This is a genomic window from Thiobacillus denitrificans ATCC 25259 (assembly GCF_000012745.1).
Taxonomy (GTDB): domain Bacteria; phylum Pseudomonadota; class Gammaproteobacteria; order Burkholderiales; family Thiobacillaceae; genus Thiobacillus; species Thiobacillus denitrificans_B.
Window position 1 is genome coordinate 680,234 of record NC_007404.1, and the last position, 223,137, is coordinate 903,370.

The 223,137-nt window shown below is 67.6% G+C and carries 214 protein-coding genes, 6 tRNA genes and 3 pseudogenes (2 of these 223 only partly in view); 106 read left to right on the forward strand and 117 right to left on the reverse strand.

All coding sequences use genetic code 11. The features are described from left to right. From ccoP to TBD_RS03270, 8 genes and pseudogenes are all read right to left on the reverse strand, one after another. Positions 1–22, reverse strand: the 5' portion of a protein-coding gene (gene ccoP, locus TBD_RS03235) for a cytochrome-c oxidase, cbb3-type subunit III (protein ID WP_011311152.1). Its footprint begins 932 nt before the window's first position; 22 of the gene's 954 nt are visible here — the first part of the coding sequence; it begins with the start codon at positions 20–22; its stop codon lies off the left edge, out of view. Then, positions 19–183, reverse strand: a complete 165-nt coding sequence (locus TBD_RS03240; protein WP_011311153.1) for a cbb3-type cytochrome oxidase subunit 3 — start codon at positions 181–183, stop codon at positions 19–21. The genes ccoP and TBD_RS03240 overlap by 4 nt, the downstream gene beginning before the upstream one ends. An 8-nt stretch (positions 184–191) precedes the next feature. Beyond that, on the reverse strand, positions 192–797 hold the full coding sequence (gene ccoO / locus TBD_RS03245; RefSeq protein ID WP_011311154.1) for a cytochrome-c oxidase, cbb3-type subunit II: 606 nt from the start codon (positions 795–797) through the stop codon (positions 192–194). Between the two features lie 11 nt (positions 798–808). After that, the gene (gene ccoN / locus TBD_RS03250; RefSeq protein WP_011311155.1) at positions 809–2,230 is read right to left on the reverse strand and encodes a cytochrome-c oxidase, cbb3-type subunit I; all 1,422 of its coding nucleotides are present in this window, start codon (positions 2,228–2,230) and stop codon (positions 809–811) included. Between the two features lie 490 nt (positions 2,231–2,720). After that, positions 2,721–3,803 (reverse strand): alanine dehydrogenase, encoded by a 1,083-nt coding sequence (gene ald, locus TBD_RS03255; RefSeq protein WP_011311156.1) that lies wholly within the window; start codon positions 3,801–3,803, stop codon positions 2,721–2,723. A gap of 364 nt (positions 3,804–4,167) precedes the next feature. Next, positions 4,168–5,106 (reverse strand): annotated as a pseudogene (locus tag TBD_RS14450) (TIGR03790 family protein); the annotation flags it as partial. Beyond that, positions 5,082–6,095: a quinone-dependent dihydroorotate dehydrogenase gene (locus TBD_RS03265; protein WP_011311157.1), complete on the reverse strand. Its 1,014-nt coding sequence runs from the start codon at positions 6,093–6,095 to the stop codon at positions 5,082–5,084. The pseudogene TBD_RS14450 and the gene TBD_RS03265, both read right to left, overlap by 25 nt. Before the next feature lie 2 nt (positions 6,096–6,097). Continuing rightward, on the reverse strand, positions 6,098–7,408 hold the full coding sequence (locus tag TBD_RS03270; RefSeq protein ID WP_011311158.1) for a dicarboxylate/amino acid:cation symporter: 1,311 nt from the start codon (positions 7,406–7,408) through the stop codon (positions 6,098–6,100). 272 nt (positions 7,409–7,680) lie between these two features. On the opposite strand from TBD_RS03270, the gene TBD_RS03275 reads away from it, so the two are divergent. Continuing rightward, the gene (locus TBD_RS03275; RefSeq protein WP_041432304.1) at positions 7,681–8,838 is read left to right on the forward strand and encodes a D-alanyl-D-alanine carboxypeptidase family protein; all 1,158 of its coding nucleotides are present in this window, start codon (positions 7,681–7,683) and stop codon (positions 8,836–8,838) included. A gap of 25 nt (positions 8,839–8,863) precedes the next feature. Here TBD_RS03275 and TBD_RS03280 read toward each other — a convergent pair whose 3' ends face one another. The 8 genes from TBD_RS03280 to pdhA form a co-directional block, all read right to left on the reverse strand. Continuing rightward, a complete protein-coding gene (locus TBD_RS03280) occupies positions 8,864–9,070 on the reverse strand; it encodes an SHOCT domain-containing protein (RefSeq protein ID WP_011311160.1) in 207 nt (68 codons plus the stop codon). A 109-nt stretch (positions 9,071–9,179) separates the two neighbouring features. Next, positions 9,180–9,713 (reverse strand): hypothetical protein, encoded by a 534-nt coding sequence (locus TBD_RS03285; RefSeq protein ID WP_011311161.1) that lies wholly within the window; start codon positions 9,711–9,713, stop codon positions 9,180–9,182. A gap of 94 nt (positions 9,714–9,807) precedes the next feature. Beyond that, a complete protein-coding gene (locus tag TBD_RS03290) occupies positions 9,808–10,248 on the reverse strand; it encodes a DUF411 domain-containing protein (RefSeq protein ID WP_011311162.1) in 441 nt (146 codons plus the stop codon). Positions 10,249–10,342: 94 nt separating this feature from the next. Continuing rightward, positions 10,343–10,792, reverse strand: a complete 450-nt coding sequence (locus TBD_RS03295; protein ID WP_011311163.1) for an SRPBCC family protein — start codon at positions 10,790–10,792, stop codon at positions 10,343–10,345. A gap of 215 nt (positions 10,793–11,007) precedes the next feature. Next, complete coding sequence (locus tag TBD_RS03300; RefSeq protein WP_011311164.1) at positions 11,008–14,004, reverse strand: FAD-dependent oxidoreductase; 2,997 nt, start codon at positions 14,002–14,004, stop codon at positions 11,008–11,010. Between the two features lie 11 nt (positions 14,005–14,015). Further along, positions 14,016–14,402 (reverse strand): four helix bundle protein, encoded by a 387-nt coding sequence (locus tag TBD_RS03305; RefSeq protein ID WP_011311165.1) that lies wholly within the window; start codon positions 14,400–14,402, stop codon positions 14,016–14,018. Positions 14,403–14,441: 39 nt separating this feature from the next. Beyond that, positions 14,442–15,425 (reverse strand): alpha-ketoacid dehydrogenase subunit beta, encoded by a 984-nt coding sequence (locus tag TBD_RS03310; protein WP_011311166.1) that lies wholly within the window; start codon positions 15,423–15,425, stop codon positions 14,442–14,444. Positions 15,426–15,472: 47 nt separating this feature from the next. Beyond that, the gene (pdhA, locus tag TBD_RS03315) at positions 15,473–16,474 is read right to left on the reverse strand and encodes a pyruvate dehydrogenase (acetyl-transferring) E1 component subunit alpha (RefSeq protein WP_011311167.1); all 1,002 of its coding nucleotides are present in this window, start codon (positions 16,472–16,474) and stop codon (positions 15,473–15,475) included. Between the two features lie 111 nt (positions 16,475–16,585). Between pdhA and TBD_RS03320 the strand changes: the two genes are divergently transcribed. After that, positions 16,586–18,046, forward strand: coding sequence for a M17 family metallopeptidase (locus TBD_RS03320; protein WP_011311168.1), 1,461 nt, complete (start codon positions 16,586–16,588; stop codon positions 18,044–18,046). A 19-nt stretch (positions 18,047–18,065) separates the two neighbouring features. Here TBD_RS03320 and TBD_RS03325 read toward each other — a convergent pair whose 3' ends face one another. Next, the gene (locus TBD_RS03325) at positions 18,066–18,386 is read right to left on the reverse strand and encodes a carboxymuconolactone decarboxylase family protein (RefSeq protein ID WP_011311169.1); all 321 of its coding nucleotides are present in this window, start codon (positions 18,384–18,386) and stop codon (positions 18,066–18,068) included. A 56-nt stretch (positions 18,387–18,442) separates the two neighbouring features. On the opposite strand from TBD_RS03325, the gene TBD_RS03330 reads away from it, so the two are divergent. Continuing rightward, positions 18,443–19,078, forward strand: a complete 636-nt coding sequence (locus TBD_RS03330; protein WP_011311170.1) for an RluA family pseudouridine synthase — start codon at positions 18,443–18,445, stop codon at positions 19,076–19,078. 20 nt (positions 19,079–19,098) lie between these two features. Here TBD_RS03330 and sodC read toward each other — a convergent pair whose 3' ends face one another. Then, positions 19,099–19,623, reverse strand: coding sequence for a superoxide dismutase family protein (sodC, locus tag TBD_RS03335; RefSeq protein WP_011311171.1), 525 nt, complete (start codon positions 19,621–19,623; stop codon positions 19,099–19,101). 205 nt (positions 19,624–19,828) lie between these two features. Here sodC and TBD_RS03340 point away from each other — a divergent pair, with 205 nt between their 5' ends. Further along, positions 19,829–21,487 carry a methyl-accepting chemotaxis protein gene (locus TBD_RS03340; protein ID WP_041432308.1) on the forward strand — a complete coding sequence of 553 codons (1,659 nt, stop codon included), beginning with the start codon at positions 19,829–19,831 and terminating at the stop codon, positions 21,485–21,487. 49 nt (positions 21,488–21,536) lie between these two features. Here TBD_RS03340 and TBD_RS03345 read toward each other — a convergent pair whose 3' ends face one another. From TBD_RS03345 to tal, 5 genes are all read right to left on the reverse strand, one after another. Further along, positions 21,537–22,067 (reverse strand): hypothetical protein, encoded by a 531-nt coding sequence (locus tag TBD_RS03345; RefSeq protein WP_148202999.1) that lies wholly within the window; start codon positions 22,065–22,067, stop codon positions 21,537–21,539. 38 nt (positions 22,068–22,105) lie between these two features. Beyond that, positions 22,106–23,767: a thiamine pyrophosphate-binding protein gene (locus TBD_RS03350; RefSeq protein WP_011311174.1), complete on the reverse strand. Its 1,662-nt coding sequence runs from the start codon at positions 23,765–23,767 to the stop codon at positions 22,106–22,108. 169 nt (positions 23,768–23,936) lie between these two features. After that, a complete protein-coding gene (locus tag TBD_RS03355; protein ID WP_011311175.1) occupies positions 23,937–24,422 on the reverse strand; it encodes an MgtC/SapB family protein in 486 nt (161 codons plus the stop codon). 22 nt (positions 24,423–24,444) lie between these two features. Beyond that, positions 24,445–25,032: a CBS domain-containing protein gene (locus TBD_RS03360; protein WP_041432310.1), complete on the reverse strand. Its 588-nt coding sequence runs from the start codon at positions 25,030–25,032 to the stop codon at positions 24,445–24,447. A gap of 161 nt (positions 25,033–25,193) precedes the next feature. Continuing rightward, positions 25,194–26,273, reverse strand: a complete 1,080-nt coding sequence (gene tal / locus TBD_RS03365; protein WP_011311177.1) for a transaldolase — start codon at positions 26,271–26,273, stop codon at positions 25,194–25,196. Positions 26,274–26,420: 147 nt separating this feature from the next. Between tal and aroC the strand changes: the two genes are divergently transcribed. After that, complete coding sequence (aroC, locus tag TBD_RS03370; protein WP_011311178.1) at positions 26,421–27,521, forward strand: chorismate synthase; 1,101 nt, start codon at positions 26,421–26,423, stop codon at positions 27,519–27,521. A gap of 30 nt (positions 27,522–27,551) precedes the next feature. Here aroC and TBD_RS03375 read toward each other — a convergent pair whose 3' ends face one another. From TBD_RS03375 to TBD_RS03385, 3 genes are read right to left on the reverse strand one after another with little or no spacing between them, the layout of a single operon-like run. Continuing rightward, positions 27,552–28,703 (reverse strand): GNAT family N-acetyltransferase, encoded by a 1,152-nt coding sequence (locus TBD_RS03375; RefSeq protein ID WP_011311179.1) that lies wholly within the window; start codon positions 28,701–28,703, stop codon positions 27,552–27,554. A 15-nt stretch (positions 28,704–28,718) separates the two neighbouring features. Next, positions 28,719–29,429 (reverse strand): YggS family pyridoxal phosphate-dependent enzyme, encoded by a 711-nt coding sequence (locus TBD_RS03380; protein ID WP_011311180.1) that lies wholly within the window; start codon positions 29,427–29,429, stop codon positions 28,719–28,721. 12 nt (positions 29,430–29,441) lie between these two features. Continuing rightward, a complete protein-coding gene (locus TBD_RS03385) occupies positions 29,442–30,671 on the reverse strand; it encodes an aminotransferase class I/II-fold pyridoxal phosphate-dependent enzyme (RefSeq protein WP_049750205.1) in 1,230 nt (409 codons plus the stop codon). A 239-nt stretch (positions 30,672–30,910) separates the two neighbouring features. On the opposite strand from TBD_RS03385, the gene TBD_RS03390 reads away from it, so the two are divergent. Next, entirely contained in the window at positions 30,911–31,708 is a 798-nt protein-coding gene (locus TBD_RS03390) for a helix-turn-helix transcriptional regulator (protein WP_011311182.1), read from the forward strand. Positions 31,709–31,857: 149 nt separating this feature from the next. Continuing rightward, complete coding sequence (locus tag TBD_RS03395; protein WP_049750206.1) at positions 31,858–33,582, forward strand: adenylate/guanylate cyclase domain-containing protein; 1,725 nt, start codon at positions 31,858–31,860, stop codon at positions 33,580–33,582. Between the two features lie 113 nt (positions 33,583–33,695). Here TBD_RS03395 and TBD_RS14455 read toward each other — a convergent pair. From TBD_RS14455 to TBD_RS03405, 4 genes and pseudogenes are all read right to left on the reverse strand, one after another. Further along, positions 33,696–33,932, reverse strand: a pseudogene (locus tag TBD_RS14455) (HigA family addiction module antitoxin); the annotation flags it as partial. A gap of 12 nt (positions 33,933–33,944) precedes the next feature. After that, entirely contained in the window at positions 33,945–34,154 is a 210-nt protein-coding gene (locus TBD_RS15285) for a type II toxin-antitoxin system RelE/ParE family toxin (RefSeq protein WP_425314937.1), read from the reverse strand. After that, on the reverse strand, positions 34,069–34,350 hold the full coding sequence (locus TBD_RS15085; protein WP_041432311.1) for a hypothetical protein: 282 nt from the start codon (positions 34,348–34,350) through the stop codon (positions 34,069–34,071). Before TBD_RS15085 ends, TBD_RS15285 begins: the two co-directional genes overlap by 86 nt. A gap of 32 nt (positions 34,351–34,382) precedes the next feature. Then, positions 34,383–35,567, reverse strand: a complete 1,185-nt coding sequence (locus TBD_RS03405) for an MFS transporter (RefSeq protein ID WP_011311186.1) — start codon at positions 35,565–35,567, stop codon at positions 34,383–34,385. 49 nt (positions 35,568–35,616) lie between these two features. Here TBD_RS03405 and TBD_RS03410 point away from each other — a divergent pair, with 49 nt between their 5' ends. The 6 genes from TBD_RS03410 (at position 35,617) to TBD_RS03435 (ending at position 41,553) form a co-directional block, all read left to right on the forward strand. Further along, the gene (locus TBD_RS03410; protein WP_238376491.1) at positions 35,617–36,864 is read left to right on the forward strand and encodes a polysaccharide pyruvyl transferase family protein; all 1,248 of its coding nucleotides are present in this window, start codon (positions 35,617–35,619) and stop codon (positions 36,862–36,864) included. A gap of 31 nt (positions 36,865–36,895) precedes the next feature. Further along, the gene (locus tag TBD_RS03415; protein ID WP_011311188.1) at positions 36,896–39,328 is read left to right on the forward strand and encodes a Lon protease family protein; all 2,433 of its coding nucleotides are present in this window, start codon (positions 36,896–36,898) and stop codon (positions 39,326–39,328) included. A gap of 90 nt (positions 39,329–39,418) precedes the next feature. Beyond that, on the forward strand, positions 39,419–39,907 hold the full coding sequence (locus TBD_RS03420) for an aminoacyl-tRNA deacylase (protein WP_011311189.1): 489 nt from the start codon (positions 39,419–39,421) through the stop codon (positions 39,905–39,907). Positions 39,908–39,997: 90 nt separating this feature from the next. Continuing rightward, the gene (locus TBD_RS03425) at positions 39,998–40,540 is read left to right on the forward strand and encodes a retropepsin-like aspartic protease family protein (protein WP_011311190.1); all 543 of its coding nucleotides are present in this window, start codon (positions 39,998–40,000) and stop codon (positions 40,538–40,540) included. Positions 40,541–40,691: 151 nt separating this feature from the next. After that, a complete protein-coding gene (locus TBD_RS03430) occupies positions 40,692–40,898 on the forward strand; it encodes a cold-shock protein (protein ID WP_011311191.1) in 207 nt (68 codons plus the stop codon). Positions 40,899–41,010: 112 nt separating this feature from the next. Next, entirely contained in the window at positions 41,011–41,553 is a 543-nt protein-coding gene (locus TBD_RS03435; protein WP_041432313.1) for a YaeQ family protein, read from the forward strand. Positions 41,554–41,557: 4 nt separating this feature from the next. Here the strand turns inward: TBD_RS03435 and TBD_RS03440 are convergent, their stop codons facing one another. Both TBD_RS03440 and TBD_RS03445 read right to left on the reverse strand, forming a co-directional pair. Then, a complete protein-coding gene (locus TBD_RS03440; RefSeq protein WP_041432314.1) occupies positions 41,558–42,121 on the reverse strand; it encodes a hypothetical protein in 564 nt (187 codons plus the stop codon). A 46-nt stretch (positions 42,122–42,167) separates the two neighbouring features. After that, positions 42,168–43,052: a class I SAM-dependent methyltransferase gene (locus TBD_RS03445; RefSeq protein ID WP_011311194.1), complete on the reverse strand. Its 885-nt coding sequence runs from the start codon at positions 43,050–43,052 to the stop codon at positions 42,168–42,170. 117 nt (positions 43,053–43,169) lie between these two features. On the opposite strand from TBD_RS03445, the gene TBD_RS03450 reads away from it, so the two are divergent. Further along, positions 43,170–43,916, forward strand: a complete 747-nt coding sequence (locus tag TBD_RS03450) for a sulfurtransferase (protein ID WP_011311195.1) — start codon at positions 43,170–43,172, stop codon at positions 43,914–43,916. 15 nt (positions 43,917–43,931) lie between these two features. Here the strand turns inward: TBD_RS03450 and TBD_RS03455 are convergent, their stop codons facing one another. Further along, complete coding sequence (locus TBD_RS03455; protein ID WP_011311196.1) at positions 43,932–46,421, reverse strand: ABC transporter permease; 2,490 nt, start codon at positions 46,419–46,421, stop codon at positions 43,932–43,934. Next, positions 46,418–47,125: an ABC transporter ATP-binding protein gene (locus TBD_RS03460; protein ID WP_011311197.1), complete on the reverse strand. Its 708-nt coding sequence runs from the start codon at positions 47,123–47,125 to the stop codon at positions 46,418–46,420. Before TBD_RS03460 ends, TBD_RS03455 begins: the two co-directional genes overlap by 4 nt. Before the next feature lie 27 nt (positions 47,126–47,152). Here TBD_RS03460 and TBD_RS03465 point away from each other — a divergent pair, with 27 nt between their 5' ends. Beyond that, on the forward strand, positions 47,153–47,773 hold the full coding sequence (locus TBD_RS03465; RefSeq protein ID WP_011311198.1) for an arylesterase: 621 nt from the start codon (positions 47,153–47,155) through the stop codon (positions 47,771–47,773). Continuing rightward, positions 47,770–48,159, forward strand: coding sequence for a YchJ family protein (locus tag TBD_RS03470; protein ID WP_011311199.1), 390 nt, complete (start codon positions 47,770–47,772; stop codon positions 48,157–48,159). The genes TBD_RS03465 and TBD_RS03470 overlap by 4 nt, the downstream gene beginning before the upstream one ends. A gap of 27 nt (positions 48,160–48,186) precedes the next feature. On the opposite strand, the gene TBD_RS03475 is transcribed toward TBD_RS03470, so the two are convergent. The 4 genes from TBD_RS03475 to TBD_RS03490 form a co-directional block, all read right to left on the reverse strand. Next, positions 48,187–48,663, reverse strand: a complete 477-nt coding sequence (locus TBD_RS03475; RefSeq protein WP_041432316.1) for a HugZ family protein — start codon at positions 48,661–48,663, stop codon at positions 48,187–48,189. 118 nt (positions 48,664–48,781) lie between these two features. Further along, positions 48,782–48,857, reverse strand: a tRNA-His gene (locus tag TBD_RS03480). Positions 48,858–48,893: 36 nt separating this feature from the next. Continuing rightward, positions 48,894–48,970 (reverse strand) — tRNA-Arg (locus TBD_RS03485). Positions 48,971–49,001: 31 nt separating this feature from the next. Further along, positions 49,002–49,078 (reverse strand) — tRNA-Pro (locus TBD_RS03490). Positions 49,079–49,213: 135 nt separating this feature from the next. Here TBD_RS03490 and folD point away from each other — a divergent pair. Next, a complete protein-coding gene (gene folD / locus TBD_RS03495; RefSeq protein WP_011311201.1) occupies positions 49,214–50,068 on the forward strand; it encodes a bifunctional methylenetetrahydrofolate dehydrogenase/methenyltetrahydrofolate cyclohydrolase FolD in 855 nt (284 codons plus the stop codon). Positions 50,069–50,196: 128 nt separating this feature from the next. Here folD and TBD_RS03500 read toward each other — a convergent pair whose 3' ends face one another. Next, positions 50,197–50,958, reverse strand: coding sequence for an HAD family hydrolase (locus TBD_RS03500; protein WP_011311202.1), 762 nt, complete (start codon positions 50,956–50,958; stop codon positions 50,197–50,199). A gap of 83 nt (positions 50,959–51,041) precedes the next feature. Here TBD_RS03500 and dksA point away from each other — a divergent pair, with 83 nt between their 5' ends. Further along, complete coding sequence (gene dksA, locus TBD_RS03505; RefSeq protein ID WP_011311203.1) at positions 51,042–51,461, forward strand: RNA polymerase-binding protein DksA; 420 nt, start codon at positions 51,042–51,044, stop codon at positions 51,459–51,461. Between the two features lie 28 nt (positions 51,462–51,489). After that, positions 51,490–51,933, forward strand: a complete 444-nt coding sequence (locus TBD_RS03510; protein ID WP_011311204.1) for a hypothetical protein — start codon at positions 51,490–51,492, stop codon at positions 51,931–51,933. An 82-nt stretch (positions 51,934–52,015) separates the two neighbouring features. On the opposite strand, the gene pnp is transcribed toward TBD_RS03510, so the two are convergent. The 41 genes from pnp to TBD_RS03715 all read right to left on the reverse strand — a co-directional run bounded on the left by pnp (position 52,016) and on the right by TBD_RS03715 (position 93,272). Continuing rightward, a complete protein-coding gene (pnp, locus tag TBD_RS03515; protein ID WP_011311205.1) occupies positions 52,016–54,136 on the reverse strand; it encodes a polyribonucleotide nucleotidyltransferase in 2,121 nt (706 codons plus the stop codon). Positions 54,137–54,260: 124 nt separating this feature from the next. Beyond that, positions 54,261–54,530, reverse strand: coding sequence for a 30S ribosomal protein S15 (gene rpsO, locus TBD_RS03520; RefSeq protein WP_011311206.1), 270 nt, complete (start codon positions 54,528–54,530; stop codon positions 54,261–54,263). Positions 54,531–54,619: 89 nt separating this feature from the next. Next, on the reverse strand, positions 54,620–55,516 hold the full coding sequence (truB, locus tag TBD_RS03525; protein WP_011311207.1) for a tRNA pseudouridine(55) synthase TruB: 897 nt from the start codon (positions 55,514–55,516) through the stop codon (positions 54,620–54,622). Continuing rightward, positions 55,513–55,887 carry a 30S ribosome-binding factor RbfA gene (gene rbfA, locus TBD_RS03530; RefSeq protein WP_011311208.1) on the reverse strand — a complete coding sequence of 125 codons (375 nt, stop codon included), beginning with the start codon at positions 55,885–55,887 and terminating at the stop codon, positions 55,513–55,515. The genes truB and rbfA overlap by 4 nt, the downstream gene beginning before the upstream one ends. Positions 55,888–55,994: 107 nt before the next feature. Continuing rightward, complete coding sequence (gene infB / locus TBD_RS03535) at positions 55,995–58,763, reverse strand: translation initiation factor IF-2 (protein ID WP_011311209.1); 2,769 nt, start codon at positions 58,761–58,763, stop codon at positions 55,995–55,997. 9 nt (positions 58,764–58,772) lie between these two features. Next, on the reverse strand, positions 58,773–60,251 hold the full coding sequence (gene nusA / locus TBD_RS03540; protein ID WP_011311210.1) for a transcription termination factor NusA: 1,479 nt from the start codon (positions 60,249–60,251) through the stop codon (positions 58,773–58,775). Between the two features lie 18 nt (positions 60,252–60,269). Then, a complete protein-coding gene (gene rimP, locus TBD_RS03545) occupies positions 60,270–60,698 on the reverse strand; it encodes a ribosome maturation factor RimP (RefSeq protein ID WP_148203000.1) in 429 nt (142 codons plus the stop codon). 115 nt (positions 60,699–60,813) lie between these two features. After that, positions 60,814–60,900: transfer RNA gene (locus tag TBD_RS03550), tRNA-Leu, on the reverse strand. A 25-nt stretch (positions 60,901–60,925) separates the two neighbouring features. Beyond that, positions 60,926–60,999 (reverse strand) — tRNA-Cys (locus tag TBD_RS03555). Positions 61,000–61,068: 69 nt separating this feature from the next. After that, positions 61,069–61,144, reverse strand: a tRNA-Gly gene (locus tag TBD_RS03560). A 62-nt stretch (positions 61,145–61,206) separates the two neighbouring features. Beyond that, the gene (gene pgsA / locus TBD_RS03565) at positions 61,207–61,773 is read right to left on the reverse strand and encodes a CDP-diacylglycerol--glycerol-3-phosphate 3-phosphatidyltransferase (RefSeq protein ID WP_011311212.1); all 567 of its coding nucleotides are present in this window, start codon (positions 61,771–61,773) and stop codon (positions 61,207–61,209) included. Between the two features lie 4 nt (positions 61,774–61,777). Further along, positions 61,778–63,574: an excinuclease ABC subunit UvrC gene (gene uvrC, locus TBD_RS03570; RefSeq protein WP_011311213.1), complete on the reverse strand. Its 1,797-nt coding sequence runs from the start codon at positions 63,572–63,574 to the stop codon at positions 61,778–61,780. A 95-nt stretch (positions 63,575–63,669) separates the two neighbouring features. After that, on the reverse strand, positions 63,670–63,855 hold the full coding sequence (locus TBD_RS03575) for a tautomerase family protein (RefSeq protein ID WP_011311214.1): 186 nt from the start codon (positions 63,853–63,855) through the stop codon (positions 63,670–63,672). A gap of 2 nt (positions 63,856–63,857) precedes the next feature. Beyond that, on the reverse strand, positions 63,858–64,481 hold the full coding sequence (locus TBD_RS03580; RefSeq protein WP_011311215.1) for a uracil-DNA glycosylase: 624 nt from the start codon (positions 64,479–64,481) through the stop codon (positions 63,858–63,860). Between the two features lie 55 nt (positions 64,482–64,536). Further along, positions 64,537–65,016: a bacterioferritin gene (gene bfr / locus TBD_RS03585; RefSeq protein WP_011311216.1), complete on the reverse strand. Its 480-nt coding sequence runs from the start codon at positions 65,014–65,016 to the stop codon at positions 64,537–64,539. Positions 65,017–65,172: 156 nt separating this feature from the next. Continuing rightward, positions 65,173–65,385 carry a (2Fe-2S)-binding protein gene (locus tag TBD_RS03590; RefSeq protein WP_011311217.1) on the reverse strand — a complete coding sequence of 71 codons (213 nt, stop codon included), beginning with the start codon at positions 65,383–65,385 and terminating at the stop codon, positions 65,173–65,175. A 182-nt stretch (positions 65,386–65,567) separates the two neighbouring features. Then, complete coding sequence (locus TBD_RS03595) at positions 65,568–66,791, reverse strand: carbohydrate porin (protein WP_011311218.1); 1,224 nt, start codon at positions 66,789–66,791, stop codon at positions 65,568–65,570. Between the two features lie 71 nt (positions 66,792–66,862). Next, positions 66,863–67,336 carry a hypothetical protein gene (locus TBD_RS03600; RefSeq protein ID WP_011311219.1) on the reverse strand — a complete coding sequence of 158 codons (474 nt, stop codon included), beginning with the start codon at positions 67,334–67,336 and terminating at the stop codon, positions 66,863–66,865. After that, positions 67,333–68,196 (reverse strand): FAD:protein FMN transferase, encoded by an 864-nt coding sequence (locus tag TBD_RS03605; RefSeq protein ID WP_011311220.1) that lies wholly within the window; start codon positions 68,194–68,196, stop codon positions 67,333–67,335. The genes TBD_RS03600 and TBD_RS03605 overlap by 4 nt, the downstream gene beginning before the upstream one ends. Then, the gene (locus TBD_RS03610; RefSeq protein WP_011311221.1) at positions 68,193–68,738 is read right to left on the reverse strand and encodes an FMN-binding protein; all 546 of its coding nucleotides are present in this window, start codon (positions 68,736–68,738) and stop codon (positions 68,193–68,195) included. The genes TBD_RS03605 and TBD_RS03610 overlap by 4 nt, the downstream gene beginning before the upstream one ends. Positions 68,739–68,746: 8 nt before the next feature. Beyond that, entirely contained in the window at positions 68,747–69,694 is a 948-nt protein-coding gene (locus TBD_RS03615; protein ID WP_011311222.1) for a DUF6662 family protein, read from the reverse strand. A gap of 73 nt (positions 69,695–69,767) precedes the next feature. Further along, complete coding sequence (locus tag TBD_RS03620; protein ID WP_011311223.1) at positions 69,768–70,190, reverse strand: ExbD/TolR family protein; 423 nt, start codon at positions 70,188–70,190, stop codon at positions 69,768–69,770. Next, the gene (locus tag TBD_RS03625; protein ID WP_011311224.1) at positions 70,190–70,942 is read right to left on the reverse strand and encodes a MotA/TolQ/ExbB proton channel family protein; all 753 of its coding nucleotides are present in this window, start codon (positions 70,940–70,942) and stop codon (positions 70,190–70,192) included. Before TBD_RS03625 ends, TBD_RS03620 begins: the two co-directional genes overlap by 1 nt. A gap of 2 nt (positions 70,943–70,944) precedes the next feature. Further along, positions 70,945–71,676, reverse strand: coding sequence for an energy transducer TonB (locus TBD_RS03630; RefSeq protein ID WP_148203001.1), 732 nt, complete (start codon positions 71,674–71,676; stop codon positions 70,945–70,947). A 181-nt stretch (positions 71,677–71,857) separates the two neighbouring features. Beyond that, positions 71,858–72,946, reverse strand: a complete 1,089-nt coding sequence (locus TBD_RS03635; protein ID WP_011311226.1) for a PepSY-associated TM helix domain-containing protein — start codon at positions 72,944–72,946, stop codon at positions 71,858–71,860. 50 nt (positions 72,947–72,996) lie between these two features. Then, positions 72,997–75,093: a TonB-dependent siderophore receptor gene (locus tag TBD_RS03640; protein ID WP_011311227.1), complete on the reverse strand. Its 2,097-nt coding sequence runs from the start codon at positions 75,091–75,093 to the stop codon at positions 72,997–72,999. Between the two features lie 215 nt (positions 75,094–75,308). Beyond that, positions 75,309–76,070: an HpcH/HpaI aldolase family protein gene (locus TBD_RS03645; RefSeq protein WP_011311228.1), complete on the reverse strand. Its 762-nt coding sequence runs from the start codon at positions 76,068–76,070 to the stop codon at positions 75,309–75,311. A gap of 5 nt (positions 76,071–76,075) precedes the next feature. Next, positions 76,076–77,284, reverse strand: a complete 1,209-nt coding sequence (locus TBD_RS03650) for a type III PLP-dependent enzyme (protein ID WP_011311229.1) — start codon at positions 77,282–77,284, stop codon at positions 76,076–76,078. Further along, entirely contained in the window at positions 77,275–79,116 is a 1,842-nt protein-coding gene (locus TBD_RS03655) for an IucA/IucC family protein (protein WP_011311230.1), read from the reverse strand. Before TBD_RS03655 ends, TBD_RS03650 begins: the two co-directional genes overlap by 10 nt. 14 nt (positions 79,117–79,130) lie before the next feature. After that, the gene (locus TBD_RS03660; RefSeq protein ID WP_011311231.1) at positions 79,131–80,294 is read right to left on the reverse strand and encodes an MFS transporter; all 1,164 of its coding nucleotides are present in this window, start codon (positions 80,292–80,294) and stop codon (positions 79,131–79,133) included. Then, positions 80,291–82,213 carry an IucA/IucC family protein gene (locus TBD_RS03665; RefSeq protein WP_011311232.1) on the reverse strand — a complete coding sequence of 641 codons (1,923 nt, stop codon included), beginning with the start codon at positions 82,211–82,213 and terminating at the stop codon, positions 80,291–80,293. The genes TBD_RS03660 and TBD_RS03665 overlap by 4 nt, the downstream gene beginning before the upstream one ends. Next, positions 82,210–83,418 (reverse strand): ATP-grasp domain-containing protein, encoded by a 1,209-nt coding sequence (locus TBD_RS03670; protein ID WP_011311233.1) that lies wholly within the window; start codon positions 83,416–83,418, stop codon positions 82,210–82,212. The genes TBD_RS03665 and TBD_RS03670 overlap by 4 nt, the downstream gene beginning before the upstream one ends. Positions 83,419–83,429: 11 nt before the next feature. Beyond that, positions 83,430–85,457: a TonB-dependent receptor family protein gene (locus TBD_RS03675; protein ID WP_011311234.1), complete on the reverse strand. Its 2,028-nt coding sequence runs from the start codon at positions 85,455–85,457 to the stop codon at positions 83,430–83,432. Between the two features lie 143 nt (positions 85,458–85,600). Continuing rightward, a complete protein-coding gene (locus TBD_RS03680) occupies positions 85,601–87,574 on the reverse strand; it encodes an FTR1 family protein (RefSeq protein ID WP_011311235.1) in 1,974 nt (657 codons plus the stop codon). A gap of 69 nt (positions 87,575–87,643) precedes the next feature. Continuing rightward, positions 87,644–87,874 carry a hypothetical protein gene (locus TBD_RS03685; RefSeq protein ID WP_041432321.1) on the reverse strand — a complete coding sequence of 77 codons (231 nt, stop codon included), beginning with the start codon at positions 87,872–87,874 and terminating at the stop codon, positions 87,644–87,646. 121 nt (positions 87,875–87,995) lie between these two features. Next, positions 87,996–88,178: a hemin uptake protein HemP gene (gene hemP / locus TBD_RS03690; protein ID WP_011311237.1), complete on the reverse strand. Its 183-nt coding sequence runs from the start codon at positions 88,176–88,178 to the stop codon at positions 87,996–87,998. Between the two features lie 262 nt (positions 88,179–88,440). Beyond that, positions 88,441–89,382 carry a cation diffusion facilitator family transporter gene (locus tag TBD_RS03695; RefSeq protein WP_011311238.1) on the reverse strand — a complete coding sequence of 314 codons (942 nt, stop codon included), beginning with the start codon at positions 89,380–89,382 and terminating at the stop codon, positions 88,441–88,443. Then, positions 89,369–90,448, reverse strand: coding sequence for a beta-N-acetylhexosaminidase (gene nagZ / locus TBD_RS03700; protein ID WP_011311239.1), 1,080 nt, complete (start codon positions 90,446–90,448; stop codon positions 89,369–89,371). The genes TBD_RS03695 and nagZ overlap by 14 nt, the downstream gene beginning before the upstream one ends. Before the next feature lies 1 nt (position 90,449). Continuing rightward, positions 90,450–90,845: a holo-ACP synthase gene (acpS, locus tag TBD_RS03705; protein ID WP_011311240.1), complete on the reverse strand. Its 396-nt coding sequence runs from the start codon at positions 90,843–90,845 to the stop codon at positions 90,450–90,452. Continuing rightward, the gene (locus TBD_RS03710) at positions 90,842–91,723 is read right to left on the reverse strand and encodes a radical SAM protein (RefSeq protein WP_011311241.1); all 882 of its coding nucleotides are present in this window, start codon (positions 91,721–91,723) and stop codon (positions 90,842–90,844) included. Before TBD_RS03710 ends, acpS begins: the two co-directional genes overlap by 4 nt. A 415-nt stretch (positions 91,724–92,138) precedes the next feature. Beyond that, entirely contained in the window at positions 92,139–93,272 is a 1,134-nt protein-coding gene (locus TBD_RS03715) for a sigma-54 interaction domain-containing protein (protein WP_202943212.1), read from the reverse strand. A 358-nt stretch (positions 93,273–93,630) separates the two neighbouring features. On the opposite strand from TBD_RS03715, the gene TBD_RS14190 reads away from it, so the two are divergent. Further along, positions 93,631–94,563 carry a hypothetical protein gene (locus TBD_RS14190; protein ID WP_011311243.1) on the forward strand — a complete coding sequence of 311 codons (933 nt, stop codon included), beginning with the start codon at positions 93,631–93,633 and terminating at the stop codon, positions 94,561–94,563. Between the two features lie 21 nt (positions 94,564–94,584). Here the strand turns inward: TBD_RS14190 and rpoN are convergent, their stop codons facing one another. From rpoN to TBD_RS03740, 4 genes are all read right to left on the reverse strand, one after another. Continuing rightward, positions 94,585–96,015 (reverse strand): RNA polymerase factor sigma-54, encoded by a 1,431-nt coding sequence (rpoN, locus tag TBD_RS03725; RefSeq protein ID WP_011311244.1) that lies wholly within the window; start codon positions 96,013–96,015, stop codon positions 94,585–94,587. Positions 96,016–96,413: 398 nt separating this feature from the next. Continuing rightward, the gene (locus TBD_RS03730; protein WP_011311245.1) at positions 96,414–97,001 is read right to left on the reverse strand and encodes a hemerythrin domain-containing protein; all 588 of its coding nucleotides are present in this window, start codon (positions 96,999–97,001) and stop codon (positions 96,414–96,416) included. Between the two features lie 169 nt (positions 97,002–97,170). Beyond that, positions 97,171–97,899 (reverse strand): SDR family oxidoreductase, encoded by a 729-nt coding sequence (locus tag TBD_RS03735; protein WP_011311246.1) that lies wholly within the window; start codon positions 97,897–97,899, stop codon positions 97,171–97,173. Between the two features lie 35 nt (positions 97,900–97,934). Continuing rightward, complete coding sequence (locus TBD_RS03740; RefSeq protein WP_011311247.1) at positions 97,935–98,834, reverse strand: hypothetical protein; 900 nt, start codon at positions 98,832–98,834, stop codon at positions 97,935–97,937. 110 nt (positions 98,835–98,944) lie between these two features. Between TBD_RS03740 and TBD_RS03745 the strand changes: the two genes are divergently transcribed. Together TBD_RS03745 and TBD_RS03750 are read left to right on the forward strand one after the other, a co-directional pair. Then, a complete protein-coding gene (locus TBD_RS03745) occupies positions 98,945–99,586 on the forward strand; it encodes a DUF4254 domain-containing protein (RefSeq protein WP_041432323.1) in 642 nt (213 codons plus the stop codon). 37 nt (positions 99,587–99,623) lie between these two features. Further along, entirely contained in the window at positions 99,624–100,736 is a 1,113-nt protein-coding gene (locus TBD_RS03750; protein ID WP_011311249.1) for a glycosyltransferase family 9 protein, read from the forward strand. Here TBD_RS03750 and TBD_RS03755 read toward each other — a convergent pair. Beyond that, entirely contained in the window at positions 100,670–101,713 is a 1,044-nt protein-coding gene (locus TBD_RS03755) for a glycosyltransferase family 9 protein (protein ID WP_011311250.1), read from the reverse strand. The genes TBD_RS03750 and TBD_RS03755 overlap by 67 nt on opposite strands. Before the next feature lie 144 nt (positions 101,714–101,857). Here TBD_RS03755 and TBD_RS03760 point away from each other — a divergent pair, with 144 nt between their 5' ends. The 5 genes from TBD_RS03760 to TBD_RS03780 all read left to right on the forward strand — a co-directional run bounded on the left by TBD_RS03760 (position 101,858) and on the right by TBD_RS03780 (position 107,995). After that, entirely contained in the window at positions 101,858–103,732 is a 1,875-nt protein-coding gene (locus TBD_RS03760; protein WP_011311251.1) for an ABCB family ABC transporter ATP-binding protein/permease, read from the forward strand. 207 nt (positions 103,733–103,939) lie between these two features. Further along, positions 103,940–105,268 (forward strand): glycosyltransferase, encoded by a 1,329-nt coding sequence (locus TBD_RS03765; RefSeq protein WP_011311252.1) that lies wholly within the window; start codon positions 103,940–103,942, stop codon positions 105,266–105,268. Continuing rightward, positions 105,265–105,846, forward strand: a complete 582-nt coding sequence (locus tag TBD_RS03770; RefSeq protein ID WP_011311253.1) for a D-glycero-alpha-D-manno-heptose-1,7-bisphosphate 7-phosphatase — start codon at positions 105,265–105,267, stop codon at positions 105,844–105,846. The genes TBD_RS03765 and TBD_RS03770 overlap by 4 nt, the downstream gene beginning before the upstream one ends. Beyond that, entirely contained in the window at positions 105,843–107,024 is a 1,182-nt protein-coding gene (locus TBD_RS03775) for a glycosyltransferase family 9 protein (protein WP_011311254.1), read from the forward strand. The genes TBD_RS03770 and TBD_RS03775 overlap by 4 nt, the downstream gene beginning before the upstream one ends. Next, on the forward strand, positions 107,003–107,995 hold the full coding sequence (locus tag TBD_RS03780) for a glycosyltransferase family 4 protein (protein WP_011311255.1): 993 nt from the start codon (positions 107,003–107,005) through the stop codon (positions 107,993–107,995). Before TBD_RS03775 ends, TBD_RS03780 begins: the two co-directional genes overlap by 22 nt. Here TBD_RS03780 and TBD_RS03785 read toward each other — a convergent pair. After that, on the reverse strand, positions 107,979–108,548 hold the full coding sequence (locus TBD_RS03785; RefSeq protein WP_011311256.1) for a DUF4142 domain-containing protein: 570 nt from the start codon (positions 108,546–108,548) through the stop codon (positions 107,979–107,981). The genes TBD_RS03780 and TBD_RS03785 overlap by 17 nt on opposite strands. A 141-nt stretch (positions 108,549–108,689) precedes the next feature. Beyond that, on the reverse strand, positions 108,690–109,760 hold the full coding sequence (locus TBD_RS03790) for a DNA topoisomerase IB (protein WP_011311257.1): 1,071 nt from the start codon (positions 109,758–109,760) through the stop codon (positions 108,690–108,692). A 294-nt stretch (positions 109,761–110,054) separates the two neighbouring features. Here TBD_RS03790 and TBD_RS03795 point away from each other — a divergent pair, with 294 nt between their 5' ends. After that, positions 110,055–111,569: a hypothetical protein gene (locus TBD_RS03795; RefSeq protein WP_011311258.1), complete on the forward strand. Its 1,515-nt coding sequence runs from the start codon at positions 110,055–110,057 to the stop codon at positions 111,567–111,569. Between the two features lie 9 nt (positions 111,570–111,578). On the opposite strand, the gene TBD_RS03800 is transcribed toward TBD_RS03795, so the two are convergent. Next, positions 111,579–112,112 (reverse strand): NUDIX hydrolase, encoded by a 534-nt coding sequence (locus TBD_RS03800; RefSeq protein WP_011311259.1) that lies wholly within the window; start codon positions 112,110–112,112, stop codon positions 111,579–111,581. Positions 112,113–112,322: 210 nt separating this feature from the next. Here TBD_RS03800 and TBD_RS03805 point away from each other — a divergent pair, with 210 nt between their 5' ends. From TBD_RS03805 to TBD_RS14465, 20 genes are all read left to right on the forward strand, one after another. Next, positions 112,323–113,366: an AAA family ATPase gene (locus TBD_RS03805; RefSeq protein WP_011311260.1), complete on the forward strand. Its 1,044-nt coding sequence runs from the start codon at positions 112,323–112,325 to the stop codon at positions 113,364–113,366. Between the two features lie 6 nt (positions 113,367–113,372). Next, positions 113,373–114,629, forward strand: coding sequence for a vWA domain-containing protein (locus TBD_RS03810; RefSeq protein WP_011311261.1), 1,257 nt, complete (start codon positions 113,373–113,375; stop codon positions 114,627–114,629). Positions 114,630–114,631: 2 nt separating this feature from the next. After that, positions 114,632–115,525 (forward strand): Hsp33 family molecular chaperone HslO, encoded by an 894-nt coding sequence (locus TBD_RS03815; RefSeq protein WP_011311262.1) that lies wholly within the window; start codon positions 114,632–114,634, stop codon positions 115,523–115,525. A 2-nt stretch (positions 115,526–115,527) separates the two neighbouring features. Next, positions 115,528–115,809 carry a hypothetical protein gene (locus tag TBD_RS03820; RefSeq protein ID WP_011311263.1) on the forward strand — a complete coding sequence of 94 codons (282 nt, stop codon included), beginning with the start codon at positions 115,528–115,530 and terminating at the stop codon, positions 115,807–115,809. A gap of 150 nt (positions 115,810–115,959) precedes the next feature. Then, positions 115,960–117,693 carry a GspE/PulE family protein gene (locus TBD_RS03825; RefSeq protein WP_011311264.1) on the forward strand — a complete coding sequence of 578 codons (1,734 nt, stop codon included), beginning with the start codon at positions 115,960–115,962 and terminating at the stop codon, positions 117,691–117,693. Further along, on the forward strand, positions 117,693–118,916 hold the full coding sequence (locus TBD_RS03830) for a type II secretion system F family protein (RefSeq protein WP_011311265.1): 1,224 nt from the start codon (positions 117,693–117,695) through the stop codon (positions 118,914–118,916). Before TBD_RS03825 ends, TBD_RS03830 begins: the two co-directional genes overlap by 1 nt. Before the next feature lie 118 nt (positions 118,917–119,034). Next, positions 119,035–119,622, forward strand: coding sequence for a type II secretion system protein (locus TBD_RS15215; RefSeq protein WP_011311266.1), 588 nt, complete (start codon positions 119,035–119,037; stop codon positions 119,620–119,622). A gap of 12 nt (positions 119,623–119,634) precedes the next feature. Further along, positions 119,635–120,102: a pilus assembly FimT family protein gene (locus tag TBD_RS03840; protein ID WP_011311267.1), complete on the forward strand. Its 468-nt coding sequence runs from the start codon at positions 119,635–119,637 to the stop codon at positions 120,100–120,102. Further along, a complete protein-coding gene (locus tag TBD_RS03845) occupies positions 120,095–120,637 on the forward strand; it encodes a type IV pilus modification PilV family protein (RefSeq protein ID WP_011311268.1) in 543 nt (180 codons plus the stop codon). The genes TBD_RS03840 and TBD_RS03845 overlap by 8 nt, the downstream gene beginning before the upstream one ends. Continuing rightward, positions 120,621–121,406: a type II secretion system protein gene (locus TBD_RS03850; protein ID WP_011311269.1), complete on the forward strand. Its 786-nt coding sequence runs from the start codon at positions 120,621–120,623 to the stop codon at positions 121,404–121,406. The genes TBD_RS03845 and TBD_RS03850 overlap by 17 nt, the downstream gene beginning before the upstream one ends. Continuing rightward, on the forward strand, positions 121,403–121,840 hold the full coding sequence (locus TBD_RS03855) for a hypothetical protein (protein ID WP_011311270.1): 438 nt from the start codon (positions 121,403–121,405) through the stop codon (positions 121,838–121,840). Before TBD_RS03850 ends, TBD_RS03855 begins: the two co-directional genes overlap by 4 nt. Continuing rightward, complete coding sequence (locus TBD_RS03860; protein WP_011311271.1) at positions 121,837–124,560, forward strand: DUF11 domain-containing protein; 2,724 nt, start codon at positions 121,837–121,839, stop codon at positions 124,558–124,560. Before TBD_RS03855 ends, TBD_RS03860 begins: the two co-directional genes overlap by 4 nt. 58 nt (positions 124,561–124,618) lie before the next feature. Further along, positions 124,619–125,524 carry a hypothetical protein gene (locus TBD_RS03865; protein WP_011311272.1) on the forward strand — a complete coding sequence of 302 codons (906 nt, stop codon included), beginning with the start codon at positions 124,619–124,621 and terminating at the stop codon, positions 125,522–125,524. Further along, positions 125,521–126,168, forward strand: coding sequence for a PilN domain-containing protein (locus TBD_RS03870; protein WP_011311273.1), 648 nt, complete (start codon positions 125,521–125,523; stop codon positions 126,166–126,168). Before TBD_RS03865 ends, TBD_RS03870 begins: the two co-directional genes overlap by 4 nt. After that, complete coding sequence (gene gspM, locus TBD_RS14195; RefSeq protein WP_011311274.1) at positions 126,158–126,814, forward strand: type II secretion system protein GspM; 657 nt, start codon at positions 126,158–126,160, stop codon at positions 126,812–126,814. Before TBD_RS03870 ends, gspM begins: the two co-directional genes overlap by 11 nt. Continuing rightward, positions 126,799–127,125, forward strand: coding sequence for a hypothetical protein (locus tag TBD_RS14200; RefSeq protein WP_011311275.1), 327 nt, complete (start codon positions 126,799–126,801; stop codon positions 127,123–127,125). Before gspM ends, TBD_RS14200 begins: the two co-directional genes overlap by 16 nt. Positions 127,126–127,145: 20 nt before the next feature. Continuing rightward, the gene (gene mshL, locus TBD_RS03885; RefSeq protein ID WP_011311276.1) at positions 127,146–128,810 is read left to right on the forward strand and encodes a pilus (MSHA type) biogenesis protein MshL; all 1,665 of its coding nucleotides are present in this window, start codon (positions 127,146–127,148) and stop codon (positions 128,808–128,810) included. After that, the gene (locus TBD_RS03890; protein ID WP_011311277.1) at positions 128,807–129,778 is read left to right on the forward strand and encodes an ExeA family protein; all 972 of its coding nucleotides are present in this window, start codon (positions 128,807–128,809) and stop codon (positions 129,776–129,778) included. The genes mshL and TBD_RS03890 overlap by 4 nt, the downstream gene beginning before the upstream one ends. A 19-nt stretch (positions 129,779–129,797) precedes the next feature. Then, the gene (locus TBD_RS03895) at positions 129,798–130,907 is read left to right on the forward strand and encodes a tetratricopeptide repeat protein (RefSeq protein ID WP_011311278.1); all 1,110 of its coding nucleotides are present in this window, start codon (positions 129,798–129,800) and stop codon (positions 130,905–130,907) included. 210 nt (positions 130,908–131,117) lie between these two features. Further along, entirely contained in the window at positions 131,118–131,339 is a 222-nt protein-coding gene (locus TBD_RS14465) for a hypothetical protein (RefSeq protein WP_041432328.1), read from the forward strand. A 45-nt stretch (positions 131,340–131,384) separates the two neighbouring features. Here the strand turns inward: TBD_RS14465 and TBD_RS03905 are convergent, their stop codons facing one another. Genes TBD_RS03905 through TBD_RS03915 form a run of 3 tightly spaced genes read right to left on the reverse strand, consistent with a single transcriptional unit; the run spans position 131,385 to position 134,613 of the window. Then, a complete protein-coding gene (locus TBD_RS03905) occupies positions 131,385–132,554 on the reverse strand; it encodes an aminotransferase class I/II-fold pyridoxal phosphate-dependent enzyme (protein WP_011311280.1) in 1,170 nt (389 codons plus the stop codon). Beyond that, positions 132,551–133,324, reverse strand: coding sequence for a zinc-dependent peptidase (locus TBD_RS03910; protein WP_011311281.1), 774 nt, complete (start codon positions 133,322–133,324; stop codon positions 132,551–132,553). Before TBD_RS03910 ends, TBD_RS03905 begins: the two co-directional genes overlap by 4 nt. Continuing rightward, the gene (locus TBD_RS03915; RefSeq protein WP_011311282.1) at positions 133,321–134,613 is read right to left on the reverse strand and encodes a DNA recombination protein RmuC; all 1,293 of its coding nucleotides are present in this window, start codon (positions 134,611–134,613) and stop codon (positions 133,321–133,323) included. Before TBD_RS03915 ends, TBD_RS03910 begins: the two co-directional genes overlap by 4 nt. Positions 134,614–135,158: 545 nt before the next feature. Here TBD_RS03915 and TBD_RS14735 point away from each other — a divergent pair. Then, the gene (locus TBD_RS14735; protein ID WP_011311283.1) at positions 135,159–135,629 is read left to right on the forward strand and encodes a hypothetical protein; all 471 of its coding nucleotides are present in this window, start codon (positions 135,159–135,161) and stop codon (positions 135,627–135,629) included. A gap of 222 nt (positions 135,630–135,851) precedes the next feature. On the opposite strand, the gene typA is transcribed toward TBD_RS14735, so the two are convergent. From typA to ampD, 5 genes are all read right to left on the reverse strand, one after another. Beyond that, positions 135,852–137,684, reverse strand: a complete 1,833-nt coding sequence (typA, locus tag TBD_RS03920) for a translational GTPase TypA (RefSeq protein WP_011311284.1) — start codon at positions 137,682–137,684, stop codon at positions 135,852–135,854. Between the two features lie 115 nt (positions 137,685–137,799). Further along, on the reverse strand, positions 137,800–139,056 hold the full coding sequence (locus tag TBD_RS03925; protein WP_011311285.1) for a hypothetical protein: 1,257 nt from the start codon (positions 139,054–139,056) through the stop codon (positions 137,800–137,802). A gap of 1 nt (position 139,057) precedes the next feature. Then, a complete protein-coding gene (locus TBD_RS03930; RefSeq protein ID WP_011311286.1) occupies positions 139,058–139,438 on the reverse strand; it encodes a group II truncated hemoglobin in 381 nt (126 codons plus the stop codon). 11 nt (positions 139,439–139,449) lie between these two features. After that, a complete protein-coding gene (purT, locus tag TBD_RS03935; protein WP_011311287.1) occupies positions 139,450–140,646 on the reverse strand; it encodes a formate-dependent phosphoribosylglycinamide formyltransferase in 1,197 nt (398 codons plus the stop codon). Positions 140,647–140,732: 86 nt separating this feature from the next. Next, the gene (ampD, locus tag TBD_RS03940) at positions 140,733–141,284 is read right to left on the reverse strand and encodes a 1,6-anhydro-N-acetylmuramyl-L-alanine amidase AmpD (protein WP_011311288.1); all 552 of its coding nucleotides are present in this window, start codon (positions 141,282–141,284) and stop codon (positions 140,733–140,735) included. 88 nt (positions 141,285–141,372) lie between these two features. On the opposite strand from ampD, the gene TBD_RS03945 reads away from it, so the two are divergent. From TBD_RS03945 to TBD_RS03970, 6 genes are all read left to right on the forward strand, one after another. Continuing rightward, positions 141,373–141,930, forward strand: coding sequence for a hypoxanthine-guanine phosphoribosyltransferase (locus TBD_RS03945; RefSeq protein WP_011311289.1), 558 nt, complete (start codon positions 141,373–141,375; stop codon positions 141,928–141,930). A gap of 10 nt (positions 141,931–141,940) precedes the next feature. Further along, positions 141,941–142,702 carry an S-methyl-5'-thioinosine phosphorylase gene (locus TBD_RS03950; RefSeq protein WP_011311290.1) on the forward strand — a complete coding sequence of 254 codons (762 nt, stop codon included), beginning with the start codon at positions 141,941–141,943 and terminating at the stop codon, positions 142,700–142,702. A gap of 19 nt (positions 142,703–142,721) precedes the next feature. Continuing rightward, positions 142,722–143,444, forward strand: coding sequence for a 16S rRNA pseudouridine(516) synthase (locus TBD_RS03955; RefSeq protein ID WP_011311291.1), 723 nt, complete (start codon positions 142,722–142,724; stop codon positions 143,442–143,444). Continuing rightward, positions 143,423–143,956, forward strand: coding sequence for a peptide deformylase (gene def / locus TBD_RS03960; RefSeq protein WP_011311292.1), 534 nt, complete (start codon positions 143,423–143,425; stop codon positions 143,954–143,956). The genes TBD_RS03955 and def overlap by 22 nt, the downstream gene beginning before the upstream one ends. A gap of 124 nt (positions 143,957–144,080) precedes the next feature. Beyond that, positions 144,081–144,467, forward strand: a complete 387-nt coding sequence (locus TBD_RS03965) for a flagellar biosynthesis regulator FlaF (protein WP_011311293.1) — start codon at positions 144,081–144,083, stop codon at positions 144,465–144,467. Continuing rightward, positions 144,464–144,721, forward strand: coding sequence for a hypothetical protein (locus tag TBD_RS03970; RefSeq protein ID WP_011311294.1), 258 nt, complete (start codon positions 144,464–144,466; stop codon positions 144,719–144,721). The genes TBD_RS03965 and TBD_RS03970 overlap by 4 nt, the downstream gene beginning before the upstream one ends. Here TBD_RS03970 and TBD_RS03975 read toward each other — a convergent pair. Then, positions 144,713–147,265: a [protein-PII] uridylyltransferase gene (locus TBD_RS03975; protein WP_011311295.1), complete on the reverse strand. Its 2,553-nt coding sequence runs from the start codon at positions 147,263–147,265 to the stop codon at positions 144,713–144,715. The genes TBD_RS03970 and TBD_RS03975 overlap by 9 nt on opposite strands. After that, complete coding sequence (gene map, locus TBD_RS03980) at positions 147,262–148,071, reverse strand: type I methionyl aminopeptidase (RefSeq protein ID WP_011311296.1); 810 nt, start codon at positions 148,069–148,071, stop codon at positions 147,262–147,264. Before map ends, TBD_RS03975 begins: the two co-directional genes overlap by 4 nt. Before the next feature lie 271 nt (positions 148,072–148,342). Between map and rpsB the strand changes: the two genes are divergently transcribed. The 16 genes from rpsB to TBD_RS04060 all read left to right on the forward strand — a co-directional run bounded on the left by rpsB (position 148,343) and on the right by TBD_RS04060 (position 162,791). After that, entirely contained in the window at positions 148,343–149,089 is a 747-nt protein-coding gene (rpsB, locus tag TBD_RS03985; protein ID WP_011311297.1) for a 30S ribosomal protein S2, read from the forward strand. A gap of 116 nt (positions 149,090–149,205) precedes the next feature. After that, entirely contained in the window at positions 149,206–150,078 is an 873-nt protein-coding gene (gene tsf, locus TBD_RS03990; RefSeq protein ID WP_011311298.1) for a translation elongation factor Ts, read from the forward strand. Positions 150,079–150,082: 4 nt separating this feature from the next. Then, a complete protein-coding gene (gene pyrH, locus TBD_RS03995; protein ID WP_011311299.1) occupies positions 150,083–150,796 on the forward strand; it encodes a UMP kinase in 714 nt (237 codons plus the stop codon). A 9-nt stretch (positions 150,797–150,805) separates the two neighbouring features. Continuing rightward, a complete protein-coding gene (gene frr / locus TBD_RS04000; RefSeq protein ID WP_011311300.1) occupies positions 150,806–151,375 on the forward strand; it encodes a ribosome recycling factor in 570 nt (189 codons plus the stop codon). A gap of 19 nt (positions 151,376–151,394) precedes the next feature. Continuing rightward, positions 151,395–152,132 (forward strand): polyprenyl diphosphate synthase, encoded by a 738-nt coding sequence (uppS, locus tag TBD_RS04005; protein WP_011311301.1) that lies wholly within the window; start codon positions 151,395–151,397, stop codon positions 152,130–152,132. A 19-nt stretch (positions 152,133–152,151) separates the two neighbouring features. After that, entirely contained in the window at positions 152,152–152,958 is an 807-nt protein-coding gene (locus TBD_RS04010; protein ID WP_011311302.1) for a phosphatidate cytidylyltransferase, read from the forward strand. Next, complete coding sequence (gene ispC, locus TBD_RS04015) at positions 152,955–154,139, forward strand: 1-deoxy-D-xylulose-5-phosphate reductoisomerase (protein ID WP_011311303.1); 1,185 nt, start codon at positions 152,955–152,957, stop codon at positions 154,137–154,139. The genes TBD_RS04010 and ispC overlap by 4 nt, the downstream gene beginning before the upstream one ends. Further along, positions 154,136–155,488 carry an RIP metalloprotease RseP gene (gene rseP, locus TBD_RS04020; RefSeq protein WP_041432332.1) on the forward strand — a complete coding sequence of 451 codons (1,353 nt, stop codon included), beginning with the start codon at positions 154,136–154,138 and terminating at the stop codon, positions 155,486–155,488. Before ispC ends, rseP begins: the two co-directional genes overlap by 4 nt. An 8-nt stretch (positions 155,489–155,496) precedes the next feature. Then, positions 155,497–157,797: an outer membrane protein assembly factor BamA gene (gene bamA / locus TBD_RS04025; RefSeq protein ID WP_041432334.1), complete on the forward strand. Its 2,301-nt coding sequence runs from the start codon at positions 155,497–155,499 to the stop codon at positions 157,795–157,797. 24 nt (positions 157,798–157,821) lie between these two features. Further along, entirely contained in the window at positions 157,822–158,325 is a 504-nt protein-coding gene (locus TBD_RS04030; RefSeq protein WP_011311306.1) for an OmpH family outer membrane protein, read from the forward strand. Positions 158,326–158,334: 9 nt separating this feature from the next. After that, positions 158,335–159,366 (forward strand): UDP-3-O-(3-hydroxymyristoyl)glucosamine N-acyltransferase, encoded by a 1,032-nt coding sequence (gene lpxD / locus TBD_RS04035; RefSeq protein WP_011311307.1) that lies wholly within the window; start codon positions 158,335–158,337, stop codon positions 159,364–159,366. Then, a complete protein-coding gene (gene fabZ, locus TBD_RS04040; RefSeq protein WP_041432336.1) occupies positions 159,363–159,806 on the forward strand; it encodes a 3-hydroxyacyl-ACP dehydratase FabZ in 444 nt (147 codons plus the stop codon). The genes lpxD and fabZ overlap by 4 nt, the downstream gene beginning before the upstream one ends. A 1-nt stretch (position 159,807) precedes the next feature. After that, positions 159,808–160,584 carry an acyl-ACP--UDP-N-acetylglucosamine O-acyltransferase gene (lpxA, locus tag TBD_RS04045; RefSeq protein WP_011311309.1) on the forward strand — a complete coding sequence of 259 codons (777 nt, stop codon included), beginning with the start codon at positions 159,808–159,810 and terminating at the stop codon, positions 160,582–160,584. Beyond that, positions 160,581–161,714 carry a lipid-A-disaccharide synthase gene (gene lpxB / locus TBD_RS04050; RefSeq protein WP_425314938.1) on the forward strand — a complete coding sequence of 378 codons (1,134 nt, stop codon included), beginning with the start codon at positions 160,581–160,583 and terminating at the stop codon, positions 161,712–161,714. Before lpxA ends, lpxB begins: the two co-directional genes overlap by 4 nt. Beyond that, positions 161,711–162,325, forward strand: coding sequence for a ribonuclease HII (gene rnhB, locus TBD_RS04055; protein ID WP_011311311.1), 615 nt, complete (start codon positions 161,711–161,713; stop codon positions 162,323–162,325). The genes lpxB and rnhB overlap by 4 nt, the downstream gene beginning before the upstream one ends. Before the next feature lie 10 nt (positions 162,326–162,335). After that, positions 162,336–162,791 (forward strand): DUF4149 domain-containing protein, encoded by a 456-nt coding sequence (locus TBD_RS04060; RefSeq protein WP_011311312.1) that lies wholly within the window; start codon positions 162,336–162,338, stop codon positions 162,789–162,791. Between the two features lie 92 nt (positions 162,792–162,883). Here the strand turns inward: TBD_RS04060 and TBD_RS04065 are convergent, their stop codons facing one another. Continuing rightward, entirely contained in the window at positions 162,884–163,279 is a 396-nt protein-coding gene (locus TBD_RS04065; RefSeq protein WP_011311313.1) for a thioredoxin family protein, read from the reverse strand. On the opposite strand from TBD_RS04065, the gene TBD_RS04070 reads away from it, so the two are divergent. Continuing rightward, complete coding sequence (locus TBD_RS04070; RefSeq protein ID WP_011311314.1) at positions 163,278–164,279, forward strand: sodium:calcium antiporter; 1,002 nt, start codon at positions 163,278–163,280, stop codon at positions 164,277–164,279. The genes TBD_RS04065 and TBD_RS04070 overlap by 2 nt on opposite strands. A gap of 37 nt (positions 164,280–164,316) precedes the next feature. Here the strand turns inward: TBD_RS04070 and TBD_RS04075 are convergent, their stop codons facing one another. Continuing rightward, positions 164,317–165,219, reverse strand: coding sequence for a matrixin family metalloprotease (locus TBD_RS04075; protein ID WP_011311315.1), 903 nt, complete (start codon positions 165,217–165,219; stop codon positions 164,317–164,319). A gap of 96 nt (positions 165,220–165,315) precedes the next feature. Beyond that, positions 165,316–166,524, reverse strand: a complete 1,209-nt coding sequence (locus TBD_RS04080; protein WP_011311316.1) for a GNAT family N-acetyltransferase — start codon at positions 166,522–166,524, stop codon at positions 165,316–165,318. Positions 166,525–166,532: 8 nt separating this feature from the next. Here TBD_RS04080 and sucC point away from each other — a divergent pair, with 8 nt between their 5' ends. The 4 genes from sucC to TBD_RS04100 are packed head-to-tail and all read left to right on the forward strand — an operon-like array spanning position 166,533 to position 170,538. Then, positions 166,533–167,693, forward strand: coding sequence for an ADP-forming succinate--CoA ligase subunit beta (sucC, locus tag TBD_RS04085; protein WP_011311317.1), 1,161 nt, complete (start codon positions 166,533–166,535; stop codon positions 167,691–167,693). Continuing rightward, a complete protein-coding gene (gene sucD / locus TBD_RS04090; RefSeq protein ID WP_011311318.1) occupies positions 167,690–168,583 on the forward strand; it encodes a succinate--CoA ligase subunit alpha in 894 nt (297 codons plus the stop codon). Before sucC ends, sucD begins: the two co-directional genes overlap by 4 nt. 6 nt (positions 168,584–168,589) lie before the next feature. Beyond that, complete coding sequence (locus TBD_RS04095; RefSeq protein ID WP_011311319.1) at positions 168,590–170,203, forward strand: NAD+ synthase; 1,614 nt, start codon at positions 168,590–168,592, stop codon at positions 170,201–170,203. Further along, positions 170,200–170,538 (forward strand): P-II family nitrogen regulator, encoded by a 339-nt coding sequence (locus TBD_RS04100; RefSeq protein WP_011311320.1) that lies wholly within the window; start codon positions 170,200–170,202, stop codon positions 170,536–170,538. The genes TBD_RS04095 and TBD_RS04100 overlap by 4 nt, the downstream gene beginning before the upstream one ends. Before the next feature lie 45 nt (positions 170,539–170,583). Here the strand turns inward: TBD_RS04100 and TBD_RS04105 are convergent, their stop codons facing one another. Then, positions 170,584–171,429: an outer membrane protein assembly factor BamD gene (locus TBD_RS04105; protein ID WP_011311321.1), complete on the reverse strand. Its 846-nt coding sequence runs from the start codon at positions 171,427–171,429 to the stop codon at positions 170,584–170,586. 22 nt (positions 171,430–171,451) lie between these two features. Here TBD_RS04105 and rluD point away from each other — a divergent pair, with 22 nt between their 5' ends. Both rluD and pgeF read left to right on the forward strand, forming a co-directional pair. Beyond that, positions 171,452–172,405 (forward strand): 23S rRNA pseudouridine(1911/1915/1917) synthase RluD, encoded by a 954-nt coding sequence (gene rluD, locus TBD_RS04110; protein ID WP_238376493.1) that lies wholly within the window; start codon positions 171,452–171,454, stop codon positions 172,403–172,405. A 47-nt stretch (positions 172,406–172,452) separates the two neighbouring features. Further along, positions 172,453–173,124, forward strand: coding sequence for a peptidoglycan editing factor PgeF (gene pgeF, locus TBD_RS04115; protein WP_011311323.1), 672 nt, complete (start codon positions 172,453–172,455; stop codon positions 173,122–173,124). 136 nt (positions 173,125–173,260) lie between these two features. On the opposite strand, the gene TBD_RS04120 is transcribed toward pgeF, so the two are convergent. The 3 genes from TBD_RS04120 to nadC are packed head-to-tail and all read right to left on the reverse strand — an operon-like array spanning position 173,261 to position 175,489. Next, positions 173,261–174,181: a DNA ligase gene (locus TBD_RS04120; protein ID WP_011311324.1), complete on the reverse strand. Its 921-nt coding sequence runs from the start codon at positions 174,179–174,181 to the stop codon at positions 173,261–173,263. Then, entirely contained in the window at positions 174,166–174,651 is a 486-nt protein-coding gene (locus TBD_RS04125) for a GNAT family N-acetyltransferase (RefSeq protein ID WP_011311325.1), read from the reverse strand. The genes TBD_RS04120 and TBD_RS04125 overlap by 16 nt, the downstream gene beginning before the upstream one ends. After that, positions 174,644–175,489 (reverse strand): carboxylating nicotinate-nucleotide diphosphorylase, encoded by an 846-nt coding sequence (gene nadC, locus TBD_RS04130; protein ID WP_011311326.1) that lies wholly within the window; start codon positions 175,487–175,489, stop codon positions 174,644–174,646. Before nadC ends, TBD_RS04125 begins: the two co-directional genes overlap by 8 nt. Before the next feature lie 271 nt (positions 175,490–175,760). Here nadC and clpB point away from each other — a divergent pair, with 271 nt between their 5' ends. The 4 genes from clpB to TBD_RS04150 all read left to right on the forward strand — a co-directional run bounded on the left by clpB (position 175,761) and on the right by TBD_RS04150 (position 180,743). Then, the gene (clpB, locus tag TBD_RS04135; protein WP_011311327.1) at positions 175,761–178,340 is read left to right on the forward strand and encodes an ATP-dependent chaperone ClpB; all 2,580 of its coding nucleotides are present in this window, start codon (positions 175,761–175,763) and stop codon (positions 178,338–178,340) included. 235 nt (positions 178,341–178,575) lie between these two features. Continuing rightward, the gene (locus tag TBD_RS04140) at positions 178,576–179,355 is read left to right on the forward strand and encodes a TIR domain-containing protein (RefSeq protein WP_041432341.1); all 780 of its coding nucleotides are present in this window, start codon (positions 178,576–178,578) and stop codon (positions 179,353–179,355) included. 1 nt (position 179,356) lies between these two features. Then, positions 179,357–179,560 carry a YodC family protein gene (locus TBD_RS14470; RefSeq protein ID WP_041432342.1) on the forward strand — a complete coding sequence of 68 codons (204 nt, stop codon included), beginning with the start codon at positions 179,357–179,359 and terminating at the stop codon, positions 179,558–179,560. A 130-nt stretch (positions 179,561–179,690) separates the two neighbouring features. Beyond that, positions 179,691–180,743 (forward strand): hypothetical protein, encoded by a 1,053-nt coding sequence (locus TBD_RS04150; RefSeq protein WP_049750210.1) that lies wholly within the window; start codon positions 179,691–179,693, stop codon positions 180,741–180,743. Between the two features lie 82 nt (positions 180,744–180,825). Here TBD_RS04150 and TBD_RS04155 read toward each other — a convergent pair. Beyond that, positions 180,826–181,350 (reverse strand): annotated as a pseudogene (locus TBD_RS04155) (DUF1109 domain-containing protein). A gap of 596 nt (positions 181,351–181,946) precedes the next feature. On the opposite strand from TBD_RS04155, the gene TBD_RS04160 reads away from it, so the two are divergent. The 6 genes from TBD_RS04160 (at position 181,947) to TBD_RS04180 (ending at position 188,767) form a co-directional block, all read left to right on the forward strand. Further along, positions 181,947–183,476, forward strand: coding sequence for a hypothetical protein (locus TBD_RS04160; RefSeq protein ID WP_011311332.1), 1,530 nt, complete (start codon positions 181,947–181,949; stop codon positions 183,474–183,476). A 73-nt stretch (positions 183,477–183,549) separates the two neighbouring features. Continuing rightward, complete coding sequence (locus TBD_RS14935) at positions 183,550–183,693, forward strand: hypothetical protein (protein ID WP_011311333.1); 144 nt, start codon at positions 183,550–183,552, stop codon at positions 183,691–183,693. 10 nt (positions 183,694–183,703) lie between these two features. After that, positions 183,704–184,537 (forward strand): c-type cytochrome, encoded by an 834-nt coding sequence (locus tag TBD_RS04165; protein ID WP_011311334.1) that lies wholly within the window; start codon positions 183,704–183,706, stop codon positions 184,535–184,537. Between the two features lie 9 nt (positions 184,538–184,546). Then, a complete protein-coding gene (locus TBD_RS04170) occupies positions 184,547–185,917 on the forward strand; it encodes a cbb3-type cytochrome c oxidase subunit I (protein ID WP_011311335.1) in 1,371 nt (456 codons plus the stop codon). Between the two features lie 9 nt (positions 185,918–185,926). Next, the gene (locus TBD_RS04175; protein WP_011311336.1) at positions 185,927–186,739 is read left to right on the forward strand and encodes a CbbQ/NirQ/NorQ/GpvN family protein; all 813 of its coding nucleotides are present in this window, start codon (positions 185,927–185,929) and stop codon (positions 186,737–186,739) included. A 3-nt stretch (positions 186,740–186,742) separates the two neighbouring features. Beyond that, positions 186,743–188,767 carry a nitric oxide reductase activation protein NorD gene (locus TBD_RS04180; RefSeq protein WP_011311337.1) on the forward strand — a complete coding sequence of 675 codons (2,025 nt, stop codon included), beginning with the start codon at positions 186,743–186,745 and terminating at the stop codon, positions 188,765–188,767. Between the two features lie 13 nt (positions 188,768–188,780). Here the strand turns inward: TBD_RS04180 and TBD_RS04185 are convergent, their stop codons facing one another. The 5 genes from TBD_RS04185 to imuA all read right to left on the reverse strand — a co-directional run bounded on the left by TBD_RS04185 (position 188,781) and on the right by imuA (position 196,032). Further along, on the reverse strand, positions 188,781–189,089 hold the full coding sequence (locus tag TBD_RS04185) for a hypothetical protein (RefSeq protein WP_011311338.1): 309 nt from the start codon (positions 189,087–189,089) through the stop codon (positions 188,781–188,783). Between the two features lie 135 nt (positions 189,090–189,224). Beyond that, entirely contained in the window at positions 189,225–190,625 is a 1,401-nt protein-coding gene (locus TBD_RS04190) for a 3'-5' exonuclease family protein (protein ID WP_041432938.1), read from the reverse strand. 66 nt (positions 190,626–190,691) lie between these two features. Beyond that, entirely contained in the window at positions 190,692–193,763 is a 3,072-nt protein-coding gene (locus tag TBD_RS04195; RefSeq protein ID WP_011311340.1) for an error-prone DNA polymerase, read from the reverse strand. Between the two features lie 157 nt (positions 193,764–193,920). After that, the gene (locus TBD_RS04200) at positions 193,921–195,324 is read right to left on the reverse strand and encodes a Y-family DNA polymerase (protein WP_011311341.1); all 1,404 of its coding nucleotides are present in this window, start codon (positions 195,322–195,324) and stop codon (positions 193,921–193,923) included. 21 nt (positions 195,325–195,345) lie between these two features. Continuing rightward, complete coding sequence (gene imuA, locus TBD_RS04205; RefSeq protein WP_011311342.1) at positions 195,346–196,032, reverse strand: translesion DNA synthesis-associated protein ImuA; 687 nt, start codon at positions 196,030–196,032, stop codon at positions 195,346–195,348. Positions 196,033–196,378: 346 nt separating this feature from the next. Here imuA and TBD_RS04210 point away from each other — a divergent pair, with 346 nt between their 5' ends. The 10 genes from TBD_RS04210 to TBD_RS04255 all read left to right on the forward strand — a co-directional run bounded on the left by TBD_RS04210 (position 196,379) and on the right by TBD_RS04255 (position 210,269). Continuing rightward, the gene (locus tag TBD_RS04210) at positions 196,379–198,745 is read left to right on the forward strand and encodes a phosphoketolase family protein (RefSeq protein ID WP_041432345.1); all 2,367 of its coding nucleotides are present in this window, start codon (positions 196,379–196,381) and stop codon (positions 198,743–198,745) included. Further along, positions 198,733–199,824, forward strand: a complete 1,092-nt coding sequence (locus tag TBD_RS04215; protein ID WP_011311344.1) for an acetate/propionate family kinase — start codon at positions 198,733–198,735, stop codon at positions 199,822–199,824. Before TBD_RS04210 ends, TBD_RS04215 begins: the two co-directional genes overlap by 13 nt. Positions 199,825–199,903: 79 nt before the next feature. Beyond that, complete coding sequence (locus TBD_RS04220; RefSeq protein WP_011311345.1) at positions 199,904–201,661, forward strand: autotransporter assembly complex protein TamA; 1,758 nt, start codon at positions 199,904–199,906, stop codon at positions 201,659–201,661. Further along, the gene (locus tag TBD_RS04225; RefSeq protein WP_011311346.1) at positions 201,658–205,389 is read left to right on the forward strand and encodes a translocation/assembly module TamB domain-containing protein; all 3,732 of its coding nucleotides are present in this window, start codon (positions 201,658–201,660) and stop codon (positions 205,387–205,389) included. Before TBD_RS04220 ends, TBD_RS04225 begins: the two co-directional genes overlap by 4 nt. Positions 205,390–205,751: 362 nt before the next feature. Beyond that, positions 205,752–206,495, forward strand: a complete 744-nt coding sequence (surE, locus tag TBD_RS04230) for a 5'/3'-nucleotidase SurE (protein ID WP_011311347.1) — start codon at positions 205,752–205,754, stop codon at positions 206,493–206,495. Next, complete coding sequence (locus TBD_RS04235; RefSeq protein ID WP_011311348.1) at positions 206,480–207,160, forward strand: protein-L-isoaspartate(D-aspartate) O-methyltransferase; 681 nt, start codon at positions 206,480–206,482, stop codon at positions 207,158–207,160. The genes surE and TBD_RS04235 overlap by 16 nt, the downstream gene beginning before the upstream one ends. Before the next feature lie 17 nt (positions 207,161–207,177). Next, the gene (locus tag TBD_RS04240) at positions 207,178–208,086 is read left to right on the forward strand and encodes a peptidoglycan DD-metalloendopeptidase family protein (RefSeq protein ID WP_238376494.1); all 909 of its coding nucleotides are present in this window, start codon (positions 207,178–207,180) and stop codon (positions 208,084–208,086) included. Further along, positions 208,083–209,033 carry an RNA polymerase sigma factor RpoS gene (rpoS, locus tag TBD_RS04245; RefSeq protein ID WP_011311350.1) on the forward strand — a complete coding sequence of 317 codons (951 nt, stop codon included), beginning with the start codon at positions 208,083–208,085 and terminating at the stop codon, positions 209,031–209,033. The genes TBD_RS04240 and rpoS overlap by 4 nt, the downstream gene beginning before the upstream one ends. Before the next feature lie 40 nt (positions 209,034–209,073). Then, positions 209,074–209,733 carry a GMP/IMP nucleotidase gene (gene yrfG, locus TBD_RS04250; protein WP_011311351.1) on the forward strand — a complete coding sequence of 220 codons (660 nt, stop codon included), beginning with the start codon at positions 209,074–209,076 and terminating at the stop codon, positions 209,731–209,733. A gap of 62 nt (positions 209,734–209,795) precedes the next feature. Continuing rightward, a complete protein-coding gene (locus tag TBD_RS04255) occupies positions 209,796–210,269 on the forward strand; it encodes a c-type cytochrome (RefSeq protein WP_011311352.1) in 474 nt (157 codons plus the stop codon). 12 nt (positions 210,270–210,281) lie between these two features. Here the strand turns inward: TBD_RS04255 and TBD_RS04260 are convergent, their stop codons facing one another. Further along, entirely contained in the window at positions 210,282–210,662 is a 381-nt protein-coding gene (locus TBD_RS04260) for an Mth938-like domain-containing protein (RefSeq protein ID WP_011311353.1), read from the reverse strand. Positions 210,663–210,812: 150 nt separating this feature from the next. Between TBD_RS04260 and TBD_RS04265 the strand changes: the two genes are divergently transcribed. Genes TBD_RS04265 through msrA form a run of 6 tightly spaced genes read left to right on the forward strand, consistent with a single transcriptional unit; the run spans position 210,813 to position 216,716 of the window. Beyond that, positions 210,813–212,057, forward strand: coding sequence for a pyridoxal phosphate-dependent aminotransferase (locus tag TBD_RS04265; RefSeq protein WP_041432348.1), 1,245 nt, complete (start codon positions 210,813–210,815; stop codon positions 212,055–212,057). A gap of 25 nt (positions 212,058–212,082) precedes the next feature. Beyond that, the gene (locus tag TBD_RS04270; RefSeq protein WP_011311355.1) at positions 212,083–213,396 is read left to right on the forward strand and encodes a homoserine dehydrogenase; all 1,314 of its coding nucleotides are present in this window, start codon (positions 212,083–212,085) and stop codon (positions 213,394–213,396) included. Then, on the forward strand, positions 213,393–214,835 hold the full coding sequence (gene thrC / locus TBD_RS04275) for a threonine synthase (RefSeq protein ID WP_011311356.1): 1,443 nt from the start codon (positions 213,393–213,395) through the stop codon (positions 214,833–214,835). Before TBD_RS04270 ends, thrC begins: the two co-directional genes overlap by 4 nt. Then, on the forward strand, positions 214,798–215,484 hold the full coding sequence (locus TBD_RS04280) for a uracil-DNA glycosylase family protein (RefSeq protein WP_011311357.1): 687 nt from the start codon (positions 214,798–214,800) through the stop codon (positions 215,482–215,484). Before thrC ends, TBD_RS04280 begins: the two co-directional genes overlap by 38 nt. Before the next feature lie 33 nt (positions 215,485–215,517). Continuing rightward, positions 215,518–216,126 (forward strand): glutathione S-transferase N-terminal domain-containing protein, encoded by a 609-nt coding sequence (locus tag TBD_RS04285; RefSeq protein ID WP_011311358.1) that lies wholly within the window; start codon positions 215,518–215,520, stop codon positions 216,124–216,126. 56 nt (positions 216,127–216,182) lie between these two features. Then, entirely contained in the window at positions 216,183–216,716 is a 534-nt protein-coding gene (gene msrA / locus TBD_RS04290; RefSeq protein WP_011311359.1) for a peptide-methionine (S)-S-oxide reductase MsrA, read from the forward strand. A 1-nt stretch (position 216,717) separates the two neighbouring features. Here the strand turns inward: msrA and TBD_RS04295 are convergent, their stop codons facing one another. Continuing rightward, positions 216,718–217,557 carry an energy transducer TonB family protein gene (locus TBD_RS04295; RefSeq protein WP_081429994.1) on the reverse strand — a complete coding sequence of 280 codons (840 nt, stop codon included), beginning with the start codon at positions 217,555–217,557 and terminating at the stop codon, positions 216,718–216,720. Positions 217,558–218,098: 541 nt separating this feature from the next. Here TBD_RS04295 and TBD_RS04300 point away from each other — a divergent pair. Then, positions 218,099–218,683, forward strand: a complete 585-nt coding sequence (locus TBD_RS04300; RefSeq protein ID WP_049750213.1) for a CHRD domain-containing protein — start codon at positions 218,099–218,101, stop codon at positions 218,681–218,683. A gap of 196 nt (positions 218,684–218,879) precedes the next feature. On the opposite strand, the gene TBD_RS04305 is transcribed toward TBD_RS04300, so the two are convergent. The 4 genes from TBD_RS04305 to TBD_RS04320 are packed head-to-tail and all read right to left on the reverse strand — an operon-like array spanning position 218,880 to position 222,680. Then, positions 218,880–220,577, reverse strand: a complete 1,698-nt coding sequence (locus TBD_RS04305; protein ID WP_011311362.1) for a glutamine--tRNA ligase/YqeY domain fusion protein — start codon at positions 220,575–220,577, stop codon at positions 218,880–218,882. Between the two features lie 39 nt (positions 220,578–220,616). Continuing rightward, positions 220,617–221,693, reverse strand: a complete 1,077-nt coding sequence (mnmA, locus tag TBD_RS04310; protein WP_011311363.1) for a tRNA 2-thiouridine(34) synthase MnmA — start codon at positions 221,691–221,693, stop codon at positions 220,617–220,619. After that, the gene (locus tag TBD_RS04315) at positions 221,690–222,145 is read right to left on the reverse strand and encodes an NUDIX hydrolase (RefSeq protein WP_011311364.1); all 456 of its coding nucleotides are present in this window, start codon (positions 222,143–222,145) and stop codon (positions 221,690–221,692) included. Before TBD_RS04315 ends, mnmA begins: the two co-directional genes overlap by 4 nt. After that, positions 222,138–222,680 carry a pseudouridine synthase gene (locus TBD_RS04320; RefSeq protein ID WP_011311365.1) on the reverse strand — a complete coding sequence of 181 codons (543 nt, stop codon included), beginning with the start codon at positions 222,678–222,680 and terminating at the stop codon, positions 222,138–222,140. The genes TBD_RS04315 and TBD_RS04320 overlap by 8 nt, the downstream gene beginning before the upstream one ends. An 86-nt stretch (positions 222,681–222,766) precedes the next feature. Here TBD_RS04320 and icd point away from each other — a divergent pair, with 86 nt between their 5' ends. Next, positions 222,767–223,137: the beginning of an NADP-dependent isocitrate dehydrogenase gene (icd, locus tag TBD_RS04325; RefSeq protein ID WP_011311366.1), read on the forward strand. Its footprint extends 871 nt past the window's final position; 371 of the gene's 1,242 nt are visible here — the first part of the coding sequence; the start codon lies at positions 222,767–222,769; the stop codon falls past the right edge of the window.

Here is a 223,137-nt window from a genome sequence, read left to right on the forward strand (position 1 = left end):
AGCCGCTGGTGAAATCGCTCATTTCTTGTCTCCGTTTTTGGGGGCGTCGTCTTCCTCGAAGGGCAGGCGGCCGGCGTCGTCGAAACGCGGCTTGTTGCCCTTGCTGAAAGCCCACCAGACGATACCGATGAACACCACGATGAAGATCACCGTGACGATGCCGCTGATGAAGCCGCTGTCCATGGGTGTTCTCAGTTCTTCGGCGCGTGGGTGCCGAGCACCTGCAGGTAGGCGATCACGGCCTCGAGTTCGGTCTTGCCTTCGAGCGCGGCCGGCGCCTCGGCGATCTCCTTGTCCGTGTAGCCGTGGCCGACCAGATTGAGCCGGCGCATCTTGGTCTGGATCGCCGACGCGTCGAGCGGGCGGTCGAGCCAAGGGTAGGCCGGCATGTTCGACTCGGGTACGACGTCGCGCGGGTTCATCAGGTGGGCGACGTGCCAGGCGTCGGAATAGCGTCCGCCGACGCGCTGCAGATCCGGCCCCGTGCGCTTCGAACCCCAGAGGAAGGGACGGTCGTAGACGAACTCGCCGGCCACCGAATAATGGCCGTAGCGCTCGGTCTCGGCGCGGAACGGGCGCACCATCTGCGAGTGGCAGCCGACGCAGCCCTCGCGGATGTAGATGTCGCGCCCCGAGAGTTGAAGCGGGGTGTAGGGCTTGAGGCCCGCGACCGCCGTCGTCGTCGACGTCTGGAAGAACAGCGGAACGATCTGCACCAGGCCGCCGACGCTGACGATCAGGATGGTCAGCACGATCAGCAGACCGAGGTTCTTTTCAATGCTTTCATGCGAAATCATGGTCGGTCTCCTTAGGCGTGGACGGCTTGCGGGATCGGGGCGTCGTTGACGACGCGGCCGACGCGGACGGTCTGCCAGACGTTGTACGCCATCATCAGCATGCCCGAGAGGAACATCGCGCCGCCGAGCAGACGGATGCCGTAGAAGGGATACATCGTGTTGACGACCTGGGCGAAGCTGTACGCCAGCGTGCCGTCGGCGTTCGCCGCGCGCCACATCAGGCCCTGCGCGACACCGGCGATCCACATCGACGCGATGTAGAGCACGACGCCGATCGTCGACAGCCAGAAGTGCCACTCGATCAGCCGTATGCTCGCCATCGAATCACGGCCGAAGAGCCGCGGGATCAGGTAGTACATCGAGCCGATCGTGATCATCGCGACCCAGCCGAGCGCGCCCGAGTGCACGTGGCCGACGGTCCATTCGGTGTAGTGCGAGAGCGCGTTGACGGTCTTGATCGACATCATCGGCCCTTCGAAGGTCGACATGCCGTAGAACGACAGCGCAGTGACCATGAACTTGAGGATCGGGTCGGTGCGCAGTTTGTGCCATGCGCCCGACAGCGTCATGATCCCGTTCATCATGCCGCCCCACGACGGCGCGAGCAGCATCAGCGAAAACACCATGCCGAGCGACTGCGCCCAGTCGGGCAGCGCTGTGTATTGCAGATGGTGCGGGCCGGCCCACATGTAGATGAAGTTGAGCGACCAGAAGTGAACCACTGAAAGCCGATACGAGTAGATCGGCCGCCCGGCCTGCTTCGGAATGAAGTAGTACATCATGCCGAGGAAGGCGGTGGTCAAGAAGAAGCCGACCGCGTTGTGCCCGTACCACCACTGCACCATCGCGTCCTGTACGCCGGCGTAGGCCGAGTAGGACTTGGTCAAGGTCACCGGCAGCTCGGCGCTGTTGACGATGTGCAGCAGCGCGATCACGAGAATGTAGGCGCCGAAGAACCAGTTCGAGACGTAGATATGTTTCGTCTTGCGCTTGACGATGGTGCCGAAGAACACCAGCGCGTAGGACACCCAGACGGCGGCGATCAGGAGATCGATCGGCCACTCGAGCTCGGCGTATTCCTTCGAACTCGTGTAGCCCATCGGCAGCGAGATCGCCGCCAGCACGATCACCGCCATCCAGCCCCAGAACGTGAAGGCCGCGAGCTTCTCGGCCCAAAGTCGCACCTGGCAGGTGCGCTGGACGATGTAGTAGGACACGGCGAACATCGCCGAGCCGCCGAAGGCGAAGATCACCGCGTTCGTATGCAGCGGCCGCAGACGCCCGTAGGAAAGCCATTCGATGCCGAACGTCAGGTCGGGCCAGATCAGTTGCGAGGCGATGATCACCCCCACCAACATGCCGACGATCCCCCACACCACCGTCATGATGGCGAACTGGCGGACCACTTTGTAGTTGTAGGTTGCCGCTTCCATTCCACACGCCTCCCGTGATTGATAACTGTATTACTGGTTTAGTACATGCGAATCCAATAATGATTTACGCATATGTGGATAAATATATCTCGTTAGTCGGGTGTGTCAAGAAGTCCCCGTCGGCAGCGTTGTTTTTACGGCATAGGGGATTCGAAACGCGACCGGGATGCGACGCGGTTGCGCGAAACGTGGTAGTTGCGCCGTCAAAACTGTCGGCTGGCCTCACGCTGTTGCGGGTACGCCGATGCTGGCAAGCACGTTCGGATGCATTGGGTCGTCAGCCCGCGCCAACGTGTCGCGCGGACGCAAGCAGTGGGTGGACCCGAGTGCGGAGAGGAGGAAGCGTGCGGCGGAAACCGGAGGGCGTGGGGGCAGCGAGCCGGATCAAGGAAGCGTGGAACGAGGCGCCCCGTCGGACCGGCAAGTCCGGCCGACGCACTGCCGGGGCTTCCCCGGGCGGGGGAAAGAATTCGAAGCCTTGGCCGGCCGCTCAGTCGAAGTTGAGATCGAGTGCGAGCCCGGCGTGCATGATCTTGCCGGCGTGGACGTGCAGCCCGGCGTGCAGTCCGGGGTCGGCGGCGAGCGCTTCGAGGCCTTGCGCGGCGAGTGCCTCAACGTAGGGCAGCGTCGCGTGGGTCAGCGCTTCGGTTGCGGTGCGGGCGACGGCACCGGGCATGTTGGTGACGCAGTAATGGACGACGCCTTCGGCCGTGAAGAAAGGGTCGCTGTGGGTGGTCGGGCGCGAGGTTTCGGCGATGCCGCCCTGGTCGATCGCGACGTCGACGAGCACGCTGCCGGCGCCCATGCGGCGCAGCAGGTCGAGGCTGATCAGGCGGGGCGCGTGGCGCCCCGGGATCTGCGCCGCGCCGATCACGATGTCGGCCTGCTCGACGCATTCGGCGATCGCGTCGGGCGACGAAAAGCGCGTCTCGACGCGCGCGCCGAACAGGGTTTCGGCCTGCGCGAGCTTGTCGCGCAGGCGGTCGATGAGGGTGACGCGTGCACCGAGGCCGATCGCTGTGCGCACCGCTGCCATGCCGACGACGCCGGCGCCGATGACGAGGACGTGGGCCGGCGCGACGCCGGGCAGGCCGCTGATCAGCTTGCCGTTGCCGCCGTGCGAGCTGTGCAGCCCGAGCGCGCCCATCTGCGGGGCGAGCCGGCCCGCGATGTCGGACATCGGCTGCAACAGCGGCAGGCCGCCCGCGGGGCCGACGACGGTTTCGTAGGCGATCGCGCTGACGCCGCGCGTCATGAGTTCGCGCGCGAGCGAGGGCGCTGCCGCGAGGTGCAGATAGCAGAAAAGCAGCTGCCCCGCCCGGAGCCGCTGTGTCTCTTGCGGCTGCGGTTCCTTGACCTTGACGACGAGCTCGGCCGCCCACACGCCGGCTGCATCCGGCACGACGGTCGCACCCGCGGCGCGGTAGGCGTCGTCGCCGAAGCCGACCGCGGCGCCGGCGTGGCTCTCGACGCTCACCGCATGGCCGGCATCGACGAGCGAACGCGCGCCTTCGGGGGTGAGCGCGACGCGGTATTCGTGGTCCTTGATTTCCTTCGGGATGCCTATGTGCATGGGGTCCTCCTGGCTCTCGGTTTGCGGCTCGACTACGGGACGCGCGGCGCGGCCCGGCGCGTTCGACGCGGTAATACGCGGGTGCCATCCGGCTGAGCCGGATCTGGCGCGTACCCGGTGCGACCTGCAGGCGGGCGATGCTGCGGTAGGGCCCCATCATCGAGGGTGCCGCCTGCAGCGCGTAGACGCCGGGGGCGAACAGGCGCGCGGACAGCGTGACGCCCCCGTCGCGCGCGTCGACCTTGACGCCGGAGAACGGGCGCGCGAGCGGATCGCCGACGAAGAGGCCCTGCCCGGGCATCTGCACGCTCTTCCAATAGGCCTCGATCAGCGTTTCGCCCTGCAGGTAATGGCTCATGACGAGCGCCGGCACCGGAAACTTGCCGGGGAAGTTGCACGGCTCCTGCACCGCGCCGTAGCTGCCGGTGGCGCCGGCCTCGAGCCAGCGCAGCACGCTCATCTGTCCGCTACCGAAGAGCTCGCCGCCGGCCGAGGTGAGGTGGTCGGCGACCGCCCCCGGCAGGAAGGTGTTGCTGTCGAGCGCGGGGACGTGGGTCGTGCCGGTGAAGTAGAACATCACGTCGGGCTTGTCTTCGATACCGCGCGTCTCGACGATCTCGGTCGCGAAGACCGGGCGCAGGTGCGAGCGCAGCGCGGCGTAACCCGATGCGCGCACGTTGCGCATCTTGTCGGGCGTGCTGACAAGATAGGCCGTGCCGTCGGGGTTGCTGCCGTCGGCTGTGACGCCGCGGTCGATCAGGCGCTTGGCGTCCGCCACGCGTGCGCCGGCGAGGCTCATGGTCGGCCGTATGCGGTAGGTCTCGAAGGGGCGGTCGGCACTGCTGTTGAAGTAGGGGTTGCGTCGCGTCGGCTTGCAGCCGCTCGCGCAGTAGGCAGGGTCGAAGCCGAAGGCGAAGGCCGCGGTGACCGACATGCAGTCGACGCGGAAAGGTCGCGCCCAGGTCAGCGCGTAGGCCTGGACCTCTGCCGGCGTCGCCGCGTCGACCGCGCGCTTGAGTGCGGCGAAAGCTTCGCGCGAGAGCGTGTCGTGTCCCGGTGGGAAGCGAACGTGGATCAGGTTGGCCGCGGGAATACCGCGTTTCTGCCGATAGTATTCGGCGACCGCGACGCTGTCGGGATCGTCGTCGTTGACGATGACGCCGAGCTGCCCGGCGCTCAGCGCCGGCTGGTCGACATGCGTGATGATGGGCTGCGGCGGCATCGCGAGGGCCGCCGCGTGCAGCAGCAGCGCCGCGACGCCGGCGAGCAGGCGGACGATCACTGCGCGAGCCTTTCGACGCATTCGCGCACGAGCCCCGGACCGCGATAGATCAGTCCCGAATAGAGTTGCACGAGCGAGGCGCCGGCGGCGATCTTGGCGCGCGCGTCGTCGCCGGAGAGGATGCCGCCGACGCCGATGATCGGCAGCGCACCGCCGAGGTGTTGCGCGAGCGTGCGCACGACGCGGGTCGAGGCCTCGCGCACCGGCGCGCCGGAGAGGCCGCCGCTCTCGTTCGCGTTTGGCAGTCCGGCGACGGCGTCGCGTGCGATCGTCGTGTTGGTCGCGATCACGGCGTCGATGCCGTGGCGCATCAGCAGCGCGGCGATTGCGGCGATCTGCGCCTCGTCGAGGTCGGGCGCGATTTTCAGCGCGATCGGCACGTAGCGGCCATGCTGCTGCGCGAGCTCGGACTGGCGAAGCTTGATCGCCGAGAGCAGTGCATCGAGCGCCTCGTCCTGCTGAAGCTCACGCAGGTTCTGCGTGTTTGGCGACGAGATGTTGACGGTGACGTAGCGCGCGTGCGCGTAGACCTTGTCGAGGCAGGCGAGATAGTCGTCGGCCGCGCGCTCGTTCGGCGTGTCCTTGTTCTTGCCGATGTTGATGCCGAGCACGCCGGTGTAGCCACTCGCGACGACGTTGCGCACGAGGTTGTCGACGCCGAGGTTGTTGAAGCCCATGCGGTTGATGATGCCCTCGGCCGCGGGGAGCCGGAAGAGCCGCGGTTTCGGATTCCCGGGCTGCGGACGCGGGGTGACCGTGCCGATTTCGAGAAAGCCGAATCCGAGCGCCGCGAGGCCCTTCAGATGGGCGCCGTCCTTGTCCAGCCCCGCCGCGAGACCGACCGCATTGGGAAAGTCGATTCCCATGACCTGCACCGGTTTGCCGGTGGCTCGCGGCTGCAGACCGACAAGGCCGAGGCGCTGTGCCACGTCGAGGCCGGTGAGCGTCAGGCCGTGGGCGTCTTCGGCGTCGAGCGAAAAGAGGGCGGGGCGGATCAGCGAATAAAGCATGTTCAGGCGGGGGCGGAAGGAGAGGGACGGCGGGTCGCGGCGGTGACCGAACCCGCGGCCGGGTCGTCGAATATTGCACGGTCGAGCGTGCGCTCGCTCTGCGCGACGATGCAGCTCACCGCGCAGTCGCCCGTGACGTTGACGGTCGTGCGCATCATGTCGAGCAGGCGGTCGACGCCGAGGATGAGCGCGATGCCCTCGACCGGCAGCCCGACCTGGCCGAGCACCATCGCCAGCGTGACGAGGCCGACCGCGGGAATCGCCGCGGTGCCGACCGAGGCGAGCGTCGCCGTCAGCACGACCAGCAGGTAGTCGCCGAACGCGAGGTCTACGCCGTAGACGTTGGCGATGAAGACGGTCGCGACGCCCTGCATCATCGCCGTGCCGTCCATGTTGATCGTCGCGCCGAGCGGCACCGTGAACGCACCGATGCTGTTCGGCACGCCCATCTTGTATTCGACCGTGCGCAGCGTGACCGGGATCGTCGCGCCGGAACTCGCGGTCGAGAAGGCGAACGCCGCCGGGTCGCGCATCTTCTTCAGAAAGGTGATCGGGTTGAGCGAGGCGAGCAGGCGCAGCAGCAGCGGGTAGCTCACGAACAGCTGGATCGCGAGCGCGGCCGTCAGCGTGAGGAAATAGGACGCCAGCGGCAACAGAACGTCGAGCCCCTGCGTCGCGAACGTGCGCGTGATCAGCGCGAAGACGCCGTAGGGCGCGAGCCGCATGATCCACTCGACCATGTGCATGATCACGGCGTCGAGATCGTTGAAGAGCTTGAGCACATGCGTGCCGCGTGCGCCCGACATCGTCACCGCGACGCCGAACAGCAGCGCGAAGACGATGATCTGCAGCATGTTGCCTTCGGCCATCGCGGCGATCGGGTTGGTCGGCACGAGGCCGATCAGCATTTCGGTCAGCGGCGGCGCCGGCTTGCCGCTGAAGCTCGCATCGGTCCTGCCGGCGTTGAATCCGCCGCCCGGCGCGACTGCTGCGGCGAGCGCGAGCGCGATCGTTACCGCGAGCGCCGTGGTCACGAGGTAGAGCGTCAGCGCCTTGGCGCCGACGCGACCGAGCGTGCGCAGGTCGGACAGCGCCGTGACGCCGACGACCAGCGACACGAAGACGAGCGGAACGACCATCATCTTGAGCGCAGCGACGAAGAGCGCGCCGACGACGCCGAGTATGCCGTCGAGCAGATAGAGCTGCGCCCAGGCCGGCGGGCCGAACTGATTCAGCGTGCTGCCCAGCGCGATGCCCGCCAGCATGGCGATCACGATGCGTCGGGTGAGCGTGGAGGTCGGGTTCGGGATCATGGCGCGCCTAGAGTCGGGCCCTGGAATTGTATCAGCGGCGCGGCGGCCGCCTCGCAGGGCGCGCGGCAACCGCTGGCCCTCCTGGCCGAGGCTCACCCCCCGACGCCCCCCCGCCCGATACTGCGGTCGGACCGCTCGCGCCCCATGTGAAGGCGCGTCGATCCGCACGGCCCTTGCAGCTGCGGACAGCCGATGCGAGTTCGCGTCCGCGGCGTCCGCAAATGCGGGTAAGATTTCCCGCTTTAATTTCCAGCCCTGTCGCGACCGAGCCAATGTCCCTGACCTCACGCCTTGCCGCCGTTTTTCTGCTGTTCGTCCCCCTCGCCGCCGCCGCCGCCGCAGCGGTCGTTCCCCCGCCCCCTGAACTCGCGGCCAAATCCTGGGTGTTGATGGATGCCGCGAGCGGCAGCGTCCTCGTCGATCATCGTGGACGCGAGCGCCTGCCGCCGGCGAGCCTGACCAAGCTCATGACCTCGCACGTCGCCGCGCTCGAACTCCAGCGCGGCCGCATCAAGGAGAACGACCTCGTCACGATCAGCGAAAAAGCCTGGCGCATGGGCGGCTCGAAAATGTTCGTCCGCGTCGGCAACCAGGTCGCGGTGCACGATCTGCTGCGCGGCATCATCGTGCAGTCGGGCAACGACGCGAGCATCGCGCTCGCCGAGCATCTGGCGGGCGGCGAGGATACCTTCGCCGCGCTCATGAATCAGGAAGCGAAGCGGCTGGGCCTCGCCGACACGCATTTCGTCAACGCCACGGGCTGGCCGGCCGAAGGCCATTACTCGAGCGCGCTCGACATGGCCAAGCTTGCGCGCGCGATCATCATCGAGGACCCCGCGCACTACGGCCTCTACGCCGAAAAGGAATTCGTCTGGAACGGTATCAAGCAGCCGAACCGCAATCTGCTGCTGTGGCGTGACCCGTCGGTCGACGGCCTGAAGACCGGCCACACCGAGGAAGCCGGTTATTGCCTCGTCGCGTCGAGCCAGCGCGACGGCCAGCGCATGATCGCCGCCGTGTTCGGCACGGAAAGCGAAGCCGCGCGCGCGACCGAAACCGCGAAACTGCTCGCCTACGGCTTCAACTTCTTCGACAGCAAGACCTTCTTCAAGAAAGGTCAGGCGGTGCAGACCGTCGAGGTGTGGAAAGGCGCCGCGCGCACGCTCAAGGCCGGGGTCGCGGCGGACTTCGCGGCGGTGCTGCCCAAGCGCACGAGCGGCGAATTCAAGACGCGCACCGTGGTGACGAGCGACCCGCTGGTCGCGCCCGTCAAGGCGGGCGCGCCGCTCGGGCGCGTCGAACTTGTCGGCGGCGACGGCAAGGTCGTCAAGCAGGCGCCGCTCGTCGCGCTGGAAACGGTCGAGGAGGGTGGCTTCTTCCGCCGGATCTGGGACAGCATCCGGCTGTTCTTCAAGGGGCTGTTCGGCTGAACCGGGTCAGTCGCCGCGGCCAGCCTCAGCGGCGCAGGTCGGCGCGTTGCTTGAGAAACGTGTCGCGGTCGATTTCGCCGCGCGCATAGCGGGCTTCGAGGAGGTCGAGCGCCGTCTGCGCAGACGGGCCGCGGCGGAACAGGGCATAGACGATCCCCGCGATCAGGGCGATGGGGATCAGCCAGACCAGCGCCATGCCCCAGCCCATTCCGTAATGTTCAAATCCCCACATTGATTTTCTCCGGTCGACGTCGGACGCGCGCGGTATCACCTCACGCGCACCGGCGCTTCCTGTGAACGACGCCGGCGTGTCTGTCCACGCCGGCGTCCCGCCTGCGGCGTCAGTTGCCGGGCGAGGCCGGGGCCGCCTGTGGCATGGCTGCGCCGCGCTGCATCATCATCTGCATCATGTCCATGCGTTTTTCCATCATCTCCATGCGCTTGGCCATCATGTCGTCGCGGCCGGCCATGCCGCCGCCCATCATGCCCATGCCCATTCCACCGCCCATCATGCCCATGCCGCCCGTCTGTCCGCCCTGCATCATCGGACAGCCCATCATCCCGCCGCCTGCCATGCCTGGTCCGCCGCCGGCCATGGCCTGACCGGCCATCATGTTTTCCTGCATGGTCTGCATGTGCGCCTGCATGAGTTTCTGCCGTTCCTGCGGGTCGCGGGATTTGGCCATCTGCTCCAACTGGCTTTGCATGCGCTTGGTATTGGCCTGCATCTTCCGGATCGTCTGATCGGCGGAAGGCGCCGCCGTCGCGTTCGCTGGGGTGTTCGCCGCCGGATGATGTGCGTCGTCGGCGAGAACGGGCTGGGTAGCGGTGGCGGCAAGCATCAGGGTGGCAAGCAGTGCGGTAATGCGCTTCATGGTACGACTCCTCCGTGGGTGGAAAAACGAACCGAGCCTTGGGCGGAAAGCGCCGAGGCACGTGACTACAGCGCGGGTATCACCGGCGTTCCCTTCAGTAGCGGCTGAAGGTGCGGGCAGACCCGTTCGGGTTCACGAGCAAGACCGCGTAGGGATCCTTGCGCGCGCCTTGTTCCATGCCGGGCGAACCGATCGGCATGCCCGGCACGGCGAGGCCGCGGGCGTGCGGCTTTTCCCGAAGCAGGCGCCTGATGTCGCGCGCGGGGACGTGCCCTTCGATTGCATAGCCGGCGAGTTCCGCGGTGTGGCACGAAGCGAATTCGGGCGGGATTCCCAGCCGGCGCTTGTGCTGGTCCAGGTCGGCGGTGTCGTGCCCCCGCACGGTGAAACCGTTGGCTTCGAGGTGGTCGATCCATTTGGCGCAGCACCCGCAGGTCGGGCTCTTGTAGACGTCGATGACCGGAGCGGGCGGGGCAGCCCATGCCGTCTGGGCCGTCGCGGCAAGGAGCGTCAAACGGACGAGCAGGCTTTTCATGAGGGGAGACCTTGGGCAGGTGATGGGGGGCAGTATGTAAGTCCGAGGTCTACGGCAATCTGACCTTGACGTTACATTTTTGTCATTTTGGCCGTTACCCTTCCGCGATCTCGGGCTCGACGAGCCTTGTAAGCAGGGCCAGCGAGTCCTGCCAGCCCAGGTAGCAGGCTTCCGCCGGGATCGCGTCGGGAATGCCTTCCTGCACGATGTCGAGCTCGGTGCCGCAGGACACCGCGCGCAGTGAGGCGGTCGTCGTCATCGTTCCCGACAACTGGGGGTCGTCGAATCTGTCCGTGTAGCGGATTCGTTCGCCCGCGAGGAGTTCGAGATATTCGCCGCCGAAGGCGTGGCTGTGGCCGGTCGAAAAATTCGTGAAAGACATCCTGAACCGGCCGCCGACCCGCGCATCCAACTCATGAACCCGGCAGGTGTAGCCATCGGGCGGAAGCCACTTCGCCAGCGCGTCGGCGTCGAGGAAGGCGCGGTAGACCCGCCCCGGCGGCGCCCGCAATACGCGATGAAGACGTACGGTAGAGGTCGGCATTCGGCGGTCTCCTTGGCTTTCCGGTCGGCGGGGAACGCGATCCCGGGTATCGCCCTGCGCAGCGCGCCTGCGATATGTCTCGTCACTATAGCGGCTGGTGGGCGGGCTGCTGAAAAACGCGGCGACGCCGACGGGCAAAAACGAAAAGGGGCCGCGTATGTCGGGCCCCTTTCGCTTCAATGGACGCGAAATCGCACCTTTGCCGTGTGACGGCCTTATTTCTTCGCGGTGCGGCGGAGGCGATTCAGCAAACGCCGCGCGAGTTCGCCGAAGAGTTCGGTCTGCGTCGGGTGCGGGAAGATCGCCTTCGCGACCTGAGTCAGCGTCATCTCGCCTGCGACCATCATCACGCCGGTGCCGATCAGCGTGTCGGTGTGGTCGGCCAGATAATGCACGCCGATGATGCGGCCGGTCGTCTTGTCGGCGACGAGCTTGATCATGCCCTCGGTCTCGCCGGTGATCATCGCCTTGGCGTCGATACTCATCGGCATCTTCGCTTCGACCGCGTCGATGCCCTTGGCCTTGGCCTGTGCGACCGAGAGGCCCACGAAGCCGGCCTGCGGGCGCGAGAAGGTCACGCCGCAATCACGGTCCTGGTCGTACTCGCTGGCGTGGCCGAGCAGGTTCGATGCGGCGACGCGGCCCTGCGTCGCGGCGGTGTGTGCGAGCATGTAGCCGCCGATGACGTCGCCGACGGCGTAGATGTTCGGCGTGCTCGTGCAGCAGCGGGCGTCGACCTTGATCGCCGCGCCGTCGAGCGCGACGCCGACCTTGTCGAGGTTGAGCCGGCTGGTGTCGGGACGCTTGCCGGTCGCCATCAACACGACGTCGCAGTCGAAGGTCGATTCGGCGCCTTCCTTGTCGGCGTAGCGCAACGTCATCTTGCCGGGCTTGCCGCCGACTTCCCTGATGTCGGCGCTGGTCACGACCGTGATTTCCTTCTCCAGCGAGGCGATCAGGACCTTGCCGATCTCCTCCTCGATTTCGGCGAGGATGCGGTCGTGGCGCTCGAGCATCAGCACCTCGGTGCCGAAGTCACGGAAGATCTGCGCCATCTCGACGCCGATCACGCCGCCGCCGACGATGCCGAGCTTCTTCGGCGGGTTGGCGAGGTTCCAGATCGTGTCGGAGGTGACGACGCCGCCGGTCGCCAGGTTCTCGCGCGCGCCGGGGATCGGCGGAACGAAAGCCGGCGCGCCGGTCGCGATGACTGCGGCGCCGAAGCTGACCGTGTACGCCTCGCCTTCGGGCGGAGTGATTTTCAGCGTGTGGGCGTCGACGAATTCGCCGTAGCCTTCGCGCACGTCGATCTTCATGCCCTTGTCGGCCTTGAGCGCCATTTCGCCGCGGCTGGTCTGCACCCAGCGGCGGTGCTTCTCGACCTGCGCCCAGTTGAGCTTGGGGTTCGCCGTGCCGTCGACGCCCATCTCGGCGTCGTGCGCGCGGTTGCGGATGTTGTCCGCCGCGGCGCGCCACGCCTTCGACGGGATGCAGCCGCGCCACAGGCATTCGCCGCCGGGGAAGGGCTCGTTGTTGACCATCATCACCTTGACGCCGTGGTCGGCGAGGTCGCGCGCGCAGTCTTCGCCGCCGGGGCCGCCGCCGACGACGACGACCTGGACGTCCCAGTTGCCTTCGGGGATGGGTGAGACCGGTGCGCTCGTGGTGGCGGCAGCGCCGGCCGTTTCCGCGGCCGTGCCGCCGGAAAGCCAGGCGTCCGGCGCTTCGATCGTCTGCTTGAGCGTCGTGAGATAGAGCGCGACGTCCGCGCCGTTCAGCACGCGGTGGTCGCCCGTGATCGTGAACGGCGTGCCCTGCGGGCCGTTGGCCGCGATCGCGAGGATCGCCGAAATGCCCGGCGTCGGAATTGCGGTGAAGTGGGACACGCCGAGCATGCCCATATTGGAGATCGTGAAGGTCGGATTGGAATACTCGGGCGGGGCGAGCTTCCTGACCCGCGCGCGCTCGACGAGTCCGGTCCAGTCCCCCTGGAGGGCCTCGAGCGACTTTTTCTCGACGCCGTGCAGGATCGGCACGACGAGGCCGCCGTCGTTCGACATCACAGCGACGCCGAAGTCGTGATTCGCACGCTCGACGAGTTTGTCGACCGGCTGGTAGGCCCAGTTCATGCGCGGGAACTTCGCCATCGCGACCGAGCAGGCCTTCGCGATCGCCACCGTCACCGAGACCTTCTTCGCCTTGGTGGCGGCGGTCAGCGCGGCGGTGTCGATGTTCACCGTGACATTGAACGTCGGCAGCGTCAGCGAGGCGGTCATCGCGTGGCTGACAGCCTTTTCCATCGACGTCATCGGGCGACCCTGGCCCGGCACGTCGACCTGCGGCAGCGCGTGGGCGACTTCCTGCATCGACGGCCGCGCACGCGCGACGTCGGCGGCGACGAGGACCCCCGAGGGTCCCGAGCCGGCAAGACCCGTGAGGTTCACCCCGAGCTGGGCGGCGACCTTGCGTGCGTACGGGCTTGCCTGGCGGCCCTGCGGGCGCGGTACGGGCACCGCGTTACCGGCTGCGGCGACCTGTGAAGGCGCAGTCTTCGGAATCGGCAAATGCGCCGGCTTGTCAGCCGCGGGCGGGGCGACCTTGTGCGTGTCCTTGACCTTGTGGTCGGCGGAAATGGTCACGCCCGTGTCGTTCGCCTTGGCGGCGTCGTCGACGATGAAGGCCATCGGGTGGCCGACCTCGACGACGCTGCCGATGTCGGCGATCGGCCCCGACAGGAAGCCCTCCTGGAACACCTCGACGTCCATGATCGCCTTGTCGGTCTCGACCGTGGCGACGATGTCGCCGCGCTTGATGGCTTCGCCGGGCTGCTTTTCCCAGGTCACGACGACGCCTTCGGTCATCGTGTCGGAAAGCTGCGGCATGACGATCGGCGTGCCCGCATGGTGCGGGATCATTTCCGTCTGCGCCTGCTCCGCCACGACTTCGTCGGCCGCGATCGCGACGTCCCCGGCCGTGTCGGTGATGTAGCCGAGCGCCGCCCCGACCGCGATCGTCGCGCCGACGTCGGCGAGCGGGCCGGCCAGATAGCCGGCCTTGAACACCTCGACGTCCATGATCGCCTTGTCGGTCTCGACCGTCGCGACGATGTCGCCGCGCTCGACGCGGTCCCCCGGCTGCTTTTCCCAGGTGACGACGACGCCCTCGGTCATGGTGTCCGAGAGCTGCGGCATGGTGATGGCGTAGTGGTTCATAAGATTCAGGGTCAGGATTCAGGGTTCAGGGAGCTTGGCGCAAGCTTTGCGGTTAGCGCGCTACGCAGGCCGTGCAGCATCCTTCCGAGTTCATTGGTTTGTTCGAGCATTGTTCGCAAGTCGTCCGTTGGGACGGCACCGAGGCGGTGCACGAGTTCGATCTGCGTCTCCGCTTCGGCGAGTGATCCTTGCGCGATGCCGACGAAGCGCAGGTAATCGCGCGTGGTGCTGCGGGCGTGGCCTTCGGCAAGATTCGAAGGAATCGAGACCGCCGCGCGTCGCAACTGGCCGGTAAGTCCGTACGTCTCATGACTGGGAAAAGGGCCCGTGATTCGGTACACGCTTTCGGCGAGTTCCATTGCCGACTGCCAGACCTTGAGGTCACGGTAGTTTTGCATCCCTGACCCCTGAATCCCGACCCCTGACCCCTGCGCGCGTCAGGCGCGCCCGAACATCTTCAGGACCGCCTTCACGACGTCTTCGTGATCCGGGATCGCTGCTTTTTCCAGCGTGTGGTTGTACGGTTGCGGCACCAGCGCCGAGTGCACGCGCACCGGCGCGGCGTCGAGCTCGAAGAAGCACTCCTCGTTGATGATCGCGATCACTTCGGAGCCGACGCCGACCGGCGCTTCGTCTTCCTCGACGACGACGGCACGATGCGTCTTCGTGACCGAAGCCTTGATGCCGGCGCGATCGAGGGGGGCGAGCGAATAAAGGTCGACGACCTCGGCCGAGATGCCGTACTGCTTGTCGAGGATTTCGGCGGCTTTCAGGCACCAGTGCACAGAAATGTTATAGCCGAAGAGCGTGACGTCGGTGCCGGCGCGTGCGACTTCCGACCCTTCGAGCGGGTGGAAGTATTCGCCGTCCGGGACTTCGCCCTTCATGTTGTACATGAGTTCGTGTTCGTTGATGAACACCGGGTCGTCGCAGCGGATCGCCGACTTCAGCAGGCCGTAGGCCTGCTTCGGGTTCGACGGCGTGACGACACGCAGGCCGGCGATGCCCATGAACACCTTCTCCATGCGCGCGGAGTGCTGCGCGCCGAGTTGGTGGGCGGCGCCGCCCGCCGAACGGAACACGCACGGGGCCGTCAGCTGGCCGCCCGACATGTAACGCACCTTGGCGGCGGAGTTGAACATCTGGTCCATCGCGAGCCAGGCGAAGTTGACCGACATGATCTCGACGATGGGCCGCACGCCGAGGAAGGAAGCGCCGACCGCGAGACCCGTGAAGCCGCCCTCGGAAATCGGTGTGTCCATCACGCGCAACGGGCCGTATTTTTCGTACAGGCCCTTGGTCGCCTTGTAGGTGCCGCCGGCGACGCCGATGTCCTCGCCCAGGCAGATGACCAGGGGGTCGCGCGCCATTTCTTCGTCGTGGGCGCGCTGGATCGCCTCCCAGTACATGATGTTTGCCATGCTGTTTATTCCTTCTGATTCAGTGTCGCGTGAACGCGGCGCCGGCCTCAGGCGGCCTTGCCGGTGAGCCAGGGCAGCTGGCTCTCGCGATCGGCGAGTACGTATTTCTCGAGTTCGTCGACGCTCGGCTCGGGCGAGGCTTCGGCGAACTTGATGACCTCGTTCTCGATGTAGGCGTCGGTTTCCTTCTCGAGCGCCTCGAATTCGGCCATCGTCGTCGCGCCTTCCTTGATCAGGCGGTCGCGCAGGATGAAGATCGGGTCGCGCTGCTTCCACAGTTCTTCTTCCTCGCGCGTGCGATAGCCGCGTGAGTCGGACATCGAGTGGCCGCGATAGCGGTAGGTCATCAGTTCGAGGAAGAACGGGCCGTTGCCCGCGCGCACGTGATCGACGGCCTTGCGTGCGTGCTCGTAGACGACCTCGATGTCCTGGCCGTCGCATTCGTCGGCGGGAATGTTGTAGGCCGCGACGCGCTTGTGCTGGTGCACGACGGCGGTCGAGCGCTCGATCGAGGTGCCGATGCCGTAGAGGTTGTTCTCGCAGACGAACAGCACCGGCAGCTTCCACAGCGCGGCCATGTTCATGGTCTCGTGGAAGGTGCCCTGGTTGTTGGCCGCGTCACCGAGGAAGCAGATCGCGATCTCGTCGCCGCCCTTCAGCTGGATCGCCTTGGCGATGCCGGCGGCGAGCGGGAAGGGACCGCCGACCAGCGCGTAGCCGCCCATGAAACGCTTGCCCGCGTCGAAGATGTGCATCGAGCCGCCGCGGCCCTTGGATGAGCCGGTTTCCTTGCCGTACAGCTCGGCCATGACTTCCTTCGGATCGGCGCCGCACTTGATCGCGTGCACGTGATCGCGGTAGCCGGTGATCACGTAGTCGTGCCCGGGGCGCGCGGCTTCCATGACGCCGTTGCAGCACGCTTCCTGACCCGGGTAGAGGTGCAGGAAACCGCCGATCTTGCGTTCGATATAAGCCTGATAACAGCGCTCTTCAAAACGGCGGTGCAACACCATTTCGCGCAGCACACGTTTCTTGTCTTCAATCTTCATTCGGTTACCCTTGTCGGACGGGCTCGGAAAAAGCGCCGGGAAAATGCAAACGCGCAATTATCCGAGAAACCCCGTCGACCATCAAGAAAACGCCTCTCCCAAGGATTGCCTATGCTGCCCAAGCTTTCTCAAAACCGGCAGGAAATCAGCGCCACGACGCTCGAAGGCGCCAGCCATGTGTTGGTGCTGCTGCCGCTGACGAAGAATCTGCCCGATGTGGCCGGAAACGCCGCGCTCAAGGCGGTGATGAAGCGGCGGAATATCAAGGTCGACGCGCTCGCGAAGTCGCCGGTCGCCGTCCAGTTGCCCGGCGGCACGCTCGCGGTCTACGCGATGCTGAAGTCCGCCGCGAACACATTCGACACGCACGAGCAGCTGCGCAAGGCGCTCGCCCTGCTGCTCGGCGAGCATCCGAAGATCGTCACGCTCGCGGTCTTCGGCGACGCCGCGTTCCGGGGGCGGATCGCCGAAGCAGCGGTCTACACGACCTGGGTCAATGCCGTGCCGCTGCCCTCGCGCAAATCGAAGAGCGATCCGGCGCTCAAGGCGATCGAGCTCTTCGGCTACAAATCGGCCGATGGCTTCAGCCGCGCGCAGGCGCTCGCCGAAGGCAACACGCTCACCCGCAGCCTGACCGTGCAAGGCCCCGACGAACTCACGCCCGGGGTGTATCGCAAGCGCATCAAGGCGCTTGCCAAGGAATACGGGTGGACCGTCGAGGAATACGGTTTCGACAAACTGAAGGCCATGGGCGCCGGCGCGTTCTGCGCGGTCGCCCAGGGCTCGCCGGCGAAGGACGCGGCGATCGTGCGCGTGAGCTACAAGGGAACGGGCGCGAAGGGCAGGGGCAGGAAGATCGCCTTCGTCGGCAAGGGCATCTGCTTCGACACCGGCGGCCACAACCTCAAGCCGGCCAAGTACATGCAGGGCATGCACGAGGACATGAACGGTTCGGCGGTCGTGCTCGGCATTCTCGCCGCGGCGTCACGGATGAAGCTGCCGGTGGCACTGGAGGGCTGGGTCGCGCTCGCCGAGAACCACATCAGCCCGCAGGCCTACCGCCAGAACGAGGTCGTCACGGCGCTCAACGGCACCTCGATCGAAGTCGTCCACACCGACGCCGAAGGCCGCATGGTGCTCGCCGACACACTGACCCTCGCCGCGCGCGGCAAGCCCGAGCTCATCGCCGATTTCGCCACCCTGACCGGCTCGATGCACTACGCCCTCGGCAGCCGCATGTCGGGTGTGTTCGCGTCCTCCGACGCGCTCGCGCAGGCGGCCACCCGCGCGGCGGCCGCGAGCGGCGAACGCATCGTCGTCTTTCCGCATCCCGAGGATTACGACAGCGCGCTCGACTCGACCGTCGCCGACGTCAAGCAGTGCACGATGGAAGGCGAGGCCGATCACATCCTCGCCGCGCGTCTGCTCTCGCGCTTCGTCGGCGAGACACCGTGGTTGCACATGGACTTGTCGGCGCACAGCTGCAAGGGCGGGCTCGGTGCCGTCATGAGTGACGCCAACGGCTTCGGCGTCGCTTGGGCGCTCGCCTTGCTGGACGGCCTGAAGGGCTGAGCGCTTTTCCCGGTCGGCGCTACGGCGCGTGCGTCACGTCACCGGCCCAGCTCAACGCGGCCGACACGGTGGGAAAGCCGACGGTGCTGGTGAGGAGGACGATGGCGTGGTAGACCTCGTCGGCGCTCGCACCGCTTTCCATCGCTCGCCTGATATGGCTGTGCACCGCGCCCTCGGAGCGGATCGCGACGGCCGCGGCGAGCTGAATCAGGTTCGCCGTTTTTTCGTCGAGCGGCCCCTGTTGCCTGAGCGCCGTGCCGAGATCCTCGACTGCGTTGATGAAGGCCTGGTGGGTTTTTTTCTCGAACAGATAATGCTCGGGAAGCTTTTGCCGGGACATGGGGTTCCTCCGGATCTGGCGCCTGGAAACATTCACTTTAGGCAAGCCCGCGGGCGATGACGATCGATCCCCTTTACGCTGACGACTGTCTGCTCGTGTTCGACAAGCCGAGCGGCCTGCTCGCGGTGCCCGGGCGCGGCCCCGACAAGCAGGATTGCCTCGCGGCGCGCGCGCAGGCCTGTTACCCGGACGCCCTCGTCGTGCATCGCCTGGACATGGCGACCTCCGGCCTGATGGTCATGGCGCGCGGCACGTACGCCCAGCGTGCATTGAGCAGGGCGTTCGCCGCGCGCGAGGTCGAGAAGCGTTACGTCGCGGTCGTCGCCGGGCATCCCGCCGCGCCGCAAGGAGCCTGGGGCACGATAGACCTGCCGCTCGTCGTCGACTGGCCCAACCGACCGCTGCGCATCGTCGACGCGGTGCGCGGCAAACCGAGCGTGACGCGCTGGCGCGTGCTCGGGCCTGCCGGTGCGGACGGGACGCGTGTCGAACTCGAGCCCGTGACCGGGCGCTCGCACCAGTTGCGCGTGCATCTGCGCGAAATCGGCCACCCCATCCTCGGCGACGCGCTCTACGCACCGCCCGCAGTGCAGGCGCAGGCCTCGCGGCTGCTCCTGCATGCCCGCTCGCTCGGCCTCGCTCACCCGGCGACCGGGGAATGGATGCGGTTCGAGGCGCCGCAGCCCTTCTGACGCGCGCCGCGCATCGTCTTTCAGTCGATCACGCCGCAGGCGACACGCGCACCGCCGCCGCCGAGCGCGGCGGGATGGTCGGCGTGGTTGTCGCCGCCCGCGTGAACCATGAGCGAGCGGCCGCGTAGATCGCTCATCTTCAGCCGCGGTGCGAGCACAGGCTGGCTGGTGTCGCCGTTCGCGTCGACGAAAAGCGGCGGCAGGTCGCCGAGGTGACCGTCGCCCCAGGGCGTGCCGTGGCGGCCGGTCTTCGCGGGGTCGTAGTGACCACCGGCTGCGAGCGCCGCGACCTTCTTGCCGTCTTTTTCCTGCGCCTCGCAGCTCGGCTTCTCGTGAACGTGGAACCCGTGTACGCCGGGCGAGAGCCCTTTGAGCGCCGGCGTGAAGACCAGGCCATAACGCGATTCGCTGATCGTCACCGAACCGACCGACGTCCCCTTGCCCGCGGCGTCGACGCTGTCCATCGCGACGGTCTTGTCGGCGGCGCCCGCCGCGAACGGAACGAAACACAGCGCCAGCGCGCACATCTTCGACCTGATTGTCATGTCTTCTCCTTGTTGATGGGTTACAGGCTGCCGGTCGGCAACCGGGCCGCCGGCCTTCTCAAAGCGTAGGCGAAGCCGCCGGCGTGGCAAGCGCGCCGGGTCGATGTGCGCCCGGCCGGACTGTCACGCGTCACGAGGCTGTCACGCGGCGAGGCTACAGTGCGCCCGCTGGGGCGACTGCGCCTCGATGCATCGAGGGAGAACCATGACGCTCGTCAACATGAAAATCGGCACGCGGCTCGGCACCGGCTTCGGCGCGGTGCTGCTGCTCACGCTCGCGGTTGCGGGCCTCGGTCTCGCGTACCTGTCGCAGATCCAGCGGCACGTCGACGACGTAGCCGGCAGCCGCATGGGCAAGATCAAACTGGTCAATGGCATGCGGGACGCGATGCAGAGCGGCGCGGTCGCCGTGCGCAATCTCGTTCTGCTCACCGACGAGGGCGCGATGGCGGAGGAAGCGCAACGCTTCCTCGCGCACCGGGCGCGCTACGCCGACGCCGCGGCGAAACTCGCCACCGCGGTCAGGAGTCCGGCGGAAACGTCGGTGTACGACAAGATCGCGGCTGCCCGCGCGCGAACCGAGCCTGCGCTCGACAAGGTCCGCGAGTTCGCGATGGGCAACCCGCTCGAGGCCACGCGTGTGCTCGTCGAGGAGGTGCGCCCGCTGCAGCAGCAATGGCTCGCCGCGCTCGAGGAGATGGCGGCGCTGCAGGAGCGCGGGGCTGCCGTGGCCATGGTCGACGCGGCCGACGCCTACGCGAACGCGTTTTCGATCCTGCTCGTGCTGTCCCTTGGCGCTGTCGTCACCGGCGCTGGCGTCGCCTGGCGGATCACGCGCTCGGTCACCGAACCGGTGCGGAAAGCCGTCGCGCTCGCGCGCTCGGTGGCTGGCGGCGACCTGACCGCGCGCGGCGAAAGCCGTGCGGACGACGAATTCGGTCAGTTGCAGCGCGCGCTCACCGGCATGACCGCGAGTCTGGCGGGAATCGTCGCGGAAGTGCGCCACACGACCGACACCATCGCCGTCGCCTCGCGCGAAATCGCCTCCGGCAACGCCGACCTCTCGTCTCGCACCGAATCGCAGGCCTCGAGCCTCGAAGAGACCGCGAGCTCGATGGAAGAACTGACCAGCACCGTACGGCAGAACGCCGAGAACGCCCGCCAGGCCAACCAGCTCGTCGTCTCCACCGCCGACGTCGCCGTCAAGGGTGGCGAAGTCGTCGGCCAGGTCGTCGACACCATGGCCTCCATCAAGGACAGCTCGCGGAAGATCTCCGACATCATCGGCGTCATCGACGGCATCGCCTTCCAGACCAACATCCTTGCGCTCAACGCCGCCGTCGAAGCGGCGCGTGCCGGCGAGCAGGGCAGGGGCTTCGCCGTCGTCGCCAGCGAAGTCAGGAATCTTGCCCAGCGCAGCGCCGGTGCCGCCAAGGAAATCAAGTCCCTGATCGAAGACTCCGTCGGCAAGGTCGACGCCGGCAGCAAGCTCGTCGACGAAGCCGGCAAGACCATGGACGAGATCGTCAGCTCGGTCAAACGCGTCACCGACATCATGAGCGAGATCGCCGCCGCGAGCCAGGAGCAGAGCGCCGGGATCGAGCAGGTCAACCAGGCCGTCGGCCAGATGGACGAGATGACCCAGCAGAATGCCGCGCTCGTCGAAGAGGCAGCCGCTGCGGCCGAGAGCCTGCAGGAGCAGGCGGCGAAGCTCGCCGACGCGGTCAGCGTGTTCAAGCTCGATGGCGGCGATGGCGAGCGGCTCGGCGTGGCGGCCCCGGTCGCTCGGGCTTCGGTCCGACGCGCCACATCCCTACAGGTGGCCAAGGCCCGCGCGCCCAGGCTCGCGCTCGTCGCCCGCTGAAGGCGCGACCGCTGTAAATCTCCGGGCCGCTGCACGCGGCGGCGAGGTCTCAGCGCGGCTTCAGCGTCGCCGCCCGTGGAACGACGAGCCTGACGTAGTCGAGCGCTTCGTAGTTGCGGATCTGCGCCGGACCTTCGGGCGCGACGTCGACGTAGGCCGGAAAATCCTCCGCGCCGAGACCGCGCGTCCCAGCGTAGGTCTCGCAGACGTGTACCGGAATCCCGTCGTCGCGGCTCAGGCTTTCGGCGAGTTGATGGATCGCCGGGTTCGTTCCGCGCGCGCCATCCTTCAGCGCGAACATTTCCTGACCGTGCGTGACTAGCGCCATCGGCAGCGCCGGAAAGCGCGCCTTCAGGCGCCTCGCCGCCTGCTTCACCCAGGGGAGCGCGTATTCCAGGGCGCGCGGATCGCGGTCGACGACTTCGAACACGACGCCTGCCGGTGCGTTCGGCTGGGCCAGCAGCCCTTCGAGCGTCGCGGCAGGCGTCGCGTGACTGAGCAGGAGGAGGGCGACGCCGGCAGCGAGCATGCGGGCGAGCGAACGCAGTTGCGGCGCGGATCGGAGGGCTCGGGGAGTCATGGGGAAGCTCGGCATCGGGTGACGGTCTCGGGTTGCCGCTACCGGCCTGCCAGGTAGCGCGGGAAGGCGTTCTTGTCGAGCAGGATTTCGATGAGGTTGATCCCGCCGATGAGGTCGGCGTCGGCGAAGACGGCGTCGAGTTCGGCTTCGTTGGCGACGCGATAGTGCGCGACGCCGAAGGAGCGGGCGAGCAGGGCGAAGTCGGGATTGGTGAAATCGCAGTCGATGTAGCGCTCACCGTAGAGCTGGAACTGGTTCTTGCGGATCAGCGAGAGCGTGCCGTTGTTGATCACGACGACGTTGAGCGGGATGCCGTAGTTCACCGCCGTCATCATTTCCATGCAGCACATCTGAAAGCCGCCGTCGCCGAGGATCGCGAAGGCCGGGCTGTCCTTGGCGTGGCAGCGCGCCCCGATTGCGGCAGGCAGCGCGTGACCGAGCGACGAGATGCCGGTGTTGGGGAAATAGCGGTTGCGGTCCGACACGTCGAAGTAGCTCTGGGCGAAGACGATGTTGTCGTCGAACACGAGCGCTTCGCGTGGAAACCGCTTCGCGAGCAGGTGGAAGAAGTGGCGGATCAGCTGAAACCCTTCGTTCTCGGGCGCGGCCTCCTGCGTCGGTCGCTTGAGTCCGGCCCGATGACGCGCGAGACGTTCGGTCTTCTTCGGCGCGGCGCCGCTCGTTGCGAGTGCGGCGAGCAGGTCTTCGACGACGGCACGGATATCGCCGCACACCGCGACATCGGGCTGGAAGACGCGTCCGAGCTGCGCGGGGTCGCGGTCGACCTGGGCGATCTTCTTGCGGGCCAGGAGTTCCGCGTCCCACAGATAGCTCGTGCGTTCGTTGAAGCTCGCGCCCAGAAAGACGAGCAGGTCGGCGTGCTCGGCGAGGTAGCGGTAGGCGTCGCCGTTGGACGTCACGCCGAGGCAGCCGAGCGACAGGTCGGAACCTTCGGTGACGACGCCCTTGGCCTTGAGACTGCTCGTCACCGGGATGCGGAATTTTTCCGACAGCGTGCCGACGAGTTCGCGCGCGCCGGCGGCGATGCAGCCGTATCCCGCGACGATGACGGGCGCCCGGGCGTCGGCGATGAGCGCGGCGAGTTCGCTCACCGCGGCGGTGTGGCGCGTGACTTCGGCGCGCGGGAAGTGAACCTGCTCGAGCGCGCCGGCGTCGACCGATTCCTTCTGCACGTTGTAGGGGATCGACAACAGCACCGGTCCGGGCTCGCGGCCGAGCAGGGCCTGGGTCGCCTGGTTGAGCGCCTGGCCGAGATAGTCGGTGCGCTCGATGCGCTTGTGGTAGCGCGTGATGCTCGCGAAGAGCGCGCCCTGATCGATCGCGCCGCCTTCTCCCGAGCTTTCCTGCAGGCCGCCGCGGCCGAAGATGTAGGTCGACGTCTCGCCGGTGATCGCGAGCACGGGCAGCCGCTCGGCGTAGGCGTTGGCGATGCCGGTGATGAGATTGGTCGCGCCGGGTCCGGAGGTCGCGATGCAGGCCGAGGGGCGGCGCGCGACCCGCGCCTCGCCGCCGGCCATGAAGGCCGCACCCTGCTCGTGCTTGACGAGCACGGTGCGCAGCGAGGCGTCGCGCAGGCGGTCGTAGATCGGCAGGATGTGCGCACCGGGCATGCCGAAGACGTGACCGATGCCGAGGCGTTCGAGGTAACGGACGATCAGTTCGCTGACGGAAATGTTCATGAGTCTTGTCGTGCGCTGTCGCAGCGCGCGTCTGCTGGGACGGCCTCCGGATTGGAGCACAAGCGGCGGCTTAGGAAAACCTCGGCGTGGCGCAAGACCGCGCGCGGGGAAAGGTCTTGTTCACCCCGCCGACAGCCGAGGGCGAGCAGGCGGCATCGGTAGCGGGGCTTCAGCGATCGCGCCCGTCGTCGCCGGGAAGCTTGAGCCGCCGCTCGAGCCGGCGGAGAACGGCGAGGACGAACCAGATCAGGATCACGCTGAGGACCGCCAGGCCCAGCAGGCCGAGGCCGACGGCGACGCCGACCGCGGCCGTCGCCCAGATGCCGGCGGCGGTCGTCAGGCCGTAGATCTCGCGCTCCTGGCCGACCTTGAGGATTGCGCCCGCGCCGATGAAGCCGATGCCGGCGGCAAGCCCCTGGATCACCCGCGATTCGCCCTCCGGGCCCATGCCCGATTCGACCGCCGCGATGACGAACAAGGCCGTGCCCATCGCGACGAGGATGTGCGTGCGCAAGCCCGCCGGCTTGCCGTGTTGCTCGCGTTGCAGGCCGATCACCGCACCGAGCAGCATTGCCACGCTCAGCCGCGCAAGCAGGCGGACGATCTGCGACGCGTCGGGAAATCCCGCAGCGAGCTCGTCGAGAAGGATTTCCATGCGACGCGCCGCCGCGACCGGCTCAGACGTGGGCGAGCTGCTGCTCGATTTCGAGGAAGGTGTCGGCGACTTCGGTCGTCTCGACGGTCACGCCGAGCTGCTTGCACAGCTGCGACAGCGAGAGCAGGCCGCGCACCATCTGCCGGCCCTCGGTGTGCTCGATCACGAGCGCGTGCTGGCGCCCGCGGGCCTTGAGCGTCTCGAGCACATGGCCGACGCGTGCGTGGGCGATGTCGTCGAAGTCGACCGCCTCGAGCCGGTCGACCGGGGTCATGATGTCGGCGACGAGCACTTCGTCCCGGCGGATGCCGCGGCTTTGCACGATCTTCAGCGGCTTCTCGCCCTGGATGTCGGTGCTCGTGATGAGCCCGGCGACGCGGTCGAGCGTGTCCATCACGAAGAGCAGGCGCACCTTGCGGCGGATCATCCGCTCTTCGGCCTGGGTAATCGTGTCGCCGGGCGTCGCGATGAAGGCGGTCAGGCGGCGGAAATCGGTCATCACGTCGAGGGCCGGATTTTCGAGCCCGACACGCTCGGGAAGGATGCAGGCCGGGCGCAGCAGGCCGGCGTTCTGGTCGAGGCTGCGGGCGGGCAGTCGGGTATAGGTCATGAATCGTCTCCTCGTTCGGTTTTCTTGGGTTCCGACACCCGCGGCGTGCAGGGTCGAGACCATCGTGTTCCTCGTCCCGGGACCTGTCCATTCAAGTTTTTTTTTCGCAACATAAATAGTTCTTGTTGGATATCAGGTCATGCCGGGCCTAAAGCGAATCGCTAGCCGATCTGGGCGAGCAGCGCCTGGTAAGAGGTTTCGAACTGCTTCACCCCCGCGTCCTGCAGGCGCGCCGCGACCGCATCGAGGTCGACGCCGAGGCGCGCGAACTCGGCGAGTTGGGCGCTCGCCTCGTCGACCGCCTGCTCGAGCTGGGGAACGGGCTGGCCGTGGTCGCGTAGCGCGGCGAGCGTCTTGTCGGGCAGCGTGTTGATCGTTTCCCGGCCGATCAGCGGCTCGACGTAAAGCAGGTCGTGGTAATCCGGGTTCTTGACCCCGGTGCTGGCCCATAGCAGGAATTGCGGGCGCGCGCCCCTCGCGGCGAGGGCGGTGAACGCGGGGCCGCGGAAGGTTTCGAGGTAGGCCTGGTAGGCGAGCTTCGCCATCGCCACCGCGGCCTTGCCGCGCAGCGACAGCGATTCCTGCGTGCCGATCCCCGCAAGTTCGGCGTCGACCGCAGTGTCGACACGCGACAGGAACAGGCTTGCGACAGCCTTGGCGCGGCGCAGGTCGGCGCCTGATGCAGCGCGCTTGCCGAGGCCGCGGACGTAGGCATCGAACACGGCCTGCGCCTGAGCTATAGAAAACAGCAGCGTCACGTTGACGTTGATGCCGAGCTGGGTCAGCGTCTCGAAGGCGTCGACGCCTTCGGGCGTGCCGGGTACCTTGACCAGCAGGTTGGGACGGTCCACGAGCGACCACAGGCGACGCGCCTCGTCGACCGTGCCTGATGTGTCGTACGCCAGGCGCGGCGCGACTTCGAGGCTCACGTAGCCGTCATTGCCGGCGCTGCGCTCGAACAGCGGCAACAGCAGGTCGCACGCGTCGCGGATGTCAGGGATGACGAGCGCCTCGTAGCGCCGTTCGACGTCCGCCTCCTCGCGCCTCAGGCGTGCAAGGTCATCGGCGTAGTGGGGACTGGTGGCCAGCGCGTTCTGGAAGATCGAGGGATTCGACGTCACCCCCGACACGCCGTCCTCGGCGATCATTTTCGCGAGCGCGCCGTCGCGCAGCAGGTCGCGTGACAGGTTGTCGAGCCACAGGCTCTGACCGAGTCTGGAAACGTCTTTCGTGATGTTCATGACGGATTCTCGGGTGCATGGGCATACTCAGAATAGAACACGCAGTCGGGCCAAGGTTCCGCCTACCGCCTCGCGCGGCGGCCCGGCCACGGCCTGCGCCTGTGCTAGACTCCGCCGCATTCCCAAGGTTTTTTCGCGGCTCATTCCATGTCTGGCAGCACCCTCGGCAAACTGTTCTGCGTGACCGTATTCGGCGAGTCGCACGGCCCCGCGATCGGCTGCGTCGTCGACGGCTGCCCGCCCGGCATGACGCTGGGCGAATCCGACATCCAGCACGATCTCGACCGGCGCAAGCCCGGCACCTCCCGCCACGTCACGCAACGTCGCGAATCCGACACGGCCGAGATTCTTTCCGGCGTCTACGAAGGCAGGACCACCGGCACGCCGATCGCGCTGCTGATCCGCAACGAGGACCAGCGCAGCAAGGACTACGGAAACATTGCCGCGACCTTCCGGCCGGGGCACGCCGACTATACCTATACGCAGAAATACGGCTTTCGCGACCCGCGGGGAGGCGGCCGTTCGTCTGCGCGGCTGACTGCGCCGATCGTCGGCGCCGGCGCCATCGCGAAGAAGTGGCTGAAGGAAAAATACGGCATCGTGATCCGCGGCTACATGAGCGCGCTCGGCCCGCTCGACATTCCCTTCGAATCCTGGGATGAAGTCGACAACAACGCCTTCTTCTCGCCCAACGCCGCGATCGTGCCCGAACTCGAGCAATACATGGACGCGCTGAGAAAATCCGGCGACTCGGTCGGTGCGCGCGTCAGCGTCGTCGCCGAGAACGTGCCGCCCGGCTGGGGCGAGCCGCTGTACGACAAGCTCGACGCCGACCTCGCCCACGCGCTGATGGGCCTGAACGCCGTCAAGGGCGTCGAGATCGGCGACGGCATGCAGGCCGCGCGACAGCTCGGCACCGAGCATCGCGACGAGATCACCCCCGCGGGATTTCTCTCCAACCATGCCGGCGGCGTGCTCGGCGGCATCTCGTCGGGGCAGGCGATCGTCGCCCACGTCGCGATCAAGCCGACCTCGTCGATGCGCCTGCCCGGGCGCTCGGTCGACCTCGATGGCCAGCCGATCGAGGTCGTCACCCACGGCCGGCACGACCCCTGCGTCGGCATCCGCGCGACGCCGATCGTCGAGGCGCTGACCGCGATCGTGCTGATGGACCATGCGCTGCGCCACCGCGCGCAGTGCGGCGATGTCGCGAGCGGCGTTCCGATCGTGCCCGCACGGCTGGACTGAGCCGACCCGGCGCGCGCCCGGCCGTGGGCGCTACGGTGATACCGCCGTCGGAAGCCTTCCCGTCTCGCGCCTGAACACGCTTTTGGCGAACTGCGGCGGAAGCGGCGTCATCCGGCGGAATAGCCAGGGCGACAGCTTCGGAAACAGCCGCGTGCGGTGTTTCATGTACATGTAGAGCGGCACCATTTCCGCCCCGAGATCGGTTTTCGCGACGTAGGTCGTGATGCCGAGCTTGACCCAGCGCAGGCCGGCCTCGATGGCGTGACGGACGATTTCGTACAGCATGAACGGGTAGACGTCTTCGGCTTCCTCGCCGTCCTTGCCGACGTACATCCAGCGCAACACATCATCCTCGACGAGCAGCAGGCAGTGGCCGATGAGCCTGTCCTGCTGATAGAACACGAGAACGCGCGAACCCGGCAGGTGCGTGTTGATGTTCCGGTAGAAGGCCGGGGTGAGAATTTCGCGCTTGTATTCGCTGGCATGGTCATAGATGTATCGCCACTGCGCGGCGAAGACGTCGGCCAGATGGCGAAAGTCGGTCAGAAGCTCGCTGCGGATCCCGCGGTCTGCGATGCGTGAGAGATTGAGCCTGACCTTGCGGCGGTAGCTGCTGCGCATGTCGGCCAGGTAGGTGTCGAAGCTGCGCCAGCGTACCTCGAGCACGGCGTCGGGCAGGTTGGGCAGGACGCTGTAGCCGTGCGCGGTCAGCGCGTCGAAGCGGCCCCGCTCCTCGTTACGGTAATCCCGGAACAGCAGGTAGTTCAGCCCCGCCGCTTCGGCGATCGTCTCGGCCGCCGCGACCAGCTGGGCGAGGACCTGTTCCGCGTCCGCGTCGTCGCGCAGCGTGATCTGACGCCCGAGCGCGACAGGCGTGCCGCATTCGAGCATGCGCAGGGTCAGAAACCGCGGGAAGACGCGGCGCACCGCGCCCACGAGGGCGCGCACGGCGCCCTGTGCAAACAGCGCCATGTCCATGCTGATCGAAAACATGCAGGTATGCGCCAGCACGCGGCCGGCGTCGTCGTACACCACCGGGTAGCGGAACAGGCAGTCGTTGATTGCGCTGCCTTCGACTGCCTTGAGGTAGGCATGGGAGCAGATCGTGGCGTCGCGACCGAGAATTTCGTCCCAGGCGCGAGGCTCGATCTCGTCTATCGACGAATACACGCGGACATGCATGACGTGAGGCTCCCGCTACCGGTGCGCGGCCAGCTCGGGATAGAAGCGCGGGCCGAAAATCGCCGTGCCGATGCGCACGATCGTCGCCCCTTCCGCGATCGCCGCCTCGAAGTCGCCGGACATGCCCATCGACAGCGTGTCGACGGGAAGTCCGTGCGCCTTGAGCGCCTCGAACAGACGGCGCACCCTGGCAAAGGCGGCGCGCTGACAGGCGCGATCGCGGGTCGGCGCGGGTATCGCCATCAAGCCCCGCAGTCTCAGCCGGGGCAAGGCCGAGACCTGCTTCGCAAGCGCGATCGCGGCGTCCGCGGGGACGCCCCCCTTGCTCGGCTCGCCACTCACATTGACTTCCAGGCAGACGTTCAAGGGCGGAGCGTCGGCAGGCCGCTGCTCGGACAGACGCTCCGCGATGCATAAGCGGTCGACGCAGTGCGCCCAGGAAAAGTTTTCGGCGACGCGACGCGTCTTGTTGCGCTGGATCGGCCCGATGAAATGCCACACCAGATCGAGATCGGCAAGCGCCCGCTGCTTGTCGAGTGCTTCCTGCAGATAGTTCTCGCCGAATTCGCGATGCCCGAGGCGTGCGATATTGCGCACGGCGTTGTGATCGTAGGTCTTGCTGACGGCGAGCAGTGTCACGGCGCGCGGATCACGCGCGCAGTCGAGTGCGGCCCGCGCCAGCCGGTCGTGCAGCGTCAGCAGCCGCGCGGCGATCGTTTCCGACATGACGGCCTCCCGTTACTGGATGATGCCGAGGTCGCGGCCGTGGCGCGAGACCGAATCGAGCACCCGGTCCATGTCCGAAAGGGTGTGCTCGGCACAGAGGCTGATGCGTACGCGCGGCTTGTTGCGGGGACACGCCGGATAGATCACCGGGCTCGCGAAGATGTCGTCGGCGTCCATGCGCGCGACCAGTTCGAACATCGTGATTTCATCGCCGAGCACGATCGGGATGATCGGCGTTTCGCTCACGCCGGTATCGAAGCCGAGCGATTTCAGCCCGCTCAGCAGGTGGTGGGTGCAGGCCCACAGGTTGACGCGCTTCTGCGGCTCGTCCTCGATGATGCGTACGGCCCGGATCAGCGAGGCCGTGACCGACGGGCTGATGCTGGTCGAATAGATGAAGGCGTGCGAGTTGTACTTGATGAAGTCCATCACCTCCTTCGTGGCGCCGACGAAGCCGCCGATGCAGCCGAAGGCCTTGGACAGCGTGCCGGTGATGATGTCGGGCTCGTCGATGCCGAAATGATCGGCGGTGCCGCGTCCGTGCGGCCCGGCGACGCCGGTCGCGTGCGCGTCGTCGACCATCACGCGCGCGCCGTAGCGCCGCGCGAGCGCCATGATCTCGGGCAGCCGCGCAAAATCGCCGTCCATGCTGTAGATGCCGTCGACTACGATGAGCTTGTTCGCCTTGTGTCCGACGTCGTTGAGGACGCGCTCGAGCGACGCCATGTCCTGGTGGCGAAAGCTGCGCACCTGCGCATGGGCGAGCGCGCACCCGTCGAGGATGCTGGCGTGCACGAGCTTGTCGACGATCGCGACGTCGTCTTTCGAGAGCAGCGCGCTCAGCACGCCGAGATTCGCCATGTAGCCGCTCTGGAAGGCGACGACCGTTTCGACCTGCTTGAACCATGACAGCTTGCGTTCGAGTTCCTCGTGCAGGTCGTTGGTCCCGTTGAGCAGCCGGCTGCCGCTGGTGCTGTTGCCCCAGTAGCGGATCGCCTCGACGCCGGCCTGCGAGAGGCGAGGGTCGCTCGCCAGTCCGAGATAGTTGTTGGACGACAGCATGAGCATCCGGCGCCCCGCGAAGACGACTTCACGTTCGCTCACGGCATCGATCTTGCGCATGGCCAGCGCGAGGTATTCCGGTTTCACGCGGTTCAGTGCGCTGTGTTTCCTCGCGACAAAGGCTTTCGCAAACAAATCGCCATTGAGCATCGCGTCTTCGACCGGGGCTAAATCGTTCATGGTGGTCTCCTGTACGTCCTTCGGATGTTCGTGTACGTGTCCCATGGGCCCATGCGACGATGCTGAAATGTAGGAGTCCACACGGCAGAAACAATCTGGACATGTGGCCATCAAAGGGGGAGACGCGACCCCACCCGGATGGCTAGATGGAAACGCAGCCGACCTAGACGAATGGGACATGGTGAGCGGGTAGCACAGGTGTTATATTTTTTTCAGGAGCTACGGTTTGACGGTCGCGCATGGATGATCACGGCTTTCTGGCAACGGCGGACGGGCAAGCCCCGAGGGTCGCCCGGATATTCGTCCTGGCGAACCCCGACTTTTATCTCGACGGGCTGCTCGCGGTGCTGGCGCGGTCCGCGCACATCCAGATCGTCGCATGCGTGAAGCCCGGGGCGGATTGCTGGAACGCCTTCGTCGCGGCCGAGGCCGACGTGCTGTTGATACACCGGCAGGCCGTCCTGGACGTGCCCGGCGGATTCTCCCGCCATGTGCAGCACGCGCCGAATCTCAAGGTCATCGTCTTCGGGCACGACATGCCGGACGAATTCCTGCTCAAGATCATCCGCTCGGGCGCAGCGGGTTACATCAACGAACGAATGAGCGGCGAGCATCTGCTCACCGCCGTGCAAAAGGTGCTCGAGGGGGAACTGTGGGTCGAGCGCCGTATCCTGCAGCGATTGATCCTGCGCGTCGTCGAGCTCGAGGACATCATCAATCAGGCGATCGAATCGATCCGCAACGTGCTGACCAAGCGCGAGTCGGAAATATTCCGCCACGTCCTCGGCGGCCTTTCGACCAAGGAGATCGCCGGCGAGATGCAGGTGTCGGAGCAAAGCGTCAAGCTGCACCTCGGGAATATTTTCAAGAAGTTCGACGTGAGCAACAAACAGCAATTGATCCTGCTCACGTTTCAACGGGTCTGCCCGGTGTCGAACGTGCTGCGCTTGTTCCAGATCGTGATGGACAAGCATCAGCTCGCGCAGGGCAAGCCCCCGCTGATCGAGGACCCGCTCTGGCGCGACGGAAACGGCTGAAGCGGCTGAAGCGGTCCTACGCGGGCAGACGCTGTCGGACGAGGGGCTGAGCGCTGGCCGGCGCCGACCGCCGTTTACGGCGTTCCCCGCGCTTGGACGAACCGGCCCGCTGCGCTAGGGTTGAGGGTATCGAGCAGCCAGGAGATCGCGTGCGCCTTCCCATCAGCCTGAAGATCTTCAGCATCACGACCGCACTCCTTGTGCTGATGGTCGCCGTCACCTGGCTCTCGGTGCTCAATTTCCGGCATCTCAACGGCCAGGTCCGCGCGCTTTCGGACTGGTACCTGCCGCTCGAGCAGCAGGTCGCGAGCGTCGAAATCCTGATCCGTCAGCAGATGGTGCACATGGAGCGGGTCATGGCCGGCATCGAAGCAGCGCGGCCCGACCCCGACTATCTGGCGCGGGAGTCGACCAGCTTCGATGCGCGCGGCGTCAACGCCGACCAGATCATCGATTCCTCGCTGCGCTTTCTCGCCGAGGCCGACGCCGAGAAGGCGATCGATCTCGACCGCGTGACGCTCGCCAAGCTGGCCGAGCAGTTGCCGGCGATCCAGACCGCGCGCCAGCAGTTCCACCGCACCTTCCGCCTGTTCCAGATCGAGGCCGAGGAAGGCACGCCGCGCTCGCAGAACCTCGTGCGCGACGCTCTGCTGCGCGAGAAGGACCGGGTCGACGTCGAGATCGGCAAGACCATCGAGCTCCTCGCCAAGCTCACGCAGGACACCGCTGCCGCGGCCAAGGCCGAGGAGGCGCGCGCGACCACGCTGAACTGGATCGTGACCGGCGTCGCCACCCTGCTGGGTCTCATCTTCGCGACCTTCGTCACGCGCTCGCTCGTCGACTCGGTCCGGCGCCTGGTAGGCGGCACCCAGGCCGTCGAAGCCGGCGACCTCGGCGTCGAGATCCGCGTGCGCACGCGCGACGAGATGGCGACGCTGGCAAGCTCGTTCAACCACATGGTCCTCGGCCTGCGCGAGAAGGAGCGCATCCGCGAAACCTTCGGCCAGTACGTCGACCCGCGCATCGTCAAGAGCCTGCTCGACAACCGCATCGCGGCGGACCGCGGGCAGCGCGAGGTCATGACCGTGTTCTTCTCCGACCTCGAAGGCTTCACGCGCATGTGCGAGGACCTCACGCCTGACGCGGCAGTCCGCTTCCTCAACCGCTACTTCGCGATGATGTCCGAGGTCATCCGCGGCCGTCAGGGCATCGTCGACAAGTACATCGGCGATTCCGTCATGGCGTTCTGGGGTCCGCCGTTCACCGACGCGAAAGGCCACGCGCAGCTCGGCTGCCTCGCCGCACTCGACCAGATGGCGAAGATGGACGCCTTCCGCGCCAGCCTGCCCGAGCTTTTCGGCGTCAAACACGGCCTGCCCGACGTCCAGGTGCGCATGGGCATCGCGAGCGGCGAGGTCACCGTCGGCAACATCGGCTCGGAAACCTCGCGCGGCTACACCGTCATCGGCGACACCGTGAACCTCGCCTCACGCCTCGAGCAGGCCAACAAGTTCTACGGCACGCGCATCCTCGTCAGCGAGGGCACGCGAAAGCTCGCCGGGGATGACTTCGCCGTCCGCGAAATCGACAGCCTGCGCGTCGCCGGCAAGCTGCAGCCCGTGCGTGTGTACGAATTGCTCGGCATGGCGAACGAATTGAGCGAAGCGAGCCGGCTGGCCGTCACGGCGTACGAAGCCGGGCTCGCTCGTTATCGTGCGGAAGACTGGACGGCGGCTGAAGCGGCGTTCAGGGAATGTCTGGCGAAGGCGCCGGGCGATCGGCCCAGTGCGGTGATGCTGGCGCGGGTCGAGGCGTTCAGGAAAGCACCGCCGGTGGCCGGGTGGAAGGGGGTCTGGGTGGCGGGGAGCAAGTGATCTTCTGATACTGAGGCCATCACGCTTCCTCCTGCGGATTCTTCATGCGGCCTGTTCCATCGCATGACATCGCGCTCGATCTGCGCGCCATGCTCGGCCAGGGCAATTTTCATGTCGTAGTCCGACTGCAGACCTAACCAGAATTCGATACTCGTGCCGAAGTAGCGCGCCAGCCGCAGAGCGGTGTCTGCAGACACGGCGCGGCGTTCGCGCGCGATGTCGTTGATGCGCGGTGCGGGGACGCGCAGGGCGTTGGCCAGCGCGTTGGCCGAGAGCCCCAGCGGAATCAGGAATTCCTCGCGGAGGATTTCGCCCGGGTGGATCGGGCGCATGCCGTTCATGATGGCCATTGTCGTCTCCTGTCAGTGGTAATCGACGATTTCCACGTCGTACGCGTTGCCGTTCTCGAACCGGAAGCAGATTCGCCATTGATCGTTGATGCGTATGCTCCAGCTTCCCTTCCTGTCGCCTTTGAACTTGGATCGACTATTGGGGCACGCCCTCGTCGCCGTGGCACGTACACCCCGGCTCGTTGCTCGTCGTGCTGTCGCAACACACAATCTTGCCGGCACGGCAGCCGCAGACGCCTTTGTGGGCCTTGCAGCAGTCGATCTGGGCGAGGCGGTCGCCCTTTGCACGGGCGAGGCAGGCTTCGGACGCGGCCGCTTGTGTAGCGAGCGCGGCAGGGGCGGGCGAGGTGTCGGCGAGGGCAGGCGCGCCGAGGCCGGCGGCGAATGCGAATGCGGCGAGCAGGGAAGTAATGCGCATGGGGGTCTCCTTGGGAGCGAATAGCCCGGTCACTATAGCGCCGCGGACGCCTTCGTATCCACACCCTTGAGCAGCATGCCGAGCAGGACGGCGGCGGCGACGAGGATGGCGGCCAATAGCGTGAATGCGCTCGGGTAGCCCGCGGCGCCGACCAGGAAGCCCGTGAGCACGGGGCCGATCGACTGGCCGACGTCCATGATGGTGCGCAGCACGCCCATCGACGAGCCGTAGCGGCCGTCGCGGGTCAGGTCCGCGACGAGCGCTGCGGTCGACGAGGTGACGGTGGCGAAGCCGAGGCCGAAGACGAGGCTCAGCACCGACAGCCCCGCGAAGCTCGGGAAATACGGCAGCAGCGCGACGCTTGCCGCGCCGATCATGAGGCCGGGCAGAATCACGCGGCGGCGTCCGAGCCGGTCGGACACTTTGCCCGCGATGGGCTTGGCGAAGACGATGCTGACGAGCTGCACGCCGAGGATCACGCCGATCTGCCATGCCGGGATGCCGAGCGACGACGCGAAGAGCGCGAGGAAGGCTTCGATCGCGCCGAACACGAGGTATTGCGCGGCTTCGACCAGGCTCACGAGCATGATGCCGCGATCGCGGAGGACCGTGGCGAGGCTGGTCCAGAACTTCGGCAATTCGATCTTCGTCGCGGCAGGAGGCGCATGGTCGCGCAGCGCGAGGCCGACGACGAGCGCGAGGACGCCGCTGATCGCGCAGGCGATGTAGACCGCGCCGAAGCTTCCGAGCGAGATCAGCGTGCCGCCGAGAAACGGCGCGACCGAGCGGCCGACGATCGTGACCGAGGAATACGTCGACAGCCGTTGTGCGCGGTCGGCCGTGTAGCGCTCGGCGATCGCGGCGCTCGCGACGGTGCCGAAGATTGCCGTGGCGAAGCCGTGGTAGAAGCGGACGGCCATGAGTTGCCAGGCCGTGCTGATGATCAGATAAAGAAAGGGCGCGGTGGCGAAAACGACCAGTGAGGCGAGCAGCACGCGGCGCTTGCCGAGCTGGTCCGAGAGCGCGCCTGCCGGGTAGCTGATCAGGATGCCGGGGATCGTCGAGGCCATGACGATCCAGCCGATTTCGGCAGGCGTCGCGTCGAGTGCCTGGGCGAACAGCGGCAGGACCGGTGTCTTCGACAGAGTCGAGCTGAAGATCGCGAGACCGCCGACCAGCGCGATGAGGACGAAGAAGGAGGGGCGTGCGGACTTCATGGGACGATGGGCGCGTGTTATTCCCGACTGTAGTGCGAAAACGCAGGGTATGCGAACAGACACGGAAATCGGCGGCGCGACGATGAGGGCGATGAAGACGGGCGCGCGTCCCGTTCTGTTCGGCGCGTTCGACCGCCACAATTTCGGCGATCTGTTGTTTCCCCATCTACTGGCGGCCCTGTTGCCGGATCAACGCTTCGTGTTTCGTGGGCTCGCCGCGCGCGACCTCCGCCGCTTCGGGGGTCATCGCGTCAGGCCACTGGCGTCGGGCTCGCCTCACCTCGTCCACGTCGGCGGTGAATTGCTGACCTGCAGCGCCTGGCAGGCGGCAGTGATGTTGCGCGACGCGGGCGAAACCGACGCGCTCGTTGCGCGCTACGACGCACACCCGGCCGACGCCGCGAAATGGGCGGCCGACCAGCTCGGTACGACGCGCACGATGCCTTACGTCGCGGGACGCGCCCTGCTTGCGCCAAAGGGAAAGCTGATTTTCAACGCCGTCGGCGGCGTCGAATGGCACGCGCTCACCCCCGGGCAGCGCGAAGAAGTGAAGAACGCGCTCGAGGCCGCGGACTGGCTGAGCGTGCGCGACCATGTGACGCAGGACGCGCTGCGGCGGGACGGGGTCGTCGCGACCCTCTGCCCCGACCCTGCCGTGATGCTGAGACAGTGCTTCGGCGCGAGGCTCGAGGCGCGTGCTCGCGGCGGCGCCGTGCGCGCCGTACGGGCGGCGTTTCCGCAGGGCTACCTCGCCTGCCAGTTCAGCGGCGACTTTGCCGACGAGGCGAGCCTCGACGCGCTCGCCGGGGGCCTTGGCGACGCAGCGGCGACAAGCGGGCTCGGCATCGTGCTGTTCCGTGCCGGCGCGGCGCCCTGGCACGATGACCTTGCCTTGTACGAGAAGGTGCGCGCGCGGCTGCCGCCGGGCCGTGGCCGGCTCTTCACCTCGCTGCATGTCTGGGACATCTGCGCGCTCATCGCAGCCAGCCGCGGAACCATTGCGAGCAGCTTGCACGCGCGCATCGCCGCGCTCGCCTTTGCCCTGCCGCGGGTCAGTCTGAGGAAGCCGCAAGCCGACTCGGGCCAGCCGGACAAGGTCGCCGCGTTCGCCGAAACCTGGGAGCCCGAGGGCTTGCCGCACGGCGTCGTCCCGGCCGAGATCGGCACCGCGACCGCGCGTGCGCTGGCAACGCCGGTCGGCGTCTTGCACGACAATACGGAGGCGGTTTGCGCCGCGTGCCGCGCGAGTGTCGCGCACTGGGCTGGCCTGCTGGGCGCGACGCGACTTGGGCAATAATCCCGGCATCGCAAAACGACCGGCGCTCCACATGACGATCGACACCCTGCCTCCCTCCGCGCTGCGCCTGACCATCGATCCCGCTTCGCTCGGGTTCGCCGACACCTCCGAACTGCAGGACGAGGCGCTTCCCTGGATCGGGCAAGCGCGCGCCGAGGCGGCCGCGACCTTCGGCCTGGGCATGGGCGCCCCCGACTACAACCTTTTCGTGCTCGGCGAGGTCGGCAGCGGCCGCTCGTCGCTGCTCAGGCAGGCGATGCACGCCGCGGCGGCGACGCGGCGCGTGCCGCCCGACCTCTGCTACCTCCACAACTTCGACGCGCCCGAGCGGCCGCTGGCCCTGCGTCTGCCTGCCGGCCAGGGACGGGCCCTGCGGCAACAACTGGCCGACGCGATCAGGACGCTGCAGAGCGACATTCCGCAGCGTCTCCAGGGGCCGGACTACAAGGCCGAGCGCGAGCGTATCGAGCAGGCCTGGAAGGACGAGGTCGCGCGCCACTATGCCGACCTCACGGCCTTCGCCGAGGCGCGCAGCTTTTCGCTCCATCGCGAGGGCGGCCGCATGGTGTTCACGCTGACCGGCAAGAAGGGGCAGGCGCTGACCGAGGACGAGGTGCTTGCGCTGCCGAAGGCGCGGCGCATCGCGGTCGAAGAGGCCGAGCAGGAACTGCGCGCGGAGATCAGTCGCTACATCGAGCAGACCCAGCCGCTGGAGCGGGCCATGAACGAGGCGCTCGCGCGCTCGCGCCGCCAGTTCGTGAAGCCGCTGGTTGCACGCGAACTGCAGGCGATCCGTAGCGAACTGAAAAAGCAGATAAAGGACGCGGCCAAGCTCAACGCCTGGCTCGACGCGCTCGAACAGGACCTGCTCGACAACCTCGAAGTGTTCGACGGCGACGAAGGCGATGACGGCGACGAGCAGGCGCCCGCGACGCCCGCTTCGGTGGTCGCGCGGTACCGCGTCAACCTCGTCGTCGACAACGGCGGTCTCGCGGGCGCGCCCGTCGTGGTCGAAGACAATCCCGTGCATCGCACGCTCTTCGGCAGCATCGAGTACCAGTCCGAGGCCGACGTGCTGATGACCGACTTCTCGCGCATCCGCGCCGGCAGCCTGTTGCAGGCGCACGGCGGCTTCCTGATGCTGCATCTGCGTGACGTGCTCGCCGACCCGTTAGTGTGGGAGCGTTTGCGCCGCTTCCTGCGCAGCGGGCGGCTGCAGATCGAGGAGCCGGGCGTGTCGCTCGCGCCGCTCGCCACGATGTCACTCGCGCCCGAGCCGGTCGACGTCGAGGTCAAGATCGTCCTGGTCGGTTCGCGCGAGCAGTACTACGCCCTGCAGGACGCGGCCCCGGAATTCATGCGGCACTTTCGGGCCAAGGTCGATTTCGCCGACAGTTTTCTCGCCCGCGACGAAACCCGCCGCGCGTCGGCGATTTTCGTCGCCCACGCCTGCCGCCAGCACGGGCTGCCGCATTTTTCTCCTGCCGCGGTTGCACGCCTGCTCGAGGAATCCCATCGCGAGGCGGACGACCAGGCGCGCGAGAGCGCGATCTTCGCCGCCACCGAGGCGCTCGTGCTCGAGAGCGCCGCGATTTGCCGGGCGCGCGGGCCGGGGCTCGTCCTCGCCGAAGACGTCGAAGTCGCCCTCGTCGCGCGCGCCGCACGCCACGACTATCCCGAGCAGCGCCTGCGCGAGTCGATCGCCGACGGCGACGTGCTGATCGCGCTGCGTGGCGCGGCGAGTGGCCAGATCAATGCGCTGACCCAGGTCGATCTCGGCGATGCCCGTTTCGGCCTGCCGGTGCGCGTGTCGGCGCGGACCTACGCCGGCGAGGACGGCGTGCTCAACATCGCGCGCGAGGTCGAGCTCTCGGGGCCGGTCCACGACAAGGGCGTGTTCATCCTGCAAAGCTATCTCGCCGCGCTGTTCGGCCACCTCGCGCCGCTCTCGCTCGACGCGTCGATCATTTTTGAACAGCAATATCAAGGGGTCGAAGGCGATTCCGCGTCGTGTGCCGAGTTCTATGCATTGGTCTCGGCGCTGTCGGGCGTCACGTTCAGCCAGGGTATCGCGGTCACCGGCGCGCTCAATCAGCACGGGGAGGTACTGCCGGTCGGCGGCATCAACGAAAAGATCGAGGGCTGGTTCCGGGTATGCGAGACCGCGGGCCTCGACGGCCGCCAGGGCGTGCTGATTCCGGCGCGCAACCGGCGCCATCTGATGCTCGCCCCGGCGGTCGTCGCCGCGGTCGCGGCCGGGCGGTTTCACGTGCATACGGCCGAGCACGTGCTCGACGGGCTTGCGCTGCTTTCCGGTCTCGCAGCCGGCGAAGCCGACGCGGCGGGACACTATCCGCACGACAGCGTCCTCGGGCGCGCCGAGGCGGCGCTGCGGGCCTTCCGTGAGGCGTGCGAGAAGGCGCGAGCGCATCGCCCGGAAGCACGGCGGAGCGGGCGGCGCTAGGGTCGGGCGCGCGTCGACAGCGGTGCTCAGGCTCGTCCCGCCGGTGGACTATAGTGAAAGTCGCCAATCCGTTTTGCGAAGGAGACGATCATGAAGGCGATACATCGGATGGAGCGCTTTCTCGATGAACACATGATCCCGTTCGACATCGTGGCACATCCCCATTCCCACACCAGCGTCGAGACCGCGCGCGCGGCCGAGGTGCCGGCGAACCGCGTCGTCAAGGGCGTGCTGCTCGACGGCTCCGGCTGTCAGATGGTCGCGATGGTGCCTGCCGACCAGGAGATCCGGCTCGGCAAGCTCGGGCTCGACAACGACATGGAATTCAGCCTCGCCGACGAGGCGAGCGTGAGCCGCTTGTTCAAGGAGTGCGAACCGGGCGTGGTGCCCGGATTGCCCAACGTCTGGGGCGTGGAAGTCGTGTGGGACGACGATCTCATGGAGCAGCCCGACCTGTATCTCGAAGGCGGCGACCACGAACGGCTTTTGCATGTCGAGACGCGCTACCTGCGCGAGTTGTTCGGCGACGCGGCGCACTGCCACTTCAGCCAGCCGCGCATGCAGCACGTCCAGGCCTGACGGACGCGGCGGAGGGCAGCGCACGCGGCAGCGCGGGCGCGATGGATCGACGTATGATGAACGCCGTAATCGCGCTTTCTCTCTCTCAACGTGAACCCGCCGCCCCCCTCCGACACGGCTTCGCCCAATCCGCACCGCCGGCTCGGTCGCGGCATGGCTTGGGCCGCGAGCCTTGCGACGCTCGCCGTGTTCTACGTCTATTTCGACGGTGCGCTGGCGCTTCGCAACGATCCCAACCGGGCGCTCGAAGTTGGCGCGAGCGGCGGATCCCTGAGCCTGAAGCGCGATCGGCAGGGGCACTACGTGTTCCCGGGAGCGATCAATGGGCAGCCAGTGGTGCTTCTGCTCGACACCGGCGCGACGCTCGTGACGGTTCCCGCGCATCTGGCAGACGAATTGGGCCTCGAGCCGGGTGCGACCCAGCGTTCGCAGACGGCGAACGGTGTCCTGCTCACCCGGGCGACGCGGCTCGACACGCTCGCTTTCGGACCGTTCCGGTTCCACGGCGTGGCCGCGAGCCTCAACCCGGGGATGTCCGGAGGGCAGGTGCTTCTGGGCATGAGCGCGCTCAAACATCTCGAATTCACCCAGCGCGGCGACACGCTGGTTCTGACGGCCGCCGAGGGCATTTGAAAAAACGCTTGGTGGCGTCGGACTTGTGTGATATCAATACGCCTATCTATTGGATTCAAGCTTTAAATTGCGGTACCTCTGGTAAGGCTTTTTCCTTGAAATTCGATTGATAGGGCATGTCGCCCAATTTTTTAGATAGATAGGAATGAAGATGGAAACGGGTACTGTCAAGTGGTTCAACGATGCAAAAGGTTTTGGTTTCATCACGCCCGACAACGGCGGTGAAGACCTCTTTGCGCATTTCTCCGCAATCAACGCCAACGGCTTCAAGTCCCTGCAGGAAAACCAGCGCGTCAGCTTCGAAGTGACGACTGGCCCCAAGGGCAAGCAGGCGTCGAACATCCAGGTCGTGTCGTAATCCTTCCGACCTGATGTGAAAAACCCCGGTTCGCCGGGGTTTTTTTATGGGTATTCCCGAAATTTACGGCCGTCGTGCGGTGTCCTACGCCGCGGTGTGCAGGAATTCGACCATGGCGCTCAAGGCCACCATCTACAAAGCCGACCTTCAGGTCGCCGACATGGACCGCCACGTCTACGGCGACCATGCGCTCACCCTTGCAAGACACCCCTCCGAGTCCGAGGAACGCATGATGGTGCGTGTCCTGGCCTATGCGCTCCACGCGCAGGACGGTATCGCGTTCACGAAGGGGCTGTTCGACGTCGACGAACCCGAGGTCTGGGTCAAGAACCTCGCCGGCGAGATCACGCTTTGGATAGACCTCGGTCAGCCTGACGAGGCGCGCATCCGCCGCGCGTGCAGCCGCGCCGCGCAGGTCGTCGTACTGTGCTACAGCAGCAGCTGCGAGGTCTGGTGGAAACAGATCGCCGGCAAGCTCGCGCGCTTCAGCAATCTGACTGTGCTGCAGCTCGCGGCCGATACCGCACAGGCGCTCGCCGGCCTCGCGACGCGCGGGATGCGCCTGCAATGCATGGTGCAGGACGGCGAAATCTGGCTCAACAGCGAGACCGAGAGCGTGGCGGTGAAGCTGACTGCGCTCATGTCGCCGCGCTGAGCCCTCATTTGGCGGACGGACAGTTCTCGACACACACCGTTTCGCTGACGCGCTGCCCGCCGCAGCCGAGGAAGCAGCTATCGTAGGCGGGCAGGCAGCCGCAATCGTCCTCGCACTGTTTCTTTTCCAGCTCGGCGCGTACGCTCTCGCGGGTCGGCATCACCGGCTCGGCGAACGGGGGCGGGAAGTAGGGGCCGGGCCAAGGATCCCACCAGTACGGCGGATAGTGGCGATAGGGATAGCTGTGCATCCAGTCGAAATGCAGCCGGATCTCGTAGCGGCGTAAGGCGGAAGCGTAACGCTTGAGCTCCAGCGCGTACTGCTCGAGCGCCTCGCCGTAACGCGCCTCCACCTGCGGCGCGACCGCCTTCGCACAGGCCTCGTAACGCGTCTTGCACGTCGTTTGGCACGCTGCCTGCGTCGCGTCGCAGCGCTCGACGCAGGCCCGGCCCGCTGCGTCCGGCGGCGGGATCAGCCGAAACGTCGTCTGGTACCGGGGGGTGGCGCACCCGCTCACGCCCGCGAGGAGGAGCAGGGCAGCCAGCAGGTTCGAAAAAGACACGCGCATCGCTCCATCCGTTCGCGGCTCGCTTTGCTCCCAGCATAGGCCGTTTTTATTCGGGCGGCGTCTTCAGGAAACGGGCTTCGAGTTCCTGCAGGTTGAGTTTCTGCAGGATCGCGCGCAGGCGTTCCGCCGCGTTTCTCGGCGCGGCGCCGGTGTGCGTCGCGACGATCAGTTCGTTCTTCAGCGAATGTTCCCAACCGACCAGCTCGGTGACCGTGACCTGGTAGCCGTGCGATTCGAGCTGCAGGCAGCGCAGCACGTTGGTGAGATGGCTGCCGAACTCGCGGGTGTGGAGGGGGTGGCGCCAGATCTCGGAGAGCGGCGTCTTGCCGAACGACGCGTTCTTGTTCTTGCGCAGGACCGCCGCGACCTCGGCCTGGCAACACGGCACGAGCACGATGTGGCGCGCCTTTTTCGCGAGCGCGAACTGGATCGCGTCGTCGGTCGCGGTATTGCAGGCGTGGAGCGCGGTGACGATGTCGACGGTCGGCGGCAGTTGCGCCGAGCCGATCGATTCGGCGACCGTCACGTCGAGGAAGGACATGCGCGGAAAGCCGAGGCGCGCGGCGAGCGCGCGCGATTTTTCGACGAGTTCGTCGCGCGTCTCGATGCCGAAAATGTGGGCGCCCTCGCGCTCCTTGAGGTAGAGGTCGTAGAGGATGAAGCCGAGGTAGGACTTGCCCGCGCCGTGGTCGGCGAGCGTGAGCCTACCCTGGCGGTCGAGCACCTCGTCGAGCAGCGGTTCGATGAAGTGGCACAGGTGATAGACCTGCTTGAGCTTGCGCCGGCTGTCCTGGTTGAGCCGGCCATCGCGCGTCAGGATGTGCAACTCCTTCAGGAGCTCGACCGACTGTCCGGGGCGTAACACCTCGGCCAGCGGGTCGGAGAAGACGGTTTTCTGGGCGCGGTCGGCGCGCGGGGCGGGGTGCTTCATGGCGGAAAGTCGATGGGCGAAGCGGCAGAGCGTAACAAAAAGCGGGCGTGCGCGAGGCGCCTTTTCCGGCGCGGGGCGCTTTCCGCGATAATGCCGCCCTCGCCGAAAGGGTCTCCGATGTCCATCGTCAACATCTCCTGCTACAAGTTCGTCACGCTCAACGACCGCGAGGCGCTCAAGGCAGACCTCGGCGCACGCTGCCTGCAACTCGGACTCAGGGGTACGATCCTGCTGGCGCCCGAGGGCATCAACGTTTTCCTCGCGGGTACGCGTGCGGCGATCGATGCGATCGTCGCCGGACTGCGCGCCGATCCGCGTTTCGCCGACCTCGAACCCAAGCTCAGCCTGTCGGCCGAAGCGCCGTTCACGCGCATGCGCGTGCGCCTGAAGAAGGAAATCATCACGATGAAGATGCCGGTCGTCCGCCCGGAAGAGGGCCGCGCGCCGGCCGTCGCGGCGGCGACGTTGAAGCGCTGGCTCGACCAGGGCTGCGACGACGAGGGCCGCCCGGTGGTCATGCTCGACACGCGCAACGATTATGAAGTGGCGGCGGGCAGCTTCGAAAACGCCGTCGACTACGGCATCGGCGTCTTCAGCGAATTCCCGCCCCAGCTCCAGCGCCGCCGCGACGACTACGCGGGGAAGACCGTGGTCTCGTTCTGCACCGGCGGCATCCGCTGCGAAAAGGCGGCGATCCACATGCAGGAAATCGGCGTCGAGCGCGTCTACCAGCTCGAAGGCGGGATCCTCAAGTACTTCGAAGAAGTCGGTGGTGCGCACTACCGCGGCGGGTGTTTCGTCTTCGACGCGCGCGAAGCGGTCGGCGCCGACCTGCAGCCGCTCGGCGGCCGCGTGCACTGCTGACGCGGGAACCGCCGCTCAGGCGAGTTCGCGTATCGACTGCATCGGCGGCAGGCGCGTGATGTGGCGCGTGGTCAGCCAGCCGCTCGCGCCGACGAGCAGCGCGCCGGCGGCCGGGAGCACGAGCCAGAGCCAGGGGTGCAGGCGCGGCGGCAGCTCGAACAGGCGGTCCCCGATCAGCGCCATCGCGGCCTCGGCGCAGGCGCTCGCGAGCAGGCCCGCGAGCACGCCGAGCACGATGAACTCGCTCCACAGCGCCTTCGCCAGATAGGCGCGCTCGGCGCCGAGCGTGCGCAAGAGCACCGCTTCCTGCTGCCGGGCATCGAGACTCGCGAGGAGCGTCGCGACGACGACCGCCATGCCGGCGGCGAGCAGAAACCCCAACAAGAGTTGGATCGCGCCGATGATCTGCGCGAAGACGGCCTCGATATTCGCGATGAGCTTGTCGAGCGCGAGCACCGTGACGCCGGGAAAGGATTTGACGAAGCCCGGCAGAGCCTGCTTCGCCGGGGGCGAGACGTAGACGCTCGCGATCGAACTCGCCGGGAAGGCGTCGAGCTGGCCAGGCGCGAAAATCACGAAGAAGTTGGGCTGCATCGAATCCCATTTCACGCTGCGGATGCTCGTGATGCGTGCCGCCAGCGTCTGGTCACCGATCTGGAAACCGAGCGCGTCGCCGAGCGCGAGTTGCAGGCGCTCGGCCATCCCCGACTCGACCGAGATCTCTGCGCCGCGCCGCTCGCCGTGCCAGCGCCCGTCGAGCACCTCGTTGTTCGCGGGCAGCGCCGCGGTCCAGGTCAGGTTGAGTTCGCGCCGCAGCGTGTTGCTGCTGCGCGCTTCGGGAGGCAGCGTCTCGGCGATGGGCGCGCCGTTTTTCGTGACCAGCCGGCCGCGTACCATCGGATAGATCGTCGACGCCCGCAGGTCATGCGCGGCGAGGTAGGACGCTACGGCGTCCTGCTCGTGCGGCGGGATGTTCACGAGGAAGTAATTCGGCGCCTGCGGCGGCAATTGCGCGCGCCAGCCGGCGACGAGGTCGCTGCGCACGAGCGCCAGCAGCGCGACCAGAAACAGCGCGAGCGTGAAGGCGCCGAGTTGCAGGCTGCTGTCGAAACGATGACGCAGGAGTTGCGCCAGGCCAAAGCGCAAGGGGCCCTGGGCGAGAAGCTGGACGCCGCGGCCGGCGAGCAGAGCGAGACGCGCCAGCAAGGCAAGCACGCCGGCCAGTGCGGCGAGCGCCGCAACGAAAACGCCGACGAGCCGGGCGTCGCCCGCGTAGCAGGCGATCAGCACGAGCAGCGCGCCCACGCTGGTCGTCGCGCTGATCCACGCCGACAGCGGCAGCGGCGGCAGGTCGCGCCGCAACACGCGCAGCGGCGGCACCCGGATCAGGCGCACGAGCGCGGGCAGGCTGGCGCCGGCCAGCGCGAGCAGCCCGCTCGCGATGGCCGCGCCGACCGGCGCCCAGCCGAGCGCCGGCAGGCGGGTGACGGCGTCCGGCAGCAGCATTCCGGCAAGCGCCTGCTGCATGAGCGCGCCGATTGCAACGCCGAGGAGGCTGCCCAGCAGTCCGAGCACGAGCAATTGCGTGACGTATAGCACGCGCAGCTGCCGGGTCGTCGCACCGAGGCAGCGCAGCAGCGCGGCCTGGTCGTAGTGGCGCAGCGCGTGGCGGCGCGCGGCGATCGCGATCGCCGCCACCGATAGCAGCAGGCTGATCAGCGCCGTGAGCTGGATGTAGCGATCGGCGTTCGCGAACGCGCCGCGCAGCGTCTCGACGCCTTCACGCGAACCGATCAGGCGCTGGGTGCTGTCGAGGCGCGGCTTGAGCGCGCGGGCGAAGGCCGCGAGCGCCGCGGGTTCGCCGGCGAACTGATAGACGTGGGTGACGCGGCTTCCCGGCTGCACGATGCGCGTTTGCGCGAGTTCGTCGGAGCGCAGGAACACGCGCGGCGCGAGTCCGAACACGCCGCCGAGCTGGCCCGGCTCTTCGACCACGACGCCGGCGATGCGAAATTCGGCTTCGCCGATGCGGACGCGATCGCCGACTTGCGCGTCGAGGAGCGGCAACAGCGCCTGATCGACGAACACGGCGCCCCGGGGCGGTAGCGCGGGGCGGGCGTTGCCTGGCGCGAAGGCGCGTTCGGCGATCCGCACGCTGCCGCGCAGCGGGTAGCGTGCGTCGACGGCGCGCACGGCGGCGAGCTGGAACGCGTCGCCGCGGCTGACCATGCTCGTGAAATCGAGCGCGGCCGAACGACGAAGCGCGTGGTCCGGCCACGCCTCGATGCGACGCGGGCTCGTGACGAGCAGGTCGGCGCCGAGAAAGCTCGCGCCCTGCTCGTTCATCGCGCGCTTCAGGCGGTCGCCGAGGAAGCCCGTCGTCGACACGCTGCCGACGCCGATGACCAGGGCGAGCAGCAACACGCGCCACTCGCCGCTGGCGGCGAAGCCTTTCTGCCTGCCCTCGCGGCGCAGCATCCACAGCCCGAGCCGAAGGAAATTCATGCCGCCTCCACTTCGCGCGCGCGGCCGGCGACGAGATGCAGACGGCGCTGGCAGCGGCTGGCGAGCGCGTCGTCGTGGGTGACGAGGATCAGGGTCGTGCGGGCCGAGGCGTTCAGTTCGAACAGCAGGTCGATGATGCGTGCGCCGGTTTCGGCGTCGAGATTGCCTGTCGGCTCGTCGGCGAACACGATCTCGGGGTCGGTCGCGAAGGCGCGTGCGATCGCGACGCGCTGCTGCTCGCCGCCCGAGAGCTGGCGCGGCGTGTGACCGGCGCGGCTGGCGAGGCCGACGCGGTCGAGCCACCGCCGCGCGCGCTCGGCCGCGTCGTCGCAAGCGGCCAGTTCCAGCGGCAGCAGCACGTTCTCGAAGGCGGTCAGCGCGGGCAGCAACTGAAAGGACTGGAAGACGAAGCCGACGCGGCCGGCGCGCAGGCGCGCGCGGGCATCCTCGTCGAGCGCGTTGATGCGCTGGCCGAGCAGCACGACGTCGCCCGACGAGGGGTGATCGAGCCCGGCGAGCAGGCCGAGCAGGGTCGATTTCCCCGAGCCCGAGGCACCGGTGATGGCCAGCGTCTCGCCGGCTTTGACGACGAAGTCGACTTCGCTGAGGATAGCGAGCGTACCGTCCGCGGTCGGCACGCGCTGGGACAGCGCGCGCGCGCTCACGATCGTGGCGGGGAACTGGGCGGGGTCGGCATGCGTCATCGAGGGGGTGTCGCGGAAGGAGGATGGATGGATTATCGCGTGTGGAGCTTGTTGTTGCTGTTGTTGCCCGGTTCGGCGGCGGCCGCCTCGTGCTCGCTGTTGATCCTCGGCGACAGCTTGAGTTCCGGCTACGGGCTCGCCGCGGGGCAGGGCTGGGTCGACCGGCTGCGGGCCCGCATGCGCGACGCGGCGCCCGACTGGCGCGTCGTCAACGCGAGCGTGAGCGGCGACACGACGCAGAACGGGTTGCAGCGGCTCGAACCGACGCTGCAGCGGCAGCGTCCCCAAGGGGTCGTGATCGAGCTCGGCGGCAACGACGCCTTGCGCGGCACGCCCCCCGCGCAGATCCGTCGCAATCTCGTCACGCTGGTGCGGCAGGCGAAGGCGAGCGGCGCCTGGGTGTTGCTGCTCGAGCCGCCGGTGTTGCCGAATTACGGCCGCGCCTACGCCGATGCGGTCGCCAGACTCGCGGCCGAGGTTGCGCGCAGTGAAAAGGTCACCCACGTGCCGTGCTTCGTCTGCGAGGTCGGCGTGAAGCCGGGGATGATGCAGCCCGACGGCATCCATCCGAACGAAAAAGGGCAGTCCGGCATGCTCGAGGCCGTCTGGCCCTACCTCCGTCCCAAGCTGGAGTGCCCCGGCAAATGAAGCGGCCCGTCGAGGGCTGCACGTGCGGGTCCGGCCGGCCCTACGAGGCCTGCTGCGGCCGCTATCATGCCGGCGAGCCGCCGGCCGATGCGGAGACCTTGATGCGCGCCCGCTACAGCGCCTACGTGCGCGGCCTCGAAGCCTATCTTCGCGCGAGCTGGCATGCCGCGACGCGGCCCCCGACCCTCGATCTCGACAGCACTCCGCGCCCGCAGTGGATCGGGCTCACAGTCGTCTCGCACGCCCCGCTCGACGCGACGCACGCGACCGTCGAATTCGTCGCGCGTTACAAGCTGAACGGCCGCGCGTTCAGGCTGCACGAGACGAGCCGCTTCGAACGCGTCAACGGCAACTGGCTCTACGTCGACGGCGAAATTCGGGAATGACGGCGCCCCTGCCCGGGGCGGAGACGCTCAGGCCGCGCTCAGCACCTCAGCGAGCTTCTGCGCTGAAATCGTCGTCGCCTGGGCGAATCCGCCGACGAAGCGGACCGACTCCGGCACGATCGCGAACAAGGAGAAGTCCGCAAAACCGAACAGATCCGCGCTCTCAGGAAAGCGCGTCAGGTAGGTCGCCTTCGCCTCGGTGTGGGCGTCGGTGCCATTCTCGTACTGGCTTGCCCGGCCTTGTATCGTGACTCGCGCCAACGCCTGGGGAAGCACGTCTGGCGCCGGCGGCGCGACGACGAGCAGGCTCACGGGTGGGCTTCGCAGCATGTCCTTCGTGTGCGCCGCGAGTTGGCTGACGTGAACGACGAAGCCGGTGCCGCCGGAAAGCGTCGCGAAGGGCACCATCGACACGTAAGGTCGGCCTTCGTGGAGCGTTCCGAGCGCGGCGACTTCTTGCGTGCGCAGGAGTTGGCGGAGCGTTTGGGCGGAGGCGGGATTCATGGGGGCATACTCGTGCGCGTTCGATCGGGAAGCCGATGCTAACGCGGACAAGGTTTCGGCGTCTGGACCGAACAAAGCCCGCATGGGCGGGCTTTGTTCGGGCTTCATTATGAAACGGTGGGGTGGATGATGGGACTCGAACCCACGACAACAGGAATCACAATCCTGGACTCTACCAACTGAGCTACATCCACCATTGTTGTCGTCGGCGTGGCCGACGACAAAAACTCTGGCCTGCCCGACAGGAATCGAACCTGTAACCCCCAGCTTAGAAGGCTGGTGCTCTATCCAGTTGAGCTACGGGCAGAGACTCTGTTCACTTTCGGGCACGACTGGGGTGGTCGGGGTGAGAGGATTCGAACCTCCGACATCCTGCTCCCAAAGCAGGCGCGCTACCGGGCTGCGCTACACCCCGAAATCCTGACGCGCAACATCCGGGCGCATTTCGGAGAGGCGAGACTATACCTTGGCCGATCAACCGGGTCAATTTTCGCTTGAGCAAAGTGGGCGGTTTCCGGGAAAATCCCCCTTTTGCTTCAGGGTCCTCTTGATGAGCGCACGCATTCTCGACGGCAAGGCGATGGCCGACACCATTCTCGCAGTGATCCACGACAAGGTGGCCGAGCGCGAGGTGCAGGGCAAACGCCGCCCGGGGCTTGCGGTGATCCTCGTCGGGGGCGATCCGGCGTCGGCGGTCTACGTGCGCAACAAGAAGCGCGCCTGCGAACGCGCCGGCGTCAACAGCGTGTCGCACGATCTGCCCGAGACGACGACCCAGCCGGAACTGCTCGCGCTGATTGACACGCTCAACAGCGATGCCGCGATCGACGGCATCCTCGTGCAGTTGCCGCTGCCCGTTCACATCGACGCCGAGACCGTGATCGAACGCATTCGGCCGGACAAGGACGTCGACGGCTTCCACCCCTACAACATCGGCCGCCTCGCGGTGAAGATGCCGACGCTGCGCCCGTCGACGCCGCGGGGCATCATGACCTTGCTGCGCGCGACCAACGAGGAGCTGCGCGGCAAGAACGCGGTCATGGTCGGCGCATCCAACATCGTCGGCCGACCGATGAGCCTCGAACTGCTTCTGGCCGGTTGCACGATCACGGTCTGCCACAGCGCGACGCGCGATCTGGAGAGCTTCGTTCGTTCGGCCGAAGTGCTGGTCGTCGGGGTCGGTCGCCCGCGCATGATCCCGGGCGACTGGGTGCGCGAGGGGGCGATCGTGATCGACGTCGGCATCAATCGCCTGGCCGACGGCAAGCTCGTCGGCGACGTCGATTTCGATACGGCGGTCGAACGCGCCGGGTGGATCACCCCGGTGCCGGGCGGGGTCGGGCCGATGACCGTCGCGACGCTGCTCGAAAACACGCTCGAAGCCGCGCTGATGCACAATCCCTAGGCGCTAGGCGCTAGGCGCTAGGCGCTAGGCGCTAGGCGCTAGGGGCTAGGGGCCAGGGGCTGGGGGTCAGGGGTGGCGCTAATTCGGCTTCGCTCCCTGAATTCTGATCCCTGCATCCTGACCCCTCATCACTGGCTGCGATGCAGCGTTTTGAGATAGGCGACGTCGACGCAGGGGCCGGGGAGGGCGGGGCCGGTCAGGCGGCGCGCCGGGGCCTCGGGCTCGCCGAGATCGGAGAGCACGGCGGCCGCGCCGCTGAAATCGTGGTCGAGCGTGTAGTCGTTGACCGTCACGAGGGTTTTGAGTCCGGCGCCGAGGCTCGCGCGCAGGCCGTTCTCCGAGTCCTCGAACGCGAGGCAGTCCGCGGCCGCAAGCCCCATCGCCTCCAACGCGTAGTGATAGATGTCGGGGGCGGGCTTCTTCGCGGGGACGACGTCGCCGGCGGCGATCACCTCGAACCACTCCTGGGTGCCCGGGCCGAGGCTGTGTTCGAGCAGAACGGTGACGTTTTCCGGCGTCGTCGTCGTCGCGATCGCAAGGCGCAGGCCTGCGGCGCGCGCCTCCTCGAGCAGGCGCCGGACGCCGGGGCGCATGGGAATACCACCACGAGCGGCGAGGTCGGCGTAGATACGTGTTTTGGCCTGATGCAGTTTCGCGACCATTTCGTCGAAATTGTCCGGCCGCCGATAGTCGGGGCGGAAGGCTTCGATGTAGTGTTTCATCCGCTCTTTTCCGCCGGTGACGGCGAGCAGTTTGCCGTACAGATCCACGTCCCACTGCCAGTCGAGTCCGGCGTCGGCGAAGGCTTGATTGAAGGCCGGCCGGTGGCCGTCCCGTTCGGTATCGGCAAGGGTGCCGTCCACGTCGAATAATAGGGCGCGTAATGTCATTTCGGGTTGCGGCAGGAATGCGATTCTGATATTAAGTCGGGGTTGGGCTTGCCCCGGAACTGTGAATTTTCGAAGAGAACGAGATGGCTGAAACTTTGATGCGCTTTGAGCCCTACAAGGCCAAAAAGGGCGAAGAATACATGAACGCGAAGCAGCTCGAGCATTTTCGCAAAATGCTCGACGCCTGGAAAGCCGAGCTCTCGCAGGACATCGACACGACACTGCATTCGATGCAGGACGAGCAGACCGTTTTTGCCGATCCCAACGATCGCGCGACGCAGGAATCGGACATGGCGCTCGAGCTGCGCAACCGCGATCGCGAGCGCAAGCTGATCAAGAAGATCAACGAAACCATCGGCAAGATCGACGCCGGGGACTACGGTTATTGCGAGTCGTGCGGCGTCGAAATCGGCCTCGACCGCCTGCAGGCGCGACCGACCGCGACGCTGTGCATCGACTGCAAGACGCTCGAGGAAATCCGCGAGCGCCAGGTCGCCAAATAACAGACACCTCATATCCCGGACGACGCCGATGGCCGATAACAGTGAATTCGACCGTTACTACAACGGCCTTTTGTACAGCGTGATGCGCTGGGAGCAGTTGACGGCGTTCTGGGAGAAAGTCGACACTTCGGCCGGATGGTATCTCTACGCGGTCGGACAGGAAGTGCCGCAGGCGCCTTCGGACGGCGACACGGTGCAGCGCTTCATGCGTGAACTGGACGGGCTTTTGCGGCGCGAGCACCACGAGGACTATTGCGCGATCGTCTACGCCGACGATCTCGAGGCGCCGAACTTCGTGAAGATCTACGACCCCAACCACCTCGGCAGTTCGTGCGGTTCAAGTGCCACCAAGTCGTCGGTGCTGCCGGGCTGGCTCATGAGCAGGACGCCACCGCGCGAACTCAAGGTCGGCGGCGTCGTCACCGGGCAACGCAAGCGCTGGTGGCAGAGTTTTCTCGGCGAAGTGGTCTGACGCCAGCCGAATCCAAAAAAAACGCGCCCTGAGGCGCGTTTTTTTTTGTTCGCGGCGTGCGCTTGCGGCGCACGCAGTCCACTCAGCTCGCGTGTTCTTCGCCGCCGCTCGTCGGCGCGGGGGCTTCGAGCAAGGCCTTCATCGACAGGCGCAGGCGGCCTTTCTCGTCGGCCTCGAGAATCTTCACGCGCACGACCTGGCCTTCCTTGAGGTAGTCGCCGATCGTATTGACGCGCTCGTGGGCGATCTGCGAGATGTGCAGCAGGCCGTCGCGTCCCGGCAGCACGTTGACGATCGCGCCGAAGTCGAGCAGCTTGATGACCGGGCCCTCGTAGACCTTGCCGACTTCGACCTCGGCGGTGATTTCCTCGATGCGCTTCTTCGCGAGTTCGCCGGCCTCCATGCTGGTACAGGCGATCTTTACGCTGCCGTCTTCCTGGATGTCGATCTGGGTGCCGGTTTCCTCGGTCAGCGCGCGGATCACGGCGCCGCCCTTGCCGATCACGTCGCGGATCTTCTCGGGATTGATCTTCATCGCGATGATGCGCGGCGCGTAGGCCGACATCTCATGGGTCTCGGAGACCGACGCCTTCATGATGCCGAGGATGTGCATGCGGCCTTCCTTCGCCTGGGTGAGCGCGGCCTGCATGATCTCCTTGGTGATGCCCGTGATCTTGATGTCCATCTGCAGCGCGGTCACGCCGTTTTCGGTGCCCGCGACCTTGAAGTCCATGTCGCCGAGGTGGTCTTCGTCGCCGAGAATGTCCGTCAGCACGGCGAAGCGGTTGCCTTCCTTGATCAGGCCCATGGCGATGCCGGCGACGTGCGCCTTGAGCGGCGCGCCGGCGTCCATCAGCGAGAGGCAGCCGCCGCACACCGAGGCCATCGACGACGAGCCGTTCGATTCGGTGATTTCGGAGACCACGCGCATGGTGTAGCCGAATTCTTCCTTGCTCGGCAGCACCGCCAGCAGCGCGCGCTTGGCGAGCCGGCCGTGGCCGATCTCGCGACGCTTGGGCGAGCCGACGCGGCCGGTTTCGCCGGTCGCATAGGGCGGCATGTTGTAGTGCAGCATGAAGCGGTCGGAGTAGCTGCCCTCGAGTGCGTCGATGGTCTGCTCGTCGCGGCCCGTGCCGAGCGTCGTCACGACCAGGGCCTGCGTTTCACCGCGCGTGAACAGCGCCGAGCCGTGGGCGCGCGGCAGCACGCCGGTACGGATCGTGATCGGGCGCACGGTGCGGGTGTCGCGGCCGTCGATGCGCGGCTGGCCCGAGAGGATGCGGTTGCGCACGACGCCGGCTTCGAGGCGGTGGAACGCGTCCTTGACGTGGTTGGCCGCCACCGTGTCCATGTCGGCCGTGATGAGTTCGGCGAAGGCCTTGCTGCGCACCTCGTCGACGGCGGCCATGCGTGCCCGCTTCTGCTTGATGTTGTAGGCCTGTTGCAGGCCGTCTTCGGCGAGCGCCTTGAGGCGGTCGACCATCGCCGTGTCTTCGGCCGGCGGCGCCCAGTCCCAGGCGTCGGCGCCGGCTTCGTCGGCCAGCTCGTTGATCGCGTTGATCGCGGCCTGCATCTGCGTGTGGCCGAAGACGACAGCGCCGAGCATGATGTCCTCGGGCAGTTCCATGGCCTCGGATTCAACCATCAGCACGGCGCTTTCGGTGCCGGCGACGACGAGGTCGAGCGCGGAATCCTTGAGTTCGGCGTTGGTCGGGTTGAGCACGTATTCGCCGTTGATGAAGCCGACGCGCGCCGCGCCGACCGGGCCGTCGAACGGCAGGCCGGAGAGCGAGAGCGCGGCCGAAGCGCCGATCAGCGCGGGGATGTCGGCGCTGACTTCGGGATTCGACGACATCACCGTCGCGATGATCTGCACTTCGTTGAAGAAGCCTTCGGGGAAGAGCGGGCGGATCGGGCGGTCGATCAGGCGGGAGATCAGCGTTTCACCTTCCGACGGCCGGCTTTCGCGCTTGAGAAATCCCCCGGGGATGCGGCCGGCGGCGTAGGTCTTTTCCTGGTAGTCGACGGTCAGCGGGAAGAAATCCTGGCCGGGCTTGACTTCGTTCTTGGCGACCACGGTCACGAGCACCATCGTGTCGTCCATGTTGACGACGACGGCGCCGGACGCCTGACGCGCGATTTCGCCGGTTTCCAGCGTGACTTGGTGGCGACCGTAGGTAAACGTTTTCTTGATAGCGCTCACACGAGTTCCTTTCAAAGCAAAAACGCCCCGCAGAAGCGGGGCGTGGGAAATTCAAGGGGCAACAGGCCCCGTCCACTGTGCCGGTGCAGCAGGACGCGCGTGGGTCACAGTGGCCGTTCCGGGTTTACTTGCGCAGACCGAGACGTTCGATCAGCGTCTTGTAGCTTTCGAGGTTGGTGCGCTTGAGGTAGTCGAGCAGCTTGCGGCGGCGGCTGACCATCTTCAGCAGACCGCGACGCGAGTGGTGGTCCTTGATGTTGGCCTTGAAGTGGCCGGTCAGGTCGTTGATGCGTGCGGTCAGCAGCGCGACCTGCACTTCGGGCGAGCCGGTGTCGGCGGCGGCACGCTGGTAATCCTGGACGATTTGCGCTTTCTGCGCGACGGTGACAGCCATGGTGTACTCCTTAGAAATCGCGTGGCCTGCGGCTGAGCGGGACACGTTCGTGGGAAACGGCGCATTTTACGCGCAAAGGATGGTCCGGCTCAAGCCTGCACGGTGGCGATCAGGCGTCGCGGGACCAGCTTTCCGGCTTCCGCTTCGGCGAGACCGACAAATACCCCGTGGCCGTCGTACACGCGCACGAGTCCACGGCGATCCGCAGCGTCGGGCACGCTCCGGCCCTGGCGCAAGGACGCGGCGGCGGTCTCGCCGAGGTGCACGCTCGGCAGATGCGCGACGAGGCAGTCCGCGGGTAGCAGCAGGGCCTGCCTGGCCCCCGCGTTGGTCGCCTCGAGTTCGGCGAGCGTGTGTGCCTGTTCGAGCAGGAATCCGCCCGACGCGGTGCGGGTGAGGGCCGTGAGGTGGGCGCCGCAGCCGAGCGCGTTGCCGAGGTCTTCGGCCAGCGTGCGGACGTAGGTGCCCGCGCTGCATTGCACGTCGACGACCGCGCGGGGCGGGGCGCATTTGAAGAGGTCGAGGGCGCGGATATGCACCCGGCGCGGCGCACGCGCGATCTCGACGCCGGCACGCGCGTACTCGTAGAGCGGACGCCCCTGATGCTTGAGTGCCGAATGCATCGGCGGGATCTGTTCGATTTCACCGACGAAAGCGGGAAGCGCCGCGCGGATGTCGGCGCAGGTCGCGCGAACTTCGCGGGTCGCGAGCACCTCGCCCTCGGGGTCGCCGGTGCGCGTCGTGACGCCGAGTTGCAGGATCGCGCGATAGCGCTTGTCGGCGTCGAGCAGATAGGCCGAGAACTTGGTCGCCTCGCCGAAGCAGAGCGGCAGGAGGCCGTCGGCGAAGGGGTCGAGCGTACCGGTGTGGCCGGCCTTCTTCGCGTTCAGCAGCCACTTGGCCTTCTGCAGCGCGGCGTTGGAGGTGATCCCGACCGGCTTGTTCAGCAGCAGCACGCCATCGACAGCTTGGCGGGCGGGCTTCACTCGTCCTTGGGGTGCTTGGCGTCTTCGGCGACCGCCGTTTCGATGAGCCGGCTCAGCGCCATGCCATGCTCGACCGAGCGGTCGTAGACGAAGGTCAGCTTGGGTACGACGCGCAACTGCATGCGATGCGAGAGCTGAGAGCGCAGAAAGCCGCTCGCGCGCTGCAGGCCCTGCAGGCAGGCGGCGTGCTCGGCTTCACCACCCATCGTCGTGAAGTAGACCTTGGCGAACTCCATGTCGCGGTTGACCTCGACCTCGGTGATCGTGAGCATCCCGACGCGCGGGTCCTTCACTTCCTGGCGGATGAGCTCGGGCAGTTCGCGCTGGATCTGGTCGGCGACGCGACGGGCGCGGGGGAAATCCTTGGGCATATCAGGGGTCAGGACTCAGGAGTCGGAGATCAGGGGGAAGTCGCGGATCAAAGGCGCGCGGTGAACCGCGCTCATCCCCTGGCCCCTGAATCCCGACCCCTGGTCCCTCACAAAGAACGCGCCACCTCGACCACCTCGAACACTTCGAGAATGTCGCCTTCCTGGATGTCGTTGAAGTTCTTGAGCGACAGGCCGCACTCGAAGTTGGCCTTGACTTCCTTGACGTCGTCCTTGAAGCGCTTGAGCGAATCGAGCTCGCCCTGGTGGATCACCACGTTGTTGCGGATCAGGCGCACGCCGGCGCCTCGCTTGACGACGCCATCGGTTACGTAGCAGCCGGCGATCGTGCCGACCTTGGAAATCACGAAGACCTGGCGGACCTCGACGGTGCCGATGACGCTTTCCTTCTTCTCCGGCGCGAGCATGCCCGACAGTGCCGCTTTCACCTCGTCCACGGCTTCGTAGATGATGTTGTAGTAGCGGATGTCGACGCCGCTGGACTCGGCCAGCTTGCGTGCGGAGGCGTCGGCGCGCACGTTGAAGCCGATCAGCACGGCCTTGGAGGCGAGCGCCAGGTTGACGTCGGATTCGGTGATCGCGCCGACGCCGCTGTGGATGATGTTGACCTTGACCTCGTCGGTCGAGATCTTGCCGAGCGCGTGCGCCAGACCCTCGTAGGAGCCCTGCATGTCGGCCTTGAGGATGATCGGCAGGTGCTGGACTTCGCCCTGGCCCATCTGGTCGAACATCGATTCGAGCTTGGCGGCCTGTTTCTTCGCCAGTTGCACGTCGCGGTACTTGCCCTGACGGAAGAGCGCGATTTCGCGCGCCTTGCGCTCGTCCGGCAACACCATCATGTCCTCGCCGGCCTGCGGCACGTCGGATAGGCCCTGGATCTCGACCGGAATCGAGGGACCGGCTTCGGTGACGGTCTTGCCGGCCTCGTCGAGCATCGCGCGGACGCGGCCGTAGACCTGGCCGGCGAGCACCATGTCGCCGCGGCGCAGGGTGCCGGACTGCACGAGCAGCGTGGCGACCGGGCCCTTGCCCTTGTCGAGGCGCGCTTCGATGACGATGCCCTTGGCGGGGCCATCTGCGGGGGCCTGGAGTTCCAGCACTTCGGCCTGTAGCAGGATGGCGTCGAGCAGCCCGTTGATGTTGGTATTGGCTTTGGCCGACACCTCGACGAACTGGGTGTCGCCGCCCCATTCCTCGGGGGTGACGCCCTGGGCGACGAGTTCCTGGCGGATACGCTCCGGGTTGGCGTCGGGTTTGTCGATCTTGTTCACCGCGACCACGAGGGGCACGCCGGCCGCCTTGGCGTGGTGGATGGCTTCGATCGTTTGCGGCATGACGCCGTCGTCCGCAGCGACCACCAGCACGACGATGTCGGTCGCCTTTGCGCCGCGCGCCCGCATTGCGGTGAACGCTTCGTGGCCCGGCGTATCGAGGAAGGTGATGACGCCTTTCTCGGTTTCGACGTGATAGGCGCCGATGTGTTGGGTGATGCCGCCGGCTTCGCCGCTGGCCACCCGTGTGCGGCGGATGGTATCGAGCAGCGAGGTCTTGCCGTGGTCGACGTGGCCCATCACGGTGACGACGGGCGGGCGGGCGACCATTTCGGCCTCACCCGGCTCGCCGGTCTCGATCAGGAAGGCTTCGGGCGTGTCGAGCGCGGCCGGCTTGCCGATGTGACCCATTTCCTCGACGACGATGATCGCGGTCTCCTGGTCGAGCACCTGGTTGATCGTGACCATGCTGCCGAGCTTCATCAGCGCCTTGATCACTTCGGCGGCCTTCACCGACATCTTGTGCGCGAGTTCGGCGACCGTGATCGTTTCCGGCACGAGCACCTCGCGCACGATCGGTTCGGTCGGCGCGACGAAGGTCGTCTCCTCCTGACCCGACTTGGACTTGCCTTTGCGGCCGCGCCAGCCGGCGTCCGGGGCTGCGCCGCCGCGGGTCTTGAGGCCGCCTCTACGACGTGCGGCGTCGTCCTTCCACGCACCGGCGGGCTTCTTGTCGGGGCCCTTGGCACCCTTGGCCGCAGCCGGCTTGTCGGGCTTGTGCAGCGTCTTTTCGGTCGGCGCGGCGGGCGCGGGCGCTGCAGCCTTCTGCGCCTCGGCGAGCTTGGCCGCTTCGCGCGCGGCCTCGGCCTGCTTGCGCAAGGCTTCGCGTTCAATCCGCGCCTTGGCGTCGGCCGCCTGGCGTTCGAGCAATGCCTGGTGACGGCGCGCTTCGTCTTCCCGCGCCTTGACCTCGGCTTCGTTCAGGATCGAGGCTTTCTTGATGCGGGTTGTCTTCTTGACGGGGGCGGCTTCGCCTTCGGGTTTCGCCGCCGGCGCCGGTTCGGGCGCGGCCTCGACGGGTGCCGGTGCGGTGACTTCGGCCGTCACGGCGGGTTCGGGCGCCGGCGCCTCGACGACAGCCGGTTCGGCGGCGGGCGTCTCGGCGACCGGGGCTTGAGCCTCGATCGGCGCGGGCTCTGCAGGGACTTCCTCGAGCGCTGGAGGCGGGGCGGCGGGCGCGGCGGCGGCAGGCTCCGCGGCCGCCAGCGCCTCGGCCGCCAAGGCTGCCGGGTCACGCTTCACGTAGGTGCGCGACTTGCGTACCTCGACCTGAATCGTGCGGGATTTTCCGGTGCTGTCGGTCTTGCGGATCTCGCCGGTCTGCTTGCGCGTGATCGTGATCTTGGTCTTGCCGGTTTCGCCGCCCCCGCCGCCATGCATCTTGCGCAGATAGTCGAGCAGATGCGCCTTGTCCGCCTCGGTGACGGGGTCGACGACATCATTCTTGCTGACGCCCGCCGCTTTCAGCTGTTCGAGCAACAGCTGGGGCGGCAGTTTCAGTTCCTGGGCGAATTGTTCAACGTTCATGCAATCCTCTTAGCCTTGGGCGAACCAGGGCGCGCGTGCGGCCATGATCAATTGTTTGGCGCGTTCCGCGTCCATCGCGGCCATTTCGGTCAGCTCGTCGACCGCCAGCTCCGCCAGATCCTCGGTCGTGTGGACCCCCTTGCTGGCAAGCAAGCGTGCGGTTTCGGCGTCCATGCCGTCGAGCGACAGCAGGTCGCCGGCCGAGGCCTCGACCTGCTCCTCGCCGACGATGGCCGCGGTCAGCAGGGCGTTGCGCGCCCGGTTGCGCAGTTCGTTGACGAGCGCTTCATCGAAGGCTTCGATCTCGAGCATTTCGTTGAGCGGCACGTAGGCGACTTCCTCGAGCGTGGAGAAGCCCTCGTCGACCAGAATCTGGGCGACTTCCTCGTCGACGTCGAGCTTCTCGATGAAGAGCTGCAGCGTCTTCTGGCTTTCGCTCGACTGTTTCTCTTCAGCCGCCTCGCGCGACATGATGTTGAGTTCCCAGCCGGTCAGTTCGGACGCCAGGCGCACGTTCTGGCCACCGCGGCCGATCGCCATCGCGAGTTGTTCCTCGTCGACGACGACGTCCATGCTGTGCGTATCTTCGTCGACGACGATCGAGCTGACTTCGGCCGGCGCGAGGGCATTGATCACGTACTGTGCCGGATCGGCCGACCAGTGGATGATGTCGACGCGCTCGCCGGCGAGTTCGTTGGTCACCGAGGTGACGCGCGACCCACGAAGGCCGATGCAGGTGCCGATCGGGTCGATGCGCGGATCGTGCGAGACGACGGCGATCTTGGCGCGCAGGCCGGGATCACGGGCCGCGGCCTTGATCTCGAGCAGGCCTTCCTCGATCTCGGGCACTTCGAGCTCGAACAGCTTCATGATGAATTCTGGGGCGGTGCGCGACAGCACGACCTGCGGGCCGCGGTTGCCGCGGTCGATGCGCAGCAGGTAGGCGCGCACGCGGTCGCCGACACGCAGGTTCTCGCGCGGGATCATCTGGTCGCGGTGCAGGAAGCCTTCGACGCGGCCGGATTCGATGATCGCGTTGCCACGGTCGATGCGCTTCACGACGCCATTGACGAGGTGTTCCTTGCGGGCGAGGAAGTCGCTGATGATCTGCTCGCGCTCGGCATCGCGGATCTTCTGCAGGATGACCTGCTTGGCGGCCTGGGCACCGATGCGGCCGAACTCGACGTTTTCGAGCGGCTCTTCGATGTAGTCGCCGATTTCGATGTCCGGGATCTTGTCCTGGGCGTCGACCAGCAGGATCTGGTAGCCCTCGGATTCGAGCTCGGCCTCGGTCACGACCAGCCAGCGACGGAAGGATTCGTAGTCACCGGTTTCGCGATCGATCGCGACGCGCACGTCGGACTCTTCCTTGAAGCGCTTCTTGGTGGCCGAGGCGAGCGCCTGCTCGAGGGCCTCGAACACCACCTCCTTGTCCACGTTCTTTTCGCGCGCCAGCGCGTCGGCCAGCATCAACATCTCACGGCTCATATTCTCTCCAGCTTCGCTTCAAACCATCGGCTTGAGGCGGGCAGCGTCCACATTTCTCAAATCGACCGACATTTCGCGGCCATCGACGACCAATTTCACCGCGTCGCTCTCCAGGCCCAGCAGCTGGCCGCTGAGCCGGCGGCGATTGTCCATCGGCACGCGCAGCTTGAGCGTCACCTGCTCGCCGGCGAAGCGCGCGTAATCCTGCGGCTTGACCAGCGGCCGATCGAGGCCCGGCGAAGACACTTCGAGCCTGTCGTAATCGATGTTCTCGACCGTGAACAGGTGGGTCAGGTGATTGCTCACCGCGACGCAGTCGTCGATCGTCACGCCGCCCGGCTTGTCGATGAAGATCCGCAACAGGCCACGGCCCGCGCGCTCGAGCATCACCAACTCGTAACCGAGTCCGGCGAGTACAGGCTCCAGTCGGGCGGGCAGATCAATCATTGAAAATCCGTCGTCTGCCGGCGGGCAGCACAAATAAAAAATGGGCCAAGCGCCCATTTGTTAAAGAATCAAGCGGCGGAATTATACCACCGAGACCGCGAGACAGGAAGGGAGATGGTGCCCGGAACCGGAATCGAACCGGTACGCCATCGCTGGCGAGGGATTTTAAGTCCCTTGTGTCTACCAATTTCACCATCCGGGCAAAGCGGACAGCAGTCCCGGGAATGTGGAGGCGCGTGCCGGAGTCGAACCGACCTACACGGATTTGCAATCCGGTGCATAACCGCTTTGCTAACGCGCCGTCGCGGCAAACCGCTCAAACGAAAAGGGGAAAACATCCGGGCAGAGCCTTCTGTTTTCCCCAGGATTCTGGAGCGGGAAACGAGGTTCGAACTCGCGACCTCAACCTTGGCAAGGTTGCGCTCTACCAGCTGAGCTATTCCCGCGTTGAAGGCTGCGCATTATGGTGATTCCGTCATTTTCTGTCAACAGCCGGCGCGGATTTTCCTCAAGTTTTTTGCAGCGCCCGCGCCGCCATCATTAGGTAGTAGGCCATCGAAATCAACGTGAGGACGGCGGCCAGCCAGATCAGCAGGGTCCCGATCCGGGCCGTGGGCAGGCCGGCCAGCGGCGCGAAGTAGAGCAGCAGGACGATGGCGACCATCTGCCCTGCGGTCTTCAGCTTGCCGACGAAGGAGACCGCGACGCTCGCCGACTTGCCCGCCTTGGCCATCCATTCGCGCAACGCCGAGATCGTGATCTCACGGCCGATGATGATGAGGCCGATCAGCGGCGCGACGCGGTCGAGATCGATCAGCACGATCAGCGCCGCGGCGACCATGAGCTTGTCGGCGACCGGATCGAGAAACGCGCCGAACGCGGAGGTCTGGCCGAGCGCGCGCGCAAGGTACCCGTCGAGCCAGTCGGTCAGCGCGGCGACGCCGAAAAAGAGCGCGGCGAGCAGGTTCGCCTGGGGCGGCGTGACCCAGCCGTCGGGAAGATAGAACACCCCCGCCATGAGCGGAATGAACAGGATGCGCAGCCAGGTCAGCAGGTTCGGGAGATTGAGCGGCATCGGGTCAATGGAGCGCGTTATAGATGATTTCCGCCAATTCTCGGCTGATACCGTTGACCGAGGCAAGGGCGTCCACGCCCGCGTTGCGCACGCCCTGCAGCCCGCCGAAGTGTTCGAGCAGCTGCTTGCGGCGCTTCGGCCCGATGCCGGCGATGTCCTCGAGCGTCGACTGCACGCGCGCCTTGCCGCGCTTGGCCCGGTGGCCCGTGATCGCGAACCGGTGCGCCTCGTCGCGTACCTGCTGAATCAGGTGGAAACCGGGATGATCGCGGGCAAGCTTCAGTTCGCGGCCGTCGGCGAAGATCAGCGTCTCGAGGCCCGGCTTGCGGCTTTCGCCCTTGGCGACGCCGAGTAGCAGGACGTCGTCGATGCCGAGCTCGGCTAAGGCCTCGACCGCCATCGCGACCTGCCCTTTGCCGCCGTCGATCAGCAGCAGGTCGGGCAGCACGCCGTTTTCCTCGACCGTGCGGTGGAAGCGCTTGATCAGCGCGGCGTGCATCGCGGCGTAGTCGTCGCCCGGCGTGATGCCCTCGATGTTGTAGCGGCGGTAGTCCGATTTCTTGAGGTCGTCGCCTTCGTAGACGACGCAGGATGCGATCGTCGCCTCACCCATGGTGTGTGAAATGTCGAAGCATTCGATACGGTTGAGCGTCGGCAGTTCGAGCGTATCGCGCAGCGCGGCGAGGCGCTGCGACTGGTTGGCGCGGTCCGCGCTGCGGCGCTCGGCCGAGAGTCGCGCGTTGGCCTGCGCCATCGCGATCCAGACGCGACGCTCGCCGGTGACGCGATGCTGCAGCGTGACCTTCTTGCCGGCCTGTTCGCTCAGCAGCGTCTGCAGCGCGGCGCTGTCGATCGCCTCGCTGACCAGGATGCGCGCCGGGATCGGGTGATCGAGGTAGTGCTGCGCGACGAAGGCTTCGAGCGCTTCGCCGAGCGCCGCCCCTTCGCCGTGTTGCGGAAAGAAGCTGCGGTCGCCGAGATGGCGGCCGCCGCGGATCATGGTCAGGTTGACCGCGATGACGCCGCCGACCTCGGCGACGGCGACGACGTCGGCGTCGGCCTCGCTGCCGGTGGTGTCGACGAACTGCTTTTCGCGCACGGTCGCGAGCATGCGCAGCCGGTCACGCAGATAGGCTGCGGTCTCGAAGTCGAGGTTTTCCGCCGCGGCGTTCATCTGCGCCGTGATTTCCTCGGTCAGCGCCGTCGCTTCGCCCTTGAGCAGCAGCATGGCCTCGGCGACGTCGCGCGCGTAGGTCTCCGCGCTGACGAGGCTGACGCAGGGCGCGCTGCAGCGCTTGATCTGATGCAGCAGACAGGGGCGCGAGCGGTTGCCGAACACCGTGTCTTCGCAGGTGCGCAACTGGAACACCTTCTGCAGGAGCTGGATGCTCTCGCGCACCGCGTAGGAATTGGGGTAGGGGCCGAAGGCCTGGTCGCGTTTCTTCGGCGCGCCGCGAAAATACGCCAGGCGCGGGTAGCCGTGGCCGGTCAGCAGCAGGTAGGGGTAGGACTTGTCGTCGCGGAACAGGATGTTGAACCGCGGCTTGAGGCCCTTGATCAGGTTGTTCTCGAGCAGCAGCGCTTCGGCCTCGGTGCGCGTCACCGTCGTGTCGATGTGATCGACGCTCTTCAGCATCAGCCGGATGCGCGGACTTTGGTCGGTCTTGAGGAAATAGCTGCCGACGCGTTTGCGCAGATCTTTCGCCTTGCCGACATAGAGCACCGCGCCGGCCGCGTCGACCATGCGATAAACACCCGGAAGGGTGGGCAGCGAGGCGAGAAATTCCTTGTCGACGCTCACGGTGGAAAGCGGCCGCGAGGGCGCGGCGCAGGCGCGGTCACGCCGACCGCTTCACAGAGAAACCCCGATGCGTGTTGGAGCGATCTCGCGGCAAATCATTCCTCGTCCAGTAGTTTTCCGGCGATCGCCCAGTTCTCGTCCGGCAACTCCTCGAACGCGATGTAGGTGTACGACGCCGGCTTGCCGGCGTGGCGTTCGAGCGTCGCGGTGACTTCCTCGGCGACCTTCTTCTTTTGCTCGCGCGTCAGCGTCCCGGCGAGCTTGATGGTGACGACAGGCATGGTCAGTCCTTGCGTTGGATCTGGGTGAACACCGCGGCGAACATCTCGGGCGTGAGGCGGCGGGTCTGCGTATTGTAGCGGGAGCAGTGGTAGCTGCTGACGAGCCGAAGGCCGCCGGGCAAGGCGTAATCACTGGCGTGCGTGAAAGGGTAATCCTTGAGCTTGAGCCCCTGCGCCCGCAGTACCGCCTGATGCGCGATCTGCCCCAGGGCGAGGATCGTCGCGCCCCCGGGCAGGCCGGCGATTTCGGCGGCGAGATAGCCGTTGCACGCGCGTATCTCGCCCGGCTCGGGCTTGTTCGCCGGCGGCAGGCATTTGACTGCATTGGTGATGCGGCAGCCTGTCAACTGCAGGCCGTCGTCGCGCGCGCGCGATGCGGGTGCGCTCGCGTAGCCGAAGCGGTGTAGCGTCTCGTAGAGCAGGATGCCCGCGTGGTCGCCGGTGAACGGGCGTCCACTGCGGTTGGCACCGTGCATGCCGGGTGCGAGGCCGACGATCAGCAGACGCGGCGCCGCGTCGCCGAACGGCGGCACCGGGCGGGCGTGATAGTCGGGGTGGCGCCCGCGTACCTCGTCGAGAAAGGTGGCGAGGCGCGGACAGGCGCGGCAGTTGGCGTCGAATTCCATTGGTCGAATTGAAAATGCCCCACGGCGGGGGCATCGATTGTAGGCGCGATGCGGCTCAGCTTTCGATCGGGCCGGCGGCGGTCTGCATGTAGTTCTGCTCGCCCATGCGGCTGACAAGGTCGAGCTGGGTTTCGAGATAGTCGATGTGCTCCTCGGTGTCGGACTGGATGCCGACGAGGATTTCGCGCGACACGTAATCCTTGACCGATTCGCAGTGCGCGATCGCCTCGACGTACAGCGCGCGGCCGGTCAGCTCGAGCTTGAGGTCGCAGTTCAGGCATTCGACGACGTTCTCGCCGATCATGAGCTTGTTGAGGTCCTGCAGGTTGGGGAGGCCGTCCAGGAACAGGATGCGCTCGATCAGCTTGTCGGCGTGTTTCATCTCCTCGATCGACTCCTCGTATTCATGCTTGCCGAGTGCGTTGAGGCCCCAGTTCTTGTACATGCGCGCGTGCAGAAAATACTGGTTGATGGCGGTCAGTTCGACCGTCAGCGCCTTGTTCAGATACTGGATAACTTGCTTGTCGCCTTTCATTCTTCTCTCCTGTGGTTGAAAGCACCCCGAATAGCCGTTGGCTATATGGCGTTATAGGCTACGTGGCTGGAGGGCGAAGCGGGGTTTCCGCCATTCTTGGGAAGAACGACGGACCAGGCAAGCAAAGAAAGAGTTCCGGCGGCCCGGATGCGCGGGTCAGGCCGCCATCAAGGCGCCGCAGCAGGCGTTTTCCTGGCGGACGTCGGCCACGGCCTGGCACAGCACTTCCTTGGCGCAGCGACCGCACTTGCCGCACTGGGTCGCAACGCCGAGTTCCTGGCTCAGTTCACGCATCGTGCACACACCTTCGGTGCGCACGAGGCGGCGAATGTCGGTGTCGGTGACGCCGTGGCACAGGCAGACGTACATGGAATTTCTCCGCTCAGGATCAATTGATGATCATTCTAAATAAATGAGAATGATTGTCAATAGGTTTATCGTTTGATTCGAACATTTGCCGGCTCGTAAGGCGAAAAAAACCCGCCGGACCTCAGCGAGGTGTGGCGGGCGTAGACGGCGGCCGTGGATCACGACCCGCCGATGGGGAAGCGTCAGAACTGGTAGCCGACGCCGAGGTTGAAACCATTCTGGTTCTGGCCGTTGTCGTTGTCCTGATGCTGGTAGTCGGCCTTGACCACCACGTCGGGATGCGGCCAGAAGTTCACGCCGGCGTCGATCTGTTTCTTTTCGCTGTCGGCGCTGTCGCCTGCGGTGTTGTCCCACAGGTTGTAGCGGGCGAAGACGCCCCACTGTTCGGACAGCTTGAACGAGGGCTCGATGTACCAGCCGAGCTGCTTGTCGGCGCCGATCGCCTCGGGTCCGCTGCCGTCGAGATTCCACTGCGAATACAGCGCCTTGAGGCCGAACGGGCCCTTGGTGAAGACGCCGTGCACTTCGGCCAGCGTCGCGCTGCCGGCGTTGGCGTCGAGGCTTTGGGTCATGTCGCTCTGGTATTGCAGCGAGCCGCCCAGTTCGAGTCCGGGCATGCCGGTCCACTTCAGGCGCGCGGTATAGGCGAGGTCGTTGGCCTTGGCATTGCTCGTCTTCTGGCGGCCGTCGCGCGGTTTGTAGCTCTTCGCCGCGGTCGTCCCCAGGCCCTCGTGGACCGCGAAGTCGTAGCCGAAGCCGGCGCCGAGGTCGCCCGCGATTGCGGCGCCGCCGGCCCACCAGGTCGCCGGAATGATGTTGCTCTCGACCGGGTTGCGCTCGACGCCGTAGAAGGTCGGCGGCTCGTGCGTTTCGTTGATCAGGCCGACCGGAAGCAGGAAGAGGCCGCCCTTGACGCGGTGATTGGGCGTGAGGTCGTATTCGACGTAGGCCTGCTCGAGCTCGATCTCACCGTTCTTGCCCTCGCCGGCGATGCTGTGCTCGACCTCGACCTCTGAGAAGAAACGCGTGCGTTCGTTGAAGGTGTGGCCGAAGAACAGCACGAAGCGATGCAAGTCGAATTCTTCCTTGTCCGATGCACCACCTTCGCCGTCGAGGTTGTTGTAGTGCAGTTCGCCATAGCCGCCGATGCGCGTGTTCTCGGCCCAGCTCGCGCCGCCGGTGGAAGCCGTGCGCGACACTTCCTCGATTTGCGCCGTGGTCGCCGTGACCTTCTGCTCGGTGCTCTGCAGCTGGCCCTTGAGCGCCTGGTTCTCGGCTTCGAGCGCGTTCAGGCGGCTTTCCATCGCCTTCAGGCGCTCTTCGACGCTCATGTCGGCCCATGCAGGTGCGGCCAGGGCCGACAGAAGCGCCGCAGCGAGTGTGGTGCGTTTCAATTCGTACTTCATTTACTACTCCCCTTGTTGCAGTTGAGAAAGAGCTGGCTTGGGGCGATCGCCCTGGCTGGCGGGTAAAAAAATCAGGTGGAACGTGCCGGTTTGCGATGCATCGCGTGCGCGGGCGGGCGTCGCCCCTGGCGCACGTGAACGAGCCCCGCGAGCGGCACGGCGAGACCGGCGATCCAGTGCGTGAGCGGCAGCCACGCCTCGTTGGCCTCGGACGCGAAGTAATAAAGCGCGTAGCCGCTCACGGCGAGCCACGCCGTCATCGCGAGCATCGGCAGGCCGGTGCCGAGGTTCTTGCCGCGCTTCCACGCGAGCCGCACGTGATTGGTCGCAAGCGAACCGACGGCAACCAGCGCGAGCATCGCCGTCAGCCCGTGCAGGCGGAGCCACCAGACTTCGAGCGGATGCGCTTCGGGGCCGAAGTCGCCTTCGACGCGCAAAAAGTAATGGAACGCCAGCCACAGCGCGCCGCTCGTCCAGAGCAGGGCGAAGGTCGCGTAAGTGAGCCGCCTGTGGCGCGCACCGAGACGAATGGTCAGTGCGCTCACGCCGTGCCTCCCGCGGGCAGGTCGTGCCAGCCGTCGGCATCGCTGCATATCGCGCGTTGGCCGTCGAGCACGATGGCCTGCGCGCCATGGCGCGCGAGCACGCCGGCGGCGCAGGCCGAGTCGGCCGCGACGACCTTGGTCAGCGCGTCAGCCGTCATGCAGTCAGGCGCGAGCACGGTGACGCTGGTCTCGGCGCACAGTGCTTCGCCGCTGCGCGGATGGCGCAGCGCGCCGGGCTGGAAATAGCCGGCCGAGGTCGCGGCTGCACCGTGGTCGAGTTCGGCGAGCCGCACGCTCTGCGTCGGCTGCTGCGGCAGGCGGACGTGAATCGGCGTCGCGCCGCCGAAGCGCGCGAGATCGCCGCCGGCGTTTACGGTGGCGGCCGCGAGGCCCGCGTCGCGCAGGCTCGTGAGCGCCACGTCGACCGCATAGCCCTTGGCGATGCCCGAGAGGTCGACGAGCAGCGGCTGCGTGTAGCGCACGCGGTCGCCGTCGAGTTCGATACCGCGCCAGTCGGTCGTCGTCGCGTCCGGGAAGCCGGTGTGCCGCGGCAACTGGCCCGATTCGACGAGCCGCCCTGCGACGCTCGGGTCGAACAAACCGTCGCTCGCGCGCGCGAACGCCAGCGCTGCGGCGAACACGGCGGCAAGATCAGGCGACAGCGTGACCCAGTCGTGCTGCGCGTCGCGGTTGACGCGCGACAGCGCGGAGTCGGCGGCCTGGAAACTCATCTGCGCATGAACCGCGGCGATGCGCGCGAAGGCGCGATCGGACGCGGCGATCAGCGTCGCGTCGTCCGCCCCCTCGGCGACGATTTCGACCAAGGTGCCGAGCCAGGGCTGGGCGCGTCGCGAAATCACTTCAAGGCCACCTCGTGGATCGCGAGCACGCGCCGCACGCCCTCGCTGATGTGTTTGCACGAAAGCGTCGCGCCGCTGATGTTCTGGATGTCGTCGTCCAGCCGCAGCGGGGCGCCGTGTTTCTTGCCGGTGAACTGCGCGCGCCATTTCGGATTACGCACCTCGCGTCCGTGGGTTTCGCGGTAGTCGAGGATTTCGACGCCGCGCACCGCGCCCGACAGGTCGAGCGCGACGGCGTAGGTGATGAATTCGTGCTTGCCGTAGACCTCGTCGAGCACGAACCATCCCACGGGCTTGCCGTCGGCCACGGCCTGCCACACCGGCTGCTCGGGGTAGCGCATGCGCACCCGCGCGACCTTCTCGACCGCGCGCTTCTGCGCCTCGTCGAGCTTGACCGGCTGGGCCGTGAAGGCGCTCGCTTCGGGAAACATCAGCTTCTGCGCCGCTTCGGCGGTCATGTACTGCACGGCGAAAGCCGGCGCCGCCGCCAACAGCGGGGCGCACACGGCGGGAACGATTAACCAGTCGGGCCGGATCGACATGGCGGGCCTCAGAAGTTGTAGCCGAGCTTCAGGCGCAGCTCGTGCTTGGTTTTTTCGATCAGGTGCAGGTCGTCGTCGGCCTGGCTGATGTACTGCTCCTTGCCGCCCGCGAGCTGCTCGAACCAGGTCAGCGTCGCCCACCACTGCTTGCTGCCGTAGTGGATCGACGGTCCCGCGAACACCGACCAGCGCTCCTGCCCGACCTCGGTTTCGAACTCGGTCTCGTACAGGGTTTCGGCGCCGATGTACCAGTTGGGCGCGATGCGGTACGCGGCGCCCGCGCCGAGCTTGAACTCGATTTCCATTTCGGGATCGGTCGGCCATTCGAAGCTCGCGCCGGGGTCGCCGGTCAGCGTCTGGATTTCGGCGTCGGCGGCAGCCTGGGTCGCGGCGTCGAGGGCGGCGCGCTTGGCGTAGGTGCCCTCGAAGCCGGTGTTGAACATGAGCGAGAGCTGGTCGTCGACCAGCAGCTTCTGCAGCTGCAGGCCCAGCTCGAACTTGGTCACGTCCTTGTCGCGGCCGGAATGCGGGTCGAGCCAGCTTTGCTGGAGCGAGAAGGTGCCCGATAGGCCGACTTCATCCTTCGCCACCGACAGGAAGGCGTACTTGAGCTTGGCCTCGATGCCCGACGCCTTGATGCCGTATTCCTCCGCGCCCGGCATGTAGCCGTCGATGACCAGACCGCTGGTGTCGATCGACTGGCCCTTGAGCTCGATGCCGCCGGTCAGGCGATGGGTCAGGCCGCGCTCGTATTCGAGCGAGTAGTCGTGAGCCGTGTAGTCGCCGCGTCCCTTGTCCCAGCGGCGCGTCACGAACAGATAGGCGTCGTTCGCGCCCTGGGGCAGCGTCTCGGCGCCGCTGACGTAGCCGAGCAGGTGTTCGTCGGCCTGGGCGACGGAGGGGGTCAATGCGAGGACGAAAGGAAGCGAAGCGAGCATCGCGATACGTGATTTCATGGTTAGTTCCCAGAGGAGCGTTGAAGGCTTGGCTGGCTGTTCCATGCGGAGTGGCTGGCGGAGTGGAGAGGCGTCAGGAGGTGGTGCGCGGTTCGGTGACGAAGCCGAGCCGGGTGAGTCCGGCGCGCGCGGCGTCGGCCATGATCTGCGCGACGTGCCGGTAGGCGAGTTCGCCGTCGGCGCGGATGTGGATTTCGGGTTGCGGCGTCTGCTGCGCGGCCGCATTCATGCGCGTCTGCCAGGCCGTGGCGTCGACGCGCTCGGTGTTCCAGTGCACCGAGCCGTCGGCCTGGATCGAGAGCTGGATCGTTTCCGGCTCGACCTCGTTGGGCCGGCTCGACGCCTGCGGCAGGTCGACCTTGACCGCGTGCGTCATGAGCGGTGCGGTGATGATGAAGATGACGAGCAGCACGAGCATCACGTCGATCAGCGGGATCATGTTGATCTCCGCGTTGTCGCTGTCGCCGCTGCCGGCCGAGAGTCCGCCGAAGGCCATCACACGCTCCTTGCGACGGGCGCTGCGTAGATCTGCGGCGCGTCCTTTTCGATCCGCGTATCGCTGCGCACGCCGGTCGACATGAAGGCGAAGAGGTCGTGCGCGAAGCCGTCGACCTCGGACAGCATCTCGCGGCGGGCGCGATTGAAGAAGTTGTACGCGAGCACGGCGGGGATCGCGACCGCGAGGCCGAGCGCGGTCATGATCAGTGCCTCGCCGACTGGCCCGGCGACCTGGTCGAGGCTGCCCGAGCCCGACATGCCGATGTTGACCAGGGCGTGGTAGATGCCCCAGACCGTGCCGAACAGGCCGACGAAGGGCGCGGAGGACGCGATCGACGCGAGCATGGTGTGGCCGTATTCGAGACGCGCCGTGTCCTGATTGATCGCACGGCGCAGCGCGCGGGTCAGGAATTCGTCTTCCGAGCCCGACTCGATCAGGCGCTGGCCCGAGCGGTTGCGGTACTGCTCGGCGGCCTTGAGGCCGTGATGGGTCAGGTGCGAGAACGGATCCTTGACGCCGTGCTTCTGCAGATGGTCGGCGACCGCGGGCAGGCCGGGGGCATTCCAGAAGTGCGCGAGGAAGGCCCGTGCGTGTTGCTTCATGCGCCAGTTGCCGACGCTTTTGGCGACGATGAGCGTCCAGGTGACGACCGACATCGCGAGCAGCACGACGAGCAGGAAATGCGCGAGCCCGTCGGCCTGGGCGATGAAGTGGGCGAAGCCCAGTTGGGTGGGGGCGGCGGTTGGCATGCTTAGCTCCTGAGCGTGAATTGAATCGGCACGATGACCCACGCGGCCACCGGGCTGCCGCCCTGGCGGGCCGGCTCGAATTTCCAGCTCGACTGCACCGTCTCCATCGCCGAGCGATCGAGGCGCGGGTGGCCGCTGCTCTCCGCGAGTTCGAGGCGGGCGACGCTGCCGTCGGGGTTGACCAGAATGTTGAGACGAACCGTGCCTTCCTCGCCGAGCCGGCGCGACAGACGCGGGTACGGCGGCTTGGGATTGGTCCGGTAGTCGGCCGGGCGCGCTGGGGTCGGCGCGGGGGTCGGTGTCGCTTGGGCGACCGGCGCCGGCTGGCTTGGCGGCGCGACGGGCGGCGGAGGCTCGGAGCGGGGCGCGGGCGCTTCGACGACGGGCTCGGCAGGCAGCGCCGGCGTCGGCTCCGCGGCCAGCCGCGGTGGTGCCGGCGTCTCCTGTTTCGGTTCGGGCGGCTGCGGCTCGGCGGGGCGTTCGGGTGTCGTTGGCCGTGGGGCGGGTTGCGGCTCGGGCCGTTCAGGCTCAGGCACGATCAGACTCACCGTCAGCGGGCGCGGGGGAACGGGCGGCTCGGCCTCGTCGGCGGCAGACATGAGCATGCCCAGCAGGGCCGCGTGCACGAGCGTCACGCCCAGGAACGCGGGCCGCAGCGCACGCTGGCGCGTTGCCGTGACGGCAAAGCCGGGAGCGGGCAGCGGGGCGGGCGCGGCGGAGGGCGAAGCGGTCATTCCCAGACGGTCCAGTTCAAAAACAAACGGTGCTGGCTGGGGGCGCTTCGGCGCGGTCCGTGGCTGGCGTATCAGAGGTCGCGCAGCAAAGGATTCCGCGGACGATCTCAAGCAACGCGAATAATAATGGTTCGCATTACTGTAGTCAATGGTGGGCGCATGGATTAGCGTGGGAGGACGCTTACCGAGGTGGGCGCTTGCGCCGGCGGCGGTTCGCCCACATCGCCAACCCTGTCACCATGAGGACGAGCGGCGCGAGGCCGACCGCTGCTTGCAGGATGCGGGTCGGCGTCCCCGCGATCGCCCCGACGTGCAGCGGATAAAGGGTATTGAAGACGCGCGTGCCGCGCGGCGCCAACAGGTCGCGTTCGAGCTGCAGCACCGCGCCGGAACGCGGATCGAGAAAGACGAAGTTGCGTCCGTTCGGGTGCGGCTCGTCCGGCCGTTTCTTGCGCACGACGAGCGGCGCGCTCGCGGTTTGCGGCAGGCTGACCCAGGTGGTCGGCAAGGGCAGCGCGCGGTCGGCCGCTTGCAGCAGCGCGTCGAGCGTCGGCGCAGGCGCGCCCGGGCGATCGGGCGGGAGGCGCGGTGCCGGCGGCCGCGGCGCGCTCGCGGTCAGTGCGTCGACGAGATCGATCGCGCTTGCGTTGAACACGAAGGCGGCGCCGGTCGCAGCCGTGATCGAGAGGAACAGCACCGCGTAGATGCCGGTCGCGCGGTGGAGGTCGAAATTCAGCCGCTTCCAGTGCGCCGACCACTGCATCTTGAAGCCCTGCGAAAGTTTTCCGTTTCGCGGCCACCAGAGGACGACCCCCGTCGCGCCCAGGCCGAGCAGCAGCAGCCCGCCGACTCCGACCACGGTCTCGCCCGCCTCGCCGGCCAGCAGTTCGGTGTGCAGCAGTGCAAGCCATCCGAGCACGGTCTCGCGCTGGCGATGCGTGCCGAGGATGCTGCCGTCGTAGGGATCCACATAGACGAAGCGGTCGTGTGCGTTATTGAGCTTGACGAGATAGGTCTCCTGCGGCGCGCGCGGCACGCGGATCGCGAAGGGCTTGTCGGCCGGGTAGGCGCGCTGCACGGCCGCCACCACGTCTGCCACCGCAACGCGCTCGCCTGACCCGTCGGAAACGAGCAGATGCTGATGGGCGAGCGCTTCGAGCTCCTCGCGGAATACGAGCACGCTGCCGCTCAGCCCCGTCACCGCCAGCAGCAGGCCGACGAAGAGCCCCGTATAGAGGTGGAGCTTGACGACGAGGCGGCGTGCCGTCATCGCTGCGGCTTCCCTTGCCCCGGCGTTCGACACGCGGCCTGCTGTGGCGATCAGAACTCGACCTTTGCCGTCAGCTTCAGCGTGCGCGGCGCGCCGACGCCGAGCAGGCCGTTGCCCGCCGTGCTCCAGTAGCTTTCGTTGGTCACATTGTCGACGACGGCCTGGAAGGTCGTGCGCTTGCCATTCAGCTTCGTGCTGTGGCGGGCGCCGAGCGAAAGCGTCGTGTAGCCGTCGACGAAGGCGCGGTTTTCGTTGTCCACCGGGCGCTTGCCGACGTAGTAGAGGCCGCCGCTCAGCGCGAGCCCCGGCACAGCGGGCAGCCGGTATTCCGCGAACAGGCTCGCCGTGCGCTCGGGCGTATTGTCCGGCACCTTGCCGAAGGTCGCCGGGTTGGCTGCGTTCTGCTGCTCGGCGTCGAGAAAGAGGGCGGACCCGATCAGCGCCAGGTAGCGCGTGACTTCGCCGCTGGCCGCGAGTTCGATGCCGCGGTACTGGGCGAGGCCGTTGAGGACGAAGCGGTTGGACGCGTCGACCGTCGTCGAGGGGCGCTCGATGTCGAAATACGCGGCCTGCAGCAGGACGCCTTGCGCTACCTCGGCCTTGACGCCGATTTCCTTCTGCTTCGACAGCGCAGGCGGCAGCAGCTCGCCGGCGTTGGCGCGGTGGGCCGGCGCCTGGCCGCTTTCCTCGAGGCCCTCGAGATAGCTGCCATAGACCGACACGCCGGCGACCGGCTTGTACATGATCGCGACGGACGGATTGACGTCGTCCGCCTCGTAGCGCGTGCTCGTCGTTTCGCTCACATAACGGCTGGCGCGCGCGCCGAGCATGAGTTGCCACTTTTCGCCGAAAGACATGCGGTCGAACAGATACCAGCCGCGATCCTCGATCGTGGACGGGTTGTGGCTCGGGGCCGAGGGGGCGGTCTGTTCCGGCACCTCGGTCGGGTCGTAGAGGTTCTGCGCGACGCTGACGCTGCCGCCGGAACGGGAATTCTGGTCGCGCTGGTTCGCGGTGTAGCCGAACGAGAGGTCGTGGCTGACCCAGGTGCCGGGGATGTGACCGAAGCTCTCGGCGCGGTAGTTGCTGTTCTCGTATTCCTGGTTCGGGCTGAAGAAGATTTTCAGCGTGCCGTCCCCGGTCGCGAGGTTGTAGTTCTCGAACTGGGAGAAGCGTCGGTCGCGGTTGGTCTGCGCGTGGCCGGCTTCGAGCAGCAAACCCCAGTCGTCGCTCAGCACGTAGTCGGTACGGAAGAGCACGTTGGTCGCGTCGGCGTCGTAGGTCTGCCATTCGCCCGCAAGATTGGTCCGGGCGTCCGGAATGGCGGGCAGCGTGATCGTCCCGTCTGCGTTCGGGGCCAGCACTTTGATCGCCGCTTGCTCGGAAACGTCCTTGCGGTAGTGCTCGACGTCGAGCTTGAACGACAGCGCGTCGCTGGCCTGCCAGTCGAACGCGACCGCGCCGAGGGAGCGGTCGCCAGAGTAGTTGTCGACGCCGATATCCTCGCGGCCGGCAAGCAGATTGACGCGTGCGCCGAACTGCTGCTCTTCACCGAAGCGCCGGCCGACGTCGGCGTGCACATTGGCGCCGCCGTAGTGGTTGGCCGACAGCGCCAGGCTCGACACCGGGTCCTTGCCCGCGCGCTTGGTGACGAGGTTCACGATGCCCGACGGCGGCACGAAGCCGTAGTAGAGCGACGAGGCGCCCTTGAGCACTTCGACGCGCTCCTTGTTTTCGAGCGGCACATCGATCAGGTTGATGATCGGCAAGGAGCCGTTGAGCCGGTAGTTGCCGCGGTTCTCGACCAGGATGCCGCGGATCGCGATGTTGTCGTAGGTCGAGCCGTTGAGTTGCGAGCGGGTGACCCCCGCGGTGTTGCGCAAGGCGCCGAACAGCGTCGACGCGGCCTGCGCGTCGAGCACTTCGCGCGTCACGACGTTGCTGGTCTGCGGCACGTCGAGCGGCGACGCCTCGCGGAAGGTGCCGACCTGGACCGTGTCGGACTTGAAGCTGCCCGCGTATTCCGACCAGACGGTGACCGTGTCGAGTTCGCCGGGCGGGTTTTCCTGCGGAGTCTGGGCGTTGACCGGTGACGCCGAGAACGCGAGCGAAAGCGCGCCTGCCAGCGCGGAGAGACGGAATTTCATGGATCTGACCTTTTTCTCGTTGGAAGGATGGAAGTCGCCGCAAAGCAAGCTGCTGGCTGCGACCCACCTCCGTGCCGGGAGGGGTCAGTGGCTGGCGTGACCGGATACGTGCGCGCGTGGCGCGGAATCGAGGCGATGCGAATAATAATGGTTCTTATTAGCGATGTCAAAACCACGGCTGCCTTGAGGGGATTTCTCCCGTTTGGCCGCAGGGCTCAGCGGAAGGCCGCGAGATGCGCCTTGAGCGCGCGGAAGCTCACGCCGCGGTCGTCGCCGAGCAGATACGCCTGCACGCCGCGCGCTTTCCAGGCGGCCGTCTGCTCGGCGACGCGCGGGATCGCGCAAAACGGAACGCCGCGCGCGGCACACGCGGCCGCAACCTTCGCGATCGCTTCCTGCACGATCGGGTGCTGCGCCTGTCCCGGCACGCCGTAGGATTGAGACAGGTCGATCGCGCCTTCGAGAACCATGTCGATGCCGGCAACCGACAGGATCGCGTCACTGGCGTCGACGCCCGCGCGGTCTTCGATCATCGCGACGACCATGATTTCCGCGTTGGCGCGCGCGAGATAAGCCGCCAGATCGGTGGTGCCGAAGCCGGTCGTGCGGCCGCCGCTGATGCCGCGCGTGCCGAGCGGCGCGTAGCGGCTCGCGGCGACGGCCTGCGCCGCTTCGGCCGCGCTCTGCACGTGCGGCACGACGACGCCCTGCGCGCCGCAGTCGAGCGCGCGCAGGATGACGTCGGGCGCGGCACTTGGTACGCGGACCAGCGGCGTGATGCCGGCGCATTCGGCCGCGCGTACCATGTTTTCGAGCGTCTCCGGATTGACGCAGACGTGTTCCATGTCGAGGACGACGAAATCGAATCCGGCGTAGCCGATCATTTCGACGACGAGCGGCGACGGAATCGAATTGAGCAGGCCGAACACGGACTTGCCGTCGGCGAGCGCGCGTTTGAGGCGATTGGTCTGCAGCATGCGCGTCACTCCACGGGCAGGTACCACTGCGCCGGATGCGGGTGGCGCAGGAAGTCGTGATGCGAGATGTGCCAGGCATAGGCGCCGGCGTAGGGAAAGACCAGCACGTCGTTGCAGCGCACCGATTCGACCGGGGCGTCGAAGGCCAGCAGGTCCTTCGGCGTGCACAGCTGGCCGACGACGCTGACGCGCTGATCCGCCGCCTGCGGGCGCGCGAACGCATACGGCCAGTCATCGACCGGCAGCACGTGGAAGGGGTGGCTGTGGCCTTGCGCGTAGGGCGTGCGGAAGTGATGCGAGCCGCCGCGGCCGACGACGAAGGTCTTGCCATGGCTGTGCTTGATGTCGACGACCTGCATCGCGTAGTAGCCGCAGGCGGCGGTCACATAGCGGCCGAGTTCGAAGCGCACGCGCACGCCCGGCAGGCCGGCTTCGTGCAGCAGCGATGCGAGCCCGGCGCTGAACGCGGGCCAGTCGAACTGCCGGGCGGGCTCGCGGTAGTTGATGCCGATGCCGCCGCCGACGTTGACGTGGTCGAGGGCGAGGCCGTGCGCCTCGCACCAGCGGCGGGTCTGCGCGAGGTAGGCCGCGACGAGCCGTAGGTGCGCGGCGGCATCGAGCTGGTGCGACAGCAGGTGGAAATGCAGGCCGCGCAGGCGGATCTCGGGCCGCTCGCGCAGCCAGTCCAGGCATGCCGGCAGCTGCTCGGTCGGAATGCCGAACGGCGTCGGCTTGCCGCCCATCATGAGCGGGGTCTCGGCGAGCGCGTCGAGCGTAAGGTTGACGCGCAGGGCCACAGGCGCGGTACGACCGAGCCGGGCCGCGATTTCTGCGAGCCGCTGCAATTCGTGCCGGCTCTCGACATGCAGGCAATCGACGCCGTGTTCGAGCGCCTGCCGGAGCTCGTCGTCGAGCTTGCCCGGCCCGCTGAAGATCACCGGGATCTCGGCGAAATGTGCGCGCACCCAGGCGAGTTCGCCGCCCGACGAGACCTCGAAGCCGGCGACGTGCGGCGCCAGCGTCTGCAGGATCGGCAGATCGGAATTAGCCTTGATCGCGTAGAAGAGGTCGCAGCCCGGCGGCAGGCTCGCGGCGAGCGCCGCGGCGTGTGCGTCGAGCGCGGCGAGGTCGTAGAGGTAGGCGCACAGGGGCGCGCCGGCCTCGGCTTCGGCTTCGCGCAGGTGGGCGAACACCTCGGCGAGCCTCAGTTCCATGCGCGGCGCTCCGCGAGCGTGCCGAGGGGGTTGTTGACCGGCAGGTAGCCGGAGGCGCGGTCGGCGCGCTTGAAGAAGCGGTTGATCAGATTGGCCTTGCCCGGAAAGGCTTCGCCGGCGAGCAGCGCGTTGATGCGGCGTGCCGACGCGTCGTCGCCATGCTGGTTCTGATAGCGGTGCAGATGGTCGCGCACGACCGCCCACAGGCGACGCTGCAGTGCCGCATTGCCGGCGCCGATCTGGCTGATCGCCTCGCAGAAGTTGTTGACGAAGAGGCAATAGGCGATGCGCTTCCAGCCCTGCTCGGCGTCATACCAGAGCGCTTCGCGGGCACGCGCGCTGATCGCGTCCAATCGCTCGGCGCCGAAGCGTTCCTGCACCAGCTTCACGCCTTCGAAGTCGCGCAGGAAGACCTGACGCACCTCGCCGGCGGCGACGCCGATCACGACGTTCTGCAGGTGCGGCTCGAAGATCACGCCGTGCGCGAAATAGCAGTACAGCACCGGGTGCATGAGTTCGCCGACGTAGCGCGAGAACCAGGACTCGGCAGCGTCCTCGCGCGAGGTGCCTGCGTGGCGCGGCAGCGCGTCGAGCAGTTCGGCGAGCCGTGCTTCGCCGTAGACGTGGTTGCCGAACAGCGCGCCGGCCAGCAGCGGCGTGACGCCGGGCTGCAGCAGGCCGGCGAAGCCATGTCGCAGGATCAGGCCGAAGCCTTCGGTGATCATTTTGTCGGCGCGGGCGTCGCCGGTCTTCATGTCGGCCGAGAGGAAGGCCGGCTCCTCCATGACCGCGAGGTTCGGGAAGCGCGCACGCAGCTGCGGCCCGAGACCGCGCAGGACGCGCGTGACCTGCAGCGCCCCTTCGAGCTCGTAGATCGCGTTCTTGCGCACGCAGTTGGTGATGCGCACGTTGAGCGAGCACTTGTAGAAATAGGGGGTGTCGGGATGGAACAGCGTGCGGATCGACGAGGTCGGGTAGAAATCCGCGCCCTGCGGGCCGAGGTCGCGCATGCGGTCGCCCGCGAGCGCCGTCGCCACGGCGGGCTGGTCGAGCAGATGGCGCGCCTGCCAGGGATGGACCGGCAGGAGAAAGAAGTCGTCGTCGGCGGCGATTCCGTCCGGCGCGTGCGCCGCGACGACGCGGTCGCAGGGCTCGGCGAGCACCGACTGCTGCAGCAGATGTTCGCGGCGCACGGCGAAATAATGCAGCGCGAAGCGCGCCCCCGTTTCCGGCGAATAGCGCCGCATGTCCTCGCCCGACAGGCCCTGCCGGCTTTTCGGTGCGGGGTGGAAGGGGTGGCCGAACATCAGCGACTGCTCGGATTCGACGAAGGCCTGCAGCGGCTCGGACGAAAACCGCTCCCGGCGCGCGTGGTTCAGCACGCTCGCGGTGACGGCGACGCTGTCGGCGATCTGCTGCATGAGCTCGTCGTTCGCCGGCTGTTCGTGTTTGAGCGCGAGCTCGCGCAGCAGGCGGCCGGCGAGCGCCTGCCAGTCGAGCAGCGCCCAGGGACGGCCGGGTGCCTTGCAATACATCGGCGAGCGGTAGCGGTAGTTGCCGGTGGCGCAGGCGTCGTCGACCACGGTCAGCACGCGCTCGCCGGTCAGCGGCAGGCGCAGATGCAGCGCGCGTCCGCCGCTGCCGCGCAGGGCGAGGTGTACCGCTGCCGGGCTGTCGCTCTGGCCGAACAGCGGACCGACGCTGAGCTGGCCCTCGGGCGCCGCGACCTCGCGGCAATAGCAGTTGAGCAGCGTTTCCATGCTGCGGCGGCCGGCTTCCTGCTGCGCCAGCGTCGCGGCGTCGATCGCACTTGCGAGATGGTGTGAGTGCATGCTGTCTCCTCGGGTCAAGGGTTTCTCGGTTGAGCCGCCACGGCGCCGAGATAGGCGCCGGCGGCGAGCAGGACGGCGGCGCCGATGAAGAACGGCGCGCGCAAATCGATGGCCTGGACGGCGGCCCCGGCGATCACGCCGGCACCGACCGCGCCCCATTTGGCGTTGCTCTCGAACCAGCCGAAGGTGCGGCCGGCGCGTTCGCGGGTCACGATCGCGGCGATCAGCGCGTGCAGGCTGATGAAGCCGAGCGTCATGCCGAGGCCCATCGCCAGGCGCCCGGCGGTCAGCCCGGCGAGTGTCGGCAACAGCGCCTGCGCCGCGAGCGCGCCCGCGAGCACGAGAAAGGACAGCGCGAGCGTCGCGAGCAGCCGACCCGGCACGAGGCGGCGGCTCAGCGGCACCGCGCAGAGCAGGTAGACGAGATGCGGGACGCCGAACAGCAGCCCGGCCATCGCGAGCGACGCCGGCTGTGAAGCCGCCTGGGCGAAGGGCACGAAATACGGAAAGGTCAGCACGGTCGCGAATATGAACGCGAACTGCGCGGCGTAGATCTGGTTCGCGCGCGCTTCCGGTGCAACGGCCGGCGCGCGCGCCGCGGGTTTCGCGGCAGCCGAGGCCGGCGGCGACGGCAGGCGCGCGATCAGTACCGCGGCGGCGAGCGGGAGCAGCGCGAGGTAACGGTAGAGCTCAAGCGGCGATTCGATCGTCATGAGCACGCCGAGGCCCGCCGGCGCGGCGACGAGCGCGGCGCGTGCCGACCATTGCATCAGGTCGAGGCTGCGCGAAAGCGCGGCGCCGCTGACCACCGTCGCGAGATACGCGTTCGACGCGGCGAAGGTGCCGCCGAGCAGGCCTTGCAGCGCGAGCGCGAGCGCGAACGTCGCGGCGTCGGGCGCGAAGCCGGCGAGCAGGAAGCTCGCCGCGAGGCCGAGCTGGGCGCGCAGGAGCAGCGGCTTCTTGCCGTAGCGGTCAGCGAGCCGCCCCCACCACGGGCTGCTCACGGCGGTGAAGAAGACCGGCACGATGTAGAGCCAGCCCGCCAGGTAGGCCGCGTCGCTGTGCAGCGATCGCTCGAGGATCAGCGCAAAGAAAGGCGGCATCCCGAGCGCCGCGAACGCGGCGACGAAATGGCAGACCATGATCGTGGCGACGACGCGCCGCGTGTCGAGGCTCATGCCGGCTTCAGGAAGTTCGGCGCGCTGCGGCCGTAGAACTTGTTGACGTCGGCCGCGCCGGTCTCGCTTTTCTCGGCGAGGGTCGCCGCGATCAGCAGATATTTGAGGTAAAGCCGGTCGTCCTCGAGCAGCACGTGGCGCGCCGGCGCGACGTCTTCGCCTGCGGCCGCGAGTTCGTCGAGCACGCCCGCGAGGCGCATGCGCACGCGCCCGTGCAGCGTGCCGGCAGGCACACCGAGGCGTTCGGCGTAGCCCTCGGCGAGCACCGCGATGTTGAGCTGCAGCGTGATCGTCGTGAACATCTGCGCGAGGGGTAGCGTGTCGGCGACGAATATCCTGCGGTCATGCAGGCCGGCGACGCGCTGGGCGAGATCGGGCCAGCGGCTGGCGAGGGCGTCGAAATGGATGCGCCCCGCGTCGTTGTCCTTCAGCAGCAGGCGCAGGCGCGGGGCATTCCGGCTGAGGACGAGGACCGAGTTCTGCTGGTTCGATTCGAGCGCGACGCCATACCGCAGCCACAGCGTGAGGTGCAGTCGCAGCGTGAGATCGAGGTAGTCGTCGAAGAAGGCAGCGAGGTCGCCCGCATAGAATTCCGCCGCGATTTCTTCGGCCACCGTGGTGCCGCCGGGCGCCGCGGCGAGCAGGCTCGCGACCGGAACCAGCGTGCTCTCGCCGAGCGCGGCGACCGGGTAGCGGCGCAGGATGTGGCCGAGGAAGGGGCGGTGGTCGACGTGCGCGCCGCAGCCCTCGAAGGTCAGCAGCACGCGACCGTCGAGCGCAGGCTCGCGCACTGCGATGTCGGCGAGCAGCGTCTGGAAGCGGTGGCCGTCGTGGATCGTGCTCGGCTTTATCGTGCGGATGTTCTTGGCGCCGAGCGTGCGGATCGTCAGCGGAAGCTTCAGATGCCATTCCGGCGCGTCGAGCAGCACGACCGTGCGCACCGACAGCGTCGGCGCGACCGCGAGATAGGGGTCCGGCGCGCGCACGACGGTTTCATGCAGCCCGGCCTCGTCGAGGAAGGCGTCGAGCTGATGCGCCCAGACGAAGGGGTGCACCGGGACCAGGACATGGGTGGCGGCCATCGCCGCCGGCAGGCCGACGGCTTCGACGGTCGGCCAGACCGCGGGCGGCGCCACGCCGTCTTTGGCGCTCGGATGATGGAGATCGCGCGGCACCGCGAGCCAGCGCAGCATGAAGGGGCGCTGGAACTCGGGACCGTAGGCTTCGAGCGCGTCGCGATCGAAGCCGAGCTTGGCGCGTGCGGTCGGATAGAACGGATGGTCGAGGAAAGCGCCGAGGCGGTCGTAGTGCAACAGGCGCGCGTGCCAGTTCGGCAACCCGGCGCCGGACGCGCGCCCGTAGGCCGCGCGGAATTCGGCGAACCAGCGCTCGCGTTCCGCTTCGCCGGCACGGCGGTGTTCGACGGCGACGCGGCATTCTTCGGCGAAGGCGGCGAAGCGCTCGGCGGCCGGCGCTTCGAGGCCTTGCTGGAAGCGGGCGAGAACGGCGTCGACCGTGTGCAGCGCTTCGCATCGTCGACCGTCGTCCCATACGGGCGGCAGGGCGGCGCCGCGCCAGGCCTGCATGAAGGTCGACGCGACGACCGGAATCCACAGCACGCCGCCGCCGAAATGGCCGACCTCGAGCCAGGTGTCGGCGTCGCCGAACCGGGCGAGCGCCCGCGACCCGGCGCCTTCCGCGAGGGCGGCGCCGCCAGTGAGAGTGGCGCCGACCGCGGGGGCGACGCCGCCCGTGAGAGTGGCACCGCCCGCGTGCACCGTCGCCCGGCTCACGCAGGCACGCACGTCTTCGCGCAGCAGGGCGTCGACGACGCGCCGGCAGATGTAGGCCTCCGGCGACGCGTCGTCGTTGCGTGACGGGGCGGCGGCGAGGGCGGTCTTCGGGGCGCGCGCGTTCATGCCGCGATCGTCCACGCGAGGCCGCTGCTGAGCCGGTCCATCTCGAGCCCCAGCCGCTGGACGTCGGCGCCCGTGCCGCGCAGCACGCCGAGGTAGTCCTTGTTGGAGTGGGTGAGATTGACGGTCTCGCCGATCGCGCGCAATGGCTTGAACGTGATCTGCACGTCCTCCGAGCGCCGGTCGAAGGCATCCGGCGCGCCGGTCAAGCGCCCGGCCGACTGCGCGGTGAAATAGCGGATCAGCGCCGCGCCCGGCCCAACGTCGATGTCGGGCAGCGGCTGACCGGCGTAGAGATCGAGAATGATCTCGAACAAGGGCAGGCCGAGCGCGTCCTGCAGCAGGAACTCGCGGTAGTCGCCGATGCTGCGGTAGTTGATCTCGATCAGCTTCGGGCCGGCGTCGGTCATCACGAACTCGGTGTGGCAGGCGCCGAAGCCGACGCCGAAATGCCTTACGAGGTCGATGACCTGCGCCTCCTGCTCGGCGGTCAGACCCGTTCCCCAGCGCGCCTCGAGCTCGACGAAATGCGGCGGCGGCGACAGCCTGACCTGGAAGCCGCCGAGCACGCAGAGCCGCTTGTCGTCGCCGAGGGTTTCCAGCGTGTAGAGCGGACCCGCGACGTATTCCTCGAGCAGCAGCGGCTGGCCCGGATGGCTGGACCAGGCGGCGGCGCACTGCGCGGCGAGTTCGGCGCGGTCATGGGCGAGACTGACCTGCTGGCTGGCCACGCCTTCGCGCGGCTTGACGACGCAGGGTAAAGGCGCGCCGTCGACGACGCGCGCGAGCCCTGCCGCGTCGCAGACCACGGCATGCCAGAGCGTGTCGAGGCCGCGCGCCTTGAGCCGGGCGCGCATTTCCGCCTTGTTCTTCGCGCGATAGGTGACGTGCCAGTCCTTGCGCGGCAGGTCGAAGTATTCGGCGGCGATCGCCGCGCTCGTCTGCAGGTGGTCGCTGTTGGAAAACACCGCTGTGGGCGCCTCGGCCCGGCAGGTGATCGCGTCGACGACCGCGAGCGGATTGAACACGTCGCAGGCGACGATTTCGTGGGGATAGGCGGCAAGGCCGGCCCGGCTGAAATGCTGCCGGTGCGCCTCGGCGTGGTCGGTCAGCAGCACGACCGACAGGCCGCGCCGCTGCGCTGCCGGAATGAAGCCGTCGTTGACCGAATCGGTCGGCACGTGGGCCAGCAGGATGAGCTCTCGCATGGTCGCCCTCCTCACATGTCCATCTGTAGCGTGAGCAAGGCGGCGCGGCCCGGCGCCGGCATGCGGCCCTGGCTGAAGTCGACGCCGCGGAAGTAATAGTCGCGATCGAACAGGTTGTTGAGCGCGAGCGCGGCCTTCATCTTCGTGCCGTTCCAGCGGAAGTCGCGCGTGACCTGCGCGTTCCATACCGAATAGGCCGGGATGCGTCCGACCGAGCCGGTCGCGTTCTCGTCGACCGTGTTCGCGCCGTCGGAGAAGGACGCGCTCTGGTAGAGGCCGTTCAGGTTCCAGTTCCAGTCGCCGCTGCGGTAGTTGCCCTGCAGGTTGAGCTGGTGGTGCGGGGCGAGCGGCAGTTCGTTGCCCTCGAACTGGCCCGAGCGTTGCTCGGTGTCGACGTAGGTGTAGGCGGTCTTGAGTTCGAGCCCGCGCACCGCGGCCGGGCGCCACGCGACTTCGGCCTCGACGCCCTGATGGCGCGCCTCGCCGAGGTTGCGGAAGCCGACGGCCTGGCTGACGAATTCGAGCTTGTTGTCGAAGTCGAAGCGGAAGGCGGTCAGGCTCGTATCGACGTTCGCGGTCGGCGCGACGCGGATGCCGGCTTCGTAGTTTTCCGCGCGCTCGGCGTCGAGGTCGCCGCCGAAGGTGATCTGCGTGAACTGCACCGGCCGCAGCGACTTGTGATAGTTCGCGAACAGGAAGACCGCGTCGCTCGCCTGATAGCCGATGTCGATGCCGGGCAGCCAGTCCTTGGTCGTGTCACGCGTTTCCGCGCCGGTCAGGTTATTGCGGTAATAGAGGTCGACCGTTTCGTGGCGGACGCCGGGCGTGACCTTGAGCCTGTCGTCGAGCAGGAAGAAGGTGTCGCTCAGGTAGGCGGCGACGGCGTCGTTCTCGAAGCGCCAGTCGCGCGTGACCGCGTAGGCATTGGTCGCCAGCGTGCGCGAGTCGACGACGTAGTCGACCTCCTCGCGCAGGTAGCGCGCGCCGAGCGAGATCTTCTGCTTGACGCCCGCGTCGATGTCGAAGGTCAGCCGCGGCTCGCTGCCGTAGACCCAGAATTCGCGCGGCGACGACATCTCGTTGGTCGACGGCGTGTCGGCGTTGCTCGAGTTGCCGAAGAAGAACTGCCGGTTGCTGCGGTGGGCGAAATTCGCCCAGCTCAATTCCGCGCCGTTGGCGAAAGCCTGGCTGTAGGTGACGTGGCCGCGCAGCGTGTCGCCGTCGAAGCGGTCGAGCGGGCGGGTCGACTGCTCGCGGTCGGCTTCGTACGAGGCCGGCGTCAGCGCGCCGGGCATGTCGTTCTCGGTCTTGTAGTACTGCAGGCCGGCGCGGAGGTTGGCGCTGTCGGTCAGGAACCAGTCGGCGTCGAGCATGAGGTTCTGCACGGAGGTGCTCGAATGGTCGCGCTCGGCTTCGCCTTCGATGAGATTGGCCTGGGCCTGCAGGCCCAGACGCTCGCTGACGAAGCCGCCCGCGCGCAGGTAGGTGTCGCTGAGCAGATTGCCGCTGCTCGCGATCGACAGCGTCTCCTTCGCAGTGAAAGCGGGTTTGCGCGGGATGCGCTTGGTCACGAAATTGATCACGCCGCCGACGTTGTTCGGGCCGTAGTGGACCGCGACGCCGCCGCGCGCCACGTCGATCGCCTCGACCGCATTGAGCGTCAGCGGAAACAGCGACAAACCGGTCTGGCCGTAGGGCGCGAGCGTGATCGGCATGCCGTCGACGAGCACCAGCACCTGTTCGCTGCGCAGCGGGCTGAGGCCGCGCACGCCGATGTTGGGCAGGATGCCGGTCCCGCTTTCGTCGAGGACGCGCACGCCGGGCACCGTGCGCAAGGCGTCTTCGACGGTGCGCGCGCCCGATTCGGCGAGTTCCTGCTCGGTGACGACGGTGCGTGCACCGGGGTGCTTCTTCGCCGCTTCCGGCGTCGCGGCGCCGAGCCAGTCGGCGCTCACGCTCACCGCCTCGAGTTGCTCGGTCTCCTGCGCGTGCGCGGAAAACGCCAGGGGAATCAGTACAGCCAACAGCTTCTTCTTCATGCAGCCTCCAGATACGGTTAAGGATTTCTGGCTGGCTGTAAGGCTGGCTGGGTGGTAGCGGTTCTACTCGATAGGGTGGGCGGGCCCGGCGGCCGCGAAGGGCCTGCGGGCGAAATTCATTGCGTGCGCCTTGCGAACGTGCATCAGCGGAGTGCGTCGCCGCTGGCGAGCGCAAGCCCGCGCCGGGCGTGGCCCCAGGCAAAGCCGACGAGGATCACTGCAATCAGGCCGCCCTGCAGCGACAAGGCCTGTACGTTGGCGTAAATGCCGAGAAGCGGGACCTCTATGAAATTGACAGGATCGAGCGGCAGCCAGCCCGCTTCCTGCAGCGCGGCGACGCCGTGGCCGGCGAACATGACCGCGAGCAGCGCGAGCAGCGCCGAGCTCGCGGCGAAGAAGGGGCCGATCGGCAGGCGCAGGCCGAAGCGGAAGATCATCCAGCCGAGCACGGCGAGCGTTGCGGCGCCGAGGCCGGCGCCCGCCAGCACCGAACTCCGCGCGCCTTCGGCCTGCTGCCAGAGCGCCTGATAGAACAGCACCGTCTCGAAGGCTTCGCGGTAGACCGCCAGGAAGGAGACGCCGGCGAGCGCCCACAGCGTGCCGCGCGACAAGGCGTGCGTCAGGTGGCGGCCGACGAAGGCCTTCCAGCGGTCGGCGTGGGACTTGTCGTGCAGCCAGAAGCCGACGTAGAGCAGGATCGCGCTCGCGGCGAGCGCGGTGATCCCTTCCGTGACCTCGCGCCCGGCGCCGCTGATCGCGATGACGTAGCTCGCGACGAACCAGGTCAGCACGCCCAGGCCCAGCGCGCCGATCCAGCCGACATGGACGTAGCGCAGCGCCTCGCGGCGTTCGGCCTTGACCAGGAAGGCGACGACCGCCGCGACCACGAGCAGTGCTTCGAGGCCTTCACGCACGAGGATGAAGAAGGCACCGAGCAGGGCGGCGAACGGCGACAGCCCGCCGGCGTCGAGTGTGTCGCCCGCACGGGCGAGCAGCGCGTGCAGCAGCGCGGCCTGTTTTTCCGCATCGGCGACGGGTGCGCCGGCGCGCAGCAGATTGCGGTAGGCCGTCATCTGGGTTTCGATTTCCTGCCGCAGTGCGCGGTCGGAGGCGTCGAGACTGGCCTCGACGAGCTCGAAGCCTTCGAGATAGCCCGTCACGGCGAGCCGCTGGGCCAGCGCGACGTCGCCCGAGCGGTAGGCGGCGAGGCTCTCGTCGACATGGCGGCCGGCGAAGGCGAGCGGCGGCTCGGCCGTCGCCTTCGCTTCGACCGGGTTTTGCCGGAGCCAGGCGAAGACCGCGGCGGCGGCGTCGCCGTCGCGCGCGCGGACTTCGTTCTCGGTCGTCATCACGAGCGTTTTCAGGTTGGCGAAGGGCAGGTCGCTGCCGCCGGCGGCGAATCGCGCCGCGCCTTGCTGGGCAACCTCGGCCGGCGTCCCGAGCGAGGAGACGTAGAACGCGAGTGCCCAGCGCTCCGCCTCGGACAGCTGGTCGAATCCACCCATCGCGGTGCCGCTTACGCCGAGACTGATCGTGCTGAAAAGGCCGTACACGCTGCGTTGCCGCATGCGCGCCGCGTCGTGGAAGTCGGCCGGCGCCGGCTCCATGCCGCCCGCCTGGACGCCGTCGCCCTTGCCTTCCGCACCGTGACAGGCGGCGCACTGCGCGGCATACAGCCGGGCGGCGCCGCGCAGGTCGGGTGCGCGCTTGGGCGCGACGGCGATGCGATACGCGGCGATGACGCCCTGCCTCAATTCGCCGGCGAGACGGGACACCTCGTCGCCGGGCGCACGGGCGGCGATGCGCGCGTTGAGCGTTTCGGCCTGTCGCAGCAACCCCGCCTTGGCGGGATTGTCCGGCAGCTTGCGCAACTGTTCGATGACCTGGACGGAAAACTCCGACTGCTCCTGATATTCGGCCGCGTCGAGCACCTTGCCGTCGCGCACGAATTCCGGGTAGTCGACGCCGACGTAGTCGAGCATGTGCGCAATGGTCTGGGCCGTGCGCCCAGGGTCGGCCGAGGCGGCGCGGGCCGGCAGGCTCAGCGCGACGAGCACGAGGAGCGCGGCGACCCAGCCCACCGCGTGGAAGGCCGCCTGGAAGGTGCGTTGATTCATGATTGCGTGCTCACGATTTCATTTTGGAGAAGGAACGCCGCGGACGCCGGACGCCTTCGGCAAGCCCCCTCAAACCGCGGGCAGTCCGCCACGCCAGAACAGGGGCGCGTCGACGCTCGGGCGCTCGGCGTCCATGTCGTCGGCAAGACAGCGGCAGACTTCACGCTCGGCCGGCGTGAGTTCGCCGGTTTCGGCGGCACGTTCGAGCAGCAGGCGCGCGGTCGCCCGGCTGCGCGAACAGGGCTGGCGCAGCAAGGCGAGTGCGGCGACCAGGAGCGATGCGGGACGGGCGGTATGCATGGGCTTCTCCTCGGACAAGGATGCTGCAGGGTGGGTCGCGTGAGGCTTCGGTTCGGGCATGCCAGTCTCCTGTGGATTGAGCGCTGGCTTGCGCCGGCGGCGCGTGCTGGCGGGCGGTTCACTACTTCGTGAGAATCAGTTTGCCGTTCTTCGTGATGCGCAGCCGATAGTGCGCGCCGTTATGGCTGATCACGATCTCGTGATGGCCGCGGAACAGCGCGTCCGCCTCGACGACGCCGGGTTGCAGGGCGGGTTGACCGGGCTCGGATCGCGCAGCGGGAGAAGAGGGTATCTGGAGGTCCATGACGGCGTCTCGTTGATTGAAGCGGTTTTCATTCTTGCGTTGATATGAATGATAACGATTCGCGTTTACGTGTCAAGTCTCGTGGGGCAGTCGTGGCGTTTTTTTGCAAGCAAGACAGGAATCGGGGTGCACGCAGGAAACGCAGGCGGGCTGGCGTCAGGGCCAAAAACGGGCGAAACGGGTTATCGGGTGTGACCGCAAGACCCGGCGGAGCCACGAACGCGCGGCGCGACGGCGGCCTGGCGGCCGCTCGCCTGACTCATCAGCCGTGCGGGCGGCTTTCCCGCGGCGGCCATTCCGCGCGCTGCAGGGGCAGCGCGGCGAGCGTCTCGGGTTGCAGCGTGACGTGGCGGATGCCGTGCCGCGCGTCCATGTCCCTGCGCGCGGCCGCGAGAATGCCCGGCCAGTCGGCGAGGTCGCGCAGTTCCAGGTGGGCCGAGAGCGCCACGGTGCCGGTCGAGAGGGTCCACACGTGCAGGTCGTGAACGCGCAGCACGCCGTCGAGCGCGGCGAGGTCGCGGCCGACCGCTTCGAGTTCGACGTCGAGCGGCACGCCTTCCATCAGCACGTGGACGACCTCGCGCAGCAGCCGCAGCGCGGAGACGAGGATCAAGACGGCGACGAGGATCGACAGCAGCGGGTCGATCGGCGTCCAGCCGGTCGTGACGACGACGATGCCGGCGGCGATCGCCGCGACCGAGCCGAGCGCGTCGCCGAGCACGTGGAGCAGGGCGGCGCGGCTGTTGAGGCTGTGCGCGCCGCGCGAGAGCACCCAGGCGACCGTCAGGTTGACCGCGAGACCGATTACGGCGACGCCGATGACGGCGCCGCCGGCGACGTCGCGCGGGCTGCCGATGCGTTCGAGCGCTTCGTGCACGATGAAGCCGACCAGCACGAGCACGAGCAGGCTGTTGAGCAGCGCCGCGAGCACCTCGGCGCGCACGAGGCCGTAGGAGTGGCGCATGCTCGGCGGGCGCCGCGCGAGCCAGGCCGCTGCCGCGGCGAGTCCGAGCGCCGAACTGTCGGCGACCATGTGCGCGGCGTCGGAGAGCAGCGCGAGCGAGCCCGACCACAGGCCCGCCGCGGCCTCGATGCCGGCGAACGCGAGCGTCAGCAGTAGCGCGACGAGCAGCGTGCGGCTCCCGCCCGCGTGCGCGCCGTGAAAGTGCGTGTGGCCGGCGTGGTCGTGCTTATGCGCGGCCACAGTAGTCGGTCGGGTCGGACAGATCGAGTTCGGCGGAATCCCGGCCGAGCCCGGCGACGTGGTGCAGCGCCTCGGCATAACGCGCCGATTCGCGCAGCGCGGTCATCGTCGGCGCGTGGGCGGGATGGCCGTGCATGCGCGCGAGCCGCGCGCGCGCCGGGGCCGGCCAGTCGACGTCGAGCTTGGCCAGCACCTCGTCGGCAAGCTCGGGGTGGTTGCACACGAGGGCCATGTCGCAGCCGGCGTCGAGCGCGGCCCGCACGCGCTCGACGATGCCGCCGGCGAACGCCGCGCCGGCCATGCACAGGTCGTCGCTGAACACCGCGCCGTCGAAGCCGAGTTGCTGGCGCAGGATCTTCTGCAGCCAGACGCGCGAGAAGCCGGCCGGCTGCGCGTCGACCTCGGGATAGATCACGTGCGCGGGCATCATCGCCGCGAGCCCGGCCTCGACCATCAGGCGGAAGGGCACCAGGTCGGCGCGAGCGATGTCGCCGAGCGTGCGTCGGTCGACCGGAATGTCGACGTGCGAATCGGCGATGACGAAGCCGTGGCCGGGGAAGTGCTTGCCGCAGGCCGCCATGCCGGCGTCCTTCATGCCGAGCATGACCGCCTGCCCGAGCTGGAACACGGCCTGCGGGTCGGCGTGGAAGGCGCGGTCGCCGATCACCGACGACGCGCCGTAGTCGAGGTCGAGCACGGGCGCGAAGCTGAAGTCGACGCCGTGCGCGCGCAGCTCGCTTGCGAGCACGTAGCCGGTCTCGCGCGCGAGTTCGCGGGCGCGCTGCGGGTGCTCGTTCCAGATCGCGCCGAGGCTGCGCATCGGCGGCAGGCGGGTGAAGCCGTCGCGGAAGCGCTGCACGCGCCCGCCTTCGTGGTCGACGCCGATCAGGAGCGGCGCGGCCTTGAGCGCGTGGATCTCCTCGCACAGCGCGGCGAGCTGCGCCGGGTCGCGGTAGTTGCGCGAGAAAAGAATGACGCCGCCGACCAGCGGGTCGCTGAGGCGGCGGCGGTCGTCGTCGCACAGTTCGGTGCCGGCGACGTCGAGCATCAAGGGTCCAAGGGTCACGTCAGTCCTCCTGCGTCGCGGATTGTTCGAGCACGACGAAGGCGAGCACGAAGTCGCCCTCGTCGGAAAGCGAAACGTGCTGCGCGGTGACGCCGCGTTCGCGCAGAAACGCGGTGAGTTCGGGCGCGCAGTCGATGTGGGGCTTGCCGTGCGCGTCGCGCATGACGGCGATGTTGCGCAGCGTGACCGGCGCGCGCAGCCCCGTGCCGAGCGCCTTGGCGAAGGCTTCCTTGGCGGCGAAGCACTTGGCGAGAAAGCCCGCGGGGTCGCGGCTCGCGTAATAGCGCGTGTGCTCGGCCGGCGCGAGGATGCGGTCGGCGTAGTGCTCGCCGTAGCGCGCGAGCCCGGCGCGGATGCGGCGCGCGTCGAGCAGGTCGGTGCCGATGCCGTGGATCATGGCGAGACGCGCACCGGCAGGCCCGCGGCGCGAATCCGCTCGGCGTAAGCCTCGAGCCATTCGGCCGGCAGCGCCGAGAGCCGGCTCGCCTGCGGCTGCATCGACGGGCGCGCGAGGCCGTAGAGCAGCACGCCCTGCACCGGGATCGCCTCGGCGCGAATGCGCGTGACCGCGGCGAGATACGCAGCCTGCTCGGCCTCGCTCGGCGGCGCGCCGTCGCGCGCGAAGACGCAGGTCTGCAGCCAGGTCGGGCACAGCCGCGCGGTCGCCGCCAGGCGTTCGAACTGCCGCGCCGGCGAGACGCGGGTCTGGTTGATTGCGCGCATGCCCTCGGCGGTCGCGCTGTCGAACTTGAACCACGCCTCGCCGCCGAGCGCCGCGATCCGGCGGAGGCCCTGCTGCACGCGCGGGCGGTCGGCGAGGCTGCCGTTGGTGATCAGCACGAGTTTGGCCGCTTGTCCTTGCGCACTGCCTTCGCGGCCGACGAGGCCGAAGTCGGCCATGACCCGGCCGATCAGTTCGACGACCTCGGGAAACGCCCGCGCGCTCGTCGGCTCGCCGTTGCCCGACAGCGCGACGTCGTTGAGCCGCCGCGCCTCGGGCGGCACGCGGCGCTGCATGAAGTCGCCATGCACGACGTCGTCGAGCATCGCGCGCAGCTCGGTTTCGAGTCGCGCCAGATCGATCGGCGGCGCGGTGCCGCGCTTGAGGTCCGGCACCTGGCAGTAGACGCAGGCCCAGTTGCAGGCGTTGTTCGGGTTGAGGTTGACGCCGATCGAGACGCCGCGGGCGCGGCGCGAGACGACCGGGTAGACGTAGGTCATGCCCGCGCTGTCGCGGTCGTGGTCGGTGCGGGTCAGGATCGAGGTGCGCGGCATCGGCGGATTTTCTCATCAACCGGCGGCGCGGCGAACATCGGCCTTGGGCGCGGCGCCGGGCGGGGCAAGCCCGCAGGCGCGCGGGAGAACTCGAGGGGTGGCGGAAGGTGTGGGATTCGAACCCACGAACGCCTTGCGACGTTGCCGGTTTTCCTTACTCCTATGGCTTTCGCCACCAGCCCGGCGGGCTGTTTGAGAGTCTGGACTTTGCCTTCGCCTTAGCCGTTCGGCCTTAGGCGGGAGCCGTCAAGTCTCTACACGTTCATGGTGTCGACCACGCTTCGCTCGGCGTTGCCTCGGGTTTCCAGGGGGTCCGCCGACTTTGACTCCTTACATCTGCTGCGTTTCCACAGCAGCGCTCGATCGAACAAGACCGGTGCATTCAACCGCTCTGCCAACCTTCCGTGGGCGGGGATTATACCTGCGAGCCTGCCGAACTCACGGCCGGCACGAGCGGACCTTCGTCGCCGCCGAGCAGCGAGGCGTCCGAGGCGTATTCGTTGAGGCGGTTGTAGATGGTCTTGAGGCTCACGCCGAGCGCCTTGGCCGCGCGCCGCTTGTCGCCGCGGAAACGGTCGAGCGTCGCGATGATCAGTTGCTGCTCGACTTCCTCGAGCGAGGTGCCGATCTCGAATTCGACGACCTGGCGCGAGCCGGCGCGCTCGTTCTGGCCGAGCGGCGCGAGCGTGTCGATCTCGACGATGCCGTCGGCCATGATGTAGGCGCGCTGGATGCAGTTCTTGAGTTCGCGCACGTTGCCGGGCCAGCTGTGCGAGCGGAGCTTGTCGGCCGCGTCGGCGGCGAACGCCTTGGCCGTGCCGTACTCGGCGTTGAGTTCCTTCAGGAAGGCGTTGGCGAGCAGGATGACGTCGTCCTCGCGCTCGCGCAGCGGCGGCACGACGATCGGAAACACCGCGAGCCGGTACAGCAGGTCTTCGCGCAGGCGATTGTCGCGCAGCGCTTCCATCGGATCGCGGTTGGTCGCCGCGAGCACGCGCACGTTGCATTCGATTTCCTGGTCGCCGCCGACGCGGATCACGCGGCCGGTTTCGAGCACGCGCAGCAGGCGGACCTGGAGATCGATCGGCATTTCGGTGATCTCGTCGAGGAAGAGCGTGCCGCCGTGGGCGCGTTCGAAGAAGCCCTGGTGTGTACGGTTTGCGCCGGTGAATGCACCTTTTTCATAACCGAAGAGTTCGGCCTCGACGAGATTGGGCGGCAGGGCGCCGCAGTTCAGCGCGACGAAGGGCGCGTGCGAACAGCGGCTCATGGCGTGCAGTGTCTGCGCGATCAGCTCCTTGCCGCAGCCGCTCTCGCCGACGATCAGCACTGACACGTAGCTCGGCGCGACCCGCTCGATCAGGTGGAACACATCCTGCATGGCGGGGGATGCGCCGAACAGACGGCCGAAGGCATGCTCGCCGGGGTCGGCGCCCGTGGGCGGTGCGGCCGGCTCGACCGGGCGCGACGGGGATCCCCCGTCGCGCGCATACGAATAGAGCGTGGGTATCCCCATGTCGGGTGACTCGTGGCGGATGGGTTTGGGCACAACGCGCTCCTTGTTTGCCTGCTCTGTTTTCATGACGCGGTTTTGAGGTCTTCATGCTAATCGCGCGGGCCGGCAGCCGAATGAGACAAACGCGTATTCGGAAGCAGGATGATTCCTACACCCCCGGCCCTGTCGCGACAGGGCAGTCCGCGCTTACTCGTGCCGGGCTGCGCCACGGGGAGCGCCTGCGCGACGGCCGCCGCCAGGCCGCGGGAACGGCACTTGCTATCGGGGAGGATGGCCGGTGCCATGCTGTCCTCGAGGCTCGGACGTCCTCCCCGTTCCGAAAGGCTGGCATGGTCCCGGCCATATCTACTTATCCCGCAACCGCTTTCAAGCTTCCTGAAAGGACCTGGCCATGGGCAAACATCGGAAGGAAGACTCCCGCGGGCACGATCCCTCGCACGACGACCGCGGCGACGCTGCCCGCTACCGCGCAGCCGACGAGCACCGCGGGGGCGCAGCCGACCATCACGGCGGCGCGCACGACGCCGCCCATCCGGGCGATCGCGACAGCCGGCGCGAACAGCGCGGCCGCGCGCCGGGCAGTAGTTACGGCGGCAAGCAGGGCAGTTACGCGCAGGGGAGTTACGCCCAGGGCAACTACCGCGAGCGCGGCGATGTTTCTTCAGGCCGTGGACTGCACGACGACGCCGCGTCCTGGCAGAGCGGCGCGCAGGATCATTGGCGGCAGGGAGCGCAGGAGCGCGGCGGGCCGGGCCAGGGCGGCTACGGCGAATTGAGCTACGGACAGGGCGGCCAGCGCCGCGGTCAGGGCGAGGGCGCTTACGAACGCGGACCGGAGGCGTTCGGCCAGTGGCAGGGCGGTTCCCGCGGCGGCTACGGTCAGCCGGGGCACGAGCCGGGTAGCTACGGCGCCGGCAGCTACAGCCAGGGCGAGCAGGTCGAGGGGCCGCGCGGGCAAAGCAGCCAGGGCACGGACGAGGCAGCGTGGCGCCGGAACCGGCTCGCCGAGGGCGCCAATCCCGGCATGTCGGGCCCCCACGGCTCGCCGCACGAAGGCGCGTCGCGCGACACCGGTCCCCACCACGACCCGCATTATCTGAAGTGGCGCGAGGAACAGATCCGCAAGCTCGACGCCGACTACGAGGCCTTCAGCCAGGAGCGCTACAGCCGCTTTGCCGACGAATTCGACAGTTGGCGGCGCGAACGCGCGGCGGCTGGCGGCACGCGGGACGAATCGAAGGTGGGCAGCAAGCGCGCGCCGGGCGACGCCGACAAAAGTGACGGCGGCACGCAGGACACGGGCGACGCGCCGAAGCGGCGCTAGTCTTCGCCGGCTGCGGCCGGCTCAGCCGTGGTAGCGGCGCATGTCGACGTTGGGGATCGCCATCATCTGGCGGTACTTGGTGACCGTGCGCCGCGCGACGCGCAGGCCCTGCTGCATCAGGATGCGCGCGATGTCGGCGTCCGAGTGCGGCGAGCGGGCATCCTCCGAAAGAATCATCTTGCGGATCGCCTCGCGGATCGCCGTGGTCGAGCACTGACTGCCCTGTTCGGTGTTCAGCGCGCGCGAGAAGAAATACTTCAGTTCGAACACGCCCAGCGGCGTCACCATGAATTTGTTGCAGGTCGCGCGCGAGACGGTCGACTCGTGCAGGCCCAGTTCGTCGGCGATGTCCTTGAGGCCGAGCGGCTGCATGGCGAGCGTGCCGTGCTCGAAGAAATGCTGCTGGCGGTCGACCAGGGCCTGCGCCACGCGCAGGATCGTCGAGAAGCGCTGCTCCATGTTCTGCACCGCCCAGCGCGCTTCGCGCAGGTGGCCGGCGAGGTCGCCGTGGTGCGGCTCGCGGTGGCGTTGGAACAGCTCGGCGTAGGTGCGGTTGAGGCTGACGCGCGGAACCGCCGAACTGTTCAGCAGGGCCGTCCACTGCCCGCGAATCTTGCGCACGATCACGTCGGGGCGGATGGCCGCGGCGACGTGGTGGCCGAAGCACGCGCCGGGCCGCGGCTCGAGGCGGCGGATGTAGGCGCACACGGCCTCCACTTCCGCGGGAGTGCTGCCGACGCGCTGGGCGATGCGCTGCAGGTCGCGCTGCTGCAGCAGCTTGAGTTCGTCGCGCACGATGCGCAGCGCGAGCTCGCGTTGCGGCGACGGCGGCCGACGCCGCAACTGCAGGGTCAGGCACTCGGGGACGTCGCGGGCCGCGAGGCCCGCCGGGTCCAGGGATTGCACGCGCGTGAGCGCCGCGAGCATCTCGCGCGCGTCGACACGCGGTTCGAGCCCCGCCATCGCGCGCAAGGCGTCGAGTTCGACGCGCAGGTAGCCGTCGTCGTCGAGCGCCTCGGCGATGATCCAGGCGAGAAAGTGCTCGCGCGGCGGCAGGTCGAGCATGTTGAGCTGGCTGTGCACGTGCTGGCGCAGCGTGACCGGCGCGCAGGCGAAGTCGATCGCGTCGGCATTCGCCTCGCTGTACCGCCCCGGCGCCTCGCCGCCGTCGCCGAGCCGCTCCTCGTAAGCGGTCTCGGCATAGTCTTCCGCCTGCGCCCCGTCGGCTGCCGGGGGCGTGTCGGCCGCGGTCGTGGCGGTGTCCGGTGCGGCCGCGTCTTCGTCGGCGAACTCGCCATCCTCGAGTTCGAGGAACGGGTTGCTGCTGACGAGCTCCTGCAGCTCAAGCGCGAAATCGAAGGTCGAAAGCTGCAGCAGCCGCACCGCCTGTTGCAGCCGCGGCGTCAGGGTCTGCGTCTGGCGCGGCTCGAGGGCGAGGGCGGGACGATTCATCCGCAGGCCTCCTGGCCGAAAGCTGCGGCGACGCGCAGCCGGCACCGCGGCAGCGCATGCACGGGAGGAACGGACATCGCAGCGTCGCACGGAATACTCGGGTGCGGAAGCGGCGAGGGGAGCGAGAAGACCATGCTTGAACCGAGGGAAACCGACTGAGGCGTTCAAAGCACGACCCGTTCCAGCCACGGGGACGTTCGCCGCTGCGCCGTCTATGCGCCGCCGCGGGATCGACCCGAAAAAAAAAGCGCCTCGACGGCGCCGACGCATGTAGAAATTACGCGGGCTTTTGCAACTTAGGGCCCCGCGTCAGGCCGGGCGGGCCCACACCGAGGTCGGTTTCGCCCGGCGGTGCAACGCCGGGCGCCGTGACCGCGTCGGCGGGACGCGGTCGCGCTTCAGCGGCCACTGCGACCGGCGGGGGCGCGGGGCCGGGCCGGCGCGGACGCCTCCGCGGCGTCCGCTTCCATGCCGTGCTCGACCATGAGTGCCTGGCGACGCTGTTGCAAGGATTCGAGCATGCCGCTCCAGTCGATCTTGGCGCGTTCGAGCTGCTTGAACATCTCCTGCTCCTCTTCGCGGATGTGGTGCTTCACGTATTCGCCGAGCACGGTGAAGCTGGCCGCGTATTTCTCGTCCTCCGGAGAGAGGCTGCGGATGTCGGCGATGAGCTGCTTCGCGCTCTTGTGCTCGACCTCGGCCTCGGTGACGAGGTCCGCTTCGCTGATGTTCTCGCGCACGGCCGGATAGAAGATCTCTTCCTCGAGCTGGGCGTGCACTTCGAGTTCGCTGCAGGTCTGCTCGACGAGTTCGGCGGCGCGCTCGGGGTCTTCGTGCGGGTCGATCTTCTCGAAGTCGCGGAAGGCTTTCTTGACGCGCTTGTGATCGTCCTTGAGCATGTCGAGCACGCTCTCGCGCAGGCTCGCCACCGAGCGCCGCGCGGTCTGCCGGCCCGTGGTTCTGGTTTGAGTGGATCGCAAAGGCATGGGAAACCTCCATTGGTTGCTCCGCGGGAACCGGGATTGGCCCCCGGAAAACCTGCGTCATGCAAACGCCGTACCGCGGACGCGCGCCGACGCCGGCGCCCTGAAGAAAGCGGCACCGGCTTTGCAAAAACGTCCTGCGGAAAAGCGCGCGAGAAACGCGGTGTCGGACTCAGGGCCAGGAGGTTTCGCGCATCGGCAGCACCATGATCTCGGCGATCACGCTCTCCGCCGGCAGCGTCAGCAGATAGCGCACGGTGTCGGCGACGTTGTCCGGGTCCTGCAGCAGGCCGGGGTCGAGATCGGGAAAGCGTTCGAGCAGGAACGGCGTGCGCATGCCGCCGGCGATGACCGTCGTCACCTTGATGCCCTCGGGCCGCAGTTCGACGTGCAAGGCCTGCGACAGCCCGACGAGGCCCCACTTCGACGCGTGATAGGCCGACGCGTTGGCCCAGGCGCGCTTGGCGGCGGTCGACGCGATGTTGACGATCTGCCCGCCGTTGCCCTGCGCGCGCATTTGCTCGGCCGCGTATTTGGCGAGCATGAACGGGCCGCTCAGGTTGGTGCGCAGGATGCGCTCCCACTCGTCGCAGGCGAGTTCTTCGACGCTGCAGGTCTTGTCGATGCCGGCGTTGTTGACGAGCGCGTCGAGGCGGCCGAAGCGCGCGACGACCTCCGCGATCGCAGCCTTGACCTGCGCCTCGCTGCCGACGTCGGTTTCGAGGGCGAGGGCGTCGGCGCCCTTGTCGGTGAGCGCGGCGGCCTCGCGGCGCGCGGCCTTGCCGTCGACGTCCATCACGGCGATCTTGGCGCCTTCGCGTGAAAGCGCGCGGCAGATCGAGGCGCCCAGGCCTCGCCCGCCTCCGGTGACGACTACCACCTGGTCAGTCAGTGCGGCCACGTTTCTTCCTCCAGTCTAGGGTTTGCGGCAGGGACTCAGTCGACGTGCAGACTGAGGTCGAGCGTGCGCATCGTGTCGCGACCGAGCCAGAACGCGGTGTCGCGCGCGATCACTTCGCGCAGGTCGTAGGGCTTGCTGGTGCAGGGTTCGAGCATCAGCACGTAGTGGCCGTTGAAGCCGCCGTAGCTCTGGAACACCCAGACGAACGGGAAGGCGGCGCGGTCGAACGCGAAGCTGAGCCGGCTGCCGGTCCGCGCGTTGCGCACGCCGCAGCGTCCTTCTTCGAGCGCCGAGCAGTAGACGAACTCGCGCAGGCCGCTGTCCGCGGGGCGGGTGCGGTCGAGCCGCACGGTGCCGCCGTCGGCGGTGCGGCCGTCCGGCCAGCGCGTCTTGCCCTCGCGTCCGATCAGGCGGCTGAATTCGATCGCGACGGCCTCGACGGTGCAGTCGGGCAGGTCGATTTCGTCGCCTTCCTCGATCGCGAGCGCGGGGTGGAGCTTGAGCATGCACGGCACCGGGGACGCGCCCAGGTTGGTCATGCGGTAGCGCAGATGCAGGACCGGGGCGTCGGGTTCGAGCACGAGCAGCTTTTCGAGACGCACCGGAACGGTCCGGCACTCGAGCGTGAGGGCGAGGCGGTGCGGCGCGTCGAGCTTGGAGTCCCAGACCGCGGACCAGGTTTCGCCATGGTCGGGCAGCGCGCGGCCGTCGACCGTGCACGCCGCGTCGTTCGGAAACATCTCCTCGAAGCCGCCCTGCCAGCAGGCGTCGAACGAAGCCGCTTCCGTCACCGGGCGGGCGGCGTCGGGGTCATACTCCGGCGGGTGCCAGAGCCATTCCTTGGCGCGTGCGAGATCGGTGATCTGGTCGATGCGGCCCCCGCACTCGGGGCGCACCGTGACTTCGAGGTGGCGGTTCTTGAGGACGACACTCATGTTTCTGGCGGAAGACGGCGATGCGAACGATCTTGCAAGCCACGTGCCGGGGTGGAGATGGGCACGCTTTCTGCTGAATGCCGGGTTTCCCCCTTCGTCAGGAGAGCACCGTGCATTCCGTTTCCGCCGCGCGTGTCGTCGAACTCCATCGCCGCTGCCTCGCGGCGCCGGCCTGGCCCCATCATGTCAGCGGCGAGGCCGGGGCGCGTTCGGATATCTGGTCGTGGATCGAATACAACCACCGCTGCAACAGCCTGCTGTGGGTCGCCGAGGACGAGGCGCGGCGCACCGACGTGCCCGACGCCGAGATCGTGCGCCGCAAGCGCGAGATCGATCACTACAACCAGCGGCGCAACGACGCCGTCGAACGCATCGACGAGTGCGTCCTGGCGGGGCTGACCGGTGTCTTCTATCCGCAGCACGCGCGCCAGCACAGCGAGACCGTCGGCGCGATGATCGACCGCCTGTCGATCCTCGCGCTCAAGACGCGCCACATGCGGCTCGAGAGCCAGCGCCAGGAGGCGGGCGCGGAGCACGTCCAGCGCTGCACCGCTCGGCTCGCGATCCTGCGTGAGCAGCGGGCCGATCTCGCCGCCTGCCTCGACCGGCTGCTCGCCGACGCGCGGGCCGGACGCGTCTACTTCAAGGTCTATCGCCAGTTCAAGATGTACAACGATCCGCAGTTGAATCCCGCGCTCTATTCGCGGGCGCACGCCGGCGCCCGCGGCACCAAGGCCGCGGCCGGGCAGTGAGGGCGGCGCAGGCGCGTCGGCGGCCGGGCTGAGCGCCGTGGCGTGCGGGCCTTACGCCGGCGTGCGCCGCATCGTCGTGCTGCGGCCCTGCGCGCTGGGCGATCTGATGTTCGCGTTGCCGGCGCTCGGCGCCCTGCGGGAAACCTATTCCGACGCGTCGATCACCCTGCTCGGCTTGCCGTGGCAGGCGGATTTTCTCGCCGGCCGGCCCGGCGCGATCGACGAAGTCCGCGTCGTGCCGACGATTCCGGGCGTCGGCGCGCCGCCCGACGCGGCCGAGGACGGCGCTGCCGTCGCAGCCTTGCTGGCCGGATTGAACGAGGGCGAACACGGCGGCGTCGATCTCGCGATCCAGCTCTACGGCGGCGGGCGCTATTCCAATCCCTTCCTGCAGCGCATCGGCGCGCGCCATACGATCGGCATGCGCGCGCCGGACGCGCCGCCGCTCGAGCGCACGCTGCGCTACGTCTATCTGCAGAACGAGCGCCTGCGCCTGCTCGAGGTCGTCGGCCTTGCCGGTGCGCGAACCGCCGCGCTCGAGCCGCGCCTCGCGGTGCTGCCGCGCGACCGCGCCGAGGCCGCGGCCTGGCTCGGCGCCGACGACGGCGCGCCGTGGGTCGTCGTCCAGCCGGGGGCGACCGACCCGCGGCGGCGCTGGCGACCCGAGCGTTTCGCCGCGGTGGCCGATGCGCTCGCCGCGGCCGGTGCGCGCATCGCGGTCAACGGCGGCCCCGACGAGCGCGCGGTCGGGGCCGCGGTGATCGCTGCGATGCGTTACCCCGCGGTCGATCTCGCCGCCGCCGGCCTCTCGCGCTCGGGGCTCGTCGGCGCGATCGCGCGTGCCGCGCTCGTGCTGTCGAACGACACCGGTCCGCTGCATCTCGCGCAGGCGGTCGGCACGGCAAGCGTCGGCATCTACTGGTTCAGCAACCTGCTGATCTCGGGTCCGCTCTTCACCGGCCGCCATCGTCACGCGGTCGCGCTCGACCCCCGCTGCCCGGTGTGCGGGCAGGACAACGTCGGCGCGCGCTGCGCACACGACGTGAGCTTCGTCGACGCCGTATCGGTCGACGCGGTGCGCGATCAGGCGCTCGCGCTGCTCGCCGAGGTGCTGACGAGCAGGTCGAGCGCCTCGTCGAGCACGGCCTGAGCGCGGATTCCGAGCGGGTCCCAGACGGCACGGTGGCACGACGGGTCGAGCGGCGCCCAGCGGCTCATCTCGGAAGCCCGGAAGATCACGACGCTCGGCAGGCCGAGGCCGCAGGCGATGTGCGAGGTGCCGGTGTCGTTGCAGACGAGGAGCGCCGCGCCGGCCATGAGATGGGCCATCGCGCCGAGCGAGATGGCGGCAGCGGCGTCGAAGGCGGGTGCGCACATCGCCGCCGACACGGCCGCGGTGAGCGGCCGCTCGGCCTCGGATCCGGTCAGGACGACCTGCAGTCCGTGCGCGGCGAGCGCGTCGCCGAGCGCGGCGAAGCGCTCGGGCGGCCAGCGTCGCGCGGCGTCGCGCGCGCCGGGGTGCAGGCAGACGTAAGGGGCGCCCGGCGGCGGGAGTTTGAGGCCCGAGCGCGCGAGTTCGCGCGCGTCGGCGTCGAGCAGGGGAAAGCGGAGGTGGTCGCCGCGCGGCGGCGCGCCGAGGTGCGTCGTCAGCGCGAGCAGGCGGTGGATCTCGTGGCCGCGCGCCGGATAGCGCAGGAAGCTCGCGCCGCGCGCGCTCGCGTCGTCGTCGAAGCCGGCCTGCCAGACCGTGCCGAACTGTGCGACGAGCGCGTTGACGATGCGGCCGTTGCCGTGCAGCTGCAGCGCAAGATCGAAGCGGCGGGCGCGCACGGATTCGAGGAAAGGCGGATAGGCCTCGGGCGCCGGCTGCCGTTCGGGCAGGCCGGGGTGGCCGGGAAAAGCAATGAATTCGTTGACCAGCATCGCGAAGCGCTCGACGAACTGCTCGGCCCAGGGCAGGCCGACGAGCGCGATGCGCGCGTCGGGCAGGCGCCAGCGCAGCGCGCGCAGGGCCGGCACCGCACACAGCAGGTCGCCGACCTGAAGCGCGCGGAAGACGACGACCGACGCGGGCGCGTGGCGGTCGAACCAGCTCGGTGAGGCGGGGGACGCGTCGAAGCTCTCCATGGCTGTCTCCGGAAGGGGGTGCCCCGTTCCAGCAGCAATCGTGCCCGCAGGCGGCGGCGGCATGCTTCTTGCCGAGCGGGGGATCGGGGGACGCCGTCAGGGCGCACAGGTCCGGCTTGTCGCCCCCCGTGGAGAGAAAACCGCATGGCTTCCCATTCCCGCTCCGCCGTATACGAGCCGCCTGCGCGCCGTCGCATCATGCGCGAACTTTTGACAGCGGCCTGGCTGTATCGCGGCCGGCTCGTCGCGACCATCGTGCTGCTCCTGCTTGCCAAGGTCGCGGTGGTGGCGGTGCCGCTCGCGCTGAAAGGCGTGATCGACGCCCTGAGCCGGCCCGAACAGGTGCTCGCCGTGCCGGTCGTGCTGCTCGTGGGCTACGCAGTGCTGCGCTTCGCCGGGACCCTGTTCAACGAACTGCGCGACCTGGTCTTTTCGCGCGTGACGCAGAACATCGTCGCCGATTACGCGCACCGGGTGTTCGTCCATCTGCACACGCTGTCGCCGCGCTTTCATGCCCGCCGGCGCAGCGGCGCGCTACTGCGCGACATCGACCGCGGGACCAACGGCGTCGGATTTCTGCTCGGCGCGAGCCTCTTTACGCTGCTGCCGGCGCTGGTCGAGTTCGCGATGGTGCTCGGCATCATCGTCTCGCGCTATGCCGACGCCTTCGCCTGGATCATCGTCTCGACCTTCGTCGTCTACTCGGTATTCACCTTCTTCTTCACCGCGCGCCGCACCCTGCATCAGCGCCGCGTGAACCGCCTCGACAGCACGGCCAAGGCGCGCCTCGCGGACAGCCTCATCAACTACGACACGGTCAAATTCTTCACCGGCGAGAAGGCCGAGTCCGGCCACTTGCACGACATCTTTCGCGACTGGGTCGAGGCCATGGTGCGCAACCAGAAGGCGCTGTTCATCCTGCACGTCGGGCAAAGCCTGATCATCGCGCTCGGCGTCGCCTCGGTGATGCTGCTCGCGGGCTACAACGTCGTCGGCGGCGTGCTCACGGTCGGTGACCTGGTGCTGATCAACGCCTACGTGATCCAGGTCTGCCTGCCGCTCAATACGCTCGGCTTCGTTTATCGCGAGACGCAGGACGCACGGACCAACGCCGAGCAACTGCTCGCGCTGCTCGACGAGCCGGTCGAGATCGTCGATGCGCCCGGCTCGCAGCCGCTCGCCGTCACCCACGGCGAGGTCGAGTTCCGCAACGTGAGCTTTCGCTACGACCCCGGGCGTCCGCTGCTGGACGACGTCAGCTTCAGGATTCCGCCGGGCCACACGGTCGCGGTCGTTGGCGGAAGCGGTTCGGGCAAGTCGACGCTCGCGCGCCTGCTGCTGCGCTTCTACGACGTCGACGAAGGGGCGATCCTGATCGACGGGCAGGACATCCGCGAAATCACCCAAGAGAGCCTGCGCGGCGCGATCGGCGTGGTGCCGCAGGACACCGTGCTGTTCAACGACGACATCGCCTACAACATCGGCTACGGCCGCCCCGGCGCACGCGAGAATGAGATCGCCGACGCGGCGCGTTCGGCCGACATCCATCGCCTCGTCGAGTCGCTTCCGGACGGCTACCACACCGAGGTCGGCGAGCGCGGCGTCAAGCTCTCCGGCGGCGAGCGCCAGCGCATCGCGATCGCGCGGGCGATCCTCAAGAACCCGCCCATCCTCATCTTCGACGAGGCGACGAGCGCGCTCGATACGCAGACCGAACGCGCGATCGAGCAGGAACTCGAGCGCATCTCGCGCGACCGCACCGCACTCGTCATCGCGCACCGCCTGAGCACGATCGCCGGTGCCGACACGATCCTCGTCATGGAGCGCGGCCGCGTCGTCGAACGCGGCACCCACGCCGAACTGCTGCAGGCGCGCGGCGTCTACGCCCAGATGTGGGTGCTGCAGCAGCGCGAGCAGGCGCTGGCGTCGAGCAAGGCGGGTTTCGGCGACGTGCCGCCCGCGCACGGCGAGGCCCAGCGCAGCGAGGTCCGGCGCAGCGACCTCGCCCAGGGTGAGTGAGGCCGGTAAAAAATACATGGCGGCTGTAATTCTTTCGTGCACGGGACCGCACGCCGCGCGGCCGGCTTCGCGTGGCGCCCGCGGCGGGCGTAAAAATCACGACGTCGAATCAATGGCTTACGAACGTTTCCGCGAGCCGGGGCATGGCGGTTGCTTTTTTGCCATTCAAGTTTCCCATTCGGAGCCACCCGTGTTTCGGGCGCCGCCATGTCACGACGCATTGCGCTCATCAGCGATCACGCTTCGCCGCTCGCGGTCCTCGGCGGCGTCGACAGCGGCGGCCAGAACGTCTACGTTGCGCAGGTCGCGCGCGAGCTCGCGGCGCGCGGACACGAGGTCGACGTGTTCACGCGCCGCTACCGCAGCGGGCAGCCGCGCATCGTCGAGTGGTGCAGGAACGTGCGCGTCATCCATGTGCCGGCGGGGCCGGCGACCGACGTGCGCAAAGAGGACCTGCTGCCTTACATGGCCGATTTCGCGCGCTGGATGATCGGCTTTTGCCGGATGCGGGGTGGCTACGACCTGCTTCACGCCAACTTCTTCATGTCCGGCGTCGTCGCGCGGCAGGTGAGGCGCGCGCTCGGCACGCCGTTCGTGATTACCTTTCATGCCCTCGGCCGCGTGCGTCGCAAGTATCAGCGCGAGGCGGACGAGTTTCCCGACGAGCGCGCAGAGATCGAGGAGCAGTTGGTCGCCGAAGCCGACGCGGTCATCGCCGAATGCCCGCAGGACAAATCCGACCTCGAGACGCTCTACGGTGCCGATCCGGCCAGGCTCCACGTCGTGCCGTGCGGCTTCGAGAAGGACGCGTTCCTGCCGCTGCCGCGCCACTTCGCGCGCCAGGTGCTCGGCATCGCGCCCGAAGAGCGCCTGCTCGTGAACGTCGGCAGGCTGGTGCCGCGCAAGGGCATCGACAACGCGATCCGTGGCCTCGGTTGTCTGCGGCGCGTATACGGCATCGACGCGACGCTGCTCGTCGTCGGCGGCAATTCGGACGTCCCCGATCCCCACGAGACGCCCGAGATCGGCCGGCTCGCCGAGGTCGCGGCGCACGACGCGGCCGGTCAGCGCGTGATCTTCACGGGGCGGCGCTCGCGCGAATTGCTCAAGCTTTATTACGCGGCCGCGGACGCGCTCGTGACGACGCCCTGGTACGAGCCCTTCGGCATCACGCCGCTCGAAGCGATGGCCTGCGGGACGCCCGTGATCGGGTCCGACGTCGGCGGCCTCAAGTACACGATCCAGGACGGCGAGACCGGCTTTCTCGTTCCACCCGACGACCCCGAGGCGCTCGGCGAGCGCTTCGCGCGCTTCTACGGCAGCCCGCGCCTGATGCGGCGCATGAGCCGCAGCGCGCTGCGCCGCGCCAACAGCTTGTTCACCTGGGACCGCGTCGTCGCCAGGCTCGATCGTGTCTACGCGCGCGCGGCGCGATGGGACGCGCCGGCGGCAATCGTCACCCCGTTGCGTCCGCCGCGGGCGCTCCCGCCCGAAGCCGAATTGCCCGGCGTGCTCGGAGGCGCGCTCTTGCCATGACCCGCGCCGTGTTTCTCGACAAGGACGGCACGCTCGTCGACGACGTGCCGTACAACGCCGACCCGACGAAGATCCGGCTCGCCGCGGGCGCCGGCCGCGCGCTCGCCGCGCTGCTCGCCGGCGGCTTTCGCCTGTTCGTCGTCTCCAACCAGCCGGGCGTCGGCCTCGGCTACTTCCCGCTCGCGGCCCTGCAGCCGCTGTCGCAGCGCATCCGACAGCTCGTGCGCGCGGACGGCGCCGATCTCCACGGCTTCTATTACTGTCCGCACGCGCCGGCGCGGGGGCAGCCCGCCTGCGGCTGCCGCAAGCCGGCGCCGGGCCTGGTGCTGCAGGCGGCCGCCGAGCATGGCATCGCGCTCGAGAATTCGTGGTTCATTGGCGACATCCTCGACGACGTCGAGGCCGGTCATCGCGCCGGCTGCCGCAGCATCCTCATCGACAACGGCAACGAAACCGAATGGCTGAGATCACCAATACGCGAGCCCGACCACGTCGTGCGCAACCTGCACGACGCGGCGGCACACATTCTGAGCGCGGCGCAGCGCGAAACCGGGCGGGCGAGGGCCCTCGCGTCATGAGCGGCAACTGGCACGACGCGCGGCGCATCCTCTGCGTGCGGCTCGACAACATGGGCGACGTGCTGATGACGACGCCGGCGATCCGCGCCTTGAAGGCCGCGCGCCCCGACCGCCACATCACGCTGCTGACCTCGCCGGCCGGCGCGGCGGTCGCGAAACTGATTCCGGACGTCGACGCGGTGATCGTGTTCGACGCGCCGTGGATGAAGGGCGGCGAGCAACGCACGATCGCGCCCGCCGACGACGCCGCGCTCGAGGCGCTGCTGCGCGCCGGCGAATACGACGCCGCTGTGATCTTCACCGTCTACAGCCAGAGCGCGCTGCCGGCCGCCTACCTGTGTTACCGGGCCGGCATTCCGCTGCGCCTCGCCCACTGCCGCGAGAATCCCTACGCGCTTCTGACCGACTGGGTCGCCGAGAGCGAGCCCGGCAAGACGATCCGACACGAGGTGCGGCGGCAGCTCGACCTCGTCGCGACCGTCGGCTGCGCGAGCGACAGCCAGCGCATGTCGTTCGCCGTGCACGATCACGCGTGCCGCGAAGTGCGGCAGATGCTGGGGGCGCTCGGCCTCGATTTCGGGCGGCCCTGGGTGCTGCTCCACGCCGGCGCGAGCGCCCCGTCCCGGCGCTACCCGCCGCCGCTCTTCGCGCAGGCCGTACGTCTGCTCGCCGAAGCTGGCTGCCAGACCGTCCTCGCCGGGTCGGCCGACGAGGTCGACGACGTCGAAGCGATCCGCCGCATGGCCGACGTGCCGACCCTGTCGCTCGCCGGGCGGCTCGACCTCGCCGGGCTCGGCGCCGCGATCCTGCTGGCCGACGTGGTGATCTGCAACAACAGCGGCCCCGCCCACCTCGCGGCCGCGATCGGGACGCCGCTGGTCGAACTCTATGCGCTGACCAACCCGCAGCACACGCCGTGGATGGTGCGCCATACGCTGTTGTTCCACGACGTGCCGTGCCGGTTCTGCTACAAGAGCGTGTGCCCGCAGGGCCACCACGACTGCCTGCGCCGCGTCGACCCGGTCGAGGTCGCCGAGGCCGCGCTGGCGCTGCTGCCCTTCGGCCTGCGCTGGATGATCAGCGAGGTCGCGGCGCCGCGCCCGCCGATCCCGGTGCATCCGGCAAAGCGGGCGGTTCTGCCGCGCGACAAGGCGTCATGCGTCGGCTCCGCATCCTGACCTGGCACGTCCACGGCAGCTATCTCCATTACCTCACGCAGGTGCCGCACGATTTCTACGTGCTGTCGCGGCCCGAGCGGCCGCCAGGCTACGTCGGGCGCTTCGGCCATTTCCCGTGGGGCGACAACGTTCACGACATGCCGGTCGCCGCGGTCGCCGACGAGTCCTTCGACTGCATCCTGTTCCAGAACGCGCAGCACTACCGCGAGGACCAGCATGCGATCCTGAGCGCGGCGCAGCGGCGGGTGCCGCGCATTTTTCTCGAGCACGACCCGCCGCGGCAGTCGCCGACCGACACGCGGCACCCGGTCGACGATCCCGACACGCTGCTCGTGCACGTCACCGCGTTCAATCGCCTGATGTGGGACAACGGCCGCACGCCGACCCGCGTCGTCGAGCACGGCGTGATCGCGCCCACCGGCGCGGCCTACGAGGGCTCGCTGTTGAAGGGCCTCGTCGTCGTCAACCACATCGCGCAACGCGGCCGCCGTCTCGGTCTCGACGTCTTCGAGGCGGCGCGCGCGCAGATTCCGCTCGATCTGGTCGGCATGGGGTCGGCCGAACTCGGCGGGCTCGGCGAGGTCCGCCACGACGCGCTGCCGGCCTTCGCCGCGCGCTACCGCTTTTTCTTCAATCCGATCCGCTACACGAGCCTCGGTCTCGCGGTCATCGAGGCGATGATGCTGGGCCTGCCGGTCGTCGCCCTGGCGACGACCGAAATGACGACCGTGATCGAGAACGGCGTTTCGGGCTACGTCGACACTGAGCCGCAACGTCTCGTCGAGCGCATGGAGACGCTGCTCGCCGAGCCCGAACTCGCGCGCCGTCTCGGCGAGAACGCGCGCCGCTACGCGCTCGAACGCTTCGGCATCGGACGTTTCGTCGACGACTGGTGCGACGTCCTCGGCACGGTCTGCGGCACGCCGCGGCTCGCGCCCGGACTTAGGCAGGGCGTCAAGGGGACTTGCTGAGCTTCTCGGCTTCCGCTTTCAGCAGAACCTCGACGTGCTGCAGGTGCTGCTGCAGCTTCGGGAGCGTCTCCGAAGCGAAGGTCCGCAGTTCCGGGTCCGATCCCGATTCGGCTTCGCGGCTGTACAACGCGATCGCCGCCTGATGGTCGTCGCGCGCGTGAGAGAGCAGGGCGCGGTCGAAGGCCTCGCCGGCGAGACTCTGCAGTTCGTCGAGCCTGCGGCGCGCCGCGTCGTTGGGCGCTTTCGGGATCGAAATGTTCTTCTGCGAGGCGATCGCCGTGAGTTTTTCGTTGGCCCGGCTGTGGTCCTCGAGGATGACCTCGGCGAACTGGCGAACGCCGTCGGAGGCGGCGCGCTTCATCGCGATCTTGCCGACCTCGACTTCGGCGAGGCCCGCGGCGGCGGCGTCGACCGCGAACTGCACGTCGGCTTTGCTCGGCGCGGCGGGGCGCGTGGGGCCGGGCTCGACGGTGATCGCGGCCGATTGCGCGAAGCTCGGCTGGGCCACGGCCAGTGCCGCGAGCAGCAGGCTGGCCTGGAGGGGATGTCGCATCAATGGCTCCTTCGGAAGGTGGCAGGCCGGCGACGGGCGGCCCTTGCGCGGGCGCCCGGAACGCCGGGCGGTTTGGTCCCTGTTCCGCACCAGCAAGCGCCGTGCCTTGGCCAGATACCTGGGCCGGCGCTGCGCGGCAGCTCAGGCGCAGCGCGCCTCGTGCTGCGTTTCGAGAAAGCCGAGCAGCGCGGCCTCGTCGGCGTTCAGATGCTTGCGGCGCCGCGGACGGGCGAGGGCCGCGAGTTCGCCCGCGACGAAGGCCTCGACGATGGCCGGATGGACGTAACACTTCCTGCAGACCGCCGGCGTGTTGCCGAGCTGCGCGGCGACCTCGGCGATGACCCCGGAGACCCGGCGCTCGGCCTCGCCGCGGCTCTGCCAGGGCAGGCGACGGAATAGCGCGAGCGCGAGCGCGCTGCCGGCCCAGGTGCGGTAATCCTTGGCGGTGTAGTCGCCGCCGCCGTGTGCCCGGAGATAGGCGTTGACGTCGTTCGAAGTCACCGGCCGCGGGTGGCCGTCGGTGTCGAGATATTGAAAAAGCTGCTGCCCGGGCAGCTCCTGGCAACGCTTGAGGATGCGCGCGAGGCGGGGATGCTCGAGCGTGCGGCAATGTTTGATGCCGCTCTTGCCGGTGAAGCGAAACTGCACGGCGCTGCCGCGCACCGCGACGTGCCGGTTCTGCAGCGTGGTCAGCCCGAAGGACGCGTTCTCGCGCGCGTATTGCGGGTTGCCGACCCGGATCAGCGTCTGTTCGAGCAGGGCGACGACGGTCGCCATGACCTTGTCGGCCGCCAGCCCCGGCGCGTCGAGATGGGCCGCGATCGCCGCGCGCAGCTTCGGCAGCGCGTGGCCGAAGCCGAGCATGCGGCAGTACTTGTCGGTGCCGCGCGCCGCGATCCACGCCGGATGGTAGCGGTACTGCTTGCGTCCCCGCGCGTCGCGCCCGGTCGCCTGCAGGTGCCCGCGCGGATCGGCGCAGATCCAGACGTCGACGTAGGCCGGCGGGATCGCGAGCCGGGCGATGCGTGCGATTTCCTCGCGGTCCCGGATGCGCCGGCCGTCCGGGTCGAGGTAGACGAAGCGCGCGCCGCGGCGCACCCGCCGGATGCCCGGCGTGCCGGCGCCGATGTAGTTGAGGCCCTCGGGCGCACTCGCGCGCGGGTCGGACGGCGCGTTCCGCGGGGGCGTCGCGCGGGCGGGGTACGCGCTCATCGGCTGCCGCGCGGCGCCGGCGACAACGCGAGACGGGGCGGAGCGCGTCGTGCGCAGGGCGTCATGGCTTCTCCGATGCGGGACAGTTCAAGGATCGTGAGGCAAACGGCGTGCCGCCCAGAATTCGCCGAGCCGGCGACACCGCGGCGTCGAGGTTTCGTCAATTGCAGGCCTGCGCGAGAACGCGGCCGGCGGAAAACCGGAAATGGAACAGGGGCATGGCCGACGCGGACCGGACGAGAGCGTCTGGCATGGATGGTGCAGTGAACGGGTTCCGGAGGAGGATGCCCGTCGATGACCGCTATCTTTGAAATGCTCGGCGCGATCACGCGCCGCAGAAAGGCCGAGGGTGGATCGCCGTTCGCGTCGCCGAAGGCGACCGAGCGGTGGCTCAAGCACCTGCACGCCGACTCGGACTACGACGCGCATCACCTGCTCGTCGAGGGGCTCGAGCGTTTCAACGCCGAGAACGCGGCGCCGTCGGTCGCGCGCCTCGATTCGCTGAGCCGGCTCGAAGACGCCGGCCTGCCGCTGCAGTCGCGCATCGTCGAGCAGTACGTGCGCAACCAGGCGACCTTCCGCCTGGCGCGCCAGGCCCTGTGGCGCGAGTCCTGGATGTTCTGGTCGCTGCTCGCCGAAGCCTGGCTCGGACTGCTCAAGGAAGCCTACCGGCGCGCGGCGAGCGAAGAACTCAAGGCGCAGCGTCCCGCCATCGCGGCACGGGCCCTGCGCTACGCCGGGCTGGTCATGCGCTGGGAATATCACCAGGCACGCACGCCGGCGGAATCGGCGTGGCGCCGCCTGCACAAGATCTATCGCCTGGTCGAACGCGACGGCTACGCGCGGCACGTGCTGACGCTCGCGGGGCACGGCACGAGCTGCGTACGGGAATACACGCTCACGGTGCTGATGGGGCTGGTCAATCCGCTCGGCTACCGCGCGCAGGAGATCGAGGCGATCGCGCGCATTCTCGAGGCCTACCCGTCCTTGCCGCTTCCGAGCCCGGTCGCGATCGACGGCGTGCACACGCATCGCGTCGATCTTTCGCTCGGCGAAGGCGCGGCGGTTCTCGACAAGGACGGCGTGCCCGGCCGCCGCCTGCGCTACTTCGCGCTCGCGCCGTTGGTCAGGCATCTGAAAGCCTTCGACGCCGGCTCGGGGCCGGAGGCCGACGGCATGCACGCGCTCACCTGCCAGGCGGCGAGCCTGATCGAGCGTGGCGGCGTCCGGCGCAGCCGCCAGCGTACCCAACGCTTCGGGCGCGTCTGGGTCGCCGCTGGGATGGAGCGGGTGCTGAGTGCGCTCGCGCACGCCGATCCCGCGCCGGCGCGCCCGGCGCTCGAGCCCTGGATGCTGCGCGACGAAAGCTGCGAGGGCATGGGCTTCGCGCTCGGCGAGCCGGCGGCGCTGCCGCACGGCCGCCTCGTCGCCGTGACCTGGGACCCCGGCGAAAACGTCTGGCAACTGCTGGCCGTCCGCTGGAGCCGAGACGAGGGCGGCCAGCACCTGATCGGCACCGAGCGGCTGTCGCGCCATCCCAAGCGGGTCCAGGTCTATTTCGAGGCGGACGTCGCCGACGTGCCGAGCGAACAGGTCTCGGCGGTATTCCTGCCGATGGCGCCGAGCGAAGGCGGCAGCAGCCATCTACTGCTTCCCCGCACACACTACCGGCTGGGCGCCGCGATGATGCTGCGTGAAGGCGAGGCCGTCTACCGCCTGCGCCTCGGCGAGGTGCAGGAAAGCCACGAGGACTGGCTGCGCGTCGGGATGGACGTCGTCGGCCGGGAGCAGCTCGCGGCCGCGGCCTGAAACCGCGGGTCAGCGGGTGCGGATGTCGCCGAAGTGGAAGTCGAAGGCGCCGGCCTTGCGGTCTTTGAAATACTGCTCGAGCGTCGCCTGCACGGTGCGGAAGGCGATCTGGTCCCACGGGATTTCGTCTTCGCCGAACAGCCGTGCCTCGAGCGACTCGACGCCCGGCTGGAAGTCGAGGTCGAGCAGACGCGCGCGGAACATGAAATACACCTGATTGATGTGCGGCAGGTTGTACAGGGTATAGAGACCGCCCATCTCGATGCGTGCGCCGGCCTCTTCCCAGGTTTCGCGCGCCGCGCCTTCGAGCGTCGTTTCGCCGTTTTCCATGAAGCCGGCCGGTAGCGTCCAAAGGCCGTAGCGTGGTTCGATCGCGCGGCGGCACAGCAGGATCTTGTCTTCCCACTCGGGGATGCAGCCGACGACCATCTTCGGGTTCTGGTAGTGGACCGTGCCGCAGCCGGCGCAAACGTGGCGGGGCAGGGTGTCGCCCTCGGGTACGCGAAGCACGACGGCGCTGCCACATTCACTGCAAAAATTCATGCTGCATTCACTCCAGACCGGTCCCGCACGGTAACAAAATTCCCCGGCCCCGGGCAAGCCGAGGCGTGGACGCGGCGGAGCATCCGGCGCCCCCCCGCCGCTGGGGGAAGCCCGCGCCGCGCCGCGCGCGGCAAGACCCTGCGCCGCGCGGGTGGAAGGCGAACCCCTCAGCGATTATCATTCAAGGCCCTACCGCTGCCTTGACCGATCATGCGTCCCGCCCACATCGAAACCATCCTCGACCGCGAATTCGAAAGCGCCGCCGACGGCCACCACACGCCCGTCATGCTGTGGGGGCCCCCGGGGGTGGGCAAGTCGCAGATCGTCGCCAAGATCGCGCAGCAGCACGGCGTGCCGCTCATCGACATCCGCCTGAGCCAGATGGAGCCGACCGACCTGCGCGGCATCCCCTTCCGCAGCGGCGATCTCGTCGAGTGGTCGATCCCGGCCGTGCTGCCGGACGCCGGGCGGCATGGCCCTTCTGGCATCCTCTTCCTCGACGAGATCACCTCGGCGCCGCCGACCGTCTCGGCCGCGGCCTACCAGCTGATCCTCGACCGTCGCCTCGGCGAATACAAAGTGCCGGAAGGCTGGGTCATCTTCGCCGCCGGCAACCGCCAGGGCGACCGCGGCGTGACCTACGCGATGCCGGCGCCGCTCGCCAACCGCTTCACGCACTACGAGGTCGAGGCCTACCTCGACGACTGGATCGACTGGGCGCACAACGAGAGCGTCGATCCGCGCGTCATCGCCTTCCTGCGCTTTCGCCCCGATCTGCTGTTCAGCTTCAATCCGGCGCACACGCCGATCGCCTTCCCGAGCCCGCGCTCGTGGGAGTACGCCCACCGCGCGCTGCAGAAGTTCGACCGCACCGAACTGCTCGCCGACGCGCTGACCGCCTGCGTCGGCCAGTCGGCGGGGCTGGAATTGAAGACCTTCGTCGACAACATGGCGCAGATGCCCGACATCGACGCGATCATCGCCGGCGAAGCGTCCGACGTGCCCGAGGGCATCGACCTGCAATACGGCGTCGCCGCGGCCCTGGTAAGGAAAGCGCTGCAGGCCGCCGACGCCGGCAACGCCGCGACGGTATACGGCAATATCCTCAAATACGCGCAGCGCTTCCCGCAGCGCGAGATGGGCGTGATGCTCGTCTCCGACCTCCACCGCGCGGTCGGGCGGCCGCTCTTCGCGGTGCCGGCCTTCGCCGAGTGGGCCAACAGCATCACCGACCTCGTCCTGTACGAACATTGATCCGCCATGGCTGACGCCGACGACGCCGCGCTCGCGCCGATCCTGACCAAGCTCGCCGCGGCGCGCACGCGGCTCATCATGGAGCGGCCCTTCCTCGGCGCGCTCGTCATGCATCTGCCGCTCAAGGTCGGCGGCGAGTGGTGCACGACGACCGGCACCGACGCGCAGGCGTTCTACTTCAACCCGAAGTTCATCGACAACCTCAACCTCGCGCAGACGCAATTCGTGCTTGCGCACGAGGCGATGCACTGCGCGATGGGCCATACCCATCGCCGCCAGCACCGCGTCAAGCGGCGCTGGGACGTCGCCTGCGACCACGCCGTCAACCTGATCCTGATCGAGGAGGGGCTCAAGCCGCCGCTGCACGGCATCCTCGCCGACCAGAACTTCATGACGCTGTCGGCCGAGGAAATCTATCCGCTGATCCCCGAGGACACGCCCGAGGAATCCTTCGACCAGCACATCTTCGACGACGACAACGAAGCCGGGGCGAGTCCCGACGACAGCCAGCGCCAGGACAACCCCGACGCCGGCGATGCGGGCGGGCAGGGCAAGGAGGGCCAGAGCGAGGCGGAGCAGACGCAGGGCAGCGGCAGCCAGCCGTCGCAAAAGCCGAACGAGCTTTCGCCGTCCGAGCGCGAGGAGCTCGCCGAGCAATGGAAGAACCGCCTCGCCGCGGCCGCGCAGGCGGCGCGCCAGGCCGGCAAGCTGTCGCAGTCGATGATGCGCTGGGTCGACGGCATGCTCGCCCCCAACCTGCCGTGGCGGGCACTGCTCGCGCGCTTCTTCGCGGTCAACCAGCGCGACGATTACTCCTGGCGCCGGCCCTCGCGCCGCGAAGGCGACGCGCTGCTGCCGCGTCTGTCGAGCGAGGGGCTCGACGTCGTCGCGGCGATCGACACGAGCGGCTCGATCAGCGACGAGGAGCTGCGCGAGTTCGTCAGCGAGCTCGACGCGCTCAAAGGCCAGGTGCGCGCCAAGGTCACGCTGCTCGCCTGTGACAACCACGTCGCCGACGCGGCACCCTGGGAGTTCGAGCCCTGGGATACGATGCAGCTGCCGGTCGAGATCGCGGGCGGCGGCGGCACCGACTTCCGGCCGGTCTTCGACTGGGTCGAGAACGAAAACCGCAACCCCGCCATGCTCGTGTATTTCACCGACGCCGAGGGCGACTTCCCCGCGCTGCCGCCGAACTACCCCGTGATCTGGCTCGTCAAGGGCAAAGGCGCCGTGCCCTGGGGCGAGCGGGTGCAACTGAACTGAGCATGACGACCGATCCCGACCCACGCCCCGACACGCCCGCCGCGCAGCCCAATCGCGTGCGCAGCTTCCTGTTCGAGCAGCTCGACATCCGCGGCGCCTGGGTTCAACTGGGCCCCGCGTGGCGCGGAATGACGGCCGGGCGCGGCTACCCCGCGCCGGTGACCGAACTGCTCGGCCAGCTCGCCGCCGTGACCACGCTCATCAGCGCGAACCTCAAGCAGCCGGGCCGCCTGACCTTCCAGCTGCGCGGCGCGGGGGCGGTGTCGCTGCTGATCATGGACTGCGACGAACAGCTGCGGCTGCGTGGCATGGCGCGCAGCCCGACGGAACTCGAAGCCGGCAGCCTGCAGGCCTTGCTCGGCGAGGGCGCGCTGACGCTGACGCTTGACACGGCCGAGATGCGCGAGCCGTATCAGAGCCACGTGCCGCTCGAAGGCGACACCGTCGCGGCCGTGTTCGAGCATTACCTGATGCAGTCCGAGCAGCTGCCGACGCGGCTCTGGCTGGCAGCGGACGGCGATGCTGCCGCCGGGCTTTTCCTGCAGGCGCTGCCCGGCGCGGCTCTGCGCGACAGCGACGGCTGGAACCGCGTGCAGATCCTCGCCGACACCGTGCGCGCCGACGAGTTACTGTCGCTCGGCGCGATCAAGCTGATCGAGCGCCTGTTCCCGGAGGAGGACGTGCGCGTCTACGATCCGCGCAGCGTCAGCTACCACTGCCCCTACGACCCCGACAAGATCCACGCGATGCTCAAAGGCCTCGGCCAGGCCGAGTGCGAGGCGATCGTCGCCGAGCACGGCGAAATCCGCGTCCACGACGACATCTGCAACCACGAATACGTGCTCGACGCGGCGGCCGTCGCGGCACTCTTTTCCGCGCCGCATCAGGGGGAGTGATCATGCGCACGACATGGATGGTGTGGGGGCTGCTCGCGCTGGCGCCCGCCGCGGCCGCCGCCGACGGCCGCTATCAGGCCTTGCCGCTGGCCGGCGCCGAGGGCGGCAGCGGCGGCGGGCGCGCGTTCATTCTCGACACCCGCGAGGGGCACGTGTGGGTCTGGAGCGAGAACGAACTCATGGCGACGCCGGGCGGCGGCCGCCGCTATGGCCCCGGCTTCATCTATCAGGGCAGGCTGCGGCCGGGCGACGCGCCCGGCGAGACGATCGACCCGCGCAGATGACCGCCGCCGGCCGGTCCCGGTTCTGCCCGCCGCGCCTGCACGCGGCTTTTTTTTCGCCGCGCGACCCGGCAGCCGGCCTGCGCGGCTCAAGGCGGCGCCCTCCGAAGCCGATACCAGCTCATCCCTCATAGCCAAAACAAACCCAGAACCATGCTGACCGAGACCGTTCCGCCGGCCGCCGCGCCCGCGGCGCGCCAGAAAATCCGCCTCGGCGATCTGCTCGTCGAACAGAAGGTCATTTCGGCCGCCGACCTCGATATCGCGCTGACGGCGCAGAAGAAGAGCGGACGGCGGCTGGGCCGCATCATCGTCGAGTCGGGCCTCGCCGGGGAGAACGACATCGCCCAGGCGCTGGCCCGCCAACTCGCGATTCCCTTCGTCGACCTCCGGAAATTCAACCCCGACCCGTCGATCCTGCAGTTGCTCGGGGAGACCCAGGCGCGGCGCTTCCGCGCGATTCCGCTCGGCCGGCGCGAAGGCGACATCTTCGTCGGCATGGCCGACCCGACCGACCTGTTCGCCTACGACGAGGTCGCGCGCCTGATCGAGGGCGGCATCCAGCTCGCAGTCGTCGCCGAGGGCGATCTCCTGTCGGCGATCGACCGCCTGTACCGGCGCACCGACGACATCCACGGCCTGACCGAGGAACTCGCACGCGACATGGGCGAGAGCGAGGCCAGCATCATCGGCCTCGACGCGCTCGGCGAAGGCCAGGCCGACGCGCCGGTGGTGCGGCTGCTGCAGACGCTGTTCGAGGACGCACTGCAGGTCAACGCCTCGGACGTGCATATCGAGCCGCAGGAAAAGCAGCTCATGATCCGCTTTCGCATCGACGGCGTGCTGCATCGGCAGACCGAGGCCGACCTCAGGATCGCCCCCGCGCTGGCGCTGCGCCTGAAGATCGTCTCCGGGCTCGACATTTCGGAGAAGCGGCTGCCGCAGGACGGCCGCTTCGCCGTCAAGGTGCGCGGCCGCACCGTCGACGTGCGCCTGTCGACGATGCCGACGCAATACGGCGAATCGGTCGTGATGCGCCTCCTGAGCCAGGGCGACAACGCGCCGACGCTCGACACGCTGGGCATGCCGCCCGCGATGCTCGAACGCTTCCGCGCGATCCTGCACCGCCCCAACGGCCTCGTCCTCGTCACCGGCCCGACCGGCAGCGGCAAGACGACGACGCTCTATGCCGCGCTCGGCGAACTCAACGACCCGGGCACCAAGATCATCACGGTCGAGGACCCGGTCGAATACCGCCTGCCCGGTGTCAACCAGGTCCAGGCCAACGACAAGATCGACCTCAGCTTCGCGCGGGTGCTGCGCGCGATGCTGCGCCAGGACCCCGACGTCATCCTGGTCGGCGAGATGCGCGACCCCGAGACTGCGCAGATCGCGCTGCGCGCCGCGATGACGGGCCATCTCGTACTCTCGACGCTGCACACCAACGACGCCGCGTCGACGCCGGTGCGCCTGCTCGACATGGGCGTGCCGTCGTTCATGGTCGCGACCTCGGTTCAGGGCGTGCTTGCGCAGCGCCTGCTGCGCAAGGTCTGCGAACACTGCAAGGCGCCGCATGTGCCGACCCCCCAGGAACGCGTGTGGCTCGGCGCGGCCTATGCCGAGGGCGACGCCTACGTGGCGGGACGCGGCTGCGAGCGCTGCCACGGCACGGGCCACGCCGGCCGCCAGGCGATCCACGAACTGCTCGAGATCAGCGCGCCGCTCGCCGACGCGCTCGCGCGCAAGCCGCCGGCCGAGTTCGTCCTCGCCGCTCGCGCCGAACTCGCCGGCCGCACGCTGCGCGATCAGGCGCTCGCGCTCGCGCGCAGCGGCGTCGCCTCGCTGTCCGAGGCGATGCGGGTCAGCGCGCAGGACGAGACGCACTGATGCGTTTCAGCTACACCGGCCGCACCCAGGGCGGCGAGAAGGCGCAGGGCATCCTCGAAGCAGAAAGCGCGACCGAATGCGCGGCGAGCCTCCTGAAGAGCGGCATCGCGCCGATCACGATCCGCGAGACCGGGCGCTCGGAGCGCCGCGGCACCGGCAGCGAAGCGTCGGGGCTCTTCGCGCCGCGGATCAAGCCGATCGACGTACAGCTTTTTTCGCGCCAGCTCTACACGTTGCTGCGCGCCGGCGTGCCGATCCTGCGCGCGCTCGCCGGCCTGATCGAGTCGACTGCCAATCTCGCGTTCGCGCGCGTGATCGCCTCGCTCAAGGAATCGCTCGAAGCCGGGCGCGACCTGTCGACCGCGATGCGCCAGCACCCGCGCGTGTTCTCGCCGTTCTACGTCGCGATGGTGCGCGTCGGCGAGGCGACGGGGCGCCTCGATGAAATCTTCCTGCGCATGTTCGAACACCTCGAATTCGAGCGCGAGACGCGCGCCCGCATCAAGGAGGCGCTGCGCTACCCGACCTTCGTGCTCATCGCCATGGTCGTCGCCGTCGCGGTCATCAACGTCTTCGTGATCCCGGCCTTCGCCAAGGTCTACGCCGGGTTTGGCGCCGAGTTGCCGCTCATGACCCGCATCCTGATCGAGACCTCGCGCCTGACGCTGGCCTACGGCTGGTATCTGCTCGCAGGCGCCGTGCTCGCCGGGGCAGGCTTCAGCCTCTGGCGCGCCTCGCCCGACGGCCGTCTGGTCTGGGACCGCTTGAAATTGCGCCTGCCGCTGACCGGGTCGATCGTGCTGCGCAGCACGCTCGGGCGCTTCGCGCGCACGCTCGCGCTGTCGATGAAGAGCGGCATTCCGGTGGCGCAGGCGCTCTCGGTCGTCGCCGAAGTCACCGACAACGCCTGGATCGGCTCGCGCGTCGAGCAGATGCGCAACGGCATCGAGCGCGGCGAATCGATCCTGCGCACGGCCCAGCACGCCGGCGTGTTCAACGCCGTCGTGCTGCAGATGATCGCGGTCGGCGAGGAGACCGGCAGCATCGACGAACTCATGCAGGAAGTCGCCGAGATGTACGAGCGCGAGGTCGACTACGAGATCAAGACCCTCTCGGCGCGCATCGAGCCGATCATCATCGCCGCCATGGGCGGCCTCGTGCTCGTGCTCGCGCTCGGCGTCTTCCTGCCGATGTGGGACCTCGCGAGCGTCGCGATCAAGTGAGTTTTTCGCCGTGATTTCGCGTTTTTCGTTCAAGTCCGGCGCACCAACGCCGAAATAGTTGCAGCGCTGCCGCGCTTGCGGGCCGGCAGTGAACTCGTCCAAACCTGTGGAGAACATAATGATTACCCAAAAGGGCATGCAGTCCAGGCAGCACGGTTTCACCATGATCGAACTGATCGTCGTCATCGTCATTCTCGGCATTCTGGCGGCGGTGGCGCTGCCGCGGTTCACCAACGTCCAGCGCGACGCGCGGATCGCCAAGCTCAATGCGGCGCGCGGCGCCGTGCAGGCAGCGGCGGCGATGGTTCATGGGGCCGCGCTCGCTCGCGCCGGCGTGGCTGACACGGCCAACTGCGGGTCGGCCATCGGCTTTGGTCCCGACCCGGCGAACAATACGACCAACATCTGTACCGAGAATGGGCTGGTCCAGATCGTCAACACTTATCCCACGGCCAACGTGCTCGGTATTCTCAACGCGAGCGGGCTGATCTCGACCTTCTTCCCCGCGGGAACGGGGGTCGCTGCCGCCAACACTGCGCTTGATCCCGAGGGCTACAGCGTGGCCGGCGGAGGCGCTGCGGCAGGCTCGGTGCTGACGGTTCGGGTGGACGGCGGGACCACCCCCGCGAATTGCTCGTTCACCTACACCTCGCCCGCAGCCAATACCGCCCCGGTAGTCAGCGCCGTGAATACCGCGGGCTGCTGATCGCATCGCGTCATGGCTCACTCAAACCGCGGCACTAGCCGCGGTTTTACCATGGTGGAGCTGATCCTCGTCATGGTCATCGCCGGCATCATCGCGGCGGTGGCGATGCCGCGCCTGGTCGGCAATAACGGTTTCGACACCCGCGGCTTCGCCGACGAGCTCGCCGCGACCCTGCGCTTCGCGCAGAAGCTCGCGGTCGCGCAACGGCGCGCGGTGTTCGTCCAGATCACGGCGGCCGACGCGAGCCTGTGCTACGTCGCGACCTCGCCGTGTCCGGCGGCGGACCAGGCGCCCGGCCCGGGGGGAGAGAAGCCCTATACGATCACGGCGCCGAATGGCGTGGCGATCGCGCCGGCGACGACGCTTGGTTTTGCCGCAAGCGGCGGCCCGGACATCACGGCGCCGCTCGTCCTGCAGGTCGTCGGCGCGGCGACGTATCCGATCCGCGTCGAACGCGAAACGGGCTACGTCCATGAATAAGGCGCGCGGCGTCAGCCTGATCGAGCTCCTGGTCTTCATCGTCGTCGTCGGCATCGCGGTGACCGGCGTGCTCGCGCTCTATGGCCTCAACGTGCGGACGAGCGGCGACCCGATGGTGCGCAAGCAGGCGCTCGCGATCGCCGAATCGCTGCTCGAGGAAGTGCTCGCCAAGCCCTTTACCTATTGCGATCCGGACGATGCGAACGTGGAGACGGCCGCCGACGCCTCGGGGTGCGCGACGACCCCAGAAGGCCCAGGGCCGGAAGACGCCAGCGAAACGCGCCATGCCAACCTCACGCCCTTCGACAACGTCAACGACTACGACGGCTTTGCCATGACCGGCATCGTCGATCTGGCAGGCAATTCCGTCGCGGGCCTCGACGCCTACAGCGCGCGCGTCGCGGTGCAGCCTGCCGGCGCGTTCCACGGCATCCCGGCCGGAGAAACGCTGCTCGTCACGGTCACGGTCAGCGGCCCGGGCAACCAGACGGTCAGCCTCTCGGGCTACCGCACGCGTCATGCGCCCAATCTCTGACAGCGCAGGCTTCACGCTGGTCGAAATGATCATCGTGATGGCGGTCACCGCCGTCGTCGGGGCGATGGTCGCGGTGTTCCTGCGCGGGCCGATCGAAAGCTACGTCGCGCAAGACCGTCGCGCGGGCCTCGTCGACGCCGCCGACACGGCCTTGCGGCGCATGCAGCGCGACATCCGGCTTGCGCTTCCCAACAGCGTGCTCGTCGACACGATTCCGGGCGGGCCGTCGCTCGAATTCCTCGGTACGCGGGCGGGCGGGCGCTACCGCGCCGACGGCAGCGGCGACATCCTCGACTTCACGGGGGCCGATGCGAGCTTTGACGTGCTCGGTCCCGGTGTCGAAATGCGGACGGGCGACCGCATCGCGATCTACAACCTCGGCATCGAGGGCGCCGACGCCTGGTCGGGGGTCAACATGACGACCTACACCGGCGGCGATGTTCCGAGCGCGAAAAACATCGCGATCACGCCGTTTCAGTTCCCGCTCGCCTCACCGGGCAACCGCTTCCAGGTCGTCGACGGGCCCGTCGCGTATCAATGCAACCTCGCCGCCGGCACGCTCACGCGCTTCTGGGGCTACGATCCCTTCGCCGGAATCACCGCGGCGACGCCGCGCGCGCTGCTCACGACCGGCGTCAGCGCCTGCACCTTTACCTACGAGCCCGGCGTCACCGAGCGCGGCGGCCTCGTCAGCATGACGCTGGCGCTGAGCGACGGCGGCGAATCGGTGCGGCTCTACGCAGCGACGCAGGTCAGCAACCAGCCATGAGCGGCCGGCCTCGTTCCCGCACCCACATGCGCGGCTTCGCGCTGCCGACGGCGATTTTCCTGCTCGTCGTGCTCGCGGCGCTCGGCGGCTACATGGTGTTGCTCTCGCGCAGCAGCCAGCTCAGCAGCGCGCTCGACATCCAGGGGGCGCGTGCGAGCCAGGCGGCGCGGGCCGGGATCGAATGGGCCGCCTGGCAGGTCACCGACCCGCAGGCCCTGCAGCCGGCGCCGACGCCGTGCCCGACCTCGCCGACGCTGCTGACGCTCGACGGCACGCTCGCGGGTTTCGCGGTCAGCGTCGAGTGCCTGCGCTCGCTCGAAGATGACGGTGCCGCAACGGTCGCGGTCTACGAGATCACGGCGACGGCGAGCACGGGCGCCGTCGGTGGGCTGGATCGGGTCGAGCGGCAAATCCGCGCGACCCTGGCGAAATGAAGCGAACCCTGGGCCGCAAATCACTCGACCGAGCCGTCCGCCTGAGCCGTGTGCTGCTCGGCGGGTTTTGCGCCACGGCGCTGCTTCTGGTCACGGCGCCAGCCCTCGGCGCAGGCCAGTGCTCGCCCGAGATCGGCAGGGCCACACTCAACGAGTACAACCACCAGGACAAGTTCGTCGAGGTGAAGCGGCTCAATGTCGCGACCGCCATGACGGGCTGGAAGGTGCGCGTCTATTCAAGTGCCGGTGGCTACGCGCAGCGCGATTTTCCAGCCACGTCGGGCAACGCCTGCGGCGAATATCACGTGTTCGACCTCAAGGCCGCACCGAAGGACGCGGACATCGTTCTGCTCGACGGCAACGACGACGTCGTCGACATCCTGCGCGTCCGGGATTCGTCGCTGCCCGTGGGGACGCCGTTCTACACGCCTTATCCGGGCTGCGCCTTCCTCAGCCCGCCGACCGACCTGGAGATCGACGCCGCCCGCAAAGGGGTCGACCGCACCCCCGACGGTGTCGGCCCGTGGCGCAACACGCCGGGCGTCGGCGCCAATTCCTACGAGACCCGCTGCGGCGGCAACACGCCCGCAGGCGCGGCTGCTGATCTGCGGATCACGAAGACGGCCGGCGCCGCCAGTATTCTCCTCGGCGCCAGCGTCAAATTCACCGTGACGGTGACCAACCTCGGCCCCAACATCGGCAGCACGCTGATCGTCACCGATACGCTGCCGGCCGGCCTGACCTATGTGTCGCACACGGCGTCGGCCGGGATCTACAGCGTCGCGACGGGCCTCTGGACCCTGGGGTCACTCGCCGTGGGGGCGTCGCAGACGCTCACGCTCACGGCAAGCGGCAACAGTGTCGGCACCTGGACCAATACCGCCACCGTCGCCTCCGACAATCGCGACCCGGTGACGGCGAACAACACGGCCAGCGCCGGGGTCACGGTGATCAACCCGGCGCCGGCGGGGTTCAACGCCTTCGAATCGGCGACGCCGGCCGGTGCGACGACCGGCGTGATACGCACCAAGCGCGCGGGCAGCGCCTTCAGCCTCGACGTCATCGCGATCAGCGGCGGCGCGCAGGATGCCTGGTTCAATGGCAACGTCCGCGTCGAACTGCTCGGCAACACGACGACGGGCGTGGGTCTCGACGCCCGCAATTGCCCGGCGAGCGCGACGCTGTTGCAGACCGTGCCGGCCGCAGCGCTGAGCGGCGGACGGGCGACGCTCGGCTTCGCGGCGGTCAGCGACGCCTGGAAGGACGTGCGGGTGCGAATCGGCTACCCGGCGTCGGCGCCGACGGTCTTCGCCTGCTCGAACGACAACTTCGCGATCCGCCCCGAGCGTTTCGAGGGCGTGGTCGTGAGCGACGCCGACAGCAGCACCGCCGGCACGGCGCGCGCGCTCGACAACCTTTTGGTCAACGGCGGTGTCGTCCACAGGGCAGGCCGCCCGTTCCGCATCGCGGCCAGGGCGGTCAACGCCGGCGGCGCGAGTACGGCGAATTACGTCGACAGTCCCGAGGCCGACCTCGCGGGCTGCCTGCTGCCGAGCGGAACCTGCACGCCCGGCCTGCTCGCGACCGGTGCCTGGTCGGTCGTCGGCACGGGCACCGTCGCGACCATGGCCGCAACCTATTCCGAAGTCGGCGCGTTTGCCATGACACTCGTCGACCGGCACTTTGCCGACGTCGACGCGGCCGATTCGACGCCGGCCGAACGCCATGTCGTATCCGGGGCCGCGAACGTCGGCCGCTTCGTCCCCGACCATTTCGACCTCGTCGCCGCGAACACGCCCGTCTTCAAAACCTTCAACGACACCACCTGCGGCACCCGTTCCTTCACCTACGTCGGCCAACCCTTCGGCTACGCGACGCTGCCGCAGGCAACGATCACCGCGAAGAATGCGGGCGGCGGCGTCACCGTCAACTACGCCGGTGCGCTGTGGAAACTCGCGGCCTCCGGCGTGACCGAGAGCTACACGGCGGTCACGGGCACGCTCGACACCGGCCTGATCGGCACGTCGGCGGTGAGCGAGACGGGTTCCGGCAGCGGGACCCTGAGCCCCGATGCGAACGGCCTTATCGCATTCGCGCGCAGCCTGCCGCTGACACCCTTCAGCGCGGACGTCAATCTGTCGCTAAGTGTCCGGGACAGCGCGGAAAACGGCGAACCGGGCAACGGCGTCATCGAGACCGCGACGCCGGCCCAGTTCCCCGACATCGCCTTCGATTCCGGCGACGAGATCCGCTTCGGCCGCCTGGTCCTGCGCAACGCCCACGGTTCGGAGCTGCTCCCGCTGCCGGTCGCGATCGAGACCCAGCACTGGACCGCCGCGGGCTTCGTGCGCAACGCCGCGGATTTCTGCACGCGGCTTGCGGCCAATCACGTGGTGCTGTCGAACTGGCAACGCAACCTCGTCGCCTGCGAGACTTCGTCGGCGCTGTCGGGGCGTTTCAACGCCGGCCGCGGCAATCTGCGATTCGGCGCGCCGGGCCAGAACAACAGCGGCAGCGTCGACCTCGTCGTGCGGCTCGACGGGGTCGGCGGCGGCAGCGGCTGCGTCGGTGGTGCGACGACGCCCGCGGTCGGCGCGGACCAGTCATGGCTGCGGGGCCGTTGGAGCGGGGGCGCCTACGACCAGGATCCGGCGGCGCGCGCGAGCTTCGGCCTTCATCGCGGCAGCCGGGCGCAGATCTATGTGCGCGAGTTGTACTGAAAGATTTTGACCGCAACGACGTGTTTGTTTAATTTCGGAAAATTTTTGACCTTCGATCATGCGCTTCCTGCGTCGCAAAGCTGAACTGGGCCTCACCGCCTACCTGCGCCTTCCCGGGCGCGTCGCCTACGCGCGCGTCGATCGCCGTGCCGCCGTACCGAAGCTGCTCGACGTCGGCGTCGTCCCGGTCAAGGACAACAACTGGAACGAAGCGCTGTCGAAGCTGCCCCGGCGCGGCCCGCTCAGCCTGGTGCTGCGTCCCGCCGACTACAAGATGCGTCTGCTCGACGCGCCGAACGTCCCGGCTGAGGAAATCAAGTCGGCGGTGCGCTGGCAAATGCAGGACACGCTCGATTTCCATGCCAACGACGGCACGCTCGACGTGCTCGACGTGCCGCATCCCGAGCATCTCAGCCACGTCCGGCAGATTTTTGCCGTCGCCGCGCGTAACGCGCTGCTGGCCGAGGAGACCACACTCGCGACCAACGCCGGCCTGCACCTGACGATCATCGACATCATCGAGACCGCGCAGCGCAACCTCGTCGCGCGCCTCGAAACGCGCGGGCGCGCTCTCGCCGTCTTCGCCTTCGTCGAAACCGGCGGCCTGCTGACGCTGACCCTCGACGGCGAGCTCTGCATGACACGCACGCTCGGCGTCAACCCCGGGCTGCTCGAGAGCGACCCGGAGGGCGCGCTCGAGCGCCTGACGCTGGAAATCCAGCGCAGCCTCGACCACTTCGACCGTCAGTTCGGCGGCATTCCGGTGGACCGCCTGCTGCTGCTGCCGGGAGAGGCGATCGGGCGCCTGCGCGACGGCCTCGCCGGCAACCTCGCGCTGCCGGTCGACGTGCTGGCCTTCGCGAGCGCACTCGATACCTCGGCCTTCCCCGAGGTCGACACGCTGCCGCCGCCGTGCTTCCACGCAATCGGCGCGGCGCTGCGCATGGAAGACAGCCAGCCATGAGCCAGCAGATCAACCTCGCCAATCCCCTGCTGCTGCGCAAGCGCTACGTCTTCGGCGTGCGCGAGATGGGTCTCGCGCTCGTCGCGATCGTCGCGCTGGCTCTGGCCTGGGCGGGCTACCAGCACTATCGCGCCCGGGCACTCGACGCCGAGGCCACCGAGCACGAGGCGCGGGCGGCGCAGGCGCAGCACGAGCTCGACCGCCTGAGCGCAGCGATCCGCCCGCCGAGCGCGTTGCTCGCCGAGCGCGTGAGCTTCGCACGCGCCCAGACCGTGCAGCGCGAGGCGGTGCTCGCGTCGCTCGAGGGCGTCATCGAAAAAGGTTCGAAGGGCTTCTCAGAGCGGTTGCGCGCGCTCGCCCACGGCCGCATCGACGGCGTCTGGCTCAACGGCTTCGTGCTCTCTGCGGACTACGTCTCGCTCGAGGGCTCGGCCCTGAGTGTGGGCCTCGTCGGCGACTACATCGAGCGTCTCGGCAGGCAGGCGCCGTTCGCCGGGATGAAATTCTCGGGGATGGAGGCGGCGGCGCCGCGGGGGGCCGATCCGGCGCGGCAGGACGCCGACGCGCCATTGGCGGCCGTCGATTTCACCCTTTATTCGGGCAATGCGCCCGGCAGCACGGAAGGAAAGCCGCATGCTCCGTGACAAGTTTCAGCAGCTCGGAGAGCGTATCGAGGGCATGAGTCCGCGCGAGCGCGCCTTCGTCTTCGCCGCGGCCGTCATGCTCGCGCTCGCCCTCGTGCAGACCCTGGTGATCGACCCCGCGCGCGAGCGCCAGCAGCGCGCACAGGAGCGGGTGCAAAGCGCCCGGGCGGCGCTGCAGCAGATCGCGCAGCAGACCGCCGCGGTCCGCGACACGTTGCGTGTCGACCCCGACCGGACGGCCCGCGATGCGCTCGCCGCCGAGGAGGCACGACTGGCCGAACTTGCCCGTGAACTCGAGGCGCGCGAACGTCTGCTGATCGCACCGGAGCGCATGCAGCAGGTATTGAAGGACGTGATCGACGGGGAGGGCCGGGTGCATGTCGTCGGCTTCAAGACGTTGAGCCCGCAGCCCGTTGCCGTGCAGAACGCGCCGGGCGACGCGCCGCCGGGGTTTTATCGCCACGGCTTCGAGGTGACCGTGACTGGCCCCTATGCCGAGCTCGTCGCATACCTCGAGCGCCTCGAGGGGCTGCCGTGGCAACTCGGCTGGACGTCGGCGACGCTCGATGCGGCCGAGCGACCCGCGCTCTCGCTCACCCTGATCGTCAACACCCTGAGCCTGGAGGAAACATGGCTGCGCGTATGATGCGTCCCGTTCTTGCGGCGCTGCTAGCGGCGCCGCTCGCTGCACTGGCGCTGCCCGATCCGACCGCGCTCCCGGTTGCGCCGGGCGCCGGCGGCGCGGAAGCCGGAGCGGGTGCGACGCTCGCCGCGATCAAGCGCAACGGGCACACCCGCATCGCGGTCATCGGTGGACGCGAGTTCGCCGAGGGCGGGCACTACCAGGACGCGCGCATCGTGCGCATCGGCGAAAGCGAGGTCGTGCTGCGCCGCGGCGGTGAAACCACGGTGCTCAGACTCTACCCGCAGGTCGAAAAACGGCCGCGCGGGAAATAAGAAAACAGGAGACATTGCGGATGATGAAGACCCTATTGCTCGCTGCGCCGCTCGCGCTGGCCGGCTGCGCCGCGACGCTCACCGGGCAGGATACCCGGCAGGCGATCCGCGACGACGTCGCGCAGGCCGCGCAGGCGAAGCCCGTTGCACCACCGGCCCTGAGCGACGATGAGGCCCGCGCTGCGCTGATGCCGCCCATCAAGCTCGAGCGTCCGAAAGTTGCTGCGCCAGCCGAACCCCGCTTCGATCTCGCGGTCAGCGGCGCGCCGGCGCAGGAGGTGTTCCTGGCGATCGTCTCCGGCACGCCCTACAGCATGCTCGTGCACCCGGAAGTCGCGGGCTCGGTTTCGGCCAACCTCAAGAACGTGACCGTGCCCGAAGCGCTGTCTGCGATCCGCGAACTTTACGGCTACGAGTACACGATCGAGGGCCGCCGCGTCATGGTGCACCCGCTGACCCCGCAGACGCGGATCTTCAAGGTCAACTATCTGGCCGGAACCCGCGCCGGTGCGTCGGACACGCGCGTGATCTCGGGCTCGGTCAGCGCCGCCTCGGGCAACGGCAACGGCGCGTCCGCAGGCGGCAGCGGCAGCAGCAACCAGCAGTCGCTCGAAACGAGCAAGATCAGTACCGCGGTCAATTCGGATTTCTGGGGCGAACTGAAGCTCGCGCTCGACGCCATCGTCGGCGAATCGGGCAAGGTCATCCTGAGTCCGCAGTCCGGTGTCGTCGTCGTGAAGACGCCGCCGCGGACGATGCGCGAAGTCGAGCGTTTCCTCAAGGCGACCGCGCTCGCGGTCGAGCGCCAGGTCATGCTCGAAGCAAAAATCATCGAGGTGCGGCTCAGCGACGGCTTCCAGACCGGAATCAACTGGGCGGCGCTGCACGAGGGGCGGCACAAGTACTCGTCCGGCGCCGATGCGGGCAACTTCAATCTGGTGACGGGCGCGGCTTCGGGCTCGCTCGGCAGCGTCCTCGGCAGCGGTTTGCCGGCCGCATCGGGAACCTCGGGCGGCATCTTCGGACTGGCGTTCCAGACCAAGAGCTTCGCCGCGCTGATCAATTTCCTCGAAACCCAGGGCGCGGTCCATGTCCTGTCGAGCCCGCGGATCGCCGCGCTGAACAACCAGAAGGCGGTGCTCAAGGTCGGTACCGACGACTTCTTCGTGACCAACGTCTCCACGACGAGCAACACCGGCGGCGCGGGCACGACGACGACGCCGAGCGTGACGCTGCAGCCCTTCTTCTCGGGGATCGCGCTCGACGTCACGCCGCAGATCGACGAGCGCGGGCGAATCACGCTGCATGTCCGTCCGTCGGTCAGCGTGGTGACCGAGAAAATCAAGAACATCGACGCCGGCGCCGCGGGCAGCCTCACGCTGCCGCTCGCGTCGAGCGCGGTCTCGGAAACCGACAGCGTGGTGCAGGTCGAAGACGGCCGCATCGTCGCGATCGGCGGCATGATGAAACAGTCGTTCGATGACAGCGCCAACCGTGTTCCCGCGATCGGACGCGTGCCGCTGCTCGGTTACTTCTTCGGCAACACCGCGCGCAGCGCGAGCAAGAGCGAGCTCGTGATCCTGATCAAGCCCACCGTCATCGACAGCCAGGAAGACTGGCAGGCCGACGCGGAAGCGACGCGGGCGCGTCTCGAGAAGCTCGAGCGGCAAGCCGCGAATCCGTGATCGCGTCGTCCGCGCGTCCTGACAACGCGTCGATCGTCGATGCGGGCAGGCGGGCGGTCGGCGCGGGCAGCGGGCTGTCCTATCTTGCGCATTTCGGGTTGAGCGAGGCACCGTTCCGGCTCACGCCCGACACCGATTTCTTTTTCGCCTCGCCGCCGCATCGCGAGGCGCTCAACACGCTGCTTTATGCCCTCGAAAACGGCGAAGGTTTCATCAAGATCGTCGGCGCCGTGGGCACCGGAAAAACGCTGCTGTGCCGCATGCTGCTCGCGTCCCTGCCGGCGAACTGCCAGGCGGTCTATCTGCCCAACCCCGCGCTCGATCCGGCCGGCATCCTGCTCGGCGTCGCCGAGGAACTCGGCATCTCGCCGGACGGCGGCGGCTTCGGCGTACACAAGGCAATTCAGTCGCGCTTGCTCGAACTGGCGCAGCGCGACATCCACGTCGTCCTGATCCTCGACGAGGCCCAGGCGATTCCAGCCGACAGCCTCGAGGCGCTGCGCCTGCTGTCGAATCTCGAAACCGAGAAGCGCAAGCTCCTGACCATCGTGCTTTTCGGTCAGCCCGAGCTCGACGCGCGGCTCAACGCGATCCCGCAACTCAAGACCCGGATCAGCTTTCACGAGCGGCTGCGCGCACTTGATCGCGACGAGATGAGGGCCTACCTCGATCATCGGCTCGAACACGCGGCCCAGCCGGAGGGCGGGCGCGTTTACTTCACGCCGCGCGCGCTGCGGGGGTTGCACCGGACGAGTGGGGGCGAGCCGCGCGTCGCCAACGTCATCGCGCATAAAGCCCTGCTGCTCGCGTACGGCCGCGGCCTCGACCGCGTCGGCTGGCGCGAGGTGCGGCTCGCCGCGCGCGACACCGCCGACACAGCGTCGCGCGCTCGCGGTCTGGCCCGGCATGCTGGGCTTGCCGCGCTGCTCGCCGGCGCGACGGTCGCCGCGCTTTATCTCGCGCTATAGCCTTGCGGAGTTCATTGCCATGAGCATCATCAACCAGACGCTGCGCGAGCTCGACGCGCGCCGGGCCGCGGCAGGCGGCGTGCCCCTGCCGTCCCCGGTCGCCGTTCGCCGGCGCGACTGGCGGCCGGTGATCGCGGGGACCGTGCTCGTGTCCGCTGCCGCGCTGTTCGGCTGGTTCAAGTTCGGCGTGCCGGGGGAGGCCATGCCGCCGCTCACGCCCGCCGCTGCCCATCCGGCCGCGCCGCAAACCGAACTGCAAGCAGCGCACCAACCCGCTACACAACCGGCACCCGAACCGGCACCCGAACCGGCACCCGAACCGGCACCCGAACCGGCACCCGAACCGGCACCCGAACCGGCACCGCGGGTCGCGATGCCGCGAACGCCCGCCCCGATACCGGCCCTTACCGCGCGGGCGGATTCGTCGCCGCGGGTCGAAGCCGTCCCTATCGCCGATCAGGGCGCGCCGCAGGCATCCGACATGGCCGTCGCGGCGCCGTCTGCGCCGGCGAGTACAGCCGCGCGGGAGACGCGCATTCGCAAGGACTTCAGCCCACCGAGTGCCGATGCGCAGGCCGAAGCCAGCTATCGCAGGGCGGCAGCGTTGGCGCAGGGTGGCCGCGAAAGCGAAGCGCGCACGCTGCTCGGCGACACACTCCGGATCGCTCCCGGGCACGCCGCGGCGCGCCAGTTGCTGGCGACGTTGCTCCACGAAGCCGGTCAGTACGGCGCAGCCGAAGCGACCTTGGCCGCGGGCCTTCGCGCGTCGCCCGACCACCCGTGGTTCGCGCTGAGCCTCGCGCGCGTGCAGGCGGAACGCGGAGACATCGCTGCGGCGGTCGCCACGCTCGGCGACGGCATCGAACGCCGCACGGTCGACGCCGAGTATCGGGCGACGCTCGCGGCGCTGCTGCTGAGCATCGGTCGGCCCGGCGAGGCCGCGCGGCAGTACGAGCAGGCGGTCAAGACGGCGCCGGGGAACGGGCGATGGTGGATGGGTCTGGGCCTCGCGCGCGAAGGTGAGGGAAATGCCGCGGCGGCGCGTGTCGCCTATGGCCGCGCGCTGGTCGCCGGTGACCTGCCGGAAAAGCTCGTGGTTTTTGTGCAGGCGAAGCTCGCGGCGCCCTGAATGGCGCGCGCCTCGGGCCGCCCGGCGGGCGATTGCGCCTGACCTGTTGTAGCCGCACAACGCAATTTTTACAAAATTGAAGAAAATGACCGGCTTGTGGTTTTCCGTTGGCGATTTGCTAGAATTCCGCGCGTCGGCTGGATCACAAGTCCCGGACCGATCTCTGGTGTGGGTTTTTATCTACGTATGTATAAGTAAAGGGAAATCAAAATGAAATATTCCGTTCTCCTGGCTGCTCTGCTGGCCGCTTCGATGACCGCTTGCGGCCAAAAAGAAGAAGCTGCTGCACCTGCCGAAGCGCCCGCGATGGAAGCGCCTGCTGAAGCACCGGCCATGGAAGCACCTGCTGCTGAAGCTCCGGCTCCTGAAGCGCCCGCTGCCGAAGCACCGGCTGGCGAAGCTGCTCCTGCAGAACCCGCTCCCGCCCAGTAATTCCGGGTCAGGAACACGAAAAAACCGGCCTTCGGGCCGGTTTTTTCATGGGCGCAAGAAACGGTCGATGCGCGCGAGGGCCTCGTCGAGCCGCGGTTTAGGCTGGGTGTAGGCGATCCGAAGATAGCGCGCGGGGTCGTGGCGGCCGAAATCCACGCCCGGCGTCGTCGCGACGCCGGCCTGCTCGAGCAGCAGACCGGCGAGCACTTGGCTGTCGGCGGCCAGCGCGCTGCAATCGGCGTAGAGATAGAACGCGCCGTGGGGGATCACCGGAATCGCGAAGCCGCGTGCACGGAGCGCCGGCAGCAGAAAGTCGCGGCGCGCACGCAGTTCGGCCTTGTGCGTCTCGAGGATGGCAAGCGTCGCGGGTTCGAAGCCGGCGAGCGCGGCGTGCTGGGCGGGCGTGGGGGGCGCGAGGAAAAGATTCTGCGCGAGCCGTTCGAGTGCGGCCAGCGCCCAGGCTGGCGCGACCAGCCAGCCAAGTCGCCAGCCCGTCATCAGGAAACACTTCGAAAAGCTGTTGATCACGAACACGTCGTCCCAGCGCGCGGCGCTGTGCGTGTCGCCGTCGTAGGTGAGTGCCAGATAGATCTCGTCGACGATCAGCGCGATGCCGCGCGCCGCGCACCAGGCATGGATGTCCGCGAGGGCCTCGGGGTCGATCGTCGTGCCGGTGGGATTCGACGGGTTGGCGATCAGCACGGCCCGTGTCGCCGGGGTTGCGTGGCGCTCGATCGCTTCGCGCGTGAGCTGGAAGCCGCTCGCGGCGTCGACCGGGATTTCGACCGCGCGCGCATCGCAGAATTGCGCGAAGTTGCGATTGCAGGGGTAGCCGGGGTCGGCCATCAGTACCTCGTCGCCGGGGCCGGCTAGAAGCCCGAGCACGAGCAGGAGCGCGCCCGAGGCGCCCGGCGTGACGACGACGCGCTCGGCCTCGACCGGTGTGCCCCAGTAGGTGCGATGGAATTCCGCGATGGCCCGGCGCAGCGCAGGCAGGCCGAGCGCGCCGGTGTAGCGGGTATGGCCTGCGCGTAAAGCGGCGATGCCGGCTTCGACGATCGGCCCCGGCGTGGCGAAGTCGGGCTCGCCGATTTCGAGGTGGATGATGTCGCGTCCGGCGGCCTCGAGCGCCTGCGCCCGGGCGAGGATGTCCATGACGTGGAAGGGCGCGATGGCGTCGGCCCGGGTCGCGGTCCGCGGTCGCCGCGCCGTCATGCACCGGACCTCGTGCGCGCGCGCGGATCCTGACGATAGAACAGCGCCATTTGCCGGTACACCGCCGGATACTCGGCGTGCAGCAGGTGCGGCAGCTCGAAGAAGGCCTCGCTTAGCACGGCGAAGAACTCGGCGGGTTCGCTGCTCGCGTAGGGATCGATCGCGGTGTCTTCGCCGGCGTCGACGCGGGCGCAAAAGTCGTCGTAGGCGCTGCCGAAGTCCGCGGCCCAGGCCGCCGCGCTCATGCCCCGGTGCAGCGGCGGAAACCCGTTGGCGTCGCCGTTCAGCATGTCGAGCTTGTGCGCGAATTCGTGCAGCACGACGTTGAAGCCGTCGGCCGGGCCGCCCGCTTCGACGTCGGCGAGCGAGAGCACGAGCGGGCCGCCGTGCCAGGATTCCCCGGCCAGGATGTCGCGGCTGCGGTGGACGACGCCGGCCTCGTCGATCTCCTCGCGCGGGCGCAGAAATTCGTCGGGGTAGAGGATGATCTCGCGCCAGCCGTCATAACTGTCCTCGGCGAGATTGAGGATCAGCAGACTCGCCTGCACGGCGATGGACAACTGCACGGCCTCGTCGACCTCAGCGCCGCCTGCGGCCGAAAAGGTCTTGTCGTGGAGGAGCAAGCTGGCGTGGCGCCGAAGCCGCGCGCGCTCGTCGGCCGCGAGCCCCTGCAGGATTGGAAGGCGCGCGACCGCGTCGTCGAAGACCGGTTCGGGAACGAGGTGGGTGCGGAGGATGCGCTCGCGACGCCAGCGCGCGAACCAGCTCATTCGTCGGCGTCGAGCAGGCGGGCCGTCACCGCGTCGGGGTGCTCGAGCTCGACCCGCTCGATCTGCGCAAAGCGCTTGGTGATCTTGTCGCTCGAGATGCGCACGTCGCCGACGTCCTTGCTCGCCTGTTCGATGTGCGTGGCGAGCTTCTTCATGCGCTCGTCGAAGCGCGCAAAGTCCTTGGCGAGTTTCGCGAGTTCGTCCTTGATGACGTGCGCCATGCGCCGCGTCTCGGAATCGCGGATCACCGCGCGCGCGGTGTTGAGCACGGCCATCAGCGTCGTCGGCGAGGTCAGCCAGACCCGCTTCTTCTGCGCGTGTTCGACGAGATCGGGGTGGTAGGCGTGGATTTCGGCGAACACCGCCTCGGCCGGCAGGAACATCACCGCGCCATCGGAGGTCTCGCCGGCGACGACGTACTTCGTGCCGATGTCGTCGACGTGCTTTCGGACGTCCATCTTGAACTGGCGCCGTGCCGCCTCGCGTTCTGCGGCCGGCAGCGCGTCGTCGAACATGCGGCTGTAGTTTTCGAGGGGGAACTTGGCGTCGACGCAGACGGTGCCGGTCGGTTCCGGCAGGATCAGCACGCAGTCGGCGCGGGCGCCGCCCTTCAAGGTGTGCTGGAAGGCGTAGGCGTCGGGCGGCAGGCTGTTGCGAACCAGCGCCTCGAGTTGCACCTCGCCGAACGCGCCGCGCGAGCGCTTGTCGCCGAGGATTTCCTGCAGGCTCACGACGTTGCTCGCGAGGCCCTCGATCTTCTTTTGCGCCTCGTCGATGACGGCCAGCCGCGTCATCACCGAGGTGAAGGTGTCGTTGGTCTTCTTGAAGCCCTCGTCGAGCCGTTCGGCGACCTTGCCCGAAATTTCGTTGAGGCGGCCGTCGACGGTCTGCGACAGCTGCTGGACGCGTTCGCCGAACTGCGCGCTCATGCCTTTGAGCGTGTCCTGCAGCAGCGCCTGCTCGGCGCGGCCCTGCTCGATCAGCTTCTCGAGCATCGCGGTCTGGAACTGGCCGAGGTGTTCGCTGACCCCGGCGCGTGTGTCGGCCAGACGCTCGGTCTGCGCGACCTGCAGCGCGGCGAACTGGGCCTGCATGCGGTCGGACTGCTGGGTGAGCCCGCCGTGGAGATCGCTCAGCACCGCGCGATGGCGCGCTTCCATGTCGTGCACGAGCTGGGCGGGCAGGGCCTGCTGGTCGCGGCGCAGGGACTGGAGCCGCACGAGCAGGATCACGCTGACGGCGAGGAGGACGGCGAGTCCAATCAGGAGGGCGATTTCGAAGGCTGGCATGGCGTGAATTCTACCTGCTCGCGATGACGCCATTTGGTAACTTGTCGCCCTTGAATCTTCTATGGCTAGACGCGGAGATCAAGAAAACACGGATGTTGCGGGCAGTAACGAAACAGCTGATTGAACATCTACCAAACCTCGGAGCTGACCGACGGCAGCCTCGGGTGACATGAAATCAAAGTTGAAGTCGCCGCGTCCGCCCATTCGCCGTCACTGCGTCTGGATCGGCCCCGTGGTGAGCTGACCAAGTCGATTTTGCTGTGCCTACGCTTGCGCAACCGCTCCCGCAAGAATGGGAGAAACCGTCTCGTTCATAGAGGCCCTGCGTGGCGTTTTAGGTACCTCGGTCGGCAACCGCGCCGTGTTCGACAGATCGGTTCACACTCGGCTAAAGGCGTTATTCTGCAAAGATAGCCCCGTAAGGCTGCATACCCCTCCTCCAGCAAGGAGGGGTATGCAGCCTTACGGACGACCATGAGGGTTAACTGCTAGTCCAGACATTCGAGCCCCAGCCCGTGGCCTCGGTCAGGTGAGGATGGAATTAAATGATTGAGAGAGAAAACGAAATGAAGCGGGCCCCAGAGTTGTATCGGTTCGGTTTCCCGCAAAAACCGTACTTCCTCATACCGCTAAGTTTGTTAATCGTGTATTCCACGATCGCTTCAGAAAGCCAGGAATTGCTCACATTGGCCGACAAAATTGTTACACCGCTAGTTGATAGCCTGCATTTCGTAGGGCTTGGTGTAACCAGACCGTTCATGGATGGCCAAATGCCCGCGCGCTATTACACCAATCTTATTGGTATCGGGGTCTGGGGGGTTGCAACCTATAACGCGAGAACGATAGCTTGGCTGGCTAATTACAGGGGGGTGCTGAACTTTGTTAATCAAGCGACGAGAAAGGCTCAGGAATTGAAGGGCTGGAGTCCAGGACAAGCTTGGCTGCGTGCACGGCTATTTTTATTATTTTTCATGACCCCGATATGCGCATATTCATTTGCCTCCTATTCTGAATAGCACGCACGGTTGGTTTATTTTTCACGTCAAGGATTCGCTCACACCTCTGCTATTGATCGCAGTATTTCAAGTGCCTGGAATGTTTATCAGTGGTTTGCTCGCTCCTTTAGCGATATACCTCATTCACGACCTCAAACACGCCGTGACCTGATAATTTAAGGGCACCAGCAACAAACGGCGGCGCGACAAGAAAAAAAACCCGGCGCGGGGCCGGGTTTCGTATTACGCCGCTGCGCGGCTGGCGCGCTTGCGCTCGTGTTCCTGCAGGTGGCGCTTGCGGATGCGAATCGACTTCGGTGTGATCTCCACCAGTTCGTCGTCATCGATGAATTCCACGGCGGATTCCAGCGTCAGCTTGATCGGCGTGGTCAGGCGCACCGCTTCGTCGGTGCCGGAGGCGCGCACGTTGGTCAACTGCTTGCCTTTGATCGGGTTGACCACCAGATCGTTGTCGCGGCTGTGGATGCCGATGATCATGCCTTCGTACAGTTTGTCACCGGGCGAGACGAACATGCGGCCGCGGTCTTCCAGCTTCCACAGCGCGTAGGCCACGGCCTCGCCGTTGTCCTGGCTCACCAGCACGCCGTTATGACGGCCCGGCAGGTCGGCTTTCACCGGACCGTAGTCGTCGAACACGTGGCTCATCAGGCCGGTGCCGCGCGTCATGGTCATGAAGTCGGACTGGAAGCCGATCAGGCCGCGTGCGGGAATGTGGTATTCCAGGCGGGTGCGGCCGCGGCCGTCGGATTCCATGTTGGTCAGTTCGCCGCGGCGGCGGCCGATCTCTTCCATCACGCCGCCCTGGTGTTCGTCTTCCAGGTCGATGGTCAGGTTTTCGTAGGGCTCGCACTTCTCGCCATTGATTTCCTTGTACACCACGCGCGGCTTGGCGACGGCCATCTCGAAGCCTTCGCGGCGCATGTTCTCGAGCAGGATCGTCAGGTGCAGTTCGCCGCGGCCCGAAACGCGGAACACGTCGGCGTCGCCGGTGTCGTCGACGCGCAGCGCGACGTTGGTCAGCAGTTCCTTGTTCAAGCGGTCGCGGATCTGGCGGCTGGTAACGAACTTTCCCTCTGTGCCGGCGAGCGGCGAGGTGTTCACCATGAAGTCCATGGTCAGGGTCGGTTCGTCCACGCCGAGCACGGGCAGGCCAACGGGGTTTTCCTTGTCGCAGATGGTGACGCCGATGCCGATGTCGTCGAGGCCGGAGATGATGATGATGTCGCCGGCTTCGGCTTCATCCACCGGCACGCGGTCGAGGCCCTTGAAGCCGAGCACCTGGTTGATGCGGCCGGTGGCGACCTGTTCCTCGTGGTTCATCACCACCACCGACATGCCGGGCTTGATGCGGCCGTTGAGCACGCGGCCGACGCCGAGACGGCCGGTATAGGTCGAATAATCCAGCGCGGCGATCTGCAGCTGCAGCGGGGCGTCGGCCGATCCAGGCGGGGTGGGGACGTGCGCGAGCACGGTGTCGAACAGCGGCTTCATGTCGGCCGCGCTGCCGCCCTGCGAGGGTGCGTCCTTGAGGTCGAGGCAGGCCCAGCCGTTCAGGCCCGAGGCGTAGATGATCGGGAAGTCGAGCTGGTCGTCGGTGGCGCCGAGCTTGTCGAACAGGTCGAAGGTCTGGTCGACGACCCAGTCCGGGCGCGAACCGGGGCGGTCGACCTTGTTGATCACGACGATTGGACGCAGGCCCAGCGCCAGCGCCTTCTTGGTGACGAAGCGCGTCTGAGGCATCGGGCCCTCGACGGCGTCGACCAGCAGCACGACGCCGTCGACCATGCCGAGCACGCGCTCGACTTCGCCGCCGAAGTCGGCGTGCCCCGGCGTGTCGACGATGTTGATGTGGTAGTCGCCGTAGGTGATCGCGGTGTTCTTCGCGAGGATGGTGATGCCGCGCTCCTTCTCGAGATCGTTCGAGTCCATGACGCGTTCGTCGATGGCCTGGTTGTCGCGGAAGGTGCCGGATTGCTTGAGAAGCTGGTCGACGAGCGTGGTCTTGCCGTGGTCGACGTGCGCGATGATCGCGATGTTGCGAAGCTTGCGGGACATGATTGAGCGCCTATTCGAGTGGAAATCCGCTTCCGGCCTTCAGTGCGGGGCAGTTCCACTCGATTCGAGCGGTCGGCAGGCTTGCGGGAAACCCGGCATTATAACCGGGTTTTTGCTATCTGGTGAGCGGATGTGCGGCGAGGCGCGCGTCGATGCGCTCGATCACGGCCAGGTAGCGCGGCCCCCCGACCGGGCCGAAACGCCGATCGAACTCGGCCTGCGCCATGAATTCGGGCAGATCGCGGAAGTCCGGCAGCAGCGCGTCGTCGTTTCGTGCCGCCGCGAGGTGCTGCAGCACGCGTGCGGCCGGCTCGCCGGTGGCGCGGTCGCCGAGCCGCACGCCAGCGCGGTTGGCGGCAAGGTCGGTGAAGCTGAAGCCCGAGCCCCGGTTCGCGTCTTCCTCCTCCTTGATCAGGCCGATCGCGTTGGCGAGCCGGCTGCCGCCATTGGCCGACAGCGCCGCCGAAATGATGAAATGCTCGGCGAAATCGCGCCTGCCGTGCAGCGAGAGCAGCACGCGCGGACTGCGCCGTATCGAGCGGCCCTCACCCTCGAGTAGCTTGGCGAGACTGATGCCGGACAGGTGCGCCGCGATCGCCGTGAGCGCGGCGCGATTATGCTCGCGCGGGTCGCCGCCGGCGCGCCGGGCGTGCTCGAACAGCGGCGCGACCACCTGCACGAGTGGCACCGTGCTGCCTTCCCGGTGGCGCTTGAGCAGGCCGTCGAGGTATTGCGCATAGTCGAGCATGCGTGCCTGGTCGGCCGGCGGGACCAGGATCTCGACGCTTTTCTGCTCGATTTCGGTAAGCAGTTCGGGCCGCCATCGGTAGTCGAGCGTCGCCTGGTTCTCGTCGAAATTGACGCGATAAAACGCGTCGGCCAGGGCGGCGTAGGTCTCGTCGCGGCGCAGCCGCGCGTGGACGCGGCGTGCGATCCAGTCGGCGATCACGCCCGGAACCGGCAGGCTGCCGAGCTGCAGGCTTTCGATGCGGACGCCGCCCGGCGCCTCGGCGACCTCGGCCGTGACGTTGAGGTAGGCCCCGAAGGGATTGCGCGGCGCGGTCAGCGTCGCGGTCAGCGTCGCGCCCCCGGGCGTGAGTTCGGCGGCGATGCCGGTCACGCGGTGCAGTTCCACCGCGTAGTTGAGAAGGCGGTTGAGTTCGGATTCGTCGAGCCGGATGCTGTGGACCACGTCGGGGGTCTGGCGTCGCGGATCGTGTTTCTGGAACAGCGACTTGATCCACGCGAGATCCTTGCGGCGGAACTCGCCGACCGGTTCGACCGCCGGTGCGTCGTCCAGCATCATCCAGGGCAACACGGTCACGCCGAGCAGCAGAAGCAGTGCGAGGCTCCAGGCCAGGAAGCGTCTCATGTCACTGCGGCTGGTTACGCATGAAGTCCGCCGTCTGGAAAAGCGCAGCGGTCAGTTCCTGCTGTAGCGCGGCGTCGAGCCCGACGTCCTGCATCGCCCGAATCATGCAGCCCATCCACTGGTCGCGCTCGCTCTCGCCGATGACGAAGGGCAGATGGCGGCGGCGCAGGAAGGGATGGCCGAAACGGTCGGTGTATTCGGGCGGGCCGCCGGTCCACCCGGACAGAAACCACGCCAGCTTGTTGCGCGATTCCGTGAGGTCCGTGGGATGAAGCTTGCGGATGCCGTAATAGTCCGGGTCCTCGTCCATCAGGTCGTAAAAGCGGTCGACAAGCCTGCGGATCGTGTCGGCGCCGCCGAGGCGGTCGTAATGGGTTTGCATGTTCGCACCAGTCATACGGGAACGGGTTTGACCTTGGCCGCCGCGGCCTTCGCCAGCAGGCGGGCCGCGTCGGGAGAGTCGGCCGTCGCCAGCGCGACGCCCATGCGGCGACGGGCGAAGGCCTCGGGCTTGCCGAAGAGCCGCAGGTCGACGCCCGGGGCCGCGAGCGCGTCGTCGACGCCGTCGAACGCGATGCCTCGCGCGTCCACAGCGCCGTAGATCACGGCCGACGCGCCGGGTTCCCGCAGGCCGGTGTCGACCGGAAGCCCGAGGATCGCGCGCGCGTGCAGTTCGAACTCGTTCTGCCGCTGCGTCGCGAGCGTGACCATGCCGGTGTCGTGCGGCCGCGGGCTCACTTCCGAAAACCACACGGTGTCGCCCTTGACGAAGAGTTCGACGCCGAAAAGCCCGCGACCACCGAGCTCGCCCGTGACCGCCGCGGCGATTTCGCGCGCGCGTTCGAGCGCGGTCGGCGACATCGCCTGCGGCTGCCACGATTCGACGTAATCGCCCTTGACCTGCAAATGGCCGATCGGCGCGCAGAAACGGGTTTCGATCGCGCCCGAGGCGGCGCGTGCGCGCACGGTCAGCAGCGTGATTTCGTAGTCGAAGTCGATCACGCCCTCGACGATGAAGCGGCCCTTGTCGACGCGCCCGCCGCGCACGGCGTAATCCCAGGCCGCCCGCATCTCGCCGGCGTCGTCGACGCGCGATTGCCCCTTGCCCGACGACGACATGACCGGCTTGACGATGACCGGATAGCCGAGCCGCTCGGCCGCGGCGCACATCTCGGCGTAGCTGTCGACGAACGCGTAGGGCGAGGTCGGCAAGCCGAGCGTTTCGGCGGCGAGCCGGCGGATGCCCTCGCGGTTCATGGTCAGATTGACGGCGCGCGCGGTTGGAATCACCTCGGCGAGACCGGCGCGCTCGATCTCGAGCAGGGCCTCGGTCGCGATCGCCTCGATTTCCGGGACGACGAGCAGCGGCTTTTCGGCCTCGATCAGCGCACGAAGCGCGGCGCCGTCGGTCATGTCGATCACGTGCGCGCGATGCGCGACCTGGTGGCCGGGCGCATGCTCGTAGCGATCGACGGCGACGACTTCGACGCCGAGACGCTGCAGCGCGATGATGACCTCCTTGCCGAGTTCGCCGGCGCCGAGCAGCATGACGCGGGTCGCCGATGGCGAGAGCGGGGTGCCGAGACGCATGGGCTGAGTCCTGAAGAGCAAACCCGGAATTTTACCGCGGACGTGCGGCCGGCGAGAGCCGTCGATTCGAGGCGGGTCGGTGCTTTTCAGGCTGTCGCGTCGAGGCGGTGCCAGGCGAAATGCGGGCCGGGGTCGCTCTTGCGGCCGGGCGCGATGTCGCTGTGGCCGGCGACGCCCTGGATCGGATAGGCGGCCTTCAGCACGTCGACGAGCCGGCGCAGGGTCGCGTACTGCGCGTCGTCGAAAGGCACGTCGTCGCTGCCTTCGAGTTCGATGCCGATCGAGAAATCGTTGCAGCGTTCGCGCCCCTGCCAGTTCGATGCGCCCGCGTGCCAGGCGCGCAGCGTGCATGGCACGAATTGCAGCAGGCTGCCGTCGCGGCGGATGAAGAAATGGGCGGAGACCCTGAGCCCGCGCATCGCCTGGTAATAGGGATCGGCGTCCCAGTCGAGGCGGTTGGTGAAGAGCTCGATCACGGCGTCGCCGGCGAAGACGCCGGGCGGCAGCGAAATGTTGTGGATGACGATCAGTTCGACGGCCGTTCCCGGCGGACGCGGGTCGCAATTGGGCGAGGGGACCCGGCGTGCAGCGGGCAACCAGCCCAGCGCGTCGGGCATGTCGGGTGCGGAAATCGGCATCGCGCAAGCTTACTCGACCCGAGCGCGCGCTGGAAACATCGGCGGCGACGGCTTAGACTGCCGACTTTCGCCGATTTCACCGCCGCTCATGACACCGCACGAAGCGCAGCAGTTGCTCCACGATGCCGAGTGCGTCGCGACCGCCGAGCGCGTGCAGGCCGCGCTCGATCGCCTGGCTGGCGAAATCGGCGAGGCGCTCTCCAGCGAAATGCCGCTCGTGCTCGCGGTGATGGGGGGAGCGGTCGTGTTTGCCGGGCAGCTGCTTACGCGTCTCGCTTTTCCGCTCGAATTCGACTACCTGCACGTCACCCGCTACCGCGGCAAGACCCGCGGCGGCGAGATCGAGTGGCGCGTGCTCCCCGGCAAGAGCGTCGCCGGCCGCGCCGTGCTCGTGCTCGACGACATCCTCGACGAAGGCGAGACGCTCGCGGCGGTGCGCGCCAAGCTCCTGGAAATGGGCGCGGCACGCGTCTGGTCGGCGGTGCTGACCGACAAGGCCAACGGCCTCGTCAAACCCGTGCGGGCGGACTTCGTCGGACTCGAAGTCCCCGACCGCTACGTCTTTGGTTGCGGCATGGACGCCTACGGACTGTGGCGCAACCTGCCAGCGATTTACGCTTTGAGCCCCGACGCCGCGTCGGGATAAGGAAAACTACATGTTGGGAATCATCGGCGGCACTGGGTTGACCCAGCTCGCCAACCTCAAGATCACGCATCGCCGCGTCGCGCGCACGCCCTACGGCGAGCCTTCCGGCGCGCTCACGTTCGGTCGCCTGTGCGACCAGGACGTGATCTTTCTCGCGCGCCACGGCTACGGCCATACGATCCCGCCGCACGAGGTCAATTACCGGGCGAATCTGTGGGCGCTCAAGGAGCACGGCGTCAACCGCATCGTGTCGGTCGCCACCGTCGGCGGCATCCATCCCGAGCTCATTCCCGGGACACTGGTCATCCCCGACCAGATCATCGACTACACCCACGGCCGCGACGGCACGTTTTTCGTCGAAGGCGACCGGCCCGTCACCCATCGCGACTTCACGCAGCCCTACTGCGCGGCGATGCGCGCCGCGCTGCTGCAGGCCGCGACGAGTGCCGACATCAGCCTGCGCGACGGCGGCGTCTACGCGGCGGTGCAGGGGCCGCGCCTCGAAACCGCCGCCGAGATCAATCGCCTGGAGCGGGACGGCGCCGACATGGTCGGCATGACCGGCATGCCCGAAGCCTATCTCGCGTGCGAGCTCGACCTTTGCTATGCCACCGTCGGCACGGTCGTGAACCATGCGGCGGGCCGCGGACTTTCCGCCGACGGCATTCAGATGGTCGAAATCCAGGTGGTGCTTGGCGAGGTCATGCTGCAGGTGCGTCATCTCCTGGAACAGCTCGTGACCAACGACTCGGCCGGACTCTGCACCTTCTGAAAGCAGGATTGCCGGCGGAATGAAGCTCTATCGTGCGCTGCAGTCGCAGGGGCTCGGCAGCCGCCGCGGCTGCGCGGCGCTTGTGCGCGCCGGCGCGGTTCTCGCCAACGGACTCGCGTGCGCCGACCCTGAGGCCGAGGTCGACCCGGTCGGTCTCGAACTGACCGTGGACGGCACGGTGTGGGCGTACCGCGACAAGGCCTACCTCGTGATGCACAAGCCGGAAGGCTACGAATGTTCGCATCATCCGCGCCACCACCCGAGCGTCTTCAGCCTGTTGCCTGCGCCGCTCGTGCAACGCGGCGTGCAGTGCGTCGGGCGGCTCGATCAGGACACCACCGGCTTGTTGCTGTTTTCCGACGACGGCCAGTTCATCCACCGCATGACCTCGCCGAAAAAGCGCGTCGGCAAGGTGTATCGCGCGCGCTGTGCGGAGCCGGTGAACGCAGCGACGCTCGCCGCGCTGCGTGCCGGCGTGCAACTCAACGACGAGCCGGCGCCGCTTGCGGCGCTGGCCTGCGAGGCGGTCGACGACCGTACGCTGCGTCTCGTGCTCGCCGAAGGCAAATACCATCAGGTCAGGCGCATGATCGCCGCGGCGGGCAATCACGTCGCGCGGCTGCATCGCGAAGCGGTCGGCGAGTATCCGCTGCCGGACGATCTGCCGCCGGGCGGCTGGCGCTGGCTCGAAGCCGGCGATCTGCAACGACTGGAGTGTGCATGGCCGTCCGCGAAGTCCTGAAAATGGGAGACCCCCGGCTGCTCGCGCCGGCCCGCGCGGTCGAGCGTTTCGCCACCGCGGAACTCGCGCAGCTCGTCGCCGACATGCACGACACCATGCGCGCGCTGAACGGCGCGGGCCTCGCCGCGCCGCAGATCGGCGTGTCGCTGCAGGTCGTGATCTTCGAGGTGAACGCCAACCCGCGCTACCCCGACGCCGCCGAGGTTCCGTTGACCGTTCTGGTCAACCCGGTGGTCACGCCGCTCTCCGACGCGACCGAGGAAGGCTGGGAGGGCTGCCTGTCGGTACCCGGCATGCGTGGACTGGTGCCGCGCCACGGCGAAATCCACTATCGCGGGTTCGACGCGGCCGGGCGTGCGCTCGAGCGCCGGGTGAGCGGTTTTCACGCCCGCGTCGTGCAGCACGAAGTCGACCACCTGAATGGCATCCTGTATCCGATGCGGATCCCGGACCTGCGCAATTTCGGTTTTACCGACACCCTGTTTCCCGGGCAGACGCTGCAGGACGACTGACTACCCCCTTGTTTTGGCAGGCATTTGGCCGACGGCGACCGGCCTAAAGTTGTCGCCGGGGGCGCCGCTAACTTGTTACGTAACCGTGGGCGAGGTGTCCGCGGCAGATGTAACAAGGACAATAATGAGCCCGGAACTCCAGCTCCAGCAGGCCCGGCGGCGGAACGAACACGGCGACGACCTGATGATGGCCGAGGTGGCCCAACTCGACGGGATCGCGGCCCAGCTCATGCGCGTGCAGCGGCACTGGCATGACGACGACCGCGAGCGGCAGCTTGCGGCCGCGCTGGCGGCCAGCCGCAGCACCTGGCATGCGATCCAGGCCGCGCTGGCCGAAGCGACCCTGCCTTTGCCGCTGGAAGTGCGGCAGAACCTGCTGATTCTCTCGGTCTACGCCGAGAGCAAGATCGGGGCGTGCGAAGCGGCGCCCGACGCCGACACGCTCGGTAGCCTGATCGCGCTGACGCGCACGCTGGCCGGCAGCCTCAAGGAATGGCGGGAGGCGGCATGAGCGAGCGCAAGACGACGAGAAACGCGCCGGCCCTCGTTTGTGCCGATGTCGGCGGGGTCGGCACGACGGTGCGGCCCGGCCGCGGGCGCACCCGCGCCAAGACAGTCCCCGAGGACAAGGTCAAGAAGCCCGCAGACGGCACACGCAAGAAATCGCCGCCGCTGCGCAAGGCCCCGCCGCGGGGCCGCTACGTCGACGAATATGCCGGTCCGCGTCCCGGTGCGGCCGGCGCGGCGCCTCGACGCTCAGCCTAGAACCCCGCGTAGCTCGTTTTCCAGCGCCGCGCGCTCCGGCGGCGCGTTCAGGCGCTCGCCGCGAATCAGAAAGGTGTCCTCGACACGCTCGCCGAGCGTGTCGATTTTCGCCGCGTAGACGCTGATCTCGTGCCGCATCAACTCCTCCGCGATCGCAAACAGCAGGCCGCCGCGGTCGGCGCAGGTGATCGACAGCACCTGCCCGTCGCCGCCCCTATCGGCTTCGAGATGCACGGCTGCCGGATAGGGGTGGTGGCGCTGATGGCGCGACAGGCGCCCCGGCTGCACAGCCTGGAGCGGACGTGCCGGGTCGAGATCGCGGGCGAGTTCGTATTCGACGAAGGCCAGGAAATCCCGGTAGTGGATGTTCCGGTGGGCGAGATCCATGACCTGGAAGCTGTCGAGCGCGTAGCCGTTGCGGGTGGTGTGGATTTTCGCTTCGAGGACCGTGTACTGGATGCGCGCGAAGAAGGCGCAGATGCGGACGAAGATGTCGGGCCGGTCGGGCGCGTAGACCATGACCTGGATGCCCTCGCCCGCCGGAGACAGCCGCGCGCGTACGACCGCGCCGGCCGTCGCGTCGCGCCGCCACAGCATGCGCGCGTGCCAGGCCATGTCGCGCGCGTCGAAACGCGCGAAATAGGCTTTGTCGAGATGCCGCCAAAGCGCGTCGGCCGCGTCCCTGGGGAGGCCGTACAAGGCGAGGTTGACGCGTGCTTCTTCGCGCCGCGCGGCGATCCCTGCAATCGCCAGATCGGCGCCCTGGAGGCGGGCGAAGGCCGCATGGTAGAGATCCTCGAGGAGCTTTCCTTTCCACGCGTTCCATACCGTCGGGCTCGTGCCGCGGATGTCGGCGACGGTCAGCAGATACAGGGCGTCGAGCCGACGCGTATCGCCGACCCTGGCGGCGAAGGCGGCGATCACCTTGGGGTCGCTGATGTCTTCCTTCTGCGAGGTGCGTGACATCACGAGGTGCATGTCGACGAGCCAGGCGACGAGGTCCGTATCGGTCTTGTCGAGTCCGTGCTGGCGGCAGAAACCGCGCGCATCGAGCGCACCGAGTGCGGAATGGTCGCCGCCGCGCCCCTTGGCGATGTCGTGAAACAGGGCCGCCAGATAGAGCAGCTCGGGTTTGTCGAAGGCCGCGATCAGCCGGCTGGCCAGCGGGAATTCATGGGCGAGCTGGGCGACCGTGAAGCGGCGCAGATTGCGCAGGACGGTCAGGATGTGTTCGTCGACCGTATAGACGTGAAACAGGTCGTGCTGCATCTGCCCGACGATCCGGCCGAAGGCCGGGATGTAACGGCCGAGCAGGCCGTAGCGGTGCATCGCCCGCAGCGCGCGGGTCACGCCGAGCGGCTCGCGCAAGAGCGCGATGAAGAGCGCACGATGCGCCGGGGTCGCACGGAACGCACGGTCGACCCGGGCGCTCGCGCGCCACACCGCGCGCAGCGTCGTCGGTTCGAATCCTGCGAGTTGCGGATGCCGGGCGTAGACGAGGAAAGCGCGGAGCAGGGCGTCGGGTTTGCGCAGGAAAACATCGGGGTCGCGCGCTTCGAGCAGCCCGGCGCGAAGTTGGAAATCGTCGTCGATCGGTAGCGGTGGCGCGACGACTGGAAACAGCCGGACGCGCAGGGACTGGATCAGGATGTCGTTCGCGCGCTGGACGAGCTTGGCGGCGCGGAAATAGCCCTGCATCAGTCGCTCGCCGGCGCGGCGATGCGCGGTCGGCGCGAGGCCCAGGCAGGCCGCGAGTTCACTCTGGTAATCGAAGGCGAGCCGATCCTCGCGGCGGCCGGCGAGCAGGTGCAAATGAATGCGCAGCTTCGCCAGCCAGCGCTCCTCGCGCGCGACTCGTCGCGCCTCCCCCTCGGTGAGCAGGCCCGCGCGGGCGATCCCGCTCCAGCCGGCGTCGATGTCGCAGGCCTGCGCGAGCCAGTGGATGGTATGAAGATCGCGCAGCCCGCCGGGGCTGTCCTTCAGATTGGGTTCGAGTTTGTAGGCGCTGTCGTCGAAACGTGCGTGGCGGGCATGCTGTTCGGCGAGCTTGCCGTCGAAAAAGCGCTGCGCGTCGAAGCGCGCACGGAAGCGACGACCGAAGTCGTCGAAGAGCGCCGTGGCGCCCCACACCCGCCGGGCTTCGAGCAGATTCGTTTCGACCGTGATGTCGGCATCGGCCTCGGCGAGGCAGGCGTCGACCGTGCGCACGCTGTGGCCGATCTCGAGACCGACGTCCCAGCACGCCTGCACCCAGCTTTCCAGCGCTTGCCGCTCGGCTTCGAGCGGCTCTGCGGGCAGCAGCAGCATGACGTCGACGTCCGATCCCGGGAACAGCTCGCCGCGTCCGTAGCCGCCCACGGCGACGAGACAGATGCCGCGCGCCAGCCCGAGGCGCGTGCTGAGTTCGGCGAGCAGGGCATCGACGAGCGCCGCGTGACGCGCGAGATAGTGTGCCGCACGCGGCTTTTCGCGGTACGCCGCTGCCAGGCTCGCGCGGCCGGACTTCAGCCGCTCGCGCAGATCGGCGAACGGCCGGGCGCTCACGCCGGGTGAAGTATGCGGTCGGGCACGGCCGGCGTGCCCGCCGACACGGTCAGCACCTCGTAGCCGCTGTCGGTGACGAGCACGGTGTGTTCCCATTGCGCGGACAGGCTGCGGTCCTTGGTCACGATCGTCCAGCCGTCCGGCATCTGCCGGATGTCGCGCCGGCCCGCGTTGATCATCGGCTCGATCGTGAAGGTCATGCCGGGTTCGAGCAGCAAGCCGGTTCCGGCCTTGCCGTAATGCAGGACCTGCGGTTCCTCGTGGAAATTGCGGCCGATGCCGTGGCCGCAGAACTCGCGCACCACGCTGTAGCCGTGGTTCTCGGCGAAACGCTGGATCGCGTGGCCGATGTCGCCGAGGCGCGCGCCGGGCTTCACCCGGTCGATGCCGACCCACATCGCCTCGTAGGTGATCTGGATCAGCCGCCTGGCCTGGATCGTCGCCTCACCGACCGCGAACATGCGGCTCGTATCGCCGTGCCACCCGTCCTTGATGACCGTGATGTCGAGGTTGACGATGTCGCCGTTCTTCAGCACCTTGTCGCCCGGCACCCCGTGGCAGACCTGGTTGTTCACCGAAGTGCAGATCGATTTGGGGTAGGGCGCATGGCCCGAGGGCGCGTAGTTCAGCGGCGCCGGCACGGTGCCTTGAACGTCGACCATGTACGCGTGGCATAGCCGGTCGAGTTCGCCGGTCGTGACGCCGGGTTTGACGAAGGGCGTGATGTAGTCGAGCACTTCGGAGGCGAGGCGGCCGGCGACGCGCATGTTGTCGATGTCGGCGCCGGTTTTGATGGAGACGGTCATGTAAGGCAGATGGGAATCAAAGGCGCATTTTAGCGCCGCCGCCGGTGCGAAAAACCATATCCACAGGGCGGAGATGAGAAACGGCGGGCACCGACGTCACGCGGCCTGGGCTTCCGGGCGCCTTGAATTACGCCCCTGTTCGATTTAGAATCGCCGGCTGCCCGAAATGGTTCGGGCAAATTCGCACACCTGTCATTAAAGGGTGGCGGCGCGCATCGACTACAGCGCGCGGCTGCTGGCGGGTGGAGGCTCAACCCTTTAGGAGATTTTCATGTCTGTCACCATGCGCCAAATGCTGGAGGCCGGTGTCCATTTCGGTCACCAGACCCGCTTCTGGAACCCCCGGATGGCCCCGTTCATTTTCGGCCATCGCAACAAGATCCATATCGTCAACCTGGAAAAATCGCTGCCGATGTTCCAGGAGGCGCAAAAATTCGTGCGTCAGCTCTCGGCCAACAAGGGCAACGTGCTGTTCGTCGGCACCAAGCGCGCCGCGCGCGACATCGTGCGTGAGGAAGCGCAGCGCGCCGGCATGCCCTACGTCGACCAGCGCTGGCTCGGCGGCATGCTGACCAACTTCAAGACCGTCAAGCAGTCGATCAAGCGCCTGAACGACCTCGAGGCGCAGATCGCCGAGCCGGGCCGCCTGTCGAAGAAGGAAATCCTCACGGTCCAGCGCGAAGTCGACAAGCTCAACCGCAGCCTCGGCGGCATCCGCGAAATGGGCGGGCTGCCCGACGCGCTCTTCATCATCGACGTCGGCTACCAGAAGGGAGCCGTGGTCGAGGCCAAGAAGCTCGGCATCCCGGTGATCGGCGTCGTCGACACCAATAACAGCCCCGAAGGCGTCGACTACGTGATCCCCGGCAACGACGACTCGGCCCGCGCGATCCGTCTCTACGCCCGCGGCATGGCCGACGCGGCGCTCGAAGGCCGCGCCCAGGTGATCAGCGAGATCGTCGGCGGCGAGGAATTCGTCGAGGTCGAGGAAGAAGAGGGTGGTGTCGCCGCCGAGTAAGGCCTGCGACGCTGCAACACGCCGGCCCCGGCCGGCGCGAGGTGTTTGAGGAGGGGCGTCGGCCCCTCTTTCTGTATTGGCTCAATTAATCGAGAAATCTGGGATAGGAGTTCGAAATGGCTGAAATCACTGCAAGCATGGTCAAGGATCTGCGGGAAAAAACCGACGCGCCGATGATGGACTGCAAGAAGGCGCTGACCGAGGCCGGCGGCGACATGCAGAAGGCCGAGGAAATCCTGCGCGTGCGTTTCGGCAACAAGGCCGCCAAGAGCGCCGGCCGCGTCGCCGCCGAAGGCGTGGTGACGATCGCGATCAGCCCCGACGGCAAATCCGCCGCGATGGTCGAAGTCAACTGCGAGACCGACTTCGTGGCGAAGAACGACGACTTTCTTGCGCTGTCGGCCGCGCTGGCCGAGATGGTGCTGACCCAGAAGCCGGCCGACGTCGCCGCCCTGTCGGCCCTGCCGTACAAGAATTCGACGGTCGAGGGGTTCCGCACCGAACTCGTCGGCAAGATCGGTGAAAACATGTCGGTGCGCCGCTTCGTGCGTCTCGACGGCCAGGGCAAATTCGCCAGCTACATCCACGGCGGCAAGATCGGCGTGCTGGTCGACGTGACCGGCGACGAGGCGATCGCGAAGGACATCGCGATGCATATCGCCGCGTCCAAGCCGAAATCGCTCGACGCCTCGGGCGTGCCGCAGGACCTGCTCGATACCGAGCGGCGCGTCGCGATCGAGAAGGCCAAGGAAGCCGGCAAGCCGGAAGCGATGCTGGAAAAGATCGCTGAAGGCACGGTGCAGAAGTTCCTCAAGGAAGTCACGCTGCTCTCGCAGCCCTTCGTCAAGGACGACAAGCAGACCGTCGAGCAGGTGCTGAAGTCGAAGAACTCGCAGTGCCACGGGTTCACGATGTACGTCGTCGGCGAGGGCATCGAGAAGAAGGTCTCCGACTTTGCTGCCGAGGTTGCCGCGGCCGCCAAGGTCTGACGCAGTGGCGCCCGTTCGCCGCATCCTGCTGAAGCTCTCGGGCGAGGCCCTGATGGGACCGGACAGCTTCGGCTACCACGCCGGGACGATGGCCGGTTTCGTCGGTCAGATCCGTGACGTGGTCGCGCTGGGCGTGCAGGTCGGGATCGTCGTCGGGGGCGGCAATCTGTTTCGGGGTGCGACCGGCGCGCTCGCCGGCATGAATCGTGCGACGGCCGATTCGATGGGCATGCTGGCGACCGTGATGAATGCGCTCGCGCTGAAGGACGCGCTGCAGCAGGCAGGCGTTGCGGCGCGCGTGCAGACCGCCGTGCACATTGCCCACGTCGGCGAAGGCTTCGAGCGCGACGCCGCCGTGCGCGAACTCGAGGCGGGGCGGGTGGTGATCTTCGGCGGCGGAACCGGGAACCCGTTTTTCACGACGGACACCGCGGCTGCGCTGCGTGCTGCCGAGATCGACGCCGATCTGCTGCTCAAGGCGACCAAGGTCGACGGCGTCTATACCGCGGACCCGAACAAGGACCCGGACGCTCGGCGCTACGATACGCTCTCGTTCGACGAGGCGATCGCGAAGCAGCTCGGCGTGCTCGACACCGCGGCTTTCGCGCTGTGCCGCGAGCAGAAACTGTCCCTGGTCGTGTTCAACGTCTTCAAACCCGGCGCGCTCAAGCGCGTGGTGATGGGCGAGGACGAGGGCACGCGGGTCAGCAACCATTGAGGAATTGAAATGGCTGAAACCACGATCACCGACATCAAGCAGTCCGCCGAGCAGAAGATGGGCAAGACGCTCGAGGCGCTGAAAAACGATCTCGCGAAGGTGCGCACCGGACGTGCGCACGCCGGCATTCTCGACCACGTCCTCGTCGACTATTACGGCAACCCGACGCCGGTGCCCCAGGTCGCCAACGTCTCGCTGGTGGATTCGCGCACGCTCGGCGTGCAGCCCTACGAAAAGAACATGGTCGGCAAGATCGAAAAGGCGATCCGCGACGGCGATCTCGGTCTCAACCCGGCGACGCACGGCGACGTCATCCGCGTGCCGATGCCGGCGCTGACCGAGGAGCGGCGCCGCGACCTGATCAAGGTCGTGCGCAACGAAGCCGAGGGCGCGCGCGTCGCCGTCCGCAACATCCGCCGCGATGCCAACGCCTCGCTCAAGGATATGGTCAAGGCCAAGACCGCGACCGAGGACGAGGAGCGTCGTACCCAAGACGAAGTGCAGAAGCTGACCGACAAATTCATCGGCGAAATCGACAAAATGCTCGCCGAAAAAGAGAAGGACCTGCTCGCGGTCTGAGCGGCCCGAGTCCGTCGGCGTGTCTACCCGCACCAAGCAGGCGATCCCCGTGACCTCGGACGTGCCGCGGCACATTGCCATCATCATGGACGGCAACGGGCGATGGGCGAAGCGCCGCTTCATGCCGCGCTTCGCCGGACATCGCAAGGGAGTCGAGGCGCTGCGCGGCGTGATCCGCGCCTGCGCCGAGCGTGGCGTGACGCATCTGACCGTGTTCGCCTTCAGCTCGGAAAACTGGCGGCGCCCGCAGGAAGAAGTGACGCTGCTGATGGAGCTGTTCCTGCGCGCGCTCGAGAACGAAGTGGCCAAGCTGCACGAGAACGGCATTCGTTTTCGCGTCATCGGCGACCTGTCGGGATTTTCCGAACGCATCCAGACGTTGATCCGCGAGGCCGAAACGCTGACACGGGACAACAGCCGCCTCACGTTCACGGTCGCCGCGAATTACGGCGGACGCTGGGACGTCGTGCAGGCCGTCAAGAAACTCGTCGCGTCGGGCGAACCGGTGAGCGAAGCGGCGCTGGCCGCGCACCTGAGCCTCGCCGATACACCCGAGCCCGATCTCTTCATCCGCACCGGCGGGGAGCAACGCATCAGCAATTTCCTGCTGTGGCAGCTTGCCTACACTGAACTCTACTTTACCGACGCCCTCTGGCCCGACTTCGACGCCGCGGCGCTCGACGCCGCGATCGCTTCGTATCGCACGCGCGAACGTCGATTCGGTCGCACCAGCGAACAGCTGCTGACGGCGTCGTGACCGCACATCGAGGATTGCCATGACACCCCTGGCACGACGCGTGTCCACGGCGCTGCTGTTGCTGGCCGTATTCGTACCGGCCGCCCTGTGGGCGCCGGCCTGGCTGTGGGCGCTCTTGATGGCCGTCGTGGTCGGCGCGGCCGCCTACGAGTGGGCGCGCATCAGCCAATTCCCCGGTCCGATGGCCGGTTTTTACGCGGGCGCGCTCGCCCTCGTCGCCGCCGCCTTGCCCTACGTGCTCGGTAACGGCTGGCCGGCTTTCCAGGGCGGACTCTTCGCCCTCGCCGCTGCCTTCTGGCTCGTCGTCGCGCCGCTGTGGCTGCTCGGAAGCTGGCGTGCATCGGCCGCGTTCGTGCGCGCCGCGGTCGGCGTCGTCCTGCTCGTCCCCACCGGGGCCGCGCTGCTCTACCTGCAGGCGCGCGGCCCCGCCGTTTTGCTCGGCGTGATCGCGATCGTGTGGATCGCCGACACGGCCGCGTATTTTTTCGGCCGTCGCTTCGGCCGTCACAAGCTGGCGCCGCGCATCAGTCCCGGCAAAACCTGGGAGGGCGCGATCGGCGCGCTGGCGGCCGTCGTCGTCTACGCGGCGGCATTGAGCGTGGCGGTCGGCATGCCGCTCGTGTCGCTCGTCATCATGGCGGCCGGCCTGCTTTATGTGTCGGTGCTGGGTGACCTGTTCGAATCGTGGATCAAGCGCGTCGCCGGCATGAAGGACAGCGGCAACCTGCTGCCCGGTCACGGCGGCGTGCTCGACCGCATCGATGCGCTGACCTCGACGCTGCCCGTCGCTGCGGGACTCCTGATGTGGCTGGAGCACGGCGCGTGAGGCGCCGCGTTCTCACCGTCCTTGGCGCGACCGGGACGATAGGCGTCAATACGCTCGACGTCGTTTCACGCCACCCCGAACGCTTCGAGATCTTCGCGCTCACGGGCGCGACCCAGGTCGAACGCATGTTTGAGCAGTGCCGCGCGCACCGGCCGCGCTTCGCCGTCATGAGCGAGCCGGCCGCGGCGGCGGCGTTGCGCGCGCGACTTGCGGCCGACGGCCTTGCGGTCGAGGTGCTCGAAGGCGCGGCCGCGCTGACAGAGGTCGCGATCGCGGCCGAAGTCGATACCGTCATGGCGGCGATCGTCGGCGCCGCCGGTCTGCCGGCGACGCTCGCGGCGGCGCGCGCGGGCAAGCGCATCCTGCTCGCCAACAAGGAAACCCTCGTCGTCTCGGGCCAGCTTTTCATGGACGCGGTCGCCGCCAGCGGCGCCGAACTCCTGCCGATCGATTCGGAACACAACGCGATCTTCCAGGCCTTGCCGCGCGGATTCGACGGTGATTTCCAGCGCGCCGGCGTCAATACGCTGTGGCTCACCGCCTCCGGCGGCCCCTTCCGCACGCTGTCGGCCGAGGCCATCGCGGCGGCGACACCCGAGCAGGCAGTGGCGCATCCGAACTGGGTCATGGGCAGAAAGATCTCGGTCGATTCGGCGAGCCTCATGAACAAGGGGCTCGAAGTGATCGAGGCGCGCTGGCTGTTCAACGCGCGTCCCGAGCAGATCAAGGTACTCGTGCACCCGCAGAGCATCGTGCATTCGATGGTCGAATACGTCGACGGCTCGGTGGTCGCGCAAATGGGCACGCCCGACATGCGCACGCCGATCGCGTACGCACTCGGCTTTCCCGAACGGATCGCCGCCGGCGTGCCGATGCTCGAACTCATGGGCAGGCAGCTCACGTTCGAAGCGCCCGACACGGTGCGCTTTCCCTGTCTGCAGCTCGCCTTCGACGCGCTCGCGGCCGGCGGCAACGCCGCTGCCGTGCTGAACGCGGCCAACGAGGTCGCGGTCGCACGGTTTCTCGAAGGCGCGATCTCGTTTGGCGGCATCGCCGCGAGCATCGCCCACGCCCTCGATGCGGTGGCCGGGGGGCGCGCCGACACGCTCGACGAGCTGCTCGACGCCGACCACCGGGCGCGTCGCGTCGCCGACGACTATCTCAGGTGCAGCTACGCATGAATCTGCTGACGACCCTGCTGTGGTTTCTGCTCGCCATCGGTATCCTCGTTGTGGCGCACGAGCTCGGCCATTATTTCGCGGCGCGTCTGGCCGGCGTGAAGGTGTTGCGTTTTTCGGTCGGTTTCGGCAGGCCCCTGTTCAGTCGGCGCCTCGGGCGCGACCGCACCGAATGGACCGTATCGGCCCTGCCGTTCGGCGGCTACGTCAAGATGCTCGACGAGCGCGAAGGCGAGGTCCCCGCTGCCGAGGCGCACCGTAGTTTCAATCGCGCAACCGTCTGGCGCCGTATCGGGATCGTCGTCGCCGGGCCCACGGCCAATTTCCTGCTCGCCATCGTTTTCTATTGGGCGCTCTTCGTGCACGGCGTGCCGGCGATGAAGCCGCTGATCGGCGAGCCGCCGGCGGGCACGCCCGCGGCGCACGCGGGGCTCGCCGCCGGCGACGAGATTCGCAGCGTCAACGGTGTCGAGACGCCGTCGTTCCAGGACCTGCGCCTCAACCTGCTGCGTGCCGGCGTGGCCGGCGGTACGCTCGAGCTCGCGCTCGCCGACGGGCGCAGCGCACGGCTCGAGGTGTCGCCGCTCGAAACCGAAAACCTCGAGCGCGACGCGCTGACGCCGCTCGGCATCGTGCGCTACGACCCCGATATCGCGCCCGTGATCGGGGAGGTGTTGCCCGACGGTGCCGCGGCGCGCGCCGGATTCAAGCGCTGGGACCGGCTGATCGCCGCCGACGGCGAGGCGATCGCAACCTGGCAGGGGTGGGTCGAAGTCGTGCGTGCGCATCCGTCCAGGCCCTTGCGCATCGATTATCAGCGCGACGGCGAACGCCGCGTGTCGACGGTGACGCCCGACGCGGTCGACGAGGCGGGCAAGCGCGTCGGCAAGATCGGCGCAGGTCCGCATGTCGATCCCGCCGTATTCGATGCGCTGATGACCGAACTGCATTACGGCCCGGTCGAGGCCTTGTGGCAAGGCGCCGGCAAGACCTGGGACATGACCGTGTTCACGCTCGAGATGATGGGCCGCATGGTGCTCGGCCAGGTGTCGTGGAAGAACCTGTCCGGACCCTTGACCATCGCCGATTACGCGGGCCAGAGCGCCGACCTCGGATGGATCAGTTTCGTCGGTTTTCTCGCGCTCGTGAGCGTGAGTCTCGGGGTGCTGAACCTGCTGCCAATCCCGCTGTTGGACGGTGGACACCTCATGTATTATGTCGCGGAAGTTTTTCGCGGTCGGCCGGTGTCCGAGCGCGCCATGGAAATAGGGAGCCGGATCGGCATGGCGCTTCTGCTGTTGCTGATGTCGTTCGCCCTCTTCAACGATTTGCAACGTCTAATAAGCGGATGAAAAAACCCATGACCCTGACCCGTCTGACGCTGGCCCTCGCTGCGGTATTCGTCACGCATGCCGCATCCGCCGAGGCGCCTTTCGTCGTCAAGGACATCCGCGTCGAGGGTATCCAGCGCACCGAGGCCGGCACGGTTTTCAGCTATCTGCCGGTCAAGGTCGGCGATACGATGACCGACGAGAAGACCGCTGCCGCGATCAAGGCCTTGTACGCGACCGGGTTCTTCAAGGACGTCAGGCTCGAGGCGCGCGACGGCGTCGTGATCGTGACCGTGCAGGAGCGGCCGTCGATCGCCAAGATCACCTTGTCCGGCATCAAGGAATTCTCCGAGGACGATCTCAAGGCCGGGCTCAAGCAGACCGGCCTTGCCGAAGGGCGCGTGCTGGATCGATCGCTGGTCGAGAAGGCCGAGCAGGAACTGCAGCGCCAGTACTTCAACCGCGGCAAGTACGCGGTCGAGATCAAGTCGACGCTGACGCCGCTCGAGCGCAACCGCGTCGCCGTGCAGTTCGACGTCGTCGAAGGCGACAGCGCGAAGATCCGCCAAATCAACATCGTCGGCAACAAGGCGTTCAAGGAGAAGGAGCTGCTCAACCAGCTCACCTCGACGACGCCCAACTGGCTGACCTGGTACACCAAGAACGATCAGTATTCGAAGACGCGTCTTGCGGGCGACCTCGAGGCGCTGCGCTCGTTCTATCTCAACCGCGGCTACCTCGAATTCAACGTCGACTCGACCCAGGTGTCGATCTCGCCCGACAAGCAGGGTATCTACATCACGGTCAACGTCACCGAGGGGCCGCAGTACCGCGTCTCGGACGTCAAGCTCGCCGGACAGATGCTGGTACCCGAAGCCGAGCTCAGGAAGCTCATCACGCTCGAGCCGGGCGAAGTGTTCGAGCGCGACCGCCTGACCGAGTCGACGAAGAAGATCGGCGACCGCCTCGGCAACGACGGCTACGCCTTTGCCAACGTCAACGCCGTGCCCGAGCTCGACAAGGAGAAGAGCACCGTCGCGTTCACGCTTTTCGTGGATCCGGGCCGGCGCGTCTACGTCAACCGCATCAACGTCGCCGGCAACACGCGCACGCGCGACGAGGTCGTGCGCCGCGAAATTCGCCAGATGGAAGGCGCCTATTACGACGCCGAGAAGATCAACCGCTCGCGTGACCGCCTCAACCGTCTCGGCTACTTCAACGAGGTCAACATCGAGACCCCGAGCGTGGCGGGAACGACCGACCAGGTCGACGTCAACGTCAGCGTCGCCGAGAAGTCGACCGGCAACATCATGCTCGGCGCCGGTTTCTCCTCGTCCGAAGGCCTCGTGCTGTCGGGCTCGGTCTCGCAAAGCAACGTCTTCGGTACCGGCAACCGGCTCTCGGCACAGATCAACTCGGGGAGCGTCAATACGGTCTATTCGCTCTCGTACACCAATCCCTACTACACGATCGACGGCATCAGCCTCGGCTACGACATCTACCGGCGCGACGTCGACGCAAGCGAACTCGACGGCGTCGGCGACTACGAGACGTCGACCTACGGCGCCGGCGTGCGCTTCGGCCTGCCGATCAATGAACGCGATTTCATTTCCTTCGGCCTGACCTACGAGCAGACGTCGATCACGACCGATGCCGACAGCCCGACCAACTACCAGAAGTTCGAGGAGGAGTTCGGCAGCGACAACGACACCGTGCGCGTCGACACCTCGTGGGCACGCGATACGCGCAATAGCCACCTGTTCCCGACCCGCGGTCTGTTCCAGCGCGTGGCGGCCGAAGTCGGCACGCCGCTCGGCAGTCTCGAGTACTACAAGCTGTCGTTCCAGCACCAGCAATACTTCCCGCTCAGCAAGCGCTTCACGCTCATGCTGAACGGCGAAGTCGGCGTCGGCGGCGGCCTGTCGGACAAGCCGCTGCCGTTCTTCAAGAACTTCTACGCAGGCGGCACGAGTTCGGTGCGCGGCTTCGAGAACGGCACGCTCGGTCCGAAGGACGACGAGAACAACGCGCTCGGCGGCGACAAACGCGTCGTCGGCAACGCCGAGCTGTTCTTCCCGCTGCCCGGCCTCAAGGACGACCAGTCCCTGCGCATGTCGGCCTTCGTCGACGCGGGCGCGACCTTCGGCCCGAATGATGACCAGCACCGCTACGAGAATTTCGCCTTCGGTGACCTGCGCTATTCGGCGGGCGTCGCCGTGCTGTGGGTCTCACCGCTCGGCCCGCTCAAGTTCAGCCTCGCACAACCCCTCTCGAGCAAGGAAGACGACGAGGAAGAGATGTTCCAATTCACCTTGGGCAACGTGTTCTGAGACGCGTTGGCTACCGGAGTAATCATGATGAGCTTCAAGCAGTTCGCACTTTCCCTGATGCTGGCGACCGCGTTCGTCGCCATGCCCGCTGGCGCCGACACCAAGATCGGTTTCGTCAACACCGAGCGCCTGTTGCGTGAAGCGCCGCTCTCGGTCGCGGCGCAGAAGAAACTCGAACGCGAGTTCGCCGGTCGCGACCAGGAACTGCAAAAGCGCGCGAAGCAGGCGCGTGACCTGCAGGCGCAGCTCGACAAGGACGGCGTGACGATGTCCGACAGCGAGCGCAAGACCAAGGAGCGCGATCTGGCCAACCTGAACCGGGAACTGCAGCGCCAGGGCCGCGAATTCCGCGAGGATCTCAACCTGCGCCGCAACGAGGAACTGGGCCAGATCCAGGAGCGCGCGCGCAGGGCGATCCAGGAGATTGCCCGCACCGAGAAATACGACCTCATCGTCGAGCAGGCCGTCTACGTCGATGCCAAGAGCGACATCACCGACCGGGTGATGAAGGCGCTGGGCGGGAAATAATCGGCGGCGATGGCGGTCACGCTTGCAGCGCTGGTCGAGCGCTTTGGCGGCGAGCTGGTCGGCGACAGCGCGCGTTCGGTGCGCCAGGTCGCGCCGCTCGACCGCGCCTGCGCCGATGACATCGGTTTCGTCTCGCAGAGCAAATATCTCGCCGAGCTCGCAACGACCGGCGCGGGTGCGGTCATCCTGCCGCCGGACGCGCGCGATGCGACCGACCTGCCGCGCATTCTGACGCCGAATCCCTATCTCTATTTCGCGCGCGTCTCGGCGCTGCTGAATCCACCGCCGCGTCCGGCAGCGGGTGTGCATCCCGCTGCGACCGTGGCCGCCGACGCCGAAGTCGCAGCCGACGCGAGCATCGCCGCGGGCGCGGTGATCGGCAGCGGCGCGCGGATCGGTGCGCGCAGCGTCATCGGTGCGAACAGCGTCGTCGGCGACGGCGCGCGGGTGGGGGAAGACTGCCTGCTGCACGCCAACGTGAGCCTCTATCACGGCTGCCAGGTCGGCGACCGCGTCATCCTGCACGCCGGCTGCGTCATCGGCGCCGACGGCTTCGGCTTCGCGCCGAACGAAGGCCGCTGGGAAAAGATCCCGCAGATCGGCCGCGTGCTGATCGGCGACGACGTCGAAGTCGGCGCCTGCACGACGATCGATCGCGGGGCGCTCGAGGACACCGTGATCGAGGAGGGCGTCAAGCTCGACAATCTGATCCAGGTCGCGCACAACGTCGTGATCGGCGCGCACTCGGCCATCGCCGCCTGCACCGGAATCGCGGGCAGCGCGAAGATCGGCCGCCACTGCACGATCGGCGGGGCGGCGATGATATTCGGCCATATCGAGATTGCCGACGGCACGCGCATATCGACCAACACGCTGATCACCAAGTCGCTGCCGAAGCGCGGCACCTACACATCGGCGCTGCCCTTCTCGGAGCACGAGGTCTGGCAGAAGAACGCAGTCCACATGCGTAACCTCGACAAGCTCGTCACCCGCGTCAAGCAGCTCGAGAAAAGGCTCAACGAACTGGAAAACAAGACATGATCATGGACATCGAGCAGGTGATGCAGTACCTGCCGCATCGTTACCCCTTCCTGCTGGTCGACAAGGTCACCGAGCTCGAACTCGGCAAGCGCATCACCGCAGTCAAGAACGTCACCATCAACGAGCCTTTCTTCAACGGCCATTTCCCCGGCGCACCGGTGATGCCTGGCGTGCTGATTCTCGAAGCGATGGCGCAGGCGGCGGGCATCCTATCGTTCAAGACCAAGAATTACTCGCCGGAGCAGATCGGCATCATCTACTTCGCCGGCATTGACGGCGCGCGCTTCAAGAAGCCCGTCAAACCGGGCGATCAGCTCGTGCTCAAGGCCGAGATCGTGCGCGAAGTGCGTGGCATCTGGAAGTACACCGGACGTGCCGAGGTCGACGGCGCGCTGGTCGCCGAGGCCGAATTGATGGCGACGCTGCGCGACAAACCCTGAGATGGCGACGATTCACCCCACAGCGCTAGTCGCGCCGGGCGCGCGGCTGGCCGACGACGTCGAGATCGGGCCTTACAGCGTGATCGGCGAGCACGTCGAAATCGGCGCGGGCACCACGGTCGGCGCGCACGCGGTCCTCACCGGCCACACCACGATCGGCGAACGCAACAAGATCTTCCATTTCGTCTCGCTCGGCGAGGCGCCGCAGGACAAGAAATACGCCGGGGAGCCGACGCGCCTGGAGATCGGCGACTACAACGTCATCCGCGAGTTCTGCACCTTCAATATCGGCACCGTGCAGGACCGCGGCGTCACGAGAATTGGCCACCACAACTGGATCATGGCCTACGTTCACATCGCGCACGATTGCGTCGTCGGCGACCGTACCATCTTCGCCAACAACGCCTCGCTCGCGGGACACGCCGAAGTCGGCGACTGGGCGATCCTCGGCGGCTTCACCGGCGTGCATCAGTTCTGCAAGGTCGGCGCCCATGTGATGACCGGCATATCGAGCGTCGTCTTCAAGGACATCCCGCCTTTCGTCATGGCGTCCGGCCAGCCCGCCGCGCCGCACGGGCTCAACAACGAAGGCCTCAAGCGCCGCGGATTTTCGGCCGAGGCCCTGTCTGCGCTGAAGCGCGCCTACAAGATCCTCTACCGCGAGGGCAACACGCTCGCGGAAGCGCAGGCCAAGCTCGCCCCCGAGGCGGCGAAGCACGCCGAAGTGCAGCAGCTGCTCGATTTTCTTGCGCGCGCCGAGCGCGGCATCATCCGGTGATTGATCTCGGCGTGGTTGCCGGCGAAGCGTCCGGTGACCTGCTCGGGGCGCATTTCTTCGACGCGCTGAAAAAAAACCGTCCGGGCCTCACCGCGGCCGGAATCGCCGGCCCGCGCATGGTGGAGGCGGGCGTGAAGGCGATTTATCCGAGCGAGAAGCTCGCGGTCAACGGCTATGTCGAGGTGCTGCGTCATCTGCCCGAGTTGCTGTGGATACGCGCGCGCATCACCCGCCATTTCCTCCGCGAGCGGCCGCGCGTCTTCGTCGGCATCGACGCGCCGGACTTCAATTTCACGCTTGAAGCAGCGCTCAAGCGCGCCGGCGTCCCGACGATCCACTTCGTCAGCCCGTCGATCTGGGCCTGGCGCCCCGAGCGCATCGAGCGCATCAAGCAGGCGGTGTCGCACATGCTCGTGGTGTTCCCGTTCGAGGAAGCGATCTATCGCGACGCCGGCATTCCGGTCAGCTACGTCGGGCATCCGCTCGCCGACGTGATCCCGCTCCAAGCGCCGACCGGCGCGGCGCGCGCGACGCTCGGCCTCGGTGACGGCCCCATCGTCGCGCTGCTGCCGGGCAGCCGGCTTTCGGAAGTCGACCGTCACGCACGCCTCATGCTCGAGGCGGCGATGCAGGTCCGCGCCAAGGAAATGGACGTGCGTTTCGTGCTGCCCGCAGCGAGCGAAGCGGCGCGCGAACGGATCGCGCGGGCGGCGCAGGGCCTCGATCTGCCGCTCACGGTGCTCGCCGGGCGCTCGCACCAGGCGCTGGCGGCGTGCGACGTCGCCGTCGTCGCCTCGGGCACCGCGACGCTCGAAGCGGCCCTGTTCAAGAAACCGATGGTGATCACCTACCGCGTTCCGGCGCTGACCGCCCGTCTGATGCGGAAAAAGGCCCTGCTGCCGTGGATCGGGCTGCCGAATATTCTCGCGCGCGACTTTGTCGTGCCGGAACGGGTGCAGGAAGCGGCAACGCCCGATGCGCTCGCGGCCGACGTCCTGGCCTGGCTCGGCGACGCCGCCCGGCGCGCGGCGCTCGCTGTCACCTTCGACGCGCTGCATCGCGATCTGCGGCAGGGCGCGAGTGCGCGCATCGCCGCCGCGATCGCCCCCTACCTCGAGGCCGCGCGATGACAGGGCGTCGAACCGTCTCGCTGCACGTCGGTCCGGTCGGGCTGTGTGGCGTCGACGAGGCGGGACGGGGGCCGCTCGCGGGTCCCGTCGTCGCCGCAGCGGTCATGCTCGACCCCAAGCGGCCGATCAAGGGGCTGCGCGATTCCAAGAAACTCACGCCGGCCGCGCGCGAGCGGCTCGCCGACGAGATCCGCGCGCGCGCGCTGGCCTGGTGCGTGGCCGAGGCGAGCGTCGCCGAGATCGACCGGCTGAACATCCTGCATGCGACGATGCTCGCGATGCAGCGCGCGGTCGCCGGAATGTCGCACGCGCCGGACGACGTCTGGGTCGACGGCGACCGCTGTCCCGAGTGGACCTGGCGTTCGCAGGCCGTCGTTCAGGGGGACGACAAGGTCGCGGCGATCGCTGCGGCGTCGATCCTCGCGAAAACCGTGCGTGACGAATTGATGCGCGGCCTTCACGAGGCGTATCCGCTGTACGGCTTCGCGCAGCACATGGGCTACGCAACGGCTGCCCACCTCGCTGCGCTGAAGGCCAACGGCGCGTGCCCCCACCATCGCAGGAGTTTCGCGCCGGTCCGGCTCCTGCTCGATCAAACCTCGCTGTTCTGAAAGGAAGCTCGTGATCCCCTCGCTGTTTCTGCACGTTCTGAGCGTCGTCATCTGGGTCGGCGGCATGTTTTTCGCCTACATGGCGTTGCGGCCAGTGGCCGCGGCCGTGCTCGAGCCGCCACAGCGGCTGGCGCTGTGGGCCGGCGTGTTCGGCCGGTTTTTTCCCTGGGTATGGGCGTCGGTCGCGTTGATCCTGCTCACCGGGCTGCACATGCTGATGACGCTCGGTGGCGCGCAGGCCGCGCACTATATTTTCACGATGCTCGTGCTCGGCGTGCTGATGATGCTGATTTTCGCCCACGTGTTTTTCTCGCCGTACAAAAAGCTCCGGCGGGCGGTGCGCGACGAGGACTGGAAAGCCGGCGGCGCGGCGCTCGCGCAGATACGCCGGCTGATCGGGATCAACCTGAGCCTGGGCGTGATCACGATCGCGGTCGTGTTCGGCGGGCGCGCGTTCGCGGGGTGAGCGCGGGCGCCTGCAAGGTCTCCCCGCAGGCCTGATCGCCCTCAGGGTCGGGCTTGCCGCGGCGGCTGATTTGTTGCCGCCGGCAAGCGGCATCAGCCGGGTTCATCCTGCGCCGGCGCGTCGAGAAGCGCGCGGGTGGCCGCGCGGATCAGCGCGGCCTGCGGCGGACACTGCAACTCGGCGTGGAAGCGCCCGTCGCGGTAGAGGTAGATCGTGGGCAGGTGGAAGATTTCGAAGTAGCGTGCGACGCCCGTCGCTTCGCTGACGTCGACTTCATAGAGCGCGTCGACCGTTTCGTCAAGAACACTTGGTAGCAGTTGCCGCCAGCGCCGGCAGGCGCCGCAGTGGGGGGCGGTGAAAAGCACGACGGCGATCCCGGCCGTACGTGCGATCCGGTGATGGAAATCGCCCTCAGTGAGGCGTTCGAAAGCGCGGACGGCGGAGGCGCCGCTGGTAGAATCGCGCTTTCGCTCCGGACGCCCGCCCATGCTTTTTCTCGAACTCCTCGGCTATCTGCTGCTCATCCTCGTTGCGGCGGAAATCTTTGTCAACGCGCTCGAGCACCTAGGGGAAAAACTGCGCATCTCCGAAGGGGTGACCGGTTCGCTGTTCGCCGCGGTCGGCACGGCGATGCCTGAAACGCTCGTGCCGCTGCTCGCGATTTTCGCCGGCACGGGCAACGCGACGACCAACGAGGAGATCGGCGTCGGCGCGATTCTCGGCGCCCCGCTGATGCTCTCGACGCTGTCGCTGTTCCTCATGAGCGTCGCTGTGCTCGGACGGCGCGGCCTGCGCGGCCACCTCACACCCGAAAAGACCGGCCTCAAGCGCGATCTCGATTTCTTCCTGATGGCCTTCGTGCTGGCCTTCGTCGCGATGTTCGTGCCACACACGCAAAGCTGGGCGCGCGGCGCGCTCGCCTTCGTCATGGTGATGATCTACTTTTTCTACGTCATGCTCACCTTGCGTGCGTCGAGCAAGCTCGTCGACGAGGGCCACGCGACCGAGGCCGGCTCGCCCATGCTGCTGACCCGGCTGGGCATGCCGCAGAACCTGCTCTTCATCATCGTGCAGCTCGCGCTCGGCCTGGGCTTGCTCGTTGCCGGCGCCAAGGGTTTCATCCACGGCGTCGAGGCCGCCGCGCCGATCATTGGCATCTCCGCCTTGCTGCTCTCGCTGATGATCATCCCGATCGCCACCGAACTGCCCGAAAAGGTCAATTCGATCCTGTGGATACGCAAGCACAAGGACACATTGGCCTTCGGCAACATCACCGGCGCGATGGTGTTCCAGGGCACGCTGCTGCCTGCGATCGGCATCTCGCTGACGCCCTGGGCGCCGCAGAAGGAAGTGCTGCTCGGTGTGCTGGTCACGCTCGTCGCCGCGTTCTGGCTGCGCTGGGCGGCAGTCACCGGAGGCCTGCGGGTCTGGCACCTGTTCGTGAACGGCGCGCTGTACATCACCTATCTCACCGTGGTGCTGGCTTAATCAGCAAACGGCGGGGCGCCCGCCAACCTTCGGCCGGTCAGCGACGAGGCGCGCGCCGTCGCGCGACGCCACCGACCAGGGCCAGGCCGCTCAGCATCATCGCCCAGGTGCCCGCCTCGGGAACCGGCGTCACCTGCCAGCCGATGTCCTCCATGGCGGCGAAATCGAGTTCGGTGAAATGCTTGCGCGTGCCGCTCGCGAGCGTGCCGGTCATTGCCGCTTCTTCGATCGCGCCGCGATAGGTCGTCAGCGTGCCTTCCGCCCAATGGTCGAGGTTTTCGTTGAGCACGACCGTCCCTGCCGCCGGACCGACGAAATCGCTGCCGACGATGCGGTTGTCGAACGCATCCGAGGTCGCGAAACCGAGTACGTGGGCGAGTTCGTGGACGGCGACGCTGTAGAAGTCGTATTCCGACGCGCCGAGCCCGCTCGTGGTCGTGCCGAAATGCCAGTTGGTGTCGGTATCGAAGACGATCGAGCCACCCCACGGGGCGACGTCGACTGCGCTTGCGCCGTTGACCGGCCCCTGGCCGCGCCGCGTCGCGTCGCTGCAGAAGCTGCCGATGCCGGAGCAGCTGTAGCCGCCCGGGCCGCCTTCGCCCAGCGTGTCGTCGTTGTAGTGGTAACCGCCGGCGTAGACGCGGATCACGTTTTCCCCCAGCGACGCGTCGTGGTGCACGACGTTGGCGCCAGAGGGATTGCCTGGGTTGAAGAAGACGGTGTCGAAACTGTTCGACCCCGTCGAGTTGATTGCCGTGAACTGGTCGGAAAAGCGACGCTCGAACAGGTTCGCCGCGGCGTCGAGCGCGGACCGGCGGTCGCCGTCGCTGAGAAAACCGCTGCTGTCGTAGCTGTAATCGAACTGGATGTCGATAGTGGCTTCTGCGTGTGCGCCGAATCCGGCGAGCAGCGCGGTGGCGAGGATACGGGGGGTGATCAAGGCTGGCTCCTATTCTTGGGTCCGGGGGGGGGGTCGACAATGGCGCGTGCGAACACGCAGCCGCGGCTGCTGCGGCGAATCTGACGGCGACAGGGACTAGGTCTTCCCCACTGTAGACGGTGGCGGCGGGTGGCGGAAGGGTCCGTCCAACTCGTCGATGTAGTGCCCGATGGCGTCGGTCTCGCGCTCGAGGAAGCGGTCGACGGCCTTGCGGAATTCGGCGTTCTCGAGCCAGTGCCAGGAATGGGTCGGCGTCGGCGTGAGGCCGCGTGCGAGCTTGTGTTCGCCCTGGGCACCACCTTCGAATACCTGCAGACCCTGGGCGATCGCGTATTCGATGCCCTGTTGGTAGCAGGTCTCGAAATGCAGGCCGGGCACGTATTCCAGCGCGCCCCAATGGCGGCCGTACAGCCGCCGGCCGTCCTTCATGCAGAACGAGCAGGCGACCGGCACGTTGTCGCGCTCGGCGATGATGAGGAGCAGCGACTCCGGTGCCTTCTCGCGCAGCGTCGCGAAGAACGCTCGGTTGAGGTGCGGCTCGCTGCGATGACGGGCATAGGTGTCGGCGTAGCAGCGGTAGAAGAAGTCCCAGTCGGCGTCGCTGCTTTGCCGCCCTTCGACCCAGCGGAAGCGTATGCCGAGATTCGCGAGCTTCTTCCTTTCCTGGCGGATCTTCTTGCGCTTGTCGTGGGTGAGTGCGGCGAGGAAGTCGTCGAAGCTGGCGTAGCGAGCCTCGTCGCCCTCGGCGGACGCATGCCAGTGGAACTGGAAGCCGGTGCGATGCAGCAGCGGCGACGCCGCGAGCGCCGCGTGGTCGGCCTCGGACGGGAACAGCACATGGAAGGACGAGGCGCCGAGGTCGCGCGTGAGCGTCTGCGCCGCGGTGAGCAGGGCGGCGCGATCCTCGTCGCTGCGCGCCAGCAGGCGCGGGCCGGCGACGGGGGAGAAGGGCACGCAGCAGACGAGCTTGGGATAGTAGGCGAGGCCCTCGCGACGATAGGCGTCGGCCCAGGCCCAGTCGAAGACGAACTCGCCCCAGGAGTGATGCTTGACGTAGAGCGGCATTGCGGCGTCGAGCCGGCCATCGCGAAAGAGCGCGAGGTGAACGGGTTCCCAGCCGAGCGATGCGTCGACGCAGCCGCTGGTTTCCAGTGCGTCGAGGAAGGCGTGCTGCACGAAAGGCGAGTCGCCGGCGAGCGTGTTCCACGCCTCGGCCGACAGCGCCGCGATGCGCGTCACGACGCGGATCACGGCTTCCGTCGCGGGGACCTTTGCTTCAGAATGCGCGTTTTGGGGAGTTTCCATCAACAGCGATGAACCTGCACGAATACCAGGCCAAACAAGTCTTGCGGTCGAGCAACCTTAACACGCCGCGCGGCATCGCTGCGACGAGCGCCGACGCCGCGGCCGACGCCGCCCGCGAACTGGGCGGCGAGGCCTGGGTCGTGAAGGCCCAGATCCACGCCGGCGGGCGCGGCAAGGCCGGCGGCGTCAAGGTCGTGACGAGCATCGACGCGGTGCGCAGCGTCGCCGCCGCGTTGCTCGGCAAGCCGCTCGTCACCGTGCAGAACGCGCCCGACGGCCAGCCGGTCCATACCGTGCTGGTCGAGGAAACGCTGCCGATCGCACGCGAACTGTATCTTTCGCTGCTGGTCGACCGTGCCTCCGAGCGCGTCGCGGTCGTCGCGTCGGCCGCGGGCGGCATGGACATCGAGCAGGTCGCCCATGCCACACCCGAGAAAGTTCTGACCGAGATCTGCGATCCGCTGCTCGGCGTGCAGGATTTCCAGTGCCGCGCGCTCGCTTTCGCGCTCGGGCTCGGCGGCGACGCCTACAAGGATTTCTGCCGCCTGCTGCCGCAGCTCTACCGTGTCTTCGTCGCCAATGATCTGAGCCTGCTCGAGATCAATCCGCTCGTCGTCACCACCGACAACCGCGTTCTGCCGCTCGACTGCAAGATGAGCGTCGACGACAACGCGCTCTACCGCAGGAAGGCGCTCGCCGACCTGCGCGACGACAGCCAGATCGACGCCAAGGAAGCGGCCGCCAACGCGGCCAACGTCAACTACGTCGCGCTCGCCGGCAACATCGGCTGCATGGTCAACGGTGCCGGTCTCGCGATGGCGACGATGGACCTGATCCAGCTCGAAGGCGGCGCGCCGGCCAACTTTCTCGACGTCGGCGGCGGAGCGACGCCCGAGACCGTCGCGCAGGGCTTCAAGATCATCCTGCTCGACCCCAACGTGAAGGCCGTGCTGATCAACATCTTCGGCGGCATCGTGCGCTGCGACGTGATCGCCGAGGGCATCATCCAGGCGGTCAGGGAAGTCGGCGTCGAGGTTCCGGTCATCGTGCGCCTCGAGGGCACGAATGCCGAACTCGGCCGCACCCTGCTGGCCGAATCGGGCCTCGCGATCGTCGCGGCCGAGAGCCTGACCCAGGCCGCGAAATTCGCCGTGGAGAAAGCGGCATGAGCATTCTGGTCGACAAGGACACCAAGGTCATCTGCCAGGGCTTCACGGGCAAGCAGGGCAGCTTCCATTCCGAGCAGGCGATCGCCTACGGCACCCGCATGGTCGGCGGCGTGACGCCGGGCAAAGGCGGGCAGACCCACCTGAACCTGCCCGTGTTCAACACGGTGCGCGACGCGGTGCGCGAAACCGGCGCGCAGGCGACGATGATCTACGTCCCGGCCGCGTTCGCCGCCGACTCGATCCTCGAAGCGGCCGACGCGGGCATCGAGGTCATCGTCTGCATCACCGAGGGCATTCCGGTGCTCGACATGCTTCAGGTCAAAACGGCGCTCAACGTGAAGGCCGCGCTCAAGGCCAACGGCGCGAAGCTCATCGGCCCGAACTGCCCGGGCATCATCACGTCGGGCGAATGCAAGATCGGCATCATGCCCGGCGTCATCCACCAGAAGGGTCGCATCGGCATCGTCTCGCGCTCGGGGACGCTGACCTACGAGGCGGTCCACCAGACGACACAGCTGGGGCTCGGGCAATCGACTTGCGTTGGCATCGGCGGAGACCCGATCAAGGGGCTCGATTTCATCGATTGCCTCGAGATGTTCGAGGCCGATCCGCAGACCGAAGCCGTGATCCTGGTCGGCGAGATCGGCGGCAGCAGCGAGGAGGAAGCCGCCGAGTACATCCACACGCGCATGAAGAAGCCCGTCGCCGCCTACATCGCCGGCCGCACGGCGCCGAAGGGCAAGCGCATGGGCCACGCCGGCGCGATCATCGCGGGCGGCGCGGGGACGGCCGATGCAAAAATCCGCGCACTCGAAGCCGCGGGCGTCGTCGTCGCGCAGAGTCCGGCAGGCCTCGGCGAAGCAGTGCAGCTTGCGCTCGGCGCCCGCTAGGGTGCGATGAAGCTCGCCCTCGCGCAGTTCAATTTCACGGTCGGCGACATCGCCGGCAACGCCGCGAAGCTGCTCGACGCCGCGCAGGCTGCGCACGCGGCCGGTGCGGCGCTGCTGCTGACGCCGGAGATGTCGATTTGCGGCTACCCGGCCGAAGACCTCGTCTGCCGGCGCGATTTCACTGCGGCGTGCGCGGCGGCGGTCGAGAGCCTGGCCCGGCAGGCGCCCGCCGAACTCGCGCTCATCGTCGGTTACCCCGAGCGCACCGCGGCGGGTGTCTACAACGCCGCGGCACTCCTGCGCGGCGGCCGCATCGAGCAGGTCTACCGCAAGCATCATCTGCCGAACCATTCGGTCTTCGACGAGCAACGGGTTTTCTGCCGCGGTGACGACGCCTGCGTGTTCGAGTGCGCGGGGATACGCTTCGGCATCAACATCTGCGGCGACATCTGGGAGCCCGGTCCCGCCACCGGGGCGATGGAAGCCGGCGCCGACTGGCTCCTGGTGCTGAACGCCTCGCCCTACCATCTGAGCAAGGAGCGTGACCGCATCGCGGTCGCGCGGGCGCGGCAGATCGAAACGCGTCTGCCGATGGTCTACGCCAACCTCGTCGGCGGTCAGGACGAACTCGTGTTCGACGGCGCCTCGTTCGTGTTCGACGCCGACGGCGAAGTCGCCGTGCAATGCCCCGCGTGGCGCGAAGGCCTGTTCTATCTCGAACTCGACGCCGACGGCTGCAGCGGGCCGCGACATGAATTGCCCGGCGAGGAGGCCGCGGTGTACGAGGCGCTCGTGCTCGCCGTGCGCGACTACGTCGGCAAGAACGGCTTCCGCGGCGTGCACCTGGGGCTCTCCGGCGGCATCGATTCGGCGCTCACGCTTGCGATCGCGGCCGACGCGGTCGGCGCCGAGCGCGTGCACGCGGTCATGATGCCGTCGGACTACACGGCCGGGATCAGCGTCGAGGACTCGCGCGAGATCGTCGAGCGGCTCGGCGTCCGCTACGCCGAAATCGCGATCGGACCGATCGTCGAGGCATTCACGGGTCAACTGGCAGGCGAGTTTGCGGGGCTCGCGAGCGACACGACCGAGGAAAACCTGCAGGCGCGCGCCCGCGGCACGCTGCTGATGGCGCTCTCCAACAAGTTCGGCACGCTGGTGCTGACGACCGGCAACAAGAGCGAAATGGGGACCGGTTACGCGACGCTCTACGGCGACATGGCCGGCGGCTTCGCCGTGTTGAAGGACGTCGCCAAGACGCGCGTCTACCGGCTCGCGAACTACCGCAACAGCGTGTCGCCGGTGATCCCGCAGCGCATCATAGACCGTCCGCCGTCGGCCGAACTGCGCCCCGACCAGACCGACCAGGACAGCCTGCCGCCTTACGAGGTGCTCGACGCGATCCTCGCCGCCTACGTCGAGCGCGATCTGCCGGCGCGCGAGATCGTCGCGCAGGGCCACGACGCCGCGGTCGTGAAGAAGGTCATCCGCATGGTCGACCTCGCCGAATACAAGCGCCGCCAGTCGCCGCCCGGCCCGCGCATCACGCCGCGCAATTTCGGCAAGGATCGCCGCTATCCGATCACCTCGAAATACCGTCCTGAAGGAGAACTGCCGTGAAAAAAATAGAAGCGATCATCAAGCCGTTCAAACTCGACGAAGTGCGCGAAGCGCTGTCCGAAATCGGCGTCACCGGGCTGACCGTGACCGAAGTCAAGGGCTTCGGCCGGCAGAAGGGCCATACCGAGCTGTACCGCGGCGCCGAATACGTGGTGGATTTCCTGCCCAAGGTGAAGCTCGAAGTCGTCGTCGCCGACAATCTGGTCGAGCGCGTCACCGAGGCGGTCGTCAACGCCGCGCGCACCGGCAAGATCGGCGACGGCAAGATCTTCGTGACCGCGGTCGAGCAGGTGGTGCGCATCCGCACCGGGGAATCGGGCGAAGCGGCGGTGTGAGCGTCGCTAATTCGGAATACCCGCGGTTTCAGCCGCGGGTTGGCTTCACCAGAAGCGGTACCAGGCCTTTTCCTTGATGCTCACGCCCTGGAGATACTTGCTGTTGGGGAAGTTGAGCGTCAGCACCCGGCGCGCGTCGTCGCGCAATTCGGGCAGCTTGAGGCGGTCGTAGGACAAGGCCATGATCGCCAGCGCCTCTTCGAGCGCGGGCGCTTCGGGATAAGTTTTCAGCACTTCCTTGGCACGGTTCGCGGCCGCGACGTAGGCCTTGCGCTTCAGATAGTACTTGGCAACGTGGACCTCGTTGTTGGCGAGCGCGTTGACGAGGTATTTCATCCGCGCGGTCGCGTCGGCCGCGTAAATGCTCTGCGGGAAACGCGTGGCCAGTTCCTTGAACGCGAGGAAGGCGTCCCGTGCGGCGCGCGGGTCGCGCTCGCTCATGTCCTGGTCGACGAGGTTGCCCAGCAGACCGAGGTCGTCGTTAAAATTCGCCAGCCCCTTCAGATAGTACGCGTAATCGACGTTAGGGTGGTTGGGGTGGAGCTTGATGAAACGGTCGCATGCGGCGACCGCCGAGATCGGCTCGTTGTCCTTGTAATAGGCGTAGGCGACTTCGAGTTGCGCCTGCTGCGCGTAACGGCCGAAGGGGTAGCGCGATTCGAGCGTTTCGAAGAGCTTGACCGCGCGTTCGTAGTTGCCCTCGTTGAGGTTGTCCTTGGCCTCGGCATAGAGCTTCTGCGCCGACCAGCCCGTGGTCTCGTCCTTGACCTCGGGCAGCAGACCGCAACCGCCGAGCGCGAGCGCCGCTGCCAGCAATGCGGCGCGACCGGCCCCGGGGAGGCCGCGTGACCGGACGAACGCGTTAATACGGGAAGAACATTGCTCAAGCATGGGAAAAGAAACAGAAAATTTGATGGACGATTATAAGGGAAATAGCGGGGGCGACGTCCGCGAGCTCGTCATCCCCGACGCGCAGGGCGGGCTGCGTCTGGATCAGGCCTTGTCGGCCCTGCTGCCGGAGTTTTCGCGCAACCGCATCCAGAACTGGATCCGTGCGCGCAAGATCGTCGTCGACGACGCCTGGGGCACGACCAAGATGAAGGTCAGCGGCGGCGAATCGGTCCGCGTCCAGGTCGAGCCCGACCCGGGCGCGACGCCCGACGCGCCTGAGGCGATTCCGCTCGACGTCGTCTACGAGGACTCGATGCTGCTCGTCATCAACAAGCCGGTGGGCCTCGTCGTCCATCCCGGCAGCGGCAACCGCGACGGCACGCTGCTCAACGCGCTGCTGCACCGCGTGCCGCAGGTCGCCGAATTGCCGCGCGCGGGCATCGTTCACCGGCTCGACAAGGACACCTCGGGTCTGCTCGTCGTCGCCAAGACGCTGCGTGCCCACACCGACCTCGTGCGCCAGCTGCAGGCGCGCACCGTCAAGCGCGAATATCTGGCGCTGGTGTACGGCGAGGTCGACCGTGGGGGCACCGTCGACGCGCCACTCGCGCGCGACCCGCACAACCGCACCAAGCGCACGGTCCACAGCCTCGGCAAGGAAGCCGTCACCCATTACGACGTGGTCGAGCGCTTTCCCGGCATCACGCTCCTGCGCTGCAAGCTCGAGACCGGCCGCACCCACCAGATCCGCGTGCACATGCAGCACGTCGGCCACCCGCTGGTCGGCGACACGGTCTACAGCGCAAGCCGCCGCAGCCATCTCAAGATTCCGTTCCCGCGCCAGGCGCTGCATGCCGAGAAACTTGGTCTGATCCATCCCGTGACCGGCGAATTCGTGCACTGGGAATGCCCGCTGCCGCCCGACTTCGGCTCGCTGCTGCAGGCCTTGCGCGACAACACCGACTGGGTCAAGTGAACATCGTCGTCCCCGACTGGCCTGCGCCGGCTCGCGTCAGGAGTCTCATGACCACGCGCGCAGGCGGCGTGAGCGCGCCCCCGTGGGACAGCCTCAATCTCGGCGACCACGTCGGCGACGATCCCGCCGCCGTCGCCGCCAATCGCGCGCGCCTGCGCGAGCGGCTGCCGGACGAGCCCGGCTGGCTCAGGCAGGTGCACAGCGCACGCGTGGTCGAACTCGGCCGCGACAGCGCACGCGAAGCCGACGCCGCGGTGACGCGCGCGCCGGGGCAGGTCTGCGCCGTGCTCACGGCCGACTGCCTGCCAGTGCTGTTCTGCGACCGCGCCGGCAGCGTCGTCGCCGCGGCGCATGCGGGCTGGCGCGGGCTGGCCGAGGGCGTGCTCGAAGCCACGGTCGCCGCCATGCAGGTGCCGCCGGCCGAAATCGTCGCCTGGATGGGTGCCGCGATCGGCCCCGAGGCCTTCGAGGTCGGCGACGAGGTGCGGCAGGCCTTCGTCGACCGCCACCCAGAAGCCGCTGCCGCCTTCGTACCGCAATCCGCAGCGGGCAAATGGCGCGCCGACATCTACGAATTGGCGCGCACCCGCCTCGGGCATGCAGGCGTGCGGGCCGTCCATGGCGGCGGACGCTGTACCTTCGGCGAAGCCGAGACGTTCTATTCCTACCGGCGCGAGGGCGTGACCGGACGGATGGCGGCATTGGTCTGGCTCGACTAACAGCGAGGCCCGCACGGTCGGAGTCCAGTCCGTGTAGCGCGGCGCCGCCTGCGCGTCGCGCCCAGCTTCAGCGACATGCGAGGCGTCTGAGGGATTCCATTCGCTGCGTGGCGGGGCCCCTCGCCTCGACGCCTGTCTAAAAATCCTCGCGCACCCGCAGGTAACGCGGAAACCGCGGCATGCCGTTCTTCGTCAGCGCCGTATAGCGATAGGTGATACGCGTGCCGACGGGCGGCGGCTGGCGGCGCAGCGCGTCACTGAGTCCGCTGCCGAGGCGAAAGCGCTTGCCGTCCGGCGTTTCCATCCGCAGCGCGCCGGTCATGCCTGCGTACTTTCCCTTGCCCGGCACGTAGCCGACGACGATGGCCTCGGCGTCGAGCCAGGGCTTGAGCTTCAGCAGCGCATCGCTGCGCCCGGTGAGATAGGGCGCATCGGCGCGGTGCAGCATCAGGCCTTCGCCGCCAGCGCGCACCTCGGCGTCTAGCCTTTGCATCAAGTCTTCGCGGCTCGCGACGCGCGTCTGCGCGACGGCCTCGAGCCAGGGGACAGCCGCCTGTTCGATGACCTCACGCATCTGCCCGACGCGCGCGCTGAAGTCACCCGGCGCGCCCGGCAGTTCGAATACCAGGTAACGCACGCGTCGCCATTCGGCGTCGACCGGCGGGGCTTTGCGCACCGTTCCGGACAACGCGTCGAACGCATCGCGGGCGATCCAGAGCTCGCCATCGAGCGGCACGCGCGGAAAATCCGCCGTGAACCATGCCGGCGCCGGAGCGAGGCCGCCGCCGCGAAAGCGCAGGACGTGGCCGTCCCACTGCGCGCGCACGCCGTCGAATTTCTCGCTGACCCAATACTGCGTGACGTCGACGTCGGCGGCGTAGACCTTCGCGAGCAGCATCGCGGGTGCCGCGGGCGGCGCCTCGGTGCGGGCCGCGTGCGGCCAGCACAGCGCCGAGGCGAGTGCCAGCGCGGCGGCTACGCGCTTCAGGCCTTCGACGCGCGCAGGTCGAACGGTTTCTGGCCGAACGGTAGCGGGCCGGCTCAGTCGTCGAGCCATTTCTGCATGAACCGCGCCTTGCCCAGCGCCGGGTCGAGCCGGTAGTCGTCGAACCCGAGCTTTTCGTAGAGCGCGCGTGCCGGCGCGTTGCCCGACAGCACCTCGAGCGTCAGCTTGCACGCCCCACATTCGCGCGCGATGGCCTCGACCGCGGCGAACATCGCCGTCGCGATGCCGCGCCCGCGGTGTTCGCGATGCACGACGACGTCGTGCACGTTGACGAGCGGCCTGCAGGCAAAGGTCGAGAAGCCTTCGATCGCGGTGACGAGCCCGACCGGCAAGTCGTCGTCGAAGGCCAGCACGCTGAAAACATGGGGTCGCGCGGCGAGCGCGTCGACGAGATGGGTGCGCGCGAAGTCGGACAGCGGCTTGCCGCCGCCGGCCGGGTCGCGCGAATAGCCGTCGAGCAACGCGATCAGCGCGGCGGCGTGGACCGGATCGCGGTAACGCGCGCGAACGACCTCAAGCACGGGCGAGCGCGCGCATCGACAGATCGATGGCGCGCACGTGCTTGGTGAGGCTCCCGATCGAGATGCGGTCGACGCCGGTTTCGGCCACGGCGCGCACGTTCGCGAGTGTGATGTTGCCCGAGGCTTCGAGCAGTGCGCGCCCCGCGGTCAGCTCCACCGCTCGCCGCATCGCGGCGAGTTCGAAGTTGTCGAGCAGGATCGACGGCGCCTGCGCGTCCAGCGCCTGCTGGAGTTCGTCCAAAGTTTCCACTTCGATCTGCACGCTGACCTGGTCTTCGGCAAGCCGGAACGCCGCGTCGAGCACGGCCTTGATGCCACCCGCCGCGAGGATATGGTTCTCCTTGATCAGGATGCCGTCGTAGAGCCCGATCCGCTGGTTCTGCCCGCCGCCGGTGCGCACCGCGTACTTCTGCGCCAGTCGCAGGCCGGGCAGGGTCTTGCGCGTGTCGACGATGGCCGCGCCGGTGCCGCGCACGGCGTCGACGTAGGCGCGGGTCACGGTCGCCACGCCCGAGAGCGTCTGCAGAAAATTGAGCGCAGGTCGCTCGGCGGTGAGCAGGGCGCGCGCGTTGCCGCGAATCTCGACCAGCGCGGTGCCGGCCGCGACCCCGTCCCCCTCCTTGACCTGCCAGTCTATGCTGCAAGCAAGGTCGAGCGCCTTGAAACAGGCGTCGAACCACGGCCGCCCCGCGATCACGGCGGCCTCGCGCGTGATGAGCCGCGCCGTGCCGGTCTGCGCCGCGGGGATGAGCCGCGCAGTCAGGTCGCCGCTGCCGACGTCCTCGGCCAGGGCACGCGCAACATCGGTTTCGACAGCTGAAGCGAGCAATTCGGACATGGCGGGCCTCTATTTAGGACACAGCGGGTTGAAATCGGCGCAGACGCCCCTATTTGGGTGGCATCGAAATATACCCTAGAGCCAGTTTGCGCAGGAATCACGGCGACCGCGTAGCCTCAATGCGCGGTGCCGGGTGCCTGCCGGCGCGTGGCTGCGTTGCGGGTCGCTCATTACGGAGCGGCCGGACTTCGTGCCCCGCGCCTTGCCCTGCATCCTGCAGGAAACCGGCCGGGTCACGATTCCAACTTGAACCGACTCTTGCGAGGCCACTATGCGTTTTGACAAGCTCACCACCCAGTTCCAGCAGGCGCTTTCCGACGCGCAAAGCCTGGCCGTCGGCGGCGACCACGCCTACATCGAGCCGCAGCACCTGCTGCTCGCCCTGCTCAACCAGGAGGGCGGCGGCGCGGGGTCGATCCTCGGCCGCGCCGGCGTCCAGGTCCCGGCGCTCAAGGCCGCGTTGACCCAGGCATTGACGCGCCTGCCCAAGGTGCAGGGGCAGGGCGGCGAGGTCAGCATCTCGCGCGACCTCAACAACCTGCTCAACCTGACCGACAAGGAGGCGATGAAGCGCAACGACGCCTACATCGCATCGGAGCTTTTCCTGCTCGCCGCGCTCGACGACAAAGGCGAGACCGGGCGCCTGCTGAAACAGCACGGCGCGCAGAAGACCGCGCTGGAACAGGCCATCCAGGCCGTGCGCGGCGGCGAGAACGTGCAGTCGCAGGAAGCCGAAGGCCAGCGCGAAGCGCTCGCCAAATACACCCTCGACCTCACGCAGCGCGCGCGTGACGGCAAGCTCGACCCGGTCATCGGGCGCGACGACGAGATTCGCCGCTCGATCCAGATCCTGCAGCGCCGCACCAAGAACAACCCCGTGCTGATCGGCGAACCCGGCGTCGGCAAGACCGCGATCGTCGAAGGTCTCGCGCAGCGCATCGTCAACGACGAGGTGCCGGAAACGCTCAAGGGCAAGAAGGTGCTGGTGCTCGACCTCGCCGCGCTGCTCGCCGGCGCGAAATACCGCGGCGAATTCGAGGAGCGCCTGAAGGCCGTGCTCAAGGAGCTCGCGATGGACCCCGGCCGCTACATCGTCTTCCTCGACGAAATCCACACGCTCGTCGGGGCCGGCAAGGCCGAAGGCGCGATCGACGCCGGCAACATGCTGAAGCCCGCGCTCGCGCGGGGCGAACTGCACCTGATCGGCGCGACCACGCTCGACGAATACCGCAAGTACATCGAGAAGGACGCCGCGCTCGAGCGCCGCTTCCAGAAGGTCATGGTCGACGAGCCCAGCGTCGAATCGACGATCGCGATCCTGCGCGGCCTGCAGGAGCGCTACGAACTGCACCACGGCGTCGACATCACCGACCCGGCGATCGTCGCCGCGGCCGAACTCTCGCATCGCTACATCACCGACCGTTTCCTGCCCGACAAGGCGATCGACCTGATCGACGAGGCCGCCGCGCGGATCAAGATGGAAATCGACTCCAAGCCCGAGGTCATGGACAAACTCGACCGCCGCATCATCCAGCTCAAGATCGAGCGCGAGGCGGTCAAGAAGGAGACCGACGAGGCCTCGAAAAAGCGGCTCGGCCTGCTCGAAGACGAGATCGACAAGCTCGGCCGCGAATACGCCGACCTCGAAGAGGTGTGGAAGTCGGAGAAGGCCCAGGTCCAGGGCTCCGCGCATCTCAAGGAAGAGATCGACAAGCTGCGCGGCGAGATGGCCGACCTGCAGCGCCAGGGCAAGCTCGACAAGGTCGCCGAGATCCAGTACGGCAAGCTGCCGCAGCTCGAGGCGCAGCTCAAGCACGCCGAAGCCAGCGGCGAGAAGCCTGTGTTCAAGCTCCTGCGCACCGAGGTCGGCGCCGAAGAGATCGCCGAGGTCGTCTCCCGCGCGACCGGCATCCCGGTCTCGAAGATGATGCAGGGCGAGCGCGACAAGCTCATGCACATGGAAGACCACCTGCACGGCCGCGTCGTCGGCCAGGACGAAGCCGTGGCCGTCGTCTCCGACGCGATCCGCCGTTCACGCGCGGGGCTTTCCGACCCCAACCGGCCGCTCGGCTCCTTTCTGTTCCTGGGCCCCACGGGCGTCGGCAAGACCGAGTTGTGCAAGACGCTCGCCGAATACCTGTTCGATTCCGCCGAGCACATGGTGCGCATCGACATGAGCGAATTCATGGAGAAGCACTCGGTCGCGCGCCTGATCGGCGCGCCGCCCGGCTACGTCGGCTACGAAGAGGGCGGCTACCTGACCGAAGCCGTGCGCCGCAAGCCGTACAGCGTGATCCTCATGGACGAAATCGAGAAGGCCCACCCCGACGTCTTCAACGTGCTCCTGCAGGTGCTCGACGACGGCCGGCTCACCGACGGCCAGGGCCGCACCGTCGACTTCCGCAACACCGTGATCGTCATGACGTCCAACCTCGGCAGCCAGATGATCCAGCAGATGTCGGGCGACGACTACCAGGTCGTCAAGCTCGCCGTACTCGGCGAAGTGAAGTCCTACTTCCGCCCCGAGTTCATCAACCGCATCGATGAGGTCGTCGTCTTCCACGCGCTCTCGGAGTCGAACATCGCGAGCATCGCGCGCATCCAGCTCAAGGCGCTCGAAGCGCGCCTCGCCGCGATGGAGATGAAGCTCGACGTCACCGACGCCGCGCTCGCCGAAATCGCCAAGGCCGGCTTCGACCCCGTCTACGGCGCGCGGCCGCTCAAGCGTGCGATCCAGAGCGAGCTCGAAAACGCGCTGGCTAAGGAAATCCTGTCCGGACGCTTCGCGGCCAAGGACACGATCCGGGTCGACGCGGTGGATGGGAAGTTCAGCTTTGAGAAGGCGGCGTAAGCGGCTGGAATTTCGCTAAAGGCGAAGGAAAAAGGGGGGCGGGTTTCGCCCCTTTCTTTAGGCGCTCGAAAAAATCGGTCAGCCGTGAAGAAGCGAAAGGCGGTCGACAGAGAAAACCGGAGCATATAATCCGGGCTACCTGTCTCTTTTCTCATACCTAATAACTAGACCGGGTGCGGAGAAAATTTTAATAATCAACAGGATCGATCGCCCGATCGGCAGAATCCCCGTGAATATGGCACAAGTCGCAGTGGCACTCGCCAAGTTGGCAGGTATCCGCAAGGCGCTGGACCTGGCGCTAAATGATGACCACAAAAAGGCTGGCCGACTTCCAATCCAAAACTTCCTCATAGAGGAGGTTGGGCGCTACTTCACCGGCGCGGCAACGCAACTTTCCATATTAAAAAAGGAGTTGCCCGATTTGTTTGGTGATTTTGTCGAGATGCCGGTTGAGCCGAAGACGGAGATGGCCAAGACCTCAACCGAGGGCGCAGCCCAGTACCGCTATGCACGTAGTCAGTTGGAAGTGCTGGCGCGCGATATTGATCAGATTTTTGAGCTTCGCGCGAACAGCGAGTTGGCGCCGCCCTTGATCGCGGCTGCTACCACCCGACGTGTCTTTATTAGCCACGGCCGAGCACCAGACTGGCGCGAAGTTCAAGCATACGTCGAGAAGGACATTGGCTTGCCGACGTTGGAGCTTGCGCAGGAGCCGAACCAAGGTCGAACTATCTTGGCAAAGTTAATGGAAGCGTCGGGCCAGTGTGATAGTGCTGTGATCGTGATGACTGGTGACGATCTGGATGCCGCCGGCCAGGCCCGTGCGCGCGAGAACGTTATCCACGAGATCGGCTTCTTTCAGGGCAAATACGGGCTCGGCCGCGTCTGCCTGCTCCATGAGGAGGGGGTTAGCATCCCGAGCAACATTCACGGCTTGGTGTACACACCATTCCCCAAGGGAATGGTTTCGGCTTGCTTCGGCGTACTTACCCGAGAACTAAAGGCGTTTTATTGATATGGAAAGCGAACTCAAGGTTGGAGATGTCGTAAAACTGCGTTCAGGGGGAACGCGCATGACCGTTGAGCACATCGACGGCGATCAGGTTGCGTGCACATGGTTCGAAGGTAAGACACTCGAGCGTGCAACATTTATTGCAGGGGCACTAATGAAGCATGTGCCCACGTCCGTTGGTGTAATTCGCGCGCGCCACAACTGGTGACGGGTCGGCCGGGAGGTCTACGCCTGCTCCACCGGCGTGTATCGACCCCGCTTCTTGCTGCAATACCAGATTGACCTCGGGAGTTCCGCATGACCCAGAAGGTCACGAAGCTCAAATTCCGGATAGGTATATGTCACACGCTCTGCACTATCCAACGATCGAGTTCAGCGATCTTGATGCATTCAAACGGTCTCTTTTGATTTGGGATCGAATACACAGGATTGTTCCAAGCGGATACGTCCCGGAGGATCACGCGGAGATAGTCACCGCCGTTGGTGCGGGAGTGGTCCAGAATTTGACCGTCGACGACACAGAGAAGTCGAGGGCCGCAAATCGCTTCTTGGACTTTTATGCACTACGCGAATCACCGAACACCCGACTTGTTTGGCCGGCTGGCTTTTCTAGCGAGACGTTTACTCGAATCAATCCGGACAAGATAGACGCAAAACTTCTTCCCTTATTTGAGCAGCTCGCCCGGCGGTTAACAGCCGATGGGTTCCTGGAAGTTCCGCACGAACATGCCGGCGGTTACATGTTCTATCTTGCCGCGGCGGTTGCTCAGCAGCGCGCGCTTGAGCTGACGACCGATTCTTCTGATTATTGGGCAGTCGGAACCTACTTCGCGAATGAAGGTGGCTTCACCGAGTACGTGTATGACGAGCAGGCCGATGCCTATCTAGCGAATCTAGCTATCGACGATCTTCTACCAAACGACCTTGCCTCCGTCGATATAGATGTGCTCCTTCGATTTCGTGAAGACACGGTAGAGCTGCGGAATGCTTTCCAGCGGGAGCTCAAGCTGTTGCAGAACGAAATCTCCCGCTGCAACAACAAAGAGCACGCCCGCTACATTGTGGAGGACTTCATTAAGCGGTTTGAGCGTGCCAAGGCCGAGTACCGAGCATCGCTTGGCTTCTTTCGGAAGGCGGACGTGTACAGCATTTTTTCAGTCGGGCTGCCAGTGGCAGCTTCAATAATTGCCCTCCCCATAGCAGGAGGCGATCCGTATACGCCGGTTCGACTAGGCGTTGGGGCTCTAATCGGTGCTGTGTCAGCACTCGCGACACGAGAGATGGGGTACAAACCGAAGTCGGTAGGGTCGTATCTAGTTGACGCCGAGCGCCTGACTCGGACACCGAACTGGCTCCTGCATCGGAAGTTTGAAGAGTTCATCAACGACTAGTGGTGCGCTGATGCTGCTATTGGCCGAGCCGCATTGCTATCCAACCGTCTGCTCTTGCCTGCCGTCTTCGGACCCTGGCCCCTCACCACCGCAGCACCCGCGGCCCCACCACCGCCCCCACCGCCGCCGGCACCAGCATCCCCAGCAGATACCACGACCCCACGAACGGTGCGGCCAGCTCGGCGCATGCAGGCTGTAGACCAGGGCGGCGACCGCGCCTGAAAACAGGCCCGCGGTCGCGCCGGCCAGCGGCAGACGGGGGGGCGAGGCCGCGCATGGCCCACAAGGTGGCCGCGAACGCGGGCACCGACAGCAGGGCGATGAGGGGCACACATTTCTGCCAGCTGTTGCCGAACACCAGCTCGGCGCGCTGCGCGGGCTCAGCGTCGGCGAGCACGATCGCGGCGAGCGCCCACATCGCCATGACCGGGAAGCTCGCGGTCAGGTCTTGCAATAACGCATTCACCACTGCTCGATCGGCCCTATCGCAGTTTCCTACCAGACGCCCCTTCCGGCGCCATGCTGACCCAAGTGGCTCCACGAGTGCCCGGAAATGCTGCTTGAGCGCGTTGCGACTGTCGCTGGTCAGTCGAATCGCATCGTCCATGGTGATGCGTCCATGCCTGCGTGCGAACTGGACGATTTGTAGCGAAAGCTCGGGCAGCGACGCCAGGCGCTCTTGAACTCATCAACGATGAGGCACGGGAACTCCGGCGTGAACCGAATGGCATCCGAGGCGATACGCGCCAATACGCCATCCATTTACACCCATTTTCAGGGCGACGCTTTGCCTTTCCCTGGATTGCCCTGCAGCAGTTCGTGGTGTCAGCGTCGCCCCCGTGTGGCCTGCTCAGGGAACCGCGCGAGTGTGGCTTGCGAGGGCAGTACATGCCTCCGTTATTTCACCGTGTTCAGGGTCCAAAATCCGTCTCATCCCGGCCCGTGAAGCCTTGATCTGCGTCCTGCCACGCCAGACTCCCCCGAAATCCTTGTAGGCATCCTCCGACAAGCGGCGCGAGGCTCCGTGGAATAGCCGCAGTAAGTACCGGCCAGATAACACTTTTTTACCATCCCGCTGTCGCGCGTGAGGTGCGAATCCCTCCGAATCCCGCGCGGCGCGCGGCTTTCGCGCGCTTGTAAACGCATGCTTGCGCTCTATCGTTCTTAAGGTCGTCCGCCAGGGTCAACCCGTTCGAGGGTCTTATGAGAAAACATCGCGCTGCCGTTCTGGGGATTGTCTGCTCCGGTTTCATGCTGACCGCTTCGGCCGCCGACCCGGCGCGCCTGTCCGACGGTCGACTCGAGGACGCGGTGGAGGACGTGCAGACGCCGCGCACGCCTGCGGTGACGCGGCCCGAGCAGAAGCTCAACGCGCACGACCGCTCGGGTGATTTCGTCGCGCCCAGCGCCAAGCCGTCGTCGCCTGCGTTCCGGAACCAGCCTGACAAGGGCAAGGTGCTCGGCTTCGATTTCGCGCGCGATCCGCTGAACGCGAAGGCGCCGATGCAGACCTTCCAGGAGACGATGAAGGCCGACATCGACGCGCTGCCCAAGGTCAAGGCGACTCAGCGCGCGCTGCTCGAGGAGCGCTACAACCTGACGCCGCGGCTCGACCCGAGCGCGAAAATGTCGCGCGGCAAGCCGCTGCCGGTCGGGCCGACCGCGCGCCTCGCGCGGGGGCTGAGCTGGGAGAAGCTCGCCGAGATGAAGCCGGAGGAGATCCGCGACCAGGGCGCGTTTCCGTATCCCTCGCTGCCGCACCCCAAGCAGTCGACGGGCGGCCAGGTCTTCCCGCAGATCCAGATCGACCAGTTCCCGCGGCTGCAGCGTTTCGACGTCGAGTTCGACCTGCCCGACGCCTTCCTGCCCGAGTTCCCGCCGGCGATCTTTCTGCAGAACCGGCCCGAGCTCGGCGACGTCTCGCGCGGCGAAGTCGTGTCGATCAACAACTTCCACCGCCTGTTCAAGGATCTCGTGACGCCGGTGCAGCTCGACGGGCTGCGCCTGCTGGTGACGCCTTTCGCGCAGGAGGAGTTCAACGCGACCGACGACCGCAAGGTCAAGCGCCCGAGCCTCGGCGTCGCGTGCATGGACTGCCACGTCAACGGCCACACCACGGCGCAGTTCCACCTCAATCCCGACACGCGCCCGCAGGAACGCCGCATGCGGCTCGACACGACGAGCCTGCGCGGGCTCTTCAACCAGCAGATCCACGGTTCGAAGCGCAGCCTGCGCTCGGTCGAGGACTTCACCGAGTTCGAGTTCCGCACGGCCTACTTCAACGGCGACCCGATCCACGCGATGAAGAAGGGGATCACGATCTTCGACCGCATCCAGGTCAGCCACATGGCGCAGATGCAGAACATGTTCGACTTTCCGCCCGCGCCGAAACTCAGTGCAGAAGGGCAGCTCGACGCGGCCAAGGCGACGCCGGCCGAATTGCGCGGGCGTGACGTGTTCTTCAACAAGGGCCGTTGCGCCTCGTGCCACACGCCGCCGGGCTACCTCGACCACCAGATGCACGACCTCAAGCTCGAGCGCTTCGTCAACGAGCCCGGCGACGGGCCGATGAAGACCTTCACGCTGCGCGGCATCAAGGACAGCCCGCCCTACCTGCACGACGGGCGCCTGCTCACGCTCGAGGACACGGTTGAATTCTTCAACCTCGTGCTCGGCACGAAGCTGACCAAGGAAGAGAAATCCGATCTCGTGGCCTTCATGCGCCAGCTCTGATTTTCGCGCCAGCTGGGCCCTGGCTCGGGGGCCGGGCGGCTACACGCCGCTTCAATAACAGGGAGGGGGAATCATGCCGAGAACAGCATCGTCGACCGTGAACGTTTTCTTTCTGGCGCTCAAGGGCCTGGCGCTCGTGGCCGAAGCTGCGCTGATCGCCGCCGTCGTCTACGGCGCGGCGACCGCGATCCGCTACTGGCCGAGCATCAACGTCTGAGGGGGCTGCGATGACGCGCCAACAAGCCCGCCTTTTCGCGATCGTTTCGACCGCGCTGGTCGTCGTCGCCTTCGCCGGAATGACTGTCGACAGCCACCGGCGTTTTCCCGAGCTCACCAACGAAAGCAAGCTCACGCCGCAGGTCATCGCCGGCAAGAACGTCTGGCACGAGAACAATTGCACCAACTGCCATACGCTGCTCGGCGAAGGCGCGTATTACGCGCCGGACCTTACCAAGATCGCGCTGCAGCGCGGAAGCGAATACCTCAAGGCCTTCATGCGCGACCCGTCGAAGTTCTACGACGAGCAGAAGGTGCGCCGCGTGATGCCGAAGCAGAATCTGAGCGAGCAGGAAATCAGCGACCTGATCGCCTTTCTCGACTGGATCGGCCGCATCGACAACCAGGGCTGGCCGCCGCGGCCGATCCTCGTCTCCGGCGCCGCGATCCCCGGCACCGACATCGTTCGCGGCGAGCGCGCGCCCCAGGTCACGGGCGCCGCGACCTCGAACGAACCTATCGCGCTCGGGCAGGCCGTGTTCAACGCGACGCCGCCGGGCTGCTATGCCTGCCACTCGATCTCGCCGGGGGTGAACCTCGCCGGGCCATCGCTCGCCGACCTCGCGACGCGCGCCGAACAGACGCTCAAAGACCCCGCCTACCGCGGCAAGGCGCGCGACGTCGCGGGCTACATCCGCGAGGCGATCGTCGATCCGAACGCCCACATCGTGCCGGGCCCCGCCTATTCGGCCGACAACCGCTCGTTCATGCCGGGGAGCTTCGGCAAGGACCTGAGCCCCGAGCAGCTCGATCATCTCGTCGCCTATCTGGAAAGCCTGAAGTAAGGACGCCGCATGAAATACCGCTCGCAAGCCGTCGCCTACTGGTACTTCGCCGTCGCGATGGGGCTTTTCGGCCTGCAGATCGCGTTCGGCCTGCTCGCCGCCGCCAAGTACCTCGGTCCCGACCCGCTCATCAACGTGCTGCCCTTCGACGTGATGAAGGTCGTGCACACCAATCTGCTCGTCGTCTGGGTGCTGACCGGCTTCATGGGCGGGACCTACTGGATCGTGCCCGAGGAATCGCGCACCGAGCTCTACAGCGTGAAGCTCGCGTACGTGCAGCTCGGCCTCTGGGTGGTGATGGGCGTGACCGCGATCATCGGCTATTTCTTCCGCTGGGGAACCGGCACCAAGTTGCTCGAACAGCCGCTGCCGCACAAGATCGTGATCGTCGTCGTCATGCTCATGTTCCTCTACAACATCCTCATGACGATCCGCCGCTCCGGGCGCTTCACGACGACCGAAGGCGTGTTGATCGGCGGCCTCGGCATGGCCGCAGTGCTCTATCTGCCGGCGCTGATCCCGTTCGACAACTATGCGATCGCGACCTTCTACCGCTGGTGGACGATCCACCTCTGGGTCGAGGGGGTGTGGGAAATGATCCAGGGCAGCATGCTCGCCTACCTGCTGATCCGGCTGACCGGCGCCGACCGCGAGGTCATGGAAAAGTGGCTCTACGTCATCGTCGGCCTCGTGTTCATCGCCGGCGTGATCGGCACCGCGCACCACTATTACTGGATCGGCGTGCCGCACTACTGGCTGCCGATCGGCGGCATCTTCAGTGCGCTCGAGCCGGTCGCGCTGGTCGGCATGGCGATCTACGCCTACAGTGCGATGCGCCGCTCGGGCCTGCAGCATCCGAACACGCTCGCCGTGCACTGGACCGCCGGCAGCGCGGTATTCACGCTCTTCGGCGCGGGCCTGCTCGGTCTCGCCCACACCTGGCCGGGGATCAACAAGTGGACGCACGGTACGCTGATCACCGCGATGCACGGCCACGCCGCGTTCTACGGCGCCTACGCGATGATCGTCATGGCGGTCATCAGCTACACGCTGCCAAGTTTCAGCGGCCACCGCAGCGAGCGCGGCGAACCGCTCGGCTACTGGGCGTTCTGGCTGCAGCTCGCCGGCATGTTCGGCATGACGCTGTCCTTCGCCACGGCCGGGATCGGCCAGGTGTATCTCGAACGCGTGCTGGGCCTTGGCTTCCTCGAAACCCAGCTCAAGATCCAGGTGCATTTCCTGATGCTGCTCGCGGCAGGGACGATCTTCGCCCTGGGCGCGGGTCTCTTCATCTGGAATTTCTTCCGCTACCGACCGACCTTCGAAGCGCTGGCGGCCGAGCCGACGGCTCCGCTGCAACCGGCGCGCGCAGCAGTCTGAGGATCATTCTTGGAGCTGACTTCCGCCGACCCGCTGCTTCCCCCCGCCCAGGAGCCGTTCTATCTGCCGCACGCCGACGAGGTCGACGTGTTCACCGAGTGCCACCGCAATCGATTGCCGGTCATGCTCAAGGGCCCGACCGGCTGCGGCAAGACGCGCTTCGTCGAACACATGGCCTGGCGCCTCGGCCGGCCGCTCGTCACGGTCGCCTGCCACGAAGACCTCACGGCCAACGATCTGCTCGGGCGCTACCTGATCCTCGGCGACGAGACGGTCTGGCAGGACGGGCCGCTGACGCGCGCGCTGCGCGTCGGCGCGATCCTCTATCTCGACGAGGTCGTCGAGGCGCGCCAGGACACGACCGTGGTGATTCATCCTCTGAGCGACCACCGGCGGACGCTGAGCCTCGAAAAGACCGGGGAGACCGTCGTCGCGGCGCCGGGCTTCCAGCTCGTGATCTCGTACAACCCGGCCTATCAGCAGGCCCTGAAGGACCTGAAGCCGAGCACGCGCCAGCGCTTCGCGTCGCTGACCTTCGACTTCCCCGACCGCGAGCGTGAGGCGGCGATCCTGATGAGCGAGGGCGGGGTCGCGCGCGACTGTGCGGTGACGCTGGTCGAACTCGCGGCGCGCATGCGCCCGCTGCGCGAGCGCGGTCTGCCCGAGGCGCCCGGCACGCGCACACTCGTCGCCGCGGCGCGCCTGATCGCGTCGGGGATACCGCAGCGCCGCGCCTGCGAGGTCGCGATCGCCGACGCGCTGACCGACGACCCGCTGCTGCTCGGTACCCTCGGCGATCTGATCGCCGGCAGCTTTCCCTGAGCAATGCCCGAGGCGGAAGAACTCATCATCGATGCCGCGCGCCATGCCGGCACCGCGGTGCACGGATTCTGGCGGCGCCGCCACGCCCCGCCGCCGACGCCGACGGTATTCCTGCGCGACGTGCGCACGCGCCTCGAGATGCTGATCGACGCCGTGCTCGGTTGCGAGCTGCCGGTGCGGGCGGCGCAGGCGGCCGCGCCGATGCCGCTTCTGCGCAGGCTGTTCACGCGCGGTGGACGGAAGACGGCGGCCGCCGGACCGCTTCCGGCGACCGACGGCACGGCGGTTTTCCTGCCGCCGAGCCTTCCCGTATCGCCGCCGGCGTCGGCGGCGTTCACCGACGACTACTGCCTGCTCGCGCTGCTGCAGGCGCTGCATCACCTGCGCGGAAGCGCAGGCGAAATCGCGCGCCTGGAGTCGGACCTCGCGCGCGACCTGTACCTGATCGCCGAAGCCGCGGCGGTCGACCACCGGCTGCGCCGGCTCATGCCGGGATGGTCGCAGGCGCTCGACGCGCTTTACGTGCGGATGGACCGCGCGCTTGCGCAGCGCCGCCTGCGGGACGCGCTCGAGGCCGACGTCGCGGCGCGTTACCGGAATTTCCTGCGTGGCCGCGCGGGCGCGGAAACGCTGCACGCGAATCCGGCCGCGGCGCTCGACTGGGCGAATGCACAGGCGCGCGCCCTGCGTCTGCGCGTGCCTGCCAGGCGCTATGTCGCCTGGCTCGGCGACCTCGTCGTCGGCCGCCTGCTGCCACCCGAAGGCGCGCCGCGGGCGCGTGTGCGCGCATCCTCGAAGGCGGCGGCGGCCGCGGACGCGCGGGCCGGCGCGCGCACGGCCTCGCTCGTGCGGCGTCCGCGCGTGCGCGACGGCCGCGACGAGGACGATGCGAAACCGGGCGTATCGATGGTCCAGACCTCCGAGCCGCATCCGCACGCCGAGGATCCCTTCGGCCTCAACCGTCCGGAAGACCAGGAGCCGGAAGACGACTTGGGGGGCGCGGCGGAGTCGCTGGCCGAAATGGAAGAGGCGCGGCTGGTCCACAGCCCCGGCGCTGCGCGCGAAGCCTTCGAGGCAAGCGATCCGCCGCCACGGCTCGAAAGCGCGGCGGACACCGCACTGCCGCCCTGTGCATTCAGCTACCCGGAATGGGATTGCCGCACGAGTCGTTACCGTGAAAACGCTGTTGCACTTTTCTCGCATCCGGCGAAACCGGGCGGCGCGAAATGGGTCGCCGACGCGTTGCAGCGCAACGCCGGCCTGCTCGCACAGATCCGCCGGCGGCTCGGCGCGATTCGTCCCGACCGCACGATCCTGCGCGGGCAGACCGCGGGGGACGAGATCGACCTCGACGCGGTCGTCGCCGCGCGGGGCGAGCGCCGGGCCGGCGCGACAGGCGACGCGCGCTTCTACCGCTCCCGTCGTCCGGCGCCGCGCACGCTCGCGCTTGTGCTCCTGGTCGACGCGAGCGCGTCGACCGACGCATGGGTGACGCGCAAGGACCGCGTCATCGACATCGAGAAGGAGGCGGCGCTGCTCGCCGCGGCGGGGCTCGAGACCTTGCGAACGCGCTTCGCGGTGCTCGCGTTTTCGGGCGAAGGCCCGGCCGGCGTGCAGATACGCGAGATCAAGCGTTTCGACGAGACCTGGGATGCAAGCGCACAGCGTCGCCTCGCCGGCCTCGAGCCCGACCGCTACACCCGGCTCGGCGCCGCCCTACGCCACGCCAACGCCTTGCTCGCGGCGTGCGCGGCTGACCACCGGCTGTTGCTACTTTTGTCGGACGGGCGGCCCAACGACTGCGACCGCTACGCGAGCCGCTACGGCATCGAAGACGCGCGCCAAGCGCTCACCGAGGCGCGGCTCAAGCGCATTTCGCCCTACTGCTTCACGGTCGACCGCGCCGGCGGCAGTTATCTGCCGACGATTTTCGGCAGCGAGGGCTACACAGTGGTGCAGCACCCGCAACAGCTGCCGGTCGCGTTCATCAACTGGCTGCGGCGCGCGGCGCGCGTGTGCATGCGCTAGACGCGCCGCTGGCTCAGCCTTCGTCGTAGCCTTCGTCGACCGGGTTGTCGACCAGATGGAACGGATGGTCGATCGGCATATCCATGAATTCCTTGCGCGTCGACTCGTTCTCGAAATAGATCGTGAGATTGCCGTCGACGAGCGTCGGCAGTCCGGACGGATCGTCGATCTTGCGTCCGGTGATCGGGTCGGCGCGGCTGACGATCCAGTTCGGTTCGTGCAGATGCGTGCTCTGCCCCTGGTCGCGCGGCAAGGGGTCGGTCGCAATGTAGTTGCTGGTCGAATAATTGTGAATGGTCGAATCCTGACGAGCGATGTCCATGTTTGGCTCCTTGGGAGGATTGAATGGCCGACCGCTGCGGACAGCGGTCCCGTGTCCGGCTTTTTCTTCGAGCTTTATTGATAGACGATCGTGGGGACTTGGGGTTCCGCCCCGACCATCAGAAGCGGACGCGGACTACAGGGCGCGGATCGTGAACTTCGACTTGGCGAGTTGCGTCTTGAGCAGCTTGTAGGTGTCGAGATCGAAGGGCGCGCGTGCCGCGTGTTCGAGCAGTTCGCCGATCTCGGCTTCGCTCTTCGCGGTGCCCAGATAGCGCCAGGCGTGCACGACGTGGACTTCCTCGACGTCGAGAAAGTCGTCGCGCTCGACGAGTCCGATCGCGCCGGGGTAGGCCCAGCTTTTCATTTTCGTTTTCGCGAGCGCGGCCATCAGCCGGGCGCTGTGAAGGCCGGCCGTCTCCTTGCCCGCGCAGGCGCCGCGGCATTTTTGTACCTGAAAGGCGAAGCAGGGGCTGTCGGGGCGCGCGGGTTTCTCGAGCCCGAGGACGACCGGGCAGAGTTGATGCGCGTCGGCGATCTTGCGCAAGGCGAGCGTCGCCTGGCGGCGGCTCGAGAACGGGCCGAAGAGGTCGCCGTCGCGGCCGAAGTCCGGGTCGTCGGCGGTCACGAGCACCGGGCGGAAGTCGCCGGGCGCGACTTCGTCGAGCCGCCAGGCGCAGAGTTCGGACGCGCGGCGCAGCCGCCGGTTGTGTGCGGGCGCGCCTTCCTTGATGAGCCGCGATTCGAGCAAGAGCGCGCCGAGTTCGCCGACCGTTTCGCGCCACTCGACGCGGCGCACCTGCTGGGTCAATTGCATCGCCTTGTATTCGCGGGTGTCGGCCGCGAAGTGCGAGAACACGCGCTGGCGCAGATTGACGCTCTTGCCGACGTAGAGCAGCACGTCGTTTTCGCCATAGAAGAGATACACCCCCGGCGACTCGGGCAGGTCTTCGAGCAGGGCGGGATCGAGGTGCGGCGGCAGCGCGGGGCGCAGGAGTTGGTGCGCGACGGCCTCGGCGAGCGCCTGCGCCTCGTGTTCGCGCTGCAGCGTGCGCCAAAACTGCCAGATCAGGTCGGCGTCGGCGAGCGCACGGTGGCGGTCGCCCTCGGTTGCCAGGCCGTGGCGCGCGATCAGGCTGTCGAGGTTGTGGCGGTAGTGTTCGGGAAAGAGCCGGCGCGACAGGCGCACCGTGCACAGCACGTCGGCGCGGAAGCGGCGGCCGAGGCGCTGGTATTCGTGCTTGAGAAAGCCGTAGTCGAAGCGCGCGTTATGCGCGATGAAGAGGCGCCCGTCGAGCCGCTCGGCGAGTTCGTCGGCGACGCGTGCGAAGGTCGGCGCGTCGGCGACCATCTCGTTGCTGATGCCGGTGAGCTGCTGGATGAATTGCGGAATCGCGCGCTCGGGGTTGACGAGCGTGCTCCAGGTCTCGACCCGGTCGCCGTCGACGACGACGACGCCGATTTCGGTCACGCGGTCACGCGCGGCGTTGGCGCCGGTGGTTTCGAGGTCGACGAAGGCGAGGCGCTGGGGAATCACGGTGGTGTGCAAAGGAATGGCGTGTCAGAGGGCGAAGCGCGTCGCGAGTTCCGCGTGCATGAAGCGTCAGTGAAAGTCGCGCGAATGCGTCACAAGGCGGCCGAGCAGCGGGGTCAGGTCCTGCAGGCGGCCGGCGACGAGATGCACGACCTCGCCCTGGCGTTCGAGCACACCATACACCGCCAGCAGCCGTGCGCCCAGCAGTTCGCGCCGCTGCCGTTCGGCGAGGTCGCGCCAGACGATGACGTTGGTCGGCCCGGTCTCGTCCTCGAGCGTTAGAAAGGTCACGCCGCTCGCCGTGCCCGGGCGCTGCCGCGTGACGACGAGTCCGGCCGTGCACGCGAAGCGGCCGTGCGCCAGCCTGCCCAGGGCTTCGGCCGGGGCGAGCCGGCGCCGCGCCAGCAGCGGGCGCAAGAGCGCCAGCGGATGGCGGCCAAGCGTGAGTCCGAGGGCCGCGTAGTCGGCGGCGACGTCCTGGCCTTCGCTCAGCGGAAGCAGCTCGGGCTGGACGTCCTCGCTCACGTCGAGGGCGAGCGGCGCGTTCTGCTCGATGCCGGCGACCTGCCACGCGGCCTGCCTGCGGTGCCCCGAGAGGGCCGCGAGCGCGCCGGCGCGCGCGAGATGCTTGAGGTCGCGTGGCGCGAGGCCGCCGCGGCGGGCGAGGTCTTCGACGCTTGCAAAGGGCTGTTGCGCACGCGCCGCGGCGACGCGCGCGCCGCATTCGAGCGAGAGGCCCTTGACCATGCGCAGGCCGAGACGCAGTGCCGGCTTCCGACTCCCGGCGGCCGGCTCGAGCGTGCAGTCCCAGGCGCTCGCGGTGACGTCGACCGACAACACCTCGACGGCGTGGCGCCGCGCGTCCTGCACGAGCTGGGCTGGCGCGTAGAAGCCCATCGGCTGGCTGTTCAGCAGCGCGCAGGTGAAGGCCGCCGGCTCGTGGCGCTTGAGCCACGCCGAGACGTAGACCAGGAGCGCGAAGCTCGCGGCGTGCGACTCGGGGAAGCCGTATTCGCCGAAGCCGAGGATCTGCTGGAAGATCTGCTGCGCGAAGCTCTCGTCGTAGCCGCGTTCGCGCATGCCGTCGATGAGGCGGCGCTCGAAGTGTTCGAGCCCGCCGCGCCGGCGCCATGCCGCCATCGAACGCCGCACCTGATCGGCCTCGCCCGGCGTGAAGCCCGCGGCGACGATCGCGAGCTGCATGACCTGCTCCTGGAAGATCGGCACGCCGAGCGTGCGTTCGAGCACGCCGCGCACGGCCTCGCTTGGATAGGTCACGGGTTCGAGCCCCTGGCGACGGCGCAGATAGGGATGAATCATGCCGCCCTGGATCGGGCCGGGCCGCACGATCGCGACTTCGATCACCAGGTCGTAGAAGTTGCGCGGCCGCATGCGCGGCAGCATCGACATCTGCGCGCGCGACTCGATCTGGAACACGCCGATGGTGTCGGCGCGGCCGAGCATGTCGTAGACCGCCGGGTCTTCGGACGGGATGTCCGACAGCTCGAGGCGCCGGCCGCGCAGCCGGCCGAGTTCGTCGAGCGCGCGCCGGATCGCCGAGAGCATGCCGAGCGCGAGCACGTCGACTTTCAACAGACCGAGCGCGTCGAGGTCGTCTTTGTCCCACTGGATGATCGTGCGCTCGGGCATCGCCGCGTTCTCGATCGGCACCAGTTGCGAAAGCTGGCCGCGCGCGATCACGAAGCCGCCGACGTGCTGCGAGAGATGGCGCGGAAAGCCGAGCAATTCCTCGACGCGGTCGAGCAGCAGGCGGACCTTGGGGTGGGCGGGATCGAAGCCGGCCTCGACGAGCCGCTGCGGCGCGACCTTGCGGCCGTCCCACCACGAGGTCGACCGCGCCAGCCGGTCGACCTGATCGAGGTCGAAGCCGAGCGCCTTGCCGACGTCCCGGAGTGCGCTCTTGGGCCGGTAGGTGATGACGGTCGCGGCGAGTGCGGCGCGGTCGCGGCCATATTTCGTGTACAGATACTGGATCACTTCCTCGCGCCGCTCGTGCTCGAAGTCGACGTCGATGTCGGGCGGTTCGTTGCGCTCCTTGGAGATGAAGCGCTCGAACAGCATGTCCATGCAGGCCGGGTTCACTTCGGTGATGAAGAGCGCGTAGCACACCGCCGAATTGGCCGCCGAGCCGCGCCCCTGGCAGAGGATGCCGCGGCTGCGCGCAAAGCGCACGATGTCGTGCACGGTCAGGAAATACGGCTCGTAGCGCAGTTCCTCGATGAGCGCGAGTTCGTGCTCGACGAGCGTACGCACCTTGGCGGGCGGGCCGTCGGGAAAGCGCCGGACGAGACCGTCTTCGGTCAGCCGGCGCAGGTGCGAAATCGGCGTTTCGCCTTCGGGTACGAGCTCCTCGGGATATTCATAGCGCAGCTCGTCGAGCGAGAAACTGCAGCGCGCGGCGACCACGAGCGTCTCGGCGAGCCAGGCGGCGGGATAGAGCGTGGCGAGGTCGGACGGCGCGCGCAGATGGCGTTCGCCGTTGGGGTGAAGCGCGGCGCCGGCCTCCGCGAGCGGCACGCCCAGTCGAATCGCGGTGAGCGTGTCCTGCAGCGCGCGGCGACCCGCGACGTGCATGTGCACGTCGCCCGCGGCGACGCGCGGCAGGCCGGCGGCTTCGCCCAGTTCATCGAGCGCGGCGAGGCGCGCGGCGTCGTCGGACGCGCGAAAGCGCTCGGCGGCGAGCCAGGCGCGCCGCGGGAAGCGCGCCACGATCTGGCGCGCCTGCGCGAGCGTCGGCAGCGGCTCGGGCAGCAGCACGACGAGGCAGCCGGGCAGGCCGCTCGCGAGGAGGTCGTCGAGGCCCAGTCGATAACGGCCCTTGAGGGCATTGCGACGGCCATGGGTGATGAAGGCGGAAAGCGCGCCGTAGCCCGCGCGGTCGGTCGCGAGCACGACGAGGCGCAGGCCTTCGACGAGCGTGAATTCGCTGCCGACGATCAGCTTCATGCCGCAGGCCTTGGCCGCCGTGTGCGCGCGCACGACGCCGGCGAGCGAGCATTCGTCGGTCAATGCCAGCGCCGCGTAGCCGAGCTCGGCCGCGCGCGCGACGAGTTCTTCCGGATGCGACGCGCCGCGCAGGAAGGTGAAGTTGCTCAGGCAGTGCAGCTCGGCGTAGGGCATGTTGGGGGCTAGGGGCTAGGGGCTAGGGGCTAGGGTCAGGGGTCAGGGGTCAGGGGTCAGGGGTCAGGGATCAGGGATCAGGGATCAGGGATCAGGGAGGCGCGGGCATCGCCCGCACTTCCCCTGACCCCTGAATCCCGACCCCTGACCCCTCCTCTCAGGCGAACAACCCGTGCACGAACCATTCGCCGGTCGCGCGTTCGCAGTAGACCCAGAGCCGGGCGCCGGCGCGGTCCTGGGCGACGTAGTAGTCGCGCGTTGCGTCGCGGCCGTCCCACCAGCCGCTCTCGATGCGTTCGACAGCGCCTTTGAGGACGAGGTCGCCGTTGCGGCAGGGGAGGGGACGCGGCAGCAGCCACAGCGGACGCTTGGGGGCCGCGGCAGGCTTCGTCCGGGTGCCGGCTTCGCAGCGGCGCCAGGCGCGCTCGGGGCGGTGGTCGGCCACGGCTTCGACGCCGTAGACCGCGTCGCGGCCGAGGCGGACGCGCAGGCGTTCGAGCAGAAGGTCGCCGTCGCCGGCTTCCTCGCCGCGCTGGAACAGGTCCGGGCTCGACCCGTGCAAAGGCTGGAGCCGACGCGCCCTGAGCCGCACCGCATATACCGGCGCCGGCAGGACGGTGCGTTCGAGCGTTTCGCGCAGCAGGAGCAGCATGCGGCTCGCCGCGCGCACCGGCTTGACGAAGCCGAGCTTGAGGACGGTATCCGGCCGGCCTTCGTGGCGGCAGACGTATTCGAGTGCCTGCACGCCGGCCTGGCGCAGCGCGAGATAGCCTTCGAGCTCCGGCAGCAGGCGGCGCGCGACGAAGAGCAGGGCTTCGGCGTGCTCGACCGGCGCCGGCAGTTCGAGGCGGCGCTCGAAACGCGGCGGCGGCGCGAAAAAGGCGCGTGGTTCGGGCAGGCGGCCGAGCGCCCGGTCGAGCTGGTCGAGCAGGCCCTGGCCGTAGCGGCGCGCGAGACCGGCCCGTGGCAGCTTCAGGCAATCGCCGAGGGTGTGCGCGCCGACGAGGTCGAGGCTTTCGCGCGTGTCGGGGGAAAGATCGAGCAGGCCGACCGGCAGGCGGGCGAGCCTGGCTTCGAGTGCGTTTGCGTCGACGGCGGTTTCCTCGCCGGCCTGCGCGAGCAGCCAGGCGCCGAGCGCGGTCGGCGCGCAGGCGGAAGTGGCGCTATAGGCCATGGCGTCGACGCCTTCGCGAACCCGGGCCCGCAGGTTGTCGAGGCCGCGGTGCAGGGTCAGGCAAGTGCCGACTTCGAGCAGCAAGCCGTCGGGCGCCTGCAGGCTCACTGAAGGAGTGAATCGCCCCGCCCAGGCTGCAAGTCCCGTCAGGGCCGCCTGTTCGTCCCCGGGGTCGCGCTGGCGCACGACGAGTTCGTCCGCCAGCGCCTGCGCGGCGGAAGCGGCCATCCCGGGGCGCACGCCGCGCTCGGCGGCCGGGTCGTTGCGGGCGATCACCCAGGTGCGGTTGCCCTGCTTCTCGACGACGGCGAGCGGCAGGGCGGACGCGCTGCCCCGGGTGAAGACTTCGAGGGAAAGCGCCGGGAAATGGAGGGCGAGCCACAACATGAGACTTACTCACACCCTGCTTCAGGAAGCGTGCGAAGCGGTTTTCCGTGCAGGGCCTGTCGACAGCGTGGAGGCCGGGCCACTGCCCGCAGGCCGCAGGTCGAGATGGAGCGGCCGCCCCAGCGGATTGCCGCGGCGCTTGAGGATGTGTACGGCGAGCCCGTCGGGGCGGGGTTCGAGGCGCAGCCGCAGGCCGGCGGGGGAGCGTTCCTGAGCGGCCGCCGCGCTGCGGAACAGCACGCCCCAGCTGCGCCCCGATTCGGCGCCGAGCTGCAGGCGGCGCATGCGTTTTTCGTCGGGCATTTCGAGCCAGTTCAGCACCGCGCCGCAGGCGCCGGAGCGCAGCGCCTGTTCGGCCGTCCACCAGGCGTCGGCCGGCGATTGCGGGCGCGCGATCAGGAGCCGTTCGAGGCGGATGCCGGACGCGGCCAGCGCCGGGGCATAGGGCACGTGTGGCGGCGCGACCCAGGCGAGCCAGGCGCTTTGCCCGGATACGCGCGCAAGGGCGGGAAGCAGCAGGCGCAATTCGCCGATGCCTTCGCGTTCGAGCAGGATTTCGGTCAACGTGCCGCGTGGCCAGCCGCCGCCCGGCAGCTCGGCGTCGAGCTCTGCGAACCCGGTCGACAGCGTCTCCTCGCTCGCCTGCGCGAGCTGCTTGCCGCGCCAGATGCCCGGGTGCTGCAGCACGCTTTCGAGGGCGGCGCTCATCGCGGGGCGGGGCGGGTCGCGCCCCGCTTGAAACCGAGCCCGGCGTCGGGCGAGCCAAGCCCGCAGCGCGGCCCGATCCGGGCACGCGGGCCGCGGGCTTCGCGGTCGCGGGTCCGGTGCCGGATTTCCTGCGGACGGGGGGTGAGAGGGGACATGCGGGCTCCTGCAAAACTACTGTTGATTTATACAGTATTCTGGGCGCGATTCCAAGCCGCAAAAAATCCTGCGCGACGGCGCGAACTCGCTCGCGCCGCGTCCACGGCGGGGCGCCGCCATGTATTCCTTTGAACCATATACCGGGCGTCCAATCAGACTTGATCTGCTCGTGCACAAAGGGGAGACCAGCATGGACGCGCCGACACCCGCCACGGCCCTGACATCGGTGGAACTCGAACAGCTGGACGCCTACTGGCGCGCGGCCAATTACCTCTCGGTCGGGCAGATTTATCTGTTCGACAATCCGCTGCTCAAACAGCCGCTTGACCGCGCCCACATCAAGCCGCGCCTGCTCGGCCACTGGGGAACGACGCCGGGCCTGAACTTCATCTATGCCCACATGAACCGCGCGATCCGCGCCCACGATCTCGACATGATCTTCATCACGGGCCCCGGACACGGCGGCCCGGCTGTCGTCGCGAACACCTATCTCGAAGGCAGCTACAGCGAGCTCTATCCCAACATCACCCGCGACGAGGCCGGCCTGCGCCAGCTGTTCCGCCAGTTTTCCTTCCCCGGCGGCATCCCGAGCCACGCGGCGCCCGAGACGCCGGGCTCGATCAACGAAGGCGGCGAGCTCGGCTATTCGCTGCTGCACGCCTACGGCGCCGTGTTTGACAATCCCGACCTGATCGCCTGCTGCGTGATCGGCGATGGGGAGGCCGAAACCGGCGCGCTCGCGACGTCGTGGCATTCCAACAAGTTTCTCGACCCGCGCGGCGACGGCGCGGTGCTGCCGGTCCTGCATCTGAACGGCTACAAGATCGCGAATCCCGCGTTCCTCGCGCGCATCCCGCGCCACGAACTCGAAAGCCTGCTGACGGGCTACGGCTACCGGCCGATTTTCGTCGAGGGCGACGAGCCAAGCGACATGCATCAGAAGATGGCCGCTGCGGTCGACCAGGCGCTTGCCGAGATTCGCGGTATCCAGCGCCGGGCGCGCGACGGCGGGGAGACCACGCGTCCGACATGGCCGATGATCGTGCTCGACTCGCCCAAGGGCTGGACCGGACCGAAGGAAGTCGACGGCAAGAAGACCGAGGACTACTGGCGTTCGCACCAGGTGCCGTTCGGCGACCTCGACAATCCCGCGCACGTGCGCCTGCTCGATGACTGGATGCGCAGCTACCGTCCCGAAGAACTGTTCGACGCCGGCGGCGCGTTAAAGCCCGAGCTCGCCGCGCTCGCACCGACGGGCGAGCGGCGCATGGGCGCCAACCCGCACGCCAACGGCGGCAAGCTCCTGCGCGACCTGCGGCTGCCGGATTTCCGCGACTACCGGGTCGAGCTGGACGCGCCCGGCAGCGTCGTCAGCGAGACGACGCGCACGCTCGGCGCCTATCTGCGCGACGTCGTGCGCGACAATCCCGACAATTTCCGTCTCTTCGGTCCCGACGAGACGCATTCGAACCGGCTTTCGGCGGTCTTCGAGGTCACCGACCGCACCTGGGTCGCCGAACGCTACCCCTACGACGACCATCTCGCGGCCGACGGCCGGGTCATGGAGATCCTCTCGGAACACGCCTGCGAAGGCTGGCTCGAGGGCTATCTGCTGAGCGGGCGCCACGGCCTCTTCTCGTGCTACGAGGCCTTCATCCACATCATCGGGTCGATGTTCAACCAGCACGCCAAATGGCTCAAGGTCTGTAACGAGATTCCGTGGCGCGTGCCGGTTGCCTCGCTCAACATCCTGCTCACCTCGCACGTCTGGCGCCAGGACCACAACGGCTTCTCGCACCAGGACCCGGGCTTCATCGACCACGTCGTCAACAAGAAGGCCGACGTCATCCGCGTCTATCTGCCGCCCGACGCCAACACGCTGCTCGTCGTCGCCGACAAGTGCCTGAGGAGCCGCAATCTCGTCAACGTCATCGTCGCCGGCAAGCAGCCCGAGCAGCAGTGGCTCGACATGGACGCCGCGGTCACTCACGCTGGCGTCGGCGTCGGCATCTGGGACTGGGCGTGCAACGACCAGGGCGGCGAGCCCGACATCGTGCTCGCGGCCGCGGGCGACGTGCCGACCATGGAAATGCTCGCCGCGATCGACCTCCTGCGCACGCTCGTCCCCGACCTCAAAATTCGCTTCATCAACGTCGTCGACCTGATGACGCTGCAGCCTGCAGAGGAGCACCCGCACGGCCTGCCGGACGAGGAATTCGACCTTCTGTTCACGACCGACAAGCCCATCCTCTTCGGCTATCACGGCTATCCGTGGCTGATCCATCGCCTCACCTACCGCCGCACCAACCACGACAACCTGCACGTGCGCGGCTACAAGGAGGAGGGCACGACGACGACGCCCTTCGACATGGTCGTGCTGAACGAGCTGGATCGCTTCCATCTCGTCATCGACGTCGCGCGCCGCGTGCCGAAGCTGCAGGCCCAGGCGGCGCACCTGCAGCAGCAGATGCTCGACAAGCTCGGCGCGCACACGCAATACATCCACGCCCACGGCGAGGACATGCCCGAGATCCGGGACTGGAAATGGGCGCGCTAACCCGCAGCGTACTGACGCTCAACAGCGGCTCGTCGAGCCTCAAGGTGAGTCTGTTCCGCGCCGACGGCACGCGCAGCAACTGGCATTACCGCGCGCGCAGCGGCGCCGACGACGAGGCCTTCGCCGGCCTGCTGCGCGACCTCGACGGCGAGGCGCCGGACGCGGTCGGGCACCGCTTCGTCCACGGCGGCGAGATTGCCGAGGCCGCCCGCCTGCTCGACGACGCCGAGCTCGCGCGATTGGGTCAACTCGTCCCGCTCGCGCCGCTGCACCTGCCCGGCAACCTGCACGGCGTCGAATGGTGCCGCGCGCACTTCGATCTGCCGCAGGTCGCGTGCTTCGATACCGCCTTCCACCACACGCTGCCCGAACTCGCGCGCCGGTTGCCGATCCCGCGCGAACTCGGGCTGCGACGCTACGGTTTCCACGGCCTCAACTACAGCTACGTCGCCGCGCGCCTGCCCGCGCTGCTCGGCGCGGCGGCGCACGGGCGCGTCGTCGTCGCCCATCTCGGTTCCGGCGCGAGCCTGTGCCTGCTCGAAAATCTGCGCTCGGCCGACACGACCATGGGCTGGTCGCCGGCAGGCGGCATCCCGATGGCGACGCGCAGCGGCGACCTCGACCCCGGCGTCATGCTCGAACTCGCCGGGCGCTTCGACGGCGAGGCCTTGCGCGAACTCGTCTACCGGCGGATGGGACTTCTCGCCCTGTCGGATGGCGAAAGCGCCGAAATGTCGGCCCTGCTCGCAAGCGAAAGCGCGGCGGCGGCGTTCGCGGTCGACTACTTCTGCCGCCAGGTGCGTGCCGCGATCGGCGCCTTCGCCGCGAAGAGCGGGGGCATCGACGCGTTGGTGTTCACCGGCGGCATCGGCGAGCACGCGCCCGAGGTGCGCGCCCGCGTCTGCGCGCCGCTCGGCTTCCTCGGTTTCGCGCTCGACGCCGCTGCGAACGAAGCCGGGCGCGAGGCGCTTCGTGCGCCGGGGTCGAAGCCGGTGCTGAAGATCGCGGCCGGCGAGGAGGACGTCATACGGGACGAGGTGGAACGCGTACTCGACGGCGCACCGTGCCCTGAACCCTAGCCCCGCGGGCTCCTTCGCGCGCCGGCGCCCGAGCCTCCCCGGTCTTGGGCGCGAGCCCGCGTGCCCCTAGAATTGAAAAGTGCCCACCTCCACCGCGCCTGCCGTCGTGCCCCGCCTGCTCAAGACGCTGCTGTTGCTGGCGGCGCTGCACGCGTCGGCGGCGCGCGCGCTCAGCGTCGAGGTGCAGGCGCCCGAGGAGATCGCGGCGCTGCTGCGCGAGCATCTGGAGACCGCCCGCGCGGCGCGCCTCGGCGAGAAGCCCGATGCTGACGAAATCGCGCGCCTGCAGCGCAAGAGCGAAGAGACGGCGCGCGACCTGCTCGCGACCGAGGGGTATTTTTCTCCGCGCATCGACAGCGTCGTGACGCCCGTGGGCGACGACTGGCGCGTGTCCTACCGGGTCGAGCCGGGGCCCCGCACGACGGTGCGCCGCGCCGTGCTCCGCTTCGAAGGCGCGGTCGCGCGCGATGAGGCCCGCGGCCTGCGCGCCCGGCTCGCGCGCGCGTTTGCCGAGAACGCAGGCAAGCCGTTCCGCCAGGCCGAATGGGAAGCCGCGAAGCTCGCGGTGCTGCGCCTCCTGCTCGCGAACGCCTACCTCGCCGCCCGCATCGCGACGAGCGAGGCGCGCGTCGACCCCGCGGCGCGCGCCGCCGATCTCAGCGTCACGATCGACAGCGGACCCGCGTTCCACTACGGCGCCCCCGTCGTCAGCGGAACCGCGCGCTATCCCGAATCGATCGTGCGCAACCTCAATCCGGCGGCACCCGGCAAGCCCGTGCGCCAGCAGGACCTGCTCGACTACCAGATGGCCCTCGAGGCGAGCGGCTATTTCGCGCAGGCGACGGTGCGCGTCGAGCCCGACCCGGCACGCGCGGCGGCGATCCCGATCGAGGTCACGGTCGTCGAGCGTCCGCTCAAGCGCTTCAGCGTCGGCGCGGGGGTGAGTACCGACACCGGCGCGCGCGTGCAGGCCGCGTGGCTGCATCGCGACATCCTCGACCGCGGCATGCGCCTGCGGCTCGAGTCGCGGCTCGAGACGACGCGGCAAAGCGGGCTCGCCGAGCTGACCTGGCCGCGCAACACCAAGCGTTACGAACACAGCCTCGGCCTGCAGCTCAGGCAGGAGGAAATCGAAGGCCAGGAGACGCATGCGACCGTGCTCGCGGCGCGGCGCAATCTGCTGCGCGGCAAGATCGAGACCAACCTGACGCTGCAATACCAGACCGAGGAGCAGTCGGTCGGCGATGCCCCGGAGGTCCGCAACCAGGCCCTGACCGCGAACTACGCGTGGACCAAGCGCGCGATCGGGCGCGCCTTCTATCCGCGGCGCGGCTACGTCCTCAGCCTGCAGGGCGGCGGGGCCTCGGAAGCGCTGTTGTCCGACACCAGCTTCGTTCGCCTCTACGGCCGCCATATCCATTACCTGCCGGCCGGTGACCGCGGCCGCCTCGTGCTGCGCGGCGAATTCGGCAGCGTGCTCGCCGATACGCGCGACGGCATTCCGACCGATTTCCTGTTCCGCGCCGGCGGCGACAACTCGGTGCGCGGCTACGCCTACCAGAGTCTCGGCGAACCGGTCGACGGCGGCGTCGCCTCGGTGCGCTATCTCGCGACCGGCAGCGTCGAATACAACTATTTCTTCACGCGCAACTGGGGCGCGGCGGTCTTCGTCGACGCCGGTGACGCTGCCGACAGCACAGCGGCGCTGTCGCCGGTATTCGGCTACGGCGTCGGCGCCCGCTATCGTTCACCGGTGGGTCCGGTCAACGTCGACGTCGCCTACGGCGAGGCGACCGACGAGGTCCGCCTGCATTTCTCGCTCGGGGTGTCGTTTTGAAGCGCGCTGGCTGGGTGCTCGCGGGTTTGCTCGGACTCCTGGCGCTGCTGCTTGGGGCTGCCGCCACGCTGGCGACGACGGCAACGGGTTTTCGCTGGCTCGCCGACGCGGCGAGCGCGCTCTCCGGCGAGCGGCTGAAATTGGAAGGCGTCAGCGGCCATCTCGGCGCACCGATCGCGGTCAAGCGTCTCACACTGGTCACGCAGTTGAGGCGTATCGAAGCCGAAGACCTTCGCCTGCGCTGGCAGCCGCGTGCCCTATGGGAGCGCCGTCTCGAAGTCGAGCTGCTCGCCGCGCGGGTCGTGCGCGTCGACGTCCTGCGCGAGGACCCGAGGCCGCCCCAGCTTCCGGCAAGCCTGCGCCTGCCGCTCGACGTGCGCGTGCACGCCTTCGATCTCGGCCGGCTCGAGATGACGAACGCGGCGTCGATGCAGATCTTCCGTCGCCTCCACGCGCGCCTCGACGGTCGCGGCGACCGCTATCGCGTGTCCGGCGCGCGCGTGCTCACGCCCTGGGCCGACGTAACGGGGCGTTTTGAGCTCGGCAAGGACGCGCCATTCGCCCTGCAGGGCAGCTTCGACGCGACCCGCCGCGAGCCGCTGCCGCTGCATGCGCGGCTGCGCCTGGCCGGCTCGCTCGCTGCGCTGCGCTTCGAGGGCGACGCGACGGCCGAAGGCATGAGCGTGGTCGCCAGCGGCGAGGCGGCGCCGTTCGCCGAGGTGCGGCTGCGGCGGGTGCTGCTCGCCGGGCAGGGCATCGACCCGCGCCGCCTTGCCCCCGGCGCGCCGACGGCCGACCTTGCCTTTTCCGGCGTGTTCGAGGGCCGCGCGGGCGAACGGCTGATCGGAACGTTCAGCCTCAGCAACGCGCTCGCCGGGCGCCTCGATCAGGAGCGGCTGCCCTTGGCCAATCTCAGCGGTGCCGTCTTCGGCGACGTCGCGGCGGCCGACTTCAGGGCGCTGACTGTCGATCTCGGCGCCGCCGGACGGTTCAGCGGCGCGGGGCAGTGGCGCAACGGCCGCGCCGTGCTCGACCTCGTCAGTCCGCGCGTCGATCTCGCCGCGCTGCACGGCAAGCTCTATCCGACGCGCATGGCGACACGCTTGCAGTTCGCCGGCGACCTGGCCCGGCAGACGCTCGACGGGACATTCTCCGAGCGCTGGGGCGAAGGCCGCTTCGCGCTCAGCCGCGACGCGGCGCGCCTGCGTCTCGAGACCCTGCAGTTTCGCGGGCGGGCCGGACAGCTGACCGCGTCGGGCGAAATGCAGTCCGACGCCACGCGCGCGTTCGCCGCCCGCTTCGACGCCACGCGGATCGACCCCGCGCAATTCGGCAAGCTGCCGCGCGCGCGGCTGAATCTGCGCGGCGCGCTCAGCGGTGCGCTGGCCCCGCAGCCGCGGCTTCTCGCCGAGTTCACCCTGCCCACGGGGGAGCTCGAAGGCAGCCCGATACGCGGCCATGGGCGCCTGCGTTACGCCGAGGGGCATCTCGCGGACGCCGACATCGATCTCGATCTCGCCGGTAACCGCGCAACGTTTACCGGCGCTTATGGCCGCGCCGGGGACCGGCTCGACTGGAACGTCGATGCACCCGACCTCGGGCGGCTCAAGTTCGGCCTGGACGGGCAGCTGACGAGCCGCGGCAGCGTCGCCGGCGATCCGGCCGCGCCGCAGGTCGAGATGCAACTCGCCGCCCGCGCCTTGCGGCTGCCCGGCGGCGTCGCGGTCGAGCACGCCGATCTCGCACTCACATTGCAGGCGACCGCGCGCGGCGCCTTCGAGGGCCGGGTCGACGCGCGCGGCGTGCGCGTCGCCGGGCAGCGCATCGCCACGCTCAGCGCCACGCTCGACGGGCAGCGCGCGGCGCATACGCTGGCGCTCGACGCGTCCTTGCCGCAGGGGCGGCTCAACGCGACGCTCGCCGGCGGCCTCGGCGCCGACTCGGTCTGGCGCGGTCAGTTGCAGAAGGCCGCGCTGCAGGGCGAATGGCCGATCGTGCTCACGGCGCCGGCGACGCTCGTGCTCGGCCGCGCGCAGCAACAGGTCGACGGGCTCGTGCTGTCGGTGGCAGGGGGCCGGGTGGCCATCGAGCACTTCAGCCGCCGCGGCACGCAGCTCGCGAGCCGCGGCAGCGTCGATCGATTTCCGCTCGCGCCGCTGCGCGATCTGCTCGAGGAGGGGCCGCGCTTCACGACCGACCTGCGCTTTGCCGGCAACTGGAAGCTGCGCGCCGACGAAACGCTCGACGGCACGCTGAGCCTGCGCCGCCAGTCGGGCGATCTGCGGCTCGCCGAGCCTGCGCTGCAGCTGGGTCTGGAGGCGCTGCAGCTCGATCTCGTCGCCGCCGCGAATCGCGTCGACGCGCGCCTGGCGGTCGAAAGTACGCGCGCCGGCCAGTTGCACGCCACGGCGCGTGCGGCACTCGTGCGCGAGGGTGCGGCGTTCACGCTGAACCGCGCCGCGCCGCTGGCGTGGAATGCCCGCTTCGACGTTCCCGATCTGCGCCTGGCCAAGGCATTTCTTCCGGTCGGCATCCGGCTCGACGCGCACCTCGTCGGTCGACTCGACGGCAGCGGCAGCATCGCCGCACCGCGCATCGACGGCGTCGTCGACGCGCAGCAGATCCGTTTCGCGATGCCAGAGCAAGGCGTCGCGATCAGCGATGGCACGCTCAGGCTCGCGCTTGCGGGGGATCGCGTGCGCGTGCAGCAGGGCGAATTGAAAGGCGCCGGCGGGGGCGGGCGCATCCGCGTGAGCGGCGAGGCGCAGCTCAGAAATCCACAGGCGGGGCTTACGCTCGAATTCGAGAAATTCGCCGCGATTCAGCGCAGCGACAGGCAGGTGATCGTGTCGGGCACCACGCGGCTGGTGATCGATCCGCGTCACCTGGAACTCCGCGGCGAACTGACGGCCGACCGCGCCCGGCTCGAAATGCCCGGGGCGAGCCGGCCGATGTTGTCGGACGACGTCGTCGTGGTCGGCCGGCCGCCGCGCGAAAAGCCCGCCGCGCAACGGTTTCCGCTCGCGCTCGACCTGCGGCTGCGGCTCGGCAGCGATTTCCTGTTCGACGGCGGGGGGCTCGACGCCCGCCTCGGCGGCGAACTGCGCGTCTTCACGGTCGACAAGGTCGTGCGCGGCGAGGGCACGATCCGGGTCGAGGAGGGGCGGTATTCGGCCTACGGCCAGACGCTTGCGATCGAGCGCGGCGTGCTGCGCTTCGTCGGACCGATCGACAACCCGGGGCTTGACGTGCTCGCGGTCCGCGTGACGCCGGCGGTCAAGGTCGGCGTGCAGGTCGGCGGAACCGTACAGCGCCCGCTCGTCAAGCTGTATTCGGATCCGCCGCTGCCCGACACCGAGAAGCTCGCCTGGCTCGTGCTCGGTCACGGCCTCGAAGGCAGCGGGCAGGAAGAGTTCGTGCTGATGCAGGTCGCCGCCGGCGCGCTGCTGTCGCAGGCCGAGTCGGTCAACGTGCAGGCGAAGCTCGCCGAGACGCTCGGCATCGACACCTTCGACGTGCGCTCGGGCGGGGGCGAAGACCTCACCAGCACCGTGGTCAGCCTCGGCAAGCGGCTGTCGTCGCGCGCAACCCTCAGCTACGAGCAAAGCCTCGACGGCCTGCACCAGTTCGTCAAGGTGCTGTACCAGCTGACGCCGCACGTGAGGCTCGAGGCGCAGGCAGGACAGCAAAGCAGTTTCGACGCGTTTTACACGCTCGAATACGATTAGGGCCTGTTGACGCTATTTTCACGCCTGCGGCGAGGTCGATTCGGGATGCGGCCCGCGAAGCACGCCGCGCCGCTGTGCGAGCACAGCAAGCGGACTGCGACAAAAGGATGCGCCCGAATCGGCCCGCCCCTCCGGGTTGCTGCGAGAAAGCGTGCGTGCGGCGTTACGCCGCCTGGCAAGAGATTTCCCTTGCCAGCGCGACGTGCCCTGCACTCACCGCTTTCTCGCGGCAACGCAGACGCGAAAATAGCGTCAACAGGCCCTGGATCGCGCAAGACCCGTTGTAGAATCGGGCGCATGTTCGACGCCCGCTTTACGCCATCCCCGTCCCGATCGTCCGTTTCGCGGGGAGGCTGCCGCTGATGCGCATCCTGCTTTCCAACGACGACGGTTATTTCGCCCCGGGCCTGGCGGCGCTGGCCGAGGCGCTGGCGCCACTCGCCGAGGTCACGGTCGTCGCGCCCGAGCGCGACCGCAGCGGCGCGTCCAATTCGCTCACGCTCGATCGTCCGCTCATGCTGCGGCAGGCCCCGAGCGGTTTCTATTACGTCAACGGTACGCCGACCGATTGCGTCCACCTCGCCGTCACCGGCATGCTCGACCATCTGCCCGACATGGTGATCTCGGGCATCAATCACGGCGCGAACATGGGCGACGACACGATTTATTCGGGCACGGTCGCCGCGGCGACCGAGGGCTATCTGCTCGGCATCCCGTCGATCGCCGTCTCGCTCGCGAACCACAACGCCCTGTATTTCGACACGGCCGCGCGCGTCGTCAGCGACCTCGTGCGGCGTCTGCAGAACAATCCGCCGACCGAGCCGACGCTGCTCAATGTCAACGTTCCCGATCGCGCCTGGGATGCGGTCAGGGGGATCAGCGTGACGCGGCTCGGCAAGCGGCACAAGGCCGAGTCCGTCGTCAAGACGTCCAATCCCCGCGGGCAGACCGTCTACTGGGTCGGCGCGGCCGGCGCCGCGCAGGACGCCGGCGAGGGCACGGACTTCCATGCCGTCGCCAACGGCTATGTTTCGATCACCCCGCTGCAAATGGACCTCACCCGTTTCAGCCAGATGGAAAGCGTGACGGCGTGGCTGAAACCCTGAACCCGCGCGCCGGCATCGGCATGACCTCGGCGCGGACCCGCGGCCGCATGGTCGAGCGTCTGCGCGAGCAGGGCATCAAGGACGAAATGGTGCTGGCGGCGATGGGCATGGTCCCGCGTCACCTCTACGTCGACCAGGCGCTCGAGTCGCGCGCCTACGAGGACACGGCCCTGCCGATCGGCTTCGGCCAGACCATATCCAATCCCTACATCGTCGCGCGCATGGCCGAGCTCGCCCGCCACGGCGAAAACGGCAAGGGGCAGACGCTCGGCCGCGTGCTCGAGATCGGCCTCGGCTGCGGCTACCAGGCCGCGGTGCTCGGCAAGCTTGCGCGCGAGGTGGTGTCGATCGAGCGCATCGCTGCGCTCGTCGGCAAGACGCGCGCCCGCCTGCGCGAACTGCGCGTCAACAACGTCAAGCCGAAGCACGGCGACGGCATGAACGGCGCCCGGGATTTCGCGCCCTTCGATGCCATCGTGCTCGCGGCGGCCTTCGCCGAGGTCCCGCAGGCCTTGCTTGCGCAGCTGGCCGATGGCGGCCGCCTGGTGATGCCGCTCGGCAACGCCACCCAGACGCTGTGCCTGATCGAGCGTCAAGGCGAAGCCTTCGTCGAACAGCGCCTCGAAGGGGTGAAATTCGTGCCGCTGCTGCCGGGGGTCGCGTGAAGGGCCTGGCCGTCGCCTTGGCGCTGCTGCTCGGGCTGGCCGGTTGTGCGGCGCCCGGCTACGCGCCGGTCAGCGACCGGACCTCCGGCCGCGGGGCGGCGCGGGTCGAGGCCCCGCGGCCGACGCCCCAGATCGCGCCGTCCAGGAACGGCTTGCACACCGTGCAAAGCGGCCACACCTTGTACGCGATCGCCTTCGCGAACGGGCTCGATTACCGCGAGATCGCGATCTGGAACAAGCTCGAGTCGGCCGACCGCATCCTGGTCGGGCAGGTGCTGCGGCTGACGCCGCCCCCGGGCGAGGTCGAAATCGCGCCGCTCGACGACGAGCCCGCCCCGGCCGCGCAACCGCTCACCGAGGCGCGCGTGCTGCGCGAACCGCAGGCCGTGCTGATGCCGTACTCCGAAGCCAACTGGGCGCAGGTATCGAAACCCGCGGTCGCGGCCGCGCCCGAACCTCCGCCGTCCGCCCCCCCGGCGACCGCTCCCGCGGCGACCGCTCCCGCGGCGACCGCCCCCGCCGGGCCGGCGTCGCAGAACCCGGTGCCCACCGCACCGGTCGAAGCCTGGCTCTGGCCGGTCGAGGGCAGGCTCGCCGGACGCTTCGGCGCAGCAGGAGGCAAAGGAATAGACATTGTCGGACAACGGAATGCGCCCGTAATAGCGGTCGCGCCGGGTAAAGTGGTTTACAGTGGCAGCGGCCTCCGTGGATACGGACGGCTGCTGATCGTCAAACATGCGGGCGAATACCTTTCGGCGTACGCTCACAACGAGACGATCCTGGTGAAGGAAGGCGACGCGGTCGCGGCAGGTCAGAAGATCGCCCTCATGGGCGACAGCGACGCCGACCGCGTGAAACTGCATTTCGAGATCCGCCGTTATGGCAAACCGCTTGACCCACTGAATTATCTGCCGGAGCGTTCATGAGCCGCGAACACAGCGATGAATCGGATGACTTGACGCCTGACGAAACCGAGGCCGACGAGGAACGTCACGCCGCCTCGGACAGCAACGAGGAATTGGCCTCGGCCATCCTCGACGAACCGCAGGTCGACGTCACCCAACTGTATCTCAACGAAATCGGTCAGGCGCCGCTCTTGACCGCGGCGGAGGAAGTCGCGCTGGCCCGCCGCACCGTGCTTGGCGACTTCGAAGCGCGCCAGACCATGATCGAGCGCAACCTGCGCCTGGTCGTCAACATCGCCAAGCACTACGCCAACCGCGGCCTCACCCTGCTCGACCTGGTCGAGGAGGGCAACCTCGGGCTGATCCACGCACTCGAGAAATTCGATCCCGAGCGCGGCTTCCGCTTCTCGACCTACGCGACCTGGTGGATCCGCCAGAACATCGAGCGCGCGATCATGAACCAGTCGCGCACGATCCGGCTGCCGGTTCACATCATCAAGGAACTCAACATCTATCTGCGCGCCCAGCGCCATCTCGAGACCCACGGCGTCACCGACGCGACGTCCGACGACATCGCCGCGCTGACCGGACACCCGGTCGCCGACGTGCGCCGCATCATGCAGCTGAACGAGCGGATCGCCTCGCTCGACGCGCCGCTCGACGTCGACCCCACGCTCTCCCTCGGCGAGGCGATCGCGGACGACAACGCGCATCTCCCCGACGAGATGCTGCAACTCGAGGAGATCGAGAACCACGTCCAGGAATGGCTGACCCAGCTCAACGACAAGCAGCGCTGGGTGATCGAGCGCCGTTTCGGGCTCAACGGCTGCGAGGCCTGCACGCTCGAAGACCTGGCCCTCGAACTCGAAGTGACGCGCGAACGCGTGCGCCAGATCCAGATGGAATCGCTGCGTGTGCTGCGGCAGCTGCTGCGGCGCCGCGGCGTGACCAAGGACGAGCTGTTCTAGGGCGGGCGCCTGCGTCCCGCGCGGCGTCGAGGAATCCGCCATGATCGACTGGTCCCGCATCGGCACCGTGTTTCTCGACATGGACGGCACGCTGCTCGATCTTTATTTCGACAATCACTTCTGGCGCGAGCACATGCCGCGCCGCTATGCCGAATACCACGGGCTCGACGAGGCCGTCGCGCGCGCGCATCTCGATGCCCATTACGAACGCCACGCCGGCACCCTCAACTGGTATTGCCTGGATTTCTGGACCAGCGAGCTTGCGCTCGACATCGTGCAGCTGAAACAGGAGGTCGCCCACCTGATCGCCGTACGCCCCGACGTCCCCGCGTTTCTGCGCGCGCTGCGCGACTCGGGCCGGCGCGTGGTGATGGTGACCAACGCCCACCCCAAGAGCCTCGACCTCAAGATGCGCGAGACCCGGCTCGACCCCTATTTCGACGCGCTGATTTCTTCGCATCAGGTCGGCTTGCCGAAGGAACATCCCGATTTCTGGCAGGGCCTGCAGGCGATCGAGCCGTTCGACAGGCTGCGCACGCTCTTCGTCGACGACAGTCTGCCGGTGCTCGAGAGTGCGCGAGCCTACGGCATCGCGCAGTTGCTGGCGATCGCCAACCCGGACTCGCGACAGGCGCACAAGGACTGCGGGCCGTTCGACGCGATCACGAGTTTCGAAGCCGTGATGCCGCCAGCCGGCTGAGCGCCGTCGCCGGACTCGGTCCGGCCGCCCGGAAAGACAAAAAAAGTGAAAGGGGAGCACGAATGAAAGAACGAGACGTCTTGCTGGCCGCAATGCTCGGCCTCGCGATCGGCGGGTGCAGCGCGCCGCCTCAGCGGGCCGGGCAGGCTACCCCTGCTCCTGACGTCGCCGCCCCGGCCGCCGGCAAGGCGGCGCTCAATAGCGGCGAGCAGGTCTACCGCGAGGTATGCATGGCCTGCCACGCCACGGGGATCGCCGGGGCGCCGAAGTTCGGCAATCGCGGCGACTGGGAAAAACTGATCGCCGAGGGTCAGGCGATCGTGACCGCGCACGGCTGGGTCGGCGTGCGCGCGATGCCGCCGCGCGGCGGCCGGCCCGATCTCACCCAGGAAGAATTTGCCCGCGCGGTCGTCTGGATGGCACGCAGCGCGGGCGCCGACTGGCAGGACCCGGACGCGGCGATGCTGCACGCGATCCACGAGGAGGCGGAAGACCGCCGCGAGGAACTGGAGAAGAAGGAACACGATGACGACTGACGCCCTCCGGCGTCAGCCCGCTTCGATCAGGACGGCCGCGCCGACTTGCCGGCCTTCGCCGGCGAGGATGTTGTAGGTCCGGCAAAGCGCGCCGATATCCATGACCTCGAGCCCTATCCTCGCCTCGACCAGCGCGCGCGTCAGCGCGGGATGGGGAAAGCGCAGCCGCGTGCCGGTGCCGAACAGCAGAATGTCGAGGTCGTGGCCGGCGATCCATTCGAAGTGCGCCGCCACGAGCGTCTCGAAGCGCGCGTCGGCCCAGGGCGCAGGCTCGACGCCCGCCGGGGTCAGCAGCAGGCCCGACTCGTAGCGCCGGTCGTTGATGAGGACGTGGTCGGCGCCATAGCCGGTGAAGAGCGGCTGGCCGGCGTCGCTGTGAAGATGGAGCTTCATGCCGCAACCTTAGCAGATTCGGCTTCCGCCCGAGCGTTGCGAAGCGCCCCGCCGGACGCGGTTTCGTTTGCCCGCGCAGGGCCCGTCCGGTAAAATCGCGCGTTTTACAAGGCTTTGTTTTGCCTTGAATTTACCCACTGGGAAATCGCCGTGACGGCCGACAAGAAGCCCCGCTTACGCACCATCCAGAAATCGACCAAGCTCGACAACGTCTGCTACGACATCCGCGGGCCGGTCATGGCGCGCGCGCGCCAGATGGAGGAGGAGGGGCAGCGCATCATCAAGCTGAACATCGGCAATCCTGCGCCGTTCGGCTTCGAGGCGCCCGAGGAGATCGTGCAGGACGTGATCCTCAACCTGCCCAATGCCTCCGGCTACAGCGATTCGAAGGGCCTGTTCGCCGCGCGCAAGGCGATCATGCACGAAACCCAGCGCAAGGGCATCGCCGGCGTGACGATCGACGACATCATCGTCGGCAACGGCGTGTCCGAACTGATCGTGATGGCGATGCAGGCGCTGCTCAACAACGGCGACGAGGTGCTCGTGCCGGCGCCTGACTACCCGCTGTGGACGGCGGCCGTCAGCCTCGGCGGCGGTAAGCCGCGCCACTACCTGTGCGACGAGGGCGCCGGCTGGCTACCCGACCTCGACGACATCCGCGCCAAGATCACGCCCAGCACGCGCGCCATCGTCATCATCAACCCCAACAATCCGACCGGCGCGCTCTACCCGACCGAATTGCTGCGCGAAATCCTCGAAATCGCGCGCCAGCACCAACTCATCGTCTACGCCGACGAAATCTACGACAAGGTGTTGTTCGACGGCGTCGTCCACACCTCGATCGCCTCGCTCGCCGACGATCTCCTGATCGTCACGTTTAACGGCCTGTCGAAGAACTACCGTGCCTGCGGCTACCGCTCGGGCTGGCTCGTCGTCTCCGGCGACAAGCGCCACGCCAAGGATTATCTCGAAGGCCTCAACATGCTCGCGTCGATGCGGCTGTGCTCGAACGTGCCCGGCCAGCATGCGATCCAGACCGCGCTCGGCGGCTACCAGAGCATCAACGACCTCGTCGCGCCGAGCGGGCGGCTGACGCGGCAGCGCGACCTCGCGCACGAACTCCTGACGCTGATTCCGGGCGTGAGCTGCGTCAAGCCCAAGGCCGCGATGTACCTGTTCCCGCGGCTCGACCCCAAGCTCTACCCGATCCACGACGACCAGAAGTTCATCCTCAATCTGCTCGAGGAAGAGCGCGTGCTCGTCGTGCAGGGCACGGGCTTCAACTGGCCGCGGCCCGATCATCTGCGCGTCGTGTTCCTGCCGCACGAAGAGGATTTGACCGAGGCGATCGGACGCATGAGCCGTTTCCTCGATCGCCAGCGCGCGCATCGCTGACTTTTACCGGAACCAGACGAGAACAATGAAGCCCATCCATGTCGGCCTCCTAGGCCTTGGAACCGTCGGCGGCGGCACGCTCACCGTGCTGCGCCGCAACGCCGAAGAAATTACCCGCCGCGCCGGCCGCGAGATTCGCGTCGTGCGCGCGGCCGTCCGCAACCTCGACAAAGCCGAGGCGCTCGCAGGCGGCCTGCCGCTGACGACCAATCCCTTCGACGTCGTCGACGATCCCGAGATAGACATCGTCGTCGAACTGATCGGCGGGCTCGAGCCGGCGCGCGAACTCGTCATGCAGGCGATCGCCAACGGCAAGCACGTCGTCACCGCCAACAAGCACCTCGTCGCCAAGTACGGCAACGAGATCTTCGCGGCGGCGCAGGCCAAGGGCGTGATGGTCACCTTCGAGGCCGCCGTCGCAGGCGGCATCCCGATCATCAAGGCCTTGCGCGAAGGTCTCACGGCCAACCGCATCGAGTGGCTCGCCGGCATCATCAACGGCACCAGTAATTTCATCCTGAGCGAAATGCGCGACAAGGGCGCGGCCTTCGACGACGTGTTGAAGGAAGCGCAGCGCCTCGGCTACGCGGAAGCCGACCCGACCTTCGACATCGAGGGCATCGATGCGGCGCACAAGCTCACGATCCTCTCCGCGATCGCGTTCGGCATCCCGATGCAGTTCGAACGTGCCTATACCGAGGGGATTTCGCAGCTGACGCGCGAGGACGTGCGCTACGCCGAGGAACTCGGCTACCGCATCAAGCTTCTCGGCATCGCGCGTCGCGCCGAAAACGGCATCGAACTGCGCGTGCACCCGACGCTGATTCCCGAGCGCCGCCTGATCGCCAACGTCGACGGCGCGATGAACGCGGTGCTCGTCAAGGGCGACGCGGTCGGGCCGACGCTCTACTACGGCGCAGGTGCCGGCAGCGAGCCGACGGCGTCGGCCGTCGTCGCCGATCTCGTCGACGTGACGCGTCTGCACACGGCCGATCCGCATCACCGCGTGCCGCATCTGGCGTTCCAGCCGGACCAGCTGGCCGACACGCCGATCCTGCCGATGGAAGCGGTGCGCACCGCGTATTACCTGCGGCTGCGTGCTTTCGACCGGCCCGGCGTGCTCGCCGACATCACGCGCATCCTCGCCGACAGCAGTATTTCGATCGACGCGATGGTGCAGAAAGAGCCCGCCGAGGGCGAGGAGCAGGTCGACATCATCCTGCTGACCCACGTCACGCTCGAGAAGAACGTCAACGCCGCGATCGCGAAGATCGAAGCGCTCGACGCCGTGGCGGGCAAGGTCATGCGCATCCGACTCGAGGACCTGGGCGCCAAATGAACTACCTCAGCACGCGGGGCCTCGCGCCGCAACTCCGCTTTTCCGACATCCTGCTCGGCGGGCTGGCCGACGACGGCGGCCTCTACGTGCCCGAGGCGTACCCGCGTTTCACGGCGGCCGAGCTCGAGGCGATGCGGGCGATGAACTACCGCGAACTCGCGTTCGCGGTGCTGTCGCGACTCGTCGACGACATTCCGGCGGACGACCTGCGCGCGCTGATCGACAAGACCTATACCGCCGACGTCTACCGCTATGTCGGCCGCGGCGAGAATGCTGCCGACATCACGCCGCTCAAGACGCTGGAGCCCGGTCTGCACGTGCTCGCGCTGTCGAACGGCCCGACGCTCGCGTTCAAGGACATGGCGATGCAGCTCCTCGGCAACCTGTTCGAGTACGTGCTCGGCAAGACCGGGGGCGAACTCAACATCGTCGGCGCGACCTCGGGCGACACGGGTTCGGCGGCCGAATACGCCATGCGCGGCAAGAAGGGCGTGCGCGTCTTCATGCTGTCGCCGGAGCATGGCATGACGCGCTTCCAGCAGGCGCAGATGTACGCGCTGCGCGACGACAACATCCACAACCTCGTGATTCGCGGCGTCTTCGACCAATGCCAGGACATGGTCAAGGCCGTGGCGAACGACCTGCCGTTCAAGGCGAAATACCATATCGGCGCGGTCAACTCGATCAACTGGGCGCGCGTCGCGGCGCAGAGCGTCTACTACTTCAAGGCGTATTTCGCGGCGACCCACAGCAACACGCAAAGCGTTTCGTTCTCGGTGCCGTCGGGCAATTTCGGCAACGTCTATGCCGGGCACGTCGCGCGCCAGATGGGCCTGCCGATCAACAAGCTGATCGTCGCGACCAACGAGAACGACGTGCTCGACGAATTCTTCAAGACCGGCGTCTACCGTCCGCGCCCGGAGACAAAACACACGTCGAGCCCCTCGATGGATATTTCCAAGGCATCGAATTTCGAACGCTTCGTCTTCGACCTGAGCGGCCGCGACGTCGCGAAGGTGCGCGACCTCTGGCGCGCGGTCGAGTCGGGCGGCAGCTTCGATCTCAAGACCCACGCCGCGCCGGGCGGCGGCAGCTTGTTCGAGCGCATCGCCGATTTCGGCATGGTCTCGGGTTCGAGCAACCATGCCAACCGCATCGACACGATCCGTACGGTCTACGAGGTCTACGGCACGATGATCGATCCACACACGGCCGACGGCCTCAAGGTCGGGCTCGAGCACCGCGAGCCGGGCGTGCCGCTCGTGTGCATGGAAACGGCGCAGCCCGCCAAGTTCGAGGACGCGATTCGCGAAGCGCTCGGCATCGACCCGGTCCGTCCGGCCGAGCTCGCCGACCTCGAAACCCAGCCGCAGAAGAAGCACGTCATGGACGCCGACGTCGATGCGGTCAAGCGCTTCCTCGTCGAACACGCCGGCTGAGCCGCACGGCACGGGCACGGTGCCGCGCGGGCAGTCTGCCGCCGGCGGCGCCTTCGCCGACCTGCTCGCGCGCGTCGCCGCCTGCACCGCCTGCGCCGAACATCTCCCGCATCCACCGCGCCCCGTTCTGCGCGCCTCGCCGAGCGCCCGGCTGCTGATCGTCGGGCAGGCGCCGGGCCGGCGCGTGCACGCCACCGGCATTCCCTGGAACGATCCGTCGGGCGACCGCCTGCGCGACTGGCTGGGCCTGACGCGCGACGCGTTCTACGATGCGTCGCGCATCGCGATCGTCCCTGCGGGCCTGTGCTATCCCGGCACCGTCGGCGGCAGCGACCTGCCGCCGCGCGCCGAGTGCGCGTCGCGCTGGCAGCCGCCGCTGCGCGCCGCGATGCCGAAGATCGGCCTCACGCTCCTGATCGGCGCCTACGCGCAGGCCTACTACCTCGGCCGGCAACGCCGCACGACGCTCACCGAAACCGTCGAAGCCTGGCGCGACCTCGATCCCGCGCTTTTTCCGCTGCCGCATCCGAGCCCGCGCAATCGTCGCTGGTTCAAGCAACACCCGTGGTTCGACGCCGAGGTCGTCCCGGCCCTGCGCGCGCGGGTTGGAGCGCTGCTGGGCACAGGCGATAATGAGCCGGACCAATAATCGGCGCCGTCGGAGCGCCTCCAGGGAAACTGCATGAAACTCATCACTTCGCTCACGAGCCCCTACGGCCGCAAGGTTCGCGTCGTCCTCGCCGAAAAGAAAATCCCCTGCCATCTCCAGGTCGAAAATCCCTGGAGCGCAGACAGCGTCGTGCGGGAATACAACCCGCTCGGCAAGGTGCCCGTCCTCGTGCTCGAAGACGGCGTCAGCATGTTCGACTCGCGCGTCATCGTCGAATACCTCGACAACGCGAGCCCCGTCGCCCACCTGATCCCGAGCGAGCAGAAGTCGCGCATGGTCGTGCGTGGCGTCGAGGCACTCGCCGACGGCGTGACCGAGGCCGCAGTCGCCCTTTATCTCGAAAGAAAACGCGCACCCGAGCAACAGAGCGCCGACTGGATCGCCCTGCAGGAGAAGACCCTGGTCAGCGGATTCGACGCGCTCTCCGAGGCGCTCGGCGAAAAGCCCTGGTATCTCGGCAACGGCATGACGCTCGCCGACGTCGCCTGCGGCTGCGCCCTCGGTTATCTCGACCTGCGCTTTCCCGAGCTTGACTGGCGCGCCGCCCACCCTAATCTGGAAAAGCTGTACGACAAGCTGATGACGCGCGCCTCGTTCAAGGATTCGGTGCCCGTCGCCTGAGTCGCATGGCCGCGCCGTTCGCGGACGGCGCGAATTCCACTTCGCGGGAGTCGATCATGGCGCATGAAATCGCAACGCTGGCGGGCGGCTGCTTCTGGTGCATCGAGACCGTCTTCAATCGCCTGCAAGGCGTCGAATCCGCCGTCTCGGGCTACATGGGCGGGCATACCGAAACGCCCAGCTACGAAGCCGTCTGCAACGGCGACACCGGCCACGCTGAAGTCGTACAGATCACGTTCGACCCCGACGTGATTTCCTATCGCGACCTGCTCGATGTCTTCTTCACGATCCACGACCCGACCCAGCTCAACCGGCAAGGCAACGACGTCGGCACGCAATACCGCTCGGCGATCTTCTGGCATACGCCCGCGCAGAAGGCCGAAGCCGAAGCTGCAATCGCGGCCCTCGACGCATCGAAACAATACGGCTCGCCCGTCGTCACCGAAGTCGCCGAGGCGACGACGTTCTACCCCGCCGAGACCTATCACCAGCGCTACTACGAGGCCAACCCGCGGCAGCCGTATTGCCAGTATGTCGTCGCACCCAAGGTCGCGAAGGCCGAGCAGAAATTCGCGGACCGGCTCAAATAGCTCACTCGCCGAGCGAGCCCCACTCCTTGAACTGGCGTTCCATATCCTTTTCCTCGGCCTCGATCGAGTCCGGTCCGGCGTCGGGACATTCGGTCGGCGCGGCCTCGCGTGATGCGGCCGTATTTTCTCGAGGCGCCCGAGAAGCAGGCTGCGGCGACGAGCCGTCCCACGCGAACCGGTTGCTGAAAGACGGCGGATCGGGCAGACAGTCGTACTTGTAGATCGGCGGCCAGCCGGTCTCGAAGGGCATGAGCGAAATCGTCTTCTCGAACACCAGAGGTTTCCCCGTTGGCGTCCGCGGCAATGATGGCATCGAGCGGATCGCCTGCAGCGCGAGCGTCTCCGCGATCTCCGACGTCGACCACAGCACGTCCGCCTTCACCAGCTTGCCGTCGGGCGCGATCTCGATCCGCAAGCGCACCATCCCCTGCCGCTCGCCCTCGATCGCCGTCCCCATCATGCTGCGCACCTGCTGGCCCCAGGCGTAACGGTAGCGCTTGCTGTTCTTGGGCGTGTAGGTCGAGGCGAGCGCCCATTCCTCGGCTGTCGGGGCGGGCGGCGCGGCCAGCTCCGCAGGCGTCTTCTCGTCCGCGGGAGGCGAGGGCATCTCGGGCGCGTGAACGGGCTTTGTGGGTTTTGTTTCTAGACGGGGCGTCGCAGGGGCGGGCCGGGCGGGCTTTACCGGCTGCGCGGGCACCAGGGTGAGATCGACCCGTAATGGTTCCTCTGTTGCCGCGGGCGGAGGAGGAACCGCCTGCACCTTGCCCAGCACCAGCAGGCTGGTATGAGCCCCCAGCGAGAGCGCGAGGGCCAACAGCAACCGGTAGCTGACGGGGGGCATGAGTGGAGGGGAAGTCCATCCCGGCGTGCCAGGGACGGGAGCGCGGAATCCAGGGGCCTGAATTGTCGCTGAAGGACTCGCAGGCGCTAATGGGCTCTTCTTACTGCCTTCCCCGCCGCGTTTTATCTTGGCCGGCCTGGAATCATCGGTGACCGGACGCTCTCGACCCGTTGCTGTCACTTCGCTCAGGTCTAAAAGCCCGGGCCCGAACAGGCCATTTTGTCTGCATGAGATCGCCGGGTTAAGCAATGGCCCTGATCTACCCGGAGGAAGCAGATGGCAAGGACGGGTGCCGGTTTGCTCCGGAGATGGTTACCACGATACCGGGCTACAAGGAAGGCGGTGCCGGCATTTGGCGATCGTGTGCTTCCCAGGGCCCGCCTCATCATTCTCTCGACGAGATACCTCGCTTGTCGGGATTTCTTACGCTGGACTCCTATTGAAGCAGCGCCACTCAAGCAAATCAATGAATTAGATCGCCGGCATGCACTTTGCGTGCGGTGCCTCTGGCAGGAGGACCTGTCCGGACGAGGAGAGCGGGATGAAGCCGATGCTTGCGATTTTGACGCCCGTCGTGGTTCTGCTCACCGTTCCCGTGGCCAATGCGACCATTCTGACCTATGAGGCGAATCTGTCGGGCCTGAACGAGAATCCGCCGGTGGCGTCGCCCGGGACCGGTGAGGTGACCGTCAAGTACGACGATCTGGCCCGAACGCTCTGGATCGAAGCCGTGTTCTCTGGTTTGGTCGGCGATACCACCGCCGCCCATATCCATTGTTGCGCCCCCACGCCGCAGGACAACGCCGGGGTCGCGACGACAACGCCGAGTTTCTTGAGCTTCCCGCTCGGGGTGACCGCCGGCACGTTCAACATCCTGCTTGACCTGACAGCGGCCTCGTCGTGGAATCCCGCGTTCATCACGGCAAACGGTGGTACCGCCGCAGGCGCGGAAGCCAGGTTGGCGGCTGGCCTAGTGGACGGAGAGGCATACTTCAATATTCACACGTCGTTCGCAGGTGGCGGCGAGATCCGCGGCAACCTTGCGGCGGTCCCCGAACCCGCCACGTTAGCGCTCATGGGGCTTGGCCTCGCCGGCTTCTGGGCCGCGCGTCGACGCGAGGAGTAACCTGAACCACTTCAAGACAAGCCCTGCTCGGGCGGGGCTCGTCTATCTGTGAATGCGGCGGTCACATTACGGTGTCGTCGCTGTAAGGCGGGACTTCCATTCTTGGCAAATGGCTCACTGATGAGCGGTAGGTCATTTCGTCTGCTTTGGCCGAGAAGTGCGGTTCGACGCGAGCGGTCAGGCTGCAACCGACAGGCTAACTGCCAACCTTCACCCACGAATCCTTCAACGTCACGGTCCGGTTGAACACCGGCGCGCCCGGCTGCGTATCGACCCGATCCGCGACGAAGTAGCCGTGCCGCTCGAACTGAAACGAAGCTTCGGGCGCGGCGTCCTTGAGCGCCGGTTCCAGTTGCGCGCGGATGACCTTCACCGAGTCGGCGTTGAGGTCGTCGAGGAAGTTGCCGGTTTCGGCGCCGGGCTGCGCGGTCTTGAACAGGCGGTCGTAGAGACGGACTTCTGCGTCGTGGGCGTGGGCCGCGCTCACCCAATGGATATTTCCCTTGACCTTGACCGAGTCGGCGCCGGGGGTGCCGGACTTGGTGTCGGGCAGGTATTCGCAGTGCACGGCTGCGATGTTGCCGTCGGCGTCGCGGTCAAAGCCGGTGCACTTGACGACGTAGCCGTAGCGTAGACGCACCGAGTTGCCTGGGAAGAGGCGGAAGTAGCCCTTGGGCGGCGTCTCCTCGAAGTCCTCGCGCTCGATCCACAGTTCTTTCGAGAACGGAATCGCGCGCTTGCCGAGCTCCGGCTGCTGCGGGTGGTTGGGGGCGAAGCAGTCTTCGCTCTGGCCTTCGGGGTAGTTGTCGATGACGAGCTTGACCGGGTCGAGGACGGCGACGCGACGCGGCGCGGAATCGTTCAAGACATCGCGCTGGCAGGCTTCGAACACGCTGTAGTCGATCCAGCCGTCGGACTTCGACACGCCGATCTGGTCGGTGAAGCGGCGGAGGCCTTCGGGCGTGTAGCCGCGCCGCCGCGCGCCGACGAGGGTCGGCATGCGCGGGTCGTCCCAGCCGGAGACGTGCTTCTCTTCGACCAATTGGATCAGCTTGCGCTTCGAAAGCATGACGTAGGTGAGGTTGAGCCGCGCGAACTCGATCTGCTGCGGCAGCGGGCGGCTGAAGAAGCCGCCGATGGCGAGCTTGTCCAGCAGCCAGTCGTAGAACGGGCGCTGGTCCTCGAATTCGAGGGTGCAGATCGAGTGGGTGATGTGCTCGATCGCATCTTCAATTGGATGCGCGTAGGTGTACATCGGGTAGATGCACCATTTGTCGCCGGTGTTGTGGTGGTGGGCGCGCTTGATGCGATAGATCGCCGGATCGCGCAGGTTGATGTTGGGCGAGGCCATGTCGATCTTGGCCCGCAGCACATGCGCGCCATCGGGGAATTCGCCGGCGCGCATTTTGCGGAAGAGGTCCAGGTTCTCCTCGATTGAACGACTCCGATAGGGGCTGTCCTTGCCCTTTTCCGTGAGCGTGCCGCGGTATTCGCGCATCTCCTCGGCCGTGAGCGAATCGACGTACGCGTGGCCGGCCGTGATCAGGTGCTCGGCGCAGGCATACATGGTGTCGAAGTAGTTCGACGCATAGTAAAGATGCTCGCCCCAGTCGAAGCCGAGCCACTTTACCGATTCAGTGATCGCGTCGACATATTCCTGCTCTTCCTTCTCGGGGTTGGTGTCGTCGAAGCGCAGGTGGCAGACGCCGCCGTAGTCGCGCGCAAGCCCGAAGTTGAGGAAGATGGACTTCGCGTGGCCGAGGTGCAGGTAGCCGTTCGGCTCGGGCGGGAAGCGCGTCTCGACGCGGCCGCCCCATTTTCCTTCGGCGTTCTGCTCGTCGATGATGTTGCGGATGAAGTTGGCGGCGGGCGCGGGAGCGTTGTCGTGCGACATGGCGGAATGCAGGTCTGGAATGCGTGGATTGTAGCGGGTTCAGCAGATGATGCCGCCGCCCAGACAGACGTCGCCGTCGTAGAGAACGACCGACTGGCCGGGCGTGACGGCCCATTGCGGGGCGTCGAACACGAGTTCGAGCGTGTCGTCGTAAAGCGTGGTGATGTGGCAGGCGGCGTCGGTCTGGCGGTAGCGGGTCTTCGCCGTGTACGGGCGCTCGGGGTCGGGGGCGACGCCGGCGATCCACGAGAGCTGGCCGGCGCCGACACCGAACCGCTGCAGCAGCGGGTGGTCGTGACCCTGCACGACGACGAGCGTGTTCGTCGCCATGTCCTTGGCGGCGACGAACCACGGCGCATCGCTGCCGCCTTTCTGTCCGCCGATGCCAAGCCCCTGACGCTGCCCGAGCGTGTAATACATCAGCCCCTGATGCTGGCCGACGACGCGGCCCTCGGGTGTCGTCATGTCGCCCGGGTCGCGCGGCAGGTAGCGCTCGAGGAATTCGCGGAAGTTGCGCTCGCCGATGAAGCAGATGCCGGTCGAGTCCTTCTTCGCCGCGTTGGGCAGGCCGATCCTGCGCGCGATCTCCCGCACCTCGGGCTTGGGCAGCCGCGCGAGCGGGAAGAGGGCGGGGGAGAGCTGCGCCTGGTTCAGCCGATAGAGGAAATAGCTCTGGTCCTTGTTGGCGTCGCGCGCCCGCAGCAGGGCGGCGCGGCCGAAGGTGTCGTGGCCCTTGCCGACGTAGTGGCCGGTCGCGATGTAGTCCGCGCCGCGCGCGATCGCGTCGTCGAGGAAGGCCTTGAACTTGATCTCGGCGTTGCAGAGTACGTCGGGGTTGGGCGTGCGGCCGGCCTGGTACTCGGCGAGGAAGTAGCTGAACACGCGTTCCTTGTACTCGGCCGCGAAGTTGACCGCCTCGACCTCGATGCCGAGTACGTCGGCGACAGCGAGCACATCGAGAAAATCCTGGCGCGCGGTGCAGTGCTCGGTATTGTCGTCGTCGTCCCAGTTCTTCATGAAGACGCCGAGCACGTCGTAGCCCTGCTGTTTCAACAGATACGCGGCGACGGCCGAATCGACACCGCCGGAGAGGCCCACGACGACGCGCGTGCTCATGCGTGGCTCACGAAGTCGAGCGGGAAGCGCCGCCCGGCGCGGTGGTCGTCGACGCAGCGCATGACGAGCGGGCTGCGATGCGGCACGGCGCTTGCGGCGAGTTCTTCGGGCGTGAGCCACACTGCGCGCACGATGCCGGTGTCGAGCGCGTTATCCGCCTCGTGGCCGGTGACCTCGCAGACATAGGCGAAGCGCAGGTAGGTGATGTCTTTTCCCGGGTAATAGGTCGAATAGCAGCCGAGCAGGGCGCGCGGCTCGACGCGGTGCGCGGTCTCCTCGAGCGCTTCGCGGCGTACCGCGTCGATCAGCGTCTCGCCGCGTTCCCAGTGGCCGGCGGGCTGGTTGAGCCGCAGGCCCTCGGCCGTGTGTTCCTCGACGAAGAGGTAGCGGCCGTCGCGCTCGACGATCGCGGCGACGACGACGTGGGGCAGCCATCGAAGCGGTTCAGACATGCAGTTCCTTCCATTGGCCGGGCTGTAGCCCGTTCAGATTCCATTCGCCGACCGCCGCGCGGATCAGGCGCAGCGTCGGAAAGCCGACCTTCGCCGTCATGCGCCGCACCTGGCGGTTCTTGCCCTCGGCGATCACAAGTTCGATCCAGGCCGTCGGAATGTTCGCGCGAAAGCGGATCGGCGGGTTACGCGGCCAGAGGCTGGGCGGTTCGGCGATGATGCGCGCCCCTGCCGGACGGGTGACGAAGTCGCCGAGGTCGACACCGCGGCGCAACGGCTCGAGGTCGGCGTCGGCCGGCGCGCCTTCCACCTGCGCCCAGTAGGTCTTCGGCAACTTGTGCCGGGGGTCGGCGATGCGGGCTTGGGTCGGGCCGTCATCGGTTAAAATCAGCAGGCCTTCGCTGTCGGCGTCCAGACGTCCTGCCGCGTAGACGCCCGGCAGCGCGAGATGATCGCGCAAACCCTGCCAGCGCCCCTCGGGCGTGAACTGGCTCAGCACGCCATAGGGTTTGTTGAACAAAATCAATCGCGCCACGCTGGAAAAACGAACGTCGGAAAAGACGCCATTTTAACGTTAGCCACGCGCCGCCCCGCCTCTAATTCACCCAGCATTTACTCGCCATGACTTATCAGCACATCCAGATCCCCGCTGCCGGCCAGAAGATCACGGTCAACGCCGACAACACCCTCAACGTGCCCGACACGCCGATCATTCCCTTCATCGAAGGCGACGGCACGGGCGTCGACATCACGCCTGCGATGAAGAAGGTCGTCGACGCGGCGGTCGCCAAGGCCTACGGCGGCCGGCGCCAGATCGCCTGGATGGAGGTCTTTGCCGGCGAGAAAGCCGTCAAGGTCTACGGCGGCGACCAGTGGTTGCCCGAAGAAACCGTTTCCGCCGTCAGGGACTACGTGATTTCGATCAAGGGCCCGCTGACGACGCCGACGTCGGGCGGCATCCGTTCGCTCAACGTCGCGTTGCGCCAGATCCT

What these genes read in the sequence shown, in the direction of transcription:
- mshL (WP_011311276.1), top strand. Translation starts at nt 127,146, where the DNA reads ATGATGAAGACCCTATTGCTCGCTGCGCCGCTCGCGCTGGCCGGCTGC.
- TBD_RS04160 (WP_011311332.1), top strand. Translation starts at nt 181,947, where the DNA reads ATGAGAAAACATCGCGCTGCCGTTCTGGGGATTGTCTGCTCCGGTTTC.
- TBD_RS03380 (WP_011311180.1), bottom strand. Translation starts at nt 29,429, where the DNA reads ATGTCGGAAACGATCGCCGCGCGGCTGCTGACGCTGCACGACCGGCTG.
- TBD_RS03385 (WP_049750205.1), bottom strand. Translation starts at nt 30,671, where the DNA reads ATGAACGATTTAGCCCCGGTCGAAGACGCGATGCTCAATGGCGATTTG.
- TBD_RS04185 (WP_011311338.1), bottom strand. Translation starts at nt 189,089, where the DNA reads ATGGACATCGCTCGTCAGGATTCGACCATTCACAATTATTCGACCAGC.
- TBD_RS04030 (WP_011311306.1), top strand. Translation starts at nt 157,822, where the DNA reads ATGATGAGCTTCAAGCAGTTCGCACTTTCCCTGATGCTGGCGACCGCG.
- TBD_RS03340 (WP_041432308.1), top strand. Translation starts at nt 19,829, where the DNA reads ATGACGCTCGTCAACATGAAAATCGGCACGCGGCTCGGCACCGGCTTC.
- TBD_RS03615 (WP_011311222.1), bottom strand. Translation starts at nt 69,694, where the DNA reads ATGAAATCACGTATCGCGATGCTCGCTTCGCTTCCTTTCGTCCTCGCA.
- TBD_RS03465 (WP_011311198.1), top strand. Translation starts at nt 47,153, where the DNA reads ATGGATTATCGCGTGTGGAGCTTGTTGTTGCTGTTGTTGCCCGGTTCG.
- TBD_RS03310 (WP_011311166.1), bottom strand. Translation starts at nt 15,425, where the DNA reads ATGGCAAACATCATGTACTGGGAGGCGATCCAGCGCGCCCACGACGAA.
- TBD_RS03610 (WP_011311221.1), bottom strand. Translation starts at nt 68,738, where the DNA reads ATGTCGATCCGGCCCGACTGGTTAATCGTTCCCGCCGTGTGCGCCCCG.
- TBD_RS04065 (WP_011311313.1), bottom strand. Translation starts at nt 163,279, where the DNA reads ATGGGCGGGCGTCCGGAGCGAAAGCGCGATTCTACCAGCGGCGCCTCC.
- TBD_RS03805 (WP_011311260.1), top strand. Translation starts at nt 112,323, where the DNA reads ATGCGTCCCGCCCACATCGAAACCATCCTCGACCGCGAATTCGAAAGC.
- dksA (WP_011311203.1), top strand. Translation starts at nt 51,042, where the DNA reads ATGGCTGAAACTTTGATGCGCTTTGAGCCCTACAAGGCCAAAAAGGGC.
- gspM (WP_011311274.1), top strand. Translation starts at nt 126,158, where the DNA reads ATGCTCCGTGACAAGTTTCAGCAGCTCGGAGAGCGTATCGAGGGCATG.
- TBD_RS14465 (WP_041432328.1), top strand. Translation starts at nt 131,118, where the DNA reads ATGAAATATTCCGTTCTCCTGGCTGCTCTGCTGGCCGCTTCGATGACC.
- TBD_RS03655 (WP_011311230.1), bottom strand. Translation starts at nt 79,116, where the DNA reads ATGCACTCACACCATCTCGCAAGTGCGATCGACGCCGCGACGCTGGCG.
- TBD_RS04120 (WP_011311324.1), bottom strand. Translation starts at nt 174,181, where the DNA reads ATGGCTCGACGACTGAGCCGGCCCGCTACCGTTCGGCCAGAAACCGTT.
- rpsO (WP_011311206.1), bottom strand. Translation starts at nt 54,530, where the DNA reads ATGGCTGTCACCGTCGCGCAGAAAGCGCAAATCGTCCAGGATTACCAG.
- rpoN (WP_011311244.1), bottom strand. Translation starts at nt 96,015, where the DNA reads ATGAATCGTCCCGCCCTCGCCCTCGAGCCGCGCCAGACGCAGACCCTG.
- TBD_RS03840 (WP_011311267.1), top strand. Translation starts at nt 119,635, where the DNA reads ATGGCTCACTCAAACCGCGGCACTAGCCGCGGTTTTACCATGGTGGAG.
- TBD_RS03825 (WP_011311264.1), top strand. Translation starts at nt 115,960, where the DNA reads ATGCTGACCGAGACCGTTCCGCCGGCCGCCGCGCCCGCGGCGCGCCAG.
- rimP (WP_148203000.1), bottom strand. Translation starts at nt 60,698, where the DNA reads ATGATTGATCTGCCCGCCCGACTGGAGCCTGTACTCGCCGGACTCGGT.
- yrfG (WP_011311351.1), top strand. Translation starts at nt 209,074, where the DNA reads ATGATCGACTGGTCCCGCATCGGCACCGTGTTTCTCGACATGGACGGC.
- TBD_RS04105 (WP_011311321.1), bottom strand. Translation starts at nt 171,429, where the DNA reads ATGCTTGAGCAATGTTCTTCCCGTATTAACGCGTTCGTCCGGTCACGC.
- TBD_RS03845 (WP_011311268.1), top strand. Translation starts at nt 120,095, where the DNA reads ATGAATAAGGCGCGCGGCGTCAGCCTGATCGAGCTCCTGGTCTTCATC.
- TBD_RS03665 (WP_011311232.1), bottom strand. Translation starts at nt 82,213, where the DNA reads ATGAACGCGCGCGCCCCGAAGACCGCCCTCGCCGCCGCCCCGTCACGC.
- TBD_RS04170 (WP_011311335.1), top strand. Translation starts at nt 184,547, where the DNA reads ATGAAATACCGCTCGCAAGCCGTCGCCTACTGGTACTTCGCCGTCGCG.
- TBD_RS03460 (WP_011311197.1), bottom strand. Translation starts at nt 47,125, where the DNA reads ATGACGCATGCCGACCCCGCCCAGTTCCCCGCCACGATCGTGAGCGCG.
- nusA (WP_011311210.1), bottom strand. Translation starts at nt 60,251, where the DNA reads ATGAGCCGTGAGATGTTGATGCTGGCCGACGCGCTGGCGCGCGAAAAG.
- TBD_RS03645 (WP_011311228.1), bottom strand. Translation starts at nt 76,070, where the DNA reads ATGCTGCAGACCAATCGCCTCAAACGCGCGCTCGCCGACGGCAAGTCC.
- rpsB (WP_011311297.1), top strand. Translation starts at nt 148,343, where the DNA reads ATGTCTGTCACCATGCGCCAAATGCTGGAGGCCGGTGTCCATTTCGGT.
- TBD_RS04270 (WP_011311355.1), top strand. Translation starts at nt 212,083, where the DNA reads ATGAAGCCCATCCATGTCGGCCTCCTAGGCCTTGGAACCGTCGGCGGC.
- TBD_RS04080 (WP_011311316.1), bottom strand. Translation starts at nt 166,524, where the DNA reads ATGGAAACTCCCCAAAACGCGCATTCTGAAGCAAAGGTCCCCGCGACG.
- TBD_RS03405 (WP_011311186.1), bottom strand. Translation starts at nt 35,567, where the DNA reads ATGAAGTCCGCACGCCCCTCCTTCTTCGTCCTCATCGCGCTGGTCGGC.
- rseP (WP_041432332.1), top strand. Translation starts at nt 154,136, where the DNA reads ATGAATCTGCTGACGACCCTGCTGTGGTTTCTGCTCGCCATCGGTATC.
- TBD_RS04305 (WP_011311362.1), bottom strand. Translation starts at nt 220,577, where the DNA reads ATGTCGCACGACAACGCTCCCGCGCCCGCCGCCAACTTCATCCGCAAC.
- TBD_RS03360 (WP_041432310.1), bottom strand. Translation starts at nt 25,032, where the DNA reads ATGACCTATACCCGACTGCCCGCCCGCAGCCTCGACCAGAACGCCGGC.
- TBD_RS03850 (WP_011311269.1), top strand. Translation starts at nt 120,621, where the DNA reads ATGCGCCCAATCTCTGACAGCGCAGGCTTCACGCTGGTCGAAATGATC.
- TBD_RS03970 (WP_011311294.1), top strand. Translation starts at nt 144,464, where the DNA reads ATGAGCGAGCGCAAGACGACGAGAAACGCGCCGGCCCTCGTTTGTGCC.
- TBD_RS03275 (WP_041432304.1), top strand. Translation starts at nt 7,681, where the DNA reads ATGTCCCTGACCTCACGCCTTGCCGCCGTTTTTCTGCTGTTCGTCCCC.
- lpxA (WP_011311309.1), top strand. Translation starts at nt 159,808, where the DNA reads ATGGCGACGATTCACCCCACAGCGCTAGTCGCGCCGGGCGCGCGGCTG.
- TBD_RS03420 (WP_011311189.1), top strand. Translation starts at nt 39,419, where the DNA reads ATGAAGGCGATACATCGGATGGAGCGCTTTCTCGATGAACACATGATC.
- TBD_RS03865 (WP_011311272.1), top strand. Translation starts at nt 124,619, where the DNA reads ATGCGCTTCCTGCGTCGCAAAGCTGAACTGGGCCTCACCGCCTACCTG.
- TBD_RS03770 (WP_011311253.1), top strand. Translation starts at nt 105,265, where the DNA reads ATGACCCGCGCCGTGTTTCTCGACAAGGACGGCACGCTCGTCGACGAC.
- TBD_RS04200 (WP_011311341.1), bottom strand. Translation starts at nt 195,324, where the DNA reads ATGTTGTGGCTCGCCCTCCATTTCCCGGCGCTTTCCCTCGAAGTCTTC.
- bamA (WP_041432334.1), top strand. Translation starts at nt 155,497, where the DNA reads ATGACCCTGACCCGTCTGACGCTGGCCCTCGCTGCGGTATTCGTCACG.
- TBD_RS03680 (WP_011311235.1), bottom strand. Translation starts at nt 87,574, where the DNA reads ATGAATCAACGCACCTTCCAGGCGGCCTTCCACGCGGTGGGCTGGGTC.
- TBD_RS03435 (WP_041432313.1), top strand. Translation starts at nt 41,011, where the DNA reads ATGGCGCTCAAGGCCACCATCTACAAAGCCGACCTTCAGGTCGCCGAC.
- sodC (WP_011311171.1), bottom strand. Translation starts at nt 19,623, where the DNA reads ATGACAATCAGGTCGAAGATGTGCGCGCTGGCGCTGTGTTTCGTTCCG.
- TBD_RS03760 (WP_011311251.1), top strand. Translation starts at nt 101,858, where the DNA reads ATGGCTTCCCATTCCCGCTCCGCCGTATACGAGCCGCCTGCGCGCCGT.
- msrA (WP_011311359.1), top strand. Translation starts at nt 216,183, where the DNA reads ATGGCGCATGAAATCGCAACGCTGGCGGGCGGCTGCTTCTGGTGCATC.
- frr (WP_011311300.1), top strand. Translation starts at nt 150,806, where the DNA reads ATGGCTGAAACCACGATCACCGACATCAAGCAGTCCGCCGAGCAGAAG.
- TBD_RS04140 (WP_041432341.1), top strand. Translation starts at nt 178,576, where the DNA reads ATGGCACAAGTCGCAGTGGCACTCGCCAAGTTGGCAGGTATCCGCAAG.
- TBD_RS03500 (WP_011311202.1), bottom strand. Translation starts at nt 50,958, where the DNA reads ATGACATTACGCGCCCTATTATTCGACGTGGACGGCACCCTTGCCGAT.
- ccoO (WP_011311154.1), bottom strand. Translation starts at nt 797, where the DNA reads ATGATTTCGCATGAAAGCATTGAAAAGAACCTCGGTCTGCTGATCGTG.
- pgsA (WP_011311212.1), bottom strand. Translation starts at nt 61,773, where the DNA reads ATGCCGCTCAATCTCCCGAACCTGCTGACCTGGCTGCGCATCCTGTTC.
- TBD_RS03640 (WP_011311227.1), bottom strand. Translation starts at nt 75,093, where the DNA reads ATGAAATTCCGTCTCTCCGCGCTGGCAGGCGCGCTTTCGCTCGCGTTC.
- TBD_RS03355 (WP_011311175.1), bottom strand. Translation starts at nt 24,422, where the DNA reads ATGGAAATCCTTCTCGACGAGCTCGCTGCGGGATTTCCCGACGCGTCG.
- TBD_RS03820 (WP_011311263.1), top strand. Translation starts at nt 115,528, where the DNA reads ATGCGCACGACATGGATGGTGTGGGGGCTGCTCGCGCTGGCGCCCGCC.
- TBD_RS03905 (WP_011311280.1), bottom strand. Translation starts at nt 132,554, where the DNA reads ATGACGGCGCGGCGACCGCGGACCGCGACCCGGGCCGACGCCATCGCG.
- ald (WP_011311156.1), bottom strand. Translation starts at nt 3,803, where the DNA reads ATGCACATAGGCATCCCGAAGGAAATCAAGGACCACGAATACCGCGTC.
- TBD_RS03795 (WP_011311258.1), top strand. Translation starts at nt 110,055, where the DNA reads ATGACCGCTATCTTTGAAATGCTCGGCGCGATCACGCGCCGCAGAAAG.
- TBD_RS03580 (WP_011311215.1), bottom strand. Translation starts at nt 64,481, where the DNA reads ATGGAATTCGACGCCAACTGCCGCGCCTGTCCGCGCCTCGCCACCTTT.
- aroC (WP_011311178.1), top strand. Translation starts at nt 26,421, where the DNA reads ATGTCTGGCAGCACCCTCGGCAAACTGTTCTGCGTGACCGTATTCGGC.
- mnmA (WP_011311363.1), bottom strand. Translation starts at nt 221,693, where the DNA reads ATGAGCACGCGCGTCGTCGTGGGCCTCTCCGGCGGTGTCGATTCGGCC.
- imuA (WP_011311342.1), bottom strand. Translation starts at nt 196,032, where the DNA reads ATGAGCGCCGCCCTCGAAAGCGTGCTGCAGCACCCGGGCATCTGGCGC.
- TBD_RS04010 (WP_011311302.1), top strand. Translation starts at nt 152,152, where the DNA reads ATGACACCCCTGGCACGACGCGTGTCCACGGCGCTGCTGTTGCTGGCC.
- TBD_RS03325 (WP_011311169.1), bottom strand. Translation starts at nt 18,386, where the DNA reads ATGTCCCGGCAAAAGCTTCCCGAGCATTATCTGTTCGAGAAAAAAACC.
- TBD_RS15085 (WP_041432311.1), bottom strand. Translation starts at nt 34,350, where the DNA reads ATGCGCATTACTTCCCTGCTCGCCGCATTCGCATTCGCCGCCGGCCTC.
- ccoN (WP_011311155.1), bottom strand. Translation starts at nt 2,230, where the DNA reads ATGGAAGCGGCAACCTACAACTACAAAGTGGTCCGCCAGTTCGCCATC.
- TBD_RS14935 (WP_011311333.1), top strand. Translation starts at nt 183,550, where the DNA reads ATGCCGAGAACAGCATCGTCGACCGTGAACGTTTTCTTTCTGGCGCTC.
- TBD_RS04210 (WP_041432345.1), top strand. Translation starts at nt 196,379, where the DNA reads ATGGACGCGCCGACACCCGCCACGGCCCTGACATCGGTGGAACTCGAA.
- TBD_RS03510 (WP_011311204.1), top strand. Translation starts at nt 51,490, where the DNA reads ATGGCCGATAACAGTGAATTCGACCGTTACTACAACGGCCTTTTGTAC.
- TBD_RS03855 (WP_011311270.1), top strand. Translation starts at nt 121,403, where the DNA reads ATGAGCGGCCGGCCTCGTTCCCGCACCCACATGCGCGGCTTCGCGCTG.
- TBD_RS14200 (WP_011311275.1), top strand. Translation starts at nt 126,799, where the DNA reads ATGGCTGCGCGTATGATGCGTCCCGTTCTTGCGGCGCTGCTAGCGGCG.
- TBD_RS03925 (WP_011311285.1), bottom strand. Translation starts at nt 139,056, where the DNA reads ATGAGACGCTTCCTGGCCTGGAGCCTCGCACTGCTTCTGCTGCTCGGC.
- TBD_RS03270 (WP_011311158.1), bottom strand. Translation starts at nt 7,408, where the DNA reads ATGATCCCGAACCCGACCTCCACGCTCACCCGACGCATCGTGATCGCC.
- TBD_RS03780 (WP_011311255.1), top strand. Translation starts at nt 107,003, where the DNA reads ATGCGTCGGCTCCGCATCCTGACCTGGCACGTCCACGGCAGCTATCTC.
- TBD_RS03765 (WP_011311252.1), top strand. Translation starts at nt 103,940, where the DNA reads ATGTCACGACGCATTGCGCTCATCAGCGATCACGCTTCGCCGCTCGCG.
- TBD_RS03265 (WP_011311157.1), bottom strand. Translation starts at nt 6,095, where the DNA reads ATGCTTTATTCGCTGATCCGCCCCGCCCTCTTTTCGCTCGACGCCGAA.
- TBD_RS14190 (WP_011311243.1), top strand. Translation starts at nt 93,631, where the DNA reads ATGGGCAAACATCGGAAGGAAGACTCCCGCGGGCACGATCCCTCGCAC.
- TBD_RS03240 (WP_011311153.1), bottom strand. Translation starts at nt 183, where the DNA reads ATGGACAGCGGCTTCATCAGCGGCATCGTCACGGTGATCTTCATCGTG.
- TBD_RS03860 (WP_011311271.1), top strand. Translation starts at nt 121,837, where the DNA reads ATGAAGCGAACCCTGGGCCGCAAATCACTCGACCGAGCCGTCCGCCTG.
- TBD_RS03675 (WP_011311234.1), bottom strand. Translation starts at nt 85,457, where the DNA reads ATGAAGAAGAAGCTGTTGGCTGTACTGATTCCCCTGGCGTTTTCCGCG.
- TBD_RS03660 (WP_011311231.1), bottom strand. Translation starts at nt 80,294, where the DNA reads ATGAGCCTCGACACGCGGCGCGTCGTCGCCACGATCATGGTCTGCCAT.
- folD (WP_011311201.1), top strand. Translation starts at nt 49,214, where the DNA reads ATGAGCGCACGCATTCTCGACGGCAAGGCGATGGCCGACACCATTCTC.
- TBD_RS04280 (WP_011311357.1), top strand. Translation starts at nt 214,798, where the DNA reads ATGCGGTCAAGCGCTTCCTCGTCGAACACGCCGGCTGAGCCGCACGGC.
- TBD_RS03815 (WP_011311262.1), top strand. Translation starts at nt 114,632, where the DNA reads ATGACGACCGATCCCGACCCACGCCCCGACACGCCCGCCGCGCAGCCC.
- TBD_RS04215 (WP_011311344.1), top strand. Translation starts at nt 198,733, where the DNA reads ATGGGCGCGCTAACCCGCAGCGTACTGACGCTCAACAGCGGCTCGTCG.
- TBD_RS03305 (WP_011311165.1), bottom strand. Translation starts at nt 14,402, where the DNA reads ATGCAAAACTACCGTGACCTCAAGGTCTGGCAGTCGGCAATGGAACTC.
- TBD_RS03455 (WP_011311196.1), bottom strand. Translation starts at nt 46,421, where the DNA reads ATGAATTTCCTTCGGCTCGGGCTGTGGATGCTGCGCCGCGAGGGCAGG.
- TBD_RS03450 (WP_011311195.1), top strand. Translation starts at nt 43,170, where the DNA reads ATGTCCATCGTCAACATCTCCTGCTACAAGTTCGTCACGCTCAACGAC.
- TBD_RS03810 (WP_011311261.1), top strand. Translation starts at nt 113,373, where the DNA reads ATGGCTGACGCCGACGACGCCGCGCTCGCGCCGATCCTGACCAAGCTC.
- TBD_RS03345 (WP_148202999.1), bottom strand. Translation starts at nt 22,067, where the DNA reads ATGACTCCCCGAGCCCTCCGATCCGCGCCGCAACTGCGTTCGCTCGCC.
- TBD_RS03300 (WP_011311164.1), bottom strand. Translation starts at nt 14,004, where the DNA reads ATGAACCACTACGCCATCACCATGCCGCAGCTCTCGGACACCATGACC.
- TBD_RS03710 (WP_011311241.1), bottom strand. Translation starts at nt 91,723, where the DNA reads ATGCCGCGCACCTCGATCCTGACCCGCACCGACCACGACCGCGACAGC.
- TBD_RS03320 (WP_011311168.1), top strand. Translation starts at nt 16,586, where the DNA reads ATGCTGCCCAAGCTTTCTCAAAACCGGCAGGAAATCAGCGCCACGACG.
- TBD_RS03685 (WP_041432321.1), bottom strand. Translation starts at nt 87,874, where the DNA reads ATGCATACCGCCCGTCCCGCATCGCTCCTGGTCGCCGCACTCGCCTTG.
- TBD_RS03775 (WP_011311254.1), top strand. Translation starts at nt 105,843, where the DNA reads ATGAGCGGCAACTGGCACGACGCGCGGCGCATCCTCTGCGTGCGGCTC.
- TBD_RS03595 (WP_011311218.1), bottom strand. Translation starts at nt 66,791, where the DNA reads ATGAAGTACGAATTGAAACGCACCACACTCGCTGCGGCGCTTCTGTCG.
- TBD_RS03785 (WP_011311256.1), bottom strand. Translation starts at nt 108,548, where the DNA reads ATGCGACATCCCCTCCAGGCCAGCCTGCTGCTCGCGGCACTGGCCGTG.
- acpS (WP_011311240.1), bottom strand. Translation starts at nt 90,845, where the DNA reads ATGATCCACGGCATCGGCACCGACCTGCTCGACGCGCGCCGCATCCGC.
- TBD_RS03755 (WP_011311250.1), bottom strand. Translation starts at nt 101,713, where the DNA reads ATGGAGAGCTTCGACGCGTCCCCCGCCTCACCGAGCTGGTTCGACCGC.
- TBD_RS03950 (WP_011311290.1), top strand. Translation starts at nt 141,941, where the DNA reads ATGTTGGGAATCATCGGCGGCACTGGGTTGACCCAGCTCGCCAACCTC.
- TBD_RS03740 (WP_011311247.1), bottom strand. Translation starts at nt 98,834, where the DNA reads ATGAGTGTCGTCCTCAAGAACCGCCACCTCGAAGTCACGGTGCGCCCC.
- TBD_RS14735 (WP_011311283.1), top strand. Translation starts at nt 135,159, where the DNA reads ATGATTGAGAGAGAAAACGAAATGAAGCGGGCCCCAGAGTTGTATCGG.
- thrC (WP_011311356.1), top strand. Translation starts at nt 213,393, where the DNA reads ATGAACTACCTCAGCACGCGGGGCCTCGCGCCGCAACTCCGCTTTTCC.
- TBD_RS04095 (WP_011311319.1), top strand. Translation starts at nt 168,590, where the DNA reads ATGAAGCTCGCCCTCGCGCAGTTCAATTTCACGGTCGGCGACATCGCC.
- TBD_RS03575 (WP_011311214.1), bottom strand. Translation starts at nt 63,855, where the DNA reads ATGCCTGTCGTCACCATCAAGCTCGCCGGGACGCTGACGCGCGAGCAA.
- TBD_RS04165 (WP_011311334.1), top strand. Translation starts at nt 183,704, where the DNA reads ATGACGCGCCAACAAGCCCGCCTTTTCGCGATCGTTTCGACCGCGCTG.
- TBD_RS04070 (WP_011311314.1), top strand. Translation starts at nt 163,278, where the DNA reads ATGCTTTTTCTCGAACTCCTCGGCTATCTGCTGCTCATCCTCGTTGCG.
- TBD_RS03620 (WP_011311223.1), bottom strand. Translation starts at nt 70,190, where the DNA reads ATGGCCTTCGGCGGACTCTCGGCCGGCAGCGGCGACAGCGACAACGCG.
- TBD_RS03625 (WP_011311224.1), bottom strand. Translation starts at nt 70,942, where the DNA reads ATGCCAACCGCCGCCCCCACCCAACTGGGCTTCGCCCACTTCATCGCC.
- rbfA (WP_011311208.1), bottom strand. Translation starts at nt 55,887, where the DNA reads ATGCCCAAGGATTTCCCCCGCGCCCGTCGCGTCGCCGACCAGATCCAG.
- TBD_RS03350 (WP_011311174.1), bottom strand. Translation starts at nt 23,767, where the DNA reads ATGAACATTTCCGTCAGCGAACTGATCGTCCGTTACCTCGAACGCCTC.
- TBD_RS15215 (WP_011311266.1), top strand. Translation starts at nt 119,035, where the DNA reads ATGATTACCCAAAAGGGCATGCAGTCCAGGCAGCACGGTTTCACCATG.
- TBD_RS03895 (WP_011311278.1), top strand. Translation starts at nt 129,798, where the DNA reads ATGAGCATCATCAACCAGACGCTGCGCGAGCTCGACGCGCGCCGGGCC.
- TBD_RS03430 (WP_011311191.1), top strand. Translation starts at nt 40,692, where the DNA reads ATGGAAACGGGTACTGTCAAGTGGTTCAACGATGCAAAAGGTTTTGGT.
- TBD_RS03945 (WP_011311289.1), top strand. Translation starts at nt 141,373, where the DNA reads ATGACACCGCACGAAGCGCAGCAGTTGCTCCACGATGCCGAGTGCGTC.
- TBD_RS03295 (WP_011311163.1), bottom strand. Translation starts at nt 10,792, where the DNA reads ATGCCGACCTCTACCGTACGTCTTCATCGCGTATTGCGGGCGCCGCCG.
- TBD_RS04285 (WP_011311358.1), top strand. Translation starts at nt 215,518, where the DNA reads ATGAAACTCATCACTTCGCTCACGAGCCCCTACGGCCGCAAGGTTCGC.
- sucC (WP_011311317.1), top strand. Translation starts at nt 166,533, where the DNA reads ATGAACCTGCACGAATACCAGGCCAAACAAGTCTTGCGGTCGAGCAAC.
- TBD_RS03415 (WP_011311188.1), top strand. Translation starts at nt 36,896, where the DNA reads ATGACGATCGACACCCTGCCTCCCTCCGCGCTGCGCCTGACCATCGAT.
- TBD_RS03955 (WP_011311291.1), top strand. Translation starts at nt 142,722, where the DNA reads ATGAAGCTCTATCGTGCGCTGCAGTCGCAGGGGCTCGGCAGCCGCCGC.
- surE (WP_011311347.1), top strand. Translation starts at nt 205,752, where the DNA reads ATGCGCATCCTGCTTTCCAACGACGACGGTTATTTCGCCCCGGGCCTG.
- fabZ (WP_041432336.1), top strand. Translation starts at nt 159,363, where the DNA reads ATGATCATGGACATCGAGCAGGTGATGCAGTACCTGCCGCATCGTTAC.
- TBD_RS04255 (WP_011311352.1), top strand. Translation starts at nt 209,796, where the DNA reads ATGAAAGAACGAGACGTCTTGCTGGCCGCAATGCTCGGCCTCGCGATC.
- TBD_RS03440 (WP_041432314.1), bottom strand. Translation starts at nt 42,121, where the DNA reads ATGCGCGTGTCTTTTTCGAACCTGCTGGCTGCCCTGCTCCTCCTCGCG.
- TBD_RS03870 (WP_011311273.1), top strand. Translation starts at nt 125,521, where the DNA reads ATGAGCCAGCAGATCAACCTCGCCAATCCCCTGCTGCTGCGCAAGCGC.
- TBD_RS03830 (WP_011311265.1), top strand. Translation starts at nt 117,693, where the DNA reads ATGCGTTTCAGCTACACCGGCCGCACCCAGGGCGGCGAGAAGGCGCAG.
- TBD_RS03330 (WP_011311170.1), top strand. Translation starts at nt 18,443, where the DNA reads ATGACGATCGATCCCCTTTACGCTGACGACTGTCTGCTCGTGTTCGAC.
- TBD_RS03650 (WP_011311229.1), bottom strand. Translation starts at nt 77,284, where the DNA reads ATGGAACTGAGGCTCGCCGAGGTGTTCGCCCACCTGCGCGAAGCCGAA.
- TBD_RS04315 (WP_011311364.1), bottom strand. Translation starts at nt 222,145, where the DNA reads ATGTCTGAACCGCTTCGATGGCTGCCCCACGTCGTCGTCGCCGCGATC.
- TBD_RS03280 (WP_011311160.1), bottom strand. Translation starts at nt 9,070, where the DNA reads ATGTGGGGATTTGAACATTACGGAATGGGCTGGGGCATGGCGCTGGTC.
- lpxD (WP_011311307.1), top strand. Translation starts at nt 158,335, where the DNA reads ATGGCGGTCACGCTTGCAGCGCTGGTCGAGCGCTTTGGCGGCGAGCTG.
- TBD_RS03290 (WP_011311162.1), bottom strand. Translation starts at nt 10,248, where the DNA reads ATGAAAAGCCTGCTCGTCCGTTTGACGCTCCTTGCCGCGACGGCCCAG.
- TBD_RS03790 (WP_011311257.1), bottom strand. Translation starts at nt 109,760, where the DNA reads ATGAGCGCGTACCCCGCCCGCGCGACGCCCCCGCGGAACGCGCCGTCC.
- TBD_RS04260 (WP_011311353.1), bottom strand. Translation starts at nt 210,662, where the DNA reads ATGAAGCTCCATCTTCACAGCGACGCCGGCCAGCCGCTCTTCACCGGC.
- TBD_RS03635 (WP_011311226.1), bottom strand. Translation starts at nt 72,946, where the DNA reads ATGACGGCACGCCGCCTCGTCGTCAAGCTCCACCTCTATACGGGGCTC.
- ampD (WP_011311288.1), bottom strand. Translation starts at nt 141,284, where the DNA reads ATGCCGATTTCCGCACCCGACATGCCCGACGCGCTGGGCTGGTTGCCC.
- hemP (WP_011311237.1), bottom strand. Translation starts at nt 88,178, where the DNA reads ATGGACCTCCAGATACCCTCTTCTCCCGCTGCGCGATCCGAGCCCGGT.
- TBD_RS03930 (WP_011311286.1), bottom strand. Translation starts at nt 139,438, where the DNA reads ATGCAAACCCATTACGACCGCCTCGGCGGCGCCGACACGATCCGCAGG.
- nadC (WP_011311326.1), bottom strand. Translation starts at nt 175,489, where the DNA reads ATGTCCGAATTGCTCGCTTCAGCTGTCGAAACCGATGTTGCGCGTGCC.
- sucD (WP_011311318.1), top strand. Translation starts at nt 167,690, where the DNA reads ATGAGCATTCTGGTCGACAAGGACACCAAGGTCATCTGCCAGGGCTTC.
- pgeF (WP_011311323.1), top strand. Translation starts at nt 172,453, where the DNA reads ATGACCACGCGCGCAGGCGGCGTGAGCGCGCCCCCGTGGGACAGCCTC.
- typA (WP_011311284.1), bottom strand. Translation starts at nt 137,684, where the DNA reads ATGTCCCGCAAGCTTCGCAACATCGCGATCATCGCGCACGTCGACCAC.
- TBD_RS14470 (WP_041432342.1), top strand. Translation starts at nt 179,357, where the DNA reads ATGGAAAGCGAACTCAAGGTTGGAGATGTCGTAAAACTGCGTTCAGGG.
- rluD (WP_238376493.1), top strand. Translation starts at nt 171,452, where the DNA reads ATGGACGATTATAAGGGAAATAGCGGGGGCGACGTCCGCGAGCTCGTC.
- TBD_RS03475 (WP_041432316.1), bottom strand. Translation starts at nt 48,663, where the DNA reads ATGAATCCCGCCTCCGCCCAAACGCTCCGCCAACTCCTGCGCACGCAA.
- TBD_RS04150 (WP_049750210.1), top strand. Translation starts at nt 179,691, where the DNA reads ATGTCACACGCTCTGCACTATCCAACGATCGAGTTCAGCGATCTTGAT.
- TBD_RS03410 (WP_238376491.1), top strand. Translation starts at nt 35,617, where the DNA reads ATGCGAACAGACACGGAAATCGGCGGCGCGACGATGAGGGCGATGAAG.
- TBD_RS03375 (WP_011311179.1), bottom strand. Translation starts at nt 28,703, where the DNA reads ATGCATGTCCGCGTGTATTCGTCGATAGACGAGATCGAGCCTCGCGCC.
- infB (WP_011311209.1), bottom strand. Translation starts at nt 58,763, where the DNA reads ATGAACGTTGAACAATTCGCCCAGGAACTGAAACTGCCGCCCCAGCTG.
- tal (WP_011311177.1), bottom strand. Translation starts at nt 26,273, where the DNA reads ATGAACATCACGAAAGACGTTTCCAGACTCGGTCAGAGCCTGTGGCTC.
- bfr (WP_011311216.1), bottom strand. Translation starts at nt 65,016, where the DNA reads ATGAAAGGCGACAAGCAAGTTATCCAGTATCTGAACAAGGCGCTGACG.
- TBD_RS03390 (WP_011311182.1), top strand. Translation starts at nt 30,911, where the DNA reads ATGGATGATCACGGCTTTCTGGCAACGGCGGACGGGCAAGCCCCGAGG.
- TBD_RS04195 (WP_011311340.1), bottom strand. Translation starts at nt 193,763, where the DNA reads ATGCCCTACGCCGAGCTGCACTGCCTGAGCAACTTCACCTTCCTGCGC.
- TBD_RS03670 (WP_011311233.1), bottom strand. Translation starts at nt 83,418, where the DNA reads ATGCGAGAGCTCATCCTGCTGGCCCACGTGCCGACCGATTCGGTCAAC.
- TBD_RS03445 (WP_011311194.1), bottom strand. Translation starts at nt 43,052, where the DNA reads ATGAAGCACCCCGCCCCGCGCGCCGACCGCGCCCAGAAAACCGTCTTC.
- TBD_RS03915 (WP_011311282.1), bottom strand. Translation starts at nt 134,613, where the DNA reads ATGCCAGCCTTCGAAATCGCCCTCCTGATTGGACTCGCCGTCCTCCTC.
- rnhB (WP_011311311.1), top strand. Translation starts at nt 161,711, where the DNA reads ATGACAGGGCGTCGAACCGTCTCGCTGCACGTCGGTCCGGTCGGGCTG.
- purT (WP_011311287.1), bottom strand. Translation starts at nt 140,646, where the DNA reads ATGCGTCTCGGCACCCCGCTCTCGCCATCGGCGACCCGCGTCATGCTG.
- TBD_RS03965 (WP_011311293.1), top strand. Translation starts at nt 144,081, where the DNA reads ATGAGCCCGGAACTCCAGCTCCAGCAGGCCCGGCGGCGGAACGAACAC.
- map (WP_011311296.1), bottom strand. Translation starts at nt 148,071, where the DNA reads ATGACCGTCTCCATCAAAACCGGCGCCGACATCGACAACATGCGCGTC.
- TBD_RS03910 (WP_011311281.1), bottom strand. Translation starts at nt 133,324, where the DNA reads ATGAGCTGGTTCGCGCGCTGGCGTCGCGAGCGCATCCTCCGCACCCAC.
- TBD_RS04180 (WP_011311337.1), top strand. Translation starts at nt 186,743, where the DNA reads ATGCCCGAGGCGGAAGAACTCATCATCGATGCCGCGCGCCATGCCGGC.
- TBD_RS03470 (WP_011311199.1), top strand. Translation starts at nt 47,770, where the DNA reads ATGAAGCGGCCCGTCGAGGGCTGCACGTGCGGGTCCGGCCGGCCCTAC.
- TBD_RS03630 (WP_148203001.1), bottom strand. Translation starts at nt 71,676, where the DNA reads ATGACCGCTTCGCCCTCCGCCGCGCCCGCCCCGCTGCCCGCTCCCGGC.
- TBD_RS03590 (WP_011311217.1), bottom strand. Translation starts at nt 65,385, where the DNA reads ATGTACGTCTGCCTGTGCCACGGCGTCACCGACACCGACATTCGCCGC.
- clpB (WP_011311327.1), top strand. Translation starts at nt 175,761, where the DNA reads ATGCGTTTTGACAAGCTCACCACCCAGTTCCAGCAGGCGCTTTCCGAC.
- def (WP_011311292.1), top strand. Translation starts at nt 143,423, where the DNA reads ATGGCCGTCCGCGAAGTCCTGAAAATGGGAGACCCCCGGCTGCTCGCG.
- rpoS (WP_011311350.1), top strand. Translation starts at nt 208,083, where the DNA reads ATGAGCCGCGAACACAGCGATGAATCGGATGACTTGACGCCTGACGAA.
- tsf (WP_011311298.1), top strand. Translation starts at nt 149,206, where the DNA reads ATGGCTGAAATCACTGCAAGCATGGTCAAGGATCTGCGGGAAAAAACC.
- pdhA (WP_011311167.1), bottom strand. Translation starts at nt 16,474, where the DNA reads ATGAAGATTGAAGACAAGAAACGTGTGCTGCGCGAAATGGTGTTGCAC.
- TBD_RS03800 (WP_011311259.1), bottom strand. Translation starts at nt 112,112, where the DNA reads ATGAATTTTTGCAGTGAATGTGGCAGCGCCGTCGTGCTTCGCGTACCC.
- TBD_RS03730 (WP_011311245.1), bottom strand. Translation starts at nt 97,001, where the DNA reads ATGCCTTTGCGATCCACTCAAACCAGAACCACGGGCCGGCAGACCGCG.
- TBD_RS04295 (WP_081429994.1), bottom strand. Translation starts at nt 217,557, where the DNA reads ATGCCCCCCGTCAGCTACCGGTTGCTGTTGGCCCTCGCGCTCTCGCTG.
- TBD_RS03285 (WP_011311161.1), bottom strand. Translation starts at nt 9,713, where the DNA reads ATGAAGCGCATTACCGCACTGCTTGCCACCCTGATGCTTGCCGCCACC.
- TBD_RS04300 (WP_049750213.1), top strand. Translation starts at nt 218,099, where the DNA reads ATGAAGCCGATGCTTGCGATTTTGACGCCCGTCGTGGTTCTGCTCACC.